The sequence below is a fragment of the Streptomyces iranensis genome (assembly GCF_017874715.1).
In the GTDB taxonomy this organism is placed as follows: Bacteria; Actinomycetota; Actinomycetes; order Streptomycetales; family Streptomycetaceae; genus Streptomyces; species Streptomyces iranensis.
In genome coordinates this window covers 54,523-281,176 of record NZ_JAGGLR010000002.1, presented here as the reverse complement: position 1 = coordinate 281,176, position 226,654 = coordinate 54,523, and the positions used below count along the sequence as shown (strand labels likewise).

The 226,654-nt window shown below is 71.3% G+C and carries 206 protein-coding genes, 5 pseudogenes and 2 riboswitches (2 of these 213 running past the window's edge); of the genes and pseudogenes, 105 read left to right on the top strand and 106 right to left on the bottom strand.

Translation table 11 applies throughout. From position 1 onward, the window contains the following. The 3 genes in view from J2Z30_RS04885 to J2Z30_RS04875 are tightly spaced (each overlapping or abutting the next) and all read right to left on the bottom strand, a layout consistent with a single transcriptional unit that may run on beyond the window. Positions 1-6, bottom strand: partial view of a histidine phosphatase family protein gene (locus J2Z30_RS04885; RefSeq protein WP_044578726.1) — the beginning only. It extends 609 nt beyond the left edge of the window; the window shows 6 of its 615 coding nt (coding positions 1-6); the start codon lies at positions 4-6; its stop codon lies off the left edge, out of view. Then, a complete protein-coding gene (locus J2Z30_RS04880) occupies positions 3-1,505 on the bottom strand; it encodes an FGGY-family carbohydrate kinase (RefSeq protein ID WP_044578728.1) in 1,503 nt (500 codons plus the stop codon). Before J2Z30_RS04880 ends, J2Z30_RS04885 begins: the two co-directional genes overlap by 4 nt. Next, positions 1,498-3,087: an FGGY-family carbohydrate kinase gene (locus J2Z30_RS04875; protein ID WP_078957059.1), complete on the bottom strand. Its 1,590-nt coding sequence runs from the start codon at positions 3,085-3,087 to the stop codon at positions 1,498-1,500. The genes J2Z30_RS04880 and J2Z30_RS04875 overlap by 8 nt, the downstream gene beginning before the upstream one ends. A 352-nt stretch (positions 3,088-3,439) precedes the next feature. Here J2Z30_RS04875 and J2Z30_RS04870 point away from each other — a divergent pair, with 352 nt between their 5' ends. From J2Z30_RS04870 to J2Z30_RS04850, 5 genes are all read left to right on the top strand, one after another. Continuing rightward, positions 3,440-4,216, top strand: a complete 777-nt coding sequence (locus J2Z30_RS04870) for a DeoR/GlpR family DNA-binding transcription regulator (RefSeq protein WP_044578730.1) — start codon at positions 3,440-3,442, stop codon at positions 4,214-4,216. A 505-nt stretch (positions 4,217-4,721) separates the two neighbouring features. Next, the gene (locus J2Z30_RS04865) at positions 4,722-5,954 is read left to right on the top strand and encodes an ABC transporter substrate-binding protein (RefSeq protein WP_245387588.1); all 1,233 of its coding nucleotides are present in this window, start codon (positions 4,722-4,724) and stop codon (positions 5,952-5,954) included. 5 nt (positions 5,955-5,959) lie between these two features. After that, a complete protein-coding gene (locus tag J2Z30_RS04860) occupies positions 5,960-6,955 on the top strand; it encodes a carbohydrate ABC transporter permease (protein ID WP_308279744.1) in 996 nt (331 codons plus the stop codon). Positions 6,956-6,989: 34 nt separating this feature from the next. Next, positions 6,990-7,805 carry a carbohydrate ABC transporter permease gene (locus J2Z30_RS04855; RefSeq protein WP_063791006.1) on the top strand — a complete coding sequence of 272 codons (816 nt, stop codon included), beginning with the start codon at positions 6,990-6,992 and terminating at the stop codon, positions 7,803-7,805. Between the two features lie 42 nt (positions 7,806-7,847). Further along, the gene (locus J2Z30_RS04850; protein ID WP_044578738.1) at positions 7,848-9,134 is read left to right on the top strand and encodes an alpha-L-fucosidase; all 1,287 of its coding nucleotides are present in this window, start codon (positions 7,848-7,850) and stop codon (positions 9,132-9,134) included. A 191-nt stretch (positions 9,135-9,325) separates the two neighbouring features. Here the strand turns inward: J2Z30_RS04850 and J2Z30_RS04845 are convergent, their stop codons facing one another. Continuing rightward, entirely contained in the window at positions 9,326-10,252 is a 927-nt protein-coding gene (locus J2Z30_RS04845; protein ID WP_044578742.1) for a cobalamin-binding protein, read from the bottom strand. A gap of 188 nt (positions 10,253-10,440) precedes the next feature. Next, positions 10,441-10,575: riboswitch (cobalamin riboswitch) on the top strand. A gap of 56 nt (positions 10,576-10,631) precedes the next feature. Between J2Z30_RS04845 and J2Z30_RS04840 the strand changes: the two genes are divergently transcribed. Next, entirely contained in the window at positions 10,632-10,853 is a 222-nt protein-coding gene (locus tag J2Z30_RS04840) for a CbtB domain-containing protein (protein WP_020873239.1), read from the top strand. A 20-nt stretch (positions 10,854-10,873) separates the two neighbouring features. Beyond that, a complete protein-coding gene (locus tag J2Z30_RS04835) occupies positions 10,874-11,635 on the top strand; it encodes a CbtA family protein (protein WP_044578748.1) in 762 nt (253 codons plus the stop codon). Positions 11,636-11,814: 179 nt separating this feature from the next. Here the strand turns inward: J2Z30_RS04835 and J2Z30_RS04830 are convergent, their stop codons facing one another. Next, positions 11,815-12,456 (bottom strand): TetR/AcrR family transcriptional regulator, encoded by a 642-nt coding sequence (locus J2Z30_RS04830; RefSeq protein WP_044582269.1) that lies wholly within the window; start codon positions 12,454-12,456, stop codon positions 11,815-11,817. Between the two features lie 123 nt (positions 12,457-12,579). Between J2Z30_RS04830 and J2Z30_RS04825 the strand changes: the two genes are divergently transcribed. Further along, entirely contained in the window at positions 12,580-14,124 is a 1,545-nt protein-coding gene (locus J2Z30_RS04825) for an FAD-dependent monooxygenase (protein WP_078957409.1), read from the top strand. A gap of 10 nt (positions 14,125-14,134) precedes the next feature. Here J2Z30_RS04825 and J2Z30_RS04820 read toward each other — a convergent pair whose 3' ends face one another. The 6 genes and pseudogenes from J2Z30_RS04820 to J2Z30_RS04795 all read right to left on the bottom strand — a co-directional run bounded on the left by J2Z30_RS04820 (position 14,135) and on the right by J2Z30_RS04795 (position 20,586). Beyond that, positions 14,135-14,302, bottom strand: coding sequence for a hypothetical protein (locus J2Z30_RS04820; protein ID WP_209468552.1), 168 nt, complete (start codon positions 14,300-14,302; stop codon positions 14,135-14,137). Positions 14,303-14,541: 239 nt separating this feature from the next. Further along, on the bottom strand, positions 14,542-15,969 hold the full coding sequence (locus J2Z30_RS04815) for a sensor histidine kinase (RefSeq protein ID WP_078957410.1): 1,428 nt from the start codon (positions 15,967-15,969) through the stop codon (positions 14,542-14,544). Positions 15,970-16,055: 86 nt separating this feature from the next. Then, on the bottom strand, positions 16,056-16,760 hold the full coding sequence (locus J2Z30_RS04810; protein ID WP_044578754.1) for a response regulator transcription factor: 705 nt from the start codon (positions 16,758-16,760) through the stop codon (positions 16,056-16,058). Between the two features lie 59 nt (positions 16,761-16,819). Next, a pseudogene (locus tag J2Z30_RS04805) lies at positions 16,820-17,366 on the bottom strand (ATP-binding cassette domain-containing protein). Beyond that, the gene (locus tag J2Z30_RS04800; protein ID WP_245387587.1) at positions 17,366-18,859 is read right to left on the bottom strand and encodes an MFS transporter; all 1,494 of its coding nucleotides are present in this window, start codon (positions 18,857-18,859) and stop codon (positions 17,366-17,368) included. Before J2Z30_RS04800 ends, J2Z30_RS04805 begins: the two are co-directional and overlap by 1 nt. Positions 18,860-19,068: 209 nt before the next feature. Next, positions 19,069-20,586: an alpha/beta hydrolase gene (locus J2Z30_RS04795; protein WP_044578757.1), complete on the bottom strand. Its 1,518-nt coding sequence runs from the start codon at positions 20,584-20,586 to the stop codon at positions 19,069-19,071. Positions 20,587-20,755: 169 nt separating this feature from the next. Between J2Z30_RS04795 and J2Z30_RS04790 the strand changes: the two genes are divergently transcribed. From J2Z30_RS04790 to J2Z30_RS04740, 11 genes are all read left to right on the top strand, one after another. Next, complete coding sequence (locus tag J2Z30_RS04790) at positions 20,756-22,012, top strand: ATP-grasp domain-containing protein (RefSeq protein ID WP_044578760.1); 1,257 nt, start codon at positions 20,756-20,758, stop codon at positions 22,010-22,012. Continuing rightward, entirely contained in the window at positions 22,009-22,833 is an 825-nt protein-coding gene (locus tag J2Z30_RS04785) for a Rossmann-like domain-containing protein (RefSeq protein WP_044578761.1), read from the top strand. Before J2Z30_RS04790 ends, J2Z30_RS04785 begins: the two co-directional genes overlap by 4 nt. Beyond that, on the top strand, positions 22,830-23,921 hold the full coding sequence (locus J2Z30_RS04780; protein ID WP_044578764.1) for a PLP-dependent cysteine synthase family protein: 1,092 nt from the start codon (positions 22,830-22,832) through the stop codon (positions 23,919-23,921). The genes J2Z30_RS04785 and J2Z30_RS04780 overlap by 4 nt, the downstream gene beginning before the upstream one ends. Continuing rightward, a complete protein-coding gene (locus J2Z30_RS04775; RefSeq protein ID WP_044578767.1) occupies positions 23,918-25,018 on the top strand; it encodes an enolase C-terminal domain-like protein in 1,101 nt (366 codons plus the stop codon). Before J2Z30_RS04780 ends, J2Z30_RS04775 begins: the two co-directional genes overlap by 4 nt. After that, positions 25,002-26,255 carry an MFS transporter gene (locus tag J2Z30_RS04770; protein ID WP_044578770.1) on the top strand — a complete coding sequence of 418 codons (1,254 nt, stop codon included), beginning with the start codon at positions 25,002-25,004 and terminating at the stop codon, positions 26,253-26,255. The genes J2Z30_RS04775 and J2Z30_RS04770 overlap by 17 nt, the downstream gene beginning before the upstream one ends. Before the next feature lie 26 nt (positions 26,256-26,281). Further along, positions 26,282-27,085: a class I SAM-dependent methyltransferase gene (locus tag J2Z30_RS04765; protein ID WP_044582272.1), complete on the top strand. Its 804-nt coding sequence runs from the start codon at positions 26,282-26,284 to the stop codon at positions 27,083-27,085. A 107-nt stretch (positions 27,086-27,192) separates the two neighbouring features. After that, a complete protein-coding gene (locus J2Z30_RS04760) occupies positions 27,193-28,785 on the top strand; it encodes an ABC transporter substrate-binding protein (RefSeq protein WP_044578772.1) in 1,593 nt (530 codons plus the stop codon). Further along, entirely contained in the window at positions 28,782-29,735 is a 954-nt protein-coding gene (locus J2Z30_RS04755) for an ABC transporter permease (RefSeq protein ID WP_044578775.1), read from the top strand. Before J2Z30_RS04760 ends, J2Z30_RS04755 begins: the two co-directional genes overlap by 4 nt. Next, the gene (locus J2Z30_RS04750) at positions 29,732-30,610 is read left to right on the top strand and encodes an ABC transporter permease (protein ID WP_044578778.1); all 879 of its coding nucleotides are present in this window, start codon (positions 29,732-29,734) and stop codon (positions 30,608-30,610) included. The genes J2Z30_RS04755 and J2Z30_RS04750 overlap by 4 nt, the downstream gene beginning before the upstream one ends. Next, on the top strand, positions 30,607-32,163 hold the full coding sequence (locus J2Z30_RS04745; RefSeq protein ID WP_078957412.1) for an ABC transporter ATP-binding protein: 1,557 nt from the start codon (positions 30,607-30,609) through the stop codon (positions 32,161-32,163). Before J2Z30_RS04750 ends, J2Z30_RS04745 begins: the two co-directional genes overlap by 4 nt. A 13-nt stretch (positions 32,164-32,176) precedes the next feature. Continuing rightward, complete coding sequence (locus tag J2Z30_RS04740; protein WP_044578784.1) at positions 32,177-32,575, top strand: RidA family protein; 399 nt, start codon at positions 32,177-32,179, stop codon at positions 32,573-32,575. A 25-nt stretch (positions 32,576-32,600) separates the two neighbouring features. Here J2Z30_RS04740 and J2Z30_RS04735 read toward each other — a convergent pair whose 3' ends face one another. After that, positions 32,601-33,485 carry an NAD(P)H-binding protein gene (locus J2Z30_RS04735; RefSeq protein ID WP_044578786.1) on the bottom strand — a complete coding sequence of 295 codons (885 nt, stop codon included), beginning with the start codon at positions 33,483-33,485 and terminating at the stop codon, positions 32,601-32,603. Positions 33,486-33,571: 86 nt separating this feature from the next. Between J2Z30_RS04735 and J2Z30_RS04730 the strand changes: the two genes are divergently transcribed. Beyond that, positions 33,572-34,288 carry a helix-turn-helix transcriptional regulator gene (locus tag J2Z30_RS04730; protein ID WP_044578788.1) on the top strand — a complete coding sequence of 239 codons (717 nt, stop codon included), beginning with the start codon at positions 33,572-33,574 and terminating at the stop codon, positions 34,286-34,288. On the opposite strand, the gene J2Z30_RS04725 is transcribed toward J2Z30_RS04730, so the two are convergent. Continuing rightward, complete coding sequence (locus tag J2Z30_RS04725; RefSeq protein ID WP_044578790.1) at positions 34,273-35,244, bottom strand: GlxA family transcriptional regulator; 972 nt, start codon at positions 35,242-35,244, stop codon at positions 34,273-34,275. The genes J2Z30_RS04730 and J2Z30_RS04725 overlap by 16 nt on opposite strands. A 149-nt stretch (positions 35,245-35,393) precedes the next feature. Here J2Z30_RS04725 and J2Z30_RS04720 point away from each other — a divergent pair, with 149 nt between their 5' ends. Beyond that, positions 35,394-36,227 carry an alpha/beta fold hydrolase gene (locus J2Z30_RS04720; RefSeq protein ID WP_078957061.1) on the top strand — a complete coding sequence of 278 codons (834 nt, stop codon included), beginning with the start codon at positions 35,394-35,396 and terminating at the stop codon, positions 36,225-36,227. 42 nt (positions 36,228-36,269) lie between these two features. Next, complete coding sequence (locus tag J2Z30_RS04715) at positions 36,270-37,283, top strand: threonine ammonia-lyase (protein WP_078957062.1); 1,014 nt, start codon at positions 36,270-36,272, stop codon at positions 37,281-37,283. Between the two features lie 20 nt (positions 37,284-37,303). Here J2Z30_RS04715 and J2Z30_RS04710 read toward each other — a convergent pair whose 3' ends face one another. Continuing rightward, positions 37,304-37,633, bottom strand: a complete 330-nt coding sequence (locus J2Z30_RS04710; protein ID WP_245387644.1) for an amidase family protein — start codon at positions 37,631-37,633, stop codon at positions 37,304-37,306. A 33-nt stretch (positions 37,634-37,666) separates the two neighbouring features. Between J2Z30_RS04710 and J2Z30_RS04705 the strand changes: the two genes are divergently transcribed. Beyond that, positions 37,667-38,665 carry an Lrp/AsnC family transcriptional regulator gene (locus tag J2Z30_RS04705; RefSeq protein WP_308279740.1) on the top strand — a complete coding sequence of 333 codons (999 nt, stop codon included), beginning with the start codon at positions 37,667-37,669 and terminating at the stop codon, positions 38,663-38,665. 66 nt (positions 38,666-38,731) lie between these two features. Here the strand turns inward: J2Z30_RS04705 and J2Z30_RS04700 are convergent, their stop codons facing one another. From J2Z30_RS04700 to J2Z30_RS04685, 4 genes are all read right to left on the bottom strand, one after another. Further along, the gene (locus J2Z30_RS04700) at positions 38,732-38,962 is read right to left on the bottom strand and encodes a DUF5133 domain-containing protein (RefSeq protein ID WP_044578792.1); all 231 of its coding nucleotides are present in this window, start codon (positions 38,960-38,962) and stop codon (positions 38,732-38,734) included. Between the two features lie 44 nt (positions 38,963-39,006). Then, a complete protein-coding gene (locus J2Z30_RS04695; RefSeq protein WP_044578794.1) occupies positions 39,007-39,828 on the bottom strand; it encodes a SigB/SigF/SigG family RNA polymerase sigma factor in 822 nt (273 codons plus the stop codon). A 271-nt stretch (positions 39,829-40,099) separates the two neighbouring features. After that, positions 40,100-40,696 (bottom strand): TetR/AcrR family transcriptional regulator, encoded by a 597-nt coding sequence (locus tag J2Z30_RS04690; protein ID WP_044578797.1) that lies wholly within the window; start codon positions 40,694-40,696, stop codon positions 40,100-40,102. A gap of 77 nt (positions 40,697-40,773) precedes the next feature. Next, positions 40,774-41,625: an oxidoreductase gene (locus J2Z30_RS04685; RefSeq protein ID WP_044578798.1), complete on the bottom strand. Its 852-nt coding sequence runs from the start codon at positions 41,623-41,625 to the stop codon at positions 40,774-40,776. Between the two features lie 280 nt (positions 41,626-41,905). On the opposite strand from J2Z30_RS04685, the gene J2Z30_RS04680 reads away from it, so the two are divergent. After that, positions 41,906-42,439 carry a hypothetical protein gene (locus J2Z30_RS04680; protein ID WP_044578800.1) on the top strand — a complete coding sequence of 178 codons (534 nt, stop codon included), beginning with the start codon at positions 41,906-41,908 and terminating at the stop codon, positions 42,437-42,439. 32 nt (positions 42,440-42,471) lie between these two features. On the opposite strand, the gene J2Z30_RS04675 is transcribed toward J2Z30_RS04680, so the two are convergent. From J2Z30_RS04675 to J2Z30_RS04665, 3 genes are all read right to left on the bottom strand, one after another. Continuing rightward, complete coding sequence (locus J2Z30_RS04675) at positions 42,472-43,026, bottom strand: flavin reductase family protein (RefSeq protein ID WP_245387586.1); 555 nt, start codon at positions 43,024-43,026, stop codon at positions 42,472-42,474. A gap of 79 nt (positions 43,027-43,105) precedes the next feature. Beyond that, the gene (locus J2Z30_RS04670) at positions 43,106-44,527 is read right to left on the bottom strand and encodes an LLM class flavin-dependent oxidoreductase (RefSeq protein WP_044578802.1); all 1,422 of its coding nucleotides are present in this window, start codon (positions 44,525-44,527) and stop codon (positions 43,106-43,108) included. 374 nt (positions 44,528-44,901) lie between these two features. Continuing rightward, on the bottom strand, positions 44,902-45,696 hold the full coding sequence (locus J2Z30_RS04665; protein ID WP_044578804.1) for an IclR family transcriptional regulator: 795 nt from the start codon (positions 45,694-45,696) through the stop codon (positions 44,902-44,904). Positions 45,697-45,939: 243 nt separating this feature from the next. On the opposite strand from J2Z30_RS04665, the gene J2Z30_RS04660 reads away from it, so the two are divergent. From J2Z30_RS04660 to J2Z30_RS04650, 3 genes are all read left to right on the top strand, one after another. Next, a complete protein-coding gene (locus J2Z30_RS04660) occupies positions 45,940-47,247 on the top strand; it encodes a flavin monoamine oxidase family protein (protein WP_044578806.1) in 1,308 nt (435 codons plus the stop codon). Between the two features lie 485 nt (positions 47,248-47,732). Beyond that, positions 47,733-48,896 carry an LLM class flavin-dependent oxidoreductase gene (locus tag J2Z30_RS04655; RefSeq protein WP_044578808.1) on the top strand — a complete coding sequence of 388 codons (1,164 nt, stop codon included), beginning with the start codon at positions 47,733-47,735 and terminating at the stop codon, positions 48,894-48,896. Between the two features lie 67 nt (positions 48,897-48,963). Continuing rightward, positions 48,964-49,983 carry an LLM class flavin-dependent oxidoreductase gene (locus tag J2Z30_RS04650; protein WP_044578810.1) on the top strand — a complete coding sequence of 340 codons (1,020 nt, stop codon included), beginning with the start codon at positions 48,964-48,966 and terminating at the stop codon, positions 49,981-49,983. Between the two features lie 4 nt (positions 49,984-49,987). Here J2Z30_RS04650 and J2Z30_RS04645 read toward each other — a convergent pair whose 3' ends face one another. The 5 genes from J2Z30_RS04645 to J2Z30_RS04625 all read right to left on the bottom strand — a co-directional run bounded on the left by J2Z30_RS04645 (position 49,988) and on the right by J2Z30_RS04625 (position 54,946). Beyond that, positions 49,988-50,494: an FmdB family zinc ribbon protein gene (locus J2Z30_RS04645; protein WP_044578812.1), complete on the bottom strand. Its 507-nt coding sequence runs from the start codon at positions 50,492-50,494 to the stop codon at positions 49,988-49,990. 9 nt (positions 50,495-50,503) lie between these two features. Beyond that, on the bottom strand, positions 50,504-51,793 hold the full coding sequence (locus J2Z30_RS04640; RefSeq protein WP_044578813.1) for a hydroxyacid-oxoacid transhydrogenase: 1,290 nt from the start codon (positions 51,791-51,793) through the stop codon (positions 50,504-50,506). A 78-nt stretch (positions 51,794-51,871) separates the two neighbouring features. Continuing rightward, complete coding sequence (locus J2Z30_RS04635; RefSeq protein WP_044578815.1) at positions 51,872-52,690, bottom strand: N-acyl homoserine lactonase family protein; 819 nt, start codon at positions 52,688-52,690, stop codon at positions 51,872-51,874. Between the two features lie 58 nt (positions 52,691-52,748). Next, positions 52,749-54,122 (bottom strand): MFS transporter, encoded by a 1,374-nt coding sequence (locus J2Z30_RS04630; RefSeq protein WP_052701723.1) that lies wholly within the window; start codon positions 54,120-54,122, stop codon positions 52,749-52,751. A 50-nt stretch (positions 54,123-54,172) separates the two neighbouring features. Further along, positions 54,173-54,946 (bottom strand): SDR family oxidoreductase, encoded by a 774-nt coding sequence (locus J2Z30_RS04625; RefSeq protein WP_044578817.1) that lies wholly within the window; start codon positions 54,944-54,946, stop codon positions 54,173-54,175. A 256-nt stretch (positions 54,947-55,202) separates the two neighbouring features. On the opposite strand from J2Z30_RS04625, the gene J2Z30_RS04620 reads away from it, so the two are divergent. After that, on the top strand, positions 55,203-56,423 hold the full coding sequence (locus J2Z30_RS04620) for an alpha-hydroxy acid oxidase (protein ID WP_308279738.1): 1,221 nt from the start codon (positions 55,203-55,205) through the stop codon (positions 56,421-56,423). A gap of 93 nt (positions 56,424-56,516) precedes the next feature. Here J2Z30_RS04620 and J2Z30_RS04615 read toward each other — a convergent pair whose 3' ends face one another. Next, positions 56,517-57,953 (bottom strand): aldehyde dehydrogenase (NADP(+)), encoded by a 1,437-nt coding sequence (locus J2Z30_RS04615; protein WP_044578821.1) that lies wholly within the window; start codon positions 57,951-57,953, stop codon positions 56,517-56,519. Between the two features lie 178 nt (positions 57,954-58,131). Here J2Z30_RS04615 and J2Z30_RS04610 point away from each other — a divergent pair, with 178 nt between their 5' ends. Continuing rightward, positions 58,132-59,238, top strand: coding sequence for an alcohol dehydrogenase catalytic domain-containing protein (locus tag J2Z30_RS04610; protein ID WP_044578823.1), 1,107 nt, complete (start codon positions 58,132-58,134; stop codon positions 59,236-59,238). A gap of 43 nt (positions 59,239-59,281) precedes the next feature. Beyond that, positions 59,282-60,103, top strand: coding sequence for a 2-keto-4-pentenoate hydratase (locus J2Z30_RS04605; RefSeq protein WP_052701724.1), 822 nt, complete (start codon positions 59,282-59,284; stop codon positions 60,101-60,103). A gap of 71 nt (positions 60,104-60,174) precedes the next feature. Here J2Z30_RS04605 and J2Z30_RS04600 read toward each other — a convergent pair whose 3' ends face one another. Next, entirely contained in the window at positions 60,175-60,945 is a 771-nt protein-coding gene (locus tag J2Z30_RS04600) for an NADPH-dependent F420 reductase (RefSeq protein ID WP_044578824.1), read from the bottom strand. Positions 60,946-61,139: 194 nt separating this feature from the next. Between J2Z30_RS04600 and J2Z30_RS04595 the strand changes: the two genes are divergently transcribed. Next, positions 61,140-61,781 carry a TetR/AcrR family transcriptional regulator gene (locus J2Z30_RS04595; protein WP_044578826.1) on the top strand — a complete coding sequence of 214 codons (642 nt, stop codon included), beginning with the start codon at positions 61,140-61,142 and terminating at the stop codon, positions 61,779-61,781. Between the two features lie 66 nt (positions 61,782-61,847). Then, positions 61,848-62,621: an IclR family transcriptional regulator gene (locus tag J2Z30_RS04590; RefSeq protein WP_044578828.1), complete on the top strand. Its 774-nt coding sequence runs from the start codon at positions 61,848-61,850 to the stop codon at positions 62,619-62,621. Between the two features lie 39 nt (positions 62,622-62,660). Here J2Z30_RS04590 and J2Z30_RS04585 read toward each other — a convergent pair whose 3' ends face one another. Continuing rightward, entirely contained in the window at positions 62,661-63,041 is a 381-nt protein-coding gene (locus tag J2Z30_RS04585) for a VOC family protein (protein WP_044578830.1), read from the bottom strand. 9 nt (positions 63,042-63,050) lie between these two features. Beyond that, positions 63,051-63,554: a hypothetical protein gene (locus J2Z30_RS04580; RefSeq protein ID WP_044578832.1), complete on the bottom strand. Its 504-nt coding sequence runs from the start codon at positions 63,552-63,554 to the stop codon at positions 63,051-63,053. Between the two features lie 272 nt (positions 63,555-63,826). On the opposite strand from J2Z30_RS04580, the gene J2Z30_RS04575 reads away from it, so the two are divergent. The 3 genes from J2Z30_RS04575 to J2Z30_RS04565 all read left to right on the top strand — a co-directional run bounded on the left by J2Z30_RS04575 (position 63,827) and on the right by J2Z30_RS04565 (position 67,707). Continuing rightward, positions 63,827-64,621, top strand: coding sequence for an FHA domain-containing protein (locus tag J2Z30_RS04575; RefSeq protein WP_044578834.1), 795 nt, complete (start codon positions 63,827-63,829; stop codon positions 64,619-64,621). A 96-nt stretch (positions 64,622-64,717) separates the two neighbouring features. Continuing rightward, positions 64,718-65,500: a polysaccharide lyase family 7 protein gene (locus tag J2Z30_RS04570; protein WP_044578836.1), complete on the top strand. Its 783-nt coding sequence runs from the start codon at positions 64,718-64,720 to the stop codon at positions 65,498-65,500. 338 nt (positions 65,501-65,838) lie between these two features. Next, positions 65,839-67,707 carry a serine/threonine-protein kinase gene (locus J2Z30_RS04565; protein WP_044578838.1) on the top strand — a complete coding sequence of 623 codons (1,869 nt, stop codon included), beginning with the start codon at positions 65,839-65,841 and terminating at the stop codon, positions 67,705-67,707. A gap of 31 nt (positions 67,708-67,738) precedes the next feature. Here J2Z30_RS04565 and J2Z30_RS04560 read toward each other — a convergent pair whose 3' ends face one another. The 3 genes from J2Z30_RS04560 to J2Z30_RS04550 form a co-directional block, all read right to left on the bottom strand. Then, positions 67,739-68,347: a DUF305 domain-containing protein gene (locus J2Z30_RS04560; protein WP_044578840.1), complete on the bottom strand. Its 609-nt coding sequence runs from the start codon at positions 68,345-68,347 to the stop codon at positions 67,739-67,741. 120 nt (positions 68,348-68,467) lie between these two features. Continuing rightward, positions 68,468-69,412, bottom strand: a complete 945-nt coding sequence (locus tag J2Z30_RS04555) for a DUF1996 domain-containing protein (protein WP_044578841.1) — start codon at positions 69,410-69,412, stop codon at positions 68,468-68,470. A 206-nt stretch (positions 69,413-69,618) separates the two neighbouring features. After that, positions 69,619-70,158 (bottom strand): DUF2165 domain-containing protein, encoded by a 540-nt coding sequence (locus J2Z30_RS04550; protein ID WP_044578843.1) that lies wholly within the window; start codon positions 70,156-70,158, stop codon positions 69,619-69,621. Positions 70,159-70,389: 231 nt separating this feature from the next. On the opposite strand from J2Z30_RS04550, the gene J2Z30_RS04545 reads away from it, so the two are divergent. Together J2Z30_RS04545 and J2Z30_RS04540 are read left to right on the top strand one after the other, a co-directional pair. Next, on the top strand, positions 70,390-70,863 hold the full coding sequence (locus J2Z30_RS04545) for a carboxymuconolactone decarboxylase family protein (protein WP_044578845.1): 474 nt from the start codon (positions 70,390-70,392) through the stop codon (positions 70,861-70,863). A gap of 43 nt (positions 70,864-70,906) precedes the next feature. Next, positions 70,907-71,830: an RNA polymerase sigma-70 factor gene (locus J2Z30_RS04540; RefSeq protein ID WP_044578847.1), complete on the top strand. Its 924-nt coding sequence runs from the start codon at positions 70,907-70,909 to the stop codon at positions 71,828-71,830. Between the two features lie 159 nt (positions 71,831-71,989). On the opposite strand, the gene J2Z30_RS04535 is transcribed toward J2Z30_RS04540, so the two are convergent. Then, positions 71,990-72,205 carry a hypothetical protein gene (locus J2Z30_RS04535; RefSeq protein ID WP_209468551.1) on the bottom strand — a complete coding sequence of 72 codons (216 nt, stop codon included), beginning with the start codon at positions 72,203-72,205 and terminating at the stop codon, positions 71,990-71,992. Positions 72,206-72,233: 28 nt separating this feature from the next. On the opposite strand from J2Z30_RS04535, the gene J2Z30_RS04530 reads away from it, so the two are divergent. Next, positions 72,234-72,848 carry a response regulator gene (locus J2Z30_RS04530; RefSeq protein ID WP_044578851.1) on the top strand — a complete coding sequence of 205 codons (615 nt, stop codon included), beginning with the start codon at positions 72,234-72,236 and terminating at the stop codon, positions 72,846-72,848. Between the two features lie 39 nt (positions 72,849-72,887). Here the strand turns inward: J2Z30_RS04530 and J2Z30_RS04525 are convergent, their stop codons facing one another. Further along, on the bottom strand, positions 72,888-73,511 hold the full coding sequence (locus tag J2Z30_RS04525; RefSeq protein ID WP_209468550.1) for a gluzincin family metallopeptidase: 624 nt from the start codon (positions 73,509-73,511) through the stop codon (positions 72,888-72,890). Between the two features lie 18 nt (positions 73,512-73,529). Between J2Z30_RS04525 and J2Z30_RS50745 the strand changes: the two genes are divergently transcribed. From J2Z30_RS50745 to J2Z30_RS04510, 4 genes are read left to right on the top strand one after another with little or no spacing between them, the layout of a single operon-like run. Then, a complete protein-coding gene (locus J2Z30_RS50745) occupies positions 73,530-73,658 on the top strand; it encodes a hypothetical protein (RefSeq protein ID WP_281062637.1) in 129 nt (42 codons plus the stop codon). Between the two features lie 36 nt (positions 73,659-73,694). Beyond that, entirely contained in the window at positions 73,695-74,180 is a 486-nt protein-coding gene (locus J2Z30_RS04520; RefSeq protein WP_052701725.1) for a hypothetical protein, read from the top strand. A gap of 2 nt (positions 74,181-74,182) precedes the next feature. Beyond that, complete coding sequence (locus tag J2Z30_RS04515; RefSeq protein WP_052701726.1) at positions 74,183-74,575, top strand: nuclear transport factor 2 family protein; 393 nt, start codon at positions 74,183-74,185, stop codon at positions 74,573-74,575. Beyond that, complete coding sequence (locus J2Z30_RS04510) at positions 74,559-75,143, top strand: CGNR zinc finger domain-containing protein (RefSeq protein WP_052701727.1); 585 nt, start codon at positions 74,559-74,561, stop codon at positions 75,141-75,143. Before J2Z30_RS04515 ends, J2Z30_RS04510 begins: the two co-directional genes overlap by 17 nt. Here J2Z30_RS04510 and J2Z30_RS51640 read toward each other — a convergent pair. Next, positions 75,044-75,394: pseudogene (locus J2Z30_RS51640) on the bottom strand (hypothetical protein); the annotation flags it as partial. The gene J2Z30_RS04510 and the pseudogene J2Z30_RS51640 overlap by 100 nt on opposite strands. Before the next feature lie 35 nt (positions 75,395-75,429). On the opposite strand from J2Z30_RS51640, the gene J2Z30_RS04505 reads away from it, so the two are divergent. Continuing rightward, complete coding sequence (locus J2Z30_RS04505) at positions 75,430-76,605, top strand: epoxide hydrolase family protein (RefSeq protein ID WP_044578855.1); 1,176 nt, start codon at positions 75,430-75,432, stop codon at positions 76,603-76,605. Positions 76,606-76,634: 29 nt separating this feature from the next. On the opposite strand, the gene J2Z30_RS04500 is transcribed toward J2Z30_RS04505, so the two are convergent. Genes J2Z30_RS04500 through J2Z30_RS04485 form a run of 4 tightly spaced genes read right to left on the bottom strand, consistent with a single transcriptional unit; the run spans position 76,635 to position 82,126 of the window. Continuing rightward, complete coding sequence (locus J2Z30_RS04500) at positions 76,635-79,016, bottom strand: bifunctional salicylyl-CoA 5-hydroxylase/oxidoreductase (protein WP_044578857.1); 2,382 nt, start codon at positions 79,014-79,016, stop codon at positions 76,635-76,637. A gap of 11 nt (positions 79,017-79,027) precedes the next feature. Next, positions 79,028-80,701 carry an AMP-binding protein gene (locus J2Z30_RS04495; protein WP_044578859.1) on the bottom strand — a complete coding sequence of 558 codons (1,674 nt, stop codon included), beginning with the start codon at positions 80,699-80,701 and terminating at the stop codon, positions 79,028-79,030. A 40-nt stretch (positions 80,702-80,741) separates the two neighbouring features. Further along, positions 80,742-81,644 (bottom strand): acyl-CoA thioesterase, encoded by a 903-nt coding sequence (locus J2Z30_RS04490; protein WP_044578861.1) that lies wholly within the window; start codon positions 81,642-81,644, stop codon positions 80,742-80,744. After that, positions 81,641-82,126, bottom strand: coding sequence for a cupin domain-containing protein (locus tag J2Z30_RS04485; RefSeq protein ID WP_044578863.1), 486 nt, complete (start codon positions 82,124-82,126; stop codon positions 81,641-81,643). Before J2Z30_RS04485 ends, J2Z30_RS04490 begins: the two co-directional genes overlap by 4 nt. Positions 82,127-82,250: 124 nt before the next feature. Between J2Z30_RS04485 and J2Z30_RS04480 the strand changes: the two genes are divergently transcribed. From J2Z30_RS04480 to J2Z30_RS04470, 3 genes are all read left to right on the top strand, one after another. After that, positions 82,251-82,670 carry a RidA family protein gene (locus tag J2Z30_RS04480; protein ID WP_044578864.1) on the top strand — a complete coding sequence of 140 codons (420 nt, stop codon included), beginning with the start codon at positions 82,251-82,253 and terminating at the stop codon, positions 82,668-82,670. Positions 82,671-82,691: 21 nt separating this feature from the next. Next, a complete protein-coding gene (locus J2Z30_RS04475) occupies positions 82,692-83,543 on the top strand; it encodes a PaaX family transcriptional regulator (protein ID WP_044578867.1) in 852 nt (283 codons plus the stop codon). 122 nt (positions 83,544-83,665) lie between these two features. After that, entirely contained in the window at positions 83,666-84,457 is a 792-nt protein-coding gene (locus J2Z30_RS04470; protein WP_044578868.1) for a heparin lyase I family protein, read from the top strand. A 73-nt stretch (positions 84,458-84,530) separates the two neighbouring features. Here the strand turns inward: J2Z30_RS04470 and J2Z30_RS04465 are convergent, their stop codons facing one another. From J2Z30_RS04465 to hisD, 5 genes are all read right to left on the bottom strand, one after another. Beyond that, positions 84,531-85,037, bottom strand: coding sequence for an inclusion body family protein (locus J2Z30_RS04465; RefSeq protein ID WP_044578869.1), 507 nt, complete (start codon positions 85,035-85,037; stop codon positions 84,531-84,533). A 4-nt stretch (positions 85,038-85,041) separates the two neighbouring features. Beyond that, entirely contained in the window at positions 85,042-86,889 is a 1,848-nt protein-coding gene (locus J2Z30_RS04460; RefSeq protein ID WP_044578870.1) for a thiamine pyrophosphate-binding protein, read from the bottom strand. Then, on the bottom strand, positions 86,886-88,922 hold the full coding sequence (locus J2Z30_RS04455) for a flavin monoamine oxidase family protein (RefSeq protein ID WP_044578871.1): 2,037 nt from the start codon (positions 88,920-88,922) through the stop codon (positions 86,886-86,888). The genes J2Z30_RS04460 and J2Z30_RS04455 overlap by 4 nt, the downstream gene beginning before the upstream one ends. Before the next feature lie 472 nt (positions 88,923-89,394). Continuing rightward, on the bottom strand, positions 89,395-90,753 hold the full coding sequence (locus tag J2Z30_RS04450; protein ID WP_044578872.1) for an MFS transporter: 1,359 nt from the start codon (positions 90,751-90,753) through the stop codon (positions 89,395-89,397). A gap of 63 nt (positions 90,754-90,816) precedes the next feature. Further along, the gene (gene hisD, locus J2Z30_RS04445) at positions 90,817-92,136 is read right to left on the bottom strand and encodes a histidinol dehydrogenase (protein WP_044578874.1); all 1,320 of its coding nucleotides are present in this window, start codon (positions 92,134-92,136) and stop codon (positions 90,817-90,819) included. A 216-nt stretch (positions 92,137-92,352) separates the two neighbouring features. On the opposite strand from hisD, the gene J2Z30_RS04440 reads away from it, so the two are divergent. Then, entirely contained in the window at positions 92,353-93,354 is a 1,002-nt protein-coding gene (locus J2Z30_RS04440; RefSeq protein WP_044578876.1) for a LacI family DNA-binding transcriptional regulator, read from the top strand. Positions 93,355-93,515: 161 nt separating this feature from the next. Here the strand turns inward: J2Z30_RS04440 and J2Z30_RS04435 are convergent, their stop codons facing one another. Both J2Z30_RS04435 and J2Z30_RS04430 read right to left on the bottom strand, forming a co-directional pair. Further along, on the bottom strand, positions 93,516-93,944 hold the full coding sequence (locus J2Z30_RS04435; RefSeq protein WP_044578878.1) for an SRPBCC family protein: 429 nt from the start codon (positions 93,942-93,944) through the stop codon (positions 93,516-93,518). 36 nt (positions 93,945-93,980) lie between these two features. Next, on the bottom strand, positions 93,981-94,991 hold the full coding sequence (locus J2Z30_RS04430) for an aldo/keto reductase (protein ID WP_044578880.1): 1,011 nt from the start codon (positions 94,989-94,991) through the stop codon (positions 93,981-93,983). Between the two features lie 142 nt (positions 94,992-95,133). Here J2Z30_RS04430 and J2Z30_RS04425 point away from each other — a divergent pair, with 142 nt between their 5' ends. Then, positions 95,134-96,072, top strand: coding sequence for a LysR substrate-binding domain-containing protein (locus tag J2Z30_RS04425; RefSeq protein ID WP_044578882.1), 939 nt, complete (start codon positions 95,134-95,136; stop codon positions 96,070-96,072). Positions 96,073-96,074: 2 nt separating this feature from the next. Here the strand turns inward: J2Z30_RS04425 and J2Z30_RS04420 are convergent, their stop codons facing one another. Next, positions 96,075-96,593 (bottom strand): MarR family winged helix-turn-helix transcriptional regulator, encoded by a 519-nt coding sequence (locus tag J2Z30_RS04420; protein WP_044578884.1) that lies wholly within the window; start codon positions 96,591-96,593, stop codon positions 96,075-96,077. 163 nt (positions 96,594-96,756) lie between these two features. Between J2Z30_RS04420 and J2Z30_RS04415 the strand changes: the two genes are divergently transcribed. The 7 genes from J2Z30_RS04415 to J2Z30_RS04385 all read left to right on the top strand — a co-directional run bounded on the left by J2Z30_RS04415 (position 96,757) and on the right by J2Z30_RS04385 (position 104,364). Further along, positions 96,757-97,962, top strand: a complete 1,206-nt coding sequence (locus J2Z30_RS04415; protein WP_044578886.1) for an MFS transporter — start codon at positions 96,757-96,759, stop codon at positions 97,960-97,962. Positions 97,963-98,020: 58 nt separating this feature from the next. Continuing rightward, positions 98,021-98,446: a GlcG/HbpS family heme-binding protein gene (locus J2Z30_RS04410; protein WP_044578887.1), complete on the top strand. Its 426-nt coding sequence runs from the start codon at positions 98,021-98,023 to the stop codon at positions 98,444-98,446. A 148-nt stretch (positions 98,447-98,594) separates the two neighbouring features. Continuing rightward, entirely contained in the window at positions 98,595-99,419 is an 825-nt protein-coding gene (locus J2Z30_RS04405) for an aldo/keto reductase (protein ID WP_044578889.1), read from the top strand. 144 nt (positions 99,420-99,563) lie between these two features. Then, complete coding sequence (locus J2Z30_RS04400) at positions 99,564-100,577, top strand: LLM class oxidoreductase (RefSeq protein ID WP_044578891.1); 1,014 nt, start codon at positions 99,564-99,566, stop codon at positions 100,575-100,577. Between the two features lie 155 nt (positions 100,578-100,732). Then, the gene (locus J2Z30_RS04395; protein WP_245387631.1) at positions 100,733-102,283 is read left to right on the top strand and encodes a sugar ABC transporter ATP-binding protein; all 1,551 of its coding nucleotides are present in this window, start codon (positions 100,733-100,735) and stop codon (positions 102,281-102,283) included. Continuing rightward, positions 102,280-103,317, top strand: a complete 1,038-nt coding sequence (locus J2Z30_RS04390) for an ABC transporter permease (RefSeq protein WP_052701729.1) — start codon at positions 102,280-102,282, stop codon at positions 103,315-103,317. Before J2Z30_RS04395 ends, J2Z30_RS04390 begins: the two co-directional genes overlap by 4 nt. Positions 103,318-103,353: 36 nt before the next feature. Beyond that, positions 103,354-104,364 (top strand): substrate-binding domain-containing protein, encoded by a 1,011-nt coding sequence (locus tag J2Z30_RS04385; RefSeq protein WP_044582284.1) that lies wholly within the window; start codon positions 103,354-103,356, stop codon positions 104,362-104,364. A gap of 72 nt (positions 104,365-104,436) precedes the next feature. Here J2Z30_RS04385 and J2Z30_RS04380 read toward each other — a convergent pair whose 3' ends face one another. The 5 genes from J2Z30_RS04380 to J2Z30_RS04360 form a co-directional block, all read right to left on the bottom strand. Then, positions 104,437-105,222, bottom strand: a complete 786-nt coding sequence (locus J2Z30_RS04380) for an SDR family NAD(P)-dependent oxidoreductase (RefSeq protein WP_044578894.1) — start codon at positions 105,220-105,222, stop codon at positions 104,437-104,439. Next, positions 105,219-106,280, bottom strand: coding sequence for an aldose epimerase family protein (locus tag J2Z30_RS04375; RefSeq protein WP_044578896.1), 1,062 nt, complete (start codon positions 106,278-106,280; stop codon positions 105,219-105,221). Before J2Z30_RS04375 ends, J2Z30_RS04380 begins: the two co-directional genes overlap by 4 nt. A 2-nt stretch (positions 106,281-106,282) precedes the next feature. Beyond that, a complete protein-coding gene (locus J2Z30_RS04370) occupies positions 106,283-107,338 on the bottom strand; it encodes an alcohol dehydrogenase catalytic domain-containing protein (RefSeq protein ID WP_044578897.1) in 1,056 nt (351 codons plus the stop codon). After that, entirely contained in the window at positions 107,335-108,306 is a 972-nt protein-coding gene (locus tag J2Z30_RS04365; protein WP_078957068.1) for an SMP-30/gluconolactonase/LRE family protein, read from the bottom strand. The genes J2Z30_RS04370 and J2Z30_RS04365 overlap by 4 nt, the downstream gene beginning before the upstream one ends. 235 nt (positions 108,307-108,541) lie before the next feature. After that, entirely contained in the window at positions 108,542-109,327 is a 786-nt protein-coding gene (locus J2Z30_RS04360) for a GntR family transcriptional regulator (RefSeq protein WP_308279732.1), read from the bottom strand. A gap of 248 nt (positions 109,328-109,575) precedes the next feature. Between J2Z30_RS04360 and J2Z30_RS04355 the strand changes: the two genes are divergently transcribed. Then, positions 109,576-110,595 (top strand): zinc-dependent alcohol dehydrogenase family protein, encoded by a 1,020-nt coding sequence (locus J2Z30_RS04355; protein WP_044578899.1) that lies wholly within the window; start codon positions 109,576-109,578, stop codon positions 110,593-110,595. A 111-nt stretch (positions 110,596-110,706) separates the two neighbouring features. Here the strand turns inward: J2Z30_RS04355 and J2Z30_RS04350 are convergent, their stop codons facing one another. The 4 genes from J2Z30_RS04350 to J2Z30_RS04335 form a co-directional block, all read right to left on the bottom strand. After that, positions 110,707-111,522, bottom strand: a complete 816-nt coding sequence (locus J2Z30_RS04350; protein WP_044578901.1) for an SDR family oxidoreductase — start codon at positions 111,520-111,522, stop codon at positions 110,707-110,709. Between the two features lie 23 nt (positions 111,523-111,545). Further along, the gene (locus J2Z30_RS04345; RefSeq protein WP_044578903.1) at positions 111,546-112,310 is read right to left on the bottom strand and encodes an SDR family NAD(P)-dependent oxidoreductase; all 765 of its coding nucleotides are present in this window, start codon (positions 112,308-112,310) and stop codon (positions 111,546-111,548) included. Continuing rightward, positions 112,303-113,688: an MFS transporter gene (locus J2Z30_RS04340; protein ID WP_044578905.1), complete on the bottom strand. Its 1,386-nt coding sequence runs from the start codon at positions 113,686-113,688 to the stop codon at positions 112,303-112,305. The genes J2Z30_RS04345 and J2Z30_RS04340 overlap by 8 nt, the downstream gene beginning before the upstream one ends. Before the next feature lie 62 nt (positions 113,689-113,750). Beyond that, positions 113,751-114,851, bottom strand: a complete 1,101-nt coding sequence (locus tag J2Z30_RS04335; RefSeq protein ID WP_044578907.1) for a zinc-dependent alcohol dehydrogenase — start codon at positions 114,849-114,851, stop codon at positions 113,751-113,753. Positions 114,852-115,063: 212 nt separating this feature from the next. Here J2Z30_RS04335 and J2Z30_RS04330 point away from each other — a divergent pair, with 212 nt between their 5' ends. Beyond that, on the top strand, positions 115,064-115,924 hold the full coding sequence (locus J2Z30_RS04330; protein WP_044568177.1) for a transketolase: 861 nt from the start codon (positions 115,064-115,066) through the stop codon (positions 115,922-115,924). Beyond that, entirely contained in the window at positions 115,921-116,916 is a 996-nt protein-coding gene (locus J2Z30_RS04325) for a transketolase family protein (protein ID WP_044578909.1), read from the top strand. The genes J2Z30_RS04330 and J2Z30_RS04325 overlap by 4 nt, the downstream gene beginning before the upstream one ends. Before the next feature lie 68 nt (positions 116,917-116,984). Here J2Z30_RS04325 and J2Z30_RS04320 read toward each other — a convergent pair whose 3' ends face one another. Both J2Z30_RS04320 and J2Z30_RS04315 read right to left on the bottom strand, forming a co-directional pair. Continuing rightward, complete coding sequence (locus J2Z30_RS04320) at positions 116,985-117,776, bottom strand: IclR family transcriptional regulator (protein ID WP_020873334.1); 792 nt, start codon at positions 117,774-117,776, stop codon at positions 116,985-116,987. 40 nt (positions 117,777-117,816) lie between these two features. Next, positions 117,817-118,341: an ATP-binding protein gene (locus tag J2Z30_RS04315; RefSeq protein ID WP_052701734.1), complete on the bottom strand. Its 525-nt coding sequence runs from the start codon at positions 118,339-118,341 to the stop codon at positions 117,817-117,819. Positions 118,342-118,728: 387 nt separating this feature from the next. Between J2Z30_RS04315 and J2Z30_RS04310 the strand changes: the two genes are divergently transcribed. The 13 genes from J2Z30_RS04310 (at position 118,729) to J2Z30_RS04250 (ending at position 131,368) form a co-directional block, all read left to right on the top strand. Beyond that, on the top strand, positions 118,729-119,784 hold the full coding sequence (locus tag J2Z30_RS04310; protein WP_044578912.1) for a substrate-binding domain-containing protein: 1,056 nt from the start codon (positions 118,729-118,731) through the stop codon (positions 119,782-119,784). Positions 119,785-119,863: 79 nt separating this feature from the next. Further along, positions 119,864-120,901 (top strand): ABC transporter permease, encoded by a 1,038-nt coding sequence (locus J2Z30_RS04305; RefSeq protein ID WP_044578914.1) that lies wholly within the window; start codon positions 119,864-119,866, stop codon positions 120,899-120,901. Continuing rightward, positions 120,898-121,713: an ATP-binding cassette domain-containing protein gene (locus tag J2Z30_RS04300; RefSeq protein ID WP_044578916.1), complete on the top strand. Its 816-nt coding sequence runs from the start codon at positions 120,898-120,900 to the stop codon at positions 121,711-121,713. Before J2Z30_RS04305 ends, J2Z30_RS04300 begins: the two co-directional genes overlap by 4 nt. Positions 121,714-121,753: 40 nt before the next feature. Further along, positions 121,754-122,653 carry an MBL fold metallo-hydrolase gene (locus J2Z30_RS04295; RefSeq protein WP_044578917.1) on the top strand — a complete coding sequence of 300 codons (900 nt, stop codon included), beginning with the start codon at positions 121,754-121,756 and terminating at the stop codon, positions 122,651-122,653. Beyond that, positions 122,650-123,294 carry a bifunctional 4-hydroxy-2-oxoglutarate aldolase/2-dehydro-3-deoxy-phosphogluconate aldolase gene (eda, locus tag J2Z30_RS04290; protein WP_044578919.1) on the top strand — a complete coding sequence of 215 codons (645 nt, stop codon included), beginning with the start codon at positions 122,650-122,652 and terminating at the stop codon, positions 123,292-123,294. The genes J2Z30_RS04295 and eda overlap by 4 nt, the downstream gene beginning before the upstream one ends. 85 nt (positions 123,295-123,379) lie before the next feature. Further along, positions 123,380-124,216, top strand: coding sequence for an SDR family oxidoreductase (locus tag J2Z30_RS04285; RefSeq protein ID WP_020873341.1), 837 nt, complete (start codon positions 123,380-123,382; stop codon positions 124,214-124,216). Positions 124,217-124,229: 13 nt separating this feature from the next. Then, on the top strand, positions 124,230-125,318 hold the full coding sequence (locus J2Z30_RS04280; RefSeq protein ID WP_044578921.1) for a galactitol-1-phosphate 5-dehydrogenase: 1,089 nt from the start codon (positions 124,230-124,232) through the stop codon (positions 125,316-125,318). Then, positions 125,315-126,409 (top strand): zinc-dependent dehydrogenase, encoded by a 1,095-nt coding sequence (locus J2Z30_RS04275; RefSeq protein ID WP_044578922.1) that lies wholly within the window; start codon positions 125,315-125,317, stop codon positions 126,407-126,409. Before J2Z30_RS04280 ends, J2Z30_RS04275 begins: the two co-directional genes overlap by 4 nt. A 4-nt stretch (positions 126,410-126,413) precedes the next feature. Continuing rightward, positions 126,414-127,913, top strand: coding sequence for a glycerol kinase GlpK (gene glpK, locus J2Z30_RS04270; protein ID WP_044578924.1), 1,500 nt, complete (start codon positions 126,414-126,416; stop codon positions 127,911-127,913). A 54-nt stretch (positions 127,914-127,967) separates the two neighbouring features. Then, positions 127,968-128,930, top strand: coding sequence for a shikimate dehydrogenase (locus J2Z30_RS04265; protein WP_044578926.1), 963 nt, complete (start codon positions 127,968-127,970; stop codon positions 128,928-128,930). Beyond that, positions 128,927-129,508, top strand: a complete 582-nt coding sequence (locus J2Z30_RS04260) for a glucose-6-phosphate isomerase (protein WP_044578928.1) — start codon at positions 128,927-128,929, stop codon at positions 129,506-129,508. Before J2Z30_RS04265 ends, J2Z30_RS04260 begins: the two co-directional genes overlap by 4 nt. After that, positions 129,496-130,434, top strand: a complete 939-nt coding sequence (locus J2Z30_RS04255; protein WP_209468548.1) for a phosphoglycerate dehydrogenase — start codon at positions 129,496-129,498, stop codon at positions 130,432-130,434. The genes J2Z30_RS04260 and J2Z30_RS04255 overlap by 13 nt, the downstream gene beginning before the upstream one ends. 16 nt (positions 130,435-130,450) lie before the next feature. Beyond that, positions 130,451-131,368: a MurR/RpiR family transcriptional regulator gene (locus J2Z30_RS04250; protein WP_044578932.1), complete on the top strand. Its 918-nt coding sequence runs from the start codon at positions 130,451-130,453 to the stop codon at positions 131,366-131,368. Positions 131,369-131,381: 13 nt separating this feature from the next. Here J2Z30_RS04250 and J2Z30_RS04245 read toward each other — a convergent pair whose 3' ends face one another. The 3 genes from J2Z30_RS04245 to J2Z30_RS04235 form a co-directional block, all read right to left on the bottom strand. After that, the gene (locus J2Z30_RS04245; protein ID WP_044582288.1) at positions 131,382-131,957 is read right to left on the bottom strand and encodes a hypothetical protein; all 576 of its coding nucleotides are present in this window, start codon (positions 131,955-131,957) and stop codon (positions 131,382-131,384) included. Between the two features lie 61 nt (positions 131,958-132,018). Then, the gene (locus J2Z30_RS04240; RefSeq protein WP_044578934.1) at positions 132,019-133,158 is read right to left on the bottom strand and encodes an acyl-CoA dehydrogenase family protein; all 1,140 of its coding nucleotides are present in this window, start codon (positions 133,156-133,158) and stop codon (positions 132,019-132,021) included. A gap of 56 nt (positions 133,159-133,214) precedes the next feature. Beyond that, on the bottom strand, positions 133,215-136,757 hold the full coding sequence (locus J2Z30_RS04235) for an indolepyruvate ferredoxin oxidoreductase family protein (protein ID WP_044578936.1): 3,543 nt from the start codon (positions 136,755-136,757) through the stop codon (positions 133,215-133,217). A gap of 186 nt (positions 136,758-136,943) precedes the next feature. Between J2Z30_RS04235 and J2Z30_RS04230 the strand changes: the two genes are divergently transcribed. From J2Z30_RS04230 to J2Z30_RS04220, 3 genes are all read left to right on the top strand, one after another. Next, on the top strand, positions 136,944-137,384 hold the full coding sequence (locus J2Z30_RS04230; RefSeq protein WP_037961940.1) for an Lrp/AsnC family transcriptional regulator: 441 nt from the start codon (positions 136,944-136,946) through the stop codon (positions 137,382-137,384). Positions 137,385-137,459: 75 nt separating this feature from the next. Continuing rightward, entirely contained in the window at positions 137,460-138,014 is a 555-nt protein-coding gene (locus J2Z30_RS52100; RefSeq protein ID WP_044578938.1) for a hypothetical protein, read from the top strand. Between the two features lie 10 nt (positions 138,015-138,024). Then, positions 138,025-139,206: an epoxide hydrolase family protein gene (locus tag J2Z30_RS04220; RefSeq protein WP_308279720.1), complete on the top strand. Its 1,182-nt coding sequence runs from the start codon at positions 138,025-138,027 to the stop codon at positions 139,204-139,206. 21 nt (positions 139,207-139,227) lie between these two features. On the opposite strand, the gene J2Z30_RS04215 is transcribed toward J2Z30_RS04220, so the two are convergent. After that, the gene (locus J2Z30_RS04215; RefSeq protein WP_078957072.1) at positions 139,228-140,160 is read right to left on the bottom strand and encodes an SDR family NAD(P)-dependent oxidoreductase; all 933 of its coding nucleotides are present in this window, start codon (positions 140,158-140,160) and stop codon (positions 139,228-139,230) included. Positions 140,161-140,312: 152 nt separating this feature from the next. Between J2Z30_RS04215 and J2Z30_RS04210 the strand changes: the two genes are divergently transcribed. Further along, complete coding sequence (locus J2Z30_RS04210; RefSeq protein ID WP_044578940.1) at positions 140,313-141,179, top strand: helix-turn-helix transcriptional regulator; 867 nt, start codon at positions 140,313-140,315, stop codon at positions 141,177-141,179. A gap of 97 nt (positions 141,180-141,276) precedes the next feature. On the opposite strand, the gene metE is transcribed toward J2Z30_RS04210, so the two are convergent. The 7 genes from metE to J2Z30_RS51285 form a co-directional block, all read right to left on the bottom strand. Then, a complete protein-coding gene (metE, locus tag J2Z30_RS04205) occupies positions 141,277-143,595 on the bottom strand; it encodes a 5-methyltetrahydropteroyltriglutamate--homocysteine S-methyltransferase (protein WP_044578942.1) in 2,319 nt (772 codons plus the stop codon). Between the two features lie 167 nt (positions 143,596-143,762). Then, a riboswitch (cobalamin riboswitch) is annotated at positions 143,763-143,984 on the bottom strand. 149 nt (positions 143,985-144,133) lie between these two features. Next, positions 144,134-144,634 carry a class I SAM-dependent methyltransferase gene (locus J2Z30_RS04200; protein WP_107073408.1) on the bottom strand — a complete coding sequence of 167 codons (501 nt, stop codon included), beginning with the start codon at positions 144,632-144,634 and terminating at the stop codon, positions 144,134-144,136. A gap of 87 nt (positions 144,635-144,721) precedes the next feature. After that, positions 144,722-144,931 (bottom strand): hypothetical protein, encoded by a 210-nt coding sequence (locus J2Z30_RS04195; RefSeq protein WP_044578944.1) that lies wholly within the window; start codon positions 144,929-144,931, stop codon positions 144,722-144,724. A 139-nt stretch (positions 144,932-145,070) separates the two neighbouring features. After that, complete coding sequence (locus J2Z30_RS04190) at positions 145,071-145,985, bottom strand: helix-turn-helix domain-containing protein (RefSeq protein ID WP_044578946.1); 915 nt, start codon at positions 145,983-145,985, stop codon at positions 145,071-145,073. A 174-nt stretch (positions 145,986-146,159) separates the two neighbouring features. Beyond that, positions 146,160-149,273 (bottom strand): endo-alpha-N-acetylgalactosaminidase family protein, encoded by a 3,114-nt coding sequence (locus J2Z30_RS04185; protein ID WP_044578948.1) that lies wholly within the window; start codon positions 149,271-149,273, stop codon positions 146,160-146,162. Between the two features lie 150 nt (positions 149,274-149,423). Continuing rightward, complete coding sequence (locus J2Z30_RS04180; RefSeq protein ID WP_044578950.1) at positions 149,424-150,083, bottom strand: hypothetical protein; 660 nt, start codon at positions 150,081-150,083, stop codon at positions 149,424-149,426. 240 nt (positions 150,084-150,323) lie between these two features. Beyond that, on the bottom strand, positions 150,324-150,890 hold the full coding sequence (locus tag J2Z30_RS51285) for a CGNR zinc finger domain-containing protein (protein WP_052701737.1): 567 nt from the start codon (positions 150,888-150,890) through the stop codon (positions 150,324-150,326). A gap of 157 nt (positions 150,891-151,047) precedes the next feature. On the opposite strand from J2Z30_RS51285, the gene J2Z30_RS04170 reads away from it, so the two are divergent. Next, positions 151,048-152,064, top strand: a complete 1,017-nt coding sequence (locus J2Z30_RS04170) for an SLAC1 family transporter (RefSeq protein WP_052701739.1) — start codon at positions 151,048-151,050, stop codon at positions 152,062-152,064. Between the two features lie 140 nt (positions 152,065-152,204). Next, complete coding sequence (locus J2Z30_RS04165; protein WP_044578952.1) at positions 152,205-152,687, top strand: molybdopterin-dependent oxidoreductase; 483 nt, start codon at positions 152,205-152,207, stop codon at positions 152,685-152,687. A 39-nt stretch (positions 152,688-152,726) separates the two neighbouring features. Here J2Z30_RS04165 and J2Z30_RS04160 read toward each other — a convergent pair whose 3' ends face one another. After that, entirely contained in the window at positions 152,727-153,578 is an 852-nt protein-coding gene (locus J2Z30_RS04160) for a putative RNA methyltransferase (protein ID WP_044578953.1), read from the bottom strand. Positions 153,579-153,830: 252 nt separating this feature from the next. On the opposite strand from J2Z30_RS04160, the pseudogene J2Z30_RS04155 reads away from it, so the two are divergent. Then, positions 153,831-155,072 (top strand): annotated as a pseudogene (locus J2Z30_RS04155) (glycoside hydrolase family 99 protein); the annotation flags it as partial. Here J2Z30_RS04155 and J2Z30_RS04150 read toward each other — a convergent pair. After that, entirely contained in the window at positions 155,072-156,175 is a 1,104-nt protein-coding gene (locus J2Z30_RS04150; protein WP_044578956.1) for a glycoside hydrolase family 99 protein, read from the bottom strand. The pseudogene J2Z30_RS04155 and the gene J2Z30_RS04150 sit on opposite strands and share 1 nt — an antisense overlap. Before the next feature lie 221 nt (positions 156,176-156,396). Here J2Z30_RS04150 and J2Z30_RS51280 point away from each other — a divergent pair, with 221 nt between their 5' ends. The 8 genes and pseudogenes from J2Z30_RS51280 to J2Z30_RS04110 all read left to right on the top strand — a co-directional run bounded on the left by J2Z30_RS51280 (position 156,397) and on the right by J2Z30_RS04110 (position 170,984). Then, positions 156,397-157,191, top strand: coding sequence for an IclR family transcriptional regulator (locus J2Z30_RS51280; protein WP_044578958.1), 795 nt, complete (start codon positions 156,397-156,399; stop codon positions 157,189-157,191). 121 nt (positions 157,192-157,312) lie between these two features. After that, positions 157,313-158,455, top strand: coding sequence for an enolase C-terminal domain-like protein (locus tag J2Z30_RS04140; protein ID WP_044578960.1), 1,143 nt, complete (start codon positions 157,313-157,315; stop codon positions 158,453-158,455). A gap of 61 nt (positions 158,456-158,516) precedes the next feature. Beyond that, positions 158,517-159,326: a Gfo/Idh/MocA family protein gene (locus J2Z30_RS04135; protein ID WP_044578961.1), complete on the top strand. Its 810-nt coding sequence runs from the start codon at positions 158,517-158,519 to the stop codon at positions 159,324-159,326. Between the two features lie 124 nt (positions 159,327-159,450). Next, the gene (locus J2Z30_RS04130) at positions 159,451-161,910 is read left to right on the top strand and encodes a PQQ-dependent sugar dehydrogenase (RefSeq protein ID WP_044578963.1); all 2,460 of its coding nucleotides are present in this window, start codon (positions 159,451-159,453) and stop codon (positions 161,908-161,910) included. A gap of 329 nt (positions 161,911-162,239) precedes the next feature. Then, positions 162,240-165,350 carry an alpha-mannosidase gene (locus J2Z30_RS04125; RefSeq protein ID WP_044578966.1) on the top strand — a complete coding sequence of 1,037 codons (3,111 nt, stop codon included), beginning with the start codon at positions 162,240-162,242 and terminating at the stop codon, positions 165,348-165,350. Then, positions 165,347-167,578, top strand: coding sequence for an ROK family protein (locus J2Z30_RS04120; RefSeq protein WP_044578968.1), 2,232 nt, complete (start codon positions 165,347-165,349; stop codon positions 167,576-167,578). Before J2Z30_RS04125 ends, J2Z30_RS04120 begins: the two co-directional genes overlap by 4 nt. Positions 167,579-167,823: 245 nt before the next feature. Then, positions 167,824-168,567, top strand: a pseudogene (locus J2Z30_RS04115) (ThuA domain-containing protein); the annotation flags it as partial. 29 nt (positions 168,568-168,596) lie between these two features. Next, the gene (locus J2Z30_RS04110; RefSeq protein ID WP_044578970.1) at positions 168,597-170,984 is read left to right on the top strand and encodes a glycoside hydrolase family 95 protein; all 2,388 of its coding nucleotides are present in this window, start codon (positions 168,597-168,599) and stop codon (positions 170,982-170,984) included. Between the two features lie 111 nt (positions 170,985-171,095). On the opposite strand, the pseudogene J2Z30_RS04105 reads toward J2Z30_RS04110, so the two are convergent. The 7 genes and pseudogenes from J2Z30_RS04105 to J2Z30_RS04075 form a co-directional block, all read right to left on the bottom strand. Beyond that, a pseudogene (locus J2Z30_RS04105) lies at positions 171,096-171,384 on the bottom strand (GntR family transcriptional regulator); the annotation flags it as partial. 39 nt (positions 171,385-171,423) lie between these two features. Beyond that, on the bottom strand, positions 171,424-172,230 hold the full coding sequence (locus tag J2Z30_RS04100) for an acetoacetate decarboxylase family protein (RefSeq protein ID WP_044578972.1): 807 nt from the start codon (positions 172,228-172,230) through the stop codon (positions 171,424-171,426). Positions 172,231-172,295: 65 nt separating this feature from the next. After that, positions 172,296-173,657 carry a pyridoxal phosphate-dependent decarboxylase family protein gene (locus J2Z30_RS04095; protein WP_044578974.1) on the bottom strand — a complete coding sequence of 454 codons (1,362 nt, stop codon included), beginning with the start codon at positions 173,655-173,657 and terminating at the stop codon, positions 172,296-172,298. Positions 173,658-173,745: 88 nt separating this feature from the next. Continuing rightward, positions 173,746-174,594 (bottom strand): fumarylacetoacetate hydrolase family protein, encoded by an 849-nt coding sequence (locus tag J2Z30_RS04090; protein ID WP_044578975.1) that lies wholly within the window; start codon positions 174,592-174,594, stop codon positions 173,746-173,748. An 11-nt stretch (positions 174,595-174,605) separates the two neighbouring features. Next, positions 174,606-175,535 (bottom strand): DODA-type extradiol aromatic ring-opening family dioxygenase, encoded by a 930-nt coding sequence (locus J2Z30_RS04085; RefSeq protein ID WP_044578977.1) that lies wholly within the window; start codon positions 175,533-175,535, stop codon positions 174,606-174,608. Then, positions 175,528-177,039 (bottom strand): aldehyde dehydrogenase, encoded by a 1,512-nt coding sequence (locus J2Z30_RS04080; RefSeq protein ID WP_044578980.1) that lies wholly within the window; start codon positions 177,037-177,039, stop codon positions 175,528-175,530. Before J2Z30_RS04080 ends, J2Z30_RS04085 begins: the two co-directional genes overlap by 8 nt. 130 nt (positions 177,040-177,169) lie before the next feature. After that, positions 177,170-177,745 carry a MarR family winged helix-turn-helix transcriptional regulator gene (locus J2Z30_RS04075; RefSeq protein ID WP_044578982.1) on the bottom strand — a complete coding sequence of 192 codons (576 nt, stop codon included), beginning with the start codon at positions 177,743-177,745 and terminating at the stop codon, positions 177,170-177,172. A 325-nt stretch (positions 177,746-178,070) separates the two neighbouring features. Between J2Z30_RS04075 and J2Z30_RS04070 the strand changes: the two genes are divergently transcribed. Continuing rightward, the gene (locus J2Z30_RS04070; RefSeq protein ID WP_044578985.1) at positions 178,071-179,426 is read left to right on the top strand and encodes a glutamine synthetase family protein; all 1,356 of its coding nucleotides are present in this window, start codon (positions 178,071-178,073) and stop codon (positions 179,424-179,426) included. 29 nt (positions 179,427-179,455) lie between these two features. Here the strand turns inward: J2Z30_RS04070 and J2Z30_RS04065 are convergent, their stop codons facing one another. Further along, positions 179,456-180,187, bottom strand: coding sequence for a dienelactone hydrolase family protein (locus J2Z30_RS04065; protein ID WP_044578988.1), 732 nt, complete (start codon positions 180,185-180,187; stop codon positions 179,456-179,458). Between the two features lie 164 nt (positions 180,188-180,351). Continuing rightward, positions 180,352-181,293, bottom strand: coding sequence for a LysR family transcriptional regulator (locus J2Z30_RS04060; protein WP_044578990.1), 942 nt, complete (start codon positions 181,291-181,293; stop codon positions 180,352-180,354). Between the two features lie 98 nt (positions 181,294-181,391). Between J2Z30_RS04060 and J2Z30_RS04055 the strand changes: the two genes are divergently transcribed. The 5 genes from J2Z30_RS04055 (at position 181,392) to J2Z30_RS04035 (ending at position 186,406) form a co-directional block, all read left to right on the top strand. Continuing rightward, the gene (locus J2Z30_RS04055; RefSeq protein WP_044578992.1) at positions 181,392-182,705 is read left to right on the top strand and encodes an aspartate aminotransferase family protein; all 1,314 of its coding nucleotides are present in this window, start codon (positions 181,392-181,394) and stop codon (positions 182,703-182,705) included. 114 nt (positions 182,706-182,819) lie between these two features. After that, on the top strand, positions 182,820-183,746 hold the full coding sequence (locus J2Z30_RS04050; RefSeq protein ID WP_044578994.1) for an ABC transporter ATP-binding protein: 927 nt from the start codon (positions 182,820-182,822) through the stop codon (positions 183,744-183,746). Next, positions 183,743-184,558: an ABC transporter permease gene (locus tag J2Z30_RS04045; protein WP_044578996.1), complete on the top strand. Its 816-nt coding sequence runs from the start codon at positions 183,743-183,745 to the stop codon at positions 184,556-184,558. Before J2Z30_RS04050 ends, J2Z30_RS04045 begins: the two co-directional genes overlap by 4 nt. Before the next feature lie 31 nt (positions 184,559-184,589). Beyond that, positions 184,590-185,804: a sensor histidine kinase gene (locus tag J2Z30_RS04040; protein WP_245387583.1), complete on the top strand. Its 1,215-nt coding sequence runs from the start codon at positions 184,590-184,592 to the stop codon at positions 185,802-185,804. Next, positions 185,801-186,406 (top strand): response regulator transcription factor, encoded by a 606-nt coding sequence (locus J2Z30_RS04035; protein WP_044578998.1) that lies wholly within the window; start codon positions 185,801-185,803, stop codon positions 186,404-186,406. Before J2Z30_RS04040 ends, J2Z30_RS04035 begins: the two co-directional genes overlap by 4 nt. 93 nt (positions 186,407-186,499) lie before the next feature. Here the strand turns inward: J2Z30_RS04035 and J2Z30_RS04030 are convergent, their stop codons facing one another. After that, on the bottom strand, positions 186,500-187,522 hold the full coding sequence (locus tag J2Z30_RS04030) for an alpha/beta fold hydrolase (RefSeq protein ID WP_063791008.1): 1,023 nt from the start codon (positions 187,520-187,522) through the stop codon (positions 186,500-186,502). Positions 187,523-187,733: 211 nt separating this feature from the next. Here J2Z30_RS04030 and J2Z30_RS04025 point away from each other — a divergent pair, with 211 nt between their 5' ends. From J2Z30_RS04025 to ppk2, 3 genes are read left to right on the top strand one after another with little or no spacing between them, the layout of a single operon-like run. Next, positions 187,734-188,888: an inorganic phosphate transporter gene (locus tag J2Z30_RS04025; RefSeq protein WP_044579000.1), complete on the top strand. Its 1,155-nt coding sequence runs from the start codon at positions 187,734-187,736 to the stop codon at positions 188,886-188,888. A gap of 27 nt (positions 188,889-188,915) precedes the next feature. Further along, entirely contained in the window at positions 188,916-189,149 is a 234-nt protein-coding gene (locus tag J2Z30_RS04020; RefSeq protein ID WP_044579002.1) for a hypothetical protein, read from the top strand. 21 nt (positions 189,150-189,170) lie between these two features. Next, positions 189,171-190,133 (top strand): polyphosphate kinase 2, encoded by a 963-nt coding sequence (ppk2, locus tag J2Z30_RS04015; RefSeq protein ID WP_044579004.1) that lies wholly within the window; start codon positions 189,171-189,173, stop codon positions 190,131-190,133. Between the two features lie 118 nt (positions 190,134-190,251). Here the strand turns inward: ppk2 and J2Z30_RS04010 are convergent, their stop codons facing one another. Next, a complete protein-coding gene (locus tag J2Z30_RS04010; protein ID WP_044579006.1) occupies positions 190,252-191,583 on the bottom strand; it encodes a family 43 glycosylhydrolase in 1,332 nt (443 codons plus the stop codon). Between the two features lie 126 nt (positions 191,584-191,709). On the opposite strand from J2Z30_RS04010, the gene J2Z30_RS04005 reads away from it, so the two are divergent. Together J2Z30_RS04005 and J2Z30_RS04000 are read left to right on the top strand one after the other, a co-directional pair. Next, the gene (locus tag J2Z30_RS04005; protein WP_044579008.1) at positions 191,710-193,689 is read left to right on the top strand and encodes an aconitate hydratase; all 1,980 of its coding nucleotides are present in this window, start codon (positions 191,710-191,712) and stop codon (positions 193,687-193,689) included. Positions 193,690-193,699: 10 nt separating this feature from the next. Further along, positions 193,700-194,260 carry a YceI family protein gene (locus J2Z30_RS04000; protein WP_044579010.1) on the top strand — a complete coding sequence of 187 codons (561 nt, stop codon included), beginning with the start codon at positions 193,700-193,702 and terminating at the stop codon, positions 194,258-194,260. A gap of 24 nt (positions 194,261-194,284) precedes the next feature. Here J2Z30_RS04000 and J2Z30_RS03995 read toward each other — a convergent pair whose 3' ends face one another. Together J2Z30_RS03995 and J2Z30_RS03990 are read right to left on the bottom strand one after the other, a co-directional pair. Further along, positions 194,285-195,823 carry a sulfatase family protein gene (locus J2Z30_RS03995; RefSeq protein ID WP_044579013.1) on the bottom strand — a complete coding sequence of 513 codons (1,539 nt, stop codon included), beginning with the start codon at positions 195,821-195,823 and terminating at the stop codon, positions 194,285-194,287. Between the two features lie 78 nt (positions 195,824-195,901). Then, positions 195,902-196,879 carry an MsnO8 family LLM class oxidoreductase gene (locus J2Z30_RS03990; protein ID WP_044579015.1) on the bottom strand — a complete coding sequence of 326 codons (978 nt, stop codon included), beginning with the start codon at positions 196,877-196,879 and terminating at the stop codon, positions 195,902-195,904. 120 nt (positions 196,880-196,999) lie between these two features. Between J2Z30_RS03990 and J2Z30_RS03985 the strand changes: the two genes are divergently transcribed. Both J2Z30_RS03985 and J2Z30_RS51275 read left to right on the top strand, forming a co-directional pair. Beyond that, the gene (locus tag J2Z30_RS03985) at positions 197,000-197,440 is read left to right on the top strand and encodes a PPOX class F420-dependent oxidoreductase (protein WP_044579016.1); all 441 of its coding nucleotides are present in this window, start codon (positions 197,000-197,002) and stop codon (positions 197,438-197,440) included. A 46-nt stretch (positions 197,441-197,486) separates the two neighbouring features. Continuing rightward, positions 197,487-200,627: a CHAT domain-containing protein gene (locus J2Z30_RS51275; RefSeq protein WP_308279713.1), complete on the top strand. Its 3,141-nt coding sequence runs from the start codon at positions 197,487-197,489 to the stop codon at positions 200,625-200,627. Positions 200,628-200,677: 50 nt separating this feature from the next. On the opposite strand, the gene J2Z30_RS03975 is transcribed toward J2Z30_RS51275, so the two are convergent. Continuing rightward, a complete protein-coding gene (locus J2Z30_RS03975; protein ID WP_044579017.1) occupies positions 200,678-201,334 on the bottom strand; it encodes a maleylpyruvate isomerase N-terminal domain-containing protein in 657 nt (218 codons plus the stop codon). A gap of 112 nt (positions 201,335-201,446) precedes the next feature. Continuing rightward, entirely contained in the window at positions 201,447-201,911 is a 465-nt protein-coding gene (locus tag J2Z30_RS03970) for an RrF2 family transcriptional regulator (protein ID WP_044579018.1), read from the bottom strand. Positions 201,912-202,125: 214 nt separating this feature from the next. Here J2Z30_RS03970 and J2Z30_RS03965 point away from each other — a divergent pair, with 214 nt between their 5' ends. After that, a complete protein-coding gene (locus J2Z30_RS03965; protein WP_044579019.1) occupies positions 202,126-204,888 on the top strand; it encodes an FAD/NAD(P)-binding protein in 2,763 nt (920 codons plus the stop codon). A 277-nt stretch (positions 204,889-205,165) separates the two neighbouring features. Beyond that, positions 205,166-205,684, top strand: coding sequence for a lytic polysaccharide monooxygenase auxiliary activity family 9 protein (locus J2Z30_RS03960; RefSeq protein WP_044579020.1), 519 nt, complete (start codon positions 205,166-205,168; stop codon positions 205,682-205,684). Between the two features lie 140 nt (positions 205,685-205,824). Here J2Z30_RS03960 and J2Z30_RS03955 read toward each other — a convergent pair whose 3' ends face one another. Next, positions 205,825-207,048, bottom strand: coding sequence for a DUF418 domain-containing protein (locus tag J2Z30_RS03955; protein ID WP_044579021.1), 1,224 nt, complete (start codon positions 207,046-207,048; stop codon positions 205,825-205,827). 164 nt (positions 207,049-207,212) lie between these two features. Here J2Z30_RS03955 and J2Z30_RS03950 point away from each other — a divergent pair, with 164 nt between their 5' ends. Continuing rightward, positions 207,213-208,001, top strand: a complete 789-nt coding sequence (locus J2Z30_RS03950) for a TetR/AcrR family transcriptional regulator (protein WP_044579023.1) — start codon at positions 207,213-207,215, stop codon at positions 207,999-208,001. A gap of 109 nt (positions 208,002-208,110) precedes the next feature. On the opposite strand, the gene J2Z30_RS03945 is transcribed toward J2Z30_RS03950, so the two are convergent. The 5 genes from J2Z30_RS03945 to J2Z30_RS51635 all read right to left on the bottom strand — a co-directional run bounded on the left by J2Z30_RS03945 (position 208,111) and on the right by J2Z30_RS51635 (position 211,645). Further along, on the bottom strand, positions 208,111-208,575 hold the full coding sequence (locus J2Z30_RS03945) for an ATP-binding protein (protein ID WP_063791010.1): 465 nt from the start codon (positions 208,573-208,575) through the stop codon (positions 208,111-208,113). Positions 208,576-208,664: 89 nt separating this feature from the next. Then, positions 208,665-209,699 carry an ABC transporter substrate-binding protein gene (locus J2Z30_RS03940; protein ID WP_044579025.1) on the bottom strand — a complete coding sequence of 345 codons (1,035 nt, stop codon included), beginning with the start codon at positions 209,697-209,699 and terminating at the stop codon, positions 208,665-208,667. Between the two features lie 111 nt (positions 209,700-209,810). Then, positions 209,811-210,638: an ABC transporter ATP-binding protein gene (locus tag J2Z30_RS03935; protein WP_044579028.1), complete on the bottom strand. Its 828-nt coding sequence runs from the start codon at positions 210,636-210,638 to the stop codon at positions 209,811-209,813. Continuing rightward, on the bottom strand, positions 210,611-211,420 hold the full coding sequence (locus J2Z30_RS03930; protein ID WP_044579030.1) for an ABC transporter permease: 810 nt from the start codon (positions 211,418-211,420) through the stop codon (positions 210,611-210,613). Before J2Z30_RS03930 ends, J2Z30_RS03935 begins: the two co-directional genes overlap by 28 nt. A gap of 141 nt (positions 211,421-211,561) precedes the next feature. After that, positions 211,562-211,645 (bottom strand): putative leader peptide, encoded by an 84-nt coding sequence (locus J2Z30_RS51635; protein WP_350203233.1) that lies wholly within the window; start codon positions 211,643-211,645, stop codon positions 211,562-211,564. 101 nt (positions 211,646-211,746) lie between these two features. On the opposite strand from J2Z30_RS51635, the gene J2Z30_RS03925 reads away from it, so the two are divergent. Continuing rightward, positions 211,747-212,166 carry a YjbQ family protein gene (locus tag J2Z30_RS03925; RefSeq protein WP_044579032.1) on the top strand — a complete coding sequence of 140 codons (420 nt, stop codon included), beginning with the start codon at positions 211,747-211,749 and terminating at the stop codon, positions 212,164-212,166. 365 nt (positions 212,167-212,531) lie between these two features. On the opposite strand, the gene J2Z30_RS03920 is transcribed toward J2Z30_RS03925, so the two are convergent. From J2Z30_RS03920 to J2Z30_RS03870, 11 genes are all read right to left on the bottom strand, one after another. After that, positions 212,532-213,131, bottom strand: a complete 600-nt coding sequence (locus J2Z30_RS03920; RefSeq protein WP_044579034.1) for a tetratricopeptide repeat protein — start codon at positions 213,129-213,131, stop codon at positions 212,532-212,534. Beyond that, positions 213,097-214,518: an ATP-binding protein gene (locus J2Z30_RS03915; RefSeq protein WP_052701741.1), complete on the bottom strand. Its 1,422-nt coding sequence runs from the start codon at positions 214,516-214,518 to the stop codon at positions 213,097-213,099. The genes J2Z30_RS03920 and J2Z30_RS03915 overlap by 35 nt, the downstream gene beginning before the upstream one ends. A 554-nt stretch (positions 214,519-215,072) precedes the next feature. After that, complete coding sequence (locus tag J2Z30_RS03910) at positions 215,073-215,435, bottom strand: glutamate ligase domain-containing protein (protein ID WP_107073410.1); 363 nt, start codon at positions 215,433-215,435, stop codon at positions 215,073-215,075. Beyond that, complete coding sequence (locus tag J2Z30_RS03905) at positions 215,435-215,851, bottom strand: cysteine peptidase family C39 domain-containing protein (RefSeq protein ID WP_505011425.1); 417 nt, start codon at positions 215,849-215,851, stop codon at positions 215,435-215,437. Before J2Z30_RS03905 ends, J2Z30_RS03910 begins: the two co-directional genes overlap by 1 nt. Before the next feature lie 144 nt (positions 215,852-215,995). Further along, a complete protein-coding gene (locus tag J2Z30_RS03900) occupies positions 215,996-217,087 on the bottom strand; it encodes a D-alanine--D-alanine ligase family protein (protein ID WP_044579036.1) in 1,092 nt (363 codons plus the stop codon). Continuing rightward, a complete protein-coding gene (gene dapF / locus J2Z30_RS03895) occupies positions 217,084-217,884 on the bottom strand; it encodes a diaminopimelate epimerase (protein ID WP_044579038.1) in 801 nt (266 codons plus the stop codon). Before dapF ends, J2Z30_RS03900 begins: the two co-directional genes overlap by 4 nt. Positions 217,885-218,121: 237 nt before the next feature. After that, the gene (locus tag J2Z30_RS03890; RefSeq protein ID WP_245387581.1) at positions 218,122-218,508 is read right to left on the bottom strand and encodes a hypothetical protein; all 387 of its coding nucleotides are present in this window, start codon (positions 218,506-218,508) and stop codon (positions 218,122-218,124) included. A gap of 95 nt (positions 218,509-218,603) precedes the next feature. Next, entirely contained in the window at positions 218,604-219,449 is an 846-nt protein-coding gene (locus tag J2Z30_RS03885; protein ID WP_044579041.1) for a helix-turn-helix domain-containing protein, read from the bottom strand. A 27-nt stretch (positions 219,450-219,476) separates the two neighbouring features. Beyond that, positions 219,477-219,989 (bottom strand): DUF6879 family protein, encoded by a 513-nt coding sequence (locus tag J2Z30_RS03880; RefSeq protein WP_209468547.1) that lies wholly within the window; start codon positions 219,987-219,989, stop codon positions 219,477-219,479. Further along, positions 219,967-220,197 carry a hypothetical protein gene (locus J2Z30_RS03875; RefSeq protein WP_044579043.1) on the bottom strand — a complete coding sequence of 77 codons (231 nt, stop codon included), beginning with the start codon at positions 220,195-220,197 and terminating at the stop codon, positions 219,967-219,969. Before J2Z30_RS03875 ends, J2Z30_RS03880 begins: the two co-directional genes overlap by 23 nt. Positions 220,198-220,425: 228 nt before the next feature. Next, positions 220,426-220,887 carry a hypothetical protein gene (locus J2Z30_RS03870; protein ID WP_209468546.1) on the bottom strand — a complete coding sequence of 154 codons (462 nt, stop codon included), beginning with the start codon at positions 220,885-220,887 and terminating at the stop codon, positions 220,426-220,428. Positions 220,888-221,630: 743 nt separating this feature from the next. On the opposite strand from J2Z30_RS03870, the gene J2Z30_RS03865 reads away from it, so the two are divergent. Then, positions 221,631-222,626, top strand: coding sequence for a hypothetical protein (locus J2Z30_RS03865; RefSeq protein ID WP_044579046.1), 996 nt, complete (start codon positions 221,631-221,633; stop codon positions 222,624-222,626). Between the two features lie 276 nt (positions 222,627-222,902). Here the strand turns inward: J2Z30_RS03865 and J2Z30_RS03860 are convergent, their stop codons facing one another. Further along, on the bottom strand, positions 222,903-225,380 hold the full coding sequence (locus J2Z30_RS03860; protein ID WP_044579049.1) for an ABC transporter permease: 2,478 nt from the start codon (positions 225,378-225,380) through the stop codon (positions 222,903-222,905). Beyond that, positions 225,374-226,111, bottom strand: a complete 738-nt coding sequence (locus tag J2Z30_RS03855) for an ABC transporter ATP-binding protein (protein WP_044579050.1) — start codon at positions 226,109-226,111, stop codon at positions 225,374-225,376. Before J2Z30_RS03855 ends, J2Z30_RS03860 begins: the two co-directional genes overlap by 7 nt. A gap of 166 nt (positions 226,112-226,277) precedes the next feature. Here J2Z30_RS03855 and J2Z30_RS03850 point away from each other — a divergent pair, with 166 nt between their 5' ends. After that, on the top strand, positions 226,278-226,654 hold the 5' end (the start) of the coding sequence (locus J2Z30_RS03850; RefSeq protein WP_044579052.1) for a sensor histidine kinase. It continues 913 nt past the right edge of the window; only the first 377 of its 1,290 coding nucleotides appear in the window; its start codon is at positions 226,278-226,280; its stop codon lies beyond the right edge, outside the window.

Here is a 226,654-nt window from a genome sequence, read left to right as displayed (position 1 = left end):
GGTCACTGGTCGGCCTTTCTGTGGGCGTGGGCGGCCACCTCCGGCTCCAGCCAGCCCCGGCGGACCAGTTCGTCGGCGAAGCCGAGGTAGACGGGGGTCAGCCGGGCGGTGCGGGCGGACTCGGGGTGCAGTTCGGCTCCGTCGCGCACCATGGCGGCGGCGGCCCGCTCCAGCGTGACGCCCGAGGCGGTGGCGGCGAGCACCGCCATGCCGACGGCGCTCTCGGCCTGCTCCGGCAGGGTCACGCTCCGGCCGAGGAGATCGGCGCGCAGCTGCGACCAGTAGCGGTTGCGGGCGCCGCCACCGGTCAGGCTCAGCGGGCCGTCCACGGGAGCGCCGATGTGATCCAGGCGGTCGAGGCAGAGCCGCTCCACACAGGCCACGCCGAGCAGACAGGCGTGGAACTCCTCGGCCGCGCCGGAGGGTTCGCCCAGGACGAAGGGGTGCGCGTCGGGCGCGCGGAAGGGGAAGCGTTCGCCCCGCTCGCCGACGAGCGGGTAGACGACCGCGGTGGAACCGGTCCCGGCGGCCGCTTCGGTGAGAGCGTCGAGGTCGGCGCCGGGGAAGCGGCGGGACAGTACGCCCGCGCCGCTGCTGGAGGCACCGCCGGGCAGCCAGCTGCCGCCGGGCCCGCGGTGGCAGTAGACCACCCCGGCGGGGTCGTGCACCGGACGGGGGCCGGCGCCCTTGAGGACCAGGGTGGTGCCCAGCACCGAGTTCCAGGCCCCCGGGCCGAGCGCGCCCGCCCCGATCTGGGCCGCGCAGCCGTCGGTCATCCCCGCGACCACCGGCGTGCCGACGGGGATTCCGGTGACGGCGGCGGCCCGTGCGCAGATCGTGCCGATCACCGTACCGGGCCGTACGACCTCCGGCAGCAGGCCATCGGGGACGCCGAGGGCGGCCAGCTCCTCGGCGGGCCAGCGGTCGGCGAGCAGGTCGTAGCCGGTCTTCAGGGCGTGGCTGGCGTCGCCGGGGGTCTGTCGTCCGGCCAGCCGCCAGGTGATCAGGTCGGCCTGGTGCAGCAGCCGGGCCCCCGGCGGGACATCGGTGTGTTGGAGCAGCCACAGGAGTTTGGGCAGGGCCCAGGACGGCTGCATGGTGCGGTAGCCGAGCCTCTCCCACACCTCCGCGCCGACGGTGTTGACGCGGTCGGTGTGGTCCGCGGCGCGCCCGTCGTCGTACATCAGGGCCGGGGTGAGGGGCGTTCCGGACGGGTCGGCGAGGAGGACGGTCCCGGAGGTGGCGTCCACCGCCACCCCCCGCACCCGCCCGCCGTCGATGCCGCTCAGGGCCTCGCGGCAGGCGGCACCGGCGGCGGACCACCACTGCTCGGGATCCTGTTCGTGGCGTACGCCGTCGCGGTGGCCGGTCAGGGGGCGGGAGGCCGCGGCGAGCAGCTTCCCGGTGCCGTCCACGGCGACCGCGCGCACGCTCTGCGTACCGAGGTCCAGGCCGAGATGGACGGCGTCGGGGGAGAGGGCGTCGGGGGAGAGGGCGTCAGACATGCGAGGTTTCCGGACGGGGGTCGTGGGGGCGCCGAGCGGGGGTGCCGGTGGGCGGCCGGGCCGGTGACGCGTCCGGCCGGGCCGGCGACGTGTCCGGTCCCCGGGATGGCGACCAGCCCAGGGACCGGGCCGCGTCCCGCCACGCCAGGTGTGCCGCGGACAGCTCGTCGTAGAGCGCGGCCCGGCCCGGGTCCGGTGCCCAACTCGCGCCCTTACGGGTGTACTTGGCGGCGGCCCCCTCCAGGCTCCGCTCGGCGCCGGTGAGCACCAGACCGGTGAGGAAGGCGCCCTTCGCGCCCAGCTCGGTGTCGGTGCCGCGCGCCGTCGGGACGCCGGTGGCATCGGCGATGAGCTGACACCAGCGGTCGCTGCCCGCGCCTCCGCCGCACAGCCGCAGCTCGTGCACCTCGGTTCCGGAGGCTCGCAGGCAGTCCCGTACGACGAGGGACAGCCCCTCGAAGACCGCACGGGCCAGGTCGGCGCGGGTGTGGTCAAGCGACAGGCCCCAGAAGGTGCCGCGGGCCCGCGCGTCGAGGAACGGCGCCCGTTCCCCGGCGGGGGAGAGGTAGGGGAGGAAGCCCAGCCCGGCGGCGCCGGGTGCGGACGCGGAGGCGAGGTCACCGAGCGCGGCGGGGCTCTCGACGGCCAGTGTCCGGCACGCCCAGTCCAGCACCTCGGTGCCCGAGAGGGTGGGAAGGGCGCGCAGCAGGCGGTCGTGGCGGCCGAAGGCGATGGTGATGCCGCACGGCTCGCCCGAGGTGTCCACGCTCCGGCGCACCACCTCGGTGCACAGGGTGGTGCCGAGGATGGCACACGCCTGCCCGGGGTCGACGACCCCGGCGCCGCGGGCGGTGGCGGCGATGTCGTAGGGGGCCATCACGACGGGAAGGCCGGTGGGGAGGCCCAGTTCGGCTGCCGCGTGGTGGGTGAGCTCGGCGACGCACTCGTCGTGTCCGAGGACGCGCGGCAGCAGCCGACGGGCCCACGCCAGGCCGAACAGGTCCACGATCGCCGGGTCGTACGCGCCCGTGGCGTGGTCGAGGAAGGGGGCCGACGCGTCGGACGCGTCGATCGCCGTGACGCCGGTGAGCCTCAGGAACAGCCAGCCCGCCGCGGTCAGCGCGGTGTGCGAGCGCTCCAGGCGCGCCGGGTCGTGCTCGGCGAGCCAGGCGAGCACCGCGTTGGGCATGCCCGCGCAGGTGAGGGAGCCGTTGCGGCGGTACGCCTCCGCCAGGACGCCATCGGCCTGCCAGCGCGCGAGCAGATCACCGGCGCGTCCGTCGGACCAGAGGACCGCCGGGCCGGTGGGGCGGCCGTCGCCGTCGACCAGCCAGCAGCCGTCCCCCTGGGCCGTGAACGCGATCAGCCGCACCGCGTCATGTCCGGGCCCCAGCTGGGCCAGGGCGCCGCGCACGGTGGAGGCGACCCCGTGCCACACGGCGTCCATGTCCTGCTCGGCCCATCCGGGGTGAGGCCGCAGCACCTCCGTACCGGTGCGGGAGACCGCCACTTCCCTTCCCTCGGCGTCGAACACGACGGACTTGATGACCGACGTGCCGACGTCGACAGTGAGAACCGTCATGACCGAAATACCTGCCCCTTCATCACGGCTGGAGCAGCGGCGTACCAGTGGATCGCCACCGCTCCGGGAAACCGACGCCGTCGGCGGAATTCCGCGCCGACAAACCCAGAGAATCGCCGCCGGGAAGCCACGTCAATCGGGGCGCGGGATTATCCCGCGGCCGGCCCACGGCACCGTGCGATGTCCTGGGCCACCGGCCCTGCGCACGGGGGAGGTGACGGTCCGCGGGCGTGTTACCTTCGCGTGAGTTTCACATCAGTTTGTCTCACGCCGGCCCGCCCGGGTGGTGCGGACCCGCCCGGGTGGTGCGGACCCGCCCGGGTGGTGCGGAAGGGGTAAGGAGCCGCAGGCCATGACCCGTACGGATGGGCAGGAGGAGCGGCGGCACCTGCTGCGCGAACTGGTCACGACCAAGGGCTTCGTCCGCACCTCGGACCTGGCGGCCGAGTTCGCCGTCAGTGTGATGACCGTCCATCGCGACCTGGATGCCCTCCAGGCGCAGGGCTGGCTGCGCAAGGTGCGCGGTGGTGCGAGCTGTCTGCCGTCCACGCAGTTCCACGGCAGTGTCGGCGAGCGCATGACGACGATGACGCGGACCAAACAGCGGCTGGCGCGGGCGGCCGCCGAGGAGCTGGCTCCCGGCCGGATCGTGGTGATCGACGACTCCACCACCTGCCTGGGCCTGGCCCAGCACCTGCCCCACCACACACCGATCACGGTGATCACCAACTCGCTGCCCGCCATCACGGCTCTGGCCAAGGAGCCCGGGGCGGCGCTGGTGGCGCTCGGCGGCACCTACTTCCCGGCGTACGACGCGTTCATGGGACCGCACACCGCGCAGAGCATGTCCGCCTTCCGCGCCGATGTGCTGTTCATGTCCACCACCGCCGTCACCGCGGGCCGCTGCTACCACATGTCACCGGAGACAGTGCAGGTCAAGCAGGCGATGATGGCCGCCGCGGCACGCCGCGTACTCCTCGTCGACCATACGAAGTTCGCCAACCAGGGCCTGTACGCCCTGGCTCCGCTCACCGACTTCGACCTGGTCGTGGTGGACGACGCGGCACCGGCCGGGGAGGTGCGCGGGCTGCGCGAGCGCGGCGTCGATGTGCGCATCGTCCCTGGGTGATGTCACGTGAACATCACGTCGACTTCACACGGCGCCCAGCCGGACCCGCGAGGCTCCGGTGCATCCGTTGTGGCGCGGTGTGAGACACATGGGGACTTGCCGGAGACGTCCAAGCTCTGACGCTGTCCGGCGGAGGATTTGGCGGGTGGTCCGGCCCGTACGACACCTTGACACTCCAATACATCGGATGTTCTGATGCCGATGCGTCCTGGTAAAAAGGGCCGGCCAAAGGAGTCGCAATGGGTCGGATCACGACAGTGACGGTCAGGGACTTCAGTTTCCGTACGTATCGAGCGCACCATGGGGCGGCCGCCGTACACACGGCGCCCGTCTTACTCGGTATCTGACGTTCATCACACCCGCCACATCTTCTCGCCCCACCCCACTCGCCGTGGTCGGGGCTTTCCCACAGCAGCCGCAGCGGCATCCGCATGCGCATTCCATGCCCGCGTTCCGTGCTGCCCGTGTACTGCCATCCGAGCACGCACATGAAGTGGACTCTGCTATGAAAAGACGAATCCTCGTCGGTGTCACCGCGGCGGCCGCCGCCTGGGGATTGCTGGTGGGATGTTCCGCCAGTTCCAGCACGTCCAACCAGTCGAAGGACAAACTCGTCTGGTCGATGTGGATCGCGGGTTCGTCCGACAAGGCGGCCTGGCAGCAGGTGGCGAATTCGGTCAGCGCGCAGGGCGGCCCGAAGGTCACGATCCAGGGCGCACCCTTCAACGACTACTTCACCAAGCTCCGCACCCAGCTCAGCACCGGGAGCGCGCCGTGCGTCGTGAGCATCCAGAGTCTCCGCGCGGCGAATTACACCGATGTCCTGCGGCCGATCGACTCCTACGCCAAGAAGGGCGGGCTCGATCTCTCCGAGTTCGACACCACCGCCCTGAACGGAATGAAGGTCGACGGAAAGCTGTACGCCCTGCCGTATGACACCGGGCCCATGCTGCTCTTCTACAACAAGGACCTGTTCCGGCAGGTCGGTGCCGCGGAACCGAAGCCCGGCTGGACGCTCGCCGACTTCACGGCGGCCGCGGCCAAGTTCAAGGCGGCGGGAAAGACGATGTTCGCCTCGAGCGTCGCGGACATGAATCTCGAATCGATGATCCTCGGCTACAACGGCGGCCGGGTCATCAAGGCCGACGGAACACTCGATCCGTCGAACCCCACATTCGCCAAGGGGCTGGACTGGCTCTCCTCGCTCGTCAAGAACGGCACCGCCACCCAGGCCAGCGCGGACAACGACGCCCCCTCCAACAACTTCGTGTCCAAGAAAGTCGGCATGTATCTCGACGGCCCCTGGTCCCTGCTCGACCAGAAGAGCAAGGTGAAATTCCCGATCGGGGTCACGACCATACCCACCGGCCACACCTCCGGCCCGGCCACCTTCTCGGCGGGCTCCGGATTCGGCATCTCCAAACAGTGCGCCTACCCCGACCAGGCGTTCAAGGCCATCAGGACAATGACGAGCCAGAAGGTGCTCACCACCCTGGCGCGGCAGGGCCGGGCCTTCCCCGGACGCACCGCCGCCCAGCAGACGTGGTACGAGAACGCGCACATCGACGGCGTCGAGAGCGTCCTCGAGACGGCCCAGAAGGCATCGACACCACTGCCCGGCAACAAACAGAGCGACCAGCTCCAGCAGCTCTTCTCCCAGTACGGAATCCAAGCCGTCAACGGACAGCAGTCGGGCGCCGAGACGATGAAGTCCATCGCGGGCCAACTCGGGCAGTGACGGCCGTGACAACAGAGCAGGCCGCCCCGGCCGAGGAGGAGGTGGTGACGGTGGAGGTGGCCGCCCCGGGCGCCGCCGTCGAGGGCGCCGCCGTCGCGGTGGACGAGGAGCCCGAGGCGCGGCGCCCGGCCGAGGTCGGGCGCCGCTCATGGTGGGGCGCGGCGTTCGCCGCCCCGCACTCGATCGGGCTGGCGCTCTTCACCGTGGTCCCGATCGTCGCGTCCCTCGTCGTGAGCTTCATGAACTGGCCGATGATCGGCGGCCACACCTGGACCGGACTGGAGAACTACCGCCGGCTCTTCGATGATCCGGTCTTCTGGGTCGTGGTGCGCAACACGGCCGAGTACGTGATCCTCTACGTGCCGCTGAACCTCGTGGTCTCCCTAGGGCTCGCGGCCTGGCTGACACCGCGGATCAGACACCGGCACATCTTCCGGGTGCTGTTCTTCATCCCGACCATCACCCCGCTGGTGGCGAACGTCGTCGTCTGGCGGATGCTGTACCAGCCCGACGGGCTCATCGACGCCACGCTCCAGTCGACCCTCGGCGAGCACGCCCCCAACTTCCTCGCCGACGACACCTGGGCGATGTTCGCGGTCGTGGCGATGAGCGTCTGGGCGGGCTTCGGCTACAACATGCTCATCTTCTCCGCCGCGCTCGACGCGGTGCCGGACAGCCAGATCGAGGCCGCACAGCTCGACGGCGCGAGCGCGTGGCGGACCTTCTGGCATGTGAAGTTCCCGGCCATCTCGCCGTCGATCTTCTTCGCCACCATGATGACGCTCATCACCTCCTTCCAGGTGTTCACCCAGCCGTTCCTGCTCACCAAGGGCGGCCCGGGGACGGAGACGGAAACCCTCGTCCAGTACATCTACAACACCGGCTTCCAGAACCAGCAGCTCGGGCTCGCCTCTGCGGGCGCCTGGGTGCTGTTCGTCATCATCCTCGGCATCACGGCGGTCCAGTTCCTCGGCCAGAAGCGGTGGGTGCACTATGAGTAGCGGCGGTACGCGGACGACGGGAGCGGCACCGCGGATGCGGCACGCGATCGGCTATGTGATCCTCTGCCTCATCGCCCTGGCCTTCATGGCGCCGCTCATCTATATGGTGGCCACGAGCCTCAAGCCCGAGTCGGACACCTTCACCACGCCGCCGACCCTCTGGGGCTCCGCGCTCCGGTGGCAGAACTACACCGACGTCTTCAGCTATCTGCCGTTCGCCCGCTTCATCTTCAACGGTGTCCTCGTCGCAGCCGTCGGCACCGCCATCAACGTGACCGTCGCCTGCTTCAGCGGATACGCCTTCTCCCGGCTCCGCTGGCGCGGCCGGAACGTGGTGTTCCTGCTGTTCCTCGCGACCCTGATGATCCCGCAGGACGTCCTCGTCATCCCGATGTACGTGATGATGCAGGACCTCGGATGGGTGGACACCGTCCAGGCCCTCATCATCCCGTGGGCGTTCACCGCGCTCGGCGCGTTCCTGCTGCGCCAGTTCTTCCTGACCGTTCCCCAGGAACTCGACGACGCGGCCCGGGTCGACGGCGCCGGGACCGTGCGCACCTTCCTCAGCGTGATGGTGCCCCTGGCCCGGCCCACGCTCGCCGTCCTCGCCGTCTTCACCTTCATCAGCTACTGGAACTCCTTCCTGTGGCCCCTCGTGATCGTCAACGACGTCAACGCGCGCGCCACCATCCCGCTCGGCCTCCAGGCGTTCTTCGGACAGCAGGGCAATGAGTGGAGCCTTGTCATGGCGGCCTCGGTGACCTCGATGCTGCCGACCGTGATCATCCTCGTCCTCCTCCAGAAACACCTCGTGCGCGGCATCGTCACCAGCGGCCTGGGTGGCCGCTGACCCCTGTGTGCCTCCTCCTCTCCGGGAAAGGAATCCCCCTCGATGGCCATCCCCGCCTGGTTCACCGAAGACCGCTTCGGCATGTTCATCCACTGGGGCCTGTACGCCCTGCCCGCCCGCCACGAGTGGGTGAAGAACCGCGAACGCATCACGGACGAGGACTACGACCGCTACTTCCGCCACTTCGAACCGGACCTCTTCGACCCCCGCGAGTGGGCGCGGTCCGCCAAGCGCGCCGGAATGAAGTACATGGTGCTCACGACCAAGCACCACGACGGCTTCTGCCTGTGGGACTCCAAGCTCACCGACTACACCTCGAAGAACACCCCGATCGGCAAGGATCTCGTCGCCGAGTTCGTCGAGGCCGTGCGCGCCGAGGGGCTGCGCGTGGGCTTCTATCACTCGCTCATCGACTGGCACCACCCGGACTTCGTCATCGACGGCCTCCACCCGCGCCGCGACGACCCGCCGGAGGAGATCAAGCGACTCAACGAGGGCCGCGACATGGCCCGTTACCGCGCCTATCTGCACGGTCAGGTGGCGGAGCTGCTGACCGGCTACGGCACCATCGACTATCTCTTCTACGACTTCTCGTACAAGGACGACGACCACCACGACGTGTGGAACGGCAAGGGCAGGGAGGAGTGGGGCTCGGAGGAACTCCTCGCGCTCACCCGCAGGCTGCAGCCCGAGATCATCGTCAACGACCGGCTCGCCATCCCCGGCGACCTCGTCACACCCGAGCAGTACCAGCCCGACAGGCCCATGGAGGTCGACGGGCAGCCGGTGGTGTGGGAGGCGTGCCAGACCCTCAACGGCAGCTGGGGCTACGACCGCGACAACCTCAATGTGAAACCGGTCGACCTGCTGGTCCGGATGCTCGTCGACGGCGTCTCGAAGAACGGCAACATGCTGCTGAACGTCGGCCCGACCGGACGCGGTGACTTCGACGCCACCGCCCTCGCCACGCTGGAGGGGATCGGTGCGTGGATGTCCCGCCACCAGCGCTCCATCCACGGCGCCGGTCCCTCCCCACACCGCGCCCCGGTCGACACCCGCTACACCCAGCGCGGCAACCGTCTCTATCTGCACCTCTTCACCTGGCCCTTCGGCCATGTCCACCTGCCGGACCTGGCGGGCAAGGTCGAGTACGCGCAGCTCCTGCACGACGCGTCCGAGATCAAGTACCGCGAGATCGACCCGTCGATCAAGGCGCAGAACACCGGCCTCGGCGGTCAGCCGCCCGGCACCCTGACCCTGACCCTGCCGGTCGTCCGCCCCGATGTGGCGGTACCGGTCGTGGAACTGTTCCTGCGCCAGGACACCTGACACCCGATCGGGCCGCGCCCTGCGTTACCTCCGCCCCGATCGACCTCTGCGGCCGCCGCATGGCGAAGCTGGTCCCGGACAACGTCCACAAGGAGTACCCCGAGCCGGACACGGCCTCGGCCGTTCCAGATCCCCACCGTACGGCTGACCCCCGCGGCACGTGCGTCATGACGTGGTGTCCGGGCCGCCGGTCATGACGACCGGGCCGGGAACGGGAGCGCCTCGGCCGCCGTCACCTCCTCCCCGGCCCGTACGCCGTGCAGGACGTGGGCCAGCACCTCGGCTCCGCGCACCACGCGTGGGCCGGGGCGGTTGAAGTAGGCCGGGCCGTCCAGCACCCAGACCCTCCCGGCCCGTACGGCGGGCAGGTCCGTCCAGCCCGGGAGGCGGGTGAGCAGGTCCGTCTCCCGCAGGGTGCGCTCGGGCGGGAAGCCGCACGGCAGGACCAGCACCACCTCCGGCCGGGCGGCGCGCACCGCCTCCCAGGTCATCGGGCTGGTGTGCTGACCGGACGCGGCGAGCAGCGGTTCGCCTCCGGCGGTGGCGATCTGGTCGGGGACCCAGTGTCCGGCGGGCCACAGCGGGTCGAGCCATTCGATCGCCACGACCCGCGGCCGGGCCCGGCCCGCCACCGCCTGACGGATCCGTTCGAGGCGGTCGCGCAGGTCGGCCCGGCACCGCTCGGCGCGCTCGCGCACGCCGAGCAGCTCGCCCACCGTCACCAGGCAGTCCAGTACGTCGTCGAGCGTATGTGGCTCCAGGCTGAGGACGCGGGTGTCGGCGTCCAGCAGCCGGACGGCCCGGCTGACCTTCCGGTACGACACGGCGCACACCTCGCACAGGTCCTGGGTGAGCACCACATCGGGGCGCAGGGCCGCCAGCGCCTCGGTGTCGAGGGTGTAGAGCGAGGACCCGGAGTGTGTCGCGCCGCCGACCGCGTCGGAGATCTCCCGGCTGGTGAGGGCGTCCTGGTCGAGGCCGGTGGCGGTCACCACGGGGAGGTCCGCCACCGCTTCCGGCGGCCAGTCGCATTCGTGGGTCCGGCCGGCCAGATGCTCGGCGAGCCCGAGTTCGGCGACGATGTCGGTCGCGGCGGGCAGCAGGGAGACGATGCGCATACCGCGACTGTAGGCGGGCGGTCCGGGAGATCGGCGACACTGGAGACCTCCGAACTGCTGACCCGCCTCCGCGGCCACTGCCTGCCGCCCAACAGCCCCCGGCACGGCCGCGACGAGTGATGCGTGTGCGTCCTGCCGGGACCGGCCGCCCGGCAGGAGAGAGGCGTCTCACCAGGTGGCCGGTCTTGGCCAGGCATCCGACACGCGGTACCGTCGGTGCGATATCGACGATGGTCTGACGGAAGCCGGTGGGAATCCGGCACGGTCGCGCCACTGTGAACGAGACGTATCCGAAGGGGACGTTCCGTGAGTCAGACCCGCAGCCATCGTCCTGTGCACCACCGAGATGGGACGCGAACTCCCTTAGGAGGCCACTGCCATGGCGCAGCATGTCGCGCAGCCGACAGCCACCACTCCCGCCCTCCCCGCCACGCTGCCGCTGAAGGCGATAGCTCCCTGGGCCGTCTTCTTCGGCATCCTGATGCTGGTCCTGCTGTACTTCGTCGGCGCCGAGCAGGGCGCCACCGCGGTCGTTTCCGGCTCGGGCGTCCACGAGTGGGTGCATGACGCCCGCCATCTGCTCGGCTTCCCCTGCCACTGAGGCGAGGGACGCCGCACCCCATGAACTCCGCAACAGTAAGAAACCTGTTGGTGCGGGGCATGCTCGCCGGTCTTGGTGCCGGTGTGCTCGCCCTGATCGCCGCCTATTTCCTCGGTGAGCCGAACGTCGACCGCGCGATCGGCTTCGAGGAGGCCCACGCCCCCGCGCATGAGCACGAGGTCGAGATCGTCTCCCGTAGTCTGCAGTCCACCGCGGGCCTGGCCACCGGTGTGCTGATCTACGGGATCGCGTTCGGCGGCATCGCCGCCCTCGCCTACTGCGTCGCCCTCGGCCGCGTCGGCCGCTTCAGCCCGCGGGCCACCGCGCTGCTGCTGTCCGGCTGTGCGCTGCTCGCGGTCTATGTCGTGCCGTTCCTGAAGTACCCGGCCAACCCGCCCGCCGTCGGCAACGGCGACACCATCGGCAAGCGGACGACGCTGTACTTCCTGATGATGGTGCTCAGCGTGCTCCTCGCGATCGCCGCCACCATCCTCGGCAAGCGGCTCGCCCCGAAGCTGGGCACCTGGTACGCCACCGTCGCCGCGGTGGCCGCCTTCGCCGTCGTCATCGGGCCGGCGTTCGCCTTCCTGCCCGTCATCAACGAGGTGCCGGCGGACTTCCCGGCCACCGTCCTGTGGCGGTTCCGGCTGTCCGCCCTCGCCATGCAGCTGATCCTGTGGGGTGGCTTCGGCCTCCTCTTCGGCGAGCTCGCCGAGCGGTTGCTGAACCCCAGGCCCGCGAAGGCCGAGAAGAGCCGGGCGGTGGCTGCCGCCCCGAACTGACCACACCGAGACGCACGAGGGCCCGCGGAGCCATCCGGGGGCCCTCTCGCGTTGTGAGGGCACGTCCGATCCCCCGAACCCGTCGCGTTCGACACCGAGACACCTCCCGCCGGGCGCCTGACGGCCTGACCGCCTGGCGACCTGACGCTCCGGAGGCAGCCGTGCGGGGCTGCCCGGCGTCACTTCCGCGGGGGCAGGTGCCGCAGTCCGTTCTCCAGCAGCGCGAACGCGTGCTCCGCGTCGGCCACCGCACCCGCGTAGCGCTCGTCGGCCGGCTCCCCGTACGTCACGCGTGCGGTGTTGTCCTGTGCCAGTGACCACTGGACCGCGACGATTTGGACGGCGGCCAGCCGCGCCGTGAGTTCCGGGGTGTCCGCCGTCTCCCGCAGCGCCTGCGCGAGCGCGCGTTCGGCACCGTCCTTGAACCGCGCCATCCGGGCCACCAGCGAGGGTGTGTCGAGGATCATCCGGGTGAGCTTGAGGATCTGCGGATGGTCGTTGAGCCCGGTGATCGGGTCCCGTTCGCGCAGGCCCTTGAGGACATGCTCGCGCAGCGCGGTCAGCGGGGTGGTGCGGGGCGGGCGGGCCCGTACGACGCGGGCGCTTTCGGTCTCGTGGTCGGCGAGGCGGTGCACCACGAGGTCTTCCTTCGCCGGGAAGTAGGCGAAGAGCGTGCGCTTGGACACCTCGGCCGCCTCGGCCACCTGGGCCACCGAGACCTGGTTGAAGCCGTGTTCGAGGAAGAGCGTGATCGCCGCCTCGGAGATCGCCGCGTGGGTCCGCTGCTTCTTCCGCTCCCGCAGCCCTGGCTTGCCGTCCACGACGCCCACGGTAGCAGAGCAATTGCCCTCAGGAGATTTCTGCACCTGGTATACATATAGCCCGAGGCGAGAAATCGAGGAGGGGCGACCGTGTCGACGGAGGAGACGGAGACGATGGAGACGATGGAGACGACGGAGACAGCGGAGGCGACAGAGAGGGCGGAGGCGGCGGAGGCGGCAGAGAGCACGACCGACGTCGTCATCGCGGGCGCCGGCCCGACCGGGCTGATGCTGGCGTACGAGCTGGCGTTGGCCGGGGCCGAGACCCTGGTGCTGGAGAAGCTGGACCAGCGCATCGAGCAGGTGAAGGGCGGCGCGATCCAGCCCCGTACGGCCGAACTTCTGGAGTCGCGGGGGCTGTTGGAGCCGATGCTGCGGCGGGCCATGCCGCGTGACTGGGTGGGCGGGCACTTCGCGATGCTGCCCGTGCCCTTGGACTGCACCCCCTGGCGGACCAGGCACAACGATCCGATCGCCCTCCCCCAGTGGAAGATCGAGGAGGTGCTCGAGGAGCGGGCGGTCGCCGCGGGGGCGCGGATTCTGCGCTCCACCGCCGTCTCGAAGGTCGAGCCGGACGAGGACGGCGTGGTCGTGACGGCGGACGGCCTGCGGGTGCGGGCACGCTATCTGGTGGCGTGCGACGGCGGCCACAGCACGGTGCGCAAACTGCTGGAGCTGCCGTTTCCCGGGCGGGCCGGGACCCATCAGGCGGTGCTGACCGACATCCGGCTGACCGCGGTCTCCTCGCTGGTGCCGAAGCAGATGGGGCACATCAGCACCATGACCCGTCAGGTGGGCGGCTACTGGGCCATGCTGGTCCCGGTCGGCGGCGACCTGTACCGCTTCACCTTCGGGCACGAGGGCCAGGTGGACACCGCCCGCGACGTCCCCGTCACCCATGAGGAGATCGCCACCGCGCTGCGGGAGGTGTACGGCGAGGAGACCACCCTCGGGGCCGTGGACAACTCCTCGCGCTTCAGCGACGCCACGCGACAGCTGGAGCAGTACCGCGTGGGCCGGGTGCTGTTCGCGGGCGACGCCGCCCATATCCATTCGCCGATGGGCGGCCAGGGCCTCAACCTCGGTATGCAGGACGCGATCAACCTCGGCTGGAAGCTGGCCGCGGTCATCCAGGACCGGGCGCCGAGCGGCCTCCTGGACAGCTACCACGCCGAGCGGCACCCGGCCGCGGCCCGGGTCCTGCATCACACTTCGGCACAGCGCGTCCTGGCGGACACGAACCCGAGCGAGGACGTGGCCGCCCTGCGTGACATCTTCATCGACCTGCTGCGCCTGCCCGACGCCAACCGCCATCTCGCGGGGCTGATGTCAGGCCTCTCGCTGCGCTACGAGCTGCCCGGCGAGCATCCCCTCACCGGGCAGCGCGTGCCGGACGCCGACCTGGTCACCGAGGACGGCGCCACCCGGCTGTCGGCGCTGTTCGGCTCGGGCCACGCCGTTCTGCTCGATCTGGCCGGAGCTGTCCCGGACGGCCTCCGGCTCCCGCCACGCGTCGACCTCGTCCGCGCCACCTGCGCCGACGACCTGGGCGCCGCAGCCCTGCTCATCCGCCCCGACGGCTATGTGTGCTGGGCGGCGGACACCCCGGCCGCCTGCGACGAGACCCTGCTCGCCACGATCGAGGACGGGCTGACGAAGGTGCGCTGAGCCGGGGGTGTCAGGCCCGGCGGTGGTGCCCGGTGGTCAGTGCGACGAGCGCCGCAAGCCCGCCGGTGGCGTGCGGGGCGTGCGGGGCGATCAGACGGGCGAGTCGCGCGCCGAGCGAGGAGCAGAAGCCGCCGAGGGCCCAGGCGGCGATGACACCGGGCGCGATGAGCGGCAGCACTGCCCTGGAGGCCGGGGCGACGGTGGCGCCGGGCTCCAGACGAGCACACCGGCCGCCATGCCGGGGACGGGGGTGACGCTGTTGGCCGGGGCGGCCCGCCCCGCGTGACGCGGGTCCTCGAAGTCGAGCAGGGCGGCGCCCGCGGCACCCGTGGCCACGCCGGTGGCCAGCCCCTGGACGACCCGGGCGGCGATCAGCTCCATCCCCCCCCCGTTCGCGGTGGCGAATACGGCCGGTGCTCAGTCGTCCAGGGGGAGCAGGACGCGGAACGTGGCGCCCTCGCCCGGGGCCGTATGCACCTCCACCCGGCCGTGGTGGGCCGTCACCAGGGAGCGGACGATCGCGAGGCCGAGCCCCGCACCTCCGCTCTTGGTGCGGCCGCGGGCGTCATCCACGCGGTAGAAGCGGTCGAAGGCGCGGGCGGCCTGCTCCTCGGACATCCCCGGACCCTCGTCGTGCAGCTCCAGCACCGCCAGACCGCCCTCGGTGCCGACGCCGATCCGGACCGGAGTGCCGGGCGGGGTGTGCGCCACCGCGTTGCCGACGAGGTTGGAGGTCACCTGGCGCAGTCTCGCCTCGTCGCCGAGCACCGGCGCGCCCCCCGGCGGCCCGCCGCCGGGGCCGGTGAGGGTGAAGGGGCGCCGTGGATCGAGCGCGCGCAGGTCGTGCAGGGCGTCGACGGCCAAGGTGCGCAGATCCATCGGGGTGGGATGGAGGGGGAGGTCCGCGGCGGCGGCGTACTCGTCGAGGCGGGCGAGCAGCAGCAGATCCTCGACCAGCCGGACCAGCCGTGCCGCTTCCCGCTCGATACGGCCCATCGCGGTGTCGACGTCGGCGCGCTCGGGCATGCCGCCCATCCGGTACAGCTCGGTGAACCCCTTGATGCCGAAGAGCGGGGTGCGCAGCTCATGGCTGGCGTCCGCGATGAAGCGGCGCATCCGCTCGGCGGCGGCCGCCCGCGCGGCGTCGCTCTCCTCGACCCGGTCCAGCATGCCGTTGAGCGCCATGGCCAGCCGGCCGAGTTCGGTACGGGAGGCGGCCAGCTCCGGGACACGGCTGGACAGGTCGCCGTCCGCGATGGCCGCCGCGGTGGTCTCGATCCGGCGCAGCGGACGCAGTCCGGCGCGTACGGCGAACCACCCGGCCCCGCCGAGCAGCGCCAGCACCAGGGAGTCGATGAGCAGCATCCGGGTGCCGAGCTGTCTGATCGTCGCGTCGACCTGGGTGAGGGAGGCCGCGAGGACGACGCTGTGGGTGCCCTCGGCCTGCTTGTGCTGTTCCCCCGGCGCGTTGAGCGGTACGGCGATCACCCGCCAGGCCTCACCGCCGTCGGCGGCCGGGGCCTCGAAGGGCCGACGGCCGCGCTCGCCGACCGCCGCCGCGTCGAGCGGGGGCAGGGCGGGAGCACTGTGCGCCGCGGGCCGGATGACCTGCCGTACCCGGCCGTTCGGGCCGAGGGAGGCCAGATAGACATCGCCGGTCAGCTGCTGCTCCACGGTGTCGCGTACCCGCGATGTCCGATCGCCCGCCATGTCGGACGGGTCGGTGAGGCGCGCGGTGACCGTGGCGGCGGTGCGGAGCCGGTCGTCCAGTTGATGCACCAGGTCGCGCTGGAGCAGGACGACGGCCAGGGCGTTGCTGCCGAGCAGGGCGGCCACGAGCAGCATCAGGGCGATCGCCAGCAGCCGCCCGCGCAGCGAGAGCCGCCCGCGCCACGAGAACTGGCCGCGCTGCTCGCGCGCTGGGCTCCCGCTCACCGCGGCGGCCTGCGCAGCACGTACCCGGTGCCGCGCACCGTATGGATCAGCTTCGGTTCGCCCAGGTCCACCTTGCGCCTCAGATAGCTGATGTAGGAGGCGACGATGCTGTCGTCGCCCCCGAAGTCGTACTGCCAGACCAGCTCCAGGAGTTGGGACTTCGCCAGCACCTGCCCGGCGTTCTCCATCAGCACGCGCAGCAGGCTGAACTCGGTCGGGGACAGCCGCACCGGCTGCCCGCCCCGGATCACCTGATGGCTGTCGGGGTCCAGCTCCAGATCGCCGACGACCAGCCGGCCGTCCGACTGCCGACCGCTGACGCGGCGCAGAATGGCCCGGATGCGCAGGATCAACTCCTCCAGGTTGAACGGCTTGGTGACGTAGTCGTCACCGCCCGCCCTGAGCCCGCTGATCCGGTCCTCGGGCGCATCGCGGGCGGTGAGGAACAGCACCGGGGGATGCCCCGCCGCGGCGAGCGGATGCTGCCCGCGCAGCCGGTGGACGACCTCGAAGCCATCGATGTCGGGCAGCATCACATCCAGCACGATCAGGTCGGGACGCCGCTCCCGCACCGCGGCCAGCGCCTCTTCGCCGGTCGCGACCGCGACCACGGCGAAGCCCGCCAGCCGCAGACTCGCGGAGAGCAACTCGCGCAGCGTCGGCTCGTCCTCCACCACCAGCAGCCGTTCCGTTGCCGTCATCCGTCCCGTCCCGTCCTCGCCCGATCGCCCGATCGTCCGCTCTCCGGCATCCCGGCCCGTTACGCGTCGCGCCGGCGGAAGACGACGAACGCAGCGGTCAGCAGGGCCCCGACACACCCTGCCATGACGGCGTCCGCGCCGTCCGTACGCACCTCCGCCGCCGGTGACAGCATCCGGCGCAGCGAATCCATCCGCGGGCCGCGCACCAGGACCTCACGGCCGGAGTGCGCGTCGATGAACGCCGCCACGGCGGTGTCCGCGATCAGCCGTCCGCGGCCGATGCGGGGTCGAGCCCGTTGAGCGGCTCGTCGAAGACGAGTACCGGGGGATGGCCCAGCAGAGCCGCCGCGATGCCGAGCCGCTGCCGCATGCCGAGCGAGTACGTCCCGGCCCTGCGGCGGGCCACGCTCTCAAGACCTACCTCCGCCAGGACCTCCGCCACTCGGCCACGGGGGATGCCGTTGCAGGCCGCGAGGGCCAGCAGATGGTGGCGGGCCGTCCGGCCGGGCAGCACCGCGCCCGTTCCCCAGGGCGGACGGCGAACGTCAGGCCGTCGACGGCCACCACCTTGCCGTAGCGCTTGGTCAGTCCGCGTGCTTCGATCATCATGACTCCAGAACCGAGGTGCGTGCGCGGCGCCGCTGCGTGCGCAGGAGGATGACGACGACCACGGCGGCGGCGATGAACGCGCTGGTGGCCATGGCGATGTAACCGTGCACGCCCAGGGCCGAGTTCACCGTCTCTCCGTCCACGACCCTGTTGGTGGACTTGAGTACGGCCGAACCCACGAACTTGAGGATCACCGCCCCGGTCGCCACCATCACCATGACCATGCTGGACACCACGCCCTGTCGTTCCGGGGGTGCGAGCGTCGCCGCCATGTTGAAGCCGGATGTCACGAGCGTTCCCGCGGTGAGGCTCAGCAGGAAGGAGCAGACGACCGCGAGGGGGAGTACGGAGTCCCCGAGGAACATCCCGATGGTTCCCACCGTTCCGATCGCCACTCCACCCGCCAGTGCCACGGCCGGTCCGAGGCGGGTGCTGAGCACCCCCGCCAGGGTGCCGCCGAGCACGATGCCGATCGCCGGTATGCCGTACAGCAGGCCCAGCGCTCCCGGGGCGGCGAGTCCGTACCCGAGGTCCTGATCCGCCGAGACCTTGGCGATCAGGCCGAAGAGTGTGAGCATGCTCTGGTACGCGCCGGTTCCGAAGACGACCACGAGCAGCGTGAGCACCAGTGGCCTGCCGAGGTTTCTGATGTCGATCACGGGCTCGGGAATCCGGCTCGCCACCAGGAACCACCGGGCCAGTGCCGCGGCGCCACCGACGAGGAGGGCGAGCGGGCCCACGGTGAACCAGCCGAACTCCGACCCGAGGCTCACATAGCTGAGCACCGCCGCCAGCCCGCCACCGAGGAGAACGGCCCCGGCGATGTCGACCTTGCCCGGCGTCGTGATCGTGGACTGGGGAACGAGGCGGTGCACCAGGACCGCCGCGATGGCCGCGAAGATCGCCGACGCCACGAACACACTCCGCCAGCCGAACTCCGCGGCCGTGAACTCGAAGAGGGCGGGCATGACGATGCTGAGGAGTGCGGAGCCGGAGGTCACGACACCCGTGACGACCATCGCCATGTCCGGTGCGCACATGTCACGGATGAGGGCGACCGTGAGGAACACGGCTCCCACAGCCGCTCCCTGCAACAGACGCCCGAAGATGAACACCCAGAGGTTGGGGGCGACGAGACACACGAGGGCGCCCGCGAGGGCGATGATCAACGTCCCCACCAGCACCCTGCGCTTGCCGTGGATATCGGCGCTCTTCCCGAGCAGCGGCGCCCACATCGCTCCCGCCAGCAGCGAGCTGGCGTCGATCCACGCCGACTGATCGGTGCCGAAGTGGTCGAGCATCTCGGGAAGGACGAGGAGCGGTGCGGTGACGACGGTGTCCACCATGGTGTTCACCAGAATGAGGATGGCCACCTGGGAGATGAGCGGTCTGTTCCACCTCGTGTGCCGTTCGCTGCCGAGCGGTCCCGCGCCGGTATCGGTGCGGGCACTCGTGCTGGTGCTGGCGCTGCCAATGCTGCCGTTGGGCATGAAGCGCTCTTCCTTCCGTCCCTCTGGACCTGGTTGCGGTCGCCCGACGTAGTCGTGGCGCGTCGCATCACAGTGATCCGCCGTTCTGGGACAGCTCTGCACGAGTCTGGGCGTGTGATGTGAACCGGAAGCCGGGCCCGGGGGAAACCGGCAGGTCGCGGCAGCCGACCGGCCGGTGATTCACAGAAACTCACAGAAACGGTCGACGGTCAGCCCTGGTCCGGTTCGGGCAGGCCGGGACCGGTGCAGTGCACATCGGCCGCCGGAAGCCTCCCCTCGACCAGGTACGCGGCGGCGGCTCCATCGACACACGGATCGCCCCGGCTGGCGAACACGCCGTGGGAGTAGTCCTGGTGGAGCGTCACCAGCCGCGAACCGGGCAGCCGGTGCCGGAGCCGGCGCGCGCCCTCGATGGGGGTGACGGGGTCGTGGGCGGAGGCGATCAGCAGGGCGGGCGGGGCGCCGGGGCTGCCGAGCCGGGTGCGGTGGGCGGGCTGGTGGTGCCAGTAGGCGCAGGTGGACGCCTCGATACCGGTGAGGACCGGCTGCGGATCCAGCCGCCGCGTCCGGCGGATGTCGGCGGCCACCCGGCGGGGCGTGGGGGCGTGGCCGTCCGCGCACTTGACGATCCGGTTGGCGGCCTCGTAGTTGCGTGACTCCGGGCCGTCGAAGGGCTCGTCGGGGCGGAGGGCGCCGGTGTCGCCGTCGCGCAGAGAGGCGCGGAGGCCGTCGGCGAGGCCCGTCCAGCGTTCGGTGCGGCCGAGCGCGCGGTAGACGGCACGGTCGAACGCGGCCGCGCCGAACCCGTCCACGGGGTGGGTGGCGAGCCCCGTGCGCACCCGCAGATACGCCTCGCGCACCGCCTCGGGGCTGCCGCCGAGCCCGAACCGCCCCGGGTGCTCCGCCACCCAGCGGAAGAACACCTCGCGCTGGCGCAGCAGGGCCCGGGTCTGCCGCAGGTCGAAGTCGTACCACTCCCATGGGCCGACGACGCTGTCGAGCACCATGCGGGACACGCGGCGGGGGAAGTGGGCGGCGTAGGCGGCGCCGAGGTAGCTGCCGTAGGAGACACCGAGGAAGCCGGTGCGCCGCTCGCCGAGGGCCGCCCGTATGGCGTCCATGTCGTATGCGGTCTGCTCCGTCGACAGATGCGGCAGGGCGCCGGCCGCCCCCGCCGCGCAGTCGTCCGCCATGCGCCGCAGGGAGTGGAGGTGTGCGCGCTCCGCCCTGGGGCCGACCGGTACGGGATCGGCGCCCGGTGTGTCGAAGAGGCCGCCCATGCGGCCGCAGCCGGCGGGCGCGCTGTGGCCGACGCCGCGCGGGTCGAAGCCGATGATGTCGTACGAACGCCGGACGCTCTCGGGGAGTTTGGCGCGCTTGGTGACGGCGTACGGCAGCCCCGGTCCGCCGGGCCCGCCCGGGTTCACCAGGAGGATGCCGCGCCGCTCGGCGGGAGGCCCGGAGGCCCGTACGCGGGAGACGGCGACCCGGATGCGCCTGCCGCCCGGGTGGCTCCAGTCCAGCGGGACGGCGAGCGTGGCGCACTCGACGTGTTCCGGCGCGGGCGGGTCCGGTACGGAATCCGGGCAGGCGCCGAAGCGAAGGGTCGGGGTCGCGGTCGGGGTCGGGGGAGTGGCGTGGGCGGGGGCGGGCGCGCCGGTGACGAGGGTGGCGGCGCACGCCGTCAGAGCGCACGCCACCGAGGCGCGCCGTTGGGGGGAGCTCATGTGTCTCGCTATCCTCGGACCATCAGATGACAATGAAAACGATTATCGATTAGTGTGCGGTGGGTGGTCAAGGCGGGGACACCCGGCGGCGCCCTGTGCCCCGGCCTGCCCCGACCTCCAGCCCGACGACGAGGGTTTACCCCCAATCTGCCTACGACGAAGGAGAGTTGTGGCCCACCTGCTGATGGTCGAAAGCTGGGTCGGATCGATGAGCAGGCTGCTGCCACGGGCGATCCGCGAGGGTGGGCACGAGTTCACCTTCCTCACCCGCGATCTGCACCACTATCTGCGTGCGGCGCCCGAGGGCACCGCGCATCCGCTGCTCGCGGCCCGCCATGTGCTGACCGCCGACACCAACGACGCCGACTCCCTGCTGCCGCTGGTGGAAGGGCTCCACGGCACGCTGCGCTTCGACGGCGTCATCACGTCCTGCGACTACTACCTGCCGACGGCCGCGCGCATCGCCGACCGGCTGGGGCTGCCAGGACCCTCCGCCGAAGCCGTGCGGAACGCCTGCCGCAAGGACGCCACCCGGCGGGTGCTCGAGGCCGCCGGGGTGGCCGGGCCGCGCTACGCGGTCTGCGCCGACTGGGCGCACACCGCCGAGGCGGCCCGCGACATCGGCTATCCGCTGGTGGTCAAGCCCGTGGATCTGTGCGCGGGGATGTACGTACGGCGGGTCGAGGACGAACGCGAGCTGCTGGACGCCTTCCGGGCGCTCGCCGACTTTCCCGTCAACGCCCGTGGCCAGCTCCGTTCCCCCGTCGTGCTGCTCGAAGAGCTCCTCGACGGGCCGGAGGTCAGTGTCGAGACGGTGTCCTTCGGCGGTGCGGCCGAGGTGGTCGGGGTGACGGACAAGAGCGTCGGCGGGGCGCCCGCGTTCATCGAGACCGGGCACATGTTCCCGGCCGCGCTCGCCCCGGAGGACACCGAGGCGGTGTGCGAGACCGCGCTGCTCGCGCTGAAGGGACTCGGCCTGGACGGCGTCGTGGCCCATACCGAGATCAAGCTGTCCGCCGCCGGGCCACGGGTGGTGGAGGTCAACCCCCGCCCCGCGGGGAACCGCATCACCGAACTGGTCCGCCATGTCACCGGGATCGACCTCACGGCCGCCTGCGTGGACGTAAGCCTCGGCCGGCGGCCCGATCTGCGGCGGCTGGACACCGGGCTGCGCAGCGCCGCCATCGGCTTCCTGGTGCCGGACACCGCCGGAACGCTGGTGTCGATCGAGGGCGGCGACGCGATGCGGGAGGAGCCGGACGTTCTCGAGGTGCGGTTCGCCGAGCCCGGCAAGCAGGTCGCGGCGACCGGTAGCAACAACGAATACCTCGGCCATGTCATGGCGGCCGACGCGGCCGGGACCGGGGCCCGCGACCGTGTCGAGGCCCTGCTGGCCGGGGTGCGCCCGCGGGTGGTGGTCGCATGACGACGCGCACCGAACAAGCCGCCTCCTTCGAGGAGTTGCACGGCCGGGTGCTGGACGGGGCCCTCGGGCCCGATCCGCGCACCCTGCGGATCGCCGTGGCCTTCACCACCCGCCAGGCCGTACGCCATGACGGGCGCGGCGGCGGCTACCGCAACGAGGTGTTCAGCCTGCGGCTGGCCGAGGCCGTCGGCTCGTGCGCCGTCGAGCCCGGTGCGCTGCCCGACGGCGCGATCGACGACTGCGTCGGCGCGGACGTGGCCCGGTTGCTGCGGCATGACCTGACGCCGGTCCGGATCGCCGCCCTGGACGCGTATCTGATGCATGCGATGCCGCACACATCCCGCCACGGGGCGCGGCCGGTGGCCCTCGCGGCGGGCGACTCCCTGCGGAAGTCCCGTGCGCGGGCCGCGTCCGTCGCCGGGCTGCTGGACCTGGCGCCGGGCCGGACCGTCCTCGTCGTGGGAGTGGTCAACTCCCTTCTGGAGGACTTGCGTTCGCGAGGGCTGCGCTATGTGCCGTGCGACCTCAAGGGCGGCACCACGGAGTGGGGTGAGCCGATCGCCACCGACGCGCTCGCGCGGCTGGCGGACTGCGACGCCGTGCTCGCCTCCGGTATGACGCTCGGCAACGGCACCTTCGAGCCGCTGCGCGAGCACGCCCTGCGCCACGGCAGACAACTGGTGATGTTCGCCCAGACCGGGAGCGCGATCCTGCCACGGCTGATCGGCGCCGGGGTCACCGCGGTGTGCGCCGAGCCCTACCCGTTCTTCTGGCTCGACGGCGGCCCCGGGACCATCCACTGTTACGGGGGCGCCCCATGACCCCGGCCCTCCACCACGCCCCCGCGGGCGGCGACCTCCTCGCCCTGCTCGGCCGTACCCCGCTCGCCCGGATCACCACCGACCTGCCCTGCCCCCACCCCGGCTTCTGGGCCAAGCTCGAAGGGCTCGGCACCGGCGGGATGAAGGCCCGCGCCGCCGTGTCCATGCTGCTCGGCGCCCGGGAACGTGGCGAACTGCGCCCCGGCGCCCCGGTGGTGGAATCCACCTCAGGCACCCTCGGCATCGGCCTCGCCTTCGCGGGCCAGGCGCTCGGCCACCCCATCGTGCTGGTCTGCGACACCGAGCTGGAACCGTCGATGCGGCGGCTGCTGCGCACCTACGGCGTCCGCCTGGAGCTCGTGGACCGCCCGGCGGCCGAGGGCGGATGGCAGGCCGCCCGCCTGGCGCGGCTGCGCGAGATGCTGGCACTGCTGCCGGACGCCTACTGGCCCGATCAGTACAACAACCCCGACAACACCACCGGTTACGCCTCACTCGCCGCCGAACTGACCACCCAGCTCGACCATCTCGACATCCTGGTGTGCAGCGTCGGCACCGGCGGCCACAGCGCCGGCCTCATCCGGCCCCTGCGCGAGCACTGGCCCGAGCTGCGGCTCATCGGGGTCGACGCCACCGGGTCCACCATCTTCGGCCAGCCCGCGCGGCCCCGGCTGATGCGCGGTCTGGGCAGCAGCATCCACCCGCGCAACGTGGCCTACGACGCCTTCGAGGAGGTCCACTGGGTGGGCCCGGCCGAGGCCGCGACCACCTGCCGGGCGCTCGCCAAGGGCAGCTTCATCAGCGGCGGCTGGAGCACCGGAGCCGTCGCGCTCGTCGCCGCCTGGGCCGCCCGCGTCCACCCCGGAGCCGTCGTGGCCACCGTCTTCCCCGACGGGCCGCACCGCTATCTCGGCACCGTCTACGACGACGACTTCGCCGCCGCACACGGCCTCGACCTGACCACCGCCGCCACCCGGCCCGTGCAGATCGCCCACCCGCGCGCCACGGAGGCCACGGGCTGGGTGCGCTGCACCGCCGTCACCGACCCGCTGAGCAGCGGGTCCCCGATCCTGGAAAGCACCTCGTGAAAGCCGACCAGCGCACCGTACGCCTCGAACTCGCCGAGCCGCTGCGGATCTCCCGTTCCACCATGGCCGCCCGCGACGCCGTATGGCTGACCGTCGAGCACGCGGGGCAGTACGGCCATGGCGAGGCCGTCACCAGCGGGTACTACGGCCTCGACACCGCCACCCTCCAGCGGCTGCTGCACCAGGCGTCCCGGGACCTGGTTCGCTGCGCCGATCCGGAGAGCGCGCTGTCCGCCCTGCGCGAGGAGGAGCCCGGCCACCACCGCCCGGCCGCGGTGCGGGCCGCCGTCGAATCGGCGCTCCTCGACCTGTGCGGCAAACGCGCGGGCCTGGCACTCCACCGGCTCCTCGACCCCTCCTCGCCGCGGCCGTTCGCCACCACCGCCCGCACGGTGGGCATCGTTCCGGCGGAGCGCGCCGCGGTGCGGGCCCGGTCTCTGGCCGACAGCGGCTTCTCCGTCATCAAGATCAAGGCGGGGAGCCCGGACCCCGAGGACGACGTGGCGCGCGTACGTGCCGTGCGCGCCGCCGCGCCCACCGCCCGGCTGCTGCTCGACCCCAACGGCGCCTGGACCGTGGCCCGTGCGCGGGAGCTGCTGCCCCGCTTCGCGGAGCTGGAGCCCGCCGTCGAGGCCGTCGAACAGCCCATCGCACCGGGTGACCCCGAGGCACTGGCCCGGCTCGCCGAACGCTCGCCGCTGCTGGTCATCGCGGACGAGGACGCCGTCGACCACGAGGACGTCCGCCGTCTCGCCGGGCGGGTGCAGGGCGTCAACGTCAAGCTCGCCAAGTGCGGCGGTGTCCACGCCGCGCTGCGGATCGCCTCGCTGCTCGAGGGCAGCGGCACCGACCTGATGCTGGGCTGCCTGACCGCCAGCACCCTCGGCCTCGCGCCCGCCGTGCACCTCGCGGACCGCGCCCGCTGGATCGACCTCGATGGCCATCTGCTGCTCGCCCACGACCCGTGGACCGGCATCGGGGGCACCGACGGGGTCGTACGGACCAGTGGCCGCCCCGGACTCGGTGTGCGGCGACGGGCGACCGCCGAGGAGGCCGAGGGAACCGAGGGAGGGGAGCACCGTGAAGACGTGGCGTGAACTGCGCGGCTTCCCGCTCGCGATCCGCCTGCTGCTGGTCAACCAGCTCGGCGTCAACACCGGCTTCTACCTGCTCATCCCCTATCTCGCCACCCATCTGAGCGAGGACTTGGGCATGTCGGCGGCCGTCGTCGGCACGGTCCTCGGGGTGCGCAACCTCAGCCAGCAGGGTCTGTTCATCATCGGCGGATCGGCCGCCGACCGGCTGGGCGCGCGCGGGGTCATCATCACCGGCTGCGCCGTCCGCACCCTCGGATTCGCGCTCTTCGCGCTCGGTGACGGCCTGCCGGTGCTGCTCGCCGCCTCCGTGCTCAGCGGCCTGGCGGGGGCCCTGTTCAACCCGGCCGTACGGGCGTATCTGGCGCAGGAGTCGGGCGGGCGCGAGGCGGAGGCGTTCGCGCTGTTCAACGTCTTCGCCACCATCGGCGCCCTGATCGGACCGCTGCTCGGCAGCGCCCTGCTGCTGGTGGACTTCCGCGCCTCCGCGCTCACCGCCGCCGCCATCTTCGCGCTGCTGACCCTCGCCCAGGCGCTGGTGCTCCCCGCCCGCGCCGTCACACCGTCGCCCGGCGGTGTCCTCGCCGACTGGCGGGAAGTGGTCGGCAACCGCGCCTTCCTGGCCTTCTCGCTGGCCATGGTCTCCATGTTCGCCTTGGAAAACCAGCTGTATCTGCTGCTACCCGCCGGGGCACGCCAGGCCACCGGCTGGGACGGAGCCGCCGGGCTGGTCTTCCTCGTCGGTACGCTCGCCAACCTCGGCCTCCAACTGCGGATCACGCATGCACTCAAGTCGCGCGGCAGCCGGGCGCGGTGGATCTGCGCGGGCCTGGCGCTGATGGGCCTGGCCTTCCTGCCACCCATGGCGGTGGCGGGGGCCACGCCCGGCGGGCCTGGGGCGAAGGCGCTGTACGCCCTGCCCGTCCTGGCCGGTGCCCTCCTGCTCTACCTGGGTGTGATGGTCGCCCAGCCCTTTGTGATGGAGCTGATCCCCGGGTTCGGGCGAAGGGAGCTCACCGGCACGTACTTCGGGCTCTTCTACGTGGTCTCCGGCATCGCCGCCGCCGTGGGCAACACGGCCGTCGGCTGGGCCATGGACGCCGGGGCGCACGGGGGCGCCGCATGGCTGCCCTGGGCCTGCTGCCTGGCCTTCGGCCTCGCCTCGGCCGGTGGCGTCGCCTGGCTGCGCCGCACCGGAACCCTGCCCGCCCAGCACACGGCCGTCCCCGCGGCGGCATGAGCGAGGACGGCATGAGCGAGAGCGGCATGACATACGCATCGGAGCGCGAGACGACACGGGGCAATCTGCTCATCGACAGCCCCGAACTGTACGAGGCCAGATTCCCCGACCACCAGCGGCTCGCCGGGCGCTGGGCCGAGGACGTCCTGCGGCGGTACGGCGCGGGCCCGCGGGTCCTGGACATCGGCTGCGGCACCGGGCGGGACGCCGCGTATCTGCACGGCGCGGGCCGTACGGTTGCCGGGTCCGACCTCTCGACGGCGATGCTGGAGTACGCCCGCGCGCACCACCCGGGGCCGGAGTACCGCCACGCCGATCTGCGCGGCTTCGACCTCGGGACGTTCGACGCCGTGGTGTGCCTGGACAGCGCCCTGCTGTACTGCCACACCGACGACGAGCTCGACGGCTTCCTCGGCTCCTGCCGCGCCGGGCTGGCACCCGGTGGGCTCCTCGTCGCGGAGATGCGCAACGGGGCCTTCTTCCTGGGCCGTACCGAACTCCTCGACGCCCCCACCGTCAACACCTTCAGCCATCACGGCACGTGCTACCGGTCCACCACCACCCTGTATCTCGACCGGGCGGCGCAACTGCTGCGCCGGACGCGCGTATGGACCGCCGACGACGGCTCCCCGCCGGTCGAGCAGCGCTCGGCCTGGCGGCTGCTCTTCCCCCAGGAGCTCCGGCACCGCCTGACCGCGCACGGCTTCACCGTCCTCGGCCTGTACGACCGGCCGGGGCCGCGCACCGAGCCGCCGTGGCGGGAGGGCGACGACGCGGCCACCACGGTCGACGCCGACCGGCTGCACCTGGTGGCCCGGCTGACCCGCTGACCCACTGACCCACTGACCCACTGACCCGCCGCCCTGCTGACCGGACCGCGCTCCCGCCCGCCGTGCCCCACGACGACCGCCACCGACACACGTCAAGGAACACCGCCATGCATGATGACCCTGCTCCCCGCCTCCACCTCCCGGGCCCGCCCCGGCGCGGCGTACTCGCCGCCGCCTCGGGCCTGGCCGGGCTCGGCGCCCTCACCCTCGCCGGATGCGGCGGCGGTGCCTCCGGCCGGGGCGACACGAAGAGCGACGGAAAGCCACGGCGCGGCGGACGGCTGCGCGCCGCCTTCGCGGGCGGTGGCGCGAGCGAGACCCTCGACCCGCATCTGAGCAATCTATTCGCCGATGTCGCCCGAGCCAAGGCGCTCTTCGACAAGCTCGCCGACTACGGCGCCGACCTCTCCGCCCGGCCGCGCCTGGCCCGGACATGGGAGCCGAACGCGGGCCTGGACCGCTGGCAGGTCACCCTGCGGGAGGCCACCTTCCACGACGGCCGGCCGGTGACCGCGCGCGACGTCCTCTACAGCTACCGCCGCATCGCCGACCCGAAGGAGGCGTACCGCGCCAAGGCGTCCCTCGAACCCATCGACCTCGCGGCGAGCCGGGCCGTGGACCGGCGGACCGTCGAGTTCGTCCTCAAGCGCCCGACCGCCGAGTTCCCCAACGTGCTCGCCGCGTTCGGCGCGTACATCGTCCCCGACGGGGCGAAGGAATTCGACCGTAAGCCCATCGGCAGCGGGCCCTTCCGGTTCGTCTCCTTCACCCCGGGCCGCTCCACCGTGCTGCGGCGCCACGACGACCACTGGGACGGCGCCCCGCACCTCGACGAGCTCGAATTCATCGTGGCGAACGAGGAGTCCGCACGCGTCAACGCGCTCCTCGGCGGCCAGGTCGAATACGCCCATGAGCTGAACCCCACCACCGCACGCGCCCATGAGCGCGGCGGCCGGATGGAGATCGTCCGGCTGCCGGGCAGCGCCATGCAGGCGTTCGCCATGAAGACCGACCGCCCTCCGTTCGACGACAGGCGTGTCCGTGAGGCGTTCTTCCTCATCGCCGACCGGAAGGAGCTGATCGACGGCGCCCTGTCCGGGGCGGGCCGGCTCGGCAACGACCTGTTCGGCAAGGGCTACGAGTACTACCCGGCCGGGCTGCCCCAGCGCGAACAGGACCTCGACCGCGCGCGCAAGCTGCTCGAGGAGGCGGGCGCGGCCGACCTCAGGGTCACCCTCGATACCTCGCCCGTCGCCGCCGGATTCACCGAGGCCGCCGGCATCTTCCGCGACCAGGCGGCCAGGGCCGGGGTCACCATCAGGGTGCGGAACGGCAGCAAGGACTCGTACTGGAGCGACATCCTCGACTCCGGCACGCTGTGCAGCTACCGCTCCGGCGCCATGCCCATCGAGTCCCACATCTCCCAGCGCCTGCTCACCGGATCCACCACCAACGCCACCAAGTGGCACCACAAGGACTTCGACGCCCTCTACCAGCAGGCCCAGTCCACCAAGGACGACAAGGCCCGCGCCGCCGTCTACGAGCGCATGCAGCGCCGTCTGTACGCCGAAGGAGGCTTCCTGGTCTGGGGGTTCGCCGACTGGATCATCGGCACCGCGCCTTCTGTGGGAGGCGTGGACCGCGAGGCCCCGGCCAACACCCTGGACTGGGCCCGCTTCGACAAGGTCTGGCTCCGTTGAGGCCATTGCGCTCCTGGCTCGCCCGGCGGCTGCTGCTCGGCGCCGCCCAGACTGTGGCCGTCGTACTGCTGGTCTTCGCGCTCACCGAGGCGCTGCCGGGCGACGCGGCCGTGGCACTCGCCGGGGACGAGCCCGACCCCGCACGCGTCGCCGCCATCCGCGAGACCATGGAGCTCGACCGGCCCGCCACCGCCCGCCTGCTGGACTGGGCGGCCGGGCTCGCCCACGGCGACCTGGGCACCTCGCTGGTCTCGCGGCGGCCCGTGAGCGCGTACGTGGCCGATGGCTTCGGCCCCACCCTGCTCCTCGCCTCGCTCACGGTGCTGCTCCTGGTGCCGGCCGGGGTGGGGCTGGGTGTGCTCGCCGCCCGCCACCGGGGACGGCTCGCCGACCGGGCCATCAGCACGGTGACGCTCGGCGTCTACGCCGTCCCCGAATTCGCCCTCGGGGTGCTGCTGGTGACCGTCTTCGCGCTGCGGCTGGGCTGGCTGCCGCCGACCGCCGTCGGCTACGGCACCGATCTGCTCGGCCACCCCGCCGCGCTGGTGCTGCCCGTGCTCGTCCTGCTGTCCCGGCCGGTGTGCTCGCTGGCCCGCATGGTGCGCGCCGGAATGATCGAGGCGCTCGCCTCGCCGTACGCCGCGCAGGCGCGCCGCTACGGGATCCCCGGCGCCCGTATCCGCTACGCACACGCCCTGCCCAACGCGGTCGCCCCGGCCGCCCAGCACCTGGCCCGCACCGTGGACTGGCTGCTGTGCGGTGTCATCGTCGTGGAGGCCCTGTTCGTGATCCCCGGTCTGGGAACCGTGCTGATGAACGCGGTCGCCGAACGCGATGTGCCCGTGGTGCAGGGGCTCGCGGTGGTCTTCGGCGTCATCACCGTCGTCCTGAACATCGGCGCCGATCTGGTGACCCGCGGATTCGCACCCCGGGGCGAGGTGACGGCGTGAGCGCGTACCTCGACGGGCGGCCGGGCCGGGGGGCCTACGCGTTCGCCCTCGCGATCGTGGCCGTCCCGCTCGCCCTCGCCCTGTTCGGGCCGCTGTTCGCCGGTGCGCCCGACCCGCGCGCCACCTCCTTCACGCTCGGTGGCGGCCACTGGCTCGGCACCGACTTCGTGGGCCGTGACGTCTGGCGGCAGATCCTGCTCGGTGGGCGGCCGGTGGTCCTGACCGCGCTGGCGGCGACCGCGCTCGCGTATCTGGTGGCGCTGCCGATCGGGCTCACCGCCGCGCTCACCCACCGGGGCCGGCTGGAGGAGCTGCTCATCCGCCCCCTGGACATCCTGCTCGCCGTGCCGTCGCTGCTGTTGATCCTGCTGGTCGCCACCGTCTTCACCCCGGGCGCGGCGGGCCTGGCGCCGCTGGTGGCGCTCGCCAACATCCCGGACGCCGCCCGGCTGGTGCGCGCCGCGGCCGCCGAGGCCGCCTCGCGCCCGGCGGTCGAGGCGATGCGGCTGCAGGGCGAGACCTGGTGGCGGATGGGGGTCGGCTACGTCGGGCGGTCGATCCTGCGCACGCTGGCCGCCGACGCCGGAATCCGGCTCACCGGTGTGCTCTACCTGGTGGCCACCGCGGCCTTCCTGGGCGTCGGCGTGGCGCCGGACGCCGCGGACTGGGCGGTGATGGTGGACCGCAACCGCACCGGGCTGTTCGTCCAGCCCTGGGCGGTCGTCGTGCCCGCGCTGCTGATCGTCGCGCTGACCACGGGCAGCAATCTGCTGTTCGACGCGGCGCTGGACGACGGCGGGCGCGCGGAGCGGAAGAACGGGCGCGCGGAGCGGAAGAACGGGCGCACGGAGCGGAAGAAGGGGAAGTGGACGTGAACGCGGTCGCCGAGATCAAGGACCTGCGCGTCGAGATCGACGGCCGGGCCGTGGTCGACAACGTGAGCCTCAGCGTGGCGCCCGGACGGATCACCGCGCTGGTGGGCCCGTCCGGCAGCGGCAAGACGACCACCGGGCTGGCGCTGCTCGGCGAGTACCCGCCGGGGGCCCGGGTGACGGGTGACGTACGCGTGGCCGAGGGGCTGGTCGGCTATGTCCCGCAACATCCGGCCGCGGTCCTCAACCCGGCGCGCCGGATCGGCGCGCTCCTCCATGACATAGCCCGCCGGCAGGTGCGCCATCCGCGGCGCTCCGAGCGCCGCGCCGAGGCCCGCGAGCGGGTTCTCGCCGCCCTGGCCCAAGCCCAACTGCCGGACGCCGAGGCGCTGTTGCACCGCTATCCGCACCAGCTGTCCGGCGGTCAGCAGCAGCGCGTCGTCCTCGCGCAGGCGCTGCTGCTGGGCGCGCGTGTCGTGGTCGCGGACGAACCGACCACGGGACAGGACGCGCTCACCAAACGCCGTGTCGTGGAGCGGCTGTCCGCGGTCGCCGAACGCGGCATCGCCGTCGTACTCCTCAGCCATGACCTGGATGTGGTGCGAGCGCTCGCCGACGAGGTCGTGGTGATGCGCGCGGGCCGGGTGGTGGAGTCGGCGCCCGCCGAGCGAATGTGGACGGCGCCCGCACACCCCTGGACCCGTACGCTCCTCGCCGCACGGCCGACCACACCGCCCAGCACCCCGCCGGGCGACGTACCACGCGACAAGCGGCAGGCCGGGGAGGCGACACCCGGGCCGGGGACACCCGGACTGCGGGTGCGCGGACTGGCCGCACGCCACGGCGCCACCACCGTGTTGCGCACCGCCGGGCTCACCGTCCGCTCCGGCACCTGCCTGGCCGTCGTCGGCCGCTCGGGCAGCGGCAAGACCACGCTCGCCCGGTGCCTGGCCGGGCTCCACCGCGACCACGACGGAGAGGTGCTGCTGGACGACTCCCCGCTGCCCCGCAGCCTGCGCTCCCGCACCCGGGAGCAACTCGCCGCCGTCCAGTACGTCTTCCAGGACGCACGGGCCGCCTTCGACGAACACCGGCCGGTCCTGGACCAGGTGGCGCGCACGGCGTCACGGCTGCGAGGAGCCGCCCCGGCGACGGCGCGGGCCGAGGCGGAGGCGACGCTGAACGGTCTCGGACTCGCGCCCGACCTCGTACGACGCCTGCCGGGGCAGCTGTCGGGCGGCGAGCTGCAGCGTGCCGCTCTCGCCCGCGCCCTGCTCGCGCGGCCCCGGGTGCTCGTATGCGACGAGGTCACCTCCGGCCTGGACCCGATCACCCGCCGGGACATCCTCGACCGCCTCATCGCCCTGCCCCGCGACCACACCGACCTGGCCCTGATCCTCATCACCCACGACCTGGACGCGGCGGCCCTGGCCACGCGCATCGCCGTCCTGGAGGCGGGCGAACTGATCGAGCAGGGCCCGGCCCACCAGGTGCTGACCACCCCGAGCCACCCGTTCACGGCCGACCTGACGCGTGCCTGGTCGGCCCTCACCTGATTACGCTGCACCCATGAGTGAGTTGATCAGGATCCCCGCCCCGGACGGGGTCGCGCCCGCCGCCCAGTACTCCCATGTCGTCCAGGGCACCGGGCACTTCGTGGCCGTCTCCGGCCAGATCGCCCTGGACGAGGCGGGCGCCATCGTCGGCGAGGGCGATCCGGTGGCCCAGGCCCGCCAGGTCTTCGAGAATCTGCGGCGCTGCCTCGCCGCCGCCGGTGCCACCTTCGACGATGTGATCAAGCTGACGTACTTCGTCACGGACATGGCCCATATGGCGGCCATCCGCGAGGCCCGTGCCGCCTGCATACCCGACGACCGGCTGCCCGCCGCCTCGGCGGTGCAGGTCGTCTCGCTGGTGCGGCCGGAGTTCCTGATGGAGATCGAGGCATTCGCGGTGGTGGCCGGGTAACCCCCGAGGACGACACGCGGATCGCTTACGGGACGTCGTCGGCGATCCGGTGCCGCAGCTGGTCGTGGGCCCAGGCGGCGAGGGGGGTCGGGGTGGTGGTCCGGAGGGTGCGGGGCTGTTCGGGCACGAAGTCCTCGCGCAGGCCGGTCGACATGCCGAGCACGGCCTCGACCAGGCTCTCGGCCATCCCCGCCCGGCGGAGTCGAGCCCGCATGGCGTCGTCGGTGATCCGCTCGACGCCGATCCGCCGGCCGGTGGCGGCCGTGAGGATGCCGCCGACCTGTCGCCAGGTGAGGTCGGCGGGCCCGTGGACGCCCTGTACGCACCGGCCGGACCAGTCGGACGCCAGCAGACGGGTGGTGGCGACCTCGGCGATGTCGCGGGGCGCCACCCACGCCATGGGCTGGTCGAGCGGCAGGATCACCTGGAGGGTGCCGGCGCGCAGGGCCTCGAGCTCGAATTCGAGATTGGTGAAGAAGTAGCCGCAGCGCAGATGGGTGACGTCGGCTCCCGTGCCCTCCAGAGCGATCTCGGTCTGTGCCAGGCCGTCGATCTCACCGGCACCGTGGCGCTTCTCCGCGCCGACGCTGCTTTGGAACACCACGCGGCCGATCCGGTTCTCGGTGACGGCGCGCACCACGCTGTCGGTGGCGCGGGCGTATTCGGCGAGGGGATCCCCGTGGCCGCTGGTCGGGTTCACCCAGAACAGGGCGTCCACATCGCGGGTGGCGGCCACCACCGCGTCGGCGTCGTACTGGTCGGCCGGCACCGCGTCCACCTCCTCCCGGACCTCGGGCGCCAGCCGCCCGGGGTCGCGCAGCAGGACACGTGGCCGGACCCCGGCGCGGACGAGTGCGGCGACGACGTGGCGGCCGACGTTTCCGGTCGGGGTGGTGACGGCGATCCGCATGGTTGCTTCCTCTCATCGATGGCTCGACCGCACCCTAGGAACCAAGGCGGCCTGAAGCTGTCCTCCTCTCCTGGAAGGCTGAGGGCATGGAGCTCGATCCCACGATCAGGACCTTGACCATGCTGACGCTGCTGCAGTCAGGTGGCGAGTGGACCGCCGCCGAGCTGGCCGAACGGCTCGGCACGAGCGTCCGCACCGTGCGACGCGACGCCCGGCGGCTGCGCCGTCTCGGGTACACCGTCGAGGCCCGCCCGGGGCCGGGCAGCGCCTACCGGCTGAGCCCCGGGACCAGGATTCCGCCGCTGCTGTTCACCGCCGACGAGATCACCGCGCTGGTGGCGGGGCTGCATCTGATCCGCGCCTTCCTCCCCGAGGCGGCGGTCGCGTCAAGCGCGCTGCTCAAGCTGGACCAAGTGCTGCCCCGCCCGCTGCGACGCCGCGCGGCCGCCACCGACCTGGCCACCGAGGTGCTCCAGCAGCCCGGCGCCGTGGTCTCGGCGGCGACCGTCGGGGTGATCGCCGACGCGGTGGCCGAGGACGGCAGACTCCGCTTCCACTACACCGATCAGCACGGCCGCCCCTCCACCCGGCTGGTCGAGCCGTACCGCCACTTCCTGCGCGCCGGACACTGGTACCTCGTGGCATTCGACGTCGACCGGGACGACTGGCGCACCTTCCGCCTCGACCGGATCACCGGCATCTCACGGGTGGCGGGCACCTACCGGCCGCACACGTTCCCCGATGAGTCCATCGAGCACTGGCTGACCACCGACTTCGGCCGCGCCACTCACGGCGCGGCGTGACGTTCCGGGACGTCCGGGCCCCGCTGGAAGGTCCGCCGGTAGCCGGAGGGCGTGGTGCCGAGGGCGTCCCGGAAGCGGGCACGGAGGTTGGTGCTGGTACCGAGGCCGCTCTGGGCGGCGATCCGCTCGATGCCGAGGTCGGTGACTTCGAGGAGTTCACGGGCGTGGTTGACGCGGGCGGTGAGCAGCCACTGATGCGGGGTGATGCCGGTTTCCTGGCGCCACATGCGGACCAGGGTGCGGGTGGAGACGCGGGCGTGGCGGGCGAGAACCTCCAGCGTGAGGGGTTCGTCGAGGTGGTTCAGGGCCCATTCGCGGGTGTCGGCGAGGGTGCGCGCGGTGGGCTCGGGCAGGGACTGGGCGATGTACTGCGCCTGGCCGCCGTCGCGGTGCGGTGCGGCCACCAGTTCCCGGGCGATGTCGTTGGCGACGGCGGCGCCGAGATCCTTGCGGACGATGTGGAGACACAGGTCGATGCCCGCGGTCACACCCGCGGAGGTCAGCAGCGGATCGTCGTCGATGTAGAGGACACCGCGGTCCACCCGGACCCGGGGGTAGAGCTCTTCGAGCTCGTCGGCGCTGGCCCAGTGCGTGGTCACCGTACGGCCGTCGAGCAGCCCCGCCGCGGCGAGGGCGAAGGCGCCGGTGCAGATGGAGGCGATACGGGCGCCCCGGCTGGAGGCGAGCTTCAGGGCCGCCGCCACCTCGGGCGCCGGTGGCCGCTGATACTCCCAGTAGCCGGGCACGATGATCGTGTCCGCCTGGGCCAGGGCCGGCAGCCCGGCGGTGTCCCCGACCGTGAACCCGGTGCTGGTCATGACGCTGCCACGGGCTCCGCCGCACACCGTGAGTTCGTACGGCGTGTTGGGCCGTGCGTTGAAGATCTGCGTCGGGATGCCGAGGTCGATGGGGAGGACCCGGGGCAGCACCAGGACCGCGACGCGATGAGGGGCCATGGCCCCAATGTTACGGCCGTAACTTTCCCGCCGGACCGGACGGCCGGGGCGAGACCCGCGGGCGGCCACCGGCGACCGTGTCCCGAAAGTTGCGAAGGGTGGCATACGAGCGTGTGGTTGACCGAGAAGCGCTGGACGACGATCGAGCCATGAGCACCGTGACCACCACGAAAACCCCCATCGGCCGGTACTTCGACGTGACGGGCGGCCGGGTCTACGGCCACGTCCGCGAGGGCGACGGGCCGGCCCTGGTCTTCCTCCACTACTGGGGCGGCTCCCACCGAACCTGGCGGCCGGTCATCGAGCGCCTCGGCCCCGCGCAGGCGTTCGTCTCGTACGACCACCGCGGCTGGGGCGAGTCCACCGAGGTACCCGGCCCCTACGGCATCGAGCAGCTCGCCGACGACGCCGAGCGCGTCATCGGGGAACTGGGCTACGGCGCATACGTCGTGGTGGGCCACTCGATGGGCGGAAAGGTGGCCCAGGTGCTGGCTTCCCGCCGCTCCGCCGGACTGCGGGGCGTGGTGCTCGTCGCACCCGCTCCGCCGGCTCCGGTCGGTGTGACGCGGGAGTTCCAGGAGGCGCTGGCGCATGCCTACGACAGCGAGGAGACCATCGACCGCAGCATCGATCTCGTCCTGACCAGCGGCGAACTGTCCGCCGAGGCGCGCCGCCAGGTGCACGAGGACAGCTCCCGGGCGGGCGAGGCGGCCCGGATGGCGTGGCCGCGCGAGGCGCTGGCCGAGGACTTCGCGGACCGGGTCGGTGCGATCGACGTTCCGGTACTGGTGCTGGCCGGCAGCGACGACAAGGTGGACCCGCCGCATGTCCTGCGCGACCATCTGCTTCCGCTGATCCCCACGGCCACCCTCACCGAGCTCGGCGGCACCGGCCACCTGTCGCCACTGGAGGTGCCCGACCAGATCGCCTCCCACATCAGCGCGTTCGTCGCCCGGCTCCAGGGCTCCGTGGCGGGGCGGTGACCGGCCGGAGGCGGGGATCGCCCATGGGCTACATTCGAGCCCGTGCCCGAATCACCTCTCCACGCCGCTGCGGACGGCATCGTGCCCGGCTTCGGCATCGACGCCATCCACGAGGCCGCGCGGCGCCTGACCGGCCATGTGGTCCGGACGCCGCTGCTCAACTCCCCGATGCTGGACGACCTCGTGGGCGCCTGCGTCCTGGTCAAGGCCGAATGTCTGCAGCTGACCGGCTCGTTCAAGGTGCGCGGGGCGCTCAACGCGCTGCTCGCCCTGGACGAGGAGGCCCGCCGCGCCGGGATCGTGGCCTACTCGGCCGGTAACCACGGGCAGGGCGTGGCCGCCGCGGCGCGGCTCGCCGGGTGCCCCGCGGTCATCGTCATGCCGAGCACCGCCCCCCGTATCAAGGTCGACAACTGCCGCTGGTGGGGCGCCGAGACGGTCCTGTACGACCCGCGGACCGAGGACCGGGAAGAGGTCGCCCGGAAGATCCTCGAGGAGCGCGGGATGACGCTGATCCCGCCCTTCGACGACCCCCGCGTCATGGCCGGACAGGGCACCGTCGGCCTGGAGATCGCCGAGCAGGCGCGCGAACTGGGCCTCGCCCCGGACACGGTCCTGGTGAACTGCAGCGGCGGCGGGCTGGCCGCCGGTGTGATCACCGCGCTCGGCCACGCGCTCCCCGGCCTCGTGAACCACATCGTCGAACCGGCGGGCTTCGACAAGATGGCCCGGTCCCTCGCCACCGGCCGGGTATGCGCCAACCCCCACCCTCCCGGCGGCCTCATGGACGCCATCTCCGGCCCGGCGGCCGGTGCCCGCCCCCTGGCCGTCCTCCGCCACTACGACGTCACCGGCCTGACCGCCACCGACGAGGAGGCCCTGGCCGCCATGGCCACGGCCCACCGCCTCCTCAAGATCGTGCTGGAGCCGGGCGCCGCCGCGTCCCTGGCGGCCCTGCTGTCCGGGAAGGTGGACGTCCGGGGCAAGGTCGTGGCGCTCGTGGCGTCGGGCGGCAACGTCGATCCGGCGGTCTTCCGCAAGGCCCTGGCGGACTGAGACCGTTCCACCGAGGAGCACTAAGCCGGTATCGCCCCGGCGGGGAAGACCGGTGGGCGATGTGCCGCCCAGGGACGCTCCGCTTCCAGCTGCGCCGCCACGCACACCAGCAGATCCTCCCGTCCGTACGCCGCGGCCAGCTGGATGCCGATGGGCGTGCCGGACTCGGTCAGCGCCGCCGGCACCGCGATCGCGGGCTGGCCCGTGGTGTTGAACGGCGCGGTGAAGGCGAGCACGTCCACCGACCTCTGGAGGCCGTCGGGCTCCCGCCACGGCCACCCCACCGGCTTGGGCGGGGTGGCGAACACCGGGCTCAGCAGCAGGTCGAACTCCTGCCACCAGCGGGCCATGGCGGCCCGGCCCCCTGGACGCTCGTCGGTGAGGTGCTCGGCGTCGACCCGGTGACGGCGGCGCGGCGCTGGCAGCGCCTGGAGGACGCCGGACTCGCCTGGGTGACCGCGCATCCGCGGCTGGCCAACTCCCGGGTCGTGGCGACCGGCGTCATCGAGGTCGACACGGATCCCGGTGCCGCGGCGAACGTCGCCCGGACACTGGCGGCGGATCACGCGGTGGTCAACGTCAAACTCACGGCGGGCGGCCGCGATGTGATCGCCGAGGTGCAGGTCCGGGACCTCAATGAGCTGCTCCGCCTCACCACCCGGCTGTTCCAGGGGACACCCCGGGTGCGGGCGACCCGGGCGCACATCTCCACGGGCATGCCCACGGAGGGCAGCCGATGGCGGCTCCGCAGCCTGGACAGCGACCAGTGCGCGCGGATCGATGCCGCCCTGCCCCCGTCGGCCCGGCCGGAGGACGACGCCGCCGCGGGCTGGGACGCCCTGGACGCGCGGCTCCTCGAACTGCTCAGCGCCGACGGCCGCATGTCGATGCGCAAGCTGGCGGCGGCCACCGATGTGGGCCTCACCACGGTGCGCCGCAGACTGCACTCGCTGCTCCCGTCACGGATGAGCCTGCGCTGCGACCTCGCCCGCTCACCGTTCGGATGGCCGCAGTCCGCGGTCTACTTCGCGTCCGTACCGGCCCAGCATCTGGAGGAGACGAGCCGTGTGCTGTCCGGCTTCCGCGAGGTCCGCGCGTGCGCGATCACGGCCGGCCCGCACAATCTGGTGGTCGACGTCTGGCTGCGCGGCCTGAGCGATGTGCACGCCTTCGAGGCGCACCTCTCCCGGCGGCTGCCCCGGCTGACCGTCGACGACCGTTCGCTGGTCCTGCGCACGGTCAAGCACATGGGCCGGCTGCTGGACGAGGACGGCCGCTCGGTGGGTGTCGTCCCGCTGCTGCACCCGCACGGCCCGCGCCCGTCCGACACGAGCCTCGCCGCGGGCCCCGAGGCCCATGCCGCCCAGGCCGCGGACTGTTGACGGGCGTGGAGCGCGCCCCGGACACCGATGGCCGTCGATGTCCGGGGCGCGCGGGGGTGCCCTGCCTCAGGCGCTGGGGACGAGGGAGTCGTCCTCGGGCTGGGCGCCGGGGAGCTGGTGCCGGGCGGCGATCAGGGCGGCGTCGATGTCCCGGGTGCCGGTGACGACGCACAGCGTGTACGAGACGTCGGCGAGCCGCTGCCGGGCCTCGGGGCTGCCGTTCTCGGCGTGCAGCGTACGGAGGGTCTCGTACTGCTGGATGAGGTCGGTCAGCACGGCGGGGTGGGCCATGAGCATGGCAGGCTCCTTCTTCTCCTGGGGCGGGACGGGACGGGGCGTCGCTATGCGTGGACCGGCACCCGGTCGGGCCGGGGCTCGGTCTCGACCTGGTTGCGGATCCGGGCGCAGCTGCGGGAGATGAGGCGGGAGACGTGCATCTGGGAGATGCCCAGCTCCTCGGCGATGCCGGCCTGGGTCATGTCGTGGAAGAACCGCAGATACAGGATGTGCTGCTCCCGCTCGGGGAGTTGGTTCAGGCACGGCTTGACCGATTCCCGGGCGATGACGGTGTCGTAGCGGGTCTCGGGCCGGCCGAGGGCGTCGGCCAGGGAATAGCCGTCGTCCGCGCCGGTGAGTTCGGCGTCCAGGGACAGGGACCGGAAGCTGTCGATGGCTTCCATCCCGGTCAGGACGTCCTCTTCGCTCATGTCGGCGGCCTCGGCGACCTGGGCCACGGTCGGGGAGCGGTCGGTGCCTTCGGCCGCGGCGAGGTCCTGAATGGTGGCGCGGACCCTGTTGCGCAGCTCCTGCACCCGCCGGGGGACATGGAGGTCCCAGGCGCAGTCGCGGAAGTACCGCTTGAGTTCCCCGACGATCGTGGGGATGGCGTAGGGCTGGAAGGCGCCTCCGCGCTGGGGTTCGTAACGGTCGACGGCCTTGACCAGGCCCAGGGCGGCGACCTGTTCCAGATCCTCCAGGTTCTCCCCGCGGTTGCGGTAGCGGCGGGCGAGGCGGTGGGCCATCGGCAGCCATGCCTCGACCAGCTTCTCGGCCAGGGCCTCCCGCTCGGGTCCCTTGGACATGGCGGCCAGCCGCTCGAAGTCGGCCGCGGTGTCAGGAGTGTCGTCGTGGCGGCGGCGGGCGCGTGCGGGTGCGGCGCTCATCAAGGTTCCTCTTCTCTCCCTGCTCAGTTCGCTGTTCAGCGGAGCGGGAGGCCGACACGGCACATCTGGGGCTCAGAGCGCGCGACGCGCGCCTCCCGCCAGGTGTGCCTGCCTTCCGAAGCACCTTGGTCACTCACTCTTCTAGCCAGGGCCACGGAGCTCAAACCAATGAATTCATGAATTCTGGTTCGTGTTCGGCTCTTCTGGAGTCGCCGCTGGTCACGGCGACCGGGCGCAGGGTGACGTGGGCCACGCCGGGCTTACGGCCGCGTCAGCTGTTCATGACGCGACGCCAGATGGCGACGGTGGTCGCGGTCGCGGCGGAGAAGTCCTGCCCGGGGGAGCGGGCGGCGCGGTAGAAGGTCCGCTCCGTCAGCCAGCACAGTGCGTGGGCCAGCGCCGCGGCTCCGTCGGGGGCGCTCTCGTCGGGGATCCCCGCCCGCGTCAGCACCGGGGTCATGGTGCGGGCGAAGGCTTCGACCGTGTCGTTCCAGGCGGCTCCGATCACCGGGTGCAGCGCGGAGTAGTCCACGGCCGCCCGCATGACGGTGCCGTGCTCGCGCCAGACCCGCTCCACGCCCTTGACGGCCCGTTCCATCACCTCGACGGGTGGGGACGTCGCGTCCCGCGCCGTGCTGTCGGCCTCGGCCCGGATGGTGCGCAGGGTGCGCTCGACGAGGGCGGCGAGGACCTCGTGCTTGTTGCCGAAGTAGAAGTAGAGGGAGCCGCGGGAGATCCCGGCGCCTTTGGCGATCGCCTCGACCGTGAGCTCCTCGAGGCCGGTGTGCTCGAGCAGCGCCTCGGCGGCGTCCAGGAGGGCCTGCTCGCGCAGGTCTCCCTTTCTCGGGGCGGCACTGCGCCTTCCCACGGTGATCTCCCCTGATCGGCTCTTCCGAGCACTGTACTTCCGCCGGACAAGGACTCAGGACGTGTCCGGCCGCGGGTTCACGCGCCGGCGATCTGCGCTCCGTCGGGGAAGTCCGTCGTCCGCGACAGCTTCTCCCAGCCGCGGATGTCGTCGTCCACCGCCTGCCGGGCCGCCGCGACCAGGCGCAGCGCGTCCGAGCCCAGTACCAGATGGCCGGGAGGCTCCGGGACGTCGAGGATGTGCAGCAGCGCCTCGGCGGCCCTTCGCGGGTCGCCCAGCTGGTTGCCGCTGGCCGCCATCCGCGCCTCGCGGATCGGTGTGAACAGCGCGTCGTAGTCGGCGATGGTGCGCTCCGCGCGGGTCATCGACCGGCCCGCCCAGTCCGTACGGAACGAGCCGGGCTCGACGGCCGTGACATGGATGCCGAACGCGGCGACCTCCTTACGGATGCTCTCGAGCATGCCCTCCAGCGCGAACTTGCTGCCGCAGTAGGCCGACATCCCGGGTACCGCCATCAGACCGCCCATGGAGGTCACGGCCATCAGATGGCCCGCGCGGCGCCCGCGCATATGGGGGAGGACGGCCTGCAGCGTCGCCGCGGCCCCGAACACATTGGTCTCGAACTGCGCCCGGACCTCCGACAGCGGTGTCTCCTCGAAGATCCCCTCCAGACCGTACCCGGCGTTGGCGATGGCCACATCGAGCGGACCGACGGCCGCCTCCACCTCGTCGACCACGGTACGTACGGCCACGTCATCGGTGACATCCAGCCGACGGGCGTGGGCTCGCCCCGGCGCCAGGGCCTCGAACGCCTCCCGGTCGGCCTCCCGGCGCACGGTGCCGACCACCGTGTGCCCCGCGTCGAGCGCTCCCTCGGCGAACGCCCGGCCGAGCCCACTGCTCGCACCGGTGATCAGGAAGGTCTTCATCTCCGCTCACATCCCTTGTCCGCGGCAGCCGCGCCGCGCATAGGTTCTGGCCTCTCTCCTCTAAAATCTACACCACGTCGATTTTTTTCGTCGTGCCGTAGCCCGGGGTTGGCGGACCCTGACGAGAGCGGTCGCGCCGTAGTGGTCCCGAGGTCTGACCCCACCCGCGCGCATGCGCCCCAAGACGGACGCCGTCGTGTGCTCCGGGCGGATGTGGCCGGGTGCGTGTGGGTGACAGCCTCCGGGTGTCGGAGCAACCCCGCACACAGGAGCCGCCGCCATGTCCACCAGCGCAGCGCCATTCGCCCCCTCCTCCCCCGCGACCTCCGCACCCGTCCCGCCGTGGGCGAGACGCGCGGCGGCCGCGGCCTTATGGGCATCCGCGCCGTCCGCGCTCTGGCGGTTCGCCGTGGTGCTCGGCGTCCCGCTGGGGCTCGCCGACTCCGAGTACGACGCGATGCTCATCCCCGGCTGGGGGTATCTGGTCGTGCCGTTGCTGTCCGCGGTGCAGGAGGCCCTGGCCTTTCTGACACTGGGGCTGGTGCGGCCATGGGGCGAGGTGTGGCCGCGCTGGATCCCGGGCCTGCGAGGCCGCCGCGTCCCCGTACCCGCCGCGGTCGTACCGGCCGCGCTGGGCGCCCTCTGCTGCACGGTCTACGGTGTGCTCTTCACCTGGACGACGCTGCACTCCGACATGGAGATCACGCGGTGGGGGGAGTGGCTGATGAACGCCTGCTACGTGCCGCTGGTGGCGTGGGGGCCGCTGCTCGCCGCCGTCACCGTGCACTACTACCGGCGCCGCACACGCGGCTGACCGGCTGCCGGACGGTCACCGTTCCCGGCGTCTCAGGCGGCGACCGTGTCCCGGTAGCTGCCGAGCCTGCCCTTGTGGAAGACCAGGGGCTCCCCGGAGCCGGTGGACATGCGCCGTACGCGGGCGATGACGATGAGGTGGTCGCCACCGTCGAGCTCCTGCTCCGGTTCGCAGTCGATCCAGGCGACGGCGCCGTTGACGCGCGGGGCGCCGTCGGGGGAGGGGTGCCAGGGCACATCGGCGAACTTGTCGCCGCTCTTGCGGGACAGTGACCGGCACACCGCGTCCTGTCCCTCGGCGAGGACGCTGGCGCTGAACCGGCCGCCGCGGCGGACCCTGGGCCAGCTGCCGGAGGTGCGGGCGACGCTGAAGGCGACCAGCGGAGGTTCGAGGGAGAGCGATGCGAAGGTGCCGACGATCAGGCCGACGGGCTGCGCCGAGGCGGGTTCCACGCCGGTCACCGCCACCACACCGGTGGGCAGGTGGGACATGACGTGCCGGAAGTCCGTCTGGTCCACATGGTCCACATGGTCCATCTGGTCCAGGTGGTCCATCTGGTCGATCCGCAGGCCGGAGGCGGTGGTCATGGTGATGCTCCCTTCGATGTGGTGGAACGGTTGAGATCGCGCGCCGGTGCGCCGGCGGTCGGGCCAACGCACTGACGGGTCAGGCCAGTGCGCCCACGGCGCCCGGGAGTTGGTCGCCCTCGCGCCGCGCGGCGCGGATCCTGGAGGCCGGGTGGTCGGGCAGGGTGCGGCGCCGGCCCGCGCCGTAGAAGCTCTCGCGGAGGGTGGTGGCCCGCTCGTCGTAGGCGTCGCGAGCCAGGCCCTGCCGCCGCAGCTCCGGGAGCGCCAGCTCGATGAAGTCCTCCCAGCCGCCGGGCTTGGTCGCGTAGCTGAGGTTGAATCCGTCGAGGTCCGCCTTGTCCCGCCAGGCGCGCAGCTCGGCGGCGACGGTCCGCGGGGAGCCGACGATGACCGCGCCGGTGCCGCCGATGCCGATGAACTCGGCGATCTGCCGGGCGGTCCAGGTCCGGGTGGGGTCCGCCTTGGAGAACATCTCCACGATCGAGCGCGAGCCGTCCACGTCCGCGTACTGGAGTGGCATGTCCGGGTCCAGCGTGCTCAGGTCGATCCCGGTCCAGCCCGCGTACCGGGCCAGCGCGCCCTCGTAGCTCACATTCGCCAGGTGGCGCTCGTACTTCTCCCGCGCCTGTGCGTCGGTGGGCGCGACGATCACGGTGATCAGGGCGAGGATCTTCACGCTCCTGGGGTCGCGGCCCGCCTGCGCGACCGCGGCCCGGATCCGGTCGACGCCGTGCCGGGTGAGCTCGGGCGTCATCGTGTTCACGAAGACCGCTTCGGCGTTCCGCGCGGCGAAGAGCAGGCCACGCGAGGAGGCACCGGCCTGGAAGAGCGTGGGGGTCCGTTGCGGGGACGGCTGGCACAGGTGGACGCCGGGGACCTCGAAGTAGGTGCCCTTGTGGCCGATGGGGTGGATGCGCCGCGGATCGAGATAGGCACCGGCCTCCGCGTCGCGGATGACCGCGTCGTCCTGCCAGGAGCTCTCCCACAGCTTGTAGCAGACCTCCAGGTACTCGTCCGCCATGTCGTAGCGCTTGTCGTGCGGGATCTGCGTACCGAGCCCGAGGTTGCGCGCGGCCGATTCGCTGTAGGAGGTGACGATGTTCCAGCCGACCCGGCCGGCCGTCAGATGATCCAGCGTGCTGAACTTGCGGGCCAGCGCGTACGGCTGCTCGTACGTCAGGGACGCGGTGACGCCGAAGCCCAGGTGGCGGGTGACCGAAGCCATCGCCGGGACGATCAGGGCCGGGTCGTTGATCGGGAACTGGGCGGCGTCGCGCATCGCGGCGTCGGGGGACCCGCCGTGGACATCGTGATATCCGACGGTGTCGGCGAAGAAGATGCCGTCGAAGCAGGCGTCCTCCAGCATCCGAGCCGTGTCGGTCCAGTAGTCCACGTCGGTGTAGCGCCGGCCCTCGTCCTCCGGGTCACGCCAGGAACCCGCGGTCAGATGGGCGGGAGCGGCGACGTCGAAGGCGAAGAACTTCAGCGGCTGACTGCTCATGCTGCGCTCCAGGGCGAGAGGCGGGGCCTTCCTGCGGTGAGAGTTCCGCAGAGCACCTGAGATGGGGAGAGTGGGGCAGTCCGGCGTTCAGTATGCGAACGCGGCGTCCATATTCAGCATGCTGGAGTCTCGTGAGGGCCGGTGTCAACAGGTAGGCCTGACGCGCATGTGCCCACGGCGGGGCGGAGTCGATAAATCGCCTACGGGAGCCCAGGGGGCAGGCTGGGCTCGCCGCCGGCCCCGGGGCGGGACGCCCGGATGCGCCCCGAAGGGGCGCGGGGCCGTATCGATATGCGGCTCCGCCGCGGGGCGCGACCGGCCACGATGGCGCCGCGGTCGGCCGACGACGCATCGCGGCACTTCCAGCGGAGCGCTCAGGCGGACGGCGAGTCCTGCCAGAACGCCTCGGTCAGGCGGTCGACGATGGACCGCATCTCCTCGAGGGCCTCGGGGATCCGGTCCCGGCCGAAGCGGTACCGGGGGCCGTCGAGGGCCAGGATCGCCACCAGGGTCCCGGACGAGTCGCGGATCGGGCGCGCCAGGGACAGCAGCTCTTCCTCGAGTTCGTTGTCGATGACGCCGAAGCCCTGCTCGCGGACCTGCTCCAGATCCTTGAGCAGGAGCGCGCGATCGGTGATGGTGCGCGAGGCGTAGGGCTCCAGCCGCTCCGGCAGAAGCGCGAGCACCTGCTCCGCGGGCATGTCCGCGAGCAGGACCTTGCCGGTGGAGCTGGCGTGCAGGGGGTAGTGCTCGCCGACCATGTTCCGCGGCACGATGCTGACCACGTGGGAGCCCGCGGCCTCGGCGATCAGCTCGACCCCGCCCCTGAGGTCCGGCACCGACAGGGTCACCGACTCGTTGAACCTGTCCGCCAGCTCCTGCAGCAGGGGCTGGGCGCGGGCGGCGAGGCCCGCGTGGGGGTCCGCGTAGCGGCCGAGCCGGGCCAGCTCCCAGCCCAGGATGTAGTTGTTGTCGACGCGGTCGACGAGCCCGCTCTGCTCCAGGCTGTACAGCAGGCGGAAGGCGGTGGGCCGGGAGATCCCCGCGGCCTTGGCGAGGGTGGTGACGGTGGCTCCGGACCGGGGCTGGGCCGCCAGTTCGCGGAGCAGCCGGACGCCTTTGGTCACGGACTTGTTGGTCATGTCCGCCGGTCCGGACGCGTCGCTCATGGGGCCCTTTCGTCGTGCGGATCGTCGTGCGGAGTCGCTCCGCCCGCGACCTTTCCCTCCACCGTACCGTCGGCCTGTTCGGGGAGTGAACGCCGTCACCGCGACGAGCCGGGAGCCGCGGCCGCGCGAGGTCTTGACAGCGGGGCGGCGGGTGCGGCCCACTATCCGTACCGCGTTGATATGAACGTCGCGTTCACTAAGTGGACGCGCTTCGAAGTCGGGGCTCTACGAAGGAGGACTCACTTGCCCGAGCAGGCGGACGTCGTCGTCATCGGAGCCGGAGTCGCCGGCCTGATCACCGCTCGCGAACTCGGCCGGAAGGGAGCGAAGGTCGTCGTCCTCGAGGCACGCGACCGGATCGGCGGCCGGACCTGGACCGATCACCGGCTGGGGCGGGACCTGGAGATGGGCGGCACCTGGGTGCACTGGGTCCAGCCGCATGTCTGGGCGGAGATCACCCGCTACGGCCTGGAGATCACCCGTGGTCCTCGCTCGGAGGAGACCTACTGGCTCGCCGGTGACCAGGTGCGCCGCGGGACCCTGGACGACTTCATGCGGCTCATCGACCCGGGCATGACCCGGCTGCTGGAAGACACCATGAAGTGGATCCCCCGCCCGAACGCACCGCTGACCGTCCCACGGCTGGCCGACGTCGACCAGTTCAACCTTCAGGAGATGCTCGACGACCTCGAGCTGTCCGTCGACGAGAGGAACGCCAACGAGGCCGCGTGGGTCGGCCACTTCAACGCCCCGCTCGACCGGTGCGCCTACACCAGCGCCCTGCGCTGGACCGCCGCCACCGCCGGGTCCTGGCACCTCATGCACGAGGCATCGGCGATCTTCCGGCTCACCGGCGGCACCCGGAGCCTGGTGGAGGCCATCGCCGCCGACGCGGAAGCCGACATCCGGCTGTCCGCACCGGTCCGTTCCCTCACCCACGACGCCCACGGTGCCGAGATCACCTACGGCGACGGGCGCACCATCACCGCCCGGCGTGTGGTGGTCACCGTGCCGCAGAACGTTCTGCACCAGCTCGACATCGCCCCCGCGCTGCCGGACGGCAAGCTCCGCCCCAGCCTGGAGAAGACCGCCTCCCGCGGCGCCAAGGCGTGGATCCGGGTCCGCGGCCGCATCAAGCCCTTCTTCGCCTACTCCTCTCAAGCCCACCCCCTGGCCGTCGTGCGCACCGAGTTCATCGGGGAGGACGACGCCGTGCTGGTCGCCTTCGGCCCGGACTCGACCCGGATCGACGTCAACGACCCGAAGGCCGTCGACGCGGCACTGAAGGTCTGGCGCGACGACCTCGAGGTGCTCGAGGCCGGCGGCCACGACTGGATGGCCGACCCCTACTCCCAGGAGACCTGGCTGATCCAGCAACCCCACCACCTCACCCGCTACCACCGCGCCCAGCAGGAGAACACCGGAGTCCTGCACTTCGCCAGCAGCGACTACGCGAACATCTGGGCCGGTTTCATCGACGGCGCCATCGAAAGCGGCACCCGCGTGGCCCGCCAGGTCCACCGGGACCTCCGGCGGCCCCCCGCCGGCTGACGGGCATCACGCGCCGCCCGAGGTCGACGATCCCCGTGAAGCATCGATGGTCTCCAGCAGTTCGGAGTACGTCGTGTCCGTCATACCCGCCTGGATGGCACGGGGCACGGACATGCAGGTCGTCGAGGTTCCGCAGCATGAGACACCAAAAGGTGTCCATTGACAGCGGCTCCCGCGGTCACGACCATATGGGATATGCACTCGACGCATCCGGGCGTGCTCTGCCGCTACGTGGACTATCTGCGCACCTCCAGCGCCCTCTGTCGCTGACCGGGCGGTCGCACCGCTCCCCGGAGGCCCGGCACCCGTAGCCGACCACCTCCCGCCGCCCGGACCGGACCGGCCCGGAGTTCCTCCCTCCCTCGGCACCGTGCGCTCCGTACGCGTGTGTGCGCTGCTCGGGTATCCCGCTGTGCTCGTCATGGTCTGGCGTCCGCTCGCCCCTGCCGTGTACCAACTCGCCTGCCCCGAAAGGCAATTGACCCATGCCCGCTTCCGCCCCAACACCCGCGTCGTCGGTCGAGTTCATCGGCATGATCGAGACCCAGGAGGTCTCCGAGACCCGGCCCGCGACCGGTCCGGCGATCGACCCGGAGTACACCACCCGCTTCGCCCGCGCCCATGAGGACGCGGGCTTCGACCGGATCCTGATCGGCTACAGCTCCCGTCGGCCCGACGGCACCCAGGTGGCCGCGCACGTGGCGGCCCGCACCGAGCGGATCGGTCTGCTCATCGCCCACCGCCCCGGTTTCGTCGCCCCCACCCTCGCCGCGCGGGGCTTCGCCACCCTCGACCAGTTCACCGGCGGGCGCGTGGCCGTGCACACCATCACCGGTGGCAACGACGCGGAGCAGCGCAAGGACGGCGACTTCCTGGGCAAGGAGGAGCGCTACGAGCGCACCGACGAGTACCTGGGCATCCTGCGGCGTGCCTGGTCCTCGGCCGAACCGTTCAGCCACGAGGGCCGCCACTACCGGTTGGCGGACTACTCCTCCCAGATCCTGCCGCACCGGGCCACCGGCATCCCGCTGTACTTCGGCGGCTCCTCCGAGGCCGCCTACCGGGTGGGCGGCAAGCACGCCGACACCTTCGCGCTGTGGGGCGAACCGCTCGCGGAGACCGCCGGGCAGATCGCCTCCGTACGCGCCGCCGCGGCAGCCGCCGGACGTGCCGAGGCGCCCGGGATCAGCGTGTCCTTCCGCCCGATCCTGGCGGCCACCGAGGAACTGGCCTGGGAACGGGCCCACCGCGTCCTGGACACCATCAGGACCGGGACCGGACGCCCGTTCTTCCACCAGCAGAACGGCGAGCGCGCACCCCAGAACGCCGGATCACGGCGGCTCCTCGCGGCCGCCGCCAAGGCCGACCGTCACGACCGGGCACTGTGGACCCCCACCGCCACCGCGACCGGCGCGGGCGGCAACACCACCGCCCTCGTCGGCACCCCCGAGACGGTCGCCCAGGCGCTGCTGGACTATGTGGACATCGGCGCCACCACCCTGCTCATCCGTGGCTACGACCCACTCGACGACGCCATCGACTACGGCCGGCATCTGATCCCCCTCGTACGCCAGGAACTCGCACACCGTGCCGCCACCGCGCTGTCCGCCTCGTCCGCCCCGACCGCCTCGTCCGCCTCGTCCGGGTGAGCCACTCCGCGACAATGGGACGGCAATGGTGTGCGGCGGAGTACGCCGCGGACGCTGGAGGAATCCTGTGCCGCTGACCTCGAAACCCCTGCGCAAGCTGGGCTTCTTGACCATTGGGCTGTTCGACGAGGCCGACCCCCGCCGGGGCCATGAGTCGACACTCGAGATCATCGAACTGGGCGAACGGCTGGGTTTCGACAGCGCCTGGGTGCGCCACCGCCATCTGCAATACGGCATCTCCTCTCCCACGGCCGTTCTGGCGGCGGTCTCGCAGCGCACCAGCCGCATCGAACTGGGCACGGCCGTCATCCCCATGGGATGGGAGAATCCGCTGCGGCTGGCCGAGGATCTGGCGACGGTCGACATCCTGTCCGGGGGCCGCCTCAACCCGGGGGTCAGCGCCGGTCCGCCGCACCACTACGACCAGGTCAGGGGCGCGCTCCACCCCGACACCGCCGACGCCGAGGACTTCGGCCACGAGCGTGTGCGGCGGCTGCTGGACTGCGTACGCGGCGAACCGGTCACCGACTTCAGCGGTGTCGAGGGCTTCGAGGTGTTCTCCGACCGCGTCCAGCCGCACGCCCCGGGGCTCGGCCGCCGCATGTGGTACGGCGGCGGCAGCCTTCGGTCGGCCCAGTGGGCCGGTGAGCACGGAATGAACCTGCTCACCAGCAGTGTGGTGAAGGCGGAGGAGTCCGAGGACTTCGCCGAGATCCAGCTCTCGCACATCCGGACCTTCCGCGCCCACCACCCCGACGGCGACCGCGCCCGTGTCTCCCAGGGGCTCGTCGTCATCCCCACCGACACCGCCTCACCGGAGCAGCGCGCGAAGTACGAGCAGTACGCCCGGCAGCGGCTGCCGCGTACCGCCACACCCCAGGGGCCGGCGAGCATGATGTTCGCGCCCGATCTCGTCGGCACCTCCGAGGACATCGCCGAACGGCTCACCTCCCACGCCGCGTTCCGGGAGGTCGAGGAGGTGGCGTTCGCGCTGCCCTTCACCTTCGACCACGAGGACTACGTACAGATCCTCACCGACATCGCCGGCAGGCTGGCCCCGGCACTGGGCTGGCGACCGGCCCCGTAGCGCTTCACGAAGGCTTCGTCGGCTTCGTCGGCTCCGACTCGTGCCCGTGTCCGTGTCCGTGTCCGTGCGTGTGAGAGTGCCCGTGCTGGTGTGAGTGTCCGTGCCCGTGCCCATGTCCGTGTCCGTGCGCGTGGCCATGCCCGGTTCCCTCGGACGGCGCGGGCACCGGGTCCCCGGCGCGCAGCGGGGCCGCCTCGTATCTGCCCTCGTGGGCGACGATCGGCCGCCGGTCACCGGCGAGTTCGGGGTACCTCTCCTCCAGTTTCTGCCGGGACTCGGCGGTGCGCCGCATGGCGGTGACGTAGTCGCGGTCGCCGCGGTAGGTCCCCTTCCAGGTCTGCGGCATCCGCTCCGGCGGCGGTGGCACGGCGGCGGTGCCGCCGAGGGCGAAGCTGCTGGGGATCTTGCGGGTCGCGGTGCCGCACTCCGGGCAGTTCGGCAGCGGGGCCGTGAACGACTGGATCACCTCGAAGCGGTGCCCGGTCTCGCAGGCGAGTTCATAGATGGCCATCGGTCCTCCTCACCAGAGCGACAGCGAGCGGTCGAAGATCCCGGCGAGGTCGTCCTCGGTGACCTCGCGCGGGGCGGTGGCCAGCAGCCGTTGCTGCTTCATGGCGCCGTCCACCAGTGCGGGGATGTCGCCCTTGTCGTAGCCGACACCGCCGATGCCGTCGGGCATGCCGATGTCGCGCATCAACCGCTGGATCGCGGTGGGCAGGTACTCGGCCGCGTCGGCGGGGCGTTCCATCTCGGGGGCGAGGAGTTCCGCCGCCCGCAGATGCCGCTCGGGCTGGGCTCGGAAGGTGAAGCGGAACGCCTCCGGCGCGGTGAGCGAGACGGCCATCCCGTGCGGCACCATCGGCTCGTGTGCGGGGTAGCCGGTGGGGTGGAAGTCCTTCACCCGCCCGGCGATCGGGTAGGCGTTGGCGTGCGGGATGTGCACACCCGCGTTGCCGAAGCCGAGGCCGGCGAAGGTGGCCGCCAGGGCCATCTCGGAGCGCGCCTCGGGGTCGTCCCCGTCGCGGACCGCGGTACGGAAGGACCGCGCGAGCAGGTGCAGCGCCCGCTCCGACCACGCGTCGGAGATGGGATTGGCGCCGCAGTACGGCACCCGCTGCTCGGGGTGTTTGCGCGGATAGGTGTCGTACGGGCGGGCCGTGTAGCTCTCCAGCGCGTGGCACAGGATGTCCATGCCGCTGGCGGCGGTCACCCCGGCGGGCAGGGTGAAGGTCAGGTCCGGGTCGATGACCGCGAGTGTGGGCCGCAGCCGGGCGTGGCTGATGCCGGTCTTCACCTTCAGCTCCAGCACGTCGAGCACGCAGATGGTGGTGGACTCCGAGCCGGTTCCGGTGGTGGTGGGGACCGCGACCAGCGGTTTGAGCGGGTTCTCGGGCGCCAGTGCCCTGCCCACGGGCGCGTTGATGTAGTCCATCAGCGTGCCGGGGTTGGTGCTGAGCAGGTTGACGGCCTTGGCGGTGTCGATGCTGGAGCCGCCGCCCACCGCGACGAAGGCGTCCCACGGGCCCGACGCCCGCGCGTGGTCGACCGCTTCCCGCAGGCTGACGTCGGTGGGTTCCACATGCGCGCCGTCGAAGACCTGGGCCTCGATGCCGAACGCGGTCATCCGTTCGGCGATGCGGTGTGGCGCGCCGGTGGCGGCCACCCCGGCGTCGGTGATCACGAGGACCCGGCGGACCCCGTGCTGGGAGAGGTCGAAGCCGATCTCGTCGGATGCTCCCGGCCCGAACTTCAGCGCCGGGGCGCCGTAGGTGAACACGGACTCGGCTCGGGCCGGAACGGTGCTGCTCATACGCGTCCCTCCTGGGGATCGGAGTAGGTCCCGGCGGCGCGGCGAGCCGGGCTCGGAGCGCCGGCCGGGTCCGGACGATCAAGCGTAGAAGCCATCGGGGGCGAGCCGCATCGAGCGCAGTTGCTCGGCGTCGTGGCCGAAGACGACGGTGGCGTCCGACCGCTCGGCGATGCCACGGATCTTCTCCACCGAGGCGTACCAGGCGTTCAGGTCATTGACAATGGCGGCGGGGGTGGCCGGCGGGCCGTAGGAGTCGCCCATGTAGACGGCGTCCGAGGTGAACAGCATCGCCCCGGTCTCCGGCAGGTCCACCTTCATCGACATGGTGCCGGGGGTGTGCCCCGGGGCCTCGATGAGGGTGACACCGGGCAGGATCTCGGTGTCACCGCTGACCGTGTCGAAGTCACACGCCGCGTAGTCCGTCTTGAGGTGGGCACCGTTGAAGGCGCCCTCGAAGCCGAAGGCGAACTCCTTCTCCTTCTCGTGGCACACCAGCCGCGCGCCGGTGCCGGTGAACATGCCGATGTTCCCGGCGTGGTCGAAGTGCAGATGGGACAGGACCAGATAGTCGATGTCCTGCGGCTGGACGCCGAGCTGGCCGAGCCGCGCGTCGAGATACTCCTCGTCGCTCACCTGGTCGTAGGGGAAGTACTCCTGCAGGCCGGTCGGGGCCCAGCGGGTCTCCCAGTCGCGGGGGCAGCTGGTGTCCCACAGCAGCGTCCCCTCGGGGGTCTCCACCAGTACGCAGTGGGTGGTGCAGGAGTACCACTCCGGGGGCCGCTGGTGCTCGGTGCGCGTGCGCATCGTACGGCCCGCCTTGAGCAGCAGCCACGTCAGATCGCAGCTCATCGCTCCGCAGCTCAGGACGTGTACCTTGTTCGCGGTCTTCGCGGTCATAAAGCTTCACCTCCGGTCGGGACGGCCGCGGCCCCGAGGGCCGGGCGGTGGTCATGGATCAAGGGGTCTGGAAGGACTTGGGGCGATCGACGGACTGATCGGGCTGGAGGTCGCACCCCCGGGATTCGCGGACGATCAGCGCGCACACCAGCCCGACGAGTGCCGCGCCCGCCCAGATGGAGGCGATCGGCCAGGAGGCGCCGTCGGCGGCGCTGACCAGGGCACCCGCCACGAGCGGCACGAACCCCGCCACCACACCGCCGAGTTGATAGCCGATCGAGGTACCGGTGTAGCGGACGTCCGCGGGGAACAGCTCCGCGTACATCGCCGCCGTGGGCGCGTACATCCCCGCGTGTGCCACGGCGAGCGCGAGCAGCATGGCCAGCCAGGTGAGCCCGGTCTGCCCGGAGGCCAGCAGCCAGAAGAACGGGAACGCGAGCACGGCCGCGAATGCGGCGGCGCCCAGGAACACGGGGCGCCGGCCCCAGCGGTCCGACAGCGCGCCGAAACAGGGCACCGCCAGCCCCTCGGCCACCGCCGCGATGAGCATCCCGGTCAGCAGCACACCCCGCGACAGATCGAGATGGGAGGAGCCGTAGGACAGCACGAAGACCGAGACGATGTAGAAGGGGACACCCGCCGAGATGTACATGCCGATGGTGAGGACGATTGCCTTCCAGTGGTGCCGGAACGCCTCCATGGCCGGCATCTTGCGCGCCTGCCCCGACTCCTTCACCTGGGCGAACGTCTGGGTCTCGGTGATGCGCGAGCGGAGGAACATCCCGACCGCGATCAGCACGACGCTGAGCAGGAAGGGGATGCGCCAGCCCCAGGCGAGGAGGTCGTCATCGGGCAGCGTGGAGACCAGCGCGAACACGGTCGACGACAGCACCAGCCCCAGCGGCACCCCCATCTGCGGCAGGCTCCCGTAGAACCCCCGCCGGTCACGCGGCGAGGACTCCACGACCATCGTCACCGCGCCGCCCCATTCGCCACCGACGGCGAACCCCTGGAGGAAGCGCAGCGTGACCAGCAGGATGGGCGCCCAGAGGCCGATGGTCTGGTAGCCCGGCAGCAGACCGACGACGACGGTCGCCGCGCCCATCAGGAACAGCGTGAGCATGAGCGCGTTCTTGCGGCCCACGCGGTCCCCGAAGTGACCGAAGATCACTCCGCCGAGCGGGCGGGCGATGAAGCCCACCGCGAAGGTGCCGAACGCGGCCAGGGTGCCGGCCGTCGGTGAGAAGTCGGGGAAGAACTCCGTGCCGAAGACCAGCGCCGCGGCGAGGCCGTAGATGTAGAAGTCGTACCACTCGATCGTGGTGCCGATCATTCCGGCCAGGGCCGTCCTGCGGATGGCCGCCGGGGATGGCTGGTGATGACCTTCGGCTCTGGTGTCGGGTGCCGCGTCGGTGACGGGGATATGGCTCATGCGGGTGCGCTGCTCTCGTCTTGGGGAGTCGGGTGAACCCTCTGGCGGGGTCAGAGGGTCGGCACCATGCCGCCGTCACACCGGAGGGCGGTGCCCGTGATGTACGCGGCCTGGGTGCTGCACAGAAACGCGGCGGCGGCGCCGAACTCATCGGGTTCGCCGTAGCGCCCGGCCGGGATCGTGGCCTTGGACGCGGCCTCGACCTCGTCCAGCGGCCGGCCGGTGCGCTGGGCGGCGGCCTCGTCGATCTGCCGGGCCCGCGGGGTGGCGATGCGCCCGGGGAGCAGCGAGTTGACCGTCACGCCCTGTGCGGCCACCTCGGCGGCGAGTGTTTTGAGGTACCCGGCGAGCGCCGCCCGTCCGAGGTTGGACAGCGAGAGGTTCGGCAGCGGCGCCTGGACGCTCGTCGAGCTGATACTCAGGATACGGCCCCAGCCCTTCTCGACCATGGCCGGCAGGGTGCCCCGCACCAGGATCTCCTGGGGGGTGACCAGCGTGGCGATGGCCTGTGCGACCCCCGCGGTGTCGGTGGCGCGGGCCGGTCCGGGCGCGGGGCCCGGCCCGTTCAGTACGAGGATGTCGAGGTCGCCGACGGCCTCGCGGGCGGCCGTGAGGAGCCGCTCGGCACCGCCGTCCGCGACCAGGTCACAGCCCACGCCGACCGCGCCCGGCAGCTCGCCCGCCACCTCCTTGGCGCGCTCGGCCGATCGGCCGGTGACCACGACGTTGACGCCTTCTTCCGCCAGGGCCCGTGCGGTCGCCCGGCCGAGGCCGGACGTGGACGCGCAGATGAGAGCAGTTTTGCCTGCCAGACCGAATTGCATGGCACCGTTCCTTTTTCGGCTTGCGCCGTCTGAAATTTAAGACGCTGTCTTATATGCAAACCAGATGGTGCCCATGGTGGAGTGATGCGTCAAGGCTTGACGCACATCGAAGTCGAGAGTCAGACTCCGATTTCTCGGACACCGTCCAATATCTCGTCGTTCGTCGAACGGCCATTGACACCCGCACATCGAGAGGCATGCCGTGACCGTCACCCAGCCCCCAGCGCCATCCGAAGCCCCGAAGCGGCCTCGCGTGGTGCGGCAGCGACCCCGGTGGTCCGAGCTCCGGGAGGTACTGCAACTGCGCCGGCCGACCCTCAACCCGGTCGAACGGCGGCTCGGGGCCGCGCTGAGCGTCCGCGATCTCCGTAAGGTGGCGGTGCGCACGACTCCGCGCGCGGTGTTCGACTACGTGGACGGCGCGGCCGACGCGGAGCTGACCGCGCGACGGAACAGGGCGGCCTTCGCGGCGGTCGAACTCGTGCCGGAGTATCTGTCGCCGGTCGACCATCCGGACCTGTCCACGCGGCTGTTCGACCGGGAGATCGCGATGCCGCTGATCTTCGCGCCGACCGGCTACACCCGGATGATGCACCACGAGGGCGAGGCGGCGGTGGCGCGCGTGGCCGCCCGCCACGGCCTGCCGTACACGCTGTCCACCGTGGGCACCTCGACCGTCGAGGACGTCGCCGCGGCGGCCCCGGGCGGCGAACACTGGTTCCAGCTCTATCTGACCCGTAACGAGCGCCTCAACGCGGAACTCCTCGACCGCGCGCTCGCGGCCGGATTCACCACCGTGGTCCTCACCGTGGACACACCCGTGGCGGGCCGCCACCCCAAGGACATGCGCAACGGCCTCACGATCCCGCCGTCGCTCACCCTGCGGACGCTGTTCGGCATGGCCCGCTACCCCTCCTGGGTGCTCAACAAGCTGACCACGGCCCCGATCGCGTTCGCGTCGCTGCGCAGCATGACCGGCGAGACGGATGTGATCGACGCCGTACGGGTGGCCGACGTGGTCTTCGAGCCGACGCTGAACTACGACCATCTGGCGTGGCTGCGCGCCAACTGGCCGCATCGGCTGCTGGTCAAGGGCCTGCTCAGCCCGCGTGACGCGCGCCGCGCCGTGGAGACGGGCGCGGACGGTGTGGTCGTGTCCAATCACGGCGGACGGCAGCTCGACCGCACCCCGGCCACCCTCACGGTGCTGCCCGAGATACGCGAGGAGCTCGGCCCCGACGCCACGGTGATCCTCGACAGCGGCGTCACCCATGGCCAGGACATCCTCGCCGCGCGGGCACTCGGGGCGGACGCGGTCATGATCGGCCGCGCCTATCTGTACGGCCTGATGGCCGGTGGTGAGCGGGGCGTGGAGCGCGCCGTCACGATCCTGCGCGAGGAGTACTCACGCAGCCTGCAACTGCTCGGGCTGAACGCGAGCGACGCCATCGCGCGGCATCACGTGCGGATGCCGTGAGCGGTCGTACGAGGTGAGCGGCCGTATGCCGTGAGCGGTGAGGGAACGGGAGAGGGCCCGCCGAGGGAGGCGGGCCCTCTGGCCGATCTCGGCTCAGGAGACCCGCTGGGGAACGCTCAGCGGGTTCGCGTCGCGCAGTGCGGGCGGCAGCAGGTGCTGCGGCACGCCCTGATAGGCGACCGGCCGCAGGAACCGGTGGATGGCCTCGGTGCCCACCGAGGTCGTGGCCGGTGCCGTGGTGGCCGGGTAGGGGCCGCCGTGCTGCTGCGCGTAGGTGACCGACACGCCCGTGGGCCACTGGTTCCACAGCACGCGTCCGGCCTTGGCTGCCAGCAGCCTGATCAGCTCCGCGGCGATGGTGTCGTCGTCCTCGCCCTGGATGGAAGCGGTGAGCTGTCCGTCGATGGCCTTCGCCACCTCGAGCAGTTCGCTCTCCGCCGCGTACTCCACGACCAGCGCGGTCGGCCCGAACACCTCCCGGATGAGCGCCTCCGGGTCGCGGAGCAGATCGGCCGAGGTCGTGCACAGCACCGTCGGCGACTGGTCGGCGCCGTCCTGGTCGCCACTCACCAGGACGCGCACCCCGGCCGTGTCGCGCAACTCCCGCACCGTACTCGCGTAGGAGGTCCGGATGCGCTCGTTGAGCAATGTGAGCGGCGTGTCCGGGACGGTGCCGGGCAACTCGTCCACCAGCTTGGCCGACGCCGGGACCAGCAGGATGCCGGGCTTGGTGCAGAACTGCCCGGCGCCGAGGGTGAACGACCCGACGAACTCCGAGACGATCGCGGGCCCGCGCCGCTCGGCGGCGGCCTCCGTCACGAACACCGGGTTGACGCTGCCGAGTTCACCGAAGAACGGGATGGGCTCCGGACGGCCGCTTGCGAGGTCGAAGAGCGCCCGGCCCGCCTCGGTCGATCCGGTGAACGCGCCCGCCTTCACCCGCGGATCCACGATCGCCTTCCGGCCCGCCTCCGTTCCGAAGACCACGTCGAAGAGCCCCTCGGGCGCGCCGGTGGACCGTAGCGCCTGCTGCACCACCTCCGCCGTGGCGGCCGAGAGCCGGGGGTGGCCGGAGTGGGCCTTGACCACGACCGGGCAGCCCGCCGCGAGCGCCGAGGCGGTGTCCCCGCCCGCCACGCTGAACGCGAACGGGAAGTTGCTCGCGGAGAAGACGAGGACCGGGCCGAGCGGTTCGAGCACCCGGCGCAGATCGGGCCGCGGGCCCATCGGCCACGCGGGGTCGGCACGGTCGATCGTCGCCCCGAGGTATTCGCCCCGCGTCACCATCTCGGCGAAGAGCCGGAGCTGGAACACCGTGCGGACCATCTCGTTGCGCAGCCGGGTCTCCCCGAGGGACGTCTCCTCGTCCGCGATGGCCACGAGCTTCGGTGCGGCCTCCTCCAGCGCGGACGCGATGGCCTCGAGAAACGGGGCGCGGTCGGCCGGCTCGAGGCGGCTCCACTGCTCGAACGCGCCTGTGGCGGCGTCGAGTTTCCGCACCAGCTCCAGCGCGTTTGTCGCATCGGTCATCAGACGTGCTCCCTTATGATGTCTTAAATATGAGACGTAATCTCACTCTCAAGACACGGTTGCATGCGTCGGCGCCTCCGTCAACGTGCTTGACGGCCGCCGAGACGGACTCACATACTCAACCCGTAAGACAACGTCTGAAGTTTCGTACACGGTGGACAGAGTGAGGCGTGGCTCCATGAAGGCAGCAGTACTGCACCGGCCCGGTGCGCCGTTGACCGTCGAGGACGTCGACCTCGACGCCCCCGGACCGGGCGAGGTCACCCTCCGTGTGCTCGCCGCCGGGGTGTGCCACAGCGATCTGCACTACATGAACGGCGACCTCAACGTCCGCCTGCCCGCGGTGCTCGGGCACGAGGGGACGGGCGTCGTGGAGCGGGTGGGGGAGGGGGTGACCCGGGTCCGCCCCGGTGACACCGTCATCACGTTGTGGCGCCCGCGGTGCGGTGACTGCGAGTTCTGCACCACCGGCCGCCCCGCCCTGTGTGCGCTGGGCCGGGTGCTGGCGGCCTCCAACGGTCTGCTCGACGGGACGTCACGGCTGAACCTGAACGGCGAGAAGCTGCACCACCTCATGGGGGTCTCCTGCTTCGCCGAGCAGTGCGTCGTGTCCGAACGGTCGGTCCTCGCGATCGACCCGGACGTTCCGCCGGAGGTCGCGGCGATCATCGGATGTGCCGTGGTGACCGGGGCCGGTGCGGCGCTGAACGTCATGAAGGACGCCACCGGAGAGGGCGTCGTGGTCATCGGTGCCGGTGGCGTCGGGCTGAGCGCGGTGATGGGACTGCGCCTCGTGGGTGCCGATCCGATCGTCGCGGTCGACACGGTGGACGCCAAGCTGGAGAAGGCACTCGAGCTGGGCGCCACCCACGTGGTCAACGTCCGCACGCACAGCCTCGTCGAAGAGCTCACCAGGATCTCGCCCCGTCCGATGGCCTGGTCGCTGGACGCGGTCGGCAGGCCCGAGACACTCGCCCAGGCGGTCGAGGTCGTGGGTACCGGCGGGACCGCCGTCGCGGTCGGCCTCGGCAAGGTGGGCGCCACCGCGGCCGTGCCCGTCAACCCCCTGGTGCAGCAGGAGAAGCGGCTGATCGGCAGTCTCTACGGCTCGGCCAACACGCCGGTCGACATCCCCAAGCTGGTCGAGCTCTTCAAGACCGGCCGGCTGCCGCTCGACAAGCTGCTCGGTGAACGGTACGAGCTGTCGGCGGTCAACGAGGCGTACGCGGCGCTGGCGCAGGGGGCCACCGGCCGTGCGGTGATCGTTCCCGGTCCTAAGCTGTGAGTGCGGACCGGCTCACGAACGGAACCGGTGGTAGGGGAGAGCGATGAACAAGGAACTGGTCGCAGAACTGGGCCGACGGCTGTGGCAAGCGGGCGGCGGAGCCGCTGCCGTTGACTCCGCCGCGGTCGGCTCGGCCGCAGTGGACTCGGCCGCAGTGGACTCGGCCCTGGCCGATCGGCTCGATGGCCTCGAGATGGCCTATGCCGTCCAGGACGCCTCCCGCGACCTGGCGATCGCGGCCGGTGAGCGGGCGATCGGCTACAAGGTCGGCCTCACGGCACAGCCCGCGCGGGAGACTTTCGGTGCCGATGAGCCCGCCGCCGGCCATCTGCTCGCCGGCAGGCTGATCGAGGACGGCGAGCCCCTCGCCATGGCTGGGCTGTTCGCCCCGCTGGCGGAAGTGGAGGTCGCCTTCACCCTGGGCGAGGCGCTGCCCGGTCCGCGGGTGACCGCTGCGGACGTCCGCGACGCCACCGCCGCCTTGGCACCGGCCTTCGAGATCGTCGACAGCCGGTGGCACGGCGGCCCGCGAACGCTCCCCATGCTCGTCGCCGACAACACCAACGCCGCTCGTGCGATGGTGGGCCCCTCGGTCGCGCCGTCGGCGGCCATGGACCTGTCGAAGCTCGCCGCCACGCTGACGATCGGCTCCCGCACGGTGCCGGGGAGCGCGGCCGCCGTCATGGGCGACCCCGCCGAGGCGGTGGCATGGCTCGCCCGGCATCTGCTGCGCGGTGGAAGGCGACTGGAAGCCGGGGACACCGTCCTGAGCGGCACCCTGTGCGCCCCGACGGCGATCAGCGTCGGCGATCGCCTGGTGGCCGACCTCGGTGAGCTGGGCCGGATCGCCCTCGACGTCAACTGACCGACAGGGGCTGGGGCCAGGACGTATGCGGCCCCAGCCCCTGTGTGTGCGGGACGTCAGTGTGCGGGACGTCAGCGCAGCACACGGTCCGCGGTGAGGACGCGGGGCGTCTCGGCCAGCAGGGCGCGCAGCCGGTCCGCGGACAGCGGGGCGCCCGGGTCCGCGGGGGGCCGGGTCCGGAACGGGCCGCCGGACCTGATCTCCTCGGCCATCTTGGCCTTGGCGGCGTTCAGCGCGTCGGTGTCGGCGAAGTAGGGCGTCACGTAGGCGGCGGTGTCCGGCTCGAAGCGCCAGCTCTCGGCCAGGGGGCCCGCGTCGACGGTGCCGAAGCCCAGCCGGTCGATCAGGGCGGCGGCGCTCGCCTTCGCCTCCGGGTCGTCACCGGCGATCGGCAGGGCGCTGCGGTCGGCGGCCCCCGTGGGACGGGCGAGCGCCGGGATGTGCCCGTCGTTGATGTTGTTGAACGCCTTGACGAGTTTCGCGCCGGTCAGGTGGTGCTGGACGAGCTCGCTCGTCGTGGTCCTGCCCGAGTCGAGCTCCTCGAAGTCCCCGTCGCGGAACGGGTAGTAGTTGATCGTGTCGAGCACGACCTTGCCCGCCAGCGCGGCGGCCGGGAGCTTGCGGTAGGCGGCCAGCGGGATGCTCACCACCACCCAGTCGCCCGCCCGTGCCGCCTCCTCGGGCGTCGCGGCTCGGGCGCGCTCCCCGAGCTCGGCGACCGTCTGGGCCAGGGTCTCGGGCCCGCGGGAATTGGACAGGACGACGTCGATGCCCGCCGCGATCGCGAGCCGGGCCAGTTTTGTGCCGATGCTGCCGCTGCCGATGAAGCCAAGCGTTGCCATGAAAGAGGTCTCCTCATCTGACGGACCTGTGGTCCGCGGGCGCTTCTGTCTCGGAGCCGGGCCCGGGTGGGAACAGGCATGCCGAGGCCGAGGCCTCGCGCACCACCGAACCGGAGTAACCGGAGCGAGTGCTCCTCTTGAAGGTAACACAACCGGAGCGGGCGCTCCGCAATGGCGGCTGTACGCTGAATGCCGTGACCAGCGCCGACCAGTCCACGCCCACGCAGCCCCCCGCCAGGCGCGCCCGCCGGGCGGACGCCGAGCGCAACCGCGCGGCGATCATCGAGGCGGCCGGTGTGGTCTTCGCCGAGCAGGGTTGCGCGGTCGACGTCCGCGAGATCGCCCGGCGCAGCGGCGTCGGCATGGGCACGCTCTACCGCCACTTCCCGGCCAAGGACGATCTGCTCGTCACCGTCCTGGAGCGGGAATTCACCTCCTGGCTCACCGCCGCCCACGAGGCGGCGGCCGCGACCGAGGACCCCTGGGAGGCCCTGACCGGCTTCTTCGAGCAGGCCCTCACCCACCAGGCCCGCAATCGCGCCCTCGTCGAGAGCTACACCGCCACCGGCGCTCCCTCGCGCGTATGCGCCCGGCACCGCGACGCCTTCATCGATGAACTGCGCACCCGCTGTGCGGACGCCGGACTTCTGCGCGATGGTGTCACCACCGCCGACCTCGTCCTGCTCAGTGCCTCCCTGAGTCAGACCATCCAGGCGACCGACGGCAGCCACCCCGGCCAGTGGCGCCGCCTCCTGCGCATCTCCCTCGACGGCCTCAGCAGCCGCAACACCGAACCGCTGCCCGAGCCGGCGCCCCACACGGACGCCGAGGCATAGGCGTCTGATATTTTGGACGTCATCTGTGGAAATGTGTTCCGCTGAAACGTGTGCTGGGAGGCCATTGTGGCGCGTCTCACCGCTCCGGCCCTTCGCCGGGGCCTGGACATCCTGGAACTGCTCATCGACCAGGACGAGGGGCTACGGGTTCCGGAGATCACCCAACACCTCGGCCTGCCCCGGGCCACCACGCATGAACTCGTCAACACACTGGCCGACCGGGGCTATGTGACGATCTCCAAGGAGACCGGACGCGTCGCGATGGGGCTCAGCGCCCTGCGTCTCGGCGCGGGCTACGAACGCGGGCTCGACCTCGCCACCGTGGGCCGGGAGTGCGCCGGTGAGGTGGCGCGGGCGTGCGGCGAGACGGTCCAGGTCGTCGTACGCGACGGCGGATTCGCCGTGTTCATCGTGCGCCTCGACAGCAAGTACTCGGTCCGGCTGGTGTCCCAGGTGGGAAGCCGCCTGCCCGCCTCCTGCACCGCGGGCGGAAAGGCACTGCTGAGCGCCCTCTCGGCCCGGGAACTCGATGAGCTGTTCCCGAACGACAAGGCGCTGCGGCAGATGACCTCCAACAGCATCTCCACCCGCAAGCGGCTTCTGTCCGAAATCGAAACGGCCCGCGAGCGCGGCTGGACCGAGGAATACTGCGAGTCCAACGACCACGCGGCCTGCGTCGCCGCCCCGGTGCACGACCGCCTCGGCAACTGCGTGGCAGCCATGAGCATCTCGGTGCCCACCCCGCGATGGGGCGACGCGGAAAAGGACCACTACGTCGAGCTGGTACTCGGCGGTGCGAAGGCGATGGCACAACGCCTGGGAGCAAGCGTGCCGTCGTAACCACGCACCGGCCGCCCGCGCCCTTCCCCAAGGGCCACGTCAGGGCCAGACACTGGCCCGCGCCCGGAAAACCTCGGGATCGCTCTCCACAGGCAGTACGCACACCACATGCCCCCCGGGCACCCGCAGCACCCGGCACTCCTGCCACTGCGAAATCTGCTCGGCGCCCAGCGCGAGCAAGCGCGCGGTCTCCGCCTCGACGTCGTCGGTCTCGAAGTCCAGATGGATGCGAGGCGCGCCGTCGACAGCTTGGACGGCGGTGACCAGCCCCGGAAGCGCCTCATGGAGCGTGGTGAATTGGGGTTCCGGCGCGAACGGCAGCGCGGTGACACCGAGCGCCGCCGACCAGAAGGCGGTTGCCCGCGCGACCTCGGCTTCGGGTGTGTCGATCAGGACGGCGTACACACGGCTTCTGTGCATGCACCGAACCTACCCACCTTTCACGCGGGATCCCCGGCCCCGTGCGGCTGTTTCCGAACCCCGGCGGCGGGTGCGGAAGTAGGCGCGGCTGCTGGGGGTGTGGAGGAGGGTTACGCCGGTGGCGGAGATGGCGATGGCCAGGATGGCGCGGACCGCGTAGTCCGGCTGGTAGACCCCGCCCGGGTCGGAGAGTCCGCGCATCGCGTGCGGGAGCAGATAGACGAGGAAGAGCGCGGCCGTCACCGTGGCCGTGACGCGGGCCGGGCCTCCGCCTTTGCGGAGGCGGAGGGCGGCGCCGATGGTGATGAAGAGGAGCAGGTATACGAACTGGGTCAGCTCAGGGTCGTTCACGGCGATGGTGGCACTGATGAACGCCGAGACGACCAGGAGCACGGCGGCCGCGGTGATGTGGCCGGGGCGCTGGACCGGGGGCGAGGCCGGGTCCAGGGCCGGGTCCGGGGCCGGGTCCGGGGCCGGGTCCGGCCAGTGGTTCTCGTCCGGTGAGCCGGTCATCGTGCCCTCCTTGTCCGCGGGTCCGGTGGCCGAGCGGCGGCCGTGCCGGGGTCGTGGCGGGCATCGTCCGTCCGGGGGGCCGGGACCCGTCCCGGCCCGGATGCGGCATTCAACTCGTACGCTTGTGGAGGCCGATGAGCCCCGGGCGGCGGGGCATCCCCCGCCGAACGGGCCCGCTTGCTTCGGGACGGGTCCCGGAGGAGGGCGCGGACCCTGGTGGGTGTGCGTGTCCGCGCGCGTGTCGAGAATCGCCCGAACCGAGGAGACCACCGATGCCCCTCTCCGCCAGCCTCGCGCGCGGAGTCGCGCCCAGCACGCCCGGCATGCTGCACGCCCGCACGGTGACCGGCGACCTCAGCGCCCCGCCCCGGCCGGGGCTGACGGTCCGTTTCGGGCGGGGCGAGAAGCCGGACGTGGATCTGGGCATCGGCGTGGACGACCTCCGGGTGAGCCGGCGCCACGGCGAGCTGACGTATCGCCAGGGGCAGTGGTGGCTGCGGAACACCGGGCGGCAGCTCGTCCGGCTGCCCCGCGGCACGATGATGCACCTCAGCACCGAGCCGATCCCGCTCGACACCGGTTACACCCCGCTGTTCGTCAAGGGCTCGGGCTACCGTGAGCACCTGGTCGAGCTGTATGTGGCGGGCCATGACGACCAGGGGCCGGTGTCGCGGCGGCGCGCCGAGACGCTTCGGCCGGAGATCTGGCCGCTCGACGACGACGAACGGCTGCTGCTGGCCGTCCTCGGCCAGCGGTATCTGCTGTACGAGGAGGATCCGCGCCCCCTGACGTACGCCACGGCGGCCAAGCAGCTCATGTACCTGCGCCCGAGCGCGGGCTGGAACGAGCGCAAGATCGAGTACCGGGTCGAGGCCGTACGCCGCCGTCTGCACAGCACCGGATTCAGATACCCGGTGCTGCACGACAAGTCGCAGGGCCGCCCCGCCGACAACGGTCTGCTGCACAACCTGCTCAAGGGGCTGGTGGAGTCCACGACGCTCGTACCGCCCGATCTGGACCTCATCGAGGACGACGCCCTCTGGCCCGATCCCGCGCCGGAGGCGTAGCCCGAGCCACTCCGCGCTGACTTCCCGGTTCCGGGACCCGTCCCGGAACCGGCGGCGAATCATGCCTGTCGCCGAACGAACAGGAAGGAACACCCCATGAGGTGCATGCGCATCGCCGTCCTCGCGGGCATCACCGTGGCCGCTTCGACGGCCGCCCTCGCGCTCCCGGCGCAGGCCGACATCCCCGCCCGCCACCACACCCCGGCCGCCCAGTGCGAGTACCCCGCCGACGTCCTCGATCTGACCAACTGGAAGCTGACCCTCCCCACCGGCGAGGACGAGGACCCGACCGACATCACACAGCCCGATCTCGCCACCTTCTCCGCCAAGCCCTGGTTCCAGGTCACCGGGGACTGCGACGCGGTCCAGTTCCGGTCCGCCGTCAACGGCGTGACGACGGGCGGCTCCAGCTACCCGCGCGCCGAGCTGCGGGAGATGACCGATGACGGGGAGGAGGAGGCCGGCTGGTCGACCAGCGAGGGCACCCACACCCTCGTGGTCAAGGAGGCGTTCACCGCGCTCCCCAAGGAGAAGCCGCATCTCGTCGGCGCCCAGATCCACGGCGGGGACGACGATGTCACGGTCTTCCGCCTCGAAGGCAGCAAGCTCTACATCACCGACGGCGACGACGCCCACCACCACCTGGTCACCGACGACTATGAGCTGGGCACCGAGTTCGAGGCCAAGTTCGTGGCGCGGAACGGGAAGATCGACGCCTATTACAACGGGGAGCGTGAGACCACGATCTCCTCCGACGGCGACGGCAACTACTTCAAGGCGGGGGCCTACACCCAGGCCAACTGCGACAACTCGGACCCCTGCGACGATGACAACTACGGCGAGGTCCACATATCCAGCCTCAAGGTCACCCACTCCTGACCAGGGGGACGCGGTGCCGGGTCTCACCAGCCGCGGGGAGGCCCGGCACCGGCGCGACACGCGAACGTGCGCCGATGGCATGTGACCGTGGCGCCTGCCCCCGTCGCATGTGCTTCCGCAACACCGCAACCTCCACAAAGGTGAAGATTTCTGGAGTGGTGGGTGAATTCCCTTCTCAACCGGCCAGGTCCCACGCGCCTCCGGCGCGAATCGAGCCCCGCACCGCCCTCACGAACGCCGCAACCGGTACGTGTCTTTCCGTGTACGCAGTAAGTTCGATCCGCGTGCGGTAACGGCAGACAGCAGCGGTTCTGGTCTCGTAGGAGGGGAGTGTCGTCGTGCGGCGGGGGGAGAAGGTCGGCAAGTACCGGCTCACCAAGGGGCCCGTCGAGGGAGGGAGAGGCGCGGTCTGGTTCGCCGTCGACACGGAGCTGGGCCGGTCCGTCGTCCTCAAGCGGGCCCTGCTCGAAGACAACAGCCAGGCCGACTTCGACGAGCTGCTGGCCGAAGCCCGCGCGCTGGCGAAGTTCAGCCACCCGAACGTGGTCACCCTCTACGACGCGGTCCGCGCGGGCAAGGGCAGGAACGCCACGTTCTGGCTGGTGATGGAGCATGTGACCGGCGGCAGCCTGGACGTCCCGGTGAAGATGTCCCCCGAGCTCGCGGCACACATCGGCGCACAGATCGCGGCCGCGCTGGCGGCCCTGCACGACAAGGGCATCGTGCACTGCGACGTCAAGCCCGGCAATATCGTGATCACCCCCGACAGGGTCGCCAAGCTGACCGACTTCGGCGCCGCGTACCGCGTGGACGGCAGTGAGACGATCACGCCCAACGGGCCGGTCAGCCTCACCCCCTTCTTCGCAGCCCCCGAGGCGTTCCGGGGCGCGCCCGAGCGTGCGTCCGATGTGTTCTCGCTCGGTGCCACGATGTACTGGCTGGTGACCGGGACCCCGCCGATGCGCGGCGCCGGGCGGGCGGTCCGCATGGAGGCCATCAGCCCCCAGGTCGGCCCGCTCGGCTCCATCCTCACCGCGATGCTCCAGCGCGACCCCGGGGCCCGGCCCACGGCCGCCGAGGCGCTCAGCGCCCTCGTGGACATCGCGGGACCCCCCGACCGGTTCCCGACCCTCCCGGTGGCCCCGTCGACCACGCCCTACACGGACGTCCTGACGCGCGGCGAGGTCCCTGCGGCAGGGCCGCCGCGCCGCACGGCGACGCTGGTCCGGCGGCGCCCTTTGCTCATGGCCGGCGCCGCCGCCGTCACGGCACTGGCCATCGCCGTCCCCTTCATCGTGATGAGCCTGGGGGACGAAGACGGGGACAAGGCCACCCCGGCACCGGGCAGAACGGCCGCCGCGGGCTTCATCGGCGACCCCCGTACGGCCGACCCCTGCGCCCTGCTGAACGCCACCGTGTTCCATCGGTACGACGAGGCCCGGCTCGACCGCGACTACGGCAACTTCAACCGGTGCGATGTCCTCCTGCGGGAGCGGAGCGAGGAGGTCGTGGACGTCAGGGTGGAGCTCGACGCCGATTCGCTGCCGGAGGGCGTGGCGAGGAAGACCGAGGGCAGGGTCACCGTCGTGGGGCGCGCCGCCGAGGACGACGAGTGCGAGCGGGCCGTGGCGGTGACCGGCGCCCGTGACAACAGCCTCCGGGTCACCGCGGCGGCGAGACAGCCCGACGAGCTCAAGGAGCCGCTGTGCGACACCGCCGATCGCGCGGCGAAAGTCGCGGCCAAGGTGCTCAACCGCGGTGAGATCCCCCGGCGTTCCCCGGACTTTCCGTCCAATTCGCTGGCGCACCTGGACGCGTGTACGTTGCTCGACGTCAAGGCGCTGGAGAAGGTGCCCGGGATCGACGCCCGGGACCCGGACGTCGGGTTCGGCCGCTGGCAGTGCCAGTGGAAGTCCACCACCAGCGAGTACGAGGTGGACTTGCGCTTCGACCAGGGCGATCTGCCGCACGACAAGGGCGCCCGGTCGACCAAGCTCAGCGATCGTCAGGCCATCGTGCTGCCGGAGGACGAGGGCCCGGGGAGCTGCCGCGTCGAGGTGGTCCACCGTGACTACACCGGTCTGGACCGGGTGAAGGGCACCGAGCGGGTGGCCCTCGTCCTGAAGGGGGCGGGCCGCAAGGGACGGCCCTGCGAACTGGCCACCGATCTCGCCGGGTCGGCCGCCGCCGCGCTGCCACCCGCCTGAACCGCCGCCGTGGGGCCGCCTTCCCGAGCCGCTAGGGGAGGCCGGTGCGCCAGGTGCGCGACGTCCGCTCCACGCTCGCGGCCAGTTTCCTGGTGGCCGGGTCGGCGCCCGCCGAGCGCTCCGAGTGGGCGATCTTCGCCGCCTGGTCGAGGTGTTCGCGCATCGCCGCGAGGAAGAGCGCGTCGAAGGCGGTGCCCTTCGCCCGCCCGATGGTGCGCAGTTCGTCCTCCGTCACCATGCCGGGCATGTCGTGCCCCTCGTGCGGATTGGTGTCGGGTACGCCCGTCCGGGCGAGCAGCTTCCGCAGCCGGGCGAGTTCGCCGCGACAGGCGGTGGCCACCGGTTTCGCCCACTTCTCCACCTCCGCGTCGGAGGAGTGGCCCGGGACCAGGCCCAGCAGGAGCACCGCCTGGTCGTCCATCGCGATCATCAGCTGGATCCAGCCGATGTCGCTGGAGTTGAACGTCCCCGACGTCGCTTGCCCGCCCGGGGCCCGTGTGGCGGGGTGCCGCGCCGCCGCCGACGACGTCGACCGCGCCTCGCCCGACGGCTTCCCGCTGCCCTCGCCGCATCCCGCGGTGAGCAGTACCGCCAGTACCGCTGCGGACGCCGCGCGCCGCGCGGCGGTGGCCGCCCTCATGGCGACTCCCCTCGTCTCTCGTAGGCGTGGGTGTGGGTGTGGGCGGAGCCCCCCCGTCACGGGGCTCCGCCCACCGGCAGGACGGGGTCGCCCTGCCGGGCTGTGCGTTCTCCTTCTCGATCAGGGACGGCCGTCGGCGCCGCACTTGACGATCACATTGATGCAGTCACGCACCCGCCGGGCCATCTCGTCCTCGGGCCAGGCGTTGAAGAAGTCACCATGCATGGTGTATCCGGCACCCGACGCCAGCTTGAGCCGCGCGGGGTCGCCGTTGACCGGGTAGCGGAGCACCTGGCGCAGCTTCGGCACGGCCACCGGGTGGGTCGCCGGGCACTGGCCACCGACCGGGTACGCCATGTGGCTCTTGTGGTCGGGGGAGTCCAGGTCCTTCCCGTTCCAGCACTGGGGGAAGTCGAGGTAGGACTCCAGCATCGAGTCGGACGGGCAGTTCACGAAGTCCTTGGAGGGGTTGACCTCTCCGTGGTGCAGGCACGACCAGCGTGCGATGGACGTGGGGTCGCCGACCCCGGTGGCCTTGGCGTTGCCCGCCACGATCCGCAGCCCCGGGGGGAGCGGCTTGATGGTCGCGATGACGTCGTCGCGTACGCCTTCGCCGAGGTAGTAGAAGGTGGTGCCGGTGGGTTCGACCTCCTTGCCGCCTGCGTAGAGGGTGGGGGTCCAGTACGACGACAGGTCGGTGGTCGGGCTGCAACTGGTCCTGCCCCTCTTCAGGGCGGCCAGATCGGTGTGTGCGTTGGTCGAGTCGTTACCGAAGAAGCTGTGCATATGGGACGCGCCGGGGAGACCGGGGAACACGATCGGGTCGTCCGGCAGCCGATGGGTGAACGGGCACTCGGCGACGAACTCCGCGACCCGCACCGGTGCCTTGGCGCTCCGCGGGCTCGACGCGGCCTTGTCGGTGGCGCGGAGCTCGGCCCGCGCACTGGCCGAGCCGGTGGACAGCATGGACAGGATGAGGCCGGCGGCGGCGAGGACGACACCCGGACCTCGCCAGCGGCCGAGGACGCGCCGTAACGGCGGGAAGCGCGGGGGTGTAGGCGACATGACTCTCCTTTCCGTGCGCACACGGGAAGAGCGAAAGAGCGGGAGAGGGAGCCCAGCGGTGTGGTCACGCGGGGCCGTCGAGAGAGCGCTCTCACAGAGCGTTGCTGCGGACGTTAAAGGTGACTTGGGTCACTGTCAAGAGTCCGCGGCAACGCTCTGTCCGTAACGCTCTGTCCGTTGTCGCCTTCGAGCCCGTGGAGTTCCGGTCAGTCCGTGGAGCCGGGCTCGGTCCGCTCGGTCGCGAGCAGGTGGATGAGCAGCAGCACGATCCCGGAGATCAGGAAGACGCGGGTGGCGGCCTCCAGCCCGTTCCACTGCTTGGACTGCCACATGGCGAACCACTCGCCACCGATGGCGATGAACCCGGCCCCGAACAGCAGCATCAGCATCAGCAGCCCCACGGTGCTGGCCTGACGGGCGCGGCGCACGCTGCCTCCGCGCAATCCCGCGCCCCACATGGCCGTCGCGGCGAGGAGGACCAGGGCGGCGGCGCTCTCCCAGACGATGATGGCGACGTAGGCGGCGTCCTGGAGCGCGGTGGACTTGATGGCCCGCCACATCAGATCGTCGTCCTTGAACGTGGTGTCCATCGCCAGGACGTGGCGGACGAATTGCTGATTGGAGTCGAAGTCGGTGATGTTGCCGAAGGCGACAAGCGCGATGTACAGGGCGATCGTCCCGGTGAGCACCCCCGAGACGGCGGAGTAGGGACGAAGGGAACGTATTCTGCCGGCTCGTTCGCTCACGATGACTCTGTCTCCCCGTTGTATTCCGTTGATCGGACCGAGCCGTAGCGTACAACTGCCGGGATCACAGCGGTCATTGGAATGGGCTGCCCATCCGGGTTCATCAACCCCGGTAACGCGAAACAGTGGGCCCGGTGGCGGGGAGACGCAGGTCACATCCGTCCATGTCACAGGGGGTCGGGCTACCCCGTCTCAGGGGTGTAGCCACTGACAACCACGGAGGAGCACACCATGGACGCCCGACTGAACTACTCCGCCGGCCCGACCGCGGGCAAGGTCCTCAAGTCCGTCATGGCGACGGGCAAGGCGGTCAGGGACTCGTCGCTGCCGCCCGCCGCACAGGAGCTGGTGGCGCTGCGCGTGAGCCAGATCAACGGCTGCGCCGGCTGCCTCGACATGCACACCAAGGAAGCCGCCGCGGCCGGTGAGACCGCCGTGCGGCTCAACCTGGTGGCGGCATGGCGGGAGGCCACCGTCTTCACCGACGCCGAGCGTGCCGCGCTGGAGCTGGCGGAAGAGGGGACCCGGGTCGCGGACGCGGCCGGTGGCGTCAGCGACGAGGTGTGGGCGAACGCCGCCAAGCACTACGACGAGGAGCAGCTCACCGCCCTGGTGATCCTGGTCTCGTTCATGAACATGGTGAACCGGCTGAATGTCATCACCCGGCAGCCGGCGGGTAACTACCGGGCCGGGCAGTTCCATTGATCGGCGCCGGCCCGTCCGGCCGGTCGTCCAGGGGGGAATCGGCGTGAGCGAGGTCGAGGAGTTCGAGGAGCTGCGGCCGCTGCTGTTCTCGATCGCCTACCGGATCCTGGGCAGTGTGAGCGAGGCCGAGGACGCGGTGCAGGAAACGTGGCTGCGCTTCGACGGCTCGGCCACCCGGCCCACGTCCACCAAGGCGTATCTGTCGGCCACGGTGACCCGCATCTCGATCGATGTGCTGCGCTCCGCGCGGGTGCGGCGGGAGGAGTACGTGGGCCCGTGGTTCCCCGAGCCGCTGCTCAGCGATCCGTACCAGGATCCGGCTCGGGCGGTGGAGCTGGCCGACTCGGTGTCGATGGCGGCGCTGCTGCTCCTGGAGCGGCTCAGCCCGCTGGAGCGGGCGGTGTTCGTGCTGCGGGAGGTGTTCGGCTTCGGGTTCGACGAGATCGCCGCGGCGGTGGGGCGGTCGGAGGCGGCATGCCGGCAGCTGCTGGTGCGGGCGCGGCGCCACATGCGGGCCGGGCGGCCTCGGTTCGCGGCGGACCGGCAGGAGCGGCAGGAGCTGGCCACGCGGTTCTTCGACGCCTTGAAGGACGGCGATGTGGGCGGGCTGCGGAAGCTGCTGGCCGCCGATGTGCGGCTGGTCGGGGACGGTGGCGGCAAGGCCCCGCAGCTGGCCAGGGCCGTCATGGGCGCGGAGAACGTGGCGCGGTTGCTGGGCGGTGTCTTCCCCTGGCTGCTGCGGATCGATGTGTCGTTGGAGCCGCGCGAGGTGAACGGCCAGCCCGGCGCGATCTTCCGCGACCGGGACGGCAAGGTGCTCCACACCCTGGTCCTCGATGTGCTCGACGGGCAGATCCAGACCATTCGCACGGTGGTCAACCCCGACAAGCTCGGCCACCTCGGGCCGGTCGGGGACGCCTGGGCCGTGGACCGCGAGGTGAAGCAGGCCCGGCGGCGGCCGAAATGACCGTGGGACATGGCGGCTCGGCGCTCTTGGCAGTCTCGGGGAGCCAGTCGTGCCACATCCGAGGCCAGGGAATCCGGTGGGCCGGGCTCTGCGCACGAGCCCCGACCACCCGCTCCGCCCGCCGTACCGCGGCGTTCCTGCTCGCCCCCGCTCTTCTGCTCACCGCGTGCGGTGGCTCCGGCCATGACGACGCGAACGCCGGAAGGCCCGCCTGCTCTCGCTCGGCCTCGCCGACCGCATGGCGGCCACCGCCACCTGGACCGAGTGGTCACCCTGGACGGCCGTGCCCTGCCACAGGTCGGCCGCCGCGCCACGGCCCGCCGTATCGCCACCGTCGAACAGCACGCCCACACCCAGACCAAGCTGACCGTCCATCCGTGTGTTGATCGCGGATGGCCAGGCGATGGTGCGCACCGGGTTCCGGCTGATCCGCGACTCCCAGCCCGGAATCGAGGTGGCGGGCGAAGCCGCCGATGGCTCCGAGTGCGTGGAGCCGGCTCGGCGGCTCCGTCCCGAGGTGTGCCTGGTCGACATCCGGATGCCGAACCTGGACGGCCTGGAGGTGACCCGGCTGCTCGCCGGGCCCGGAGTGGTGGATCCGCTGCGGGTCGTCGTGGTCACCACGTTCGACCAGGACGACTACGTGGACACCGCGATCCGCAATGGAGCCTGTGGCTTCCTGCTCAAGGACGCCGGTCCCGAACTCCTGGTGGAGGCGGTGCGGTCGGCCGTGCGCGGTGGCGCGATGGTGTCTCCGGCGGTCACCGTGCGGCTGCTCCGGCAATGGGCGAGCCGCCCCCGCCGCGTCACCCGGACGAACCCCTTGACCGGCCGCGAGCTGGACATCGCCCGGCTGGTGGCGGTGGGCCGCACCAACCAGGAGATCTGCGCCGAACTGCACCTGTCGCTGTCCACGGTGAAGACGCATCTGAGCAACATCCAGACCAAGCTCACCGTCCGCAACCGCGTCGAGATCGCCGCCTGGGCCTGGGACACCGGAGCGGTGCGCGCCCGTTAGCCGGGGCGTGCGGCCCGGCTGACGGCCCGCCGCGGGCCGTCAGGACGTGTGCCAGTCGGAATGGCCGGGCATGGCCGGGAGCTTCTCGGCGTACAGCCAGGACCGGAGGAACGGCCCTAGGTCGCGGCCGGCGACGCGGCTCGCCAGGCGGATGAAGTCGGCGGTCCCCGCCGTGCTGTCGCGGTGCTCCGCCACCCAGGCGCGCTCGATGCGCTGGAACGTGGCCGCGCCGACCTTCTGCCGCAGCGCGTACAACGCCACAGCGCCACCCTGATAGGCGCCCCAGCCGTAGGGAGCCATGTCCTCGGGCGTGAAGGCGCCGGGCCGGGGGTTGGCGACCGGCCCCTGCTTGCGCAGTTGGGCGGCGGAATCCTGGTACCTCCTCTTCATGCCGTCGGCCGGCTCGGAACCGCCCTTCACCTGGTCCCACAGGCTCTGGTAGTAGACGGCGTGGCCCTCGTTTGCGGTATGGCGCACCGTATAGCCGCCGTTGCCGAGGCCGGGGTGCAGCTTGTCCCCGATTCCGGCGGCTCCGGGCGCGGGGGTGCGGGTCTCACCGGCGGACGCCGCGTCGGGGGTGCAGCCGGCCGCACCCGTCAGGGCGGTGGCCAGCGCCGTGACGATCCACGGCGTGAGGGTTGAGTTCCGTGTGTGACGAGCCATGAGCCCAGGGTTGCCCGGATGGCGGTGGCCGTGGATCACCCGGACAGCGGGTTCATGGCCATCGGCATCGGCCGAAAGGACGACCGGACCAGCCTCGGCGGCCGGTCCTGGTGGCATGTGTTGCGCGAGGGTGAGGACACCTGCTAATTGTTTAACACGTGTCGTCGTGAAGGAGGGCGGGCCATGAGTGCGCAACAGGGATCGGTCGTGCTCCGGCAGCCGCATCGCCCCCGGGCCATCGGCTTCCTGGGCCTGGAGACGGTCGGTGAATGGGCCGTGAAGGTGTACGGCATCAGCGCGTGGGCCGAAGTGCCGCGTCCCGCGCTGGTGGCCGCGACCGTGGAGGCCGCGGCCTCGGTGCTGCCCAGCCCGGCCCGGACGGACAGCCGCTATGGCATCGCCTTCGCCGTCGCGCATGACGCGGCCGACCGCTGTTTCGCGCTGGTGGACTGGTGGCACGGGGAGAACGAGATCCATCAGCGACTGTTCTCGGCGCCCCTGGAGCGGCCGGACGCGCTGACGCCGCACCCCGGTGAGGCCATCGGCTGCGTCTGGGAGCTGGCCGTCACCGACTTCGAACGCCGGGCATGGCTGCGCCATGTGCTCGCCAACCCCGGTGGCCCGAACACGGATGCCTATCTCACCGCTCGCTTCACGGAAAGGGTCTAGTCATGGGGATGACACTGGAACGGCTGGCGGGCTTCGGCGAGGCATGGCGGCGGAAGGATCTCGACCTGCTGATGGAGTTCATGACGGACGACTGTGTGTTCCGCGCGTCCGTCGGCCCGGAGCCGGGCATGACCTTCCGCGGACGCGCCGAGGTGCGCAAGGGTTTTGAGCTGATGCTCGCCTACGACGCGGGGCTCGAATCGCGGCCCGGCGGGGTGGCCTTCATCGCCGGGAACCGGGGCGCTTCCCAGTGGTCCTACGCCGGTACCGATGCCGATGGCCAGGTCCACGAGGTGCACGGCTGCGACATGTTTGAGTTCGACGGCGACCGGATCCGGGTGAAGGACGCCTACCGGCGCGTTCACGGAGACATCGGTCATGCTGCCACCGACTAGGGCCGAGGACGTCGAGGGCCTCCCGGCGGGCGTCGCCCTGCTCCATCACTTCGCCAACACCGAGGACCGCCGGGGGTTCGTCGCGCACGGGCGGCGCCTTACGGAGCACGACGCGCTCGCCACCCCCGTCGATCTGGAGCGCTGGCTGCGGGAGCATGACCTGCTCGTGGGCGACGCCCCCGACACCAAGGCCCATCAGGGCCACCTGACCAGAGCCCGAGAGCTGCGCACGGCGCTGCGGGCCGCCCTGCGCCAGGACGTGGACGGTGACGGCCAGGGCGGCGACGCCGCGGTCGGCTACTCCTTCCACGTCACACTGACCGCGGGCCACGGCGCCCACCTGACCATCGCGGCCGACCCCGTGGACACCGCCCTCGCGCACATCGTCATGTCCGCGCTGACCGCCACGGTGAAGGGGACCTGGCATCGGCTCAGGATGTGTCCGGCCCCCGACTGCCAGTGGGTCTTCTACGACAACTCCCGTCCGGGCCGGGCCAAATGGTGCTCACCCCAGCTGTGCGGCAACCGCGCGAAGACGCAAGCGTATCGCCGCCGCCAAACGACCTGAATCGCACGCGCCGCTCTCAGCCGGTACCGGGCTGGACGAGCCTGAAGGCCGGCCGTGCGGCGGTGCGTCGGGCGGGTGCCGAGTCCGCTCGCGGAGTACTGGCCCGCGGGGGTGGGCGCGAAGGGCCAGTCGCTGCCGAACAGGACGTGTCCGGGGCGGTCGAAGGCGAGCAAGGTGGGCAGCGCGGCCGGGCTGGAGGACAGCGCGGTGTCGAAGTGGAAGCCGCGGAAGTCGTCCAGGACGTCCAGGGGCTGCGGCCGGTGTCGTGGCTTGTAGGGTACGTGGCATGCCGGATGTCCCGCCCCGACCCGAGCCGTTCACCCCGCGGACCGACCCCGCCGCCCTCGATGACCTCCGGGCGCGGCTGCGCGGGACGCGCTGGCCGGACGCGCCCGAGGACGCCGGGTGGGCGCTCGGGACCGACCTCGACTACCTCCGTGAGCTCGTCGCCTACTGGGCGGACGGATTCGACTGGGCGGCGCAGGAGGCGGCGCTCGCCCGGCTGCCCCGGTTCCGCGTCCGGCTCGGTGGCCTCGGGATCCACTTCGCACATGTCAAGGCCACCGCCCCGGCCGGGCCCGCCCTGCCGCTGGTGCTCAGCCACGGCTGGCCGGACTCGTTCTGGCGCTATACGAAGGTCATCCCGCACCTCACCGACCCCGGTGCGCACGGCGCCGACCCCGCCGACGCGTTCGACGTGGTCGTGCCCGACATTCCGGGCTACGGGTACTCCGACCGGCCCACCGGCCCGCCGCTCGACTCCATCGCCGTCGCCGGGCTGTGGGCCGAGCTGATGGACGTCCTCGGCTACGGGCGGTTCGGCGCGGCGGGCGGGGACATCGGCAGCCATGTGAGCCGCTACCTCGCGCTCGACCACCCCGACCGGGTGGCGGCCGTGCACCGCATGGACGGCGGCCTGCCCGTCTTCACCGGCGACCCGGCGGACCTCACGCCCGAGGAGCGCGCCTGGTTCGAGGTCGTCACGGGCTGGGGCCAGGCCGAGGGCGCGTACGCCGCCATGCACCGCACCAAGCCGCAGACCGCCGCGGTCGGGCTCACCGACTCACCGGCCGGGCTGGCCGCGTGGATCGTCGAGAAGCTCCGGTCGTGGAGCGACTGCGACGGCGACATCGAGCGGTGCTACACCAAGGACGAGATCCTCACCAACGTCACGCTCTACTGGCTCACGGGCACGATCGGCTCCTCGATGCGCATGTACCACGCCAACGCCGCCATCCCGCCCGCGCAGCACGCCCGCCGGGTCGAGGTGCCGTCCGGCTTCTCGCTCTTCCGCGGCGACGTCGTCCGCCCGCCGCGGGCGTGGCTGGAGCGCACCACGAACCTCGTGCGGGTGACCGAGCCGGAGCGCGGCGGACACTTCGCGCCGTTCGAGGAGCCCGAGCTCTACGCGGAGGAGCTGCGCGCCTTCTTCCGTCCCTACCGGGCGGCGGCGACGGGCTGACACCCGGTTCCGGCACCGCTTCCACACTCTCAGGGCACGGGGGCCGGAGCACGCGCCGGGGTCCAGCGCAGATGAACGGCCTGGTCGGTGGGGTCGGGCCGGAGCAGTGACAGCCGGGGCCGTACGGCGTCGGTGCGCGCGGTGGGGGGCTTGCGGCCGCCCGCGCCGAACTGCACCGGCCATGCGGCGCCGGGGCCGCGGTACTCCTGCTCGGCCGCCGCGTGCAGGGCCCAGTGCGGGTCGTACAGATGGGTGCGGCCCACGGCGCACAGGTCGGCACGGCCCGCCAGCAGGAGTGAGTTGACGTCGTCGTACGAGGCGATGGCGCCCACCGCGATGACCGCGGCCCCGGTGGCGGCGGCCACCTCGTGGCGGATGCGGTCGGCGAACGGGGTCTGGTAGGAGCGGCCGAAGGCCGGGCGTTCGTCCTTGGTGACCTGGCCGGAGGAGACATCGATGGCGGCCGCGCCGTGGGCGATGAACGCGCGGGCGATCTCCACGGCGTCATGCTCGGTGTTGCCGTCCGGCACCCAGTCGGTGGCGGAGATGCGCACGATCACCGGCCGTTCCGCGGGCCATGCCTCCCGCACGGCGTCGAAGACCTCCAGCGGGAAGCGCAGCCGGTTCTCCAGCGGGCCGCCGTACGCGTCGGTGCGGTGGTTGGCGATCGGGGAGAGGAAGGAGGACAGCAGGTAGCCGTGCGCACAGTGCAGTTCGAGCAGATCGAACCCGGCCTCCGCGCCCCGGCGGGCGGCGGCCACGAAGTCGGCCGCGATCCGGTCCATGTCGGCGCGGGTGAGCTCGCGCGGCACGGCGGAGCCGGGGCCGTACGGCAGCGGGGACGGTCCGACGACCTCCCAGTTGTCTTGCGGCAGCGGGTCGTCCATGCCCTCCCACATCAGCCGGGTCGAGCCCTTGCGGCCCGAGTGGCCGAGCTGGAGGCCGATACGGGCGGTGCTCCGCTCATGGACGAAGGAGACGATCCGCCGCCAGGAATCGCCCTGCTCGCCGTTCCACAGGCCGGTGCAGCCGGGGGTGATGCGGCCGTCGGGCGAGACGCACACCATCTCGGTCATCACCAGTCCGGCGCCCCCCATGGCCTTGGAGCCGAGGTGGACGAGGTGGAAGTCGCCGGGCACGCCGTCGGCGGCGGAGTACATGTCCATCGGCGACACGATCACCCGGTTCTTGAGCTCCAACTCGCCCAGCCGGTAGGGCTGGAACATCGCCGGTGCGGTATTGCCCAGCCCTTGTGCCTTGGCGAAGGCGGCATCGACCCGGTCGGCGAACTCCGGGTCGCGGGTGCGCAGGTTGTCATAGGTGATGCGGCGGGAGCGGGTCAGCAGATTGAAGCAGAACTGGGTCGGCTCCTGGTGGACGTACATCCCGATGTTCTCGAACCACTCCAGCGAGCCCTGCGCCGCCCGCTGGGTGGACTCCACGACCGGTCGCCGCTCGGTCTCGTACGCGGTCAACGCGCCTTCGGTATCGGGGTGTTCGTGCAGACAGGCGGCGAGGGCGAGCGCGTCCTCCATCGCCAGCTTGGTGCCCGAGCCGATGGAGAAGTGCGCGGTGTGGGCGGCGTCCCCGATGAGCACGAGGTTGCCGTGGTGCCAGCGTTCGTTGCGTACGGTCGTGAAGTTCAGCCACTTGGAGTTGTTGGCGAACACCTGGTGGCCGTCGAGTTCGTCGGCGAAGAGTTCGCGGACGCGCGCCACGGCCTGCTGGTCGGAGGCGCCCGGTGCGAAGTCGGCCCTCTCGGTGGCGTCGAAGCCCGCCCGCCGCCAGACGTCCTCGTGCATCTCGACGATGAAGGTGGAGCCGGTGGCGGAGTAGGGGTAGCCGTGCACCTGCACGACGCCCCATTCCGTCTGCTTGACGAAGAACTGGAACGCCTCGAAGACCAGGTCCGTGCCGAGCCACATGTACTTGCTGTGCCGACGGTCCAGGGAGGGGCGGAAGACCTCCGCGTGGGCGGCCCGTACGAGGGAGTTGACACCGTCGGCCCCCACCACCAGGTCGTACGACGCGCGCAGCCGCTCGGTGTCCGGGGCGGGGGTGGAGAAGCGCAGGGTGACACCGAGGTCGTGGCAGCGCTCCTGGAGCAGGCGGAGGAGTTCCTTGCGGCTCATGGCGGCGAAGCCCTGGCCGCCGACGGTGTGGCTCTCGCCCCGGTAGTGGATGTCGATGTCGGTCCAGCGGGCGAAGCGCCGGGCCATGTCCTGGGCGATGGTGGTGTCGGCGTTCTCGATGCCGCCGAGCGTCTCGTCGGAGAAGACGACGCCGAAGCCGAACGTGTCGTCGGGGGCGTTGCGTTCCCAGACGGTGATCTCGTGGGCGGGGTCGAGCTGTTTCATCAGGGCCGCGAAGTACAGCCCGCCGGGACCGCCGCCGATGATCGCGATCTTCAAGGGGGTTCCTCTCAACTCTCGGCGACGGCCTCGGCGGAGGCCTGCTCGTCTTCGATGATCTTGCGGAGCGCGAAGCGCTGGAGTTTGCCGCTGGTGTTGCGCGGCAGGGCGCTGTGGAATCGCACCTCGCGCGGGTATTTGTAGGGCGCCAGGGCCTGCTTGACGTGGTCCTGGATCTCCTTCGCCTTGGCCGCGTCGCCGGGTACACCGTCCCGCAGCACCACGAAGGCGCACACGATCGAGCCGCGCTCGGCGTCGGGGCGGGCCACCACGGCGGATTCCACGACGTCCGGGTGGGTGTCGACGGCGGCCTCCACCTCGGGGCCGCCGATGTTGTATCCGGAGGAGACGATCATGCTGTCGCTGCGGGCGTGGTAGTGGAAGTAGCCGTCCTCGTCCCGGTGGAAGATGTCACCGGTGACGTTCCAGCCCTCCAGGACGTAGTCCCGCTGGCGTTCGCCACCCAGGTAGCGGCAGCCGACGGGGCCGATGACCCCGAGTCTGCCGGGCTCCCCGGGGCCGAGTTCCGCGCCGTCGGGGCCGAGGACGGTGGCGCGGTAGCCGGGGACCGCCCTGCCCGTGGCGCCGGGCCGGATGTCGTCTCCGGCCGCGGAGATGAAGATGTGCAGCAGCTCGGTGGCGCCGATGCCGTCGATGATCCCGAGGCCGATGCGGGTCCGCAGCTCCTGCCAGGTGGCGCGGGGTATGTGCTCACCCGCGGACACGCCGATGCGCAGCCCGGCCAGCCGCCGCTCGGCGCCCTCGCGCAGGATCGCCCGGTAGGCGGTGGGCGCGGTGGCCAGGGCGGTGACGCCGTGCCGCTCCACCAGCTCCGCGAGCTGCGGGGGAGTGGCGGACTCCGTCAGCAGGGCGCAGGCTCCGGCCCGCAGCGGGAAGACGACCAGCATGCCGAGGCCGAAGGTGAAGGCCAGGGGCGCGGTGCAGGCCACCAGGTCGTCCGGGACCAGGCCCAGGGTGTGGCGGCCGAAGGTGTTGTCGATGGACAGGACGTCCCGGTGGAAATGCATGGTGATCTTGGGCGCGCCGGTGGATCCGGAGGTGGGGCCGAGCAGCGCCACATCGTCGGCGGCGGTGTCCACGCCTGTGAACTCACCGGACTTGCCCGTGGCCCTGGCCACCAGATCCTCCGGGCCGGTGGAGCCGTACTCCACCACCGTCAGTCCGGGCAGCACGGTGTCCCGGACCGTGCGGACGTCATCGGCGAACCGGTGGTCCACCAGGGCGATCGACGGCAGGGTGCGCTCGGCCACGGGGACGAGCTCCCGGGTGCGCAGGGCGGCCATCGTGGTCACCACTACGCCACCGGCCTTCAGGACGCCGAGCCAGGCCGCCACGGTCCAGGGGGTGTTGGGCGAGCGCAGCAGGACCCGCCGCCCCGGCACCAGGCCCAGGTCCTCGGTGAGCACCTGGGCCACCTGATTGGCGCGGATGCGCAGTTCGCCGTACGTCCACACCTCACCGGACGGGGTGCGCAGGGCGGGGCGGTCGGGGCCGAACAGCGCGGTGGGGGTGTCGATGAGCTCGGTGGCCGCGTTGAGCCGGTCCGGGTAGCGCAGTTCCGGCGTGGTGAATTCGAGGGTGGGCCACAGATGCGCGGGGGGCAGCTGGTCGCGGGTGAAGGTGTCGAGGTGCGCCGAGGGCGAGAGGGGGAGCGGAAGAGTCACGGAAGAGTCCTTCCGGGAGCCCGCCGGGGAGAGCGGCGGGTCAGGTGGGGCGGATCAGGCCCTCCTGGACCACGGTGGCCAGGTGGCGGTGATCGCGCGTGAAGAAGCGCCCCGTGCCCAGGCCCCGGCCCGCGTCGGCGGCGACGGCCTCCTGGACGTAGAGCAGCCAGCCGTCCACCGGCCCCGGGCGGTGGAACCACATCGCGTGGTCGAGGCTCGCGGTGACCAGCCCGGGTCTGGCCCAGGGCAGGTCGAGCACCCGCAGCACGGGTTCGAGGATCGTGTAGTCGCACACATACGCCAGGGCGGCGAGGTCCCGCTGGGCGTCGGTCAGCCCGTCGACCGGGCGCAGCGGGTCGAAGGGCTTCAGCCAGACCGCCTGGTGCGGAAGGCGCTCTCCCTCGACGGTGAGATAGACCGGGCCGGGGACGTGCCGCATGTCGAAGCCGCGGCCGCCGGACCAGTACGCCTTGGACTCCTCGGTCATGGAGCCGCCACCGCGCTCGGCGAGGTACTCCGCCGAACTCGGCAGGCTCTCCGGGCCGGGCACGTCCTCGCCGAATTCGGTGTGGAAGTCCGCACCGGCCTCGCCCGCGGCGAATCCGGCCAGGCAGACGTACAGGGTCTTGCCGTTCTGGTAGCCGCGCACCTGCCGGGTGCTGTAGCCGCGGCCGTCGCGCACCACCTCCACCTCGTAGCGCACCTCGGCGCCGATGTCGGCGGGGCGCAGGAAGTAACTGTGCATCGAGTGCGGCGACTTGCCGTCGGTCACCGACCGCATGGCCGCCGCCGCGGCCTGGGCCACCAGATCGCCGCCGTACGCCTTGGGCCAGGGGCAGGGCTGGGTGGTGGCGGTGAAGGCGAGGTCGAAGTGTTCGGGCTGGGTGGGCTTGAGGGCGACGGCGGCGGTGAAGACGGCCGAGGTGGGGGTCGTCGGGGTCATCGGCGGTCCAGCCAGTCGCGCAGCTCGGTGTCGGCGATATCGGGCAGGTTGACCACGATGTTCTCCGGTGTGCGGGTGGTCATCCAGGTCAGCGGCTTGGTGCGGGAGAGGTTGCACTCCACGTGCGGCATGAACGGCGGTACGAAGACCCAGTCGCCCTCCTCCATGTCGACGTAGTCCCGGAGCTCCTCGCCGAAGTAGATACGGGCCCGGCCGGACAGGACATAGCCACCGGTCTCGGCCTCGCCGTGGTGGTGGGTCACCGAGCGATAGCCCGGTTCGTTGCTGACCTTGCCGAACCAGAGACGGGTGGCGGGGGTGTGCTGGATGCTCACGCCCGAGATGCGGACGGCACCGCCCGAGTCGGCGGTGTTCGCGTTCTCGAGGCCGCCGCGGGTCACCACGGGGGCGACGATGCCGCTGGGCAGCTGGTACATCGAATTGTCGCCCTCGAGGCGGTACTTGCTCAGATCGGGCTCCATGGGGTCGGCTCCGTTCAGTCGGGGACCAGGATCCGATGTCTCGTGTTTCTCACGGTCGTCATCTAAAGTCAATACACCTGTCCGGCCGTGGGGCAGGACGGAACACAACCGAGCCGGAGGCACCATGACCCCCGTCCCCGTGAACCCGCCCGATCTGCCGAAGCCCAGCGGCTACTCACACGGAACACTCGCCGGAAACACCCTCCACCTGGGAGGGCAGACCGCCCTCGACGCGGACATGAAGATCGTTCCGGGGGGCGTCGTCGAGCAGTTCCGGCAGGCGTTCGGCAATCTGCTCACCACGCTGCGCGAGGCCGGCGGGCGGCCCGAGGATCTGGTGAGCGTGACCATCTACCTCACCGACATCCCCGACTACCAGGCGCACGGCAAGGAGATCGGCAAGGTCTGGCGCGAGCTCGCCGGGCCCGTCTACCCGGCCATGGCGGGCATCGGCTGCACGGCGCTGTGGCAGCCCGAAGCCGTGATCGAGATCCTGGGTGTGGCCGTGATACCGGAGGAACGGCTGGTGGCGCCGCGCACGTAGCCAGACGTTAGGGTGCCGGGAATGACCGCGCAGACGACACCGGCCACCACCGTGGCGGGCGAACGGGAGTCCCGGCACGCCCCGCTCATCCTCACGCTCTACGGCCTCTACGCCCGGGGCGAGCGCAACTGGCTCTCGGTCGCCTCGCTGATCGGTCTCATGGCGGACCTCGGCGTGGAGAGCCGGGCCGTGCGGTCCTCGGTCTCCCGGATGAAACGCCGCGAGGTGCTGCGCGCCGAGCGCCGCGAAGGCGTCGCCGGGTACTCGCTCGCCGACTCCACCCTGCAGACGCTCGCCGAGGGGGACGTACGCATCTTCCGGCAGGCCAGGGCGTCCCGCGAGGACGGCTGGGTGCTCGTGGTGTTCTCCGTGCCCGAGTCCGAGCGCGAGAAGCGGCACGCCCTGCGGACGGCCCTGACCCGGCTGGGCTTCGGCACCGCCGCGTCAGGCGTCTGGATCGCCCCCGGACACCTGGCGGACGAGGCACGGCGCACCCTGGAACGCCGGGAGCTGTCCGCGTACGCCGACATCTTCACCGGCGACCACGTGGCCTTCGGGGACCCGCGGCAGAAGGTCCGCTCCTGGTGGGACCTGGACGAACTCACCGTCATGTACGCGGACTTCCTGCACCGGTACCGCCCCGTCCTGGACACGGTGACGCGTCGTGAGCCGCGGCCACTGGAGGCGTTCCGGACGTACGTACCGATGCTGACCCAGTGGCGGCGCATGCCCTACCGCGACCCGGGGCTCGCCCTGGAGCTGCTTCCGCCGGAGTGGAACGGCGTGGCCGCGGGCGAACTGTTCGACCGGCTCCATACCTTGCTGAGCGCCCCGGCCGCGGCACACGCTGCGGGGGTCTTCCACGTGCGCTAGACCTCGAAACTGGCACTGTCATCGGACCTATCCTCTTGTTGATGTGGACGCGTCATCCTATGGGCGGTAGCTTCTGGGAAAAGTTCAGACCTGAGCCAAGGCTCTCCGAGAGGATTGATCGGATGTTAGTGAAACGGGTCTGCAAACGGATCCATCTGCTCTGCGTCACCGGCGCACTGGTCGGCGGCCTCGCCCTCAGCGGTGGCACCGCGGAGGCGGGCGCCCGGAGCGACGCGGGTGTCCGGGCATTGCCCGCCGGGGTCTACTTCCAGAACGAGGGCACCGTCCAAGGGTGGTCCAACTACCCGCAGAAGCCCCAGAAGCAAGGCGTCATCCGCAATGTCACCACCCCCGCCTACAAGGGCGGCAACGCCATCGAGGCCAAGCAGACGTACGTCAACGAGGGCGGTGGCTACCACTCCGAGACCGTGCAGTCGTCCACCCAGGCCGTCGGTCAGGACCGCTACTACGGCCAGGCCGTCTACGTAGCCCCCGACTGGCGGTTCCACGACCAGAACGTCACCTTCCAGCAGTGGTCGCCCGAGGATCCCGAGGGCCCCTGGGAGCTGATGTTCATCCAGAACGACGAACTGCGCATAGGCGGATCCGGTGGCTTCAGCGCGAACGTCGCCAAGGTGACCGATCTGCGCGGTACGTGGATCCGGATCGTCACACGCCTCAAGTTCCACGCGACCGACGGCGCCTTCGAGATCTGGGTCAACGGTGTGAAGAAGTACAGCAAGACCGGGGTCACCGTGCTGCCCAAGACGTCGAACACGGTCCGCTGGTCGTCCGGGATCTACTGCACCGGCTGGCGCGAGAACCCGCCCGCGGGCCCGTCGGAGCTCTCCGTCTTCCACGACCAGGCGCGCATCGCCGACTCCTACAGCCTCGCCGAGCCCGCCAACTGGTGACACATGCCCGTAGGCGGTGCGGGTGTCCGCGCCGCCTACGGGATGTGCCGCTACCTGACCGCGGGGAGGGCCGTCAGGAACGCTTCTCGATGGTGATGAACGGGTCCCACTGGAAGTACCCCACCAGCTGCTGATCGCTGTCCAGGATCTGGAAGTAGAAGTGGTAGGTGACCTCGCCGATCTTCTTGACGTCCGCCTCCCAGAAGTGATCCTCGTAGTCCTGCGTATCGAAGTCCGGCCGGTCGGTGGCCCCGTCCTTCGGGATCGGATAGGTCCCGTCGCCGATCACGACCTGCGGTGTGCTGATGAGCGGGTCGGCGCTCACGTACCTGTACAGCAGGGCGCAGTACTCGCTGTTGAGCGACAGCGTCGTCTCGCGCCACCTGACGATGTCCCTGGGGTTGGCACGGAAGTTCAGCTCGGCCCCCGAGGTGCCGACGACGCGGTCCTGACGCGTCGTCATATAGATCAGGCTCTGGTCGACATACGTCGGCGCGTTGTAGTCCTTTGACGCGTCGGGATACTGCTTGGCGATCGAGTACGCGTCGAACGCGATCAGCACATTGATGATTTCCGACATGCTCCTACTCCCCTTTCACTTTGTACGACATCGCCCGCGGGTAGTCGTGCCGGTGCAGGCGGACCCGGACCAGCAGTGGTCCGGAGTTGACCGGGTCGGTCGGGTCGGTGAGGCGGGCCAGCAGCTCGTCCAGCTCGGCGGCGTGGGCCACGCTGACCCCGTGCGCCGGGGTCTTTTTGTCCGAGAAGACATCCGCAAGCCGCTCGTAGTGCCACGGGTGGAGGACGTTGTAGAAGTCCGCGCCCTCCGTGTCATCGGCGCCGTGGGAGTCCCGGTCCGCGTAGTAGGACGGGTGCACCAGCATCTGCTCGATGCCGTAGAAGTGCCCGTTGTCCATCACGAACACCACCGACCGCAGCCCGAGCCTGGTGTGGGTGGAGATCTCCTGGCAGGTCTCCTGGAAGGCGCCGTCGCCGACGAACACCAGCGGGCGGGCGTGGCCGCGCTCGGGGGCGAGCGCCGCGCCGGTGGCCGCGCCCACGGACCAGCCGATGGACAGCCAGCTGACCTGTGACAGGAAGCCGCCCGCGGGCAGGGTCAGGTTCATCGAGCCGATGAGGGAGAACGCGGCGTCGGAGACCACCGTCCAGCTCTCCCGGGTCTCCTTGGCCAGGAAGTGGTTGATCCGGTCGAACACCCCGTCGTACGTGAGCCGTTCGCCGGACCCGGACGACGAGCCGCCGGCGCGGAGCGTCGTGGCGCGGTGGGCCTCGAGGGAGGCGGGACGGACCTCGGCCGCGCCGTGGTGGGCGTGGGCCTCGGCGTAGTAGTCGGCGGTCAGGCCACCGGAGCCGAAGCGCGCCACCAGCGCGTCCTGGAGGGCCGGTATCAGCCGGGCGAGCTGAACGTCGGGGAAGTACTGGGTGCCGACGCCGACACCGCCCCGGGCCGCCACCACCCAGTCCGTGCCGACGGCCAGTTCACCGCCGAGGTTCTTCGAGGTGGACCAGGTGCCGAGGCCGATCCGGCAGGTGGCCCAGTCCTTGAATATCGAGTGCACATCCGGATGGCTGGCCTTGCCGTTGTAGACGCCGTGGAACTGCGGCAGCCGCTCGTCGAGGACGGCCTTGGCGCCGACGGTGGTGCAGAACGGCACCCCGGTGGCCTGCGTCAGATCGGAGAGCTGACGGTCCAGGCGGAACCGCTCGACCTCCTCGCCCGCCCATACGATCGGGCGGGGCCTGCCGTCCGGTCCGGGGTGCTCCTCGACCAGCGCGAGGACCGCGGCGACGGCATTGTCCAGCATGGCCTGGTTGCGCGCGCTGAACGGCCGCTCGCGGCGCAGCAGCGGCTGCTCGGCCACGGCACACGGCTCGTCCCACAGATCCTCCATCACCTCCAGATAGACGGGCCTGCGCTCCGACAGACAGGCGGTGAGCGCGGCGTCGATCTGGCCCGGGGCGAGGCCCGGGTTGGAGATGACCTGCGCCTCCACGGTGACCTGCCGGTAGGCGTCCAGGTTGCTCTCCCGGCGCGGGCTCATATGGGAGGTGAGCAGGCCGAGGGCGCGGTAGTTCTGCCACTGCTCGTACGGTGGGCAGGCGTTGATGGCGATGAGCGGGACATGCTCCACATACGCCCCGCCACAGGCGTTGAGCAGGTTGAACGCGCCGACGCTGTAGGTGACCGCGGCCGCGCCGATGCCATGGAGACGGGCGTAGGAGTCGGCGGCCTGGCCCGCGCCGCCCTCGGTGGGGGTGCCGACCCACTCGACGTCGCCCTCGGCCCGCAGAGTGGTGAGGAACGGGCCGAGGTGGTTGCCGGGCACCCCGAACAGATGGGTGATGCCCAGCTCGGCCAGGCGGCGGGCCAGATAGCGGGCGACCGTGCACTCGGGGGTGATCGCGGTCACGAGGGGTCCTCCTGGTTCGGGCCCGGCGTGGTGAGGGGCGGGGCCTGGTGGACGGCGACGGCGGCGCGGACGGCGCTCTCCAGGGCGCCCTCGATCCAGGCGTGTTTGAGGGAGGTGTGCTCCCCGGCGAAGTGCACCGGGCCCTCGGGGCGGGAGGCGTCCAGGTGGAAGCTGGTCATCTGGTGCGGGGTGTACGTGGCGGCCTCGCCGAAGGCGTACGGGTCGCGGGCCCAGCTCTTGGTGGTGCCCAGGCCGGTGAAGAACACCTCGATGCGGCGTCCGTGCAGGGCCTGGAGGTTGCGCAGGGCGTAGACATAGCGCTCCACCTCGCGCATGGAGTCCCAGCGCGCGGCGTCGTCGGACCAGGAGTACGAGGCGAGCACCACACCACCGGTGCTGCCCTCGACCGGATGCGAGGGGTAGTAGATGAACCGGTTGGGGTTGTCGGTGGCGGAGCCGCCACCGAAGCAGTGAGTGGCGGGTCGTACGGCGGGGCCGCGCAGCGGCATGACGCTGTTGACCTGGCGTAACTCCTCGGTGACACCGCTGTCCTTGACCGCGGCGCCGAGCAGGTCGCGGCCCGCCTCGGCGAGCGCGGGAACGGGATCGGTACCGGTCTCGCCGCCGCGTTGGTAGTACTCGTAGAGGCCCGGTGTGATGCTCTCGAGCTCGCTGCGCCAGTCGTCCTCGGTGAACTCCCACCACCGGTGGCTGAACTCCAGCAGCACCTTGGTGGCCGAGTCGTAGTGGGTCTCGATGATGGCGCGGCGCTTCTTGTACGACATCGAGGGGACGATCTCCACGAAGCGCAGGGTGGAGAACGGGATGGTGACGATCGCCAGGTCCGCGGTCCACAGGCGGGTGGGACCCGCCGGATTGTCCTCGGCGACGGTCTGCACGGCCACGCCCCAGCCGTCGGGTGCGACGGCGCCGGTGCCCTCGGGGGCGGAGTCGCGGCTGGGGTCGAAATACTCCAGGCGGATCATGCGGTGACCGAACCGCACCTCGTCGCGCAGGCCCCGGTGGAGGGCGTCCGGCAGTCGCCAGCTGCCGCCGGGTATCTCCCAGTAGCGCACACCGGGGTTGATGTCGGTGTGGCTCAGGAAGCTGTGGAAGAAGGAGAGATGGAGCCGCGAGGACATGTTCTCCAGCGTTCCGACCGCCTCGATGGCCTCGTCGCTGAGCCCGGCGTAGTCGCGCAGGAAGCCGCCCATCGAATAGCCGTCGAAGTCACGGATCACCCGGGCCCAGCCCTCGATCCACTCCTCGAGCGGCTTGTTGACCCGCTTCCCGTCCACGACGTCGGAGTAGTAGTCCCGCACGCTCTCCAGCGCGTCGTCGACCATCTGCACGGCGGGGGCGCGGACCTCGTCGTCGGTGAGGTGGAAACCCTCGTTGATCTTCTCCGGGACGGCGCTGTAGTCGGCGCGCCGCACCTGGACGCGGTTGGTGCGGATCCAGGTGTTGCCGCGCTTGTCGGGCGCGCGGAAGTCGGGGCTGTCGTCGCCGTAGGTCCAGGTGCGGCCGGTGAAGGAGGTGTACGTCACCGGGGGGACGGGGACATCGGGGCCGCTGCCGGTGGCGGGGTCGACGTCCACGTTGTAGAACAGGCGGCGGCCGAGCCCGAGTTTGTCGACGAGGGCGAGGACGAGCGGGTGGAAGTCGGGCAGCCGCATGGCGCCGGCCTCGGCGTACTGCGCGGCGTCGTCGAACGGCTGGTGGTGCTTGGTGGTGCGGAAGGTCTTGATGCGCCCGCCGGCACGGCCGGTGTTGGCCTCCAGGATGGTGACGTCGTGGCCCGCGTCCTTGAGCAGGCGGCCGGCCACCAGGCCGGTGATACCGGCACCGATGATGAGGATCTTCTTGCGGGGGTGGCGGGTGACGCCGAGGCTGCCCGAGTCGATGAGGGTGTGGAGATAGCCGAGTTTGAGGTCGGTGTCGTCCGGTCCGATGAGGAGGAGTTCGCGGGCCAGCTTGAGACAGGTCTGCCAGCGCGCACGGGTGGCGGAGTTATCGCGTGGAGCGTCGGTCATAGCTTGCGATCGTAGATTTGCAGAAACGATTTCTCGTTTCTTTCGCAAGGTAATGTATAGGTAAAGTCCTAAAAGGGTTGACCTTGTGGCTGACGGAATTTCGACTTGCTGGATTTTCCCTGGAAGGAGCCCGAGATCCGGCTGGGACGGGTGCTTCACCAGGGGGTGAAGGGGAACGGAGAAGCGGCGGTGTCAGTGGATCGGCGAACTCGGCGGCCCTCGCGGCGACGGGCGCAACGGGGCCGGGTCGGCCATGCTCGCGATATGGACGGACGTCGAACTCCTGCCCGATAATGAAGAAAGGCGCGCCGCAGCAATACCTGTGGCCGCTCGGGTGCCGTTCAGAAACCCATTCCGACGGGTCCGGCCGCCCATCCGAATTGGTTTCAGGCCGTCAAGGACGTGGCGTACGGGAAATGAGATGAGCGGGTTTCCGGCGCGCCGGAAACCCGCTCATCTGCCGTATGCGGACTTAAGTCGGAGTCGTCACCGCTTCCCGGCTCACCGCGCCGTCCCGCGTGGCCGCGCCCGCCTCCGAGTCCAGGCTTCGCCGGAAGGTCTCGGGAGCGACCGCCATCGTCGCCGCGGCGATGAGGGCGCCCGCGGCCACCAGGGCCATCAGACTCCAGGACGCTCCGCCGCTCCACAGGACCACCGAGGTGGCCAGCATCGGAGTGAAGCCGCCGAGCACCACACTGCCCGCCTGGTAGCCGACCGACACTCCGCTGTACCGGACCCGGGCGGGGAACAGCTCGGCGTAGAACGCGGCCAGCGGGCCGAACACCGCGCCATGTCCCAGGGCCATCATCACGACCAGGGCCAGACAGATCAGCACCGGCGACCGGGTGTCGACCATCAGGAAGAACGGTCCCGCGAAGGCCGCCATGAAGAGCGCGCCCCCGATGAACACCGGCCGGCGGCCCACCCGGTCCGAGAGCGCACCCCACAGCGGGATCACCGCGATGTCCACCGCGGCGGCGATCATCACCCCCGTCAGTCCCACCTGCCGTGACAGATCGAGCTCTTCGGAGAGGTAGGTGAGGATGAAGACGGTGAAGATGTAGTAGTTGCCGCCCTCCGCGAACCGGGCACCGATGGCGATCAGCACCTCCCTGGGGTGCTTGCGCACCACGTCGACCAGAGGCCGCCGGGACCGCCCTCCGCTCTCCGCGGCCTGGACGATCGACTCGGGCTCCGAGATCCGGAACCGGATGTAGAGGCCGACACCGGCCAGCAGCGCGCTGGCGAGGAAGGGCAGCCGCCACCCCCACGCCAGGAACTGCTCATCCGGCAGCAGGGACACGGCGCTGAAGACACCGGTGCCCAGCAGCAGCCCCGCCGAGACCCCGGTCTGCGGCCAAGCCCCGTACAGCCCGCGCCGGCCGCTCGGCGCGTGCTCGACCGCCATGAGCACCGCGCCACCCCACTCCCCGCCGACCGCGAACCCCTGCACCAGGCGCAGGAGGACCAGCAGGATCGGCGCCCACAGACCGATCTGGGCGTGGGTCGGCAGCAGGCCGATCAGCGTCGTGGCCGCCCCCATCACGGTCAGTGTCACCACGAGGGTGGCCTTGCGGCTGACCTTGTCCCCGTAGTGCCCGGCCACGAATCCGCCCACCGGGCGGGCCAGGAACCCGGCCGCGAAGGTCGCGAAGGCGGCCATGATCCCGGCGGCCGAGCTGACCTGCGGGAAGAACAGCCGGTTGATGACCAGGGCGGCCGCGGTCCCGTAGATCGTGAAGTCGTACCACTCGATCACGCTGCCGATGGTGCTGGACGACAGTGCCCGCCTGGCCGGGGCCCCTGGCGCCGTCGATGCTCCGGAGGGCATGGCTGCCTCCTCCTCTTCCGCGCGGCTCTTCCGCGGATGCCGATGGGATGGGTCGGACGGGGGTCAGGCGCCGAAGGAGTGGTCGGGGGCCCAGGCCAGGGGCGCTCCGGCGTACTTGGCCGCCCGGACGTCGCCGGAGCGGGCGTGGCCCTCGAAGAGCTCGGTCCGCGCCGCCCGGCCGCAGACCTCGCCCAGCCGCGCGCTCGACGCCGGGTCGGTGACCTGCTGGTAGGTGACCGTCTTGAGGTACTTCCCGACCCACAGGCCACCGGTGTAGCGCGCCGCGCCGCGCGTGGGCAGCACATGGTTGGTGCCGATCACCTTGTCCCCGTAGGAGACACAGGTCCCCTCGCCCAGGAACAGCGCGCCGAAGTTCCGCATGGCGTCCAGGGCCTTGCGGGGCTCGGCGGTGAGGATCTGGACGTGCTCACTGGCGTAGGAGTCGGCCAGCGCGTACGCCGCGTCGAGGTCGTCGACGACATGGACCTCACCGTGGTCCCGCCACGCGGGCCCGGCCAGATCGCGGGTCGGCAGGTCCGGCAGGATCTCCTCGATGTGCGCGATGACCTCGCGGCCGATCCGCTCCGACGTGGTGATCAGCACCGCCGGGGAGTCCGGCCCGTGCTCGGCCTGGCTGAGCAGGTCCACGGCCGCGATGAACGGGTCGGCGTGCTCGTCGGCGACCACCAGGGTCTCGGTCGGCCCGGCGAACAGGTCGATGCCCACCTCGCCGAACAGCTGGCGCTTGGCCTCGGCCACATACGCGTTGCCCGGCCCGGCGAGCAGATCGACCTTGCTGATGCTCTCGGTGCCCAGGGCCATGGCGGTGATCGCCTGCACCCCGCCCAGCAGATGGATCTCATCGGCTCCGGCCAGGTGCATGGCCGCGACCGTGGCGTCGGGCACCTCGCCCCGGATGGGCGGCGTGCACGCCACGACCCTCGGCACCCCGGCGGTCTTGGCGGTCACGATGGTCATGTGCGCCGAGGCCAGCAGCGGGTAGCGGCCGCCCGGCACATAGGCACCGGCCGCGGCGACCGGGATGTGCTTCTGCCCCAGCGAGACGCCGGGCAGCGTCTCCATCTCGAACTCGCTCAGGGAGGCCAGCTGCCGCTCCGCGAAGGCGCGCACCTGGCGCTGGACGAAGCGGATGTCCTCCAGCACCTGCTCCGGGACGCGGGCGACGATCTCCTCGATCTCCTCCGCCGTCAGCCGGAAGGACTCCGGCTCCCAGCGGTCGAAGCGGGCGGAGTACTCGCGGACGGCGGCGTCGCCGCGCGAGCGGATGTCGGAAATGATCCCGGCGACGGCGTCGGTGACCTCAGGGCTGCTGCTGCCGGGCGTGCTCTTCGCGGCGGCGGCGGCTTTCAGGGTCAGGACCATGACGGAGCCAATCTCTCGGCGCCCTCTCGGACGCATGGTTACGTATTCATGGGACCGTACGCCTTCGCCGTGAATACGTAAACATGCATCCGGAAGATCTTTTGCCGACGGCCCCGGCGGAGCGGTGGCGGGTGCGCCGCTAGGATGACTACGTAAACACCCATAAGCGCCGCCGGGCCGGACACGGCCCCGCGGATCCGGCCCTACGGAGGAGCTGTGGTCACCAGCCAGGACGTGGCCCGGCTGGCCGGAGTGTCGCAGGCGACCGTCTCCCGGGTGCTGCAGGGCAGCGCCAGGGTCTCCCCGGAGACCAGGGAACGCGTCCTGAGCGCCATGAAGCAGGCCGGATATCACCCCAACGCGGCCGCCAGGGCCATGCGCACCCGGCGCGCCGGCACGATCGGCGTGGTCGTGGCGGACATCACCAACCCCTTCTATCCGCAGCTGCTGGAGGCGGTCAGCGATGAACTCGGCCGCGCCGGGCAGCGGATGACCCTGTGGAACGCCACCGGCCCGAGCGAGGCCGGCGCCCTCGAGGCGATCCGCGAAGGCGCGGTGGACGGGCTCCTGTTCACCACGGTGACGGAGATGTCCAAGCCGCTCGAAGAGGCGCTGCAGCGCAACGAGCCCGTGGTGCTGCTTCACCGTGGCCTGGACCACATCGGCTGCGACCAGGTCACCGCCGACAACGTGGCCGGGGGGCGGCTCGCCGCCCGGTACCTGGTCCGGGCCGGACACGAGCGCATCGGATTTCTGCGCGGACCGCAGTCGGCCAGCACCGCGCTCCACCGGGAGCGCGGCTTCCGCGAGACGCTCGACGAACTCGGGCACTCACTGGCGCCCGAGCTGGTGCGGCCGGGGGACTTCTCCCACGACACGGCGCGCGCGGCGATGCGCGAACTGCTCGACCGCCCGCAGCCCCCGTCCGCCGTCTTCTGCGCCAACGACCTCACCGCCCTCGGTGCCGTGGACGGCGCGATCTCGCTGGGCGTGCGGGTCCCGGAGGACGTCTGGGTGGTCGGGTACGACGACATCGCCATGGCCGCGTGGGAGGCGTACGGCCTGACCACGGTGCGGCAGCCGATCACGGACATGGCGCGGATGGCGGTGCGGATGCTGATCGAGCGGATCGAGGACCGCACGCTGCCCGCCCGGCGCCGCGAGTTCCCGGCCGAGCTGGTGATCCGGCGGTCCACCGCGCATACGCCCGCCTCCTGACGGCGTCTCGGGGCCGCCGCTTTGGGCTCGGCGTCTCGGGGTGCCGTTTCGGGGCGGTGTCTTGGGGCGGTGTCTTGGGACGGTGTTATTGAACGCCGCCGCCCGGGTGCGGGTTGCTCCCGGGCGGGCGGCTCGTCGTAATACCCCTGCGTGGCGGCCCGTCAGGCGGCTCGGTCCGCCAGGGTGTTGCGCAGGGCGGCGAGCCCGTCGGCATAGATGCCGTGGAAGAGCGCGACGGCTTCGTCGTCGCTGACGCCGGTGGGGGTGAACTCCCCGGACCACTCGACGCGCGACGCGTCGGACCGGCCGGGGACCTCGCGCACACGCAGCGTGGAGAGGTAGTCGGTCACCGGGAACGGCGCATCCAGGATGGCGTAGCTGTACGAGTGGGCGGCGTCGTCGAAGGCCACGAGCCGCTCGACGATCACGCCGCCTTCCTCGTTGCGCAGTCGGCGGACGCGGCCGCCCTCGGCGGCGACGCTCTCGGAGATGTACGGCAGCCAGTCGGGCAGCGCGTCGAAGCCGCCGATGAGCTGCCACACCCGATCCGGTGGTACGGGCAGGTCGACGGTGGCGGTGGTGGAGGCCATGGAGATGCTCCTGTCGGGATGGGGGGAGGGGGATCGTCAGGCGGTGGGCAGGGGCGCGAGGGGGGAGACCAGTCCGGCCTCGCGGAGCTCGGCCCAGAACGCCGCGGGGATGGCCTCGTCGAGGGCAGCGACGTCCTCGGCGATACGGCTGGGCCGGGTCGCGCCCGGGATCACGGCGGCGGCCGCCGGGTGGGCCAGGGAGAACTGCAGGGCGGCCGCCTTGACGCTGACGCCGTGCCGCTCGGCGAGCTCCTTGATGCGCGCCACCTTCTCGATGATGTGCGCGGGCGCGTCCTGGTATTCGAAGTGGGTGCCGCCCGCGAGGATGCCGGAGCTGTAGGGGCCGCCGACGACGAGACTGACGTCCTGGTCGGCCGCCGTGGGGAGCAGGCGCTGCAGGGCGCGGTCGTGGTCCAGCAGGGTGTAGCGCCCGGCCAGCAGGAAGGCGTCCGGCTTCGGCTCGTCCAGGTCGAGGGTGAGCTCGATGGGTTCGACGCGGTTGACGCCGAGTCCCCACGCCTTGATCACGCCCTCGTCGCGCAGCTGCTGCAGGACGCGGAAGGCGCCGGTGCGGGCGCTCTCGTAGACGGCGAGCCACTCGTCGCCGTGGAAGTCCTGGGCCACGTCGTGGACCCAGACGATGTCGAGCCGGTCGGTGCGCAGGCGCCGCAGGCTGTCCTCGATGGACCGCTTGGTGGCGTCGGCCGTCCATTCGTGCACGAGCTTGTTGGGACGGCCGTGCTCGAACAGACCGCCCTTCTCGCCGAGTTCACGGGTGGCGGGGTCCTCGATCTCGTCGAGGATGACGCGGCCCACCTTGGTGCTGAGCACGTAACTGTCGCGGGGGCGCCCGGCGAGCGCGTCGCCGAGGCGTATCTCCGCCAGGCCCGCGCCGTAGAAGGGGGCGGTGTCGTAGTAGCGGATGCCGTGGTCCCAGGCGGCGTCCACGGTCGCGGCGGCCTCCTCGTCGGAGACGTCGCGGAACATGCTGCCCAGCGGGGCCGTGCCCAGTCCGAGGCGGCCCGGGAGCAGAGACGTGATGGTCATGAAGTGTCCTTGCGGAGAGAGGGGGAAGGGACGGACTCATGGCCTTCGGCCGGTCCGCCGTTCGTTCGCCTTCGACGTTAGGATCGGGACTTCAGACTGTCCAAGACTCTCTTGGATAGACTTGAGTCCTCGGAGGTCTTACATGCTTGACCTGCGACAACTGCGCTACTTCATCGCCGTGGCCGAGACCGAGCACGTCGGCCGCGCCGCCGAGCAACTCCACATCTCCCAGTCTCCTCTCAGTCGGCAGATCGCTCAGCTGGAGAAGAACCTCGGCCTGACCCTGTTCGAGCGCAGCCAGCAGCGCATCCGGCTCACCCGCGATGGCGCGGTCTTCCTCGGCGAGGCCAGGGCGCTGCTGCGCCATGCCGACCGGCTGGAGAACCTGGGCCGCCGGCTGGGCAGGGGCGAGGAGGGCGGGCTGTGCATCGGCTACGTGGCCGACGCCATGCACACCGGAGTGCTGCCGGGTGCGCTGCGCCGGCTCCAGGAGGAGAGCCCCGGCATCCATGTCGCGCTGTACAGCATGGCCGCGGCCGAGCAGTTCGAGGGGCTGCGCCAGCGCAGCCTGGACATCGCCCTGGTACGGGAGGAGCCGGACCGCGACGACCCCGTGCTGCGGGCCGCGCCGCTGCTGGAGGACCCGTTGCTGCTGGTCCTTCCGGCGGACCACCCGCTGGCCGCCGGCGAGACGATCTCGGCGAAGGATCTGGACGGGCAGCCGTGGATCGCGGTCGAGGAGCCGGGCGACCCGGCGTGGCGGGACACGTTCGTCGCCTCGTGCGTGGCCTCGGGCTTCACACCCGACATCCGGCTCGACGCCGCGGATCCCCTGACCGCGCTCGGCCTGGTGGCCTCCGGCCTCGGGCTGGCGCTGGTGCAGAAGAGCATGGTGCGCGGCGCCACGGAGGCCGTGGCCGTGCGCGCCCTGCCCTGGCATGAGGCGTCCGTCCATCTGTGGGCCGTCTGGCACCACGTCGATCTGCGGCCGGTCGTCGCCTCGTTCCGCGAGACGGTGCTGTCGGACGAGCGGGAGCTGGGTGCGGCGCCGCTGGCCGGTGGCCTCGTCTCCGGGGTGTGAGGTCAGCCGGAGAGCTCACACCCCGGAATTCGGAGTGACGAGGCGTCGAGGGGCGACGCCTCCAGCGAGGCCACGGCCGCGACCAGGGTGGTGAGCCTCGGGTCCCGCGCCGCCAGGTCGAGCGCCTCGCGCAGGGCGCCTTCGTACGTCGGCCGGGCCTGGCCGAGCAGGAGCAGCCCGGCCTCGGTGACATTGGTGTAGATCCCGCGCCGGTCGGTGGGGCACAGGTAGCGGGAGAGGAGTTCGCGATCCTCGAGCCGGGCGACCAGGCGGGTGGTGGCGCTCTGGCTGAGGGCGACCGCGTCGGCCACCTGCTTCATCTGCAGATGGCCGTTGTCCCCGTCGTGCTGTCGGCTCAGGACGTCCAGGACCGCGTACTCGCGGGCGCTGAGCTCATGGCGGGTGTGGAGAGCCCCCTCGAGATGCGTCTCGATCCTGCTGTGCAGCAGTGACAGGGCGCACCAGCTCTGGGCGAGGGGGGTGGCGACGAGGTCCGGTGTGGCCTTGGGCGGTGTGGTCATGGATGCCTCCTGATGCGGGGTGGGGCGGGGCCCGGTCGGGGTCCGCGGCGGTGACGATGACGTGATACACAGCACGAGCAATATAGCGCGCTTGCAATTACTGCGTCTGCAAGTATTGTGGATGCTCGTAAAGGGCGGTAGCAATCACTTGGAGTGAACTTTCATGCCCATCGCACTGCTGGCCCTCGCCATCGGGGCCTTTGGGATCGGAACCACCGAGTTCGTGATCATGGGGCTGCTGCCCGAGGTCGCCGGGGACTTCGATGTGTCCATCCCCACCGCCGGATTCCTGGTGACCGGCTACGCGCTCGGCGTCATGGTCGGCGCGCCGCTGATGACCGCGCTCGGTACGAAGATCTCCCGCAAGCGCATGCTGATGCTGCTGATGGGGCTGTTCGTGGTGGGCAATCTGCTCTCCGCGCTCGCCCCCGCCTTCGGCGTAATGGCCGTGGGACGGATCGTCGCCTCCTTCGCGCACGGCGCGTTCTTCGGCATCGGATCGGTCGTCGCGGCCGATCTGGTCGCGCCCGAGAAGAAGGCCGGAGCCATCTCGATGATGTTCACCGGCCTGACCATCGCCAACGTCGTCGGCGTGCCGCTGGGCACCTCGATCGGCCAGTCGCTGGGGTGGCGGACCACCTTCTTCCTCGTCGCGGCGCTCGGCGTGATCGGCCTGGCGGGCATCGCCAAGCTCGTTCCCGACATCCCCAAGCCGGAGGGCGTGCATCTGATCCATGAGCTGGCGGCCTTCCGCAACGTACAGGTGCTGCTGGCCATGGCGATGACCGTGCTCGGCTTCGGCGGTGTCTTCGCCGCCATCACCTATATCGCGCCGATGATGACCGAGGTCGCGGGCTTCGCGGACTCCTCCGTCACCTGGCTGCTGGTCCTCTTCGGCCTCGGCATGGTCGGCGGCAACCTTCTGGGCGGCCGGTTCGCCGACCGGGCGCTGATGCCGATGCTGTACGTGTCGCTGGGCGCCCTCGCGCTGGTCCTGGCCGCGTTCACCTTCACCGCCCACAACAAGATCGCGGCCGCCGTCTCCATCGCCCTGGTCGGCGCCCTGGGCTTCGCCACCGTGCCCCCGCTGCAGAAGCGGGTGCTGGACTACGCGGCGGGTGCCCCGACCCTCGCCTCCGCCGTCAACATCGGCGCCTTCAACCTGGGCAACGCGCTCTCGGCCTGGCTCGGCGGCCTGGTGATCTCGGCCGGACTCGGCTACACCGCGCCCAACTGGGTCGGCGCGATCCTCGCCGGATCCGCCCTGCTCCTCGCCGTCCTCTCGGCCGCCCTGGAGCGCCGCGACGCCCGCCGCGGCCACGACGCCGCCACCACCGGACCGGCCCCAGCGTTCAGCGGCCGGCACTGAGTCACCCCGTAACACCAACACCGAACAGCACCACCACCATCAAGGAGACCGACCCGCCATGAGCACTCCCGAGACCGCCGTCGCCCCGCTGACCACGAAGGACGCCGAGGCCCTCGTCCAGGCCGCCCGCGCCGCCGCCGAGGCGGCCGGGGTGGCGGCCGCCATCAGCGTCCTCGACGCCGGTGGCCATCCGCTGGCCTTCCGGCGCGACGACCGGGCCGTACTGATCGCGGGGGAGACCAGCACCCGCAAGGCGTTCACCGCGCTCCAGCTGGACGCCCCCACCGCGGGCCTGGTCGACGCGGTCCAGCCCGGAGGCGCCTTCCACACCCTGCCCACCGCCCTCGACCGCCCGCTGCTGTTCATCGCCGGTGGCGTCCCGGTCCACCGCGACGGCCGGCTGATCGGCGCGCTCGGCGTGGGCGGCGGCGCCCCCGAGCAGGACCACGAGATCGCCACCACGGCGGTCGCGACGCTCGGCTGAGACCTCGGAACCACCGAGGGCTCCAGAACCCCCGAGACCTCGGAACCACCGAGGGCTCCAGAACCCCCGAGACCTCGGAACCACCGGGGACCCCAGAACCCCCGAGATCCCAGAACCCCACAACACACACGACCCGACGAAGGACACCATGACCTCCGTACCCAACGTCACCCTCCACACCGGCCTCGAGATCCCGCAACTGGGCTTCGGCGTCTTCCAGGTGGAGGACGAGCGGACCACCGGCGCGGTGCTCTCCGCCATCGAGGCCGGCTACCGCTCCATCGACACCGCGGCCATCTACGGCAACGAGGCCGGTGTCGGCCGTGCCCTGGCCGAGTCCGGCGTCCCCCGCGAGGAGCTGTTCCTCACCACCAAGCTGTGGAACGCCGACCAGGGGTACGACTCCACCCTCGCGGCCTTCGACGCCAGCCTGGCCAAGCTGGGCACCGACTACGTGGACCTCTACCTGATCCACTGGCCCACCCCGGCCCGCGACCGCTACCTGGACACCTGGCGCGCCCTGGAGAAGCTGCTGGCCGACGGCCGTACCCGCGCCATCGGCGTGTCCAACTTCCAGCCCGCCCATCTGGGGCGGCTGCTGGACCACAGCGGTGTGGTCCCGGTCATCAACCAGGTCGAGCTGCACCCCTACCTCCAGCAGGGGGAGCTGCGGGCCTTCCACGCCCAGCACAACATCGCCACCGAGGCGTGGAGCCCGCTGGCCCAGGGCGCCCTTCTCCAGGACCCCGCGCTCACCGCGATAGCGCAGCGGCACGGCAAGACGCCCGCCCAGGTGGTCCTGCGCTGGCACCTCCAGCTGGGGAACGTCGTGATCCCCAAGTCCGTGACCCCCGCCCGCATCCGGGAGAACATCGACGTCTTCGACTTCACCCTCACCCCTGAGGACATCGAGGCGATCGGCGCTCTCGACCGCGGTCAGCGCACCGGGCCGGACCCCGACACCCTCAACTGACCCCGGCCGCCACGCCGCTGGACCACCCCCCACCCGACCACCCCCCACTCGACCGCGCCGCCGCGGCCGTGCTCATCAGCCGGCCGGGGCGGCGCGGCCCGTTCCCGCCCCCGTTTCCCCTCTCCCGGAAGCCGTCCTCGCATCATGTCCACTGCCCTGAACCGTCTGACCCACCCCGGCGGCCGCCTCACCCTCGGCCTGGAACTCCCCCTGGACAACGACTGGGGGCAGTCCCGGCTGGCCACCGACCGGAAGGCGGGCCGCCCCTTCGGCGTGCCGTCCCTCGGCGCACACGCCCACCTCGCCCGCCTCGCCGACCGGTCCGGATTCGCCGCCCTGTGGGTCCGTGACGTCCCGCTGTACGATCCGGTGCACTTCGGCGACGCCGGGTCGGTGTTCGAGACCTTCACCCACCTGGGACACCTCGCGGCGGTCACCGAACGCGCGGTCCTCGGCACCGCGGCCGTCGTCCTGCCACTGCGCCGGCCACTTCTGGTCGCCAAGGCGGCCGCCACCGTCGACGTCCTGTCCGGCGGACGCTTCGTCCTCGGCCTGGCCAGCGGTGACCGTCCCGTCGAATACCCGCTCTTCGGCGTCGAGTTCACCACCCGCGCCGAGACCTTCCGCACCGGCGTCGAGGTGCTGCGCACCGCCTGGGCCACCCCGCCCACCGGCGAGGGGCTGGATCTGCCCCAGCTCGGCCTCACCCCCGACCGGCAACTCGACGTCCTGCCCAAGCCCACCGACGGGACCATCCCGATCGCGGTCGCGGGCAACGCACAGCAGAGCCCGGAGTGGATCGCGGAACACGTCGACGCGAGCCTCAACTACCCCCGTGACCTGGGAGCGCTCCGCCTGAAGACGGAGCGGTGGCGGCAGCTGACGGCCGACCGCCCCAAGCCCTATCTGACCCCCATGATGCTCGACCTCCTGCCCGACCCCGCGGCCCCCGCCACCACCATCCGGCTCGGCCTGCGCACCGGCCGGGAGGGCCTCGTGGAGCACCTGGAGAAGATGTCCGCCCTCGGTGTCGCGCATGTCGCGTTCAACCTGCGGCCGAACGACCGCCCCGTCGAGGACGTCCTGGCCGAACTCACCGACCACGTACTGCCGCACTTCCCCTCGCCCGCCGTCGCCGGGGGGCCCGTGACGGGGTAGATCGCCGCATTTGTTTGTCCCATGCAGTAGACACAGCGTTCATCTCATGAGAAAAAAGGTCGCAGCCCGGCCCCACGGAGCCATGGGCAGCAGCGATCGGCCTTCTCGACGAGGAGTGGCGTGCCTAGCGCAAGGGAGCAGTCGAAGTGAGCAGCATGGGCGCGGGCGCGTCCTCGGTATCCGAGTCACCACCGCCGAGGGCGGTCACCTTCACTCTGGACGGGGTCGGAAAGGTCTACCCGGGCGTGGTCGCCGTCTCCGACGTCACGCTCAGCGGCTACGCGGGTGAGGTGCTCGCCATCTGCGGTGCGAATGGCGCCGGCAAGTCGACGCTGACCAAGCTGCTCGCCGGTCAGGAGCGCCCCACCAGTGGGCGGGTGATCGTGGACGGCTACGACGGCGAGATCACCACCCCCTCCGCGGCGCTGGACGCCGGAGTGCTCCTTATGCACCAGGAGCCGGTCATCGTCGACACCTTCAGCGTCCAGGAGAACGTCTGGCTGACCGGCCTCAGCGCGGCGGGCCGCCGCAGGCCATGGCAGCTCGTCGGGGGGCGCGACCGCGCGGAGCGTACCCGCGCCGCCCTCGGCGTGGTCGGGATGCGCGACGCCGACCTCGGCATGCCCGCCGGACGGCTCGGGCCCGGCCCCCGTCAGATGGTGGCGCTCAGCCGTTCCCAGGTGAACGAGCATCGCATCCTGCTGCTGGACGAGACGACCGCCTCCACCACCGAGGAGCACTTCAAGGACGTCGAGGCACTCGTGCGCAAGGAACGCGAAGCCGGTGCCACGGTCGTCTTCGTCTCGCACCGCATGCCGGAGGTGTTCGCGCTCGCCGACCGCATCGCGGTCATGCGCAACGGCTCCCTCGTCGATGTGGTCGACACCGCGGACACCACACCCGACGAGATCATGACGCTCATGATCGGCGAGGCCGTGATGGCCCTCGAGCCACCCGAGCCGGTGGCCGCGGCGGACGCCCCCACCCTGCTGGAGGTGCGGGACGTGTCCTCGGGATCGGCGTCCGGCATCTCCCTCTCGGTGCGGGAAGGCGAGATCGTCGGCGTCTACGGACTGGTCGGCAGCGGGCGCAGCTCGCTCGCCCGGTCCATCTCGGGCCACCAGCACCGCGACACCGGCACCGTGCGGGTGCGCGGCCGCGAGGTGAACCCGCGCTCACCGCGGGCCGCCCTGCGCCAGGGGATCGCCTACCTCAGCGAGGACCGCAGGCGCGAGGGGTTCGTCAAGGACTTCGACAACGCCACCAACCTCACGCTGAGCACGCTGGGCGCCTTCTCCACCCGCGGAGTGCTGCACACCCGCCGGGAGCGCCGCCGGGTGGCGCGGCTGGTCTCCGATTTCGGGATCAAGGGCGGCGCCGACCAGTTGACCCGCTCGCTCTCCGGTGGCAACCAGCAGAAGGTGTGCATCGCCAAGGCGCTGGAGAGCGAGCCCGACGTCGTCGTGCTGGACGAACCGACCAAGGGCATCGACGTCGGTGCCCGGCTGAACATCTATCAGATCGTGCGGGGCCTCATCGAGCGGCGCAAGGCGGTCGTGGTCGTCACCAGCGAGGCCGAGGAGGCCCTGGCCCTGTGCAACCGGGTGATCGTGCTGCGCGACGGCGTCATCGCCGGCGAGTTCGTCTCGAAGACCAGCACCACCGACGACCTGACCCGTACCGCCCTCGGAGGAGAAGTCCAGTGAGCCACGACACCGCGACCAGGACGGCCGCCGCACCAGCCGCGGACGACGAGGTGACGGCGCCCGCCCACGGCCTGACGCTGCGCCGGGCCGGGCAGTGGGCGAAGGAGCAGTACCCGCTCTACATCCTCATCGCGCTGCTGATCTTCGCGGGCCTCACCTCCGACGCGTTCTTCTCCTCGTACAACGTGTCCAACCTGCTGCTGCAGGTGTCGGTGATCGGCATCGTCACGCTCGCGCAGTTCCTCATCGTGCTCACCGGTGGCATCGACATCTCCGTCGGCGCGGTCGCCGGGCTCGCCGGTGTGCTCTCCGCCGGTCTCTTCGGCGGCGGGAACACGTTGCTCGCCGTGGCGGTCGCGATCGCGCTGGGCGCCGCCATCGGGGCTTTCAACGGCTATCTCATCGCCTACCGCGGGCTCGAGGCGTTCATCGTGACTCTCGGCATGCTCGCGCTGGGCCGGGGGCTGGTCTACGCCTACACCGAGGGCCAGCCGGTCAGCCCCCACGCCGCGGACTTCCGTACCATCGCCACGACGGCGATCGGCGGGGTCCCCGTGCTCGGCATCGTGTGGATCGTGCTCGCGATGGCCATGGCCTTCCTGACCCGCCGTACCGTGTTCGGGCGCCGGGTGTACGCGCTCGGCAGCAGCAAGGAGGCCGCCCACGCCTCGGGTGTCCCGGTGAAGGCCACCATGATCACGGTGTATGTGATCGCGGGTGTGCTGGTCGGCTTCGCGGGCTTCCTGCTCGCCGCCCGCATCGGCGCGGCCACTCCGACCGGAGGGGACAACTACGAGATCGACTCGATCGCGGCGGTGGTCATCGGCGGTGCCAGCCTCGTGGGCGGCCGCGGCCGGGTGCTCGGCGCGTTCCTGGGCACGCTCATCTTCGGCGTGATCTCCAACCTGCTGGTGCTGCTCAACGTCTCCACATTTCTGCAGGACGCCTTCCGCGGGGCTTTGATCATCTTCGCGATGGTCCTCACCACCGTCCAGTTCACCCGGCGCCGCCGGCAGCGGACCGCACACTCCTGAGCCCGGCGTATGACCAGACACGACACGGAGATCTGCATGACAACCATGCGACGGGGCCCACTCGCCGCGCTGTCCGCGGCGGCGCTGGTCCTGGCCGGCTGTACGACCATCGGTGGCAAGGCGTCCGCGGGCGGCCCCAGGGAGGCCAAGAAGCCCACCGACGTCACGATCGGATTCTCCCAGCGGCAGCTGGACGCGCCCTACTTCGCGGCGATGGTCGACGCGGCCAGGAAGAAGGCCAGGAAGCGGGGTTTCCATCTGGAGGTGCAGAACGCCGACGGGGACGCGGTCACCCAGCTGAACCAGGCCCAGACCCTGGTGGCGCAGGGTATCGACGTCCTCGTGGTCGACGCGATGAGCCCGAAGACACAGCAGGTACAGCTGAAGGACGTGGCGGGGGAGGTGCCGCTGGTCTTCGTCGACACCGGTATCGAGGGGGTCGGTGTCACCTCCGTCTCCTCCGACAACTACGCGATCGGAAAGCTCTCGGGGCGGCTCGCGGCCAAGCGGTTCCACCGTGGTTCGACGATCAGCCTGGCCGTCCTCAACGGCGGGCCGGACGACGAGATCGTCGGCCCCGACCGCCAGCGGGGGTTCCTCGACGGTCTGCGCGCCGGTGGCGTCAAATACCACCTCGTGGCCAGGACTCCCGCGAACTACTCCCAGGACGCCGCGGTACCCGCCACCGAGTCGATCCTCGCCGCACACCGCAACGTGGACCTCATCGTGGGCCTCAACGACTCGATGACGCTCGGAGCCCTCAGCACGCTGCGCGACAAGGGCAACAAGAAGACGCTGGTCGCCGCGGCGGCGGACGGGCAGAAGCAGGCGCTCCAGGAGATCAGCGCGGGCGGGTGCGACGGCCGGTACATCTCCACCGGCTTGAACTCGCCCAAGCTGGCCGCCGACCTCGCCTTCGACCTCGCGCTGCGGATCGGCACCGGCGATGTGGCGCCCAAGGACATCGAGAAGCAGCGCTACACCAAGGCCGCGGGCATCAACTGCGAGAACGTGGACGACTACCTCGACCCGCACTCCGTGTTCTGAGCCGGGGCCACGCGCAGAGGGCAGGGGCCGGAATCTCACGATTCCGGCCCCTGCCCTCTGTGATGCGATGGGTCAATCGCGTTCGTAGACCGCGTTCGGCATGTCGCCGTTGATGGTGTAGCCGCCGTCGACCGAGAGCGTCGCCCCGGTCGAGTACGAGGCGTCCTCGGAGGCCAGATAGGCGATCGCCGCGGCCACCTGCTCGGCGCGGGCCACCGCGCCGAGCGGGATGCGCCGGTTCAGCGAGGCCACGACGTCGTCCGTGTAGAGGGGCGTGGTCAGCGCGGACCAAGTGGCCCCCGGGCGCACCGCGTTGACCGTGATGCCGTGCTCGGCCCACTCTCCCGCGAGGGTGAAGGTGAGCGCCTCGATCCCGCCCTTGGAGGCGGCGTAGGCGGCCGCCTCGCGCAGCGAGATCACCGAGTGGATCGACGAGACATTGACGATACGGCCCGGCCGCTTCGCCGCCACCATGTGCCGCGCGACAGCGGTGGCCATGAGGAACACCCCGCGCAGATTGACGCCGAGCACGGTGTCGAAGTCGTCCGCGCTCATCTCCAGGGCGGGGGAGATGCGCAGGATGCCCGCGCTGTTCACCAGCGAGAACGGAACGCCGAGCGTGGCCACCACCTCGTCCACGGCCCCGCGCACCTGATCGGGGTCGGAGACGTCCACCGCGAAGGGCGTGGCGGAGCCACCGGCGCCGGCGATCGTGCGCGCGGACTCCTCGGCGCGCTCGGCCGAGATGTCGAAGACGGCCACGGAGCCGCCCTCGCTCGCGATGCGCTCGGCCGCGGCCCGGCCGATGCCCGCCCCCGCCCCGGTGACGATCGCGACGCGATCGGTGAATCGGCTCATGCCGCGCCCTCCCCCTCGTCCGAGACGGTGATCAGCACCGGCACGCCCCGTTCGTCGACATCGACCGGCACCTCGTCGTCGGCGATTCGATGGACGCCGAGCGTGAACTCGGCGCTCAGCGTGGACCCTCCGGCGATGACCGGCACGCCGGGGCGCTCCAGCCGCTCGCCGAGCGGCATGAACGGCGAGGTGGTGTGCGGTTCGACCGCCACGATGTGCTCGGCGCCCCACCAGGGGTAGTCGTCGGGCGCGTGGCACTCCTGCCACACCCAGATCTCGGGGAACAGCTCGGGCCGCCAGCTCATCGTCGCCACCAGACCGCAGCCCGGTGAGCGCAGCCCGAACCAGCCGCCCGTGACGGTTGCGTAGCCGAGGTCGGCCGTCGGGCCCTCGCCCGGCGCGAGCTCGAGGGCTCCCACGCCCGGGGCCACGGCGGGCACCCGGCGCTTCTCGCCGGGTGCCATCCACTGCCGGGCGCCGAAGTCCTCCGGATGCGCGGTGAGCTCCTCGAACGGGCCGTACACGGTGGCCGCGCGGGCCACCGTCGCGGTGTTGAAGGCGGGATGCAGGCCCCAGTTCGAGGGGAGGGCCCGGGTGGAGAGGTTCTCCACCTCGCTCCGGAAACGCAGCACGGAGCCGTCGAGTGAGAAGGTCTTGGTCATGCGGAACGGGTAGCGGGCGAGCCGGGTGACGCACCGCAGCGCGGTCCCGTCCGCCGTCTCCACGGCCTCGGCCGCCCACGAGCGGCGGGCCGCCTCACCGTGGAACGGCAGCGGAGCGCCGCGCACGGTGGTCGGTGGCCCCGCGTTCGGGAACAACTCCTGTATGCCGCCCGCGTAGTTGTCGAAGAACGACACATCGCTCGCGTCCGCGGTGTCGGCGGCCGGCACCCGGTCCGCCCAGTGCGGGCTGCGCCACAGGATCTCCTCGCCGGTGGCCTTCCAGACCAGCGAGAGGATGTCGGTGCCCCGGGCCGGGTTCACCACCACCGTGACCGCGTCGTTCTCCAGTGTCCACGCGCCGCCGTCGACGGGCCGGACCGAGGTCGCGCTCGCCATGCTCACTCCCATCCGATGACCGACTTGCCGACGCTGCCCGCGGCGAAGTCCGCGAAGGCGTCGGGCCCCTCCTCGATCGAGGAGACGCTGGTGATGATCGGAGCGAGGTCCACACCGAGCCGGCCGGCCTCCGCCACGGCCTCCATCATCAGTGGCACGCTGAAGACGAACATCCCGCGCAGGGTCACCTGACGCATGATCAGGTCCGGTACCGGGTCGATGGCGAAGTCGGGGCCGAGCCCGACGAAGACCACCGTGCCCCAGGTCTTCACCACCTCGACGGCGGTACGGCGGCCGTGGACGTTCCCGGAGGTGTCGATGACGGCGTTCGCGCCACCGGGCACCACGGCCTCGATGTCGAACCCCGCGGAATCGTGGACATCGGAGTAGCCGAGGCTCTCGGCGAAGGCGCGGCGCTCGGGGCTCGGGTCGGTGCCGACGGCGCGCAGGCCGAACGCCTTCGCCCAGGCCAGCACGGCGAGACCCACCGGGCCCACGCCGATGACGACCACGGTCTCGCCCGGCTTCACCTCCGAGCGGAGCAGCGCCTGGTAGGCGGTCGTGGCACCGCAGGCGAGGAACGCGCCGACGGGGAAGCTCACCTCGTCCGGCAGCACCACGCAGTCCTTGGCGGTGACGACCAGTTCGTCCTGACAGCCACCGGGGCGGTTGAGCGAGTACACCCGCGCTCCGCGCTCGCAGTGCACATCCCAGCCGCGCCGACAGCTCTCGCACTGACCGCAGCCGGAGTAGTGCTGCACCGCGACCCGGTCGCCCACCTGTGGGTGGCTCACCCCGGGGCCGACCGCCTTGACCACACCGGCGATCTCATGGCCGGGGGTCATCTCGGGCGAGCGCGGCTGTGTGGCGTGCCGCATCTCCTCGTGTGTCATATGGAAGTAGTGCAGATCGCTTCCGCACAGGCCCGCCGCCTTCATGTCGAGGATCAGCTCGCCCGGTCCGGGCTCGGGGAGCGGTGCGTCGACGACGGCGACCTTCTCCTTCGCGGCGAACCGCAGCGCACGGACCGTGGCGGTCGGCGCGGTGGTGGTCGTCATGATGTCTCCTTTCCTGGGGCGCGGGAGGCGCGGGATGCGGGTCGGCGGAGTGCCGAGATGTCCGCCGCGTACAGCACCGACTCGGTGGTGACGGCGGGGTCGACGGTGCCGAGCGGCGGTGAGCAGCAGAGGTGGAGAACGGACTGGTCGGCGCCGCCGATGGCGACCGCGTAGGGGCTCAGGTCACCGGTTTCGACGCGGGCGAGGAGGGTGCCGTCCGGCGCGAGCAGCCGCGCGCCGTGTCCGATCGAGGAGGCCACCCAGACCCGGTCGTGGGCGTCGATGGCCAGACCGTCGGGCAGTACCGGAAGCTCGCGGGTGGCGCGTTCGATGTCGAGGTGGCCGGGCGGGTCGCCGAACTGCTTCCACACCCGCCGCTCTCCGAGCGTGGGCGCCCCGTCGCCGCTCCAGGCCACCGGCCATGAGGAGACGCGTCCGGCGAAGGTCTCCGCCACCAGCAGCCGCCGGCGGTCGGCGGTGAGCGCCATGCCGTTGGGGAAGACGAGCCCGTGGCCCTGGAGATCGGCTCGGCCGTCGGGGGAGACCCGCACCAGGGCGGTCTCGCGCAGGGAGGCGGGCTCGGCGTCCGAATTGCCGAAGTTGCCGATGAGGGCCCAGCCCGACTCGGTGACGAGCATGTCGTTGGCCACGCCCTCGATGAGGTGGCCGAAGCGCGCCACGGTGGTGAGTGCCCGGCCGTCCCACCGCAGCAGGGCGCGCTCCAGCATCGAGACGACCAGCAGCGACCCGTCGGGCGCGAATCCGAGCCCGGACGGCCGGCCGGGTACCTCGCACACCGTGCGCACCTCATGGCCGGTGTCCGGCGAGCGGCCCGGACGGAAGGCGAGGACGCGCCCGCTGTAGAAGTCGGACGCGAACAGTTCGCCGTCGCGCCATCGGGGGCCCTCGAGAAAGGTGAACCCGCTTGCGACGGGGGTGGCGTGGACGGTCGTCACCGATGGGCGCATGGAGCTCCTGTTCGTCGTGGCACCGCAAGGCGGTCACGAAGGTGGCCACGGCACATTCTCATGGTGCGGACTAGTTGTCTAGTAGATGAGAATTGCGAGTACGTGCAGGCACTGTCATCCTGTAGCTACAGGATGTCAAGGGTGATGAGCGCGGATGCGACGGGGTCGCGGGGGCCGTGAAAAGGGCGGCGGACCCGATGTCACATCGGGTCCGCCGCCCAGGTGGGAGTGTGTTTCAGTCGGCGCTGTCGTTCACCAGCATCGACGGTGGCGCACCGGCCCGCCGCCTGCGGACATGCACCTGGAAACGGCTGCGGTCCGCGCGGTGGTAGGCCGTGAAGTACTCCACCGGCCTGCCCTCCTGGTCCCAGGCGGTGCTCCGCAGGAGCAGCACCGGGTCGTGGGCGTCCACGCCGAGCGCCTCGGCCACCGACGGGGCGGCGGGCACCGCCTCCACCACACGCCTGCCGTGGTCCAGGCTGACGCCGTACTTGCCCTCCAGCAGGGCGTAGAGCGACTGGTGCGTCAGATCCTCGTCGAGCAGTCCGGACGCCACCCGGTGCGGCAGCCAGGTGCTGGTCAGCGCCCATGGTTCGTCGTTGACGTAGCGCAGCCGCTCCAGATGGATCAGCGGTGCGCCCTCCTCGACCTCCAGCTCACGGGCGGCGTCCGCCGTCGCGGGGGCGAACTCCAGCCGGCGCACCGCGCTGACCAGCGCGGCACCTCGGGCGGCCACATCCTCGTACAGGCCCGTCATCGACTGGAAGAGCGACTCGTCGACCTTGCGGGCGGCCACGAAGGTGCCCTGGCCCTTGCGCCGCACGATGCGGCCCTCGCCCTCGAGCTCGTCGAGAGCCTGGCGCACAACGGTCCGGGAGACGCCGTACCGCTCGCACAGCGCCACCTCGCCGGGCAGCCGCTCACCCACCTTCCAGACGCTGCCGAGCTGTGGCAGCAGCAGCTCCTTGAGCTGGGCGTAGAAGGGCAGTGCGGCATCGCGGTCAATCCGTCCGGGTTCCACGGCGCAAGCGTAGCGCCTGGCGGCGAAGACAACAGCCCGTCCTCTTGACATCCTGTACGTACAGGCCGTCTTATCTCTGCGGAGCCCACCTGAGAGACATCATGTCCTGGTGCCAGGGTGCCCGGATAGCGGCCACATGCGTGCCGCGATGACGCTTCTCGGGACCGGCGCCGTACCGGCCGACACGAGACCGCACCGAGTCGGCCGGTACGAAACCGCGCCGAAGCGCCCAGAACGAAGGAGACGGCGTGAAAGCCATCGTCTACGACCGACCCCATGCCTTCCGCTACACCGACCTGCCGGATCCGGAGCCGGGCCCGGCCGAGGTACGGCTGCGCGTGCTGTCCGCGGGAGTCTGCGGCACGGATGCCCATCTCCACCGCGGCGAGTTCTCCCCCCGCTATCCGCTCACCCCCGGACACGAGGTGGTGGGCGAGGTGGAGTCGCTGGGGGAGGAGGTGACGACGCTCGCCGTCGGACAGCGCGTCGCCCTCAACAACCGTGTCTCCTGCGGTTCGTGCGCCAACTGCCGCCGCGCCAGACCGGCCTTCTGCACCCGGCTGCGGGACCACGGTGTCACCCGGCCGGGCGGCTTCGCCGAAATGATCGTGGTGCCCGCGTCCCACTGCCACCCGGCCGATGACATCCCCCTGGACGTGGTGGCCTTCGCCGAGCCCGTCGCGTGTGCCGTGCACGGCATGGATGTGCTCGCCCCACAGCCCGGCAGCGATGTTCTCGTCTTCGGCGCCGGCACCACGGGGCTGCTGCTCGCGCAGCTGCTGGCGGGCAGCGGCGCGGGGCGGGTGACCGTCGCGGCGCCGACCGAGGCCAAGCTGAAACTGGCCCGGGACTTCGGCGCCGACGAGACGGTGGTCATGGACCGCGACGACTCCTCGGCCTCCCTCGGGGCGCTGCGCGCCCTGGCGCCCGACGGCTTCGACACCGTCGTCGACGCGACCGGCGCCCTCACCGTGATCGAGCAGTGTCTGCCGCTGACCCGCGACGGCGGGACCGTCTTCCTCTACGGCATGGCCGGGGAGCGGGAGCGCGTCGAACTCTCCCCGCATGAGATCTTCAGCCGGGAGCTGACCATCCGCGGATCCTTCACCCAGGCGTTCAGCTTCGATCGCGCGCTGCGGGTCCTGCGCACGGGCCGGGTGCGCACCGACGGCATGATCACCCATCGGTTCGGGCTGGACTCGTACGGCGCGGCCCTCGACGCCGTCCGGGACGACCGCGGCTGCATCAAGGCGGTCATCCACCCCTGACCTCCGGGGCGGGCCCCGGCCCATACGGCCGATACGGCCCATACGGCCCATACGGAACGCGGCCGACCCCGACGGGCGGGGTCGGCCGCGTTCCGTATGGGCGCTCCGGCTTCAGGGCGTGCCGGGCCGCACCGCGGAGCGTGGTTCCCGGGGCGGTGCCGGAGTGGCCGCCTGGGTGTTGCCCATGGACTGCAGCGCCGTGGCCACGACGGTCATTTCGGCGATACAGGCCCGCTTGGGGAGGGTGATGGCCGCCAGACACGCCTCGGCGATGTCCTGTGGCTGGACGAACAGATCGCGCAGCTCCTGAGGCGGGGGCTCGGGCCGGTCGTCGAGGATCGGGGTGTTCACTATGCCCGGCAGGATGGTGCACACCCGTATGCCGTTGCCGTACTCGTCCATGCCCGCTCCCCGTGCGAGGCCCAGGAGCCCGGCCTTGGCGGCCTGATAGGCCGGACCGGTGTGATCGGGCCACGCCCCGGCCACGCTCGACAGGACGACCACGTCGCCGCGGGCCTCGCGGAGCCGGGGGAGCAGGGCGTGCAGCAGGTAGAACGTCCCGCTCAGATTGGTGGCGAGCATGGAGTCCCAGACCGGGGGCGTCAGTTGGGCCAGGCGCCGCTCGGGAATGTTGGTTCCGGCGGCACACACCAGGGTGTCCACCGGGCCGGAGAACCGCCGCGCCCAGTCCCGTACCGCCTCGGGGTCACCGACGTCGACACTGTGGTGGTGCAAGCGGTCCGCCTCGGGCGCGGCGTCCCGGGCCTGTTCCTCGATCAGACGGTCACGCCGGGCCAGTCCGTGAACGGTCGCGCCGGCCTCGAGGAAGCGCCGCAGGATCGCGAGTCCGATGCCGCTGCTCGCTCCGCTGACCACGGCGGTGCGCCCGCTCATGTCCCCGAGTCGGCCGGAGGGGTGGCTGTTCATGGGGTGTCCTCGGGGGTCGGTGGTCAGAAGGTGCCGTCGATCGTGATGCCCCCGTCGACCCGGAGGGTGGCACCGTGCACGAAGGAGGCGTCGGAGGAGAGCAGGAAGGCGATGGAGGTGGCGATCTCGGCGGGCTCGGCCAGCCGTCGCATCGGTGTGCGCCGCAGCAGCGCCTCCCGGTCGAGCGCTCCCGACTCCAGGCCACTTCGCACCATTTCGGTGGCCACGTATCCCGGCGCCACGGCGTTGACCCGGATGCCGACCTCGCCCCACTCGGCCGCCAGGGTCCGGGTGAGGCCCAGCACTCCGCTCTTGGCGGTGGCGTAGCCGAGCCGGCCCGGGAGCCCGAAGGTCGACCCGACGGAACCGATGTTGACCACACTGGCCCGGCCGCTGCGGACCAGCAGGGGGTAGGCACCACGCGCGCAGTGCATCGCGCCGGTGAGGTGGACCGCGAGCTGATGGGCCCACTGCCGGCTGTCGAAGTCCTGGGCCGCCTGCCGGAAGATGACGCCCGCGCCGTTGACCAGCGCGTCGAGCCCACCGGCACGCGTCGCGATGTCGTCGAACATCGCGGCGACGCTGGCTTCGTCGGTGACGTCGACGGCGACTGCCAGGTGCCCCCCTGTCACGGGGGACGCCGCGTCGAGGGCCGCGACCTGGTCCTGGGCGGCGTCGCCCTTGAGGTCGGCGACGGCGACGCGCCAGCCCCGCTCGGCGAGGACCCGGGCCGTGGCGGCCCCGATTCCCTGTGCGGCGCCGGTGATGAGAACGGTGGGGTCAGCCATGGGACATCTCCGTGGTGGATTCGGTGGGCCGGGCATCGCGGTCACCTGGCGTGGAGGACCGCTTGAGGGACTGGCGGTAGGGGTCGGGGCTGATCAGCGCCGTGCACACGGTGATCAGCGCCATCGCCGTCATATAGAGGGCGATGAGGTGGTAGCCGTCGCCCGCCTCCAGCAGGGCGGTGGCGATCAGCGGGGACAGCCCGCCGGCGAGGACACTGGCCGCCTGCGAGCCGATCGAGGCACCGCTGTAGCGGACTTCGGGCTCGAACAGCTCGGCGAAGTAGGCGGACTGCGGTGCGTACACCGCGTGGTTGCCGACGTTGATGCACAGGATCGTGACGAGATAGATGACCGGCAGCGATCCGCTGTCGAGCGCCCAGAAGAAGGGCCAGGACAGGGCGGCGAGCAGGGCCGAGCCGAAGAGCACCACGGGCCGGCGTCCGACCCGGTCGGACAGCCGTCCCCACAGGGGCAGGCTGATCAGGCCCAGGGCGGCCGTGATGATCACCCCGATGAGCAGGTCGTCGCGTTCCAGGGTGAGCACCGTCGTGCCGTAGGTGAGCACGAAGGTGGTGTGGATGTAGAAGGTGCTGTTCTCGGCGAACCTGATGCCCGCGGCGCGCAGGACGTTGGCAGGCTGGGTGCGGAGCACGGCGATCACCGGCCGTCGTTCGATCCGGCCCGCCTGCTCCATCGCGCGGAACACCGGGGATTCGCTCACCCGGAGCCGGATGACGAGCCCGAGCACGACGAGCACGGCGGAGGCGAGGAAGGGAACGCGCCAGCCCCACGCCTGGAAGTCGTGGTCGCTCGTGGCGCCCGACAGGGCGAAGAAGGCCAGATTGGCGATGAGCATTCCGGCGGGAACTCCCATCTGCGGCCAACTGCCGTAGAAGCCACGCCGGTTGGGCGGTGCGTGCTCGACGGCCATCAGGGCCGCGGCACCCCATTCGCCGCCCACCCCGAAGCCCTGGACGATCCGCAGGGCCACCAGGAGCAGGGGGGCTGCGACGCCCAAGGTGGGGAAGCCGGGAAGCAGCCCGATACAGAAGGTGCTGCCGCCCATGAGCAGCAGCGAGACCACCAGCATGGACTTACGGCCGATCTTGTCCCCGTAGTGCGCGAAGACCACGCCGCCGACGGGCCGGGCGGCGAACCCCACGGCGTAGGTGCTGAACGCGAGGAGCGTTCCCACCACCGGAGAGGTGCCGGCGGGGAAGAAGAGGGTGTTGAAGACGAGGGCGGCGGCGATGCCGTAGGTGAAGAAGTCGTACCACTCGATGGCCGTTCCGATCATGGTCGCCCAGGCCACGGTGCGGATGTTGGGTGTGTCGGCGGTGGGAGGGGAGGGTGGTGTGACGGCGGAGGGAGGATTCATGGCTGGGTCCTTCGGGGCGGGGTGAGGAGGGGACGAGCGGAGGTCCCGCGACCCGGTGTCTCTCAGTCCGGGAGCAGGGTCTCCTTCAGGACGGGGCTCGGCCGCCGGGCGAGCTCATCGAGGAGCTCCCCGGCCTGGGCGAGCGGCCGGGAGCGCTTGAGACCGTCGACGGCCGGGACGAGCCCTTCGGCCAGCAGGTCCATCGCGTGGCGGAAGTCCTCGCGCTGGTACATCTGGACGCCGATGAGCTCGCGTTCGCCGCGCTGGAGTGCCACTCCGCCGACGGTCAGCTCGGCGGGGCTGATGCCCACCAGGACGGTGCGGCCGCCACGGCAGGTCGCCGTCAGCGCCTGCGCGGTGGTGGCCTGGGCGCCGACGCAGTCGAACGCCACATCCGCGCCTTCGGAACGGATGTGGTCCCCGGCCGCGAGGAGCGGTTGGGCGGCCGTCGTACGCACGACGTGCGGCACCCCGAGCCGGCGGGCGAGGTCGAGCCGCAGCGGGTCCCGGTCGGTCACCACCACCCGGCCGACGCCCTGGGCGGCGAGCACGAGCGCGCAGAAGACGCCGATCGGACCCGCACCGATCACCAGGGCCTGATCGTCGGCGCCGACACGGGCCCGGCCGACGGCGTGCACGGCCACGGCCAGCGGTTCGATCAGGACCCGCAGTTCCTCGGGCACCCGGGGGTCGATCGGCAGGAGGTGGTGCGGCGGGACGGTCAGGAACCGGGCCATGGCCCCGTCGATCTGGCCGCCGACGAACCGCATCCGCGCACACAGCTGCTCGCGCCCCCGCGCGCAGTTGTGGCAGGTGCCGCAGCCGGCCGGGGGAACGATGACCACGGGGGTGCCGGGGGTGAGCGGTGCGGAGCCGGTGGCATCGGGGTCCGCGGCGTGTTCTTCGACGATCCCCCACGCCTCGTGTCCGAGGGCCAGTGGGGGCTTGAGTACGGCGTGCTCGCCGGACCACATCTTCAGATCGCTGCCGCACACGCCGACTTCGCGGACCCGGACCCGGACCTCGCCCGGTGGGGGGCCGGTGAGGTCCCGCTCGACGAGGGCGACCTGCCGGGGCGCGGTGACACGGACCTGACGCTGACGGATGTCCGGGGCCCGCGACTCCTGCGTGGTCAGGGGCCCGGGGCGATCGGGGAGGGTCATCGCATCTCCTTGGCTTTGAGAAAGCCCGCTTTCGGCGGGTGTGACGGCGACCACCGAGACATTCTCACGACATGGACGCACTGTCCAGTGGGTGGTAACTTCCGATGACGAGGGTGGTGCGGACCGGACCCGGCCGTGCCGCCGATCGGGCCCGCCATCGGATTCGCCGACTGGGCTCGCCAATGGGGCTCACCGACTGGGAGAGACACCGAATGACTGCACAGACGCCGGTCGCGCCGGCGGACCGCGAGCTCATCGAGCACATCGAGGAACGGGCGTTGTTCGCTCGTCTGGAGACGGTGCGGTTGATCTCGATTGCCAAGACCGGCCATTACGCGTCCGGTTTCTCGTGTGCGGAGATCCTGGCCACGCTCTATTACGGGGTGATGCGGTTGCGGCGTGGTGAGCCGGACTGGCCCGACCGCGACCGTTTCCTGTTCGGTAAGGGGCATGCGGCGGCCACGCTGTATCCGCTGCTGGCCGACTGGGGCTTCTTCGACGCGGCCGAGCTGGATGAGTACACCCGTCTGGGGAACGCCTTCGGTGACCACCCGGACATGACCCGCATCCCGGGGATCGACTTCAGCTCCGGGTCGCTGGGCCACGCCCTGTCGGCGGGGACGGGTATGGCGATGGGCGGCCGCCTCCAGGGGCGCCCGTACACCACGTTCGTCCTGCTGGGCGACGGGGAGCTGCACGAGGGGCAGGTCTGGGAGGCGGCCCTGGGCGCCGCGCACCACCGCCTGGGGCGGCTGGTGGCCATCGTCGACCGCAACGACCACTCACTGGATGGCCGTATCGACGGTGTGACCGGGATCGAGCCGCTGCTGGAGAAGTGGCGGGCGTTCGGATGGCAGACCCACGAGGTCGACGGCCACGACGTCTCGGCCCTGCTGCCCCTGCTGCGCTCACTGGCGGAGGACACCGGCCGCGACCGTCCGGCGGTGGTGGTCGCCAACACTGTGAAGGGAAAGGGGATTTCCTATATGGAGTCCGAGTTCGGATGGCATCTGGGCTGGCTGGCCGAGCGGGACGAGGCCAACGCCCTGGCGGAACTGCGGGGGGCACGGTGAGCGTCGCGCCCGGTCTGCAGCCGGAATCCTGGCATCTGCTGAGCCTGCTGGAACAGGCTCCGGGTCTTCAGGCCCTCGGCGACACCCTCGCCGACCTGGCGGACGAGGGCCATCCCGTGGTCGTCGGCACCGCGGATCTGAAGTATTCCAATGGTCTGGTGCGCTTCCAGGAGCGTCACCCGGAGAAGTATCTGCAGTTCGGGATCTCCGAGCAGCATATGGTGTCCACGGCGGCGGGTCTGGCCACCACCGGCCTGCGGCCGTATGTGGCCACGTTCGCGTCCTTCATGGCGCTGCTGGCCTGCGAGCAGATCCGTACCGACGTGGCGTATACCCGTCAGCCGGTCCGGCTGATCGGCCACCACGCGGGGATCACCCTGGGGTTTTACGGGACTTCCCATCACGCGACCGAGGATCTGGCCGTCACCCGGAGCATCGCCGGGCTCACCGTGGTCGCACCGGCCGACACCGCGGCCCTGGCCGCGGTGCTGCGCGCCTCGGTGGACCTCCCGGGCCCGGTCTACTTCCGTATCGGCCGCGGCCGGGACCCGGATGTCTACCCGGCGGGGACCACCCTGGAGATCGGGAAGGCGGTCGAGCACGGGACGGGAAGCGACCTCACCCTCATCGCCACCGGTTCGATGGTCCATCCCGCGCTGGGGGCCGCGGCGGCGCTCACCGCGGACGGGTACGACGTCGGAGTGCTGGACATGCACACCGTCAAACCGCTGGATGAGGAGGCGGTGCTGAGGGCCGCGCGGCGCTCGCGGCTGCTGATGACGGTGGAGGAGCACAATGTGCTCGGCGGTCTCGGCGGCGCGGTGGCCGAGGTGATCAGCGAGCATGGTGTGCCGGTCCGGCTGCACCGCCACGGGATCCGGGACGAGTACAGCCTCATCGGCCCGCCCACCCATCTGTACGGGCACTACCGGCTGAACGCCGCCGGAGTCGAGGCAGAGGCCCGCGAAGCACTGCGTACCGCGAGCCGCTAGGCGCGAGATGCCCGCCCCGGGATTCCTCCGGGGCGGGCGCCGTGTTCTGGGCCCGTCGGTCCCTTCCGTCAGCCGAAGTCGGCGACGGCGCCGGTGACGGCCTTCCAGCCCAGCGCCCGCGAAATCTCCTGGCCGGCCTCGACCAACCGCTCGCGCAGACCGGCCGGGTCCGTGCCGAGGATGGCCTCCCGGACCCCGCTGATGGACAGGGCGGCACGCACCTGCCCCCGGTAGTCCAGGATCGGGACGCCGAGCGCGGCCACGCCGACCGTCACGTCCTGGTCGCTGACCGAGATCCCGCTGTCGGAGGTCTGCTCCAGCACCGGGACCAGCGAGTCCGCCGTGACCGGGGTGGACGGGGTGAACCGCTCCAGGGGCCCCTGTTCGAGGTAGTCCGACCAGGCCGAGCGGTCCTGGAAGGCCAGCAGGGCGCGGGACGCCGCACCGGCGTGCAGCGGCAGCGCACCGCCGAGCTTCAGGGCGAGGGACTGGACCCGCCGGCCGTCCAGCCGCTCGATGCACACCGCCTCGCGGCCGCGCTGGACGCACAGGTACACCGTCTCGCCGGTCTCGTCGTGGAGGCGCTCCATCACCGGCTGCGCGAAGCGCCGCTCGTCGAAACGCTCCACCACGGCGGTGCCGAGGCTGAGCAGATGGAATCCCAGGCGGAAGGTGCCGCGTCGGCTGCCGCCCTCCACCATGTCCAGGCCTTGGAGGCTCGACAGCAGCCGGTATACCGAGCTGCGAGGCTCACCCAGCTCCTCCGCGAGCTGCGCGGCCGTCGCCTCGCCTCTCGCCGCGAGCAGGTCGAGAACCTCAACGGACTTACGGACGAGAGCCAGACCACCATCTTGTGCCACGAGAACAAAGATATCACTCAGCGGACACGGCGACTACTGGTCAGTAATCGGTAGCGGGGGCGGTGCGGGGTGCCGGGATCCGGCCGTCCCGTACGCGGCGCCGGAACCAGATGACCTTTCCGGTGGCGGTGACACGGGTGCCGAAGGTGTCGGCGAGCGCGGCGACGAGGAGCAGCCCGCGGCCGCTTTCAGCGTCGGGGTCGCTGGGGCGCAGTCGGGGTGCCTCGTGGCAGCCGTCCCCGACCTGGCAGATCACACAGCATCCGCGGCGCAGCCGCAGCCGCAGCCACACGGGCCCGTCGGCGTGCTCGATCGCGTTGGTCACCAGCTCGTCCACCATGAGGACGATGTCGTCGGCGGCGGTGTCGGGGACCCCCCAGCGGCGCAGGGCGCCCGCCGCGGTACGGCGGGCCCGGCCCACGGCGGCCGGGTCGGAGGCCAGTCGCAGGGCCAGCCCCCGCGGCGGAGTGTGGACATCGGGCGGGCCCGTCCGCCGGCGCGGCGGCGGGCCGTTGGATGGTGAGGGGGCCACGGTGGCGACCGCGCCCGCTGGGTTCACTGTCATTTCCGTACTCCTTTCCGGGCGCTCGCTGTGCGGTCCGGAAGGGGGTTGTGGCCGACTCCGTCGGGAAGGGGGCCACCTCCCAGCATCGTAGTGATTTCTGCGATAGTCAAGATCATTCGAAGAAATTTCTACTTGGATTCTGGAAAGCGGTTCGTGTCGAGCATGTGTCGTAGAAATTTCTTCGAGATGCATTGACAGTGCTCGAAACCTCTGCGACGTTGTGGATCGAGCCGCTGAGCACGTCCCACCGGCCATCCCCAGCCCGATCAGGGCCGAGCCGACCGATGAACGTGTCGGCACCGACAGTCCCCGCTGCCGCGAACCGGCACCCGGCGGGCGGCGCACTTTCCCCCAGCCACCCCCCGCACGTCGAGAAAAGGCAATCTCATGGCAGATCGCGTCATGCCGCGCCACAGAGCGCTCGCGGCCTTGTCCGCGGGAATCGGTCTCACCTTGCTGCTCACCTCATGCGGGAGCGGCATCAGCGGCCACGGTGACGACAAGACCATCGTCGGCCTCGTCACCAAGACCAACGACAATCCCTTCTATGTGAAGATGCGCGAGGGCGCCCAGAAGAAGGCCCGCCAGCTCGGCGTGGACCTGAGGACCTTCGCCGGCAAGGGCCAGGCCGACAACGACTCACAGGTCAAGGCCATCGAGAACCTGGTGGCGGCGGGTGCCAAGGGCATTTTGATCACCCCGGCCGACTCCGGCGCGATCATCCCCGCCATCGACCGGGCGCGGAAGGCCGGTGTCATGGTCGTCGCCCTGGACTCGCCGACGGAACCGGCATCGGCGGTGGACGCCACCTACGCCACCGACAACCGGCTGGCCGGCCGCATGATCGGCAAGTGGGCCAAGGCACGGATGGCGGGCAAGCGGCCGAAGATCGCCCTGCTGGACCTCAGCTCCGAGCAGGTCAAGGTCGATGTCTTGCGGGACCAGGGCTTTCTGGATGGCTTCGGCGTCGATGTCCGGAACCCGAACCGGATCGGCGACGAGCGCGACTCCCGGATCGTCGGCCACGAGGTGACCGACGCCAACGAGGAGGGCGGGCGCGACGCCATGGAGAAGCTGCTCCAGAAGAACGGCTCCATCAATCTCGTCTACACCATCAACGAGCCCACCGCCGCCGGTGCCTATCAGGCCATCAAGGCGGCCGGTAAGCAGAAGGACGTCACCATCGTCTCCGTCGACGGCGGCTGTCCCGGCGTCAAGAACGTGGCCGGCGGCGTCATCGGCGCGACCTCGATGCAGTTCCCCGTGAAGATGGCGGCCGATGGCCTGGCCGCCGTGGTCGCGCACGCCAAGGACGGCGGCAAGGACTCCGGCTCTTCCGGGCAGGGCTTCACCAACACCGGAGTCTCCCTCATCACGGACACCCCCGTATCCGGTCTGGATTCGCAGAAGTCGGACTGGGGCCTGCGCCACTGCTGGGGCTAGCCCCGCGCACCACCGCCGGGGCCGACCCGGCGGACGTCCGGCACATCCACATAACCCTTACCGTTTCCAGGAGTTGACCGTGGCGCACGACACCGTCCCCCCAACCGCCGCAGACCCTCCCACCACACGGCCGCGGGAGCGCGGAGCGCTCGCCCGCGGACAGTCGGCCCTGCACACCAAGCCGCTGCTCGGCCCGCTCATCGTGCTGCTCCTCGCCTCGCTGTTCTTCAGCGTGTGGGTGGGGTCCCGGTTCAGCGATCCGCTCAATATCTCGCTGATCGTCCAGCAGGTGCAGATCATCGGCATGGTCGGCATCGCCCAGACGCTGATCGTGCTGACCGCGGGCATCGATCTGTCGGTCGGGGCCATCACCGTGCTCGCCTCCGTGGTGATGGGCAAGCTGGCGGTGGACCACGGTCTGCCGGTGCCCCTGGCCCTGCTGCTCGGTGTCGTCGTCGGCGGAGTCTGCGGCGGACTCAACGGTGTGCTGGTCACCCGGTTCCGCATTCCGCCGTTCATCGCCACGCTCGGCACCCTCAGCGTCTTCTCCGCCCTCACCCTCTTCTACTCGCGGAGCGAGACCATCCGGGCCCAGGACGTGCCGCCCCTGCTGAGCTGGCCGGGCCGCTCCATCAATGTCCTGGGCACCGATGTCACCTACAGCTCGCTGATGATGATCGGCTGCTTCGCCGCGGTGGCCTATCTGCTGCGGGGCACCGCGTGGGGCGCCCATCTGCACGCGGTGGGCGACAACCGCGAGGGGGCCCGCCTCAGCGGGATCCGCACCGGCCGGGTGCTGCTCAGTGTGTATGTGGTGGCGGGGCTGATCTGCGGTCTCGCCGCGTGGTTCCTCATCGGGCGGATCGGCTCGGTCAGCCCGCAGGCCGGTGAGAACCTCAACCTCCAGTCCATCACCGCCGTCGTCATCGGCGGCACCAGCCTCTTCGGCGGCCGTGGCCATGTCCTCGGCACCCTGCTGGGCTCCCTCATCGTGGGCGTGTTCAGCAGCGGGCTCGCCCTGTCCGGGGTGGACGCCCTGTGGCAGGTCTTCACCGTGGGTGTCCTGGTGATCGTGGCCGTCGCCGCCGACCAGTGGATCCGGAAGGTGGCCGCATGAATTCCCGGGACACCACCACCGACGAACTCGCCCTCCAGGCGCGCGGCCTGGTCAAGCGCTACGGACATGTCACCGCCCTCGGCGGGGCCGATGTGGAGCTGCGCGCCGGTGAGGTCCTCGCCGTCATCGGCGACAACGGCGCCGGCAAGTCGACGCTCATCAAGTGCCTCTCCGGGGCGGAGGTCCCCGACGCCGGGGAGATCCGCCTCTTCGGGGAGCCGGTGCGGTTCCGCAACCCCCTGGACGCGCGGGACCACGGACTGGAGACGGTCTACCAGAACCTGGCCGTCGCGCCCTCCCGGGACATTCCCGCCAACCTCTTCCTCGGCCGTGAGCGCCGCAGGTCCGGTCCGCTCGGCAGCGTCTTCCGGCTGCTGGACAAGAAGGGGATGCGCGAGGAGACCCGGGAACTGCTCACCTCCCTCGGGCTGCTGACCATTCAGAACTTCTCCCAGCCGGTGGAGACGCTCTCCGGCGGGCAGCGCCAGGGCGTCGCCGTCGCACGCGCCGCCTGCTTCGGCAGCCGGGTGATCATCATGGACGAGCCGACGGCGGCGCTCGGGGTGCGGGAATCGCAGCGGGTGCTCGACCTCATCCGCGAAATCCGCGGCCGGGGCGTACCGGTCATCCTGATCAGCCACGACATGCCCCATGTCTTCGACGTCGCCGACCGCATCCACGTCCAGCGGCTGGGCCGGCGCGTCGCCCTGGTGCGTACCTCCGACATCTCGATGCCCGATGCCGTCGCCCTGATGACCGGAGCGCTGGACCCCGCGGAGCTCGACGGCAGATCCCCGGCGGGCACCCCATGACCGCGCACAGCGACCCCACCCTCACCCACCGGGAGCACGCATGAACATCACACGGCCCGCCGTGCGCCCCGTGCCCGGCACCCCTCTCACCGGCACCTTCGCCGCCCCGCCGGAGGCCGGACCGGACGACGTGACGCTCTGGTGGCTCGGGCAGGCCGGATTCGCCCTGCGCCACCGGGGCGGGCTGATCCTGATCGACCCGTACCTCTCGGACACCCTCGCCGAGAAGTACCGCGGCAAGCTCTTCCCGCACCGCCGGATGCACCCCGCCCCGGTGGCACCGGAGGCCATCCGCGGGGTGGACGCGGTGCTGTGCACCCATGGACACACCGATCACATGGACCCGGGCACCATCCGGGCCCTGCTCCCGCACAACGACCCGCGCTTCGTCGTCCCGCGCGCCGAGCGGGCGCGGGCCCTGGAGCGTGGCGTACCCGCCACCCGGCTGACCGGGACCACCGCGGGTGAGCGCGTGGAACTGGACGGCGGAATCACCGTCGAACCGGTCCCGGCCGCCCATGAACACCTCGAACAGGACGAGAACGGGGACCATCGCTTCCTCGGCTATGTGCTCACGGTCGGCGGTGTCCGCGTCTACCACTCCGGCGACTGCGTCCCGTACGACGGGCAGCCCGAGCGCTTGCGCACACTCCGCGCCGACGTGGCGCTGCTGCCCGTGAACGGGCGCGACCGCCACCGCACCGAGAACGGCGTCCCCGGCAACTTCACCGTCCAGGAGGCGGCGGGACTGTGCGAGGCGGCCGGGATCCCGCACCTGCTCTGCCACCACTTCGGCCTGTTCGACTTCAACACCGTCGACCCGGAGGACGCCCGGGACACACTGCGCCGCCGCGCCACGCCACTGTCCTGGACCGTGCCGCGGGTGGGCGACGCCTACGTCCTCACCCCGGGCGACCCCACCGCGAAAGAGGACCGATGAACCCCACCGAACTCCTCGGCGAACTGCGCCGCGTCCGGGTCGTCCCGGTCGTCACCCTGCCCCATGTACGCCACGCCGACCCGCTCGGCGAGACGCTGCTCGGGGCGGGTCTGCCGGTCGCCGAGATCACCTTCCGCACCCCGGCCGCCCGGGACGGGATCGCCACCCTGCGGGCTCGCCACCCCGAGCTGCTGGTCGGCGCCGGTACGGTCCTGGACCGCGCGACCGTGGACCTGGCCATCGACGCGGGAGCCCAGTTCGTGGTGGCGCCCGGCTTCAACCCGGACGTCGTGGACCACTGCCTGGAGCGGAAGATCCCCGTCGTCCCCGGCGTCAACAGCCCCACCGGTATTGAGGCGGCCGTGACCAGGGGACTGCCGCTGGTGAAGTACTTCCCGGCCGAGGCGTCGGGTGGACTGCGGCTGCTGGACGCCATGGCGGCCCCGTACGACGGAATGGCGTTCATGCCCACCGGCGGCCTCACACCGGACAACCTCCCCGACTACCTCAGCCGGCCGCACGTGGCCGCCTGCGGTGGCACCTGGATCGCCAGTACGGCGCTGTTGGCGGAGGGGGAGTACGAGGCCATCGGGCGCAACGCCCGCGGCGCGGTCGAGATCGCCGCCGCGGCCACCTCCTGAAGACCACCTCCTGAAGACCACCTCCTGAAGACCACCTCCTGAAGACCACCCCCGAACACCCACCCATCAAACCCAAAGGGACAGCATGACCACCACCTACGAACCCGCCCCCGGCACCGCGCTGGAGGGCAAGGTCGCCATCATCACCGGTGGCGCCTCCGGCATCGGCGAGGCCGTCGGCCGGATCTTCGCGGCCAACCGGGCCAAGGTCCTCCTGGTCGACATCGACGGCAAGCGACTCCAGCAGGTCGTCGGCTCCATCCAGTCCCAGGGCGGCGCCTGCGTGGGCATCGAGGCCGATGTCACCGAGGAGGAGCAGGTCCAGAGCTTCTTCCGGACCGCCATGGAGGAGTGGGGCCAGGTCGATCTCCTCGTCAACAGCGCGGGCCGCGACTCGCTCTCACCCCCGGTGACCGAGGTGACGCTGGAGGAGTGGAACAAGACCATCGGCCCCAATCTGACCGCGGTCTTCCTGTGCTGCCGCGAGGCGTTCCGCATCATGGAGCGGCAGCCCACCGGCGGGCGCGTCATCAATATGGGATCGTCCTCGGCCCGATTGGCATCCGGTCCCGGCCACAGCCCCTACCGCGCCTCGAAGCACGGGATGATGGGATTCAGCAAGAACATTCTCCTTGAGGGCAAGGAGAAGAACATCGGTGTGACGGTGATCAACCCGTCCCACGTCAAGACCCCGATGACCGAGATCATCGACAAGGGCCTGTACGACGGCGACATCCCCGCCTACCTCGACGGCTGGCTGGACGACAAGGAGCTCGCCGAGGGCATCCACGCCAGCTGCATCGACGTCGACAACGTCGCCGAGGTGTCCCTCTACGTGGCCACCCGCACGCCCGACGTCACCATCCCCCAGATCGCGCTCTACCCGACGCACAAGGCACACCGCTACGGCATGGAAGTCTGAGGCGGACCAAGCGATGAAGGCAGCAGTACTGCAATCCGAGGGCGTCCTCACCCTCACCGACATCCCCGCCCCCGCTCCCGTGGGCGACCGCTCCGTCCTCGTCCGCGTCGGCGGTGTGGGCGTATGCGGCTCGGACGTGCTGAGGTTCGGCCGCGGGAAGGCGTATCACTATCCGCTCGTCCTGGGGCACGAGTTCTCCGCCGTGGTCGAGGAGGCGCCGGAGGGAAGCCGCTTCCGCCCCGGGGACCGCGCCGCGGTCTTCCCCCTCCTGCCCGATCCGGCGGACCCGATGACCCAGATCGGCGAGTACGCCGTCGGCTCCGGCTACGACTACTACGGGTCGCGGCGCGACGGCGCCATGGCCGAGTACCTCCATGTGCCCGAGGCCAATCTGGTGCCGGTGGCGCGGGACGTGCCGCTGGTGCACGCCGCCATGGTGGAGCCCGCCGCGGTCGCCCTGCACGCCATGCTGAAGTTCCAGCTGCCCGCCCACGCCACCGCGCTGGTGATCGGGGCGGGGCCCATCGGGGCGCTGGCCGCCCAGTGGCTGCGCATCCTGGGCGTCAGCGAGGTGTACGTGGCCGATGTGGACGAGCGCAAGCGCGCCGTCATGGCCGGTCTCGGCTTCCCGGTCATCGACGCGTCCGCCGGGGACACGGTGGACACGGTCCGGGAGCTGACCGGCGGCCGGGGCGTGGACTGCGCGGTGGAGGCGAGCGGTCTGCCCGCCACCCTCGTCCAGGCCATCACCGCGGCGGCCCCGCTCGGCCAGGTGATGCTCCTGGGCGACATCTCCGGTGACCTGACCCTGCCGCGCGCCCTGGTCTCCTCGATTCTCCGCCGTGAGCTGCGCGTCTACGGCACCTGGAACTCCAGGATCACCCCGGCCGGGCGCAGCGAATGGGACATGGTGGTCCACCACCTGGGCCGCGATCTGAAGGTGGCGCCACTCATCAGCCACACCCCGAGCCTGGAGGAGGCACCGGCGATGTTCGCCGACATGCTGGAGCGCCGCACCTGGTACAACAAGGTCGTCTTCGCGGTCGCCGACGAGGCCCAGACCGAGCTCATCCGGCCCGGTGTCGTCGGAGGTGCGTCATGAGGGCCGCCGTGCTGCGCCGGCCGGGGGAGCTGGCGGTCGAGGACGTTGCCGAGCCCACCGTCGTCGGCGACGACCTGCTGGTGCGGGTCCGGGCGGCCTCCATCTGCGGCACCGACCTGCGCATCTTCAAGCACGGCCACTTCAAGATCCGCGACGGGCAGCACCGGGTGCTGGGCCATGAGGTGGCGGGGGACGTGGTGGCGGCCGGGCCGCGGGTGACCGCGTTCCAGCCGGGCATGCGGGTCACCGTCACCCCGAACGTGGGCTGCGGCCGCTGCGACATGTGCCGTCACGGCTACAACAACATGTGTCCGGACTACGAGGCGTTCGGCATCAGCATCGACGGCGGCTTCCAGGAGCTGCTGCGGGTGCCCGGCTTCGCCGTCCAGCGCGGCAACGTCTTCGAGATCCCCGAGGGCGTCTCGTACGCCGAGGCGGCCCTGGTGGAGCCGTTCTCCTGCTGCTACAGCGGGCAGCGCGGGCTCCGGGTCGGCCCCGAGGACGTCGTGGTCATCACCGGCGCGGGCCCCATCGGCGCGTTCCATGTGCTGCTCGGCAAGCTCGCCGGGGCCCGCAAGGTGATCATCTCCAACCGCAGCCGCCCCCGTCTGGACCTCGCCGCCCGGCTCGGCGCCGATGTGTGTGTCGGGGTCCGTGAACAGGACCTGGCCGAGGTGGTGCGCGAGCACACCGGCGGCCGGGGCGCGGACGTGGTCATCACGGCGGTGTCCGACCCGCAGGTGCAGGCGCAGGCGGCCGAACTGCTCGCCCCGCACGGCCGGCTCAACTACTTCGCCGGCCTCGGCGCCGCGCGGACCATCCCGCTCGACACCAACGCCGTGCACTACAAGGGCCTCACCCTGACCGGGACGACCGGCTCCACCAACGGCGACTACGGCCGTTGTCTGCGGCTGGTCGGCGAGCGCCGCGTCGATCTGTCACCACTGGTCAGTGAGGTGTTCCCACTGGAGAAGATCCACGATGCCTTCGCCTACGCGGCCTCCGGGGCCGGGATGAAGGCCATGGTCGCGTTTGACGGCGACCCCCACGCCACCACATCGGGCCCCGCGGTCCCGGCGGAAGACAGGTGACCCCATGACCCACCGCTATGTCATGGCCTTCGACGCCGGCACCACCAGCATCCGGGCCATCCTCTTCGACAAGGCGGGCGACATCGCCGCGTGCGCCAGCCAGGAGTTCCCGCAGATCTATCCGCAGCCCGGCTGGGTCGAGCACAACCCGCTCGACATCTGGAACACCCAGGTCACCGTCGCCAAGCAGGTGCTGGCCCAGGCCGAGTGCGGCTCCGAGGACATCGCCGCCATCGGCGTCACCAACCAGCGCGAGACGGTGGTGGTCTGGGACCGCGCCACCGGAGAGCCCGTGCACCACGCCATCGTGTGGCAGGACCGCCGCACCGCGGCGCTGTGCGAGGAGCTCAAGGCCCGCGGCCTGGAGGAGTACGTCAAGCGGACCACCGGGCTGATCATCGACGCCTACTTCTCCGCCACCAAGGTGAAGTGGATCCTCGACAACGTCCCCGGCGCACGGCAGCGCGCCGAGCGCGGCGAACTCGCCTTCGGCACCGTCGACACCTGGCTGATCTGGAACCTCACCGGCGGCGCCGCACATGTCACCGACTACACCAACGCCTCGCGCACCATGCTGTTCGACATCACCCGGCTGGACTGGGACCAGCGGCTGCTCGACGAGCTCGACATCCCCCGCGAGATCCTCCCCGAGGTGCGTCCCACCAGCGAGGTCTACGGCCACACCGATGAGTCGGTGCTGCTCGGCGCCCGGATCCCGGTCGCCTCGGCCGTCGGCGACCAGCAGGGCGCGCTGTTCGGCCAGGCGTGCTTCGACCCGGGCTCGGTGAAGGCCACGTACGGCACCGGCGCCTCGCTGGTCCTCAACACCGGCGACAGCCCCGTCTTCAGCGAAAGCGGCATGCTCACCACCATCGCCTGGGGCGTGGACGGCGGCGTCGAGTACGCCCTGGAAGGGCTGATCTTCGTGGCCGCCGCCTCCATCCAGTGGCTGCGCGACGAGCTCCAGATCGTCTACGACGCCGAGGACACCGAGTACGCGGCCCTCAACGTCCCCGACACCAACGGCGTCTATGTCGTACCGGCCTTCGTGGGGCTGGCCGCCCCGTACTGGGACCAGTACGCGCGGGGCGCCATCCTCGGCCTGACCCGCGGCGCCAGCCGTAAGCACGTCATCCGGGCCACGCTGGAGTCCATCGCCTACCAGATCCGCGACGTCATCACTTGTATGGAGGCCGACTCGGGCCTCACCACGCGGGAGATCAAGGTCGACGGCGGAGCCACCGCCAACAACTTCCTCATGCAGTTCCAGGCCGACATCCTCGACGTCCCCGTGCTGCGCCCCACCGTCATCGAGTCCTCGGCCCGTGGCGCGGCCTTCCTCGCCGGGCTCGCCACCGGGTTCTGGAAGGACCGGGAGGAGCTGTCCGGCACCTTCCGGCTCGAGCGCCGCTTCGACTGCGCGATGGACCGCGCACGGGCCGACAAGCTCTACGCGGGCTGGCAGAAGGCGGTGGGCTGCGCCCGGGACTGGGAGGAGCACTGACCCGGCCGCCCACCCGGCCCGAACCACCGCACGGCTCCTCGAAGGAGAACTGACATGCCGCGGACGTATCACGCCGCCGCCCGCCCGACGATGTACTTCATCGGCGTCACCACCACCAAGTCCTCCATCATGAAGGTCTTCCCGGCGTGGGCGCGCGAGCTGAACCTCGACGCCGTCATCGAGGGCATCGACCTCCCGCTGGACGACACCCCCGAGCACTACCGGGAGGTGGTGGACTTCATCAAGCGCGACCCGCACTCGCTGGGCGCGCTGGTCACCACCCACAAGCTCAACCTCTACAAGGCCGCCCACGAACTCTTCGACGGCGTCGGCCACGAAACCGAGCTGCTGGACGAGGTCAGCAGCGTCTCCAAGCGCGGCGACCAGCTGTGGGGCCACGCCATGGACCCCGTCACCAGCGGCCTGGCCCTGGAGGCCATCGTGCCCGACGGCTACTGGTCCCGTACCGGGGGCGAGCTGCTGCTGCTCGGTGCGGGCGGCTCCTCCCTCGCCCTCACCCTGTACCTCCACAACCGCAAGGCGGCAGGTGGCGACGTTCCCTCCCGCATCGTGGTCACCAACCGCCGCGAGGCCCGGCTGCGCGAGATGCGCACCGTCCACGAACGCCTCGGCTTCGCCATCCCCATCGACTACCAGCTGGCCCCCGAGCCGAGCGACAACGACGCACAGCTGCGGAAACTCTCCCCCGGCTCCGTCGTGGTCAACGCCACCGGACTCGGCAAGGACCGGCCGGGATCCCCGCTCACCGACGCCGCCCGGTTCCCCGCCGACGCCATCGCCTGGGACTTCAACTACCGCGGCGACCTGGTCTTCCTGGACCAGGCACGGGCCCAGGAGGACGCCTCCGGGCTGAGCGTCGTGGACGGCTGGCTGTACTTCATCCACGGCTGGACCCGGGTCATCGCCGAGGTCTTCCACATCGACATCCCCACCCACGGCCCCGTCTTCGAGCGGCTGTCCCGCATCGCCCGCGACGTCACCAAGGAGCACGCATGAGCACCACCGCCCCCCGCCCGGCCGTCGTCACCGACTTCAGCCTCGTCACCGGGCTCTCCCGGACCAAGAAGCCGCTCCAGCGCCGCATGTCCGCCATGGCCGGGATGTACGCCGACCAGAAGGCCGCGGAGCGCCTGGCCGAAGAGGACGTCCTGGTCTACGAGTTCTTCGACATGGGCGTCCCCCAGAGCTCCGGGGAGGTGGCCTACGGCACCAGCATCACCTACCCGGGCAAGGTCGGTGACGAGTACTTCATGACCAAGGGCCACTTCCACTCCGTGCTCGACACCGCCGAGATCTACTACTGCCTGCGCGGCCAGGGCCTGATGATGATGGAGAACCCCGAGGGCGATGTGCAGTGGCAGGAATTCACCCCCGGCCAGGGCGTCTACGTCCCCGGCCGGTACGCCCACCGCTCCATCAACACCTCGCTGGACGAGCCGCTGATCACCTTCTTCGCCTTCCCCGGCCACGCCGGACACGACTACGGCACCATCGAGTCCAAGGGGTTCCGCAAGATCGTGGTGGAGCGCGACGGCGTCCCGGCGGTCGTGGACAACCCGAAGTGGGCGCAGTGACCGACCGGATCGCCGTGACGCCACGCTCGCTGTCCCAGGGCGGCCACCCCGCGCTGGCCGCCCTGGAGGCGGCGGGCTACGACGTGCTGTTCCCCACCCCCGGCCGCCAGCCCACCCGCGAGGAGCAGCTGCGGTTCCTGCCCTCGTGCGTGGGCTATCTCGCCGGGGTCGAGCCGATCACCCGCGAGGTGCTGGCCGCGGCCCCCGGCCTCAAGGTCATCAGCCGCAACGGCGTCGGAGTCGACTCCGTCGACCTGACCGCCGCGGCCGAGCAGGGGGTGGCCGTCGAGACCGCCGCCGGGGCCAACGCCCAGGGCGTCGCCGAACTCGCCATCGCGCTCATGCTCGCCGGGCTGCGCCACATCCCGCCGCAGGACACGGCGCTCAAGGCCGACCGGTGGCAGCGGATCCAGGGCCGGGAGGTGGCGGGGCGCACCCTCGGGGTCGTCGGGTGCGGGCAGATCGGCCGCAGGGTGGTCCGGCTCGGCCTCGGGCTCGGCATGTCCGTACGCGCCTTCGACGCGTTCCCCGACCCGGAGTTCACCCCCGCCGGGGACTTCTCGTACACCACGATGGACGATCTGCTCGCCCGCGCGGACGCGGTGACCCTGCACTGCCCGCCCGCCGAGCGGCCACTCATCGACAAGGCCGCCGTCGCGGCCATGCGGCCCGGCGCCCATCTGGTCAACACCGCCCGCGCGAGCCTGGTGGACGACGGCGCGGTCCTCGACGCCCTCGAGGACGGCCGGCTCAGCGGGTACGCCACCGATGTGTACGACCAGGAGCCGCCGGAGCCCCAGGAGCTGTTCCACCACCCGCGAGTGATCACCACACCCCATATCGGTGGGTACACCAAGGAGAGTGTGGAGCGCGCCACCCGTGCGGCCGTGGAGAATCTGCTACGGGTACTTACCGTCCCTTCCTGAGACCACGGAGCGAGTCATGGCTGTCCCGGCGGATGAGGCCGGCAATGTGCTGCACCTCATCACCAGCAAGCTGCCCTACCTACCGGGCGCACTGCGCCAGATCGGCGAGTATCTGCTGGCCCACCCCCGACAGGCGCAGTCGATGACCATTTCGCAGCTGGCCTCGGCGTGCGGCGTGGCCGAGTCGACCGTCTCCCGGTTCGTCCGCGAGCTGGGCATGGACAGCTATCACTCGCTCCGCCTCAGCCTTGCCGAGGCCACCTTCGCCACCCGGTCGGCCGCCGCCGGCCGGGACGAGGAGTTCGTCTACGAGGGCATCCTCCGCGGCGACGAGCCCCCCGCCATCGTGGGCAAGATCGAGCGCAGCAGCCGCCAGACGCTGGCCCAGACCGCCAAGCAGGTCAGCAGCGATGCCATCAGCCGGGCCGTCGATCTGCTGCACGAAGCGGACGTGGTGGTGTTCTGCTGCATGGGCTCCTCCAGCATCGCCGCGGAGGAGGGGGTCATGCGGTTCACCCGCGCGGGCAAGAAGTGTCTGCTCTACCGCGACCAGAGCGTGCAGGTCATGCTGGCCACCATCCTGACGCCACGGGATGTGCTCATCGGCATCAGCGACTCCGGCAAGTCCACCGCCATCGTGGACGCCATGCGGCTCGCCCGGCAGACCGGGGCCACCTCCATCGGCATCACCTCCGTCCAGGACAGCCCGCTGGCGGAGCTCAGCGATGTGCCGCTGTTCACCTCCAACGTCGCGGGGGAGGGGCTGTACGGGGAGTCCGTCACCTCGAAGTGGGGCCAGCTGCTGCTGATCGACATCCTCTACGCCACCTACGCGGCACGCCACTTCGACGACACCCTCCACCACCTCAAGGAGACCTACGAGGCGGGCATCCGCCACTCCCGTTCCCCGGGAAGCCCTCCCGTGGAGAGCTGACCCCCGGGGCCGGTCACCTGGAGACGATGTGCAGGATCGCCGTGCCGTCCTCCCCGGCCGCCATCAGGATCACCACGGCGCCGGGCTGGGCGGCCGGCCGCACGGTGCTCACCCTTCCGCACGAGTTGCTGCTGCCGTGGTCGCGCAGCACGGTGACGCACCCCTGGCCCGGTCCGCTCGCCCCGCCCTGGGAGCGGTTGTTGCCCGACTTCACGGTGTACATGACCTTGTTCGGGCCGATCTCGTTCACGGTCAGCGTCGCCGGACCGGCCGGGCCCTTGAAGCCGACCGTCACCCGCTCGGACACCGCGATCTCGCAGTCGCCGTCCGCGCAGGCGCGGACGTCACGCCCATCCGCCGCCGACACCGGCGGTTTCGCCGGGGCGCCGAGATCGCCGGAGGGACTGCCCGAGGGCTGTGCGGAACGGGACTCGGACGGGCTGCCACTGTGCGGGGGCGCCCCGTCGGTCGTGTCCGACCCGCCGCAACCCGCCACGGTCAGAGCGGTCAGCACCGCCATCACCGCCGCCGTACGGCCTGATCCCGGCTGTTGCGCTCGCACCCCGCGCGTCCCACGTACCGATGTCATGGTGGTCATCATGACCCGTCCTCCCGGCGTGCCCGGGTGCGACATTCCGTCGCGGGGCCGGTCAGGGGGCTAGTTGGCGGCTGATGATGAGCCGCTGGATCTGGTTGGTGCCCTCGAAGATCTGCATGATCTTCGCTTCGCGCATATAGCGCTCCACGGGGAAGTCGCGGGTGTAGCCGTAGCCGCCGAAGACCTGGACGGCGTCCGTGGTCACCTTCATGGCGGCGTCGGTCGCCGTCAGCTTGGCGACGCTGGCCTGACGGGTGTACGGGCGCCCGTGGTCGCGGCGGCGGGCCGCGTCCAGATAGGTGGCGCGCGCGGAGTCGACCGCGGCGGCCATGTCGGCCAGCAGGAAGCCGAGCCCCTGATGGTCGATGATCCTGCGGCCGAAGGCGGTGCGCTCGTGGGCGTAGGCGACCGCGGCGTCCAGGGCGGCCTGGGCGAGCCCGGTGGCGCAGGCGGCGACGCCCAGCCGGCCGGAGTCCAGGGCTTGGAAGGCGATGTGGAGCCCCTGGCCCTCGCCGCCGATGAGCCGGTCGGTGGCGAGGAGGGCGTCGTCCCAGAAGGCGGAGGTGGTGGGGATGGCGTGCAGGCCCATCTTCTCCTCGGGCCGGCCGAAGCCGAGGCCTTCGGTGTGGCCGGGGGCGAAGAAGCAGGAGATGCCGTCGCTGCCGGGGCCGGTGCGGGCGAACAGGGCATAGAAGTCCGCCTTGCCGCCGTGGGTGATCCACGCCTTGGCGCCGTTGATCCGATAGCCGTCGGGGACCTTCTCGGCACGGCAGGTCAGGGCCGCCGCGTCGGATCCGGCCTGGGGCTCGGACAGGCTGTACCCACCGATGAGCCGACCGCCGAGGATGTCCTCCGCCCAGCGTTCGCGCTGCCCGGTGGTGCCGAAGGTGAGCAGCGGGAAGGCGGCGAGGGTGTGGACGCTGGTGGCGATGGCGACGGCGGCCCAGCGCGCCGCCAGCTCCTCCAGCACCTGCAGGTAGACCTCGTAGGGCTGGCCGCCCCCGCCGAACTCCTCCGGGTAGGGCAGGCCCAGCAGTCCGGCGTCGCCCAGCAGTCCGAACAGGCCCTCGGGGTAGGTCTCGGCGCGTTCGTGCCCGTCGACGCGGAGGGCGAGCTCCTTGTCGGCGATCTCACGGACGAGGTCGAGCAGGTCTTCGGCCTCACGGGTGGGAAGCAGACGGTCGACGGGCATCAGGGGCGCTCCTGTGGTGCGGACGGGCGGGCGAGGAGAGGTGCCGAGGGCCGGGGTCAGACGGAGACGGCCGCGGGGGCGTCGGCGGTGGCGGCCAGCTCGTCCAGAGCCGCGCGGGCCGTGGTGCGGAACTCCTCGACCCGGGCCAGCTTGATGTCCTCGTAGCCGCGGACGGCCTCGACGAGCCGCACCAGGTCCTCCACGGCGCTGGCGTTGCCGGGCGTCAGACGGGTGAGGGCGTCGCGGACCAGCCGCGGGTACTCCTCGATCAGCGCCCGCTCCTGGCGGCGGACCTCGGCGTACCCGAAGAGGTCCAGCCGGGTGCCCCGCAGCCGCCGCAGGGCGCGGAGGAGCGAGAAGAGGGCGGGCGCCGTGCGGCGGAGCCGGATCTTGCGCTTCATGCCCAGCGCGCGCAGCGCCGGGGGGTGCAGCAGGACGGAGACGGTGGCATCGGCACCGAACTCGTCCGCGACCCTGGCCCGTTCCACGGTGTCCAGATGCAGCCGGGCCACCTCGTACTCGTCCTTGTAGGCCATCAGCTTGTGCAGCCCCTCGGCGTAGCCGACGGCGATGCGCTCGCCCGCCTCGTCACCGGCCCGCCGCCGGGCCGTCGCGGCCACCTCCGCCACCTCGGCGGCGTACCGCTCGGCGTAGGCCCGGTCCTGATAGGCGATCAGGTCGGCGGCGCGCAGGGCGACGGTGTCCTGGAGCGTTCCGGGCCGGGCGGCCGTGGCCGCGATGGTGTGCGCCTCGGGTGTGACCTCCAGGACCGGCCGTTCCGGTGTGGCCAGGGCGTGCCGTACGGCGTCGGGGTCGAGGGCGGCGGCGCGCCCCCAGCGGAAGGCCGCGAGATTCTTCTCCACGGCGGCGCCCAGGCGGATCGCGCCCTCGATGGCGTCTTCCGTCAGCGGGATGCAGCCGTGCTGGAAGGCGGCTCCGACGAGGAGCATATTGGTCGGCATGTGATCGCCGAACAGGGCCTCGGCCATGCTCTGCGCGTCGAGGTAGAGGTTCTCCCCGGGGCGGGTGGCCGACTCGATCCGCTCCAGGGCGTCGTCCGGTGAGCCGGGCAGGACGACCCGGTTGGTCACCATGGCCGCGGTGGGGACGATGGCGGAGTTGACGACGGCGATGGTGTGGCCGGGGCGGGCGATGCGCAGATTGGCGTCGGCGGCCGCCCCGAGCAGATCGAAGCCGATGAGCACATCGGCGCTCGCGCGGGAGGCCCGCACGGCACCGGTGACCGGGGTGGCCGAGATCCGTACGTCGCTGACGACGGGCCCGCCCTTCTGGGCCAGCCCCGTCTGCTCGAGTCCGGCCGCGTAGCGGCCATCCAGATGGGCGGCCCGCTGGAGGATCTGTGAGACGGTCACGACACCGGTGCCGCCGATGCCGGGCATCCGCAGCAGCGCGCTGTCCCCGGCCACCGCCGGGATGGGCGCGGTCAGGGCCACGGGCGGCTGGGGGACGGCACGGGGCCGCGCCTTCGTCGCCTTCGCCTTCGCCTTCGTCGCCTTCGCCCTGGTGGTCTTCGTCGTCTTCGGCTCGACGAGGAGGAAGGAGGGGCAGTCGCCCTTCAGGCAGCTGAAGTCGGAGTTACAGGACGCCTGGTGGATCCGGGTCTTGCGGCCGAAGGTGGTGTCCACGGGCTGCACCGACAGACATGTGGAGACGTCCCCGCAGTCGCCGCAGCCCTCGCAGACCCGCTCGTTGATGACCACCTTCTCGGCGGGGGTGGGCAGCTGACCGCGCTTGCGCAGCCGGCGCTCCTCCGCGGCGCAGCGGTCGTCATGGATGAGCACGGTCACGCCGTCGGTGGCGGCCAGAAGCTTCTCGGCCTCGGGCAGATCGTCGCGGTGACGCACCGTGGCGATCGGGTCGAGGCGTACGCCGCGGTAGTCGGCCGGTGTCGCGGTGGTCACCACGACCTTCCGTACGCCCTCCAGGGCGAGCCAGCGGGTCAGCGCCGGGACGTCCAGCCGCCCCTCGGGCCGCTGGCCGCCCGTCATCGCGACGGCGTCGTTGTAGAGGAGCTTGTACGTCATGGTCACGCCCCCGGCCACCGCCGCGCGGATGGCGAGGGAACCGGAGTGGTGGAAGGTGCCGTCACCGAGGTTCTGCACGAAGTGCCGGTCGTCGGTGAACGGGGCCAGGCCGATCCACTGGGCGCCTTCGCCGCCCATCTGGGTCAGCCCGATCTGATGGCCGCGGCCCGCGCCATCGAGGGCGATCATGGCGTGGCAGCCGATGCCCGCGCCGACGAGGGTGTCGTCGGCGGTGCGGGTGGAGGTGTTGTGCGGGCAGCCGGAGCAGAAGTAGGGCGTGCGCGCCGACACGGTGGGCAGCGCGATCCGGGGCGCGGCCGGCGGTGCCAGCGAGGCCAGCCGGGCGGTCGCGGTCCGCGGCAGCCGGTCCTGGCCGATGCGCCGGGCCAGGGCCTTGGCCACGTCCTCGGCCCCGAGAGTGCCGCGGGCGGTGAGCAGCGGCCGGCCGTTCTCGCCGCGGCGGCCGACCACCACGGGCGCGTCGGCACTGCCGTACAGGGCGGCCTTGAGGTGCCCTTCGATGAAGGGCACCTTGTCCTCGACGACCAGGACCTGCTCCAGATCGCCGGTCATGGCCACCAGGTCTTCGTCGCAGAGGGGGAACGGCATCGCCAGCCGGATCAGCCGGACGCCGAGAGCCTCCATGTCCGCCTCCCCGATGCCGAGGTCGGCCAGGGCGCGCCGCACCACGGCGTAGGAGGTGCCGGAGGCCACCACGCCCAAGGTGGCGTGCGAGGCGCTGAAGGTGATGCGGTTCAGCCCGGCCTCGCGGGCGTAAGCACGCGCCAGGTCCAGCCGCCGGGTGAGCATGTCGTGCTCGGCGTCCAGGGACGCGGGGCCCACGAGGGTGGGCGGCGCGCCGCGCGGGGCGGCGGGCGGGGCGGGGATGTCGGGCCGGAGCGCGTCGAGGTCGACGACCGCCGAGGCGTCCGCGATATCCGCGACGATCTTCAGCCCGGCCCAGAGGCCGGTGGCCCGGGACAGCGCCACGGCATGCAGTCCGAGTTCGAGGATCTCGGGTACGGAGCCGGGGGCGAGCAGGGGCATGGCCAGGCTCTGGCACATCGGCTCGCAGGAGCTGGGCACGGTCGAGGACTTGGCTCCGGGGTCGTCGCCGATCCAGGCCACCGCGCCGCCCAGCGCCGCCGTACCGGCCACCGTCCCGTGCCGCATCGCGTCGGCCGCGCGGTCAAGACCGGGGTTCTTGCCGTACCAGAACCCGGTCACCGCCTCGTGGCGGCGTCCGGGCACCTGCCCCAGCAGCTGTGTCCCGGCCACGGCGGTGGCGGCCAGCTCCTCGTTGAGACCCGGCCGGAACACCACACCGGCGGGGTCCAGGAAGCGGCGTGCCCGGTCCAGCTCCAGATCGACCCCGCCCAGCGGTGAGCCCGGATAGCCGGAGACGAACGCGCGGGTGTCCAGACCGCGCGCCTCGTCCAGCCGGCGCTGTTCGAGGGTGAGCCGGACCAGGGCCTGGATGCCGGAGATCAGCACACGGCCGCTGTGGGCCGTGTAGGGGTCATCGAGCGAAACCGCGGCGGGGTCGGTGCTCACGTGAGCCTCCTCGGCGTATCTGGGGTCCGGCCCAAGGACAACAACACCCTCGGGAGGAGCACAAGTAACTTGCGGCCGATCCAGGAAAAGACGCAAACTATCGATGAAATTCACGAGACTGATTAAAAGAGTTTGCGCGTGCTGTCGCGGGTTGCGCGGGTGCGCGCGGCGCGGAGTGGAGGACCGATGCCCGAGTTCGACGATGTGGACCGGCAGTTGCTGCGCATGCTGCGCGAGGACGGGCGGCGCACCTTCTCCGAGATGGCACCCGAGGTGGGACTGTCGGTGGCCGCGGTCAAGCGCCGGGTGGACCGGCTCAAGGACACCGGGGTGATCAAGGGCTTCACGGTGCAGATCGACCACACCAAGCTCGGCTGGGGCATCGAGGCATTCGTGGAGCTGTCCTACACCGGTACGACACCGGTTGGGGAGATCGTCCGCACCTGCTACACGGTCCCCGAGGTGCAGGCCGTCTTCACCATCGCCGGTGACCCCGACGCGCTCGTGCACGTCCGGGTGCGGGACATCGAGCATCTGCAGCAGGTCATCGACGGACTGCGGCGCGTCGGCCTGGTCACCGGAACCAAGACGCTGATGGTGCTCGGCTCGTGGACACGCCACGCCTGACCACGGTCGTGGCTATGCTCGATGTGGTGTGTGACGCCCCCGATTTCGACCTCGAGCCGTATACCGGATTCGACGTTGCCCGCCACCGACGACCTGCACCTCGTCCTGACCGTCGAGGGCGCGGCGGCCATGGAGACCTGTACCGGTGGGCGCCGGCGGCAACGGCATTGGACGCCCGGACAGCTGGATATGGCGGTTCCGGGCGTGGCGTCGGTACGCCGCTATCGGTCCGTGGTCCCCATGCGGACCCTCCAGGTGCACATTCCACGCGTCACCGTCGCCCGTACGGTCGAGCAACTGGGCGGGGAGCGCGTCGACTACGAACGGATGGCCACCGCGGTGGCCTCGGGGGATCCGCTCGTCGAGCACACCATGCGGTCGTTGGGCGCGGCCTGTGAAACCGATGACCTGTATGCGGAGTCCGCGGCGGCGTTCCTCGCCGTGCATGTGCTCACGTGCGGCGTCCGGGGCTGTCCGTCGGTCAGGTCGCCACGCGGTGCGAATTCGGCAGCCCCGGCTCACTGTCCACGGCGTTCCTGCGACACACGGGCGTACGGCCGTCGGCGTATCGCAATCGCTGATCCGCGGACGGCAATCGCGCGCATTCACGTGGCCCCGGGGCGCTTCTAGCGTTCGTGGCGTGCCGACCAACACCACGGGTGGAGTGACACCCGACATCCAGCCCTTTGCCATCTCCATTCCCGACGCCGACCTCGAAGACCTGCGCCTGCGACTGGAACGGGTCCGGCTGCCCGAATCGGAGACCGTGGCGGACGCGTCCCAGGGTCTGCCGCTGGACCATATGCGCGCGCTCCTCGCGGCGTTGCGCGAGCTGGACTGGCGGGCACGCGAGAAGGCGTGGAACGCCATTGGCCACTTCCGCACGGTCATCGACGGCCTGGAGCTGGCCTTCTGGCATGTGCGGTCGCCGGAGCCCGGTGCGATGCCCCTGCTGCTGACGCATGGCTGGCCCGGGTCGGTCCTGGAGTTCGAGCAGGTCATCGGCCCGCTCACCGATCCGGTCGCCCATGGCGGCGACCGGGCCGACGCCTTCGATGTCGTCGTTCCTTCACTGCCCGGGTTCGGCTTCAGCGGCCGTCCCGCGCGGACCGGGTGGAATCCCGCGCGGACCGCCGACGCCTGGGCGACGCTGATGAACCGGCTGGGCTATGACCGCTTCGGCGCGCACGGCGGCGACTGGGGCGCGTTCATCAGCACCGAGCTGGCCCGGCGCTTCCCCTCGCGGGTGGCGGGCCTGCACCTGACCATGCCGGTGGCCTCACCGCTCCCGCAGGACCGCGACACCGCCACCCCGGCGGAGGCACGGATGATCGAACGGCGTGATCTGCACCTGGCCGACGGCTATGGATTCGGCATCCAGATGGGCACCCGGCCCCAGACCCTCGGCTACGCCCTGGTCGACTCGCCCGCCGGTCTTGCCGCCTGGCTGGGCGAGAAGTTCGCCGCCTACGCCGACACCCGGGCCGAAGCGGGCGGGGGAGTGAGCCTTGACCGGCAGGCCGAATCCATCGCCCTGTACTGGCTCACCGGGACGGGAGCGTCCAGCGCCCGCTGGTACTGGGAGGCGCTGCGCTGGACACCGCGCGGCGCCGAGGAGGAGAACGCCCTGCCGGTGACCGTGCCCACCGCGTGCACACTGTTCCCGGCCGAGCCCTGGCCCACGGCCGAACGCTGGGCCGAACGGCGCTATACGGATCTGCGCTCCTGGCACGAGATGGAGCTGGGCGGCCACTTTCCCGGACTGGAGCGGCCCGAGGCGCTGGTGCGCGAGGTGCGGGACGCCTTCCGCACCTTGCGGTGACCGGGCGGTGCGCCAAGCCGCTCAGGCCGCGTGCGTCACGGTGAACCGCTCGACGGCGTCCCACAGTTCGCGCTCGCGCCGGGGGTCGTAGGACTCCTCCGACGACCGCGCCACCCGGGCGCGGTCGACGTAGGAGCCGGTCGGTGCCGGGGTCGTGCCGAGCACGACGTCGGCGAGGTAGCGGCCCGCCGCGCCGCGGTCGGTGGCGAACGGCGTGAGGGCCATCACCGGCAGGACGCGTCGCATGGCGAACCGGGAGAGCGGACCGGCGTTGCGGGCGAGACCGGTGCCGGGGACGAAACCGGGGTTGTACGCGACGGCGTCGAGCCCGGCCGGAAGCCTCCGCGCGTACTCGTGCACGAGGTAGATGGCGGCCAGCTTGCTCGTCGAGTACGCGGTGCGCCCGCCCGCCGTGCCGGACGGCTTGGCGAAGGCCCCCGGGCGGGCCAGGACATCGGGGGAGTTCCAGGCGGGGCCGGGCACCATGCCCATGTTGTGCTTGAAGTCCCCGAAGTGGGTGTCGCTGACGGTGATCACGATCCGGGCGGGCGCGGCGAAGTGGTCCTGGAGCAGCCGGACGAAGAGGTGGTTGGCCAGTACGTTGATGGCGAAGGTGGCCTCGAACCCGTCGGGGGACTCGGTCAGCGCGTTGGTGTACTGCATGCCCGCGTTGCCCACGAAGCCGCGCAGCGGTGGCAGATCACCGCCCTCCAGCCGGTCAAGGATCCCGGTGGCGGCGGAGCGGACGCTCTGGAGCGAGCCGAGGTCCGCCGGGACGTACGAAACCGTGTGCCCGCCCGTGGCGAGCTCCTCGGCGAGCCGGGCGCCGGAGGACGCGCGGGCCACGACGAGGAGGTGCGCGTCGGGCGACCGGCGCACGATGTGCTCCGCGGCGACCCGCCCGATCCCGCGGCTCGCGCCCGTCATCACGATGGTGTGGTTCGCAGCAGGCATGGAAGGCTCCTTCACTGGTCGGCCGGTGGCGCCCGGCCCTGGGCGCGGCGACTCCACGTTCGCCGCCCCCGCCCACGCCGGCCAGTGCCCACCCCGTCACCAGGACTGGCAGTACCCAGGCTCATCCGGCGCCGAGCGGCGAGAATGAACCCATGGCTTCCTCCCGCTCCGACTTCGCCGCGCTCCTGCGCGCCTGGCGCGACCGCCTCGCCCCGGCCGACGCCGGCTTCGCCCCGAAGGCGAGCCGCCGCGCGCCGGGGCTGCGCCGCGAGGAACTCGCCGAGCTGGCCGGGCTCTCCGTCGACTACATCCTGCGGCTGGAGCAGGGACGCGCGAAGCACCCCTCGGACCAGGTCGTCGGCGCCCTCGCCCGCGCCCTCCAGCTGTCCCGCGCCGAACGCGACCAGCTGTACCGGAGCGCCGGGCTGCTGCCGCCGCGGGACGGGACGGTCAGCGCCCATGTGCCCCCGGGCGTCCAGCGGCTCGCGGCGCGCCTGGGCGACGTCCCGATCGGGGTGTTCACCGCCGACTGGACCCTGGTGTGGTGGAACGCCATGTGGAGCGCCCTGCACGGCGATCCCACCGTCCTCCCGGCCGCCGAACGCAACCTCGCCCGCGCCCTGTTCGGCACCGGTGCCGCCCGCGACCCGGTGCTACGCGTCCACCCCGAGCGCGGACCCGACACCTTCGAAACCTCGATCGTGGCCGACCTCAAGGACGCCGTCTCCCGCTACCCGGCCGACACCCGGCTCGCGCGCCTGGTGCGGGAACTACGGGCGGAGTCCGAGGCCTTCGCCCACCACTGGGCCACCCGGGCGACCGCCGCCCAGCACACCTCCGACCGCAAGACGATCCGGCATCCGGAGATCGGCGACATCCTGCTCGACTGCGATGTGCTCATCGTCGCCGGCGCGGATCTGCGCATGGTCACCTACACGGCGGCGACCGGAAGCAGCGATGCGGGCAAGCTGGACCTGCTGCGCGTCACGGGTGCCCACATCGCCGCTCAAGGTCCGTAGCCGGTCCTGGTACGGCTGTATGGATCGGCATCGGGGGCCGGAGCGTCGGCATCGGGGCCGGAGCGCGTGGCGCCCCGGCCCCGGCCGGGCGTCCGGCTCAGGACGCGGGCAGCTCACCGCGGACGGTGCGGGCCGCGGTGACCAGGTTCTCCAGTGAGGCACGGGTCTCCGGCCAGCCGCGGGTCTTCAGACCGCAGTCGGGGTTGACCCACAGCCGCTCGGCGGGGATGGCCTTCAGGCCCGTCCGCAGCAGTTCGGCCGCCTCCTCCGCGCTGGGCACCCGCGGGGAGTGGATGTCGTACACCCCGGGCCCGGCCTCGCGCGGATAGCCGTGGGCGGCGAGCTCGCGGGCCACCTGCATATGGGAGCGGGCGGCCTCCAGGCTGATGACATCGGCGTCGAGGTCGTCGATCGCCTGGACGATGTCGCCGAACTCGGCGTAGCACATATGGGTGTGGATCTGGGTGTCGGGGCGTACGCCGCCGGTGGTGAGCCGGAAGGCCTCGGTCGCCCAGGCCAGATAGGCGGGCCGGTCGGCGGTGCGCAGGGGCAGGGTCTCGCGCAGCGCGGGCTCGTCCACCTGGATGACCGGGGTCCCGGCAGCCTCCAGGTCGTTCACCTCGTCGCGCAGGGCGAGCGCCACTTGGCGGGCGGTGTCGCCGCGGGGCTGGTCGTCGCGGACGAAGGACCAGGCCAGCATCGTCACCGGGCCGGTGAGCATGCCCTTGACCGGGCGGTCGGTGAGGGACTGCGCGTACGCCGTCCAGCGCACCGTCATCGGCTCGGGGCGCGAGATGTCACCGGCCAGGATCGGCGGGCGGACGTAACGGGTGCCGTAGGACTGGACCCAGCCGTGCTGGGTGGCCAGATAGCCGGTGAGCTGCTCGGCGAAGTACTGGACCATGTCGTTGCGCTCGGCCTCGCCGTGCACCAGCACATCCAGGCCGGTCTTCTCCTGGAAGGAGATCACCTCCTGGATCTCGGCCCTGACGCGCTCCTCGTACCCGGCCGTGTCGACCCGGCCCGCGCGCAGGTCGGCGCGGGCGGTGCGCAGTTCGCCGGTCTGCGGGAAGGACCCGATGGTGGTGGTCGGCAGCAGCGGCAGGCGGAGGTGGGCGCGCTGGGCCGCGGTGCGCTCGGCGTACGGCTGGGAGCGGTGGGCGTCGGCCTCGGCGACCGCGGCGGCGCGGGTGCGGACGGCCGGGTCGCGGGTGATGCGGGAGTTGGCGCGGGAGGCGAGGTCGGCCCGGTTCGCGGCCAGCTCGGCGGTGATCGCGCCGGTGCCGCGGGCCAGGCCCCTGGCGAGGGTGACGATCTCCGCCGTCTTCTGCCGGGCGAAGGCCAGCCAGCGCAGGATCTGCGGTTCGACGTCCCGCTCGGCCGTCGTGTCGAGGGGGACGTGCAGCAGCGAGCAGGAGGCGGCCACATCGACCCGGTCGGCCAGGCCCAGCAGGGTGCCGAGAGTGGCCAGGGACTTCTCCAGGTCGTTGACCCAGATGTTGCGGCCGTTGACGACACCGGCGACCAGCCGTTTGCGGGGCAGCCCGCCGACGGCGGCCAGCGCCTCCAGATGCGCCGCGGCGGCCTCCGTGAAGTCCAGTGCCAGCCCCTCGACCGGGGCCTTGGCCAGCACCGGCAGCGCCTCGCCGAGACGGTCGAAGTACGAGGCGACCAGCAGCTTCGGGCGGTCGGTGAGGGCGCCGAGGTCGCGGTAGGCGCGGCCGGCCGCGTTCAGTTCGGCGGGGGTGCGGTCCTGGACCAGGGCCGGCTCGTCGAGCTGCACCCACTCGGCCCCGGCCGCCCGCAGGTCGGCCATGACCTCGGCGTACACCGGAAGCAGCCGGTCCAGGAGGGTGAGCGGCTCGAAGTCGGCGGGCGCGCCGGGCGCGGGCTTGGCGAGGAGGAGGTAGGTGACGGGGCCGACGAGGACCGGCCGCGCGGTCAGCCCGAGGGCGATGGCCTCCTTGAGCTCCGCGACCTGCTTGGCGGAGTCGGCCGCGAACACCGTGTCCGGACCCAGCTCCGGGACCAGATAGTGGTAGTTGGTGTCGAACCACTTGGTCATCTCCAGCGGCGCCACGTCCTGTGTGCCCCGCGCCATCGCGAAGTACCCGTCGAGCGGGTCGGCGGCGACCGCGTCCCGGTGGCGGTCGGGGATGGCGCCGACCATGACGGTGGTGTCCAGCACATGGTCGTAGTACGAGAAGTCGCCCGTGGGGACCTCGTCGATGCCCGCCCCGGCCAGTTGCCGCCAGTTGGCGCGGCGCAGTTCGGCGCCGGTGGCCCTCAGCGCGTCGCCGGTGACGCGGCCCTTCCAGTAGCCCTCGATCGCCTTCTTCAGTTCCCGGTTCGGGCCCTGGCGGGGGTAGCCGTACACGGTGGCCCGTGCTGCCGCGGCCGCGGACTTGATGGTCACGGAGATCTCCTTCGCGAGATGAATCCCTGAGGTCCCGGCGACGGGAGGAGAGCGCGAAGGGTGACGGACCGGACGCCACGACCTCGCGCGGCAGGCGCGCGGTCGTCCACCTGGTACCTGTTCGCCGACCCGCCCTCGAGGTCACCGGGATGTCCGCGCACGGGTGGTCCGTACGCGGGCAGATGGCAGGTCTTCGGACTCACGGGCGCGTCCTCCTCAGGAGGACACCTACTGGCCGTCGCTTCCCAGGCCCCTCTCACCGGGCCCAGTGCGTATGACGGCGGTCGTTCCCGCTCACCGCTGCGGGGCAGTCCCGGATTTCCACCGGGTTCCCTCTTGCGACGCCTCCCGCCTGGCGGACGGGGCGAACCAGCTGCACCAGCCAGCCTACGGGGCCGTCCGGCGGTGTGCAGGGCCCCGTCCGGTATTCGGGAGGGTGAGGTGGGACACGCGGTGGACGCACCTGTGTGCGAAGACGTGGCGGAGGCGCGAGGGCGCGGCGGGCGCGCGGAAGGCGGGGGCCGTACGAGTGCCGCTCTCAGCGCAGCGCGGCCACCAGTGCGTCGCTCGCGGAGCACCACACCTGCCGGGCTTCGCTGAACCCGTGGCCCAGCAGGGTCTCGATATGCCAGCGGGTCGCGGTGGGCCGGTCCCGCCGGGCGCCGCCGTCCGGCTTGGGGCCGCGCGGGTCACCGAGCAGGGCGAAGCGCCGGGCCGTCGCCTCGGCCAGGAGCGGATCGCCGGCCGCCATATGCCACCAGTCGGCCCAGTCCAGGGCTCCCCGCCGCCGCTGCCGCTCCTGCCGTTCGGTGTGCAGGGTGTGGAGGGCGGCGTTGAGCCGGGGAGCGGACTCGTCGCGCATGTGGTCGGCGTTGAGGAACACACCGCCCGCGCGCAGCACCCCGGCCAGTTCCCCGTAGAGGCGGCGCAGCGGTTCGGTGTCCAGCCAGTGCAGGGCGGTGGCCGTCACCACGGCGTCGTAGGAAGCGTGGGGAAGGTGCTCGGTCCAGGTCGTGTGCAACAGTGCGTGCTGTGGCATGGCCCACTCAGGGCCTGTCAGGGCATGGGAAACCCCCGGCCGGGTCGGCCGGGGGTTCCGCTCCTCACGGGCTCGTGGGGCAGGGGGTCAGCACGCTCCGGAGTCCGACTCGCCCACCAGGTTGACCGGGACGGTGACGAAGGAGAACTGGTTGCTGGCGCATACGCCGGGGAAGGTCGTGTTGCTGGCGTTGTTGACGGTGACATCGGGGGTGTCCTCCGCGACGGCACCGGCCGTGCCGACGGCGAGGGACGCGGCGGTGAGAGCGAGCGTGGACAGGGCGGTCCGCATACGCATGGGAACTCCTTGCTGGGGATGAGCGGCCGGAAATGACCGGCTTCGCATGCATGGTGCCCCTTCGCCGGGCGGGTCGCGGCCCAACGTCCCCCCAATGGGGTAAGCCGATGTCCTCGGCCGTCCGGGCGGCCCAGGGGGGTCATCCGCCGCCGAGCCGTGCGTCGTCCGCCGGGGCGCAGGGCGGGATCGTCGGCGGGCGGGCCGGGTCGGGGACGCGGTTGGTGAAACCGCCGGGGACCGAGCGGCACTGCTGCTCGCGGAAGCGGACCGGTGCGGTGCCCACGCGACGGGCGAACAGCCTGCTGAAGTAGGCGGGGTCGTCGTAGCCGACGCGGCGGGCGATGGCGGCCACCGGCAGTTCGGTGCCGACCAGGAGTTCCTTGGCCCGGCCCAGCCGGATCCCGAGGAGGTAGTCCTTGGGGCTGCACCCCGCGCCGCGCCGTACCGCGGTGCGCAGTTCGGCCGGTGTCATGCCGTGCCGGGCGGCGTGCTCGGCCACCGACAGCGGCTGGAAGGCGTCCCTCGCCAGCGCCTGGAGCACCGGATGTCCGCCCGAGCCGGTCCCGGCGCGCACGCGGCGCAGGGCGACGAGGAGTTCATGGACGGCGGCTGCCGTCTCGACCTCCAGGAACGGATTGCCCTGGCGCGCGGCGCGGACGATCCGGCCGATGGCCGTACGGGCGGTGGCGGTGTCGGTGAGCGCGACCACCGGACGGTCCGGGTCGATATAGCCCAGATCGGCGTACGCGGCGGTGGCCGGGCCGGTGAAGTCGACGAACGCCTCGTCCCATCCGGTGTCCGGGTCCGGGGCGTAGTGGTGGGTGACACCGGGGGTGAGCCAGAGCAGCGCGGGCGCGGTGACGGTACGGCGGCGGCCGTCGGCGCCGCGGAACCAGCCGCGGCCCGCGCTGATGACCACCGCCACATGGTGGTCGAGGACGCGCGGGCCGACGACGGGCAGGGCGCCGTGCTGGAGGCCGACGCCCAGACACACCAGACCGAGGCGGTGATGGGCCGGGCTGGGCGTGAAGTACCGCATCCAGGTGTGATACATCCGCGGTCCCCTCCGGTCGGCAGTGTCCCCGCACCCGCCGATCTTTGTCCACGGACCGCCCGCTCGCCAGGGGGCGAGCGGGGGCCGTGCGGCGGGGTGGATGGACACGTAACCGAAGGTGGGGGCCGCGGGGAGCGGGACGAGTGGGTGCTTCGGCCCGCTCCCCGCGCGGTGTCAGCCCAGCTCCTCCACGGTGAAGGAGTCGAGCGTGAACTCCGCGGTGCCGCTGTCGCCGGTCTTCCGCAGCCCCACCCACAGTTCGCCGTCCGCGGGCGCGGTGACGGTGTAGCCGTGCGTGGCCCGCCCGGTGGCGGCGGGCAGCGGGGTGCGCTCGAGCTCCCGCGCCCCGGGCTCGTCCACGGCCGTGACCCAGGCGTACTGACCGGCCGCCTCGTTGGCGTAGGTCAGGGTCACCCGGTAGCGCCGCCCGGGGCGGAAGCGGGCGGTGTGCGGCACCGTGCGGTAGACCAGGCCCGTGTTCTCACCGCGTGACTTCAGCGACTGGCCGCCCTCGAGCACGTCGTCGATCACCTTCCCGTTCCAGCCGGCCTGGGTGTACGGGGCGTGCCGCTGGGCGATATGGGTCCGCGGGTCGGTCACCCCGCCCGCGTCGCCCTTGACGAACGGGCCCCAGCCCTGGGGCACCCGCTCGAAGTCCTCGTACACCAGCGCGCCGGGCCTCGTCGTCCGCCGGGCCTCCACCACCCGCAGCCGGTCGAAGCGGACCCGGGCCCGGCCCTCCGCCACGGCGAGGGTGAGGGTGACGGGGCCACCGACGTCGGGGACGGTGAAGTACGTGAACATCCGCTGGAAGCGGGTGCCGTGTTTGCGGTCGGCCGCCATGTGGTTGACGGCGGTCGAGGTCTCGGTCCAGTTCTCCGCCGTGACGCCGTCGGCGGTGCGCACCCGCAGCGCGGCTCGCCGCCGCTCACCGGCCTCCGCCCCCACCTCCACCTGTACGGACGCCACATAGTCGCCGGGGGCCAGCCGGCCGAGGCGCTGGCCGACAGTGGCGGCCGCGCCCCCGCCGACGACCAGTTCGTAGTCGCCCCGCGCGCTGCGTTCCACGCCGGCCGGGCCGGTGGTCCGCCAGCCGCGCAGCGAACCGGAGTGGAAACCGGGGTCGTACAGCGGGGTGCCCTCGCCCCAGCCAGGCGCCGCCTGGGCACGGGCGGGGGAGCGCGCCACCACATAGGGGACGTCGGGATCGGCGGTGACGCTGATGTGGCCGTCGCGCACCGGCAGGGTGACCGGCTCGGCGCGCCCCTGGTCGGTGAGGCGGTACAGCACCACGGACCGCCGTCCCGACCAGCCGCGCGGCAGCCGCCAACGGGTGGTGCCACCCGCCGGGTTGTAGTGGTAGAGCTTGGCGGGGTCGGTGGCCTCGCGCGGCTCCCAGGGCAGCAGATAGCCACCGCCGTCATAGACCAGCCGCCCGTCGGTGGTGATGCGGCGGACGCCGCCGGTGTCGGCGACGGAGGTGTGGCCCGGCCCCTCGAAGGTGATCTCGTGGTCGCCCCAGGTGCGGATGGGGTACGCCTGGAGGTACTTGGCGGGCAGGCTGTGGGTCCAGATGAGCCGGTGGAAGGCGGTCCAGTCGGTCTTGCCGGTCCAGCCCTCGAAGTTGCCCATCCGGGGGATGCCGAGCAGCGTGGGCCACTTGTCGGCGAAGACATCTTTCTGGTGGTTGCGGATGAAGCGGATGAGCCGGGAGTTGATACCGCGCGAGCTGTTTGGGCCGTAGTCGGTCTCGGTGGCCCAGTGCGACCACAGGGATGAGCGCTCCAGCCCGTGGCCCCATTCGGTGGCCACCCGCCAGCCCTGCTCGCGCAGGGCCCGCTGGAGCCGGTCGGAGTTCCAGCCGGACTCGCGGAAGACATCGATGTAGAGACCGGCGAGGGCCGGGTCGGTGTCGTTCCGCAGATCCTGGAAACGCCGGATGATGTCGCCGGAGACGAGGTCGCGGCGGGCGTCGATGCGGTAGGACTGGTCCAGCCAGTCCCACTGCTTGTCGTCCTTGTCGACCAGCGTCTCGGAGAAGGCGTCGGCCACCGGATAGGACTCGGTGGCGTTGACGTGCACCGCGAAGTCGCTGTTCCAGCCGCGCCCGGAGCGCAGCAGGGTGTTGAGGTCGGCCAGACCACCGGCGCGGGTGTTGTAGTTGCCCGCGTAGTCGGGGTGGGCGGAGTCATGGCCCTCCGACTGATAGCCCTTGAGCAGGGTGTACTGCCGCAGTCCATCGGTGGCCAGCGCGATGCGCTTGACGTTGTCGAGGGTGTCGAGGAACGGGTTGGTGGCCTGACTGGCGAAGTTGAACGGGATGTGCGGGACGACCCGCAGATGCTGCTCGTCGGCGCCGAGCGGATTGACCATGATGTCGCGGAAGGCGATGGCCGCGTCCTGCCAGTCGACCACGCCGTCGCCGTTGCGGTCCCGGGTGAGGACCACGGTGGCCCAGGGCAGCGGCTCGGTGGCGCCGACGGGCGCGGTGGCGGCCCGGTGGGTCCACTCGCCGCAGCTGAGCCGGGCGGTGATCTGCCCGTCCTCGCGCACCGTCTGCCGCCACAGCCGTCCGTTCTCCCACGTGGTGCCCGCGGCGGAGGAGGGCTTGTCCGAGACCGTGTTGGTCTCGACGGCGGCGGCGAGCCGGTCGGTGCTGACGACGGCGTAGGCGCAGCCGAGGGGGTCGCCGTCGGTGGGGGTGCCGGCCGTGGGCCGGACGACGGTGTCACCGCTCTTGGCCTGGTCGAGGTCGATCCGTGCGGCCAGCAGGGTGGCGCCCGGCTGGTCGGCGCGGACGCTGAGGAACGCGAGCCCTGGGATGCGCAGGGTGCCCACGCGCAGCGCGTCGGTGTCGGCGATCCGGGTGACGCGCCAGTCCACCTGCCATTCGCTGACCCGTACGCGGACGTCGATCTCGGCGTCCGCGCCGAAGGCGAGGGTGTAGCCGATGTGGTCCGGGCCGCTGGTGACGGCGGTGGTGCGGGGGGTGCGTTCGACGCCGTCGATGAGCACCGTACGGACCGGCTCCCGCTGCCCGTACAGCACCGCGCCGCTCTCGCGGTCGGTGTACGCGACGATACGCGGGAACTCCGGGTCCACCCGGACTTCCAGCCGCTTCGACCGCACTATGCGCTCGGTGGCGCGGGCGGACGCGGTGTCACGGGCGTACGCGGTGCCCCCGCCCGCGCCGATGGCCGTTCCGATTCCGGCCAGTGTGGTGGTGACCACGACCGCTCTGCGGCCGGGCCGCCACTCCTCCGGCCGCCCCTCCTCTGTGTGGGTCAACGCGCCGCTCCTCCCTCGCTGGTGGGAACAGTGCTCCACCTTGGGACGGCGGCGGGGCGTCCGCCCATGGACAAGTGCGCGGGGGTGTTGGACTAACGGGCCGTGGCGCCCATCACGACAGGCGGCCACGACCGTTGCGAGGAAACGGGATCAGCCCGCCGCGCCGTCGAGAAGCCAGTTGTAGCGCAGCCGCAGCGCCCGCTCCGTGCTGGCCGCCACGGTGACGAGTCCGACCACGGTGTTGACCCATCCCGAGAGGTCAATGGGCGAGGTGAAAGTCCCGACGTACTGGGCGACGCCCGCCGGATTCCGGGTGAGCTGTTCGGCGAGCTGAAGGGCCAGGAGAACCACGCCGCCGACGAGCACGATCGCCGAGAGCAAACCGATACAACGGCTCAGCGCGGGGTGCGACCGGTCGAAGCGCGCCCGGCGCCCCTCGGCGGAGGCGGGGTCCGGGATGAGCTGGAACTCGGCCCCCTCGGCGGTGACGTAGTGGCAGCGCTTGAGCCCGACGGTGCTCGCCCTTACTTCGACGGTGCCGCCCTGGACGGGGAAGAAGGCAGGCACTGTGGACTCGGCGTGATGCCTGCCGTCGAGGTACAGGTGGGCTATGACCCTGCCGGACGAGGACGAGTGCTTCTGATGCCTGACGTCGACGGAGTAGACCCTCTGCCCGCTGTCGTCGTTCATCAGCCGAAGATGGAACAGTGCGCGGGAAAGCGACTGCCACCAGCGGAAGCGCTTCAGCGCTCGCCCGTCCCCGGGCTTGACCCGCTGCACCGCCCGACGATGCCGCCACTCCTTGAACATGCCTCTTCTCCCGTTACTTGCTGGGGTCCGCCGCACTTGCTGGGGTCCGCCGCGCAGGCGAGATCCCGCGAGGACGCTGCCCGGTCGTGCCCGCCCTGGTCGGCCGTCACCATCGCGGCCCGCTTCGAGTCTGTTCGGGCGGCCCGGCAGGCACATCGGCCCGGCGGCTCGCATCGCCTTCGACCGAAGGCGGGGCGGTGATACGACTCTGGTCGAGGGCACATCGGCCCCAGGTCCGGGTCAGCCGTCGGGCCGGGACTTCTTCCGGGCCCGGTACGCGGCCACGTTGCTCTTGTTGCCGCAGGTGTCGTACGCGTGCCAGCGCTGGGTGCGGCTGCGCGTGGTGTCGTAGAACGCGTGGTCGCAGCGGTCATTGGCGCAGATACGGATACGTGGCCAGGTGCCGTCGGAGATGAGCTCCGCCACCGCGAGGGTGATGCCACCGAGCACGGGGTCGCCGCCCACCTGCCGCAGCCGCACCTTCCCGGGCCCGGAGAATTCCTGCCGCAGCGTGACGGCAGACGCGCGCTCGCCCAGCTGCGCCCAGAGGGGCGCCGCCTCGGCGCTGTCCGGCGCGGTGATGATGTCCATGAGGGTCGTGCGCAGGCCGCGGATCCTGGCCATGCGCTGCGGTGCTGGTCTCTCCGCGGCGGGCTGGCCGAACGGGCGCAGGACGGCGCTCGCCGTCTTGGGGTCCTGGAGCGTCTCCGGGAACGCGGGGCCGTGCGGCCTGGAGTTGAGCAGGTTCACGATCGCCTCGGCGGTCGCGGGGATCCGCCGCCCGGAGTCCGATTCTTCTCTGGCCACCCAGCCAGGCTAGCACATGGTCTATTGGCGAACGAGACTTACACCCCGGTGGCTGGGCATGCTATAACGTAAGCGTCTAAAGAATTAGGCCATTACGCCGGCCCATTGCGCGGCTCCATCAACTCCGTGGCTCCACCAATCTCCTAGGACACAGCTCATGGCCTCCGCCACTTCGGTCGAATCCCCGCCGTACACGGCCCCCGCCTCCCGTGGCCCGCGGAGCGCGAGCATCAGTCTGCTGGCGATCTCGCTGGGCTCGGCGGGCCTCGGTGGGGCCTGGCAGGCGGCGGCCTCCGCCGTGTCGGCGTGGATCCAGGTCAGCGATGTGCTGTACGCGGTCAGCGGGCTGATCTGGGTCGTACTGCTGGCCGCGTACGTACGCCACGGCGGGGCCCGGTGGCGCAATCTGCGCGCGGATCTGCGCCACCCGGGCCAGGGGTTCGCCCTCGCGTACGTTCCCATCATCGGCATGCTGATCACCGGCCACTTCTCGCGCTTCGGCCAGGAAGGGGCCCGCTGGGCCTACGCGGTCTTCCTCGTGGCGGCCGCGCTGGTGGCCGCCCGTCTGCTCGCCCACTGGCTCACGGGCACCCTCAGCGAGACCGCCCTGCACCCCGGCTATCTGCTGCCGGTCTCCTCCGGGCCGTTCATCGCGAGCATCACCGCGTCGACGTTGCGCCTCCCCGAGGTGGCGGCGGCGGCCTTCGCCGTGGGGGTTCTGTACTGGCTGGCCTTCGGCACGGTCATCCTCGGCAGTCTGGTCACCAGCAGTCCGCTTCCGCCACCGGCCCGGCCCACCCTCACCGTCCTGATCATCCCGCCCGCCGTGGGCGGCAGCGCCTGGCTCGCCGCCCATGGGGGCCGCCTGGACGGGGTCGGTCACGGGTTCTCCGGCATCCTCTTCTTCACCCTCGCCCTGGTCGCCTTTCTGCTTCCGACCCTCCGTGAGCGGTCCTTCCACACGGGGCTGTGGGTCTACATCTTTCCGGTGGCGGCCACCACGAACTTCCTGGTGCGCTGGTCGTACGCGGCGGACGTGCCGGACCGGGAGGCCGTCGCCTGGGCGCTGCTGGCCGTGGCGAGCGGTGCGTTCCTCCTCCTGGGCGCCGCGACGCTCGTCCACGGCGGTCGGCTCTGGCGCCTGCGGTCCGGTCGCCACCCGAACCGCTGGTGAGCCGAATGTCTCCATGCCGCAAATGCGAGGGAGACGCAGGCTTCTCCCTCGCATCAGAGCGATCTTTGATCTATCGGCATGGCATGTGCGTTTGGCTGGGATGGGTGTTCGGGTAACGCTCCTCCAGGAGGTGGTAGCCCGTGAGTGACTCCCTCGCAGCTGCCGGTACGGCCGCCGGTCCGATGGCGGAAGTCGTTCTCACCGGCGATCTGACCCGCCCCGGCCGGTTGACGGTGTCCGAGCTGCTCACCTGGCCCCAGCACCGGGCGCGGGTGAGCTTCGACTGCGCCACCAGCGGCATTCAGCACCACCGCTTCACCGGGCCGTTCCTGCACGACGTCCTGGTCGCCGCCGGTCCCGGCTTCGACCCCGCCCGGCGCAAGGACCGGCTGCGCTTCCTGATCGCCGTACGTGGCGCGGACGGCCACCGCGCGCTGCTGTCCTGGGCCGAGATCGACCCGGACTTCGGCCGTGCTCCCGTGCTGCTCGCGGTCACCATCGACGACACCCCGCTGGACCGCGCGGGCCCCCAGCTCGTCCTGCCCCAGGACCGCTGCGGCGCCCGGTACATCAGCGGTATCGAGGCGATCCGCGTGGACGGCGGATACACCGTCTGGACGTGATGACCCCCGGCGGAGCCCGGTGGGGGCCGGGGCCCGGTGTCAGATCAGCGGGCGGTACGCGGTGAGCGTGACGGACAGCGTCACATCGCAGGGCTCGGGCAGCCGCGCGATGCGCTCCTCGAGCCGCTCGCTCTGCTGATGCCAGGCGTTGGGGCCCATCCCCACCAACTGCGGCAGGGCCTTGTGGTCCAGTGTCATGGTGCTCCGCGACCGCTCCCGGGCCACCTCGGTGAAATGCGCCGAGAGCCGGTCCGTCAGGCGCTCGTCCTTCTGCTCGCCCACCCGCAGCAGCCCCAGCGCCTCCACCAGCTCCCGTAGATGATCCGGCCGGGGTGTGACCACCAGCAGCACACCCTCAGGACGCAGAATCCGCCGCAGCTCGGCCGGATTGCGCGGTGCGAAGACATTGAGGACCACCGACGCGGCCCCATCGGCGAGCGGCAGCCCGTCCCAGGCGTCGGCCACCACCGCGCTGATCCGGGGATGTGCCCGCGCGGCCCGGCGGGCGGCGAACTTGGAGATGTCGAGCAGGATTCCCTCGGAGTCCGGGAACTCCGACATCACCCGGGCAAGGTGATAGCCCGTGCCGCCGCCGATGTCCACGACACAGCCGGGGTCCCCGCCCGTGGCCTCCGGTGCCTTCTCGCGCGCCAGCGCGGCCAGTGCCCCGGCGATCGGTGCGTAGTGGCCGGCGGCCAGGAAGTCCGCGCGGGCCGCCACCATGGCGGCGGTGTCCGCGCTGAACTTGGCGGCGCCGCGCAGCAGGTTGACATACCCCTGCTTCGCCACGTCGAAGCTGTGCCCCTGGAGGCACCGCAGTACGCCGTCGGTCATCGTCATGGCGCCGGAACAGTACGGGCAGTGAAGGTACCGAACCGCCTCTTTCCGCATCGTGTCCCCCGTTACCGCCGTTGTCCTGACAGGATCCCAGCCTATGCGGAGGATCCGGGGGTGCCGCACACCCACCCCCTGCCTCGGTCGGCGGGCGGGCTCGTTCCTCGAAACAGCACGAGCGGCCAGGATGGCGGTAGCGGCCTGAATTCGGCTTATCGTCAATTAAATTGCGGAACCGTTAATGCGTTATTACGCTCCGCCGCAGCGAGCACCCCACACAAGCCGCTCACTGCCGGAAAGGCAGGCCCCATGGGTATTTCACGCCGCCATCTCCTCGGTTCCGCGCTCGGTGTCACGGCGCTCGGCGCGTTGGGCGCGGCCGAGCTGACGACGGGCACCGCCACCGCGGCCAGTCCGCCCGGTGACGTCGTAGGCAAGATCACCGTCGGTTATCAGGGCTGGTTCGCCTGCGCGGGTGACGGTGCCCCGATCAACGGCTGGTGGCATTGGGCCGCCGATATGTCCCGGCCGCCGTCGCCGGGCAATACGGGCATTCACAGCTGGCCGGATATGCGCGACTACGCCAAGGGCTACAAGACCGACTACAACAACCTCAACAACGGTCAGCCGGCCACCTTGTTCTCGTCCTATGACCAGCAGACCGTGGACACCCACTTCCGCTGGATGCAGCAGTACGGCATCGACACCGCCGCGCTCCAGCGCTTCAACCCCTTCAGCCCCGAGGGGCCGACCCGCGACGCCATGGCCACCAAGGTCCGCTCGGCGGCGGAGAGGTACGGCCGGAAGTTCTACATCATGTACGACGCCACCGGCTGGCTCGACATGAAGGGTCAGCTGAAGCAGGACTGGACCGACAAGATGAAGGCCCACACCGCGTCCTCGGCCTACGCCCGGCAGAACGGCAAGCCGGTGGTGGGCATCTGGGGCTTCGGCTTCAACGAGGCCAACAAGCCCTGGTCGGCGGCGGACTGCCTGGACGTCGTCAACTGGTTCAGATCCCAGGGCTGTTATGTGATGGGCGGGGTCCCCACCCACTGGCGGTCCGGCAACGAGGACTCACGCCCCGGCTACATCGGCGTCTACCACGCCTTTCACATGCTCTCGCCGTGGATGGTGGGCCGCATCGGCAACATCGCCGACACCGACCGCTTCTTCACCGGCGTCAACACCCCGGACCAGGCCGACTGCGACGCCAACGGGATCGACTACCAGCCGTGTGTGCTCCCGGGGGACACCCAGTCGCGGCAGCGCGCCCACGGCGACTTCATGTGGCGGCAGTTCTACAACATGGTGCGGGTGGGCGCACAGGGCATCTACATCTCCATGTTCGACGAGTACAACGAGGGCAATCAGATCGCCAAGACGGCGGAGAACGCGTCGATGGTGCCGTCCGGTTCGGGGATCTGGGCGCTCGACGAGGATGGCACCGTCTGCTCCTCGGACTACTACCTCCGGCTCACCGGGGACGGCGGCCGGATGCTCAGGAAGCAGATCGCGCTGACCCCCGACCGGCCCACGAAACCGGTGGTCTAGGCCTTGAACCGGCCCACCCAGTACGCGGTGCGGTCGAGATAGGCCGTCTCGGCCGCGCGGCCCGTCCTCCCGTACGCCCCGCTGTAGGTCCGGTAGTTCAGCGCGGTGGGCGGGGTGGCGGTGGCGGGCTCGATCTGGCTGCCCTCGTGCCACTCGTTGAACGAGGTGATCGAGACCCAGGTGGGCGGGCCCCCGTTGGCCGGGGAGAGGGCGTTGTTCCACTCCAGGTCGTAGGTGGCGCCGTCCGCGCGCTCCAGGGTGGGCGTGGTGTTGCCGGGCACGGCGCGGTCGTCGACGTAGCCGGGGCCGATGGACGGCGCCCAGACCATGCCGTGGTCACGGCAGTACGCGGCCGGGCCGCCCCACTGCGGATTGTTGCCCGCGGCGATGGCGTCGTAGGTGTACATGCCGCCGAAGTGCGCCACCTTCGACACGTCCGTGGTCTGGGCCAGCACGATGGCACGGTCGGCCACCTGGTCCAGCGGGGTCCAGTCGACGATCCGCAGGGACTCGAAGACGTAGTACGCGCCGCGGTTGCCGTGTGCCGCGTCCCGGTGGAAGGCCGGATGGCCGCCGTACCGCTGGATGAGATAGCCGATGTCGTCCACCACCGACTGCGCGGTGCGGCCGGCGTACGGCTCGATGTGCCAGGCCACCTCGAGCCCGCGCGCGGCCGCCGCGTCCAGGAGCAGCGGCACCCGCTGGTCCTCGTAGCCGCCCCGCCCCCACCAGCTGGTGACGAGCACACCGGTACGGGCCTGGGCCAGCCACCCCATGTGGCGGTCGACCACGGCGCGGTCGCCGGAGTCGTACGCACCGGCCACCGGATAGAAGTCGGAGCCGATCCGGTCGGGCGGGGTGAGGCCGCCCTGCGGCCAGTGGCGCCAGGAGCCGCCGACCGCGGGGCTGCCGTACCAGGGGTAGTAGAAGATGTGCACGTCCGGCGAGGGAGCGAGCCGGGCGGTGGCGGATGAACCGGAGGGGGCGGGCACGGCGGCGGCCGCCCGGCCCCCCGCCGCGGCGAGGGCCCCGGCGCCCAGGGCGCCCGCGGCCGTGCGGGTCAGAAAGGTCCGGCGTGTGGTGCCGGGGCTCTGTGCCATCTCACGTTCCTTCCGTGGGCGCTCCGGCCATCAGGTTGTTGTAGTGCGGCACGTTCGGCGCGGAGAGCGCGCTCCCCTCGCCTGATGCGAAGCGTTCAGAACACCGAATAGCGTTGGAGTAACGGAACATAGGCTTGCCGTGATATAGCGTCAAGACGAGCTACGGAAGTTGTCGGGGACCGGGGTCGGCGGGGCGCCGGGGCCGGGGAGCGGAGGCTGGCGTGGAATCGGTGTCGGGAGCAGCGCGGGTCCGGCGTCACGAGGACGTCAAGTCCGCGGCGCGCGTCCTGGAAGTGCTCGAACTCCTGGGTGCCGAAGGTGCCCGGCTCTCGCTCGCCGACATGGCGAGCACCCTGTCCGTGCCCAAGAGCAGCCTGCACGCGGTGCTGCGCACCATGGAGTCCCGCCGCTGGGTGGAGACCGACCCGTCCGGAACGCTGTACAGCCTCGGCCTCAAGGCGCTGCTGACCGGCACCGCCTATCTGGAGAGCGATGACCTCGCCGGGATCGCGGGGCCCGTGCTCGACCTGCTGGCCGAGGAGACCGGCGAGGCCGTCCACCTCGGTCGGCTGGACCACACGGACGTCGTCTACCTGGCCAAACGCGAATCCCGGCACGCCCTGCGGATGTACTCGGCGGTCGGCCGCCGGCTGCCCGCGCACGCCACCGCGCTGGGCAAGGCGATCCTGTCCCAGTACGACGCGGCGGAGGTCCAGCGCCGCCTCGACTGGCCCCTCCCGGCGCTGACTCCGAGCACCGTCACCGACCCGGACGAGCTGCTCGCCCAGCTCGCCGACGCCCGCAAGCGGGGCTGGGCGGCGGACGAGGGCGAGAGTTCGGTGGACATCCGCTGTGTGGCCGTGCCGCTCGGCACCGGGCACGGCGGCGGCGACGCGATCAGCTGCTCGGCGCCGCGCAGCCGCATGGACGACGCCCGGCTGAGCGAGATCGCCGTCCATGTCACCGAGGCGGCCCACTCGTTGCGCACCCTGCTGAAGCGCCTCGGGGAGCACTGAGCCCCCGGGCGCTGCCGGGCGTCCGGGTCCGGCCATATCCCGGTACGGTCATTGACACCGCTCCCAAACCCTCTTTACGTTCGAATGGACGATCGCCATTCGGCTATGGGAATGGGAGCGTATGTCCGCACCCCACGAGCCGCACCTCCCGCCGGCCCAGGCCCCCTGGGTGGAGGAGCGCGGCGACAAGCTCCGCATCACCGCCGTACGCACCTTCCTGACGGCACCTCAGGGCTGCCCGTACCTTATCGTGCGGGTCGAGACCAACCGCGCCTACTGGCGCGGCGGTTCGATCACCGGCAACGCCCTCGGCGGCATCGACGTCGCCCTGTGGGACCTGAAGGCCAAGCGGCTCGGCGCCCCGCTCTACGCACTCCTCGGCGGCCGCTTCCGGCACCGCGCCGCCGCCTACACCCATGTGGACGGCCAGGACGCCGAAGAGCTCGCCGACAAGGTGACGGCCGCGCGTGAGCGGGGCTTCGGACACGTCCGGATTCAGTGCGCCGTGCCCGGCTCCGACACCTACGGCGCCGCGCCGTCCGGCGCCGGGGAGGCGCGGGCCCGCCACGACCGCTCCGGCCGCTGGGACAGCGCCGGCTATCTGCGCGCGGTGCCCCCGGTGCTGCGCCGCACCCGCGAACTGGTCGGGGACGACGTCGAGTTGCTGCATGACGCCCATGAGCGCCTCGATCCGCGTCAGGCCGGGGAGTTCCTGCGCCGGGTGGTGGACGCCGGGCTGTACTTCGTGGAGGACGTGCTCGCCCCGGAGGACACCGCGCACTTCGCGCGGTTGCGCGCCGCCTCACCGGTCCCGCTCGCGATGGGGGAGCTGTTCAGCGATCTCACCCAGTTCCTGCCGCTGCTGGCCGGACCGGTGATCGACTTCGCCCGGATCCGCGTCCCCACGCTCGGCGGCCTCACTCCGGCCCGTAAGCTCGCCGCCGCCTGCGAGTTGCACGGCGTCCGGCTCGCCCCGCACGGACCGGGCGATGTCAGCCCGCTGGCGCAGGCGGCCACCATCGCCCTCGACATCTCCAGCCCCGCCTTCGGCGTCCAGGAGGCGGCCACGTTCCGCGAGCCGGTGCTGGAGGTCTTCCCCGGCACGATCGTGCCGCGTCTGGGGGCGATGGAACCCCGCGAAACCCCGGGCCTCGGCGTCGACTTCGACGAGAGCGCCGCGCGCCGGTATCCGGCGCCCGAGCCCCTGGCCCACGACCGCTGGGCCCTGCTGCGGACCACCGACGGGAGCGTGCAGAGGCCGTGACACCGAACGTGACGAGCAGATGGGCGCGCCAGGCGCGGGCGCTGACCGGGAGGGGGCCACTGTGGGCGAGCCGCTGAGGATAGGGCTGGTCGGGGCGGGCAAGATCAGCCGGGCCTGTCTGGACACGCTGCCACGCCTGCCGGGACTGCGCCTGACCGCCGTGACCGACCTCAACCGGGCCCGCGCGGAGGCCGCGGCCAAAGCCGCTGAGGCCGCCATCGAGACCGCCGCCGAGGCCGCCGCCAAGGCCGCCGACCCGGAGTTCTACTACCGGCCCGGCGGCGGGCCGCTGCTGGACATGGGCCCGTACTATCTGTCCGCCCCGGTGCACCTGCTGGGCCCGGTGGTCCGGGTCACCGGAGCGGCCTCCCGGCCGCGCGCCCAGCGGAGCGTCGGCAGTGGGCCGCGCGCGGGCGAGCGCTTCGCGGTCGAGGTGGACACCCATGTCACGGGTGTCCTGGAGCATCGAGGCGGCGCGCTCACCACGCTGCTGATGAGCTTCGACGTGCACGCGGCCCGGCTGCCGCGCATCGAAGTGCACGGCAGTGAGTGCTCGCTGTCGGTGCCGGACCCCAACACCTTCGACGGCCCGGTGGAGCTCTGGCGCGATGGTGCCTGGGAGCCGCTGGCACCGTCGGCCGGATACGCGGGCTCCGCCCGGGGGTACGGCCTGGCCGACATGGCGCGGGCACTCGGCGCGGGCCGTCCGCACCGGGCCTCCGCCGAACTCGCCCGGCACGTCCTGGACGTCATGCTCACCCTGCTCGACGCCGCCCGGGAGCGGACCTCGCTGCCGGTCGGCACCACATGTTCCCGTCCCGAACCCGTGCCCCTCGTGGGCGAGCCGTCCGCGTCGGCGGGCCACGGCTAGGGCGGTGTCGAGTACGGGCACAAGGGTCCCCTCCACCCTGCCGAAGGCCCGTACCGCGGCGCGGCGGCGCGCGCCTGTGCTCAGCACGTCCGCGAGTATCCCCCACCGCATACGGAGGACTTCCGTGCACAGGAAACGCCTGAGACTGCGCAGATCCCTCGCGCTGTTCGCCGGAACACTGCTCACCGGAGCCACCCTGACGCTCACCTCACCGGCGGCGGACGCGGTGCCCGACCCCGGCCGGAAGGCCGCCGCCCCCGTGTTCCAGCAGGTCACCCTCGCCAAGGGGGTGGCCGAGACGGGTGAGCCGATGTCGCTGGCCGTGCTGCCCGACCGCTCGGTGCTGCACACCTCGCGCGACGGCACCCTGCGGCTGACCGACGCCGCGGGCACCACCAAGGTGACCGGCACCCTGCCGGTGTACAGCCATGACGAGGAGGGGTTGCAGGGCGTCGGGGTCGACCCGGGCTTCAGCGCCAACCGCTTCATCTACCTCTACTACGCGCCGCCGCTGAACACCCCGGCCGGTGACGCCCCGGAGAACGGCACGGCCGCGGACTTCGCCAGGTTCGACGGCGTCAACCGGCTCTCGCGCTTCGTGCTCAAGACCGACGGCACCCTGGACCGGGCGAGCGAGAAGACGGTGCTGGAGGTCAAGACCTCCCGTGGCATGTGCTGCCACGTCGGCGGCGACATCGACTTCGACGCGCAGGGCAATCTGTATCTGTCGACCGGCGACGACTCCAACCCCTTCGCCTCCGACGGCTATACGCCCATCGACGAGCGGGCGAGCCGCAATCCGGCCTTCGACGCCCAGCGCAGTGCGGGCAACACCAACGATCTGCGCGGCAAGATCCTGCGCATCAAGGTCAGGGCGGACGGTTCGTACGACATCCCGGCGGGCAACCTCTTCGCCCCCGGCACCGCCAAGGCCCGCCCCGAGATCTACGCGATGGGCTTCCGCAACCCGTTCCGGATGAGCGTCGACAAGGCCACCGGCGTGGTGTACGTGGGCGACTACGGGCCCGACGCGGGCAACGCCAACTCCACCCGCGGTCCGCAGGGCATGGTGGAGTTCGCCCGGGTCACCAAGGCGGGCAACTTCGGCTGGCCCTACTGCGTCGGCAAGAACCAGCCGTACATCGACTTCGACTTCGCCACCGGCGCCTCCGGCTCCGCCTTCAACTGCGCCGCGCCCAAGAACACCTCGCCGAACAACACCGGACTCACCGATCTGCCCCCGGCCCAGCCCGCCTGGATCCCCTACGACGGCGGATCCGTGCCCGAGTTCGGCTCCGGTTCGGAATCCCCGATGGGCGGACCGGTCTACCGCTACGACGCCAACCTCAACTCGCCGGTGAAGTTCCCGCAGGAGTACGACGGCGACTTCTTCGCGGGGGAGTTCGGCCGCAAGTGGATCAAGCGCATCGAACAGGGCGCGGACGGCACGGTCGGCTCCATCAACGCCTTCCCCTGGACCGGCACCCAGGTGATGGACATGGCCTTCGGCCCGGACGGCGCGCTGTACGTCCTGGACTACGGCACCGGATGGGGCGCGGGCGACGCGAACTCGGCGCTGTACCGCATCGAGAACGTGGTCGGAGGCCGGGCGCCGGTCGCCCAGGCATCGAGCGACAAGACCTCGGGCAAGGCCCCGCTCCAGGTGAAGTTCTCCTCGGCGGGCTCAAATGACCCCGACGGCGACGCCATCGGCTACAGCTGGGACTTCGGCGACGGCGCCAAGTCCACCGAGGCCAACCCGACGCATACGTACACCGCCAACGGCACCTACACCGCCACCCTCACCGCCAGGGACCCCGGGGGTCTGACCGGTACGGCGAGCGTGCACATCACCGTCGGCAACACCGCGCCGACGGTCACCCTGGAACTCCCCGGCGACGGCCGGCTGTTCACCTTCGGCGACAAGGTGCCCTTCCGGATCAAGGTCAGCGACCCGGAGGACGGCACCGTCGACTGCTCCAAGGTGAAGATCACCCATCTGCTCGGACACGACAGCCACGCCCACCCCATCACCTCCGCCACCGGCTGTGAGGGCACCCTGCAGACGCTGGCGGACGGCGAACACGACGAGAACGCCAATATCTTCGGGGTCTTCGACGCCGAGTACACCGACAAGGGAGCCGGCGGCCAGCCCCCGCTGACCACCCACGACCAGAACGTCACCCAGCCGGGGCACCGTCAGGCCGAGCACTACACCGCGTTCCAGGGCATCGAGCAGGCGAGCCACTCCACGGCACACGGCGGCAAGACGGTCGGCTTCACCGACAACGGCGACTGGATCTCCTTCAAGCCGTACATCCTCGACAACGCCACCAAACTCACCGCCCGCATCTCCTCCGGTGGCCCCGGCGGCACCATCGAGGTCCGCGCGGGCAGCCCGACCGGGACCCTGCTGGGCACCGCGACCGTGCCCGGCACCGGCGGCTGGGAGAACTTCCAGGACGTGAGCGCCACCCTCGGCGGCGCCCCCTCGGGGACGACCACGCTCTACTTCGTCTTCAAGGGCGTCACCGGCCAGGGCAACCTCTTCGACCTGGACGACTTCACCTTCACCACCGGCTGAGCCGGACGGGCAGGGCCGCGCCGTAGGTCCCGAGGGGAACCGCCGGACGGCCCGCGCGGCGGGGAGGAGAACGCCGACTCCTCCCCGCCGCATTTCTGCTCCCGATGTCAATTCTCTTATCTGACACAGTCGATGGAAGGCCGCTTATTTTCCTCCTGACAAGGCGTCGAACCCGTTCTTTTGCCGAGTAAAACAGCAGGCCGGAGGCGCGGTTAAAAGCAATGCGCCGGTATTCGGGCCGAAGCGTTGACGTAATAACACACATGGTTTTACATAAACGCACGCACGCGCTTTCCCGGAAGGCAGGCAGGGCAGGAGGAAGGGCCGACATGCACGACGACCGCCACGCCGTGGAAGAGCGCATCGCGAAGTTCATCGCCGAGCGCCTGCGCCCGGCGCTCTACAGCGATCGCGTCCCGCTGGAGGTCGCCGCCTGGCACATCCCGGGGGAGCCGGTGCCGGTGGCCGACGCGCTGCGCGCCGAGTACCGGCCGTTCGTCACCGGTGGCAGCTGGGGCGGCCCGTGGTCCACCACCTGGTTCCGGACCACCGCGACGGTCCCCGAGCGCTGGGCGGGCCGCCGCGTGGAGGCGCTGTTCGACCTCGGCTTCGACCTCTCCCGGGGCCCCGGGGGCCAGGCCGAGGGCCTGGTCCACACCGCCGACGGCACCCCGCTGGAGGGCCTGCACCCCCACCACCGCTCGGTGCCGCTGACCACCCGCGCCGTCGGCGGCGAGAGCGTGTGCCTGCTGGTCGAGGCCGCCGCCAATCCGCCCATCGTCGGCAGCGCGGGCATCGGCACCCACTACGGCCACCGGCTCACCGCGGGCGAGGACGACCTGTACCGGCTGCGCCGTGCCGATCTCGTGGTGCGTGAGGAGGACGTCTGGCAGCTCCTGCACGACATGGAGGTGCTGGACGAGCTGATGCGCGAACTGCCGCTGGGTCTGCCGCGCCGCCACGAGATCCTGCGCGCCCTCCAGCGGGCCGTGGACAGCGTGCCGCCGCGCCGTGTCGCCGCGGGCGCCGCGGCGGCCCGCGAGATCCTGCGCCCGGTCCTGGACCGGCGCGCCCACGACTCCGCGCACACCATCGCCGCCGTGGGACACGCGCATATCGACTCCGCGTGGCTGTGGCCGCTGCGCGAGACCGTGCGCAAGTGCGCCCGGACGTTCGCCGGAATGGCCTCGCTGGCCGGGGAGTACCCGGAGCTGGTCTTCGCCTGCTCCTCCGCGCAGCAATACGCGTGGATGCGCGACCACCAGCCGTACGTCTTCGAGCGGATCAAGAAGGCCGTGGCCGAGGGCAACTGGGCGCCGGTGGGCGGGATGTGGGTCGAGGCCGACGGCAATCTGCCCGGCGGTGAGGCCCTGGCGCGCCAGCTGGTCCACGGCCGCCGCTTCTTCTCCCAGGAGCTCGGCGTGGAGACCGACGGCGTCTGGCTGCCGGACTCCTTCGGCTACACCGCCGCGTATCCGCAGCTGGCCGCGCTCGCGGGCGCCCGCTGGTTCCTCACCCAGAAGCTGTCGTGGAACGAGACCAACAAGCTGCCCCACCACACCTTCTGGTGGGAGGGGATCGACGGCACCCGGATCTTCACCCACTTCCCGCCCGTGGACACCTACAACGCCACCCTGTCCGGCGCCGAACTGGCCCACGCCGTGGCCCGTTACGCCGACAAGGGCGCGGGCACCCGCTCCCTGGCCCCCTTCGGCTTCGGCGACGGCGGGGGAGGGCCCACCCGCGAGATGCTGGAGAAGGCCCGGCGCCTGGCCGACCTCGAAGGCTCCCCACGGGTCAGGATCCAGACGCCGTCGGAGTTCTTCCGCGAGGCGCACGAGGAGTACCCCGACGCGCCCGTGTGGCGCGGCGAGCTGTATCTGGAGACCCACCGCGGCACCTACACCAGCCAGGCCCGCACCAAGCGCGGCAACCGGCGTAGCGAGGCGCTGTTGCGCGAGGCCGAGCTGTGGGCGGCGACCGCGGCCGTCCGCACCGGCGAGCCCTATCCGTACGAGACGCTCGACGCGCTGTGGAAGCAGGTGCTGCTCCACCAGTTCCACGACATCCTCCCCGGCACCTCCATCTCCTGGGTCCACCAGCAGGCCGAGCAGACCTACCGCGCCATCCACCGAGGCCTGGAGCGCATCGTGGCCCGCGCCGCCGGGCCGCCGGACGCGGCCGAACCCCTCGCCGTCCTCAACGCCGCCCCGCACGCGCGGCGCGAGGTGGTCCTCCTCGGCACACCGCCCGCCACCGGCGGCCGGGCGCAGAAGCTGTCCGACGGCCGGTACGCGCTGCTCGCCCAGGCCCCCGCGCTCGGCGCCGCCGTCCTCGGCACCGACACCGCCGATGAGCCACGGGTCAGCGCACGGCCCGCCGAGGGAGGCGGATACGTCCTGGACAACGGCGCGCTGACGGTCCGTATCGACGCCGACGGGCTGGTCCGCTCCGCGTACGACCACGCCTCCCGCAGGGAGGCCATCGCGCCCGGTGGCGCCGGGAACCTGCTGCAACTCCACCCGGACGATCCGGTGCGCTGGAGCGCCTGGAACCTGGATGCCCAGTACCGAAACGTCCACCGCGACCTGGACACCGCCACCGCCGTCCACCTCGACGACGAGGGCCCGCTGCTGGCCCGTGTCCGAGTGGAGCGCACCACCGGCCGGTCCGTCGTCGTGCAGCACCTCGGCCTGGCCGCGGGCAGCCGGATCCTGGAGGTCGACACGGACATCGACTGGCGGGAGGAGGACACCGTCCTCAAGGCCGCCTGGCCCCTGGACGTCCACGCCGAACGCGTGGCCTCCGAGATCCAGTTCGGCCACGTGGAGCGGCCCACCCATGAGAACACCAGCTGGGACGCCGCCCGCTTCGAGGCGTGGGCACACCGCTGGATCCACGTCGGCGAACACGGCTGGGGCGCGGCCCTGCTCACCGACTCCACCTACGGACACGACGTCAGCCGCCGCACCCGCGAGGACGGCGGAACCACCACGACCCTCCGGCTCACCCTGCTGCGCGGCCCCCACAGCCCCGACCCGCACGCCGACCGGGGCCGGCACCGCTTCCGCTACGCGCTGTGCCCCGGCGCCGACATCGGCGACGCGGTGGCCGGAGGGTATGCCCTCAGCCTCCCGCTGCGCCCGGCCGCCACCCGGCTCGCCGGACCGCCGCTGGTCGCGGTGGGCGATCCGGGCGTCGTGGTGGAGGCGGTCAAGCTCGCCGACGACCGCTCCGGCGATGTCGTGGTCCGGCTCTACGAGTCGCGAGGGGGCCGGGTGCGCACCACCCTCGCCGCCGGGTTCGCCGTCGAGCGCGTCCAGGTGACCGACCTCCTGGAGAACCCCACCGGCGAACTGGCGCACCCGGACGGCGTGGTGGACCTCGAGCTGCGCCCGTTCCAGATCCTGACCCTCCGGCTGGCCCGCGGGGCGTCGTGACCCCGCCCTACCAGGAAGCGGACGCCACGGGCCTGCCCGAGGAGGACCGCGGGCTGCTGAAGCGGTGGGTCGCGGAGGGCGGGCCGCGCGCCATCCGCGCCGCCGTCGTCCTCCTCGCCGCCCAGGGGCTGCGCAACGCCGAGATCGCCCGGCGGCTCGATGTCTCCCGGCAGACCGTGGGCCACTGGCGGCAGCGGTTCGACGCCTCCGGCATGGCGGGGCTGCGGGAGCGCCCCCGCCCCGGGCGGCCCGCCATCATCGACGAGGCCGAGGTCATCACCCGTACGGTGCTGGCGCCCGACGGCGGCGGCGCATCCCGCGCGGTCGCCCGCGAACTCGGCTACAGTCACACGGCCGTGGCCGCGATCCGCCGGCGCTGGCGGGTGACGCCCGGCAACGCCACCGTCCCCGTGGTGCCCACCCGTCCCCCGCTCCCGGAGGCCGAGGTGTGGGTGCTCGGCCTGTACCTGGACACCCACCGCGCATTGCTGCTCGTGGGCACCCGCCCGGCCGTCCACGAGCGGCGCCGCGGCGGTTCGCCCGGCGCCGATGTGATCGCCGCGGTGGACGCGGCGGTGGAGGCCGCGCTGAAGGTGCCGCCGTCCCCGGCGCCAGATCCCCCGCGTGGCCAGGGCATGCTGGCCGGGTATCTGGGCGAGGCCCGGCGCCGCCACCCGGGCGCCTCCCTGCACGCCATCTCCCTGTGGGACACCGGGAAGGGCGGGCCACCGCCCGAGCGGCGCGCCGGGGTGGTCCACCACGCCCTTCCGGCGCGCACCACCTGGCGCACCTTCCTCCGCGCCATGGTCGGCCTGGACTGCACCCGGCACCCGGAGTCCTCCCACCGCGTCTACCTCGACCTGGCCGCCGCCCTCAGGGCTTACGCGGACCGGCCCGGCGCCGACCGCGAGCGGCCGCCCGTGCGCTGGCTCCGGGAGCCCATCGCCACGCATTTCGCCGGCGCCTCCCGGGCCGGTGGCGACCAGCGCCGGGAGTCCTGGGGCGGCGCCAACCAGATCGACCTCGGCTCCTTCAACGAGTGCGTGGTCATCGAGGCGGTACGGCTGGCCGGGACCATCACCCGCGGCGAGATCTCGCACCGCACCGGCCTCACCCAGCAGTCCGTCTCCCGGATCTGCCGCTCGCTGCTGCGGCGCGGCATCCTGGTGGAGGACGACCGGCGGCAGGCCACCTCCGGCAAGCCGCGCACACCGGTGCGGCTGCGCGGCGACGCCGGACACGCGCTGGGCATCCACGTCGACCCCGAGGTGCTGACGGCGGTCGTGGTGGACCTCGATGGCACCATCGTGCGCAGCCGTACGGAACCCGTCGCACAGACCGCGAGCCCGGACCAACTCGTGGACCACGTCGCCCGGTTGGGGCGCGGAGTGCTGGATGCCGCAGGCGGCGCGGTGCGGCCCGGCGGGTTCCTCGGCATCGGCGTGGCCACCCCCGGCCCCGTGGACGTGGCCTCCGGCACCGTCCTCGACCCGCCGCTGCTGTCGGTGTGGCGGGATGTGCCGCTGCTGTACATGCTCAAGGACCGCTTCCGCTGCCCCATCGTCATGGAGAAGGACTCCTCGGCCGCGGCCGTCGGCGAGCGGTGGATCGGGCGCAACCGGCGCGCCCGCGACTTCGTGTATCTGTACCTGGGTACGGGGGTCGGCGCCGGGCTGTTCCTCAACGGCGACATCCATCGCGGGGTCAGTGCCAACGCGGGGGAGTTCGGCCAGCTGTGCGCCGTCGCCCTGGAACGGGTGGGCGCGGACGGCAGACCGGAGATCCTGCCCGAGTGCAATCCGCCGGTGTCCGTCCCCGGGACGGCCGCCCGGCTCGGCATGGCGCTCGGCCCGCGCGCCGCGCACGATCCGCGCGCGGCCCACCGGGTGGTGAGCGCGGCGGCGGGGGCCGGTGACCCGGTGGCCGGGAAGGCCGTGCGCCACGTCGCCGGGGCCATCGGCAGGGGAGCGCTGTCCCTGGTGGACCTGCTGGACATCGATCTGATCGTGCTCGGCGGGCCGTTCTTCACCGACGGGGTCGCCGACCTCTACACGGACGAGATCTCCCGTATCGTCAACGACTTCCCGACCGCCAGACGACTGCGCCGCGTAGATGTCGAACGGTCCGTGCTCAGCCGCGAGGCCGCCGCCGTCGGCGCCGCGTCGACCATCTTCCACGCCACCTTCACCCCGCGGCTGGCGGGCCGTCCCGCGCCCACGAGGCGGTGAACGGACGACCGGGCACAGGATTTTGTCAACGGGCTTTGCAAAGTGGGGCCGACTCGGTACGGTCCCCTTACGCTCAACGGACGCGGCCCATCCCCTCAGAGCCTCGCTTCCGTGCGGCGCCCCAGGCGCGACGGCGCGCGCTGTGCCCAACCCCCATTGAGAATCACACTTCTCCCCGGAGGTTCCCCGTGCACAGGAAACGTCCCGACCTGCCCACCCCCGGCCCCGCCCCGCGCCGCTCCGTGATGAAAGCCGCGGCCGGCGCCGTCCTGATCACGGCGGTGAACGCGCCCGCGTGGGCCGCCACCGTCCGCAGACGGCCGAAGGCGGGCCGGGTGCTGGTGTTCTCCAAGACGGCGGGCTTCCGCCATGACTCCATCCCCGACGGCATCGCCGCCATCCGGCAACTGGGCACCCAGGCCGGGTTCGCCGTGGACGCCACCGAGGACGCCGCCGCCTTCACCCCCGGCAACCTCGCCCGCTACGCCGCCGTGGTCTTCCTGTCCACGACCGGCGACGTCCTCGGCACGGGCCAACAGACGGCCTTCGAGGGCTATATCGCGGCGGGCGGCGGCTACGCGGGGGTGCACGCCGCCGCCGACACCGAGTACGACTGGCCGTTCTACGGTGGCCTGTGCGGGGCGTGGTTCCAGTCCCACCCGGCGATCCAGCAGGCCACGGTGAAGGTCGAGGACCACGCCCACCCGGCGACGGCCCACCTCGGAGACACCTGGGTCCGCACCGACGAGTGGTACAACTACCGCACCAACCCCCGCGGTACGGCCACCGTGCACGTGCTCGCCTCGCTGGACGAGTCCTCGTACAGCGGCGGCACCATGAACGGCGATCACCCCATCAGCTGGTACCAGGCGTACAAGGGCGGCCGGGCCTTCTACACCGGCCTCGGCCACACCAAGGAGTCCTACGCCGAGCCCGCCTTCCGGCAGCATCTCCTCGGCGGCATCACCTACGCCATGGGCGTGGCCAAGTGACCCCTGACGTCCCGCGCCGGCGGTTCATGGCCCTCGCCGCCACGACCACCACGGGCCTCGCGGCCACCGGCCTGCCCGCCGGGTCCGCCCACGCCGCGCGGCACGGCGGCCATCAGGCGGCGGACCGGCCGCTGGCGCTGTGGTACCGCGCGCCCGCCGCCGACTGGCTGGGCGCCCTGCCGCTGGGCAACGGGCGGCTCGGCGCGATGGTGTTCGGGGGCACCGAGACCGAGCGGCTGCAGCTCAACGCGGACACTCTCTGGGCGGGCGGGCCGCACGAATACGACAACCACAAGGGTCTTGCCGCCCTGTCCCGCATCCGGCAGCTCGTCTTCGACGGCAAGTGGCCCGAGGCCGAGACGCTGATCAACTCCGATTTCCTCGGTGTGCCCGGTGGCCAGGCCCAATACCAGACCGTCGGCAACCTGCTCCTCAAGCTGCCCACGGGCGGCACGGTGTCCGGCTACCGGCGGGAGCTGGACCTGGACTCGGCGGTCGCCACCACCACCTACACCCGCGACGGTGTGACGTACACCCGCGAGGCGTTCGCCAGCGCTCCCGACCGCGTCCTCGTCGTCCGGCTGTCCGCGTCCAGGAAGGGCGCCCTGTCCTTCGGCGCCACGTTCGACAGCCCGCTGCACACCTCCCTGTCCTCGCCCGACCCGCTCACCGCCGCGCTCGACGGGACCGGAGACGCCACCGGCGGGTTGGACGGCGCCGTGGGGTTCCGCGCGCTGGTGCGGGTGCTCGCCGAGGGCGGCAACACCACCAGCGCGGGCGGGACCGTCACCGTCCGGGGCGCCGACGCGGCCACCGTCCTGGTGGCCATCGGCACCACCTATGTGAACTGGGAGAACGCCCATGGCGACGCGGTGGGCCGGGCGGCCGGGGACCTCAACCCGGCCGCGAGCCGCCCGTACGGACAACTGCGCGGCCGCCATGTCGAGGACCACCGCGCGCTGTTCCGCCGTACCTCACTGGACGTGGGCACCAGCGAAGCGGCGGCCCTGCCCACCGACGAGCGCGTCGCCCGCTTCGCCTCCGGCGGCGATCCGCAACTGGTCGAACTGCACTTCCAGTACGGCCGCTATCTGCTCATCGCCGCCTCCCGCCCCGGCACCCAGCCGGCCAACCTCCAGGGCATCTGGAACGACCTGACGAGCCCGCCCTGGGGCTCGAAGTACACCATCAACATCAATACGGAGATGAACTACTGGCCGGCCGCCCCCGCCAACCTCCTGGAGTGCTGGGAGCCGGTCTTCGCGCTGCTCGACGAGCTGGCCGTCGCCGGGCGGTCCACGGCGCGCACCCAGTACGGCGCGGACGGCTGGGTCACCCACCACAACACCGACGCCTGGCGCGGCACGGCGCCCGTGGACGGCGCCTTCTGGGGCATGTGGCCGATGGGCGGCGCGTGGCTGTCCATGGCCGTCTGGGAGCACTACCGCTACACCCGCGACACGGCGAAACTGCGGACGCGCTACCCCGTCCTCAAGGGCGCCGCCCAGTTCTTCCTCGACGCGCTGGTCACCGACCCGACCACGGGCGCGCTGGTCACCTGCCCCTCCGTCTCCCCGGAGAACGCCCACCACGGCGGGGGCGGCGGCTCGCTGTGCGCCGGGCCGACGATGGACATGCAACTGCTGCGGGACCTGTTCGGCGCGGTGGCCTCGGCCGCCGACCTCCTCGGCGTCGACGCCGCCTTCCGGGACCAGGCGCTCGCCGCGCGCGGACGGCTCGCCCCCATGAAGGTCGGCGCCCGGGGCCAGCTCCAGGAGTGGCAGCAGGACTGGGACGCGGGCGCCCCCGAGCAGCAGCACCGCCATGTCTCCCATCTGTACGGGCTGCATCCGAGCAACCAGATCGGCCGGACGCGCACCCCGGACCTCTTCGCCGCCGCGCGCACCACCCTCGTACAGCGGGGCGACGCGGGGACCGGCTGGTCGCTCGCCTGGAAGATCAACTTCTGGGCGCGGCTCCAGGAGGGGGACCGCTCCTACAAGCTGCTCACCGATCTGCTCACGCCCGAGCGCACCGCCCCCAACCTCTTCGATCTGCATCCGCCGTTCCAGATCGACGGCAACTTCGGCGCCTGCGCCGGAGTGACCGAATGGCTGCTGCAGAGCCAGCACGACGAACTGCACCTGCTGCCCGCCCTCCCGCCGAACCTGCCGGACGGCAGCGTTCGGGGCCTGCTGGCGCGGGGCGGCTTCGAGGTGGACGTCAGCTGGCGGGGCGGTGCGCTGAGCGAGGCGCGGCTGAGGGCACGGGCCGGAGGGCCGACGCGGCTGCGTACGGCGAATGCCGTGCGGGTGACCTCCGGGGACGCACCTGTCGCCACCACCCGGCCGGAGCCGGGGGTCACGGCCTTCACCGCGAACGCGGGCGCCACATATGTGGTCCGTCCCGCTTGAGCGTGGGGTCAGCTGCCGGTGGCCGGCTTCCGGGCGCCGATGCAGGACGGGAGGGTTTTGACGAGTCGCCGTCGAAGTCCACGGTGACCGCGCCGAAGCGGATGACCATCAGTAGAAGGACGAGTCCGGATCGAAGGCGGTGTCCAGATCGGGCATCCGAGCCTCGGGGCAGGGGAAGCGGTCCAGAGTGACGAGCGAACGGCCGGGGGCGCGCCCCTGGCGCCGTCCCCTCCAGCACCAGCTCGCGCAGCGCCTGCCGGACCGTCTCCCGCGCGACCTCGAACCGCTCGGAGAGATCGCGCTCGGTGGGGATGGGCGCGCCCTCGCCCAACTCGTCGACGAGCAGGGCGATACGCGCCTTGACGGCGTAGTACTTGGGCACCCGGCCGTGCTCCGGGATGCCGGAGCGGACGGGGGCGCCGGGCCTTCGCCCATGCCGCTACCGCGCCCCCGGGGTGCCGGACTCCAGCAGCCGGCCGCCGTCCCAGACCACACCGACCTGGCGGTAGTACGCGGCGATCGGCTCGCGGACCTCCAGCCGGGCCAGCTCCTCGGTGGGGGAGTCGAACAGCTCCAGCTCGGCGTCGCCGACCCACGGCTGACCGCCCTCGAAGGAGGCGGCGCCGGACTCGATCAGCTCGTCCAGGGCGAGGCCCTCGCGGTTCTCGATCGACGGCAGCCAGCGGTGGTGGGCCATCGCGTGGCCGTTGACGAAGCCACCGGTCCCGGAGGGCTCGCGCAGGGTCACCACGGCCTGGGCGAGGCGCCGGTCGGCCGCGGCGAGGGTCGCGCCGAACCGGGCACCGGGCTCGATGCGCGGGGCGGGCCCGTACGGGTGGGGGCGGGTCTGGTGGATGGAGCCGAGCTTCTTCGGATAGCCCTGCTGCAGGCCGCGGGCGATCGCGAAGTCCTTGTCGACCCAGATGTAGACACAGCGAGAGTACGTCCGGCCCCGGTACGTACAGCGGACGACCGCGAAGGTCTCCTTGTACTGGGAGAGCACCGGATCCAGCAGCTCCCGCCCACCGGCCGCGCAGGACTGCCAGTCGGCCCAGATCAGCGCGACCGCCCCCGGGTCCTCCTCGGCGGGCTCCAGCGGCTCGGGCAGGAGTTCGCGCACCCGCGCGGGGTCGGTGCGGTACTCGATGGTGAGCAGATCGCCGGAGTAGTGCCACGGCGGGGCGGGGATGAGGGACGCGGCGCCGGTGGCGGTCTTGGGCGGGAAGTACCCGCGGACGCTGGTCATGCCGTCACGCTCCTGACGCGGAGGGCCGCGGATGGGCTGAAGGGGGGGCATGGGGCGGGCGGCCGTCACGCACGCGCGAGCCGCTCCAGACGCTCATGGAGATGGTCGACATAGCCCTCGGACTCCGGCTTCATCAGCACACTCCGCAGGACGCGGGCCCCGTCGGCGTCCCGGACGAGCTTCGGATGGAGGGCAGTCAGGCGATCCGCGCCGACGCGGAGCGTGCTCACGAAGACGGGGTCGCGGTCCGCCATCCCCTCCTGGAGGATGCGGTTGCTGGCCGCGTCGATCTGCGACAGCGTGGCGGCCTCGGTCACCGGGAAGTAGCTGACGATGTCCAGCTCCGGGGCCTGGTACAGCTCCAGGTGCTCCGAACCCTCGATCAGTTCGGCCCAGCGCAGCGCCGCCCGCCGGCCCGCCGCGAGCGACTGCCCCAGCCCCTCCCGCGTGGGCGGTACCAGCTGGAACGTGAGCCACAGCGCGGCGGCCGCCGCACCCGCGCGGGAACACTCCAGACTGATCTCCCCGAGGTGCAGCTCCTCGGAGGTGAAGTACGTGTACGGCGAGTCGTGCAGATAGAACCGGCCCACCGAGGGATCGCGGAACAGGACGGCGCCGCAGCCGTACGGCTGGAGGCCGTGCTTGTGCGGGTCCACGACGATGGAATCGGCCTCGGCGACGGCCCGCCACGGCTCCTCGGGCAGGCCCTCCGGGCCCGGCGCCCCGGCCAGCAGGGTGAAGAAGCCACCGTAGGCGGCGTCGACGTGGATGCGCACGCCGTAGCGCTCGCGCAGCGCCAGCGCCTCGTGGACCGGTTCGACGGCTCCGAGCCCGGTGGTGCCCGCGGTGAGCACCACGGTGCCGACGCGGCCGGTCCGCAGGACCCGCTCCAGCGCGTCGAGATCGATCCGCCCCAGGTCGTCCACCGGGACCGGATGGCCCTCCACTCCCAGCACACCGCACATCCGGCCGTGGGTGTAGTGGGCCTCGGTGCTGTAGGCGACGCCCTTGCCGGGGTGGAGTTCGCGGGCCACGAAGAGCGCCTCGAGGTTGGCGATGGTGCCGCTGGTGGTCAGGTGGCCGAGGTGGGTGTCGTAGCCGAACATCGTGGCGAGCTGCTGGACGGCCTCCCGCTCCATCTCGGCGGTGGCCGGACCGCCGTCCAGAGCGTGGTTGTTGGGATTGATCAGCATCGCGGTGAGGTAGCCCACGACGGCCGCCGGATGCGGTGGCTTGAGCATCTGGCCCGCGTAACGGGGGTGGAAGAAGGGGTAGTTGTCCTTGAGCCGCTCGGTGAAGACCTCGAACGCGGCGGCGAACCGGGCGTCGTCGACCGCCAGTGTCGGATGGGCCTGGTAGGGGCCGAAGCTCTCCACCCAGTCGGCGTTCGACGCCACGGCCCTGGCGAGCCAGGCATTCAGATCCATGTGGTCCACTCCTTGGTCGGGCCGGAGGTTTTGTTCTGGGCTGCTGGTGTGGTCAGGGCCGCTGGTGTGGTCGGGGCCGCTTGGGCGGTCAGGGCCGCTTGGGCGGGCGGACGCCGCGGAACTCCCAGTCTCCGCCCAGGGCGGTGGACAGGACTTCCTCCGACTCGGTGGGCTGCGCTCCGACATCGCCGCGGATCGGGGTTGGGCCGGTGACGATGTGGTTGGTGAGCCGCCCCAGGCCCTCCACCTCCACGTCCACGACATCGCCGGGTTGTACGGGGCGGGAGTTGGCGGGCGTCCCGGAGAGCAGCACATCACCGGGGTGGAGGGTGATGGTGCGGGCGATGTCGGCGACGAGATAGTGCATGTCCCACTCCATCTCGTCGGTGGACCCGTCCTGCGCCGGCCGGCCGTTGACATAGGTGCGCAGATACTTGCCGCGGAAGTCCCAGTCGGTGACCAGCCCCGGCCCCAGCGGGCACAGGGTGTCGGACCCCTTCACGCGGAGCATCGAACCGGCGTCGGTGTCCCGGAAGTCATGCAGCCCGTAGTCGTTGGCGATCGTGTAACCGGCGATGTGCTCCGCCGCCTGGTGGGGCGCGATGTTCCGCGTGGTCTTCCCGATGACGATGGCCACCTCGCCCTCGTAGTTGAGCCACTTGCAGCCCTCGGGGCGGACGACGGCGCCCCGGTGGGAGTTGAGGGCCGAGGTCGGCTTGTGGAAGTAGGTGGGGGCGGCCGGGAGCCGGACCTGGAACTCGGCGACGCGGCTGCGGTGGTTGAGGTGGACGGCGATCACCTTGGAGGGGGCCACGGGAGGCAGGTGGTGTGCCTCGTGGATCGCGACGCGGCGGCCGTCGCCGGTGACGAGTTCGTCGCCTTCGCGAACGGTCTCCACGACCGCGCCGTCGAGGAGGATGCGGCGGTACTCGGGCATGTCGGCTCTCCTCAGACGGGGCGGTGCGGGGTGGTGCCGGGCGTGGCCGAGCCGGTGCCGGTCCAGCCGTCGGCCGGGCGGTCGAACCAGAGGTGGGCCTGGCCGGTGCCGACGGAGTTCTCGTACGCGCCGTACTGGCGGGCCGGGGCCACGCACCCCCGCTCTCCGAGGGCACCGGCCATCATCAGATAGTGGAAGAACCTCGCCTCGGGCTGGTGGGTCCAGAACGCGTCCATGGTGTCGAGGACCTTGTCGTGGTGGCCCTCCTTGAACCAGGCGATGCGCTCCTCGTCGGCCGCCCTCGCCTGCGGGGTGAAGACATGGCGCGGGTCGCCGGCCTCGTGGTCCCGGATCTCGCGCAGCGGCCAGAAGGTGTGCGAGAGGGCGCCGGAGGCGATCAGGAGCACACGGCGGCCGGGGATGGTGGCGATGCCGTCGGCGAGCGCACGGCCCAGCCGGAAGTGGTCCTCCATGTCGCCGGTCTGGCAGACCCCGATCGTCATCCACCGCTTGCCGGGCAGCCCCTCGCCCAAGAACTTCCAGAGGTTGACGGTGGCGTAGTGGATCGGCAGGAAGGGGTCGTCGATCGGGGTGATGAAGGTGCCGTGTGCCTCGGCGAACTGGCCGACGGCATGGGCGAGTTCGGGGTCGCCGGGGAAGTCGTACGGCATCCGGCACATGCCTCGTGGCAGCTCGTCGGAGGTGAACAGCCCCGCGCGCCGCGAGTGGGCCGTCACGACGAACTCGACCGTGGTGGCCCAGTGGGAGTCCAGGACGACGACGGTGTCGTAGCCGTCGTGCCCGAAGACGTCCTCGCGGAGCTGCCGGAGGCCGGTGACCAGGGTGGACTCCTTGCCCTCGTTGAGCTCGCGCCGGGTTTCCTCGGGGAGCACGATGGTGGGGACATGGGCGAGCAGACCCGCCCCGACGATCTCACCCATGGTCGCTGAATCCCTCTCTGGCGGTCACGCGGTTCTTCAGATCGCAGTAGAAGTCGAAGCTCCAGGTGCCGCCCTCGCGGCCGACGCCGGAGAGCCGGGAGCCGCCGAAGGGCGCCCGCAGATCGCGTACGAAGAAGCAGTTGACCCAGACCGTGCCCGCCACCAGCCGGGCGGTGACGCGTTCGGCACGCCGGTGGTCGCCGGTGGCCACGGTGGCGGCCAGCCCGTAGCGGGTGTCGTTGGCGAGATGGATCGCCTCCGCCTCGTCCGCGAAGGTCTGCAGCGTCAGCACCGGGCCGAAGACCTCCTCCTGCACGATCTCCGAGTCCTGGGCGACGTCGGTGAGGAGCGTGGGCCGGTAGTACAGACCGCCGAGCCGGGTGTGGGAGCCGCCGCCGAAGACCACACGGGCCCCGGCCGCGATCGCCCGCCGTACGAAACCGTCGACCCTCTCGATCTGGCGGGGGTGGATGGTGGGCCCGATGTCGGTGGCCTCCTCGCGCGGATCGCCCTGCGTCAGCCGGGCTGCCTTCCGCGTGAAGCGGTCGGTGAACTCGTCCGCGATGGACTCCTCGACGAGGAGGCGGGTGGCGGCCAGACACACCTGCCCGGCGTTGTCGAACTGCTCCACGGCCAGCTCGACGGCCAGCTCCGGATCCGCGTCCGCGAAGACCAACAGCGGGGACTTGCCGCCGAGTTCGAGACTGAGCGGGGTCAGGTTCCGAGCGGCCGAGGCGGCGATGCGCCGGGCGGTCGGCACCGAGCCGGTGAAACTGATCCGGCGGACGTCCGGGTGCGAGGTGAGGTCGTCGCCGATCTCGGAGCCGTAGCCCTGGACCACGTTGAGGACACCCGGCGGCAGCCCCGCCCCGGCGGCGATGTCCGCGAGCAGCGAGGCGGTCAGCGGGGACCACTCCGCGGGCTTGAGGACCACCGAGTTCCCGGCGGCCAGGGCCGGGGCGACCTTCCAGGTGGCCAGCATCAGCGGAGCGTTCCACGGCGTGATCAGCACACAGGGGCCCGCGGGGTCCCAGCTGATGTGATTGGTGTGGCCGGGGCCGGCGGGGCCGCCGGTGGGCGTCGTGAAGTCCTCGTGGCCCAGGGTGAGCAGCCAGTCCGCGAAGAAGCGGAAGTTGTGGGCGGCGCGCTGTATGACACCCCGGCGGTGCGAGCGCAGAAGCGCGCCGTTGTCGGTGGTCTCGACGATCGCCAGCTCCTCGAGGCGCTCCTCCACACCGTCGGCGATGGCGTGGAGGACGCGGGCGCGCTCGGCCGGGGGAGTGGCGGCCCAGCCGGGGAAGGCGGCCTTCGCGGCGGCCACGGCGGCCTCGGCCTCGTCGGCGCCACCGCGGGCGATGCGGGCGAGGATGCTGCCGTCGATCGGCGAGAGGTCGGGGAAGGTGTGGGCGGACGCCACGCGCCGGCCGCCGATCCAGTGCCGGGTGTCGACGGCGACACCGGCGATCCGTGCCTCGCTCACAGCTGTGTCCGGCCGTTGGGGCATGTCCCGGTCCTCCATTTTGTTTGGCCCCAAACAAGCTAAGGGTGCCGCGGAGCCGGGTCAAGGTCGCCTCGGCGGCCGGGGGGGCTGGGGGGCCTGGACAGCCGCTCCTGGGGAGGTGTCCGGGGTGTGGTCACTGGCGGGAGCGGCGGCCCGAACGTCGCGGGGCGAGATCCCTTCCGCCGAGCAGCTGCCGTCGGCGCTCCTCGCCGTGCTCCTCCAGTTGCGCCACGATCGCGCGCAGCCCGTTGGCGAGCCGCAGGCACTCCTCGGCGCTCAGCGGCGTGGCGACGAACGCCTCTTCGGCGTTGAACGCGGGGAAGAGGCGCTCCATGAGCTCCTCGCCCTCGGGCGTGAGCGAGAGCAGTACGCGCCGCCCGTCCTCCGGGTGGGACGCGCGGGCCACGAGGTGACGCGACTCCAGGGTGCGCGCGATCCCGGTCAGCGTCCCCTTGGAGATGCCCGCCTCTTCCGCGACCGACCAGGTCTCGGCCTCGCCCCAGATCCACAGCACCCACAGCACCACGAAGCCGGTCCAGGTCAGATCGTGCGGGCGCAGCGCGGAGTTCTCCAGGTGCTGGCGGACGGCCGCGGCGGCACGGTGGATATTGGCGACGGCGGCCATCTGTTCACGCTGCAACTCGAAGCCGCCCAGTCGTTCCTGGACGGCCTGTTCGGTCTCGGCGATGGATCGGCGGCGCCCGGCCACGGTGGATCCTCCTCGGCTTCGGGCGGCCTGGGCCGCCGGGTGATTCGTTCGCGCTCAAATGTAGCCCCGGGCGCGCCGGGTGCCGGGCGACGGCGGCGCCTGGAGCTGAGTGGCGGCCGCGTCCGGGGCCGGGTGCCGGCCGCGTCCCGGCCTGCGGGCGGCCGCGCACGGGCCGTATCGCGGCAGCCCTTGTGGACGGCCCGGTCGCCTCGTATCGTGTGGGCCTCTCGTTTGGCATCAAATAATTCCGGCGCCCTCGGGGGCCAGGACAGCGCACGGGGCCGGAACGGAACACACCGTCCGGCCCACTTCCAGGGAGCGACCATTGAGCGCCGAGACAGCCGACCGGGTCCACCGGAGGACCGAGGCGCTCGCGGCCGAGGGCATCGACGTCGTACGCGTCGCCTATCCCGACATGATGGGCTCCGACCGCGGCCGGGACATCCTGCTGCACCATCTGCCCCACGCGGTCGGCCACGGCCTCGCCTTCAGCCGGGCCGTGTACCACACCGCGGCGCTGGGCGATCACTCGTACATCCCCGGCGGCCTCGAGGCCGGTATGCCGGACTTCCTCGTCCGCCCCGACCTGACCACGCTCGTCGCCCTGCCGTGGGAGCCGGGCGTGGCCTGGTGCATCGGCGACATCCGGGACCCGGCCACCGGACTGCCCGTGCCCGAATCGCCACGGGACCTGCTGCGTCAGGTCATCGGCCGGCTGCTCGACGCGAATCTGACCGCGGTCGTGGGCCCGGAGCTGGAGTACGTCCTGCTCGACCCGGACCCGGACTCGCCCGTCGGCTGGCGGCGCTACGCCCCCGCCCCCGGCCATGTCTACACGACCGGCCGCAGGGGCGACCCGGACCGGCACCTCCTGCGCACCCTCCGGGCGTTGCACGCGCTCGGGCTCGACGTCAGCGGCGGCAACCGGGAGTTCGACAGCGGCCAGTTCGAGATCAACCTCAGCCACTCGGAGGCGCTGGACGCCGCGGACCGGGCCTTTCGCTTCAAGGCGGCGATCAAGGAACTCGCCCATGCGGAGGGCCGGTTGGCCACGTTCATGGCCAAGCCGTTCAACGACGGAGGCGGCTCGGGGTTCCATGTCCATCTGTCCCTCGTGGACGCGGACGGGCGCAACGTCTTCGACGCGCCCCGGGAGCCGTACGGGCTGTCCGCCTCGGCGCGCCACGCCCTGGCGGGAGTGCTCGCCCACGCCCCCGCGCTCTCCGCGCTGCTCAACCCCACCGTCAACTCGTACAAGCGCTTCGGCCCGGACACCGCGGCCCCCTGGCTGGTCAACTGGGGCCTGGACAACCGCAACGCCCTGGTGCGCGTCCCGCCCGAGCGCGGTGGCGCCGCCCGCCTGGAGGCGCGCCTCGGCGACGCCACCGCCAACCCCCATCTCGCCATCGCCGGTCTGCTCGCCGCCGCCCATCTGGGCATCGCCGCCGCCGAGGAGCCCCCGCCGCCGATGACCGGCGAGGGCCGCGACAGGGGCACCGCCACCCTGCTGCCGACCGACCTCGGCCAGGCCCTCGACGCCCTGGAAGGCGACGACCAGCTCACCGACGCCCTCGGCAAACCCTTCGTCGACGCCTTCCTCACCTTCAAGCGGGACGAACTCGCCAGGTTCCAGCGGTACGTCACCGACTGGGAGTTCCGCGAGTACGCGCGGCTCATCTGAGGCCGGCCCTCGCCAGGGGGCCGGAGGTCTCAGGCGAGATGGCGGGCGAAGAACCTCAGCGTGCTGTCCAGCTCGAAGGCCGGGATCTCCGCGTGTGCGCCGGGGTTGGCGTGCAGTGTCTTCTCGGCCGAGGCCAAGGCGTCGAACAGCGCCAGGCTCTGGTCACGCGGCACCCGCTCGTCGTCCCACTGCACCAGGAACTCCACCGGGACGGTGATCCGCGCGGCGGCCCCGGCCGAGGCCAAGGCCCCGCCCAGGCCCAGCACCGCCGCGCGGACCCGGGGTTCGGCGGCGACGAACGGAACGCCGAGGCCGCAGCCCAGCGAGACCCCCCAGTAGCCCACCGGACCGGTGCCGACGTGATCGAGTTGCCGCACCGCGTCCAGGACCGCCTGCCATTCCGGGACGGTCCGGCGGGCCACGAGCGCCTGGAACTCGGCGATGAGCGGGGCCAGTTCCGCTCCGGCCGCCACACGTGCCTGGTTCTCGGTGGCGATCCGGTCGTACTCCTCGTGCGGTGGCCGGTCGCCGTGTCCGGGCACATCGACCGCCACCGCCGCGAAACCGCACTCGGCCACAAGGCGGTGTGCATGAGCGAGGATGTCCGGGGCCTTCTTGTGCTGGCCGCCGCCGTGCCCCAGCAGGATCAGGGGCCGGGCACCGGCGGCGCCTTCCGGCGTCCACAGCACGCCGGGTATCTCACCGAGGGTGAAGAGCTGTTCGCGGACACCGTCGGACGACGTTTCAGAGCTGAAGCGCATTGCGTAGCAAGCCTTTCGGGATGCCTTTTACGGGCACTCCCCAGGCCATGCGGGAGAAGGAGGCCCGATCTGTCACAGCGTTGATCGGTCTCACCTCCTCGGTTCGCGGCAGCGCACGGCGGCCCTGAAAGTATCACGCCCCGCCTGCCCCGGGCGCCCGGCCGTCAGCGGTCCCGGGCGGGGTGCCGGCTCCGCTGGTCCGGGGCGGACAGGGCCGGGATCTCGGGGTGGTCGCGCAGGGCCGCCACGACCGCGTTCACCGCGGCGCGCTGCGTCGTGCCGCGCCGCACCGCGATGGTGATGTTGCGGTGCACCGGTGTGCTGAGCTCGCGGGTGGCGACGGCGTGGTCCGGGGTGATGGCGAGCGCGGGCAGCAGGGTGATCGACCGGCCCGACTCGACGTGTCGCAGCAGCATCAGATAGTTGCTGAACCGGCAGGCCACCCGGGGTTCGAACCCCGACTCACGGCACAGCCGTACGGTCAGATCCGCCATGTACGACTGCGGTCGGTCACACGCCCAGGTCTCCTCCGCGCACGCCGCGAGGTTCACCGTCGTACGGCTGGTGAGCGGGTGGTCGCGCGGCAGCACCAGCACGATCGGGTCGGTTCCGAGCGGGATGATCTCGAGGTCCGCGCCCCACGAGAGGCCGGCGTAGTCGGTGGTGGTGACGATGACGTCCGCCTCGCCCGAGCGGAGGGCCGGTCCGCCCTCGTGCGGCTCCAGCTCGATCAGTTCGAGGTGCAGCCGCGGATGGGTGGTGGCCAGGCGCGTCGCCGCCGGGACCGCGAAGGTGTAGATCGCGCTCTGGAACGCCCCGAGCCGTACGGTGCCGATGGGCTCGTCGTTCAGGGCGTGCAGCTCGGCCTCGGCCTCCGCCATCTGGTCCAGGATCTCCCGGCCCCGGCGGGCCAGCAGCAGTCCGGCCGGGGTCAGCCGCACCTTCCGACCGGTCCGCTCGATCAGCCGGCACCGGGTCTCGGTCTCCAGGACCGCCAGTTGCTGGGACACCGTCGACGCGCTCAGGTGCAGCGTCTCCGCGACCGCGCGGACGGTGCCCAGGGTTTCCAGCAGGCTGAGCAGCCGCAGCCGACCCGAGTTGAGCATGGGGGCGATTCTACGGTTCCGCTGTCCGGTTCTGGCGAACAGAACGGTCGGATCTGTGCGATGGACGCGCGCAGTGGCGCATCCCTAACGTCGTTCGTATGGATCCCGAGACAGCCGGTGGCGCCATGGAGCGCCACCTCATCCGCTATTCCGGCCGAGCCGCGTTCACCCCCGAGGTCATCGCCCGCGCCGCGGGCACCTCGGTGTTCACCGAGAGCGGCCGCGAGCTGCTCGACTTCACCTCCGGCCAGATGAGTGCGATCCTCGGCCACTCACATCCGGAGATCGTCGCCACGGTGCGCGAGCAGGTCGCCCACCTCGATCATCTGCACAGCGGCATGCTCAGCCGCCCGGTCATCGACCTCACCCGGCGGCTCGCCGAGACCCTGCCCGACCCCCTCGAGAAGGCGCTGCTCCTCACGACCGGGGCGGAGGCGAACGAGGCCGCGGTGCGGCTGGCGAAACTCGTCACCGGCCGCCATGAGATCGTCTCGTTCGCCCGGTCCTGGCACGGCATGACCCAGGCCGCCTCGAACGCCACCTACAGCGCCGGGCGCAAGGGCTACGGACCCGCCGCGCCCGGCAACTTCGCGCTGCCGGTACCGGACCGCTTCCACCCCGACATCGTCGACGCCGAGGGCGTCCTCGACTGGCGCCGCCAGCTCGACCTGGGCTTCGACCTCATCGACGCCCAGTCGGTGGGCAGCCTCGCCGCCTGCCTGGTCGAGCCGATCCTCAGCTCCGGCGGCGTCATCGAGCTCCCGCCGGGCTATCTCGCCGCCCTGGCCCAGAAGTGCCGGGAGCGGGACATGCTGCTGATCCTCGACGAGGCCCAGACCGGGCTGTGCCGCACCGGCGACTGGTACGCCTTCGATTATGACGGTGTCGTGCCGGACATCCTCACGCTGTCCAAGACGCTCGGCGCCGGGCTCCCGCTGGCCGCCGTGCTGACCAGCCCGGAGATCGAGCAGCAGGCGTACGACCGGGGGTTCCTGTTCTTCACCACCCATGCGAGCGATCCGCTGCCGGCCGCCGTCGGCAACACCGTCCTCGACGTCCTGGTCCGCGACCACCTCGACAAGCGGGCGCGCGAACTCGGCACGGCACTGCGCGGTCAGCTCCATGAGCTCGCCACCCGCCACGATGTCGTAGGGGACGTCCGCGGCCGCGGACTGCTGCTGGGGATGGAGCTGGTCGGCGACCAGGTACTGGGCGCCGGTGGCGCCGACCGGCTCGGCGCGGCCGTCACCCGGCGCTGCTTCGAGCTCGGGCTGCACATGAACATCGTCCAGTTGCCCGGCATGGGCGGTACCTTCCGGATCGCGCCCCCGCTGACCGCGAGCGACGACGAGATCGCCCGCGGTGTCGCCATCCTCGACCAGGCGCTCACCGACGCCGTCCGGGGCCTCTGACGCCATGCCATGAGCCCGCCTGACGCCATCTCATGAGTCCGTATGACATCTGTCATGCGGACTCATGACATGCCGCACTCCTCCCGGCCCCGCCGTGCCGGAAACCTGGAAGGCATGGACACCGTTATCGAAACCGCCGACTTGCGGCGGCACTACCAGGGATTCGAGGCCGTGCGCGGCGTCGATCTCACGGTCGCCCGTGGCGAGCTCTTCGCGCTCCTGGGGACCAACGGGGCCGGTAAGACCTCCACCCTCGAGGTCCTGGAGGGGCAGGCCACCCCCACCTCCGGGACCGTGCGGGTGCTCGGCGGCGACCCGTACCGCGACCGCGCCGCCGTCCGTCCCCGTATCGGGGTGATGCTCCAGGAGGGCGGCTTCCCGACCGAGCTCACGGTCACCGAGACCGCGCGCATGTGGGCGGGGTGCACCAGCGGCGCCCGCCCCGTGGCCGAGGCCCTGGAGCTGACCCGGCTGACCCAGCGGCGGGCGGTGCGGGTCAAGCAGCTCTCGGGTGGCGAGCGCCGCCGTCTCGATCTCGCCCTGGCCCTGCTGGGGCGGCCGGAGGTGCTGTTCCTGGACGAGCCCACGACCGGCCTGGACGCGCAGTCCCGCCACGAGACCTGGGAGCTGATCCGGGAGCTCAAGGAGCAGGGCACGACGGTGCTGCTCACCACCCACTACCTGGAGGAGGCGGAGCAGCTGGCCGACCGGCTGGCGATCATGCACGCCGGGCGGATCGCCACCTCGGGACGGGTTGCCGACGTGGTCTCCGAACGGCCCTCGCGGATGAGCTTCGAGCTGCCCACGGACTACTTCCTCGGCGATCTGCCACCGCTGGCACCGCTGGGGGTGACCAAGCAGGAGAACACCGGGCGGACGGTCAAGCTGGAGACCGCCGATCTCCAGCGCACGGCGACGGAGCTGCTGCTGTGGGCCCGGGACAAGGACGTGGCGCTGCGCGGGTTCGACGCGCGGTCGGCCACGCTGGAGGAGGCGTTCATGGAGATCGCGAAGGGCCTGGAGAGCGAGGGGGCACGATGACGACGTCAGCAGCCCGTACGGGACGCACGCACGCGGCCACGCCCACCCGGGTCACCGCCATGGACCGCCTGGCCGCCCTCGGCCGCGCCGAGCTGACGCTGCTGGTACGCAGCAAGGCGGCCCTGGTCACCGCGGTGGTCCTGCCGAGCATCATGGCCTTCGCGATGCGCGGTGTGGTCAACCAGCTGGACCTGGGCGGCACCGGCCTGTCCGTGGCCACCGTCATGCTGCCCGCCGCGCTGGCGATGGCGCTGTTCTTCTCCGTCTACACGAACCTGGTCGGCGTGTATGTGCTGCGCCGCGAGACCCTCGTACTGAAGCGGCTGCGCAGCGGTGAGGTGCGCGACTGGGAGATCCTCGTCGGCAACGCCCTCCCGGCGTTCCTGCTGGCGCTCGTGCAGTCCCTGCTGCTGGCGATCGGGATGACCGTGTTCCTGGACGCGGACGCGCCCGCCGCCCCGCACCTGGCGGTGTTCGGCCTGCTCGTCGGCGTGGCGATGCTGGTGGCCGCGGGAGCGCTGACGGCGGCGTTCACCCGGACCGCGGAGAGCGCACAGCTGACGTTCCTGCCCTTCCTGCTGGTGACCATGACCGCCTCCGGGGTCTACGCGCCGCGTGAGGTGATGCCGGACATGCTGGCCGACATCGCCGCCTGGCTGCCGTTCTCGCCGGTGATGGACCTGCTGAGGGGCGGCTGGACGGGCGGCCTGGACGGTGTGGACCAGCTCCGGGCGGCGCTCCTCGCGCTGGCCTGGACGGGCCTGGCAGTGTTCGGTGTACGCCGGTGGTTCCGCTGGGGACCGCGAGGTTGAGGACGGCGGAGCCGAAGTGGAGACGATGAGCATGAGCGTGGATGACTGGGTGGAGCGGTTCGGGGGCCCGGACGGCCCCGAGCGCTACCGCCGCTACACCCTCGCCACCGTCGTCTTCCTCGCCGCCACCGAGGCGGCGCTGTGGGTGTTCTGGATCGCGACGACGGAAGCCGGTCCGCTCGGGTCGGCCCTGGTGGCGGGCGTGGGCACGGTGCACGTCGCCGTCCAGGGGCGGCTCTCCCGGGCCGCCCTGCTCCACTACCTCGGCGCCGGACCGCGCCCGGTCTGGCTGGTCGCGCTGTACGTCGCCGTCACCGTGGTCATGGCCGCCCTGGGGTGTGCGCTGCTGGCCGCCGGACGCATCCATGACGGGAACCTGGCGTCGTATCTGGTCTGGCTGCTGATGTACTACGCCGGTCCGCCGATGCTGGCGCTGCCGCGTCGCGCCGGGGCGATGGTGGTCGGGGCGGTGCCGGTGGCGGCGCTCGGCGCGGCGGTGGCAAGCGGGCTGTCGGGCGAGCCGCTGGCCCTCGTGATCGGCGCCACGTTGCTCATCGTTCCGTTCATGGCCACCGCGCTACGGGTCTCGGGGTGGAGCGTGCGGCTGATCGAGGAGCTGGCCAGGGCGCGGGTGACGCAGGCCCGCCTCGCCGTGGCGGAGGAGCGGCTGCGCTTCGGCCGCGATCTGCACGATGTGCTGGGCCGCAACCTCGCGGTGGTGGCGCTGAAGAGCGAGCTCGCGGTGGAGCTGGCCCGGCGGGGCCGGGAGGAAGCGGTGGCCCAGATGGAGGAGGTGCAGCGGATCGCGCAGGAGTCACAGCGGGAGATCCGCGCGGTGGTACGCGGCTACCGCACCGCCGATCTGCACGCCGAACTGGCCGGGGCCCGGTCCGTGCTGGAGGCGGCCGGGATCGACTGCCGGATCGAGAACGGCCCGGCGGCGCGGCTGCCCGAGCAGACGCAGACGGCGCTCGGCTGGGTGGTCCGCGAGGGGACGACGAATGTGCTCCGCCACGCACAGGGCGCGTCCCGCTGCGAGGTGTCGGTGCGCGCCACGGTCGCGGGCTCGGTGGCACTGCTGATGGAGAACGACGGGGTGGACGCGGACCCCCGACCGGGCACCGGCAGCGGCCTGCCGGGGCTGCGCGAGCGCCTGGCCGAGGTGGACGGCACCCTGGCCACCGAACGGCGCCCGGACGGGACCTTCCGCCTGACCGCGAGGATTCCGTGGGAGGCGGGCGAATGATCAGGGTTCTGCTGGCGGACGACGAACACCTCATCCGGGGCGCGCTCGCCTCCCTCCTCGCGCTGGAGGACGACATCACCGTGGTGGCGGAGGCCGCATCGGGCGACGAGGCACTGGCCATGGCTCGGGCGCACCGCCCCGACGTGGCCGTGCTGGACATGCGGATGCCCGGACGTGACGGGGTTTCGGTGGCGGCGCGGCTGCGCGACGAGATGCCGGAGTGCGCCTCGATGATCGTCACCAGCCACGCCGGGGCCGGGGCGCTGAGGCAGGCGCTGGCGGCGGGTGTGCGCGGCTTCGTGCCGAAGACGGTGTCCGCGCGGCGACTGGCCGAGATCATCCGTACGGTGCACAGGGACGGCCGCTACGTGGACCACGAACTGGCGGCGGACGCGATCGCCGCGGGCGAGTCGCCCCTCACTGCCCGCGAGGCGGAAATGCTGTCGCTGGCCGAGGACGGGGCACCGGTGGCGGAGATCGCGTCCCGCGCCGCGCTGTCCCCCGGGACGGTGCGTAACTACCTGTCCGCCGCCGCGGCCAAACTCGGCGCGGAGAACCGCCATGTGGCGGCGCGGATCGCCCGCGAACGGGGATGGCTGTAGGGGTTCGCGCCCGCTCGCCGGACAGTCGTCGGCGGTCTTCCGCCGTCGGTCGGCGGTCGGTCGGCGGTCGGTCAGCAGGCGGTCAGCAGTCGGTCAGCGCGGGCGCCGGCGTCGACGGCGGCCGACGAGGAGGGCGCCACCGCCCAGGAGCAGCGCCGCCGCGCCCGCGGTCACCCATGCGGCGGCCGTGTCGGCGGGCCGGGACTCCGCACGGGCGCGGGAGTCGGAGGGGTTGGCCGCGGGCGACGGCCGGGCCGAACCGGTGGCCGTGGCGGCCTTGATGATGAGGTCGGTGACCGCCTGGGGGTGGGCGATCATGGCCACGTGGGAGGAGTTGATCTCCACGGTGTGAGAGTGGGCGCGCTTGGCCTCGAAGCGCTCCTGCCGGGGGTTGATGGTCTTGTCCTGCCGGGCGACGAGGAACCAGGACGGGATCTGCCGCCACGCCGCCACCTTGGCCTTCTCGGAGAACGTGGCCGTCGTGGCGGGCCGTTGGGTCACCGCCAGCAGTTTCGCCGTACCGGTCGGCAGGTCGGCGGCGAAGACCCGGTGGAGCTTGTCCCGCTTGAGGTACAGGTCCGTACCCCGCACACCGCCACCGGCCCGGTAGGGCACCGCCTTGGTGGCGGTGGCGAGCTCGCTGGGGAACCGGGCGGCCAGCGACTGCCCGCTCTCCCCCTTGTCGGGCATCAGGGCGGACACGTACACCAGCGACTTCACCCGGGAGTTCCCCGCCGCGGCCGTGCTGATGACCGCGCCGCCGTAGGAGTGGCCCACCAGCACGATCGGGCCCTTGACGCTGTCCAGGACGGACGCGATGTAGGCGGAGTCGGTGGCGAGGCCGCGCAGCGGGTTGGCGGGGGCGAAGACGGGGTAGCCACGGCGCTCCAGCCGTTCGATGACACCGTTCCAGCTGGAGCCGTCCGCGAACGCGCCGTGGATCAGGACCACCGTGGGCTTACGGCCCGCCGCATCGTCCTCCGCCGCGGCCGCGGCCGGGGCCGCCACCGCCCCGCACACCACGAGGGCACACCCGGCCGCCACGGCGCGTGCCCGGATCCGCCCATGTGCCCGGAGCCGTCCGCGTCCGGAGCCGAGAGCCGGAGACGCCGCCATGGTGTCCTCGCTTCCCTTGAGGGCTGTGGCTCCTCAACGGTCGCCGGACCCGTGGCGCGCGGCCGCGCGGCAGGGTCCGACCGGGTGAAGTAGGTGATCCACCAGGGTTATGCCGCGCTGACAACGATTCCCACGACCTGCCCGCGCTGTCCTTGTACTGCCTTTGCCTCGAGTTCGCCGGGCATTGGCCTGGCCTTGTTTGCATGCAGGAATGGACCACATCACCTTCTTGGTGGCGGTCGTCATCGTCACGGCGCTCGCCTTCGACTTCACCAACGGATTCCATGACACGGCCAACGCCATGGCGACCTCCATCGCCACCGGCGCACTCACCCCCAGAACCGCGGTTCTGGTGAGCGGGATCCTCAATATCGTCGGTGCCTTCCTGTCCACCGAGGTCGCCAAGACCATCTCCGGTGGCATCGTCGACGACTCCCTGGTCACCCCAGGCATGATCTTCGCGGGGCTGGTCGGGGCGATCCTCTGGAATCTGCTGACCTGGCTGGTCGGGCTGCCGTCGAGCTCGTCGCACGCCCTGTTCGGCGGGTTGATCGGGGCCGTGTGGGTCGGTGCGGGCTCGCACGGCGTGCACTTCGACAAGGTTGTCGAGAAGGTGCTGATACCGGCGGTGGCCTCGCCGGTCGTGGCCGGGATCGCCGCGCTGCTGGCCACCTACCTCGCGTACCGGCTCACCGACCGGGCCCGTAAGAAGTCCGTGACCAAGGGCTTCCGGGCCGGTCAGATCGCCTCGGCCTCGCTCGTCTCGCTCGCCCACGGCACCAACGACGCGCAGAAGACCATGGGCGTCATCACGCTGACCCTGATCTCGACGGGCGCCCTCGGCCACGACGCCGGTCCGCCGCTGTGGGTGATCGCCTCCGCGGGTCTCGCCATCGGCCTCGGCACCTACCTGGGCGGCTGGCGGATCATCCGCACCATGGGGAAGGGGCTGACCGAGATCCAGTCCCCGCAGGGCTTCGCCGCCGAGACCGCCTCCACGACCGTCATCCTCACCTCCGCCCACCTCGGCTTCGCCCTGTCCACCACCCAGGTGGCCTCCGGCAGCATCCTCGGCGCGGGTCTGGGCCGACGGCTGGCGGAGGTGCGCTGGGGCGTCGCGGGCCGCATGGTGATCGCCTGGATGGTCACCCTGCCCGCCGCCGCGCTGGTCGGCGGCGTCTCCGCGAGCGTGGTCACGAACGGCGGAAACATCGGCGCTGCGGTCGTCGCGCTGATCGGCGCGGCCCTCGCCGGGGGCATCGTGCTCCTCTCCCGCCGTAACCCCGTGGACGCGCAGAACGTCAACGACGCCCACGAGGTCACCATCCGCAACGAGCCGCCGGCCAAGGTCGGCACGGCCGCATAAGTCCTCGACTTCCGGAGGGTTGGAACGATGCATCTCGACTGGACCGCACTCGGCCAGGTCACCGCGGTGAGCATCGGCGTCACCGTTGCCGTGGTCACCGTCTTCGCACTCGGTGTCCTGGGCGTCGCCCGCGTGGAGGCGGCCCGTGAGGAGAGCGGCACCGGCTCGGCCCTGGGCCTCACCCAGGCCGGACTGTGCTTCGTGGCGTGCGCGGCGGTGGTGGTCTACGGGATCTACCTGATCGTGCCGCAGTTCCACTGAGAAACGGAAAGGCAGGACCGCATGACAACGCCGCCCTCGCTGTCCGAGCTGGCTGAGCTGGCCGATCTGGCCGATCTGACGGTCGACTACAGCGACCACGACGACCCCGTGCTCATCCGGCCGGACGGAAGCCCGGTCGACACCTGGCGGGAGAACTATCCCTACGCGCACCGCATGGCGCGCAAGGAGTATGAGTGGCACAAGCGGCTCCAGCAGATAGAACTGCTGAAGCTGCAGCGCTGGATCAAGGAGACCGGACGCCGACTCGTCATCGCCTTCGAGGGTCGGGACGCGGCCGGCAAGGGCGGCACCATCAAGCGCTTCACCGAGCACCTCAACCCGCGTGGCGCGCGGGTCGTGGCGCTAGAGAAGCCGACGGAGCGCGAACGCGGCCAGTGGTACTTCCAGCGGTACGTGGAGCATCTGCCGACCGCGGGTGAGATCGTGCTCTTCGACCGGTCCTGGTACAACCGGGCCGGTGTCGAGCGGGTCATGGGCTTCTGCTCGAAGGACGAGTACCGGCGCTTCATGCGCCAGGCGCCGCTCTTCGAGCGGATGCTCGTGGACGACGGTGTCGACCTGGTGAAGTTCTGGTTCTCGGTGTCCCAGAGCGAGCAGCGCACCCGCTTCACGATCCGCCAGGTGGATCCCGTACGGCAGTGGAAGCTCAGCCCGATGGACCTCGCCTCGCTGGCCCGCTGGGACGATTACACCGCCGCGAAGGTCGCCATGTTCCACCAGACGGACACGGAGTACGCGCCCTGGACGGTGGTCAAGAGCAACGACAAGAAGCGGGCGCGGGTGGAGGCGATGCGCAGTGTGCTCGCGCGTTTCGACTACTCCGACAAGGACGAGGAGGTCGTCGGCACCCCCGACCCGCGCATCGTGGGCGCGGCGGCGGGCCTGCTGGAGGAGGGCGAGGACGACACGAACGACGCCGCCGACGACACCACGAGCGTGATCAACGACGGCGACGGGCGCTGACGAGCACACCGGAGCCGGACGCCGGGGCCCAGGAATGGATCCCGGTCGACATGCTGCCGGCGCCCGCCACCCGGGCCCCGCCACCCGGGCCCCTCCACCCGGGCGACGGGCCCGCCGTTCACCACCGGCGGCGCCGGACGTACAGCCGACGGCCCTCGGGGCCGGTCCACTCCAGCCGGACGACACCGGGCACGGCGGCGTCGCCGATGCGCGCCGGGTCGGACCAGTAGCCGAAGTTCGGATTGCGGAAGAACGTGGCCCACAGGCGTCCGCCGTGGTCCTCGAAGACGTTGTTGTGGCCGGCGCCGACACCCGCGGTCCACCGCTTGGAGTACGGCCCCTCGAAGCGGTCCGAGACGGCGATGACGGCGTCGTAGTGGTACTGGACGCGGCCCGGACCGGGTGGGTCGTAGGCGTAGCGGGTGCTGCCGTCGGGATTGGCCGACGTCCGGTTCCACGCGGCCTGGAGGAGGTAGTACGAGCCCCCGTACTTGAACACGTACGCACCCTCGAGATACGGCTCGGGGGAGTAGGGCCGCTGCCGGAACGTCGGGAGGCCGCTCGTCGGGACGATGTCCTCCATGTCGTCCCGGAACCTCGCGTACAGGTTGTTGTGCAGCACGAGCCACGCGTCGTCGCCCTCGGAGAAGAGGCCGCCGTCGATGTGGTGGTACGCGCCGGGCTCGATGAAGTCCGGCCCCCCGATGGCCGGGTCGCCGAAGGGCTTGTCGAGGTTGCCCTCGGCGAGCCGGTACGGGCCCTCGATGCCACCCTCGCTCACCAGCAGGAACGACCCGACCTTCCGGGAGTGGTCGCCCATGCACGCCACGATGTACCAGGTGCCGCGGAAGTGGTGCAGCTCAGGGGCCCAGACCTCGCCCCGCTTGCCGAACCGCTCGTCGTACCAGTACTCCTGCCACGGGGCGACGACGGTGCGTCCGGGCCGGTTCTCGCCGGCGAATTCGGGCGACCACACCTTGCCCCGCTCGGCGCCGGGCCGGATGCCGGTCGTGTCGACCAGCTTCCAGGGGCCCCGCAGGGACGGGGCCACCCATACGAAGATGCCGTCGTTCCACGGGGCGGCGGCGGTGAGTCCGGGCACGCGGGTGGTGCCCGTGGCCACGTAGACCGGACGGCCGTCCACGACGAAGCAGTTGACGTAGGTGTCCCGCATCCAGACCAGGCCGCGCTCCCGGTCGCGGGGGCGCGGCTCGAGCGGGAGGATGAAGGAGTTGTCCTTGCGCGGCCACAGGTCCGGGCGGGTGTCCGCGAGGCCGTAAGGGTCGGGTTCGGGCCAGTTCGACGGGTACCGCCGCATCGCGGCGGCCTCCTGGGGCGATGCCTGGGCGGCGGCCGCGGGCAGCCCCGCCGCCACGCCCAGGGAACCCGCGACTCCGGCCAGCAATGTGCGTCTGTGGATGGGCAGCCTGTTCTCGGAGCTGGTTGGCATGACCACAGCATGGGGATGCCTGCCGATTTTAGTCAAGAGCCAGGAATAAAGATGACGCGGCGTGGACCGGGTACCCGACTGGGGCGCCCGGAGCGTCCGGACGCTCCGCCCGGAAGGCGGTGGCACATGGATCTGCCCCGTGCCCGTGCGCACGGCACCGTGACCCAGCGGCTCATCGATGACCATCTGTTGTCCGGCCGGATGGAGCCGGGGGAGGAGATCGCGCTGCGGGTGGACCAGACGCTGACGCAGGATGCCACCGGCACGCTGGTGATGCAGGAGCTGGAAGCGCTGGCCCTGGACCGGGTCCGTACCGAGGCCAGCGTCCAGTACGTCGACCACAACATCCTCCAGGCCGACGAGCGCAACGCCGAGGACCACCTCTTCCTGCGCTCGGCCGCCCGCCGCTTCGGCCTGTGGTTCTCCAAACCCGGCAACGGCGTCTCCCACCCGACCCATATGCACCACTTCGGCGCCCCCGGCAAGACGCTGGCCGGTTCCGACTCACACACCTGCGCGGCCGGTTCCCTGGGCATGCTGGCGATCGGCACCGGCGGCCTGGAAGTGGCGCTCGCCATGGCCGGACGGCCGCTCCACCTCACCATGCCGGAGGTCTGGGGCATCCGGCTGACCGGGGAGCTGCCTCCGTGGGTCAGCGCCAAGGACGTGATCCTTGAGCTGCTGCGCCGTCACGGGGTGCAGGGCGGCGTCCATCGTGTCCTGGAGTACCACGGCCCCGGTCTGGCCTCCCTCACCGCGATGGACCGCCACGTCATCGCCAACATGGGGGCGGAACTCGGCGCCACCACCACCGTCTTCCCCTCGGACGGGGCGGTGCGCGGCTTCCTCGACGGGGTGGGGCGCGGCGATGACTTCGTCGGGATCACCGCGGAGGAGGACGCCTCCTACGACCTCGATGAGGAGATCGACCTGTCGTCACTGGAGCCGCTCATCGCGCGGCCCACCTCTCCGGGAAACGTCGTGCCGGTCAGGGAGGCCGCCGGGGAGCCCATCGCCCAGGCCGTCATCGGCTCCTCCGCCAACCCCGGATTCCGCGACTTCGCCGTCCCGGCCGCCATGGTGGCCGGGCGCCAGATCCCGGCCGGGGTGAGCTTCGACGTCAACCCGACATCCCGCGAGATCCTCCAGGACCTGACGCGCCGCGGCGCGACGTTCGACCTGATCGCCGCCGGTGCCCGTATCCATCAGTCGGGCTGTCTGGGCTGCATCGGCATGGGGCAGGCCCCGGCCACGGGAAGCAACTCCCTGCGCACCTTCCCGCGCAACTTCCCCGGTCGCTCCGGCACCGCGGACGACGCGGTGTGGCTGTGCTCACCGGAGACCGCCACGGCCTCCGCGCTGACCGGCGCCATCGCGGATCCGCGCGACTGGGCCGAGCGCGTCTCGGCGGCGGCCCCTCCCACGCCGGAGGCGCCCGACCCGCCGTCGAACAACGACGCCATGCTGGAACCACCGCTGCCACCGGACGAGGCCGCGCGCGTCCAACTGGTACGCGGCCCCAACATCTCCGCGCTGCCGGAGCTGGATCCGCTGCCGGACTGCATTCACGGCCCCGTACTCCTCAAGGCCGGTGACGACGTCTCGACCGACGAGATCTCCCCGGCCGGGGCGGCCGCCCTGCCCTACCGCTCCAACATCCCCAAGCTGGCGGGATTCACCCTCATCCGGCTGGACCCCGACTACCCGCGGCGCGCCGAGGCGGTCCGCGAGGACACCGGGCATCTCATCGTCGCCGGTGCGAACTACGGGCAGGGCTCGTCCCGCGAACACGCCGCCATCGCCCCGCGCTACCTCGGCCTGCGAGCCGTCATCGCCAAGTCCTACGCCCGCATCCACTGGCAGAACCTGGTCAACTTCGGTGTGCTGCCGCTCGAATTCGAGGATCCCGCGGACTACGACCGGATCGGCCCCGACGACCGGCTGCATGTCTCCGGTCTGCACGAGGCCCTCGCCCCGGGCGGCGAACCGACCCTCCGTGTCCGCAACGCGACCCGGGACGAGGAGTACACCGTCCGCCACCGCCTCTCGCCCCGGCAGCGGGAAGCGGTGCTCGCGGGCGGTATCATCCCGGCTCTCGCACACTGAGGTGAGTGCTATGACGCTGAGTGACGGAACGTATCGGATAGGCCCGCCGGACGCCCGGCTGCTGATCAGGACCAGCCGTACCGGGCTCGGCCGGAGGGCGGGGCACGATCTGACGCTCGAGGCCACCCGGTGGTCCGGGGAAGTGGTGGTCGTGGCCGACGCCCCTGAGCGGTCGTCGGTGAGCGTCACGATCGAGACGCGATCGCTGGACGTCCGCGAGGGGACCGGCGGGCTGAAGCCACTCACCGACGGCGACCGGGCCGACATCAAGCGGACGCTGGAGGGCAAGGGGCAGTTGCACACCGCGGAGCACCCCACGATCGCCTTCCGCTCCACCCACGTCACCGGTACGCCTCAGTCCTTCGAGATCACGGGCGACCTCACCATCAAGGGCCGGACCCACCCGGTGACGGTGCACGGGAGCGCCGATCCGGACGGAACGCTGCGCGGCTCGGCGTCCTTCACTCAGTCCACCTGGGGAATCAAGCCGTACACCGCGTTCCTGGGCGCGCTGAAGCTGGCCGACGAGGTCCGGGTGGAGTTCATATGCCCCGGCGTAGCGGGCCGTTGAGGGTCCGCCACGCCGGGGCTGCCGCTAGCTGCCGCTGTCGCTGTTGCTCTCGGTCCGGGACGCGTCCTGGCAGCTCTCCGCGCCCTTGCACTTCTGGAGCGCGGTGAGGGTGCGGTGCATGGCGGCCCGTTGTTCGGCCGAGAGGGACGCCTCCCGGTTGGTCAGCTGCTCGGGGTCGGAGTCCAGATCGTAGAACTCCCGCTCTCCATCGGTGTATTCGACGTAGAGGGAGTCGTCGGTGCGCATCGCCGCGTAGGTCGGTGGATCGCCGGCGTTCTTGGGCGCCGCGTCGGGATCGCCCTTCTTGGACGCCGCCTTATGGTGCTCGACCAGGACGGCATCGCGCCACTCGTCCTCGGTCCGGCCGTGCATCAGGTCGCCCAGGCTGCGCCCGTCCACGCCCGACGGCGAATCCACGCCCGCGAGGTCCTGGAAGGTCGGGTTGAGGTCGACGTTCTCGGCGAGCTGGGACACCTTCTTACCCGCCGGAACATCGGGTCCGGTGACCATCAGCGGCACGTTGATATCGGTGTCGTAGGCGGTCTGCTTTCCGGTGCGGAGCCGGTGTTCGCCCATGTGGAAGCCGTTGTCCGACCCGAACACGATATAGGTGTTGTCCGCCAGGCCCGTGTCCTCGAGCGTCTTCTCCAGCTGACCGATCATTTCGTCGACCGCCTGGACCGAGCGCGCTCGCTTGGCGAAATTCCGGTCGATCCCCTGCTTTTCCTTCGACGTCAGCGGTGACAAGGAGCGCTGCCATTCCGGCGCGTTAACGGTCGCCTTGTCATAGGCATCGGTCTGCGGAGCCTTGAGCCCCGGGAACTTGCCCTTGTGGCGCGGCGCGGGTGTGTAGGGGCCGTGCGGTGCGAAAGTGGCCACCTCCAGCATGAACGGCTTCTTCTCTTCCGCCGAGGAGCCGACGAACGAGGTGGCCTTCTTCGCCAGGACGTCCGTCAGATAATCCTGGGGAGCCTTTCCATAGGGCACGACCTTGCCGTTCTCGTTCAGCTCGTAGTTGTACTCATGGTAGCCCTCCCCGGCGACGTCCCACTCGTCCCAGCCGGCGGGCACATAGGGCTTGTCGGTGCCGTTCTTGTCGCCCGGCTGGTATCCGTTGAGGTACTTGCCCATAAATCCGGTGCGATAGCCGGCGCGTTGCATCGCGGGCCCGAAGGTCTTCTTTTCGTTGCCGTTCTTCAGAAAGGCGCGGTAGCCGCCGTCGTCGCCGTTGTTGGTGAAGACACCGGTGTTGTGCGGGAATTGACCGGTGAGAATGGATGTGCGCGACGGGCAGCACAGCGAGTCGGTGGCGAAGAAGTTACTGAAGGTCATCCCCTTCTTCTGCATCTCCTGTACATGCGGCATGTACTTCACAAGATTCCATGACAGGTCGTCGGTGAGGACGTACACGATGTTGGGCTTCTTACCGGAAGCCGAGGCGTCGGTGTCAGAGGTGGCACCTTCGGCCGTGTCCCCCATTCTGTTGTTGCACGAGGCCAACATCGCGACGGCCAGGGCCGCACACAGGGCGGCGAGGACACGTGGACGGCGACTGCCGAACATGGCGCAACCTCCTACGAGTTGTGCGTCTACGTCGCCGCGAACCGTAGGAGGCGGCTTTGTGTGATTCTTGTGAGTCGCCTACGGCGTGGCGGCGTGCCGTTTGACGAGTTCGTAGCTGCGCAGGCGGGCGTCCGGCGCGTAGACCGGTGTGACCAGCATCAGCTCCTCCGCGCCGGTCGCCTTCGCCACCTCCGTCAGCCGCCGCAGGACGGTCTCGGGCGTGCCGTACGCCTGATGGGCCCCGAACGCCGTGACCCCCGCCCGCTCCTCCGCGGTGAACGGATGCTCCGACGCCTCTTCGGGCGAGGGGAACGGGACCTCGCTGTGGCCCTTGAGGAGCCCGGCCTTGACGACGTTCATCGGGCCCGCCAGCCACTTGGCCTCGTCCTCGGTCTTGGCGCAGATGGTTTCCACGCACACCAGCACACGGGGGCTCTCGCACCACGGGGAGGGGGAGAAGTGCGCACGGTAGTGGTCGAGCGCGGTAAGGGTGTTGTCGGGGCGGATGTGATGGGCGAAGGCCATGGGCAGGCCGAGCCGCGCGGCGAGCGCCGCACCGGCGTCGCTGGAGGCCAGCAGCCACGGCTCCGGGAGCGTGCCGAGCGCCACCTCCTCGACCAGGAACCGCAGCGTCGCCGCCACATCGTCCAGGTACTCGTCGTCCGTCGTCGGACCGGCGCCACGCCGCAGCGCTCGGGCCGTGGCCTCGTCGAAGGTGCCGGGACCGCGGCCGATGCCCAGGTCGATCCGGTCGGGGTGCAGCGCGGCGAGGGTGCCGAACTGCTCCGCCAGCATGATGGGGGCGTGGTTGGGGGCCAGTACGCCTCCCGAGCCCAGCCGGATGGCCGAGGTCGACGCGGCCGCGTGGGCGGTCAGGACCACGGGCGGGAACGCGCCGATGGCCGGGGAGTGGTGGTGCTCGGCGTACCAGAGTCGGCGGTAGCCGAGGGCGTCGAGGCGCTGGGCGAAGGCGGTGGTGTCACGCAGCGTGTCCACGGCCCGCGTACCAGCTTGGACCATGGCGACTTCCAGCGCGGAGAGCGGCACATCGATCATGCTGTGAGCATACGGAGTGCCGGTGGTGTGCGGCAGCGGTTCCCTGACCCCGGGTGTTCGGAACCCCGGTGGTCAGGGTATGCGTTGACGGTTTGGCCTACGAAAGAGGAGCGAGACCGCATGGCTGCCACGCTGGACGACATCACACGCACTTGGCTTCGGGAACCCCGGTTCTGGCAGGTGGCCACGGTGAACCCGGACGGTTCACCGCAGTTGACGCCGATGTGGGCCGATCTGGAGGACGGCCTGGTGGTGATCAACACCTCGGCGGGCCGGGTTAAGGAGGAGAACCTCCGGCGTGACCCCCGCGTGTCGCTGTGCTGCATGGACACCGAGGACCCGTATCACCGGGTGGAGATCCGGGGCAGCGCCGTCCGCTTCGTCGAGGGCGATCCGGCCGTACGGGTGATGGACCGTCTCGCGCAGAAGTACCTGGGCACGGAGACGTTCCCCTGGCTGGCCCCCGGCGAGGTGCGGGTTGCGGTCTACATCGAGCCGCACCATGTCCACCGCGTGGCCGGCGTGGAGAAGTTCCGGCCGGGGGTGCTGCCGGAGGCGTGAGGGCGAGGTTCGGACACGGGGGACGGGCACGGGGGAGGAACGCGGGGTGGACGAGGAACGACGCCACGGCGATGGTGACGGCGATGACGGTGGCGGTGACGGTGGCGGTGGCGGTGGTGGTGGTGGCCACGGCGGCGAACCGCTGGCCGACGCCGTCCAGGGCGTGCTGCGCTGGGCCACGGACGACATACCGCGGTTCACGGAGCTCGTGGTGTGGCTCTACCGGGCCGTGGACCACCCCACGAACTCCCCCGAGGAGGCCGACGCGGAAGTGGCGGCCCTGGGCCTGGACCGGCCGGGCCTCGCCCCGCTGCGCGAGCTGCTGACCGGGCTCGGGTCGGGCGAGGGCGACCCCCGGGCGCTGGCCCAGGAGGTCCGGCGCGGCGCGGACGTCGCCCGGCGGGCTCTGCGGGAGCTGTCGGCGCACGCGCCCGAACGGCCCCGCATCGCCAGGCTGCACGCCGCCCTGCTGGTGTGGGCCAACCTCCTGGTGCCCGGCACGATGGACTTCGACGAGCTGGACGAGGCCATGGCGGAGCCGGGGCCGGATCCCGACGACCGTCCCAGCGGCCCGGGGTACGTCGGTCTGGAGAAGCGGCTGGCCACTCTGGTCGATGCCGTACGGGTGTCCCAGACCGGCGATCTGGCACACCTGGAGACCAGCGCCGCACGGCTCCGGGAGATGATCGACACATTGTCCGGGGACGGCGAGAGGGCCGCGAACACCCGCCGTTCCCTGGCCGCCGGCATGGCCGGGCGGCTCCATGAGGTGGCGGTGCTCGGGGGCAGCCTCCAGGCCGCCGACGCCGCGCTCACCATGGCCAGGGAGTTGCGCGCCGTATATGAGGACGAGGGCTCACTGCCGTCCCTGAACACGCTGACCTCGGTGGTGTTCGCCGCCCAGCACGAGCTGGCCCTGGCCCGCCGCAGTGGGGACCCCACCGTGCTGCCGCGCCTGGTCGAGGAGTTGACCGGCCTGTACGCGATCCTGCCGCCCGACCAGGAGAACCGCTTCGCCCTCGCCGGCGTCCTGGCCGAGGTCCATCAGGAACAGGCCGCCCGTACCCAGGACCCGGCCGGATTCCGCGCCGCGGCCGGGTATCTGAGGGAGGTGGTGGAGACCGACCCGCGGGGGCTCGCCCCCATGCTCGCGCCGTACTTCCCGGCCGTACGCGCCTCCGCGCTGATCCAGCTGATCATGATCGAGCCCAGCCGGGACGCCGCCGACGAGGCCGTCGCGGAGGTCCATCGGATCATCGAGGGACCGCAGCCCTCCCCCCACCAGGAACTCCGGTCGCGCTACCAGCTCGGCCGGGCCCTGCTGCACACGGCCCGCCACCTCGACGACCCGGATCTGCTCGACCTGTGCATCACCGAGCTGTCCCGGGTCCGTGAGCTGATCGTCCGGGGCGATGGCCTGCCGCACACCGCCGACGCCCTGACGCAGCTGTCCGAGGCCCACTGGCTGCGCCGCGACCGTGGCGGTCCGCGCGCCACCGCGGACCGCGAGGCCGCCCTGGCCGCCCGAGGCGAGGCGCTGGTCAGGGTGTCCGCCGACGTTCTGCTCCAACTCGGCTCCGAGCACGGCCTGTCCGTGGCCCGCTTCGGGTCGGCACAGGCGCTGTGGCTGGCCTACTGGACCACCGTGTGCGGCCGCCCGGCCGACGCGGTGAACGCGCTGGAACTGGGCCGGGCCCTGGTGCTGCGGGCCGCCGCCGCGTCCCGTGGCATTCCCGAACTCCTCGAAGCCCGGGGGCACCCGGACCTGGCCCGGCAGTGGCGCGCCGAGGTCGCCACGGACGCGACCCAGTCCGACGCCACGCCCGCGCCGCCGGGCCAGGCCACCGGGCAGCGGACCCCCGGCACCCTGCGACGCAGGGCACTCGAGGCGCTGGGCGCGGGCAGCGGCGCGGACGCCTGGCGGCTGCTCGGCCCCCCGGACCTGCCGGCGCTGAGGGCCGGTCTCACCGCCTCCGGCACCGACGCGCTCGTCTATCTCGTCCCCGGGCAGCGCCCCGGCATGCCCGGCTTCGCCCTGGTCGTCCGCCCCGGCACCGACAGCGCACGGCCCGCCGTCCTGAAGCTGCCGCTGCTGACCCCCGGCAGCCCGCCACTGGAGCGCTACCTCGACGTCACCGCCCGGCGTACCGGGGCAGCCGGCGCCACGGCCGAGCCGGGCCGTCGGACGGAGTGGGACGGGCAGTGGGAAGCGGCGTTGCGCGAGCTGTGCGACTGGGCCTGGCCCGCCGCGATGGGCCCCGTCCTGGCCGCCGTGGGCCCGCTCCACCAGCCGCCCAGGATCGTGCTGGTGCCGTGCGGGCCACTCGGCGCGGTCGCCTGGCACGCGGCCCGCACCCCTTACGGGACCAACGGGCGCGAGCACCGGTACGCCTGCGAGGAAGCGGTGCTCAGTTACGCACCCTCCGGCGCCGAGTTCCTGCGGGCCGCGCCCCGGGACCGGCTGCCCACCACCGCCGGGCAGGTCCTGGTCGCCGACCCCGAACTCAGCCTCGTATGGGCCGAGATCGAGGCGGAGGCGCTGCACACGGCCTGCTACCCGGACGGCCTCCGCTACGGCGAGTTCCCCGCGGCCGACGTCAGCGACGCCCCGGGGACACCCGAGGACATCCTCGCCGCCCTGCCCGGTGGCGGCTCACCGGTGGCCGTTCTGCACATCTGCTGCCACGCCCTGGCCGGTCCGGACCCCACGCGCTCGGCACTCTGGCTCGCCGCCCCGCCGACCGGTCCCGAGGAGGCCGGACGCCTGACCGTGGCCCGCATCCTGGACGGCGCCGCCACCCAACAGCCGGGCGGGGCAGGCCCGTTGGTGGTGCTCAGCGCCTGCGAGACGGACCTGAGCACCCGCGACCACGACGAGGCCCTGACCCTGTCCACCGCCCTGGTCGCCCGTGGCGCGGCCGATGTCATCGGCTCGCGCTGGGCCGTGAACGACGCGCCGACGGCCCTGATGATGGCCGTCTTCCACGACTTCGTCACCACACACGGCCTCGCCCCGGTGGACGCCCTGCGCGCCGCCCAGCTCTGGATGCTCAACCCGCGCCGCGAGCCCCCGCCCGCCCTCCGCGGCGAACTCCGCGGCGAGGCCACCCGCACCGACCTCGACCACATCCACTTCTGGGCCGCCTTCACCCACCAGGGCAACCCGGCGGCCCGGGACACACGCTGATCCGAGCTCCGCGCCCTGCGCCCTGCGGCCTGCGGCCGGAGAACGCGGGGCTATCCGAGGACGAGCGGGAGCTTCGCGGCCAGGTCGCCCAGGTCGGCCCGCTCCTCGGCGGTCGGGGCCCGCCGCCCGGTGCCGACCAGCAGCGTGTCCTTGCCGGACCACGACGCGGGGAACGCCGCCCCGGCGATCCGCTCCAGCATCTCGCGCGCCCCGGCGAGGCTCTCGGCGGGAGGCTCCGCCACGCCCGGGAGGTGGGCGATCAGGTCGAGATGGTGCAGGGTCCACTCCATGACGTACGCGGAGAGGTAGTCGCCCGCGGTGAGCACCACATCGCGGGTGCCGACCCGGAGGGCCGGGTCGGCGAGCCCGGCCGCGCGCCCGGCGGCGGAGCCCACGTCGTCGAGGTGGAACTTCAGCAGCCAGGGGTCCTCGTACGCGGCGGCCAGCCGGACGATCAGCGCGTCGAGCGGGTCGTCGCCGGTCGGTGGCGTGTCGGCCACCTCCCAGTAGGTCACCGCGTCGCGTGTCGGTTCCGCGTCGGTGGGGGTCACCAGGGTGATCAGGACGTCCTGAGCGTCGATGACCAGGTGGCACACCAGGTCCCGGACGAGCCAGCCGGCACAGCCGGAGGGCCGTGCGAAGTCCTCGTCCGGGAGCTCGGCGACCGCCGTGCGCAATGCCGTCCACGAGCGTGAGAAGAGATCCACGGCCGCAAGCTAGCAGCGCGCGGCCCGCCGGGCGACCGATTTCCTCCCCGCCCCGCGAACACCCAACCCGGGCCCGGGAACGGGGGACCGGGACGCCGCCGGCCCCGGCCCGTCACGTGTCGTAGTGGCGGACGTCGTCGAGGTATTCGCGCGCCCGCTCCTGGACCAGCGGGGGCAGTTCACCGGCGGCCAGGTCAGCGAACGTGGTCTTCTCCAGCACCTGCCGCAGACTCGCCCGCACCGCGCGCCACACATCGGGCAGCACCGCCGCCGCTCCGGGGTACTCCAGACCGCTGAGGCCCACGTCCCGTACGTTGGCCAGCGGACCGTCGATGGCGCGGATCGCGTCGGCGAGGGTGATCTCCGCCGCCGGGCGCGCCAGCAGATATCCGCCTTCCGGGCCACGCACACTGCGCACCAGATGGGCCAGGCGCAGCTCGCGCAGGATGCCGAAGAGGAAACGCAGGGGAATGTCCTGCCGGGTCGCCACCTGCTCGGCGGTCAGGGGTGAGCCCTCCGCGGCCGCCAGTTCGGCCATCGCCCGGACCGCATAGTCCGACTTGGCTGTGATCCGCACCAGCGCAAGTTATCACGCACGTCCGTTTCATGGGGCCGGGCCCCATACCACCGGCTTGGGCATCCGCCCTGGTGGCGCCAGGGGTGACTCGTTGTTCCGCCATGAGTTCACCAAGTTCATTGAATCGGTGAACTTAGATGGTTACGGTACCGGTTGGGTGAGCGGGGCGTCGGTTCTGCTCCGCCGCCGGTTCCGGGTAAGCGGGAGGTATCACATGGCATCGCCAGAGCCGTGCAGCACGTCAGGGCCGGGTACGAGGACCGTCGCCGTCGTGGGGGCGGGGGCCGCCGGCGCGCTGGTGGCGATCCAGCTCTGCGAGACGGCGGCACGCCGCCGTGTTCCGTTCGAACTCCTGCTGATCGACCCCGCCCCGGAGGCCGGCCGCGGCATCGCCTACTCCACCCTCGACCCGCGCCACCGGCTCAATGTGCCCGCGGGCAAGATGAGCTGCTATCCCGACGATCCCGGACACTTCGTGCGGTGGCTGTGCCACCACGGTGAACCGGGCGTGCGGAGCGGCGACTTCGCGGAGCGCCACCGCTACGGCGCCTACCTCGCCGACACCCTCGGCCGAGCCATCATGGCCGCCCAGGGCGTCGTCACCGTCCGCCGACTGCGCACCCGGGCCACCGGCTGCCACTGGACCGCCCTCCCCGGCGGCGGGGCCCCGCAGGCCCGGCTGGAGCTCGCCGACGGCCGTACCGTCGAGGCGCACTGCGTGGTGCTGGCCACCGGGCCGTCCCGCGCCACCTCCGCCTGGGCCCCCGGGAACCTGCGTGGCAACGACCGCTTCATCGCCGACCCCTGGGCGCCGGGCGCCCTGGACGCCGCCCTCCAGGACGGGCAGAAGGAGGATGTGCTCCTCGTCGGCACCGGGCTGACCTCGGTGGACATCGCCATGACGCTCGACCGCCCCGGCCGCACGGTGCACGGCGTGTCCCGTGGCGGAAGGCTGCCGCAGGCGCATGCGGTGGACCCGCTGCCCGCCGCCACGTGTGCGACGCCACTGCACGGTCTTTCCCTGGCCGCGCTGCGGGCCGCGGTGCGCCAGCACATCGGCCGCGTCATGCGCAGCCACGGTGACTGGCGGCCCGCGGTGGACGGGCTGCGCCCGGTCACGGCCGAGATCTGGGCGTCGATGTCCACCGCGGAACGGGCCCAGTTCGTGGAGCGGGACGGCTCGTTGTGGAACACCCACCGCCACCGCATGCCCCCGGCCACCGCCGAGGCGGTCGGGCGCATGCGCCGCACCCGGCGGATGCGGACGCACCAGGGGCGGCTCGCCTCCGCCTCGGCCCGGCCCGACGGCTCCCTGACGGTCTCCCTCACCACCGCCGACGGCCCCCGCACGCTGCCCGTCGGCTGGGTGGTGGACTGTACGGGGCCGGGCCTGCGGCTCTCCGACACGGCCGACCCGCTGTGGCGGAGCCTGCTCGACCAGGGCGCCGCGATGCCCGGCCCGCTCAGCATGGGCGTCGCCACCGAGCACGGACGGCTGCGTGGCGCGGACGGCGGCACCACACGCCCCCTGTGGACCCTCGGCGCGCCCCGCCGTGGCGAGTTGTGGGAGACCACCGCCATCCCGGAGATCCGGGCACAGGCCGCCACCATCGCCGAGGCCGTCCTCGACCCGTGGACGGCCCCCGCACCCCCCGCCACCGGCGGCCCCGCCCGGCGCCGGACACGTCGGCCCAAGGACACCTCGGGCTTCCCCCTCAGCACCCACGCCGCCGCCGCCACCGCCTACCGCCTCGGCGTGGACCGGCTGCTGAAGGTCCGGACCGGGGCCGCGCAGGCGCTCCGCCGCTCCGTGGCACTCGACCCCGGATTCGCCCTCGGTCACGCCGCGCTCGCGCTCATCGGCCATGAGTGCGGGGCCGACGTGGATGTCTCCCGTGCCCTGGCCGACGCCCGGCGCGCGGTGCGCGAGCGCGCCGACGACCACGAACGCTCCTTCGTGGCCGTCGTCTCCCGCCGCGTCCTGCACCCGCCCGCGGACGGTGACGCCGCCCTCCTGCGCCACCTGGAGGAGTACCCGGGTGACGCGCCGGCGCTCGCCGTCGCCGTCCCCACCATCGCCTTCTCCGGTCTGCGCGATCTCGACGGCACCACCGCGCTGCGCGTGGTCGAGCACACCGCCCCGGCGCACGGGGGAAGCTGGTTCCACACCTCCCTGCTCGCCTTCATGCGCCAGGAGCAGGGGCGTTACGACGAGGCCGGAGTCCTGGCCGAGCGTGCCCTGGCCGCCGAACCCGCCTCCGGCCACGCCATGCACGCCCTCGCCCATGTGCACTACGAGTCCGGCGACCACCGGGCGGGCCGTGAGCGACTTCAGCGATGGCTGGCCCACCAGGGCCGCGGCGGAGCACACCGCGCCCACTTCTCCTGGCACGCCGCCCTGCACGAACTCGCCCTCGAGGACACCGCGGCGGTCCGCCGCCGGTGGGCGGAGCAGCTGTCGCCGGGGAAGGTGTACGGGGTCCGCGCCCTGGTCGACTCCGGCTCCCTGCTGTGGCGCGCCCGGCTGGCGGGCGCGTGGCAGGGCACGTTCCCGATCGGCGACGTCCTGGACACGGCGCCCGCCGACGTCCTGGAGCGTCCGGCCACCGCGTTCGTCGCCCTGCACTCCGCCATCGCCCTCACCGCCGCCGACGACCTGCCGGGGCTGCGGCGGCTGCGGGTCCACGCGCTGCGCGCCGACGAGGTGCAGCGACGTGTCATCGCCCCGCTGTGCGCGGCGTTCGAGGACATCCTGGAAGAGCGCTGGACGGACGCGGCACGCGGATTGGAGCGCCTCCTGCCACGGCTCCCCGGCGTGGGCGGCAGCGCCGCACAGCGCGAGGTCGTGGAGGAGACCCTGCTGTACGCGCTCGTGTCCGCGGGCCGGTGCGAGGCGGCCCGGGATCGCCTGGAGGAGCGGCTGGACCGCCGTCCCTCCCCCCACGACCGGCGACGGCTGGCGGACCTCTCGGCCTGACCGCACTGTGCCGCCCGCGGCGGGCCGTTCCCCGCCCCGGGTTCCCGGGCCGGGGCGGTGACATGTGGGGGGATGACAGTGGACCAGACCACTTCCGTCCCATGTCTTGACCGTGAACTGACAGACGGTATGGTCTAGACCTAGTGCGGCGCTGATTCACGGCCGCCCCTTGCGGCCCATGAAGCGTTCCGTGCAGCCACCCCCCACATCCCCCCACATCCCCACCTTCGGCAAGGACTTCCCGTCTGGCGTGGGGCCTCGCCGTGAAGGAGTTGGCATGAACATGAAACGAAAGTTGGCGGTTGTCGTCGGCGCGGGGATAGCCCCCCTGATCGCTCTGAGCCTCCCCGCGAGCGAGGCCAGCGCGCATGGCTACATCTCCACCCCGCCGAGCCGCCAGGCCCAGTGTGCGGCCGGTACCGTGCCCTGCGGCGACATCAAGTACGAGCCGCAGAGCGTCGAAGGCCCCAAGGGGCTGACGAGCTGCAGCGGTGGCAATGGGAAGTTCGCCGAACTCGACGACGACAGCAAGGGCTGGGCGGTCACGCCCATCCCGTCCAAGGCCGACTTCACCTGGAAACTGACCGCCCGTCACGCGACCAACACCTGGCAGTACTTCGTCGGTGGCCAGAAGGTCGCGGAGGTCAACGACGGCGGGGCGCAGCCGGGCGAGACCGTCACCCATCAGGTGGACTTCGGCGGTCTGAAGGGCAAGCAGAAGGTTCTCGCGGTCTGGAACATCGCGGACACCGCCAACGCCTTCTACGCCTGCATCGACGTGAACATCGGCGGCTGAACACGGGCGGCTGAACGCAGGCGGTTCGAACATCGGCGGTTGAACACCGAAGGCCGGTCGCCCCAGGGGCGGCCGGCCTTCGGCGTCGCCGTGTGCACGAGGCGCGTGGCGTCCGGCTATCGGGGGCCGTACGTAAGCCTCTATCGGGGGCCGTACGTAAGCCTCCGCAGCAGCTTTTCGGCGGGCCCCGGAAGCGAACGGCGCTGCAGGATATAGGCCCCGGCCACCGTGGCGAGCCAGACCAGGACGGCACTCAGGCAGGCGGTGAGCGTCGGGCTGCCGGTCCGCTCTCCGAGCGCGAACGCGAAGGGGGAGAGCAGTACCACCCACGCGAGGGACTGGAACAGATAGCCGCTCAGCGACCGCTGGCCGAGCGCCGCCAGCGCCTCCACGGGAAGCTTCCGCCGCGACGCGGAGCGGGCCTTCGACACGCGCAGGGCGAGGAGCCCGAAGAGCGCCACATATCCCGGGCCGCCGAACTGGCCGCTCACTTCGTACAGGCTCAGGAAAGCGTCCGCGGTGGCGTCGTCGACATGCACGAATCCGCCGCTGACCAGCCCGATCGGCACCCCGCCCGCGAAGGCGACACCGAGTGCGACCACTGCGGTGCGGACCAGCAGCCGCCGGTGGCGGGCCGGGTCCTCCAGGATGCCACGCCGCGCGGCCCACGCGCCCAGCCAGACGATCACGATGAACCCCAGCACGGTCAGCGTGTGGATCGGCCACTCGCCGAGCCGGTCGGCCACGGACGTGAGGTAGTCGGGGGCCGAGAGTGAGTCGACACCGTCCGTCGGCACGGCGGCGGACCCCGAGCCGCCGTGCGTGGCGCGGTACCCGGCCACGGCCGCCAGGGCGGCGGCGTACACCGTCGTGCACCCCCACAGCCACAGCACGACGCGGTGCACGCGTTCGCCGCGGCGCAGGAGCAGCAGGGTGAAGACGATGCCGGTGATGCCGTAAGCCCCCAGGAAATCACCGAAGTTGAGCAGTGCGGCATGGACGAGGCCGAAGGCGATGAGCCATGCGTTGCGCTTCAGCAGCACCGAGCGGGCCGCGCCGGGCCCGGACCCCTCCGCGTCCTGTCTGCGGGTGAGCTGCACCAGCCCGTAGCCGAACATCACGGCGAACATCGGATAGGCGCGGGCGTGCACGAAGACGAACATGACGAGGTTGAACGGGCGTTCCCAGCCGTGTGGCGACGCCTCGGCGCCCGGCTGGTTGCCGAAGGTGGCCACCGCGGCGTTCGCGAGCGCGATGAACAGCAGCATGGTGCCCCGTGCCAGATCGGGGGCCAGGGCCCGTTCGGTCCGGCGGACAGGGCCCCGTGCGGGGCCCGGGGCATGGGACTGCGTTATGGCTGTCACCTGGATCTCTCTCCGTCCTGACATGAGGGCCCAATGGGCAAGGGGCATGGGCGAGCCCTCGGCACCCGGGCTTAGTATAAGCAATAATCTATATGGCAGATACTAAGTAGCGGTAGGCCATGATGTACCTGGTGAGCAACCGAGGTACGAGAAGGAGAAGCGCCATGTCGGCCGAGCAGGAGGAGGCGCCCGCCGAGCTGGCCCGCCTGTGGAGGCTCCCGGTCCCGGCCTCGGGCCTCGGCCGGCCCGCCGCGCTCGACACCGAGCGCGTGGTGCGGACGGGGGTGGAACTGGCGGACCGCGACGGGCTGGCGGGTGCGACGCTGCCGAAGATCGCGAAGGAGCTGGGCGTCTCCCCGATGTCCCTCTACCGCCATGTGGGATCCAAGGACGAGCTCCTCGTCCTCATGCGGGACCTGGCGCTCGGCTCTCCGCCCGAGGTCGAGACCGCGCCGGACCGGTGGCGCGAGGGGCTGCGACAGTGGACCGTCGCGCAGCGGCTGGTCCACCACGACCGCCCCTGGCTCCCCCGCCTCCCCATCGCGGGGCCGCCGATGGGGCCTCATGAGATCGCCTGGATGGAAGCGGGCCTGAGCGCGCTGAGCGGCACGGAGCTGGACTGGGCCGCGAAGGTCGGCAGTCTGACCCTGCTCAGCGGCTATGTGCGGCACGCCTCCCTGCTGTCCCAGGAACACGCGCAGGGCAGGAGCGAAACGGGACTGAGCCAGGAGGAGACCGAGCGGGCCTACGGCAGGACCCTGGCGCGGCTCGTCACCCGGGACCGCTTTCCGCAGGTGGCGCTGCTGTTCTCGGCGGGCCTGTTCGAGGCGGCGCCCGACGGGGCGTACGACGATCCGGCGACCGACCATGACTTCGTCTTCGGTCTCGAACGCGTCCTCGACGGGATCGCCGTGGCCGTCGACCGCGCGCGGACGGGGACCGGGACGGGCTAGAACGGGACGGGCTAGAACGGGACGGGCTGGAACGGGACGGGCTGGAACGGGACGGGCTGGAACGGGACGGGGCAGGGGGCGATGACGTCACGCGAGGGCACGGAGAGGATCAACTCGGTGTCGGGGCGGCGCTGACACGCCCCGACACCCGTCCTCTTCGGGCGATGATCGCGCTCACGGTCTTACCCCCCGGCTCCTCGCGGACGGCCGTGGCCGTGGCCATGCCGCTGATCATCGGCCAGCCGAACCCGCCGCCCTCGCCGCGCACATCCGGAGTGCGCCGCTGCGGCGGTACGCGGCTGGCATCGCCGACGGCGACGGTGATGGCGTCAGGGTCGGCCGACACGCGCAACGAGCAGAACCGGCCGCCCGAGTGCCGTACGGCATTGGTGACCAGCTCCGAGACGACCAGCATCACCGCGTCGGCGGCGCCCCGGTCGGGCGCCGGACGCAGACCTTCCAGAAAGGTGCTGGTGAGATGTCGTGCGTGCGCGGCGGCTTCGGGGCGGCATTCCAGGGTCTCCCGCACCGCGGACGGTGTGGTGGCCGTCCGCTGAGCCGTGGCGGTGTGCATGACGCTCACCTCGTTTCATCGGGTAGGTATCGCGCGGTTGGCGGTTTCCACGCGCTTACCCGATGCGCCGCTCCCGAAAAGGGGTGTCCTCAGGATCCCTTTCCGTAGGTGCGCGGTGCGGAGGTGGAGGGCGGCAGATCGCCGTTGAAGCGGGTGTCGACATAGTCGGCGAACTGATAGCGGCGCGGGGTGAGCTTCAGCTTCGCGAAGGTGTCCGCGATCTCCTGCTCGGAGGCGACGGCGGGCTTGTCGACGGCGACGTACACCCTGGTGCCGTTGGTCCGCTTCACCGAGTCCAGCGCCACCTGGTACGGCAGCCCGGTCTCCTTGCCCCACACCTTGGCCCACTCCTCGGGGTGCTTGTAGACCCAGTCCTGGGCCCGGCGCAGCCGCCCGAGATAGTCCTTGATGACCTTGACCTTCTTCTCGTCCTCGAGGGAGGAGGGGTTGGCCACCTGGAAGTTGAGGCCGTTGACCACCCCCTGGCCTGTGGTGAGGACCCGCGCGTCCGACTGGCGCAGCGCCTGGGAGGTGTACGGGTCCCAGACGGCCCAGGCGTCCACCTTGCCGCGGGTGAAGGCGGCCAGGGCATCGGCGGGCTGGAGGAAGCTGACCTTGACGTCCTTGATCGAGAGCCCGGCCTTGGCGAGCGAGGCGACCAGTTGGTAATGGGCCGAGCTGCCCTGTGCGACCGCCACCGACTTGCCTTTGAGGTCGGCCGTCTTCTTCACCGGCGACCCCTTCTTGACCAGGATCGTCTCCCCGTCGGACGTGCCGTGCTTGGCGGCCACGACCTTGATGTGGGACTTGGCGGCCGCGGCGAAGACCGGCGGGGTGTTGCCGACCCCGCCGATGTCCACGGCTTTGGCGCTCACGGCCTCCAGGATCGGCGGGCCGGAGGTGAACGTCGACCACTTGATCTTGTAGGGGAGGTTCTTGAGCTGCCCGGCGGCGCGCAGTACCGCCTCGTCATTGCCCTTCTGATCACCGATGTTGAGGGTCACATCGCCCTTGCCGTCGGTGTTGCCGGAGGATCCGGAGTCGTTCTGCGCGTGCGAGCTGACGCAGGCGGACAGCAGCAGGGCGAGGGGGAGGGACAGGGCGGGGACGATACGCCGTCTCATGTCAGCAGGGTCCGTTCGGGAGGTGCGGGAGGTGCGGGAGGTGCGGGAGGTGCGAGAGGTACGGGCAGTACGGAAGTACGGGGAGCAGGGCTGGGTCCGGCGGTTCGGGAGTCAGGCGACCTTGTGGACCGCGGCCGGTTCGGGCGCCTTCACACCCAGCCGGTCCAGGAGCTCGGTGCGCAGCTCGGCGAGGAGCGGATCGGCGATGTCGCGCGGCCGGTCCCGGTCCACCCGGACCTGATGCGCGATCACGCCCCCGTCCATCACCAGGACGCGGTCGGCGAGCAGCAGCGCCTCCTCCACGTCATGGGTGACCAGCAGTACCGCACAGCCGCGCCGCTGCCACAGCTCGGCCACCAGCTGCTGGGCGGTGATCCGGGTGAGCGCGTCCAGCGCGCCGAACGGCTCGTCCAGCAGCAGCAGATCGGGCTCGCGCACCAGCGCACGGGCGAGCGAGGCGCGCTGGGCCTCGCCGCCGGAGAGGGTCTTGGGCCAGGCGTCGATGCGGTGGCCGAGCCCGACCTCCTTCAGCGCCCGCTCGGCCACGGCCCGCCCGGGGCGGCCGGGCAGCCCGAGCAGCACATTGCGCCAGACCCGCTTCCAGGGCATCAGCCGGGGCGCCTGGAAGGCGACGGCCTTGCGGCGCGGCACCAGCACCTCGCCCTCGATCTCCCGGTCCAGCCCGGCGAGCACCCGCAGCAGCGTGGACTTGCCGCAGCCACTGCGGCCGAGCAGCGCCACGAACTCGCCCGCCGGTACGTCCAGTTGGAGGTCGTCGATGACCGCGCGGCCGTCGAACGAGCGGGTCAGCGAGCGCACCCGCACCGCGGCACCGCCGCCCTCGCCCTCCTTCTCCTGCCCCAACTCCTTCTTCAGGGAGTCCTTCTCCAAGGAGTCCTTCTCAAGGGAGCTCACTTGCCGGTGAAGTTCGGTCGCCATTGCAGCAGCAGCCTCTCCAGAGTGCGGACGACGAAATCGGCGAGCAGGCCGAGGGCGGCGTAGACGATCAGGCAGACCACGATCACATCGGTCTGGAAGAACTCCCGTGCGCGGTTGAGCAGAAAGCCGATCCCGTCGTCGGCGTTGATGGTCTCGCCAAAGACCAGCGCCAGCCAGGCGGTGGCGAGGGAGTAGCGCAGCCCGGTCATCGCGCCGGGGAGCGCTCCGGGCAGCACCACATGGCGGATCAGCCCCCAACGGCCGAGCCCGAGCGAGTTCCCGGCCTCGATGAGCTGGGCGTCCACGCCGCGGATGCCCGCGTAGACGTTCAGATAGAGATGGAAGGTGACGCCCAGCGCGATGAGCGCGATCTTCGGAGCCTCGCCGATGCCCATCCAGATGATGAACAGCGGGATCATGCCGACCCAGGGGATGCTGCGCAGCATCTGCACACTCGCGTCGACGAGATCCTCGCCGAGCCGGGACAGTCCGGAGACCAGCGCGAGCGAGACCCCGATGACACCGCCGAGCGCCAGCCCGATCAGCACCCGCTGTACGGACACCAGCATGGCGTGCGGGAGGGTGCCGTCCTTGAGCAGGCCGGAGGCGGTATCGGCGATGGTGCCGGGGGAGGCCAGGGTGTCGGAGGGCAGCACACCGGTGGCGCTGGACACCTGCCAGAGCACCAGCAGCAGAAGGGGCCCGGTCGTACGGCGCAGCCATCGCGGCACGGTGCGGCGGCGCGCGGAGAGCGGCACGACCGGTTCGAGAACCGGGGACATGGGGGCTCCACAAAAGGGGTACGCCTCGATGCCCGTACAGGCCGGTACAGGCCAGTACACGCCGTACGACAGGACGATCAGCACGGTACGGCGGAACGAGACCGAGGCGAGGGGGGGAGGGGCGAGGGAGGGGGAGAAAGGTCAGCGGAGGCCGGGACACGCGGCGGACGCCACCCGCAGCAGGTCGATATGACCGCGCGTGGTGAGCAGGGCTGACGTAGACATGCCCTCGAAGCTAGCGAGGACGTCCAGAACCGGTCAACGGTGTCTTGCCCCTCGGACCTTTGTTGCGGGAGTTTTACGCGACGGCGTATCAGGATGGTTCCATGAGCACATTCCGTACCCACACCATCAGCGTCACCACCGGATCCACCGAGACCGTCGCCGACCTCACCGCCGACTGCGAGGCGTATCTACGCGAGGTGGCGGACGGCGGCGACGGCCTGCTCAACGTCTTCGTCCCGCATGCCACGGCCGGGATCGCCATCCTGGAGACGGGCGCCGGCAGCGACACCGATCTGCTCTCCGCCCTCCGCGACCTCCTCCCCGCCGACGACCGCTGGCGCCACCGCCACGGCAGCCCCGGCCACGGACGCGACCACGTCCTCCCCGCCTTCGTACCCCCGCACGCCACCATCCCGGTCATCGGCGGCGGTCTGGCACTGGGCACCTGGCAGTCGGTGTGCCTGGTCGACACCAACCGGGACAACCCCGACCGCCAGGTGCGGCTGAGCTTCCTGGGCTGATGCTCGTGAAGGGACTGTAGCGTCGAATTCCGGCCGCACCGAGTAGCGCTTGGCTAGCGCGTGATCCGCCCGTGAGCGCCAGTTCCGGGGCACCTGCGCGGCGCGATGTGAACCCACGACCTCTTCGTCCCGAATGAGGTTCGGCGAAGACCGTCACCGGTGGGTCTTGTGAAACATACAGGTCAAAGACTTGGTGGGGGTTGTCCTGGCAGGGATTGGCATGGTCTCGAGGGGAAGATCATCTCCCATCTCCCACAGCACGGCGCATTGCTCGATGCTCGTAGTCGAACGGCAGGTGCCTGCCGTGTTGCGGGAGCAACCTTGCCTGGAGGCTCATCCGGACAGCTGGTCCGCCGGTCATCGCCTCAATGCCCCCACCAGGAGCGATGGTCTTGGATAGAGGAGGTGGGAGTACCGTCTGGTTCAATGCCATGTGGCCACAGCCGTACCCATAACGGCTCAATCCGATGGAGGCGGTGGCGAGCGGCGTCTCCTCGGTCGAGTGCTTCACGGGCGGTGTGGGCTGCTCCGTCGATGTCGTTGGCTTCGTACTGGAAGCGAGCGATGCTGGCGAGAGCCTCGTGGTGTCCGTATACGGCGGCAGCTTCCCACAAGTCCTGAGCGCGGTCTCTGTCGCCGGCTGCCTCGCGGCGCATCGCCAGGTCCGCCAGAGTCTCGGTGAGTCCGTATTCGGCCGCGGCCCGCGCGTAATGCTCTGCCTGGTCGAACAAGGCCGCATCCTCCCGCATCATGGCTAGATGGCTCAGGCACGAAGGGGCGCCCATGGCTGCAGCGTGGTGAGCCAGGTCGGATGCCTCGACGGTAAGTCCGGCCTCCTCGTGCCGCAACGCGATCTCGGCGAGCCCGTCCGGTTGGCAACATTCGGCAATTTGCACGGCCAGAGCCGCCGCCTGTTCGTAGTCGCCCTGCTCAACGGTGGTTTGCGCAAGATCGGCCAGCGCCACTGCACGTCAGGTGGTCCACCGGCCGACCGGCTTCCACGTCCCGCCAGTCGTGATCAGGTGTCTCCCCATAAAACCTGACGGCGTGTTCGGGCCTTGGTAGTTGACGGGCCCGCGCGGTGAGGAGGCGAGCGTAGCGCAGCCGCCACCGCGAGGACGCTGCTTGGGCCAGTGCGTCGATGTCGCTGGGGTGCAACAGGTGCTCCAGAGCCGCTTCCCAGAATGAGGAAGGCGGACACAAAGCACGGCGTGTGCGACGGCCGTGCTGCTCCACGTAGTCCGCCAGCCGAAAGCAGCGGTCCGCAGAGCGGTTTTCAAACGTGCGGCGAGTCTGTTGCAGCAGTGCCGCCTTGCCGTGTACGGGGCGTGCGGTGTAGTCGACGGCTTGCTCGAACCAGTCCTCCTCCAGTGACTGGAACACCGACGGGAGCAGGTAGCCAGCAGCCGCCTCTTCGAGGAACGCTGCGGGTAGATCCACTCCGCAGCCCAGGCGGCGGGCGTCCATCGCGGCGTCGAGGACCGCCCTGGCACTCGGGCCGGTGCATTCGAGTCGGTCCAGCAGGGCGGGAACACCGGCCAGGAACTGGGTGATACGGCGGTCGGCTGCCCCTGCAAGCGCCTGTGCAAGGCGCTCGTCATTCTCTGCAGCGCTGCGCAGAGCAAGTACATCCTGTTCGGCGAAGGCGTCCGGCACGTGCACTTGTCGGTCCGTCAGTAGGGGGCGGATCTGTGCGTGCGGATCGTGATTCCGGCTGGCCGGTAGGGAGGTCAACTCGCCCCAGTGCACGGGCCAGAGAGTGCCCACGATCAGGATCGGGGCACGGGCGGCGTCCGTCAGCAGAGTCCGAAGCGATGCAGCAATCCGCTCTCCGACCTGGGGCACAGCCAGGTAGTGCTGTGCTTCGTTGAGCCAGACCACCGTCTTTGGCCCCACCGTGGCCAGGCCGGCCAAGGCTGCCTCCGCGCGGGTGGGGGCTAAGGGGTGCCACAGCCGCCAGCCATCGGCTGCCAAATCTTGGATGGCCTCCCAGCACGCGCGGGTCTTGCCAGTAGAGGATTCGCCGACCAGCACACACATCTGGCTTGTGCCGCCCCGAGCGGCCTCCACGATGCCCCGCAGATGGGCGTCATGCTCTCGTGGCACGTACGCAGGCAGCGCATCGTTCCGTGCGGCGACGTGGATCGCGTGGTGCACCTCCAGGTCGAGCGGGTGGCACTCGCTGATGAGGCGAGTGGACAACGCCTTCTGGCCTGCGTCGCTGACTGGCTGGGAGGAACCGATGACATAGACATGCGTGACTGCGTTGTGATCGCCGGTGACGACTGCCCCGATGTCTCCCCCCGCGGCCACCGAGTCCTTACTCGCTTGTATGCGGCCGCGCGTTGGCATGGAGGTGGCACCTTCGTCGTCCTGCGAGTCGTGGTCTCGGCGGCCCCAAACAGGTGTCACGTACGGTTCTCGTCTCCGGCTATGACCTCACCGATGTTTCCTGCGGCAGCTGTACTGCCCGCTCCCGAAGCATGCACGCCGCTGCCACTCGTGAGTTGGCTGTTGCACGGTGTCACTACAGGCTGTGTGACCTGGTTGCGATGGCCGACGATGACGCGTCCGACATGTCCGCCTGATGCCACGGCACTGTCATGAGCCTCCACCGAGCCCCGTCCGGATTGAGTGAGACCCCACACTGAGAGCGCCAGACCCACGAGTCCGGCGATCGCTCCCATCACGCTCCCAAGCCGGTCTGCAATCGCCAGATCCATGGAGAGGGCGACCGCTACCAGACACACCGCCGCCGTTCCGCATCCGGCCGCGCACGCAATCAGCGTGTATCTCCTCCACCTCTGCATGGGACCATCAAACCTCTGCTTGACGAGCGATGTGTACGAAACGACGCTGAATCATCGAGTTCGTCCTGGGTCGCGACGCAAAGGGCAGGGGCTTGCTCACAGGCTCGTGACGGCCTGCCCGGTGAGTGCTTGGGCGATCTGCCAGAGCTGACCTCCGCGGGACGCCTTGACGAGCACAACGTCACCGGGGCGGAGGACGGATTCGAGGTAGGCGGCAGCGGTCTTGTTGTCGCGGACGAGGCCGATCTCGGGAACCCCTGCCGCGCCTGCCGCGAGGGCGAGCTGTTTGGCGAGGTCTCCGCCGACCGCCAAGACGAAGTCGACGCCGGCTTCCGCCGCGAAGCGCCCGATCTCGCGGTGGGCTTCCACCGCCTGGTCGCCAAGCTCCAGCATCTCGCCGAGTACGGCGATCCTTCGGCCGCCTGCGGCCTCGGTCGTCTCACCGACTGTCTCGGTCATCAAGCATCTCCGTTGTGAGTCAGGGGCGCGAAGGTGATCGCGCGGCCGGTGTAGGAAGGGGACAAGCGGCTGAGAGGGAGGCGATCGTGCGTTTGGCCCCAGGCCGACGGGTCCCGGAAGAGGATCGTCGGGTCGGGGCCGTCCTCGTAGCCGCGGAGGATGACGAGATGACCGCCTGAACGGCCGTCGTCGGGGAACTGCTCGGTCGCCGACACAATGAGCGGGGCGTCATCGAGGCGGCGGAACAGTTCTTCGACGGGCACGGGCTCTGCGAGAGCGGGCACTCCCAGGTCGGTCGCCAGGCTCGCGATCCCTGCGTGGAGTGCTCCGCGCGGGGTCAGAACCTCATGCTTGACCGCGAGCTTCAGGAGTTCCGTCACCGTGGGCGCCTCGTGCCCATAGGCGAGCAGGATCATCCTCAGTGATGCCAGGCCGCACGCCCGGTTGGACCATTCGGTCCTGTCTCCCAGTGCCCAGCCCCCGTGGAGATCCCACTCGGCGGGGGCGATGAGCTGTCGGCACATGGGGACATCGTGGACGCGCGGCACAGCGGCAAGCTCCTACGGGGAGACGGCAGCCTCCCGCGTCGGTGTGGCGCTGGAGAACGCGGGAGCGGGCAGGGGCACATCGTATGGCGGGCGGGCCAGGGCCTCGTGCAGCATCGCCAAGACGACATCCGTGTGCGTGAGCCCGATCATCGCCGCCCCCACTGCGAAGTTGCTGTCACGGGACATGCCCGGCGTGCTGTTGACTTCCAGCACGTACGGCTCGCCGTCCTCGGTGAGGATCAAATCGATACGGGCTGAACCGCGCAGCCCGATCCCGTCCCACAGGGTCCGTACGTCCCTGGTGATCCTGTCCAGGACATCGGGCGCCAGCTCGGCGGCGCGCACGGTTACGGTGCGCCTGGAGTCCACGTCGATCTTCGTGTCGGCGTCGTAGAACTCGGCTTCGTTGGCTTCGGTGGCCAGCGGCGGGAAGACGATGACGGAGCCGCCTGGAAGTTCCAGCAGCCCGACGGTAAGGGGCGTGCCGCTCACGTAGTCCTCCACGAGCACGGCGGTGCCCTCGTCGACGGCAGCGTCTGCCAGGGCTGCGGGCAGCTCGGCCCGGCTGTGTACGAGGCTCATGCCCACGCTGGACCCGCCGAAGGGCGGCTTGACCATCACGGGGCGGCCCTTCCAGGTCGCCGGGCCGCCGGTCCAGACATGCCAGCCAGGTGTAGGGACGCCGAGGGTCAGTATCACCCGCTTGCACAGGATCTTGTCGGCGGCCACCGCGGATGCCCCGACCCCGCTGCCGCAGTAGGGCACGCGAAGGTAGTCGAGCAGGCCCTGCAATCGGCCGTCCTCCCCGTACGGCCCGTGGAGGTTGGAGAGGACCACGTCGTACCCGACCAGATCCATGATGAAGTCCGGGTCGCACGGGTCGAGCACCTTCCAGCGGGCGCCGATCTCCTCCAGCGCCGCGGCCAGGGCGGTGACGGATCGCTTTTCGACGGGGCACTTCGCGTGGTAGAGCCTGTCCTCGGCGGACACGGGCCCGCAGATCAGGGCGACACCGAGGCCCTGATGGCTCCGTCCCCACTCGCGAAGGTCCTCGGCGGCCTTCCGCACCGCGCGGTCCGAGCTGGGGCTGAGGAAGAGAGTCATGCGAGTACCCCTTCGAAGGTGTTGGTGACCGGACCGCCGACCCACTGCGTTCGGTTCGGCCGGGCGTTGTGTGGCCGGACCGTGAGCGGCTCCCCGGCGCGGTTGTGAACGGTGACGGCGCGTCGTGCGACGAGTCCGCGCATGGTCGCGACGACGACGGCCGCGACGGCCCCGCTTCCGCACGACAGGGTTTCCGCCTCGACGCCGCGTTCGTAGGTGCGGATCTTCAGTGCCTGGTGGCCGGCGGATTGAACGAAGTTGACGTTCGTGCCCAGCGGGGCCAGATCGGGATGGTGACGGATGATGCGACCGACCACCACCGGGTCGATGGCATCGACGTTGCCCACGATGGCTACGACGTGCTCCGTACCGGTGTGGGCGCTGTCGAACCAGGTCGGTCTGCCGTTGACGACCGTTTGTAAGCGCCGGGGGAGGATTTGGCTCACCTCGACCGTGACCCACACGGAGTCGTCGGACACGACCGCCTCGTGCACCACTCCGGCCATGCGGAGACGCATCTGCTGGAAGCCGTGATCGCGGCGAGCGGCCCAGGCGGAGCATCGCAGGGCATTGCCGCACATCGTTGCGATCGAACCGTCCGCGTTGAAACAGGTGACGTCGAGGACGGCGGGGGCCTCGCTGACCAATCGGCTGAGGACCAGACCGTCCGCGCCTACGCCGGTACGTCTGGCGCACAGGCGCTCGGCCTCCTTGGGCCAGTCCTTGTCATCGTCCGGTTCGTGGCCGGAGAGCAGGACGAAGTCGTTTCCCGCTCCGTGGATCTTGCGAAAGCGCATGACAGTGCTCCTCGCGAGGTGAGGTGAGGTGAGAAGGATGGTGCAGCGCCCGAGCGGGCCCTGATCAGCGGTGTTCGAGGGGCCGGCAGGTGGTCAGGGGGCGGACCTCATGTCCAGGACCCGCTGGTACTGGCCGTCGAGGAGGATGAAGTCGCCGATGCGGACATCGGACGGCGGCCCCGTGGCCCCCACCGTGCCGACAGGCGGAGACAGGTATGGAGGGCTGCTCCCGGGTTCTCACGGCGCATTCAGCCCGTTCCGCTGGGAGTAGATCCAGAGCAGCCGTCGCGTCAGAAGGGCGATATCGCGGAGATACACGAAAGTCCCGAACGTAGGTGTTTCGACGGTCGGTCGATTCGTGAGGTCGATCAGTCTGGTCCCCTCGCGGATCAGCTCTCGCACCTCGCGGTCGTCTTCGGCGCCCAAGTCCTCGCCGAGCAGACGGTTCAACTCGTTTGCCATCTTCGGCAAGTGCCTGTCCATTGCCGCCCGGGTCGTGGTGCCCATCCGCAACCGGAGGACGATATCCGTTTGCCAGGAGATCGCCGCCACGTCGATGAGAGAGAATTCGACCTCAGTATCCTTGGCCGCCCCCAACGCCTTGCCCGTACTTGCCACAGCCATCACTGACCCTTCCCCAGCACGCTTTCATCCGTGCCAATAAAGCTAGGAAGAGGCAGGGGTAGGGCTCCACGACTGTGCCCGAACTTGCCGGACGTTCATCCTAGAGATTCGATGGTGGCGGTGATGATTTCGCGCGCGGCGGGGCCGTAGACGGCAAGTTCGGCCAGCTCGCTGAACGTCCTGGCATACATGGCAAGCTCATTCTTCTGGACGACGGTGAGATGAGCCGAGATCAGTTCGACGTTCACCAACTCGTCGTCGTACAGGAAGAAGCCCTCGACAGGCCACAGGCCGGAACGGTCGGCGTCCTGGGGGATGATGCCGATACTCACCGACGGGAGGGCCATGACGCTCAGGAGATAGCCGAGCTGGCCCGCCATCACCTCGGTGCCGCCGATGCGGTACCGCAGGACGCTCTCTTCCAGGAGGATGGCGAACTTACGCTTCCCGTAGACGACCTGTTGCTTCTCCACGCGCACCTTTACGGCCGCCGGTACATCGTCGATGAGTCCTCGGCGGTCACGAATAGAGGTCAGAAGTGCGGTGATGTACGAGGCCGTCTGCACGGGGCCAGGGATGAGCCAGGGCGAGTAAATGCGAAAGCGCTCGGTGCGCTCCCAGAGAGGAACCACGGACTCCTGTGCCCACTTGAGTCCATGGCGCTCCATCTTGCGCCACTCGACGTACATGCCCTCAATTCCGCGGGCTGTGGAGATGAGATCTTCGGTCTCATTCTCCGCGCCGCACGCGGAACACCAATCGCGAAGGTCACGCTCCGAGGGGGCGCGAATACCGCTCTCGAAGCGCGAAGCCTTCGACTCATGCCAACCCAGGCACTGGGCCAGCGCTCGCTTGGTGAGTCCGGCTGCCTGCCGGATCTCGGCCAGACGTTGGCCGAGCGCCTTGCGGGCTTCCTGGACGCTCGAAGAGGGCGATGTCATGTCAGTGTGACGGTGCTGTTCGGACTATCAGGCCAACTCGAATTCCGCGTGCGGCGTGCCCCGCTTCCATACGGCCTCGAAGGCCGACTCGCACAGCTTCGCCGTCTCCGGGGCCTCCGTGAGTTCGACCTCCATGTTCTCGCCCTCGCCGTCGAAGTGGTTGACGAGTACGAGGCTGGAGTCGAACAACCAGAAGTCATTGCCCGGAAGTGCGATATCGGTCGCGTTGCGCCGCGGAAGCCACCGCACGCTTTCGCCCGCAGCGATGTTCAGCCCGTTGGTCACGTCGTACTCGAAGCGGATGTACTCGCTGGCCGGTGTCGACACGACACGGGCGCGCCGAACCTCGACACCTCGCGAGGTCGCCTCCGTGACGATGGCGTGCCAGTCGGCCCAGCGCGCGGCCGGGTCGAGGACCACACCGGCCTTCCAGTCGATGAAGGCCGGGTCCGACTTCATGTAGGCGTCACGCATCTCCAGGTGGACCGCGGTCCTCTGGCAGTCGCGGAACAGCTCCTCAAACGTCGGGGTCCTCGTCACCCTTCTTCACCTCCAGGAAGAACTGCACCATGCGCCGGGGGATCTCTACCACCGTCTCATGTCCGGGGATGTCCATCTGCCCGAGCCGCTCGTCGTCCTCTACCTTCCACCCCTGCACGACGTAGGTGTCCTTCTCGTCGTCGAGGTAGACGGTGGGGGAGCCGCCACTGGGGCTCTCCGGGTCCTTACCGAGCTTGATCAGGGCCATGATGACCTCCTCGGGTGCCGGTAACGATCCCTGTGCCAGAGCTTGCCCGTGACTCGGCTGCCTCGCCAGGAACTTGCCCAAACTTGCCAGGACAGTCGGGCAGCGTCCCTCAGCGGGGAGACCGGGTCGCCGGTGTACGCTCGCCGGTTCGTCCTACCGGCGTGGTCACGAGGAACGGGCGGGGATCGTGCTGGCGTCGGCCCCCGGCTGGCCTGGGCTGATGAGCTTTCAGCCGTCCGCTCCCAACGAAGGGTCAGGGGCGAAGTCGACGACATCCATGCGGGCGTGCCCTCCACGCGGACTGGTCAGCGTGCCACGCACACGAACAGGGATACGGGCATCGTGGCAGCGCACGGCTGTGTGGTAGCTGCTGTCAGGCAGATCCATCCATACCGTGCGGCTTCGGCGCTGAATGAGCGTTTGGACCCCGACACGGCCAGTGTCATCCTCCGGATGACGGCTGAGATCGGTGACTACGCCGTAAATAAGGTGCTCGCGTGTGTAGATCTTCGTCTTGAGCTGGTCGCACACGCGGTCGACGATGTCGATCGCGTCGCGGTTGAATTCAACCCGTGCTGGCGTGCCTGGCGGTGGTGCGGCCACACGGGACCAGTTGAAGGACACGTCGAGAGCGCCGACGGACTCAGCGTTCACTACTTTGGCGAGAGCCCGACACAGCTCGTAGGACACTCCCTCACCGATCGAATCAGTGCTCGGGTAGGGAAGTTTCGGAAATGTCCCTGCCGTCGGATAGTCGCCGCAGTCCCCGCCGGGCTGACTCAGGCCGGCGCGCGGGAGCTATGCGAAGGCGTTTGGTGACGGCGAGGTCTTGGATGAGGATCCGCGTTCGCTTATCGAAGTCCGGAGCGTCGGGCTTCATCGGGACTAGGACGACCTCGTCGCCGGTCCCGGCAGGCTCCATTGTTCTTGGTACTCAGGAAGGTGGATGGCTGTAGTGGCGCATCCAGCGGCGTGTCCCATCCCATTAAGGGAAGCCCAGTAGCCGTGACAGGCAAGGGCTGTCGAATCAGACTGGTGGCTCACCCAGCGCCCTATGTCAGGTGGAACGATGAGCAGCGCAAGGTGCCCAGGTGCTGAGCGCGGCCGATTTGGTACTGGTCAGGGAGCGCGACAAGCGACCCGCCCCAGTCGGCGCAGACTGGACGGGGCACACAGTGTCATCGAATGTGGTGGCGAGCTCTTTTCGGCGGCCATCCGTCCTTCCGGCCTGGGGCGGGTGAGAATCCGCTTGCGGCGTGCAGTACGTCCATCTAGCCTGTGGGCAGGCAAGGAGCCTGGGACAGTACCTGGGCCACCGTCGGCCATCTTGAGGTACGGAGCGTCGGAAAGCGCCCTCGCCACCACCTCCTCCCATCCTCCCTACGCATCCCTTCCGTCCGGCTGTCCTCTGCCGGACGGCGAAAGGCGTCCCCTTGACCATCTACTCCCAGCACGCCAACCGTGGGAAGACTCAGATCCTGGCAACCTACGAGGGGCCGGACGGTGTCGTATCCAAGACCGTTACGAGTCTTGACGACTCGCACCTTGCGGTTCCGATTGTCGACGCTCTCAATCGGATCTCCGCCTTCGCCACTGTCCCCGTTAGTGTCCATGACCGTCGGGAACAGCGTGTGCACTACTACCCGCGCAAGCACCTTTCGGCGCTGACAGACGCTGCTGCCCGTGCCGATCTTCTCTGTGGTGCCCACAGTCTGTGGTATGAGTACGTCTGTCTGCGGCTTCACCAGGCGCTGGCCGATCTGGAGAATGCCTTGGTGGCTGTGCCCGATACGGTCAGTCGGGCGATCCGTTCCGAACTGGAGCTAGAGGAAGCCGAGCTGTGTGCGGCACTCGATGATTTCTCGGGGACTTTCTCGGGGCCTGAGACGGAGAACGCGCGTCACTGGGTATTCGGCCATCCCTTCGTGAAGTTTGACGACGGAATGGACACGCTGAGTGACGAGGCGCGCGAACAGCTCGATCGCCGTGAGGCAGGGTTCACCACGCAAGAGCGGGAGAAGGCTGTCGCTGACCTCCGGGTGCTGGTCACAGCACACTCCCGGTGCACCGGCACGTGGGCCTCACTGGATGACCCCAGCCGCGAGATCTTTGCGGAGCCGTACGACTCTGACGGTTTCTATTTGACGGTCCAAGCGCCGGAACCCGACGACGATGACAGCTTGTGGGAGATCGAGATCGGGCGTTGGGAGCCGGACGATCCCGACGAAGAATACGGAGAACACAGCAGTGCGACGGGCAGCGCCGTGATCGGCTGCGCCCCTCCCGCTGCACCGGATGCGGACGAGATCGCGCACTTGCTGAAGTCTGTGGGCGAGAAGCCGCTGCTGCTTACTGAGTGGGCCGAGACGCCGGTGGGAACGGCGCTCGCGGGGACGACGATTGTGGTAACCGAGCGTTACGACTCCTGATCGGGTATCCGGAAAGGATGTCGGGCTCCCAGTGAGACGGACCAGCGGCGGCCGACTTGCTCCACCTCACTGGCGCTCCAGGCGCCGTGGTCATCCCGACGTGGGATGACCACGGCACCGGCGCTGGGTGCACGTCGCAACCTGGTCAGCCTGGGGTTGTCTTTGCGGAGTTTGGCGGACACCAACCGGGACAACCCCGACCGCCAGATGCGGCTGAGCTTCCTGGGCGGACGCGGGCCGACGCGGGCTTACGCGGGCCGACATGGGCTGACGTGGTCACTCCCGCAGGCCCGCCAGTCCCACCGCCCGGCGGCGCAGGGCGAACGCGGCGGGGGCGACCGACGACACCACGGCGAGTACCGCGCACGCGGCCACGGCCGCGCCGATGGGCGTCCAGGGCACGTCGATCGTGGTCGGCGCCGACAGCAGGGCCAGGGCGCTCCACATGCCCACCAGATTGAGCCCGGTGACCAGGAGGCCCAGGACCGCTCCGACGACGACCACCGTCAGTGCCTCGGCGCCCACCAGCCGCAACACCTGCCAGGTGGTGGCTCCGGCCAAGCGCAGCACGGCCAGTTCGCGGACGCGGTCGGAGGTCGCCATGACCATGGTGTTGGCCACCGAGATGCCCGTGTAGAGGAGGGCGATGCCGAGGACCAGCAGGAAGCCGAGCCGGGTCGTGCGGTTGGTCTGAGGGTGACTCGCCTTCACCCACTGGTCCTTGGTGAAGACATGGCCTCCGGTGGTGCGCACCGCCGCACGCAGCCAGGTGGCCGCGGCGTCCGCGTCCACGCCGGGTGCGAGGGCGATGTCGACCCGGTCCACGGTCGCGCCCGGGGCGTTGCGCGGGGTGACGTAGACGCCGTTGTCGCCGGTGCCGGTGGCCATCACCGCGGCGATCCGCAGCGACCTCTCCGTGCCGTCGCCGAGCCACACCCGCACCCGCTCGCCCACGGTGTGCCGCTGCCACTCACCGTTGACGATGATCGAGTCGTCGTCGAGGTCGCTCGCCTTCCCGGCCTCGATCGGCAGCCGGGACGTGGCGGCGAGCGGGCCCGGATCGGCGGCACGGGCGTCGGACCCGAGGAGCGACACGCCGTCCTCCAGGACGTACACGGTGCTCGACAAGGTCGCTGACACCTCGGCACCGGGCACCTCGCGCAGCCCGCGCAGCGTCGCCGTACCGAAGCCCGTACCCCTGGCCGGGGTGATGACGAAGTCGGCGGCCGTCCGCTGACGGGTCTCGGTGGCCCGCGCCCGGTTCAGCGTCGCGGTGGCGCCCAGGAGCGAACCGGCGAGGGCGACCGTGACCAGTACGGGGGCCGCGATCGCGGCCGTGCGGCGCACTCCGGCGACGGCGTTCTCCCGCACCAGCATGCCGCCGGCACCGGGCAGCCGGGCCGGGAGCCAGGCGATCAGCCGGGTCAGCGGGCGCACCGCCACCGGTGCGAGCAGCGCCACCCCGGTGATCAGGAGCATCGGCCGGCTCACATAGGTCTTCCGGTGCAGCAGGTCGCCGGGGTCCGTGAGCAGGCTCAGGCCCAGTGTCACGGCGGCGGTCACCAACAGGGCCAAGCCGGACAGCCGTCGGCCCCAGGTCATCGTCCCGCCAGTGCCGCCGTCCGCGGACGCCTCGCGCAGCGCCTGGGCGGGGCCGGTGCGGCCCGCCCGCCAGGACGCGGCCGCCGCACCGCACAGCGCGACGCACAGCCCCGTCCAGAAGGCCAGGTGGTACGGCCAGACGTGGTCGCCGATGGTGAACCAACGCGGCGCGAGGCCACCGTCGACCACCCGGCCGGCCAGCCGTGGCGCACCGTACGCGCCGAGCAGACAACCGGTGGCCGAGGCGAGCACACCGACCACGAGCGCTTCGGCGAAGACCATCCGGCGGATCTGACCCGGGGTCGCACCCGCCACGCGCAGCAGCCCGAACTCCCGGCGCCGCTGGGCGACCGCGAACGCGAAGGTGGAGGCCACCACGAACACCGACACGAAGGCGGCGACACCGCCCGCCGTGCCGAACATCGCGTTCATCGCCGTGAGGGCCTCACGGTCCCGGTCCGGGTCGGGGTCGGCGTAACGGCGTCCTTGCCCGGTGAGGACCCGGACACCGTCGCCGTCGCCGTCGCTGCCGCGCACCGCCTCGCGGACAGCGGCCGGGTCGGCGTCCACGACGAGTTGGACGGAGGCCGGTGACAGCCGGGCGGCGTGTGCGTCGGTGTAGAAGACGGCGTTCTCGAAGCCGCGCCCCGCGACGGTTCCGACGACCCGTACCGGGCCGCGGTCGGTCCGTACGCGCTTCCCCGGCCTCGCCCAGTCCCCGCTGACCACGGCCTCGTCGGCCGCGCGGGGCGGGCGTCCCGCGTCGATCCGGTACGGGGCGAAGGCGCCGATGGACCAGGGGTGCCCCACCAGGTCGTCCGGCCCGCCCCGCGCCCGTACGGCGAACGACCGGTCCGCGACGACGGCGCCGAGCCGCCGCAGCTTCGCGACGATCCCGGCGGGCACGGCGCGCGGGTGTGCGAGCTTCTGGACCTGGACGCCCGCCGAGGTGTCCACCCGCAGGGTGTCGGCTCCCCCGACCACGACCGGCGCTGCGGCGAACCGCTCCGGTCCGCGGTCGGGCGCGTCCAGGGACGAGGCGAGCGCCAGGCCCATCACCGCGGTCAGCGCGACGCCCAGCGCAAGGGCGACGAAGCTGCCGGTGAAGGTGGCCCAGCGGGTGCGCAGGGTGCACAGGGCGACACTCAGCACGGCACGGCCTCCAATGTGGCCATGTGCGCGGCGATGGTGTCGGCCCCGGCCCCGGCCAACTCGCCGCTCACCCGACCGTCGACGAGGAAGAGCACACGGTCGGCGCAGGCGGCGGCGACTGGGTCGTGGGTGACCATGACGACCGTCTGGCCCTCGCCGTCGACCATGCCGCGCAGCAGGGTCAGCACCTCACGGCCGGTCCGTGAGTCGAGGGCTCCGGTCGGTTCGTCGCCGAAGAGCACATCGGGCCGGGTGATCAGGGCGCGGGCCAGGGCGACGCGCTGCTGCTGGCCACCGGAAAGCTCCGCGGGCCGGTGCCGCGCCCGCTCGCCGAGCCCGACCCGCTGGAGCACCTCACGCACCCGGGCCTTGGCGGGGCGGTGGCCGGCGAGGCGCAGCGGCAGGGTCACGTTCTGCTCCGCGGTCAGGGACGGCAGCAGGTTGAACGCCTGGAACACGAACCCGACACGTCGGCGGCGCAGCAGGGTCAGCCTGGTCTCGCTCAGCTCCGTCAGCTCGGTCCCGGCCACGGTGACCGACCCCGATGTGGGACGGTCCAACCCCGCGGCGCACTGCAACAGCGTCGACTTGCCGGATCCCGAAGGGCCCATGACGGCGGTGAACGATCCCCTGGGGAACGACAGCGAGACACCGTCGAGCGCCGTCACCGCCCCATCGCCAGAACGGTAGCGTCTGCTGACGGAACGCAACTGGATCACGTCGTTGTTCATCTGTCCCCACTCCGCGGTGTCGCCTTCTCGGTGACCTCACGAAACCGCGCCGGGACACGGCGCCGCAGTACGGCAGGGGCGAGACCTGGGGTAGGGCCAGGCATACCCCCGAAGGACTCCCTGGCCCGATGGCACCGGCGGCGCGGGGCCTTCTACGGTGACTTCCATGCACCCGCGGAACGTGTGGCACGCCATGTCCGGACCGGGCTTCCTGCTGTCGTCGTGGCCGTGGCGCTCCGCCGGATACCTGCTCACCGGAGCCGTGACCGGTGCCGTCACGCTCGTGGCGATCGCGGCCACGGCGGCGGCCGGAGGCGTTCTCGCCCTCGTGCTGGTGGGGATCCCGCTGCTCGTACTCGCGGCCCTCGCCGGAATCCCGGTGGCCTGGGTGGAGCGCCACCGGATGCGCCTGATCGACGCGGACCCCGCCGTCGACCCGCACCGGGCGCCCGTCGCCCATGGCCTGTGGGCCTGGCTGACCACGCGCATGAGGGAGCAGGCGACGTGGCGGGAGCTGGGTCACGCCCTGCTGTTCGCGGTGGT

Excerpts from the sequence above, each read along its gene's own strand:
- J2Z30_RS04880 (WP_044578728.1), bottom strand. The coding sequence starts at position 1,505 with ATGTCTGACGCCCTCTCCCCCGACGCCCTCTCCCCCGACGCCGTCCAT.
- J2Z30_RS04875 (WP_078957059.1), bottom strand. The coding sequence starts at position 3,087 with ATGACGGTTCTCACTGTCGACGTCGGCACGTCGGTCATCAAGTCCGTC.
- J2Z30_RS04870 (WP_044578730.1), top strand. The coding sequence starts at position 3,440 with ATGACCCGTACGGATGGGCAGGAGGAGCGGCGGCACCTGCTGCGCGAA.
- J2Z30_RS04865 (WP_245387588.1), top strand. The coding sequence starts at position 4,722 with ATGAAAAGACGAATCCTCGTCGGTGTCACCGCGGCGGCCGCCGCCTGG.
- J2Z30_RS04855 (WP_063791006.1), top strand. The coding sequence starts at position 6,990 with ATGCGGCACGCGATCGGCTATGTGATCCTCTGCCTCATCGCCCTGGCC.
- J2Z30_RS04850 (WP_044578738.1), top strand. The coding sequence starts at position 7,848 with ATGGCCATCCCCGCCTGGTTCACCGAAGACCGCTTCGGCATGTTCATC.
- J2Z30_RS04845 (WP_044578742.1), bottom strand. The coding sequence starts at position 10,252 with ATGCGCATCGTCTCCCTGCTGCCCGCCGCGACCGACATCGTCGCCGAA.
- J2Z30_RS04840 (WP_020873239.1), top strand. The coding sequence starts at position 10,632 with ATGGCGCAGCATGTCGCGCAGCCGACAGCCACCACTCCCGCCCTCCCC.
- J2Z30_RS04835 (WP_044578748.1), top strand. The coding sequence starts at position 10,874 with ATGAACTCCGCAACAGTAAGAAACCTGTTGGTGCGGGGCATGCTCGCC.
- J2Z30_RS04825 (WP_078957409.1), top strand. The coding sequence starts at position 12,580 with ATGGAGACGACGGAGACAGCGGAGGCGACAGAGAGGGCGGAGGCGGCG.
- J2Z30_RS04815 (WP_078957410.1), bottom strand. The coding sequence starts at position 15,969 with ATGCTGCTCGTGGCCGCCCTGCTCGGCAGCAACGCCCTGGCCGTCGTC.
- J2Z30_RS04810 (WP_044578754.1), bottom strand. The coding sequence starts at position 16,760 with ATGACGGCAACGGAACGGCTGCTGGTGGTGGAGGACGAGCCGACGCTG.
- J2Z30_RS04800 (WP_245387587.1), bottom strand. The coding sequence starts at position 18,859 with ATGCCCAACGGCAGCATTGGCAGCGCCAGCACCAGCACGAGTGCCCGC.
- J2Z30_RS04795 (WP_044578757.1), bottom strand. The coding sequence starts at position 20,586 with ATGAGCTCCCCCCAACGGCGCGCCTCGGTGGCGTGCGCTCTGACGGCG.
- J2Z30_RS04785 (WP_044578761.1), top strand. The coding sequence starts at position 22,009 with ATGACGACGCGCACCGAACAAGCCGCCTCCTTCGAGGAGTTGCACGGC.
- J2Z30_RS04780 (WP_044578764.1), top strand. The coding sequence starts at position 22,830 with ATGACCCCGGCCCTCCACCACGCCCCCGCGGGCGGCGACCTCCTCGCC.
- J2Z30_RS04765 (WP_044582272.1), top strand. The coding sequence starts at position 26,282 with ATGACATACGCATCGGAGCGCGAGACGACACGGGGCAATCTGCTCATC.
- J2Z30_RS04760 (WP_044578772.1), top strand. The coding sequence starts at position 27,193 with ATGCATGATGACCCTGCTCCCCGCCTCCACCTCCCGGGCCCGCCCCGG.
- J2Z30_RS04740 (WP_044578784.1), top strand. The coding sequence starts at position 32,177 with ATGAGTGAGTTGATCAGGATCCCCGCCCCGGACGGGGTCGCGCCCGCC.
- J2Z30_RS04735 (WP_044578786.1), bottom strand. The coding sequence starts at position 33,485 with ATGCGGATCGCCGTCACCACCCCGACCGGAAACGTCGGCCGCCACGTC.
- J2Z30_RS04730 (WP_044578788.1), top strand. The coding sequence starts at position 33,572 with ATGGAGCTCGATCCCACGATCAGGACCTTGACCATGCTGACGCTGCTG.
- J2Z30_RS04725 (WP_044578790.1), bottom strand. The coding sequence starts at position 35,244 with ATGGCCCCTCATCGCGTCGCGGTCCTGGTGCTGCCCCGGGTCCTCCCC.
- J2Z30_RS04720 (WP_078957061.1), top strand. The coding sequence starts at position 35,394 with ATGAGCACCGTGACCACCACGAAAACCCCCATCGGCCGGTACTTCGAC.
- J2Z30_RS04710 (WP_245387644.1), bottom strand. The coding sequence starts at position 37,633 with ATGGCCCGCTGGTGGCAGGAGTTCGACCTGCTGCTGAGCCCGGTGTTC.
- J2Z30_RS04700 (WP_044578792.1), bottom strand. The coding sequence starts at position 38,962 with ATGCTCATGGCCCACCCCGCCGTGCTGACCGACCTCATCCAGCAGTAC.
- J2Z30_RS04695 (WP_044578794.1), bottom strand. The coding sequence starts at position 39,828 with ATGAGCGCCGCACCCGCACGCGCCCGCCGCCGCCACGACGACACTCCT.
- J2Z30_RS04685 (WP_044578798.1), bottom strand. The coding sequence starts at position 41,625 with ATGAAGACCTTCCTGATCACCGGTGCGAGCAGTGGGCTCGGCCGGGCG.
- J2Z30_RS04680 (WP_044578800.1), top strand. The coding sequence starts at position 41,906 with ATGTCCACCAGCGCAGCGCCATTCGCCCCCTCCTCCCCCGCGACCTCC.
- J2Z30_RS04675 (WP_245387586.1), bottom strand. The coding sequence starts at position 43,026 with ATGACCACCGCCTCCGGCCTGCGGATCGACCAGATGGACCACCTGGAC.
- J2Z30_RS04670 (WP_044578802.1), bottom strand. The coding sequence starts at position 44,527 with ATGAGCAGTCAGCCGCTGAAGTTCTTCGCCTTCGACGTCGCCGCTCCC.
- J2Z30_RS04665 (WP_044578804.1), bottom strand. The coding sequence starts at position 45,696 with ATGAGCGACGCGTCCGGACCGGCGGACATGACCAACAAGTCCGTGACC.
- J2Z30_RS04655 (WP_044578808.1), top strand. The coding sequence starts at position 47,733 with ATGCCCGCTTCCGCCCCAACACCCGCGTCGTCGGTCGAGTTCATCGGC.
- J2Z30_RS04645 (WP_044578812.1), bottom strand. The coding sequence starts at position 50,494 with ATGGCCATCTATGAACTCGCCTGCGAGACCGGGCACCGCTTCGAGGTG.
- J2Z30_RS04640 (WP_044578813.1), bottom strand. The coding sequence starts at position 51,793 with ATGAGCAGCACCGTTCCGGCCCGAGCCGAGTCCGTGTTCACCTACGGC.
- J2Z30_RS04635 (WP_044578815.1), bottom strand. The coding sequence starts at position 52,690 with ATGACCGCGAAGACCGCGAACAAGGTACACGTCCTGAGCTGCGGAGCG.
- J2Z30_RS04630 (WP_052701723.1), bottom strand. The coding sequence starts at position 54,122 with ATGAGCCATATCCCCGTCACCGACGCGGCACCCGACACCAGAGCCGAA.
- J2Z30_RS04625 (WP_044578817.1), bottom strand. The coding sequence starts at position 54,946 with ATGCAATTCGGTCTGGCAGGCAAAACTGCTCTCATCTGCGCGTCCACG.
- J2Z30_RS04615 (WP_044578821.1), bottom strand. The coding sequence starts at position 57,953 with ATGACCGATGCGACAAACGCGCTGGAGCTGGTGCGGAAACTCGACGCC.
- J2Z30_RS04610 (WP_044578823.1), top strand. The coding sequence starts at position 58,132 with ATGAAGGCAGCAGTACTGCACCGGCCCGGTGCGCCGTTGACCGTCGAG.
- J2Z30_RS04605 (WP_052701724.1), top strand. The coding sequence starts at position 59,282 with ATGAACAAGGAACTGGTCGCAGAACTGGGCCGACGGCTGTGGCAAGCG.
- J2Z30_RS04600 (WP_044578824.1), bottom strand. The coding sequence starts at position 60,945 with ATGGCAACGCTTGGCTTCATCGGCAGCGGCAGCATCGGCACAAAACTG.
- J2Z30_RS04585 (WP_044578830.1), bottom strand. The coding sequence starts at position 63,041 with ATGCACAGAAGCCGTGTGTACGCCGTCCTGATCGACACACCCGAAGCC.
- J2Z30_RS04580 (WP_044578832.1), bottom strand. The coding sequence starts at position 63,554 with ATGACCGGCTCACCGGACGAGAACCACTGGCCGGACCCGGCCCCGGAC.
- J2Z30_RS04575 (WP_044578834.1), top strand. The coding sequence starts at position 63,827 with ATGCCCCTCTCCGCCAGCCTCGCGCGCGGAGTCGCGCCCAGCACGCCC.
- J2Z30_RS04570 (WP_044578836.1), top strand. The coding sequence starts at position 64,718 with ATGAGGTGCATGCGCATCGCCGTCCTCGCGGGCATCACCGTGGCCGCT.
- J2Z30_RS04560 (WP_044578840.1), bottom strand. The coding sequence starts at position 68,347 with ATGAGGGCGGCCACCGCCGCGCGGCGCGCGGCGTCCGCAGCGGTACTG.
- J2Z30_RS04555 (WP_044578841.1), bottom strand. The coding sequence starts at position 69,412 with ATGTCGCCTACACCCCCGCGCTTCCCGCCGTTACGGCGCGTCCTCGGC.
- J2Z30_RS04545 (WP_044578845.1), top strand. The coding sequence starts at position 70,390 with ATGGACGCCCGACTGAACTACTCCGCCGGCCCGACCGCGGGCAAGGTC.
- J2Z30_RS04535 (WP_209468551.1), bottom strand. The coding sequence starts at position 72,205 with ATGGACGGTCAGCTTGGTCTGGGTGTGGGCGTGCTGTTCGACGGTGGC.
- J2Z30_RS04530 (WP_044578851.1), top strand. The coding sequence starts at position 72,234 with ATGGTGCGCACCGGGTTCCGGCTGATCCGCGACTCCCAGCCCGGAATC.
- J2Z30_RS04525 (WP_209468550.1), bottom strand. The coding sequence starts at position 73,511 with ATGGCTCGTCACACACGGAACTCAACCCTCACGCCGTGGATCGTCACG.
- J2Z30_RS50745 (WP_281062637.1), top strand. The coding sequence starts at position 73,530 with ATGGCGGTGGCCGTGGATCACCCGGACAGCGGGTTCATGGCCATCGGC.
- J2Z30_RS04520 (WP_052701725.1), top strand. The coding sequence starts at position 73,695 with ATGAGTGCGCAACAGGGATCGGTCGTGCTCCGGCAGCCGCATCGCCCC.
- J2Z30_RS04515 (WP_052701726.1), top strand. The coding sequence starts at position 74,183 with ATGGGGATGACACTGGAACGGCTGGCGGGCTTCGGCGAGGCATGGCGG.
- J2Z30_RS04510 (WP_052701727.1), top strand. The coding sequence starts at position 74,559 with ATGCTGCCACCGACTAGGGCCGAGGACGTCGAGGGCCTCCCGGCGGGC.
- J2Z30_RS04505 (WP_044578855.1), top strand. The coding sequence starts at position 75,430 with ATGCCGGATGTCCCGCCCCGACCCGAGCCGTTCACCCCGCGGACCGAC.
- J2Z30_RS04490 (WP_044578861.1), bottom strand. The coding sequence starts at position 81,644 with ATGACCCCGACGACCCCCACCTCGGCCGTCTTCACCGCCGCCGTCGCC.
- J2Z30_RS04485 (WP_044578863.1), bottom strand. The coding sequence starts at position 82,126 with ATGGAGCCCGATCTGAGCAAGTACCGCCTCGAGGGCGACAATTCGATG.
- J2Z30_RS04480 (WP_044578864.1), top strand. The coding sequence starts at position 82,251 with ATGACCCCCGTCCCCGTGAACCCGCCCGATCTGCCGAAGCCCAGCGGC.
- J2Z30_RS04475 (WP_044578867.1), top strand. The coding sequence starts at position 82,692 with ATGACCGCGCAGACGACACCGGCCACCACCGTGGCGGGCGAACGGGAG.
- J2Z30_RS04470 (WP_044578868.1), top strand. The coding sequence starts at position 83,666 with ATGTTAGTGAAACGGGTCTGCAAACGGATCCATCTGCTCTGCGTCACC.
- J2Z30_RS04465 (WP_044578869.1), bottom strand. The coding sequence starts at position 85,037 with ATGTCGGAAATCATCAATGTGCTGATCGCGTTCGACGCGTACTCGATC.
- J2Z30_RS04455 (WP_044578871.1), bottom strand. The coding sequence starts at position 88,922 with ATGACCGACGCTCCACGCGATAACTCCGCCACCCGTGCGCGCTGGCAG.
- J2Z30_RS04450 (WP_044578872.1), bottom strand. The coding sequence starts at position 90,753 with ATGCCCTCCGGAGCATCGACGGCGCCAGGGGCCCCGGCCAGGCGGGCA.
- hisD (WP_044578874.1), bottom strand. The coding sequence starts at position 92,136 with ATGGTCCTGACCCTGAAAGCCGCCGCCGCCGCGAAGAGCACGCCCGGC.
- J2Z30_RS04435 (WP_044578878.1), bottom strand. The coding sequence starts at position 93,944 with ATGGCCTCCACCACCGCCACCGTCGACCTGCCCGTACCACCGGATCGG.
- J2Z30_RS04430 (WP_044578880.1), bottom strand. The coding sequence starts at position 94,991 with ATGACCATCACGTCTCTGCTCCCGGGCCGCCTCGGACTGGGCACGGCC.
- J2Z30_RS04425 (WP_044578882.1), top strand. The coding sequence starts at position 95,134 with ATGCTTGACCTGCGACAACTGCGCTACTTCATCGCCGTGGCCGAGACC.
- J2Z30_RS04420 (WP_044578884.1), bottom strand. The coding sequence starts at position 96,593 with ATGACCACACCGCCCAAGGCCACACCGGACCTCGTCGCCACCCCCCTC.
- J2Z30_RS04415 (WP_044578886.1), top strand. The coding sequence starts at position 96,757 with ATGCCCATCGCACTGCTGGCCCTCGCCATCGGGGCCTTTGGGATCGGA.
- J2Z30_RS04410 (WP_044578887.1), top strand. The coding sequence starts at position 98,021 with ATGAGCACTCCCGAGACCGCCGTCGCCCCGCTGACCACGAAGGACGCC.
- J2Z30_RS04405 (WP_044578889.1), top strand. The coding sequence starts at position 98,595 with ATGACCTCCGTACCCAACGTCACCCTCCACACCGGCCTCGAGATCCCG.
- J2Z30_RS04400 (WP_044578891.1), top strand. The coding sequence starts at position 99,564 with ATGTCCACTGCCCTGAACCGTCTGACCCACCCCGGCGGCCGCCTCACC.
- J2Z30_RS04395 (WP_245387631.1), top strand. The coding sequence starts at position 100,733 with ATGGGCGCGGGCGCGTCCTCGGTATCCGAGTCACCACCGCCGAGGGCG.
- J2Z30_RS04385 (WP_044582284.1), top strand. The coding sequence starts at position 103,354 with ATGACAACCATGCGACGGGGCCCACTCGCCGCGCTGTCCGCGGCGGCG.
- J2Z30_RS04380 (WP_044578894.1), bottom strand. The coding sequence starts at position 105,222 with ATGAGCCGATTCACCGATCGCGTCGCGATCGTCACCGGGGCGGGGGCG.
- J2Z30_RS04375 (WP_044578896.1), bottom strand. The coding sequence starts at position 106,280 with ATGGCGAGCGCGACCTCGGTCCGGCCCGTCGACGGCGGCGCGTGGACA.
- J2Z30_RS04370 (WP_044578897.1), bottom strand. The coding sequence starts at position 107,338 with ATGACGACCACCACCGCGCCGACCGCCACGGTCCGTGCGCTGCGGTTC.
- J2Z30_RS04365 (WP_078957068.1), bottom strand. The coding sequence starts at position 108,306 with ATGCGCCCATCGGTGACGACCGTCCACGCCACCCCCGTCGCAAGCGGG.
- J2Z30_RS04350 (WP_044578901.1), bottom strand. The coding sequence starts at position 111,522 with ATGAACAGCCACCCCTCCGGCCGACTCGGGGACATGAGCGGGCGCACC.
- J2Z30_RS04345 (WP_044578903.1), bottom strand. The coding sequence starts at position 112,310 with ATGGCTGACCCCACCGTTCTCATCACCGGCGCCGCACAGGGAATCGGG.
- J2Z30_RS04340 (WP_044578905.1), bottom strand. The coding sequence starts at position 113,688 with ATGAATCCTCCCTCCGCCGTCACACCACCCTCCCCTCCCACCGCCGAC.
- J2Z30_RS04335 (WP_044578907.1), bottom strand. The coding sequence starts at position 114,851 with ATGACCCTCCCCGATCGCCCCGGGCCCCTGACCACGCAGGAGTCGCGG.
- J2Z30_RS04330 (WP_044568177.1), top strand. The coding sequence starts at position 115,064 with ATGACTGCACAGACGCCGGTCGCGCCGGCGGACCGCGAGCTCATCGAG.
- J2Z30_RS04315 (WP_052701734.1), bottom strand. The coding sequence starts at position 118,341 with ATGACAGTGAACCCAGCGGGCGCGGTCGCCACCGTGGCCCCCTCACCA.
- J2Z30_RS04310 (WP_044578912.1), top strand. The coding sequence starts at position 118,729 with ATGGCAGATCGCGTCATGCCGCGCCACAGAGCGCTCGCGGCCTTGTCC.
- J2Z30_RS04300 (WP_044578916.1), top strand. The coding sequence starts at position 120,898 with ATGAATTCCCGGGACACCACCACCGACGAACTCGCCCTCCAGGCGCGC.
- J2Z30_RS04295 (WP_044578917.1), top strand. The coding sequence starts at position 121,754 with ATGAACATCACACGGCCCGCCGTGCGCCCCGTGCCCGGCACCCCTCTC.
- eda (WP_044578919.1), top strand. The coding sequence starts at position 122,650 with ATGAACCCCACCGAACTCCTCGGCGAACTGCGCCGCGTCCGGGTCGTC.
- J2Z30_RS04285 (WP_020873341.1), top strand. The coding sequence starts at position 123,380 with ATGACCACCACCTACGAACCCGCCCCCGGCACCGCGCTGGAGGGCAAG.
- J2Z30_RS04280 (WP_044578921.1), top strand. The coding sequence starts at position 124,230 with ATGAAGGCAGCAGTACTGCAATCCGAGGGCGTCCTCACCCTCACCGAC.
- J2Z30_RS04275 (WP_044578922.1), top strand. The coding sequence starts at position 125,315 with ATGAGGGCCGCCGTGCTGCGCCGGCCGGGGGAGCTGGCGGTCGAGGAC.
- glpK (WP_044578924.1), top strand. The coding sequence starts at position 126,414 with ATGACCCACCGCTATGTCATGGCCTTCGACGCCGGCACCACCAGCATC.
- J2Z30_RS04265 (WP_044578926.1), top strand. The coding sequence starts at position 127,968 with ATGCCGCGGACGTATCACGCCGCCGCCCGCCCGACGATGTACTTCATC.
- J2Z30_RS04260 (WP_044578928.1), top strand. The coding sequence starts at position 128,927 with ATGAGCACCACCGCCCCCCGCCCGGCCGTCGTCACCGACTTCAGCCTC.
- J2Z30_RS04250 (WP_044578932.1), top strand. The coding sequence starts at position 130,451 with ATGGCTGTCCCGGCGGATGAGGCCGGCAATGTGCTGCACCTCATCACC.
- J2Z30_RS04245 (WP_044582288.1), bottom strand. The coding sequence starts at position 131,957 with ATGACATCGGTACGTGGGACGCGCGGGGTGCGAGCGCAACAGCCGGGA.
- J2Z30_RS04240 (WP_044578934.1), bottom strand. The coding sequence starts at position 133,158 with ATGCCCGTCGACCGTCTGCTTCCCACCCGTGAGGCCGAAGACCTGCTC.
- J2Z30_RS04230 (WP_037961940.1), top strand. The coding sequence starts at position 136,944 with ATGCCCGAGTTCGACGATGTGGACCGGCAGTTGCTGCGCATGCTGCGC.
- J2Z30_RS04215 (WP_078957072.1), bottom strand. The coding sequence starts at position 140,160 with ATGCCTGCTGCGAACCACACCATCGTGATGACGGGCGCGAGCCGCGGG.
- J2Z30_RS04210 (WP_044578940.1), top strand. The coding sequence starts at position 140,313 with ATGGCTTCCTCCCGCTCCGACTTCGCCGCGCTCCTGCGCGCCTGGCGC.
- J2Z30_RS04200 (WP_107073408.1), bottom strand. The coding sequence starts at position 144,634 with ATGCCACAGCACGCACTGTTGCACACGACCTGGACCGAGCACCTTCCC.
- J2Z30_RS04195 (WP_044578944.1), bottom strand. The coding sequence starts at position 144,931 with ATGCGTATGCGGACCGCCCTGTCCACGCTCGCTCTCACCGCCGCGTCC.
- J2Z30_RS04190 (WP_044578946.1), bottom strand. The coding sequence starts at position 145,985 with ATGTATCACACCTGGATGCGGTACTTCACGCCCAGCCCGGCCCATCAC.
- J2Z30_RS04180 (WP_044578950.1), bottom strand. The coding sequence starts at position 150,083 with ATGTTCAAGGAGTGGCGGCATCGTCGGGCGGTGCAGCGGGTCAAGCCC.
- J2Z30_RS04170 (WP_052701739.1), top strand. The coding sequence starts at position 151,048 with ATGGCCTCCGCCACTTCGGTCGAATCCCCGCCGTACACGGCCCCCGCC.
- J2Z30_RS04160 (WP_044578953.1), bottom strand. The coding sequence starts at position 153,578 with ATGCGGAAAGAGGCGGTTCGGTACCTTCACTGCCCGTACTGTTCCGGC.
- J2Z30_RS04150 (WP_044578956.1), bottom strand. The coding sequence starts at position 156,175 with ATGGCACAGAGCCCCGGCACCACACGCCGGACCTTTCTGACCCGCACG.
- J2Z30_RS04140 (WP_044578960.1), top strand. The coding sequence starts at position 157,313 with ATGTCCGCACCCCACGAGCCGCACCTCCCGCCGGCCCAGGCCCCCTGG.
- J2Z30_RS04125 (WP_044578966.1), top strand. The coding sequence starts at position 162,240 with ATGCACGACGACCGCCACGCCGTGGAAGAGCGCATCGCGAAGTTCATC.
- J2Z30_RS04110 (WP_044578970.1), top strand. The coding sequence starts at position 168,597 with ATGGCCCTCGCCGCCACGACCACCACGGGCCTCGCGGCCACCGGCCTG.
- J2Z30_RS04100 (WP_044578972.1), bottom strand. The coding sequence starts at position 172,230 with ATGACCAGCGTCCGCGGGTACTTCCCGCCCAAGACCGCCACCGGCGCC.
- J2Z30_RS04095 (WP_044578974.1), bottom strand. The coding sequence starts at position 173,657 with ATGGATCTGAATGCCTGGCTCGCCAGGGCCGTGGCGTCGAACGCCGAC.
- J2Z30_RS04090 (WP_044578975.1), bottom strand. The coding sequence starts at position 174,594 with ATGCCCGAGTACCGCCGCATCCTCCTCGACGGCGCGGTCGTGGAGACC.
- J2Z30_RS04085 (WP_044578977.1), bottom strand. The coding sequence starts at position 175,535 with ATGGGTGAGATCGTCGGGGCGGGTCTGCTCGCCCATGTCCCCACCATC.
- J2Z30_RS04080 (WP_044578980.1), bottom strand. The coding sequence starts at position 177,039 with ATGCCCCAACGGCCGGACACAGCTGTGAGCGAGGCACGGATCGCCGGT.
- J2Z30_RS04065 (WP_044578988.1), bottom strand. The coding sequence starts at position 180,187 with ATGCGCTTCAGCTCTGAAACGTCGTCCGACGGTGTCCGCGAACAGCTC.
- J2Z30_RS04060 (WP_044578990.1), bottom strand. The coding sequence starts at position 181,293 with ATGCTCAACTCGGGTCGGCTGCGGCTGCTCAGCCTGCTGGAAACCCTG.
- J2Z30_RS04055 (WP_044578992.1), top strand. The coding sequence starts at position 181,392 with ATGGATCCCGAGACAGCCGGTGGCGCCATGGAGCGCCACCTCATCCGC.
- J2Z30_RS04050 (WP_044578994.1), top strand. The coding sequence starts at position 182,820 with ATGGACACCGTTATCGAAACCGCCGACTTGCGGCGGCACTACCAGGGA.
- J2Z30_RS04045 (WP_044578996.1), top strand. The coding sequence starts at position 183,743 with ATGACGACGTCAGCAGCCCGTACGGGACGCACGCACGCGGCCACGCCC.
- J2Z30_RS04040 (WP_245387583.1), top strand. The coding sequence starts at position 184,590 with ATGAGCGTGGATGACTGGGTGGAGCGGTTCGGGGGCCCGGACGGCCCC.
- J2Z30_RS04035 (WP_044578998.1), top strand. The coding sequence starts at position 185,801 with ATGATCAGGGTTCTGCTGGCGGACGACGAACACCTCATCCGGGGCGCG.
- J2Z30_RS04030 (WP_063791008.1), bottom strand. The coding sequence starts at position 187,522 with ATGGCGGCGTCTCCGGCTCTCGGCTCCGGACGCGGACGGCTCCGGGCA.
- J2Z30_RS04025 (WP_044579000.1), top strand. The coding sequence starts at position 187,734 with ATGGACCACATCACCTTCTTGGTGGCGGTCGTCATCGTCACGGCGCTC.
- J2Z30_RS04020 (WP_044579002.1), top strand. The coding sequence starts at position 188,916 with ATGCATCTCGACTGGACCGCACTCGGCCAGGTCACCGCGGTGAGCATC.
- ppk2 (WP_044579004.1), top strand. The coding sequence starts at position 189,171 with ATGACAACGCCGCCCTCGCTGTCCGAGCTGGCTGAGCTGGCCGATCTG.
- J2Z30_RS04010 (WP_044579006.1), bottom strand. The coding sequence starts at position 191,583 with ATGCCAACCAGCTCCGAGAACAGGCTGCCCATCCACAGACGCACATTG.
- J2Z30_RS04005 (WP_044579008.1), top strand. The coding sequence starts at position 191,710 with ATGGATCTGCCCCGTGCCCGTGCGCACGGCACCGTGACCCAGCGGCTC.
- J2Z30_RS04000 (WP_044579010.1), top strand. The coding sequence starts at position 193,700 with ATGACGCTGAGTGACGGAACGTATCGGATAGGCCCGCCGGACGCCCGG.
- J2Z30_RS03995 (WP_044579013.1), bottom strand. The coding sequence starts at position 195,823 with ATGTTCGGCAGTCGCCGTCCACGTGTCCTCGCCGCCCTGTGTGCGGCC.
- J2Z30_RS03990 (WP_044579015.1), bottom strand. The coding sequence starts at position 196,879 with ATGATCGATGTGCCGCTCTCCGCGCTGGAAGTCGCCATGGTCCAAGCT.
- J2Z30_RS03985 (WP_044579016.1), top strand. The coding sequence starts at position 197,000 with ATGGCTGCCACGCTGGACGACATCACACGCACTTGGCTTCGGGAACCC.
- J2Z30_RS03965 (WP_044579019.1), top strand. The coding sequence starts at position 202,126 with ATGGCATCGCCAGAGCCGTGCAGCACGTCAGGGCCGGGTACGAGGACC.
- J2Z30_RS03960 (WP_044579020.1), top strand. The coding sequence starts at position 205,166 with ATGAACATGAAACGAAAGTTGGCGGTTGTCGTCGGCGCGGGGATAGCC.
- J2Z30_RS03950 (WP_044579023.1), top strand. The coding sequence starts at position 207,213 with ATGTCGGCCGAGCAGGAGGAGGCGCCCGCCGAGCTGGCCCGCCTGTGG.
- J2Z30_RS03945 (WP_063791010.1), bottom strand. The coding sequence starts at position 208,575 with ATGCACACCGCCACGGCTCAGCGGACGGCCACCACACCGTCCGCGGTG.
- J2Z30_RS03940 (WP_044579025.1), bottom strand. The coding sequence starts at position 209,699 with ATGAGACGGCGTATCGTCCCCGCCCTGTCCCTCCCCCTCGCCCTGCTG.
- J2Z30_RS03935 (WP_044579028.1), bottom strand. The coding sequence starts at position 210,638 with ATGGCGACCGAACTTCACCGGCAAGTGAGCTCCCTTGAGAAGGACTCC.
- J2Z30_RS03930 (WP_044579030.1), bottom strand. The coding sequence starts at position 211,420 with ATGTCCCCGGTTCTCGAACCGGTCGTGCCGCTCTCCGCGCGCCGCCGC.
- J2Z30_RS51635 (WP_350203233.1), bottom strand. The coding sequence starts at position 211,645 with ATGTCTACGTCAGCCCTGCTCACCACGCGCGGTCATATCGACCTGCTG.
- J2Z30_RS03925 (WP_044579032.1), top strand. The coding sequence starts at position 211,747 with ATGAGCACATTCCGTACCCACACCATCAGCGTCACCACCGGATCCACC.
- J2Z30_RS03915 (WP_052701741.1), bottom strand. The coding sequence starts at position 214,518 with ATGCCAACGCGCGGCCGCATACAAGCGAGTAAGGACTCGGTGGCCGCG.
- J2Z30_RS03910 (WP_107073410.1), bottom strand. The coding sequence starts at position 215,435 with ATGACCGAGACAGTCGGTGAGACGACCGAGGCCGCAGGCGGCCGAAGG.
- J2Z30_RS03905 (WP_505011425.1), bottom strand. The coding sequence starts at position 215,851 with ATGATCCTGCTCGCCTATGGGCACGAGGCGCCCACGGTGACGGAACTC.
- J2Z30_RS03900 (WP_044579036.1), bottom strand. The coding sequence starts at position 217,087 with ATGACTCTCTTCCTCAGCCCCAGCTCGGACCGCGCGGTGCGGAAGGCC.
- dapF (WP_044579038.1), bottom strand. The coding sequence starts at position 217,884 with ATGCGCTTTCGCAAGATCCACGGAGCGGGAAACGACTTCGTCCTGCTC.
- J2Z30_RS03890 (WP_245387581.1), bottom strand. The coding sequence starts at position 218,508 with ATGGCTGTGGCAAGTACGGGCAAGGCGTTGGGGGCGGCCAAGGATACT.
- J2Z30_RS03885 (WP_044579041.1), bottom strand. The coding sequence starts at position 219,449 with ATGACATCGCCCTCTTCGAGCGTCCAGGAAGCCCGCAAGGCGCTCGGC.
- J2Z30_RS03875 (WP_044579043.1), bottom strand. The coding sequence starts at position 220,197 with ATGGCCCTGATCAAGCTCGGTAAGGACCCGGAGAGCCCCAGTGGCGGC.
- J2Z30_RS03855 (WP_044579050.1), bottom strand. The coding sequence starts at position 226,111 with ATGAACAACGACGTGATCCAGTTGCGTTCCGTCAGCAGACGCTACCGT.